This window comes from Brevundimonas bullata (genome assembly GCF_014207965.1).
Lineage (GTDB): Bacteria > Pseudomonadota > Alphaproteobacteria > Caulobacterales > Caulobacteraceae > Brevundimonas > Brevundimonas bullata_A.
Genome location: NZ_JACHLM010000003.1, coordinates 501,202 through 677,620 on the forward strand (window position 1 = coordinate 501,202; position 176,419 = coordinate 677,620).

Annotated in this window: 162 protein-coding genes, 3 tRNA genes, 1 rRNA gene and 1 pseudogene (1 of these 167 cut by a window edge); 63 read left to right on the forward strand and 104 right to left on the reverse strand. The window is 66.2% G+C overall.

Going from position 1 to position 176,419, the window contains the following annotated elements:
• A protein-coding gene (locus HNP51_RS11190) for a hydroxymethylglutaryl-CoA lyase (RefSeq protein WP_184269464.1) crosses the window boundary here: on the forward strand, positions 1 to 275 show its 3' end. 640 nt of this gene lie to the left of the window's left edge; 275 of the gene's 915 nt are visible here — the last part of the coding sequence; its start codon lies beyond the left edge, outside the window; its stop codon occupies positions 273 to 275.
• Here HNP51_RS11190 and HNP51_RS11195 read toward each other — a convergent pair.
• The 5 genes from HNP51_RS11195 to HNP51_RS11215 form a co-directional block, all read right to left on the reverse strand.
• Complete coding sequence (locus tag HNP51_RS11195; RefSeq protein ID WP_184269462.1) at positions 272 to 1,453, reverse strand: AGE family epimerase/isomerase; 1,182 nt, start codon at positions 1,451 to 1,453, stop codon at positions 272 to 274. The genes HNP51_RS11190 and HNP51_RS11195 overlap by 4 nt on opposite strands.
• Positions 1,450 to 2,664, reverse strand: a complete 1,215-nt coding sequence (locus tag HNP51_RS11200; RefSeq protein WP_184269460.1) for an HAD-IIIA family hydrolase — start codon at positions 2,662 to 2,664, stop codon at positions 1,450 to 1,452. Before HNP51_RS11200 ends, HNP51_RS11195 begins: the two co-directional genes overlap by 4 nt.
• Before the next feature lie 65 nt (positions 2,665 to 2,729).
• Positions 2,730 to 3,785 (reverse strand): dehydrogenase, encoded by a 1,056-nt coding sequence (locus tag HNP51_RS11205; protein WP_184269458.1) that lies wholly within the window; start codon positions 3,783 to 3,785, stop codon positions 2,730 to 2,732.
• Between the two features lie 30 nt (positions 3,786 to 3,815).
• Positions 3,816 to 6,863, reverse strand: a complete 3,048-nt coding sequence (locus tag HNP51_RS11210) for a glycosyltransferase (protein WP_184269456.1) — start codon at positions 6,861 to 6,863, stop codon at positions 3,816 to 3,818.
• Between the two features lies 1 nt (position 6,864).
• Complete coding sequence (locus tag HNP51_RS11215; RefSeq protein ID WP_184269454.1) at positions 6,865 to 8,901, reverse strand: hypothetical protein; 2,037 nt, start codon at positions 8,899 to 8,901, stop codon at positions 6,865 to 6,867.
• An 854-nt stretch (positions 8,902 to 9,755) separates the two neighbouring features.
• Between HNP51_RS11215 and HNP51_RS11220 the strand changes: the two genes are divergently transcribed.
• Positions 9,756 to 10,829 carry a class I SAM-dependent methyltransferase gene (locus HNP51_RS11220; protein ID WP_184269452.1) on the forward strand — a complete coding sequence of 358 codons (1,074 nt, stop codon included), beginning with the start codon at positions 9,756 to 9,758 and terminating at the stop codon, positions 10,827 to 10,829.
• Between the two features lie 105 nt (positions 10,830 to 10,934).
• Complete coding sequence (locus HNP51_RS18865; protein WP_221415837.1) at positions 10,935 to 12,212, forward strand: glycosyltransferase; 1,278 nt, start codon at positions 10,935 to 10,937, stop codon at positions 12,210 to 12,212.
• Here HNP51_RS18865 and HNP51_RS11230 read toward each other — a convergent pair.
• The 5 genes from HNP51_RS11230 to putA form a co-directional block, all read right to left on the reverse strand.
• A complete protein-coding gene (locus HNP51_RS11230) occupies positions 12,184 to 13,038 on the reverse strand; it encodes a hypothetical protein (protein WP_184269448.1) in 855 nt (284 codons plus the stop codon). The two genes, HNP51_RS18865 and HNP51_RS11230, sit on opposite strands and share 29 nt — an antisense overlap.
• Positions 13,039 to 13,040: 2 nt before the next feature.
• Positions 13,041 to 13,706, reverse strand: a complete 666-nt coding sequence (locus HNP51_RS11235; RefSeq protein ID WP_184269446.1) for an ABC transporter ATP-binding protein — start codon at positions 13,704 to 13,706, stop codon at positions 13,041 to 13,043.
• On the reverse strand, positions 13,706 to 14,869 hold the full coding sequence (locus HNP51_RS11240; protein ID WP_221415836.1) for a chain-length determining protein: 1,164 nt from the start codon (positions 14,867 to 14,869) through the stop codon (positions 13,706 to 13,708). The genes HNP51_RS11235 and HNP51_RS11240 overlap by 1 nt, the downstream gene beginning before the upstream one ends.
• 42 nt (positions 14,870 to 14,911) lie before the next feature.
• Positions 14,912 to 15,694 carry an ABC transporter permease gene (locus HNP51_RS11245; RefSeq protein ID WP_260398418.1) on the reverse strand — a complete coding sequence of 261 codons (783 nt, stop codon included), beginning with the start codon at positions 15,692 to 15,694 and terminating at the stop codon, positions 14,912 to 14,914.
• Positions 15,695 to 15,835: 141 nt separating this feature from the next.
• On the reverse strand, positions 15,836 to 18,952 hold the full coding sequence (gene putA, locus HNP51_RS11250) for a bifunctional proline dehydrogenase/L-glutamate gamma-semialdehyde dehydrogenase PutA (RefSeq protein ID WP_184270516.1): 3,117 nt from the start codon (positions 18,950 to 18,952) through the stop codon (positions 15,836 to 15,838).
• A 118-nt stretch (positions 18,953 to 19,070) separates the two neighbouring features.
• Between putA and HNP51_RS11255 the strand changes: the two genes are divergently transcribed.
• Positions 19,071 to 19,532 carry an Lrp/AsnC ligand binding domain-containing protein gene (locus tag HNP51_RS11255; protein WP_184269442.1) on the forward strand — a complete coding sequence of 154 codons (462 nt, stop codon included), beginning with the start codon at positions 19,071 to 19,073 and terminating at the stop codon, positions 19,530 to 19,532.
• 74 nt (positions 19,533 to 19,606) lie between these two features.
• Positions 19,607 to 20,692 carry a glycosyltransferase family 1 protein gene (locus tag HNP51_RS11260; protein WP_184269440.1) on the forward strand — a complete coding sequence of 362 codons (1,086 nt, stop codon included), beginning with the start codon at positions 19,607 to 19,609 and terminating at the stop codon, positions 20,690 to 20,692.
• Positions 20,693 to 21,025: 333 nt separating this feature from the next.
• On the opposite strand, the gene HNP51_RS19010 is transcribed toward HNP51_RS11260, so the two are convergent.
• The 5 genes from HNP51_RS19010 to phnC all read right to left on the reverse strand — a co-directional run bounded on the left by HNP51_RS19010 (position 21,026) and on the right by phnC (position 25,415).
• Complete coding sequence (locus tag HNP51_RS19010; RefSeq protein WP_409360113.1) at positions 21,026 to 21,484, reverse strand: DUF805 domain-containing protein; 459 nt, start codon at positions 21,482 to 21,484, stop codon at positions 21,026 to 21,028.
• Between the two features lie 129 nt (positions 21,485 to 21,613).
• Complete coding sequence (locus HNP51_RS11270; protein ID WP_184269436.1) at positions 21,614 to 22,681, reverse strand: substrate-binding domain-containing protein; 1,068 nt, start codon at positions 22,679 to 22,681, stop codon at positions 21,614 to 21,616.
• 111 nt (positions 22,682 to 22,792) lie between these two features.
• On the reverse strand, positions 22,793 to 23,536 hold the full coding sequence (gene phnE, locus HNP51_RS11275; RefSeq protein ID WP_221415871.1) for a phosphonate ABC transporter, permease protein PhnE: 744 nt from the start codon (positions 23,534 to 23,536) through the stop codon (positions 22,793 to 22,795).
• A gap of 80 nt (positions 23,537 to 23,616) precedes the next feature.
• Entirely contained in the window at positions 23,617 to 24,621 is a 1,005-nt protein-coding gene (phnD, locus tag HNP51_RS11280; RefSeq protein ID WP_184269434.1) for a phosphate/phosphite/phosphonate ABC transporter substrate-binding protein, read from the reverse strand.
• On the reverse strand, positions 24,618 to 25,415 hold the full coding sequence (phnC, locus tag HNP51_RS11285; RefSeq protein WP_184270510.1) for a phosphonate ABC transporter ATP-binding protein: 798 nt from the start codon (positions 25,413 to 25,415) through the stop codon (positions 24,618 to 24,620). Before phnC ends, phnD begins: the two co-directional genes overlap by 4 nt.
• Positions 25,416 to 25,688: 273 nt before the next feature.
• Here phnC and HNP51_RS11290 point away from each other — a divergent pair, with 273 nt between their 5' ends.
• From HNP51_RS11290 to HNP51_RS11315, 6 genes are all read left to right on the forward strand, one after another.
• Entirely contained in the window at positions 25,689 to 26,951 is a 1,263-nt protein-coding gene (locus HNP51_RS11290) for a type III PLP-dependent enzyme (RefSeq protein WP_184269432.1), read from the forward strand.
• 116 nt (positions 26,952 to 27,067) lie between these two features.
• Entirely contained in the window at positions 27,068 to 28,120 is a 1,053-nt protein-coding gene (locus HNP51_RS11295; RefSeq protein ID WP_184269430.1) for a 1,9-bis(guanidino)-5-aza-nonane synthase, read from the forward strand.
• A gap of 107 nt (positions 28,121 to 28,227) precedes the next feature.
• Entirely contained in the window at positions 28,228 to 28,548 is a 321-nt protein-coding gene (locus HNP51_RS11300) for a ribonuclease (protein WP_184269428.1), read from the forward strand.
• 72 nt (positions 28,549 to 28,620) lie between these two features.
• Positions 28,621 to 29,118, forward strand: coding sequence for a hypothetical protein (locus HNP51_RS11305; RefSeq protein WP_184269426.1), 498 nt, complete (start codon positions 28,621 to 28,623; stop codon positions 29,116 to 29,118).
• Complete coding sequence (locus tag HNP51_RS11310; RefSeq protein ID WP_184269424.1) at positions 29,118 to 29,939, forward strand: phosphatase PAP2 family protein; 822 nt, start codon at positions 29,118 to 29,120, stop codon at positions 29,937 to 29,939. The genes HNP51_RS11305 and HNP51_RS11310 overlap by 1 nt, the downstream gene beginning before the upstream one ends.
• A complete protein-coding gene (locus tag HNP51_RS11315) occupies positions 29,939 to 30,910 on the forward strand; it encodes a right-handed parallel beta-helix repeat-containing protein (protein ID WP_184269421.1) in 972 nt (323 codons plus the stop codon). The genes HNP51_RS11310 and HNP51_RS11315 overlap by 1 nt, the downstream gene beginning before the upstream one ends.
• Here the strand turns inward: HNP51_RS11315 and aguB are convergent, their stop codons facing one another.
• The 5 genes from aguB to HNP51_RS11340 all read right to left on the reverse strand — a co-directional run bounded on the left by aguB (position 30,911) and on the right by HNP51_RS11340 (position 38,279).
• Complete coding sequence (gene aguB, locus HNP51_RS11320; RefSeq protein WP_184269419.1) at positions 30,911 to 31,777, reverse strand: N-carbamoylputrescine amidase; 867 nt, start codon at positions 31,775 to 31,777, stop codon at positions 30,911 to 30,913.
• Positions 31,777 to 32,778, reverse strand: coding sequence for an agmatine deiminase family protein (locus tag HNP51_RS11325; protein ID WP_184269417.1), 1,002 nt, complete (start codon positions 32,776 to 32,778; stop codon positions 31,777 to 31,779). Before HNP51_RS11325 ends, aguB begins: the two co-directional genes overlap by 1 nt.
• Before the next feature lie 199 nt (positions 32,779 to 32,977).
• Positions 32,978 to 35,491: a TonB-dependent receptor gene (locus HNP51_RS11330; protein ID WP_184269415.1), complete on the reverse strand. Its 2,514-nt coding sequence runs from the start codon at positions 35,489 to 35,491 to the stop codon at positions 32,978 to 32,980.
• 190 nt (positions 35,492 to 35,681) lie between these two features.
• A complete protein-coding gene (locus HNP51_RS11335) occupies positions 35,682 to 36,767 on the reverse strand; it encodes a capsular biosynthesis protein (protein WP_260398417.1) in 1,086 nt (361 codons plus the stop codon).
• Between the two features lie 357 nt (positions 36,768 to 37,124).
• Positions 37,125 to 38,279 (reverse strand): outer membrane beta-barrel protein, encoded by a 1,155-nt coding sequence (locus tag HNP51_RS11340; protein ID WP_184269411.1) that lies wholly within the window; start codon positions 38,277 to 38,279, stop codon positions 37,125 to 37,127.
• Between the two features lie 199 nt (positions 38,280 to 38,478).
• Between HNP51_RS11340 and HNP51_RS11345 the strand changes: the two genes are divergently transcribed.
• Together HNP51_RS11345 and HNP51_RS11350 are read left to right on the forward strand one after the other, a co-directional pair.
• Positions 38,479 to 39,384, forward strand: coding sequence for an SDR family NAD(P)-dependent oxidoreductase (locus HNP51_RS11345; RefSeq protein ID WP_184269409.1), 906 nt, complete (start codon positions 38,479 to 38,481; stop codon positions 39,382 to 39,384).
• A gap of 256 nt (positions 39,385 to 39,640) precedes the next feature.
• The gene (locus HNP51_RS11350) at positions 39,641 to 40,843 is read left to right on the forward strand and encodes an acetyl-CoA C-acyltransferase (RefSeq protein WP_184269407.1); all 1,203 of its coding nucleotides are present in this window, start codon (positions 39,641 to 39,643) and stop codon (positions 40,841 to 40,843) included.
• Here HNP51_RS11350 and HNP51_RS11355 read toward each other — a convergent pair.
• Positions 40,837 to 41,547 carry a YafY family protein gene (locus HNP51_RS11355; protein WP_184269405.1) on the reverse strand — a complete coding sequence of 237 codons (711 nt, stop codon included), beginning with the start codon at positions 41,545 to 41,547 and terminating at the stop codon, positions 40,837 to 40,839. The genes HNP51_RS11350 and HNP51_RS11355 overlap by 7 nt on opposite strands.
• Before the next feature lie 111 nt (positions 41,548 to 41,658).
• Here HNP51_RS11355 and HNP51_RS11360 point away from each other — a divergent pair, with 111 nt between their 5' ends.
• Positions 41,659 to 42,270, forward strand: a complete 612-nt coding sequence (locus tag HNP51_RS11360; protein WP_184269403.1) for a glutathione S-transferase family protein — start codon at positions 41,659 to 41,661, stop codon at positions 42,268 to 42,270.
• Here HNP51_RS11360 and HNP51_RS11365 read toward each other — a convergent pair.
• Genes HNP51_RS11365 through otsB form a run of 3 tightly spaced genes read right to left on the reverse strand, consistent with a single transcriptional unit; the run spans position 42,267 to position 46,236 of the window.
• The gene (locus tag HNP51_RS11365) at positions 42,267 to 43,691 is read right to left on the reverse strand and encodes a trehalose-6-phosphate synthase (RefSeq protein WP_184269401.1); all 1,425 of its coding nucleotides are present in this window, start codon (positions 43,689 to 43,691) and stop codon (positions 42,267 to 42,269) included. The genes HNP51_RS11360 and HNP51_RS11365 overlap by 4 nt on opposite strands.
• Positions 43,688 to 45,475, reverse strand: coding sequence for a glycoside hydrolase family 15 protein (locus HNP51_RS11370; RefSeq protein WP_184269399.1), 1,788 nt, complete (start codon positions 45,473 to 45,475; stop codon positions 43,688 to 43,690). Before HNP51_RS11370 ends, HNP51_RS11365 begins: the two co-directional genes overlap by 4 nt.
• Positions 45,472 to 46,236, reverse strand: coding sequence for a trehalose-phosphatase (gene otsB, locus HNP51_RS11375; RefSeq protein ID WP_184269397.1), 765 nt, complete (start codon positions 46,234 to 46,236; stop codon positions 45,472 to 45,474). The genes HNP51_RS11370 and otsB overlap by 4 nt, the downstream gene beginning before the upstream one ends.
• A 184-nt stretch (positions 46,237 to 46,420) precedes the next feature.
• Here otsB and HNP51_RS11380 point away from each other — a divergent pair, with 184 nt between their 5' ends.
• From HNP51_RS11380 to HNP51_RS11395, 4 genes are read left to right on the forward strand one after another with little or no spacing between them, the layout of a single operon-like run.
• Entirely contained in the window at positions 46,421 to 47,413 is a 993-nt protein-coding gene (locus HNP51_RS11380; protein ID WP_184269395.1) for an SIS domain-containing protein, read from the forward strand.
• Positions 47,413 to 48,687 (forward strand): glycosyltransferase family 1 protein, encoded by a 1,275-nt coding sequence (locus tag HNP51_RS11385; RefSeq protein ID WP_184269393.1) that lies wholly within the window; start codon positions 47,413 to 47,415, stop codon positions 48,685 to 48,687. Before HNP51_RS11380 ends, HNP51_RS11385 begins: the two co-directional genes overlap by 1 nt.
• Before the next feature lie 28 nt (positions 48,688 to 48,715).
• Positions 48,716 to 49,864: a polysaccharide biosynthesis/export family protein gene (locus HNP51_RS11390; protein ID WP_184269391.1), complete on the forward strand. Its 1,149-nt coding sequence runs from the start codon at positions 48,716 to 48,718 to the stop codon at positions 49,862 to 49,864.
• 4 nt (positions 49,865 to 49,868) lie between these two features.
• Entirely contained in the window at positions 49,869 to 50,387 is a 519-nt protein-coding gene (locus HNP51_RS11395; RefSeq protein WP_184269389.1) for a hypothetical protein, read from the forward strand.
• Here the strand turns inward: HNP51_RS11395 and HNP51_RS11400 are convergent.
• Genes HNP51_RS11400 through rpmH form a run of 5 tightly spaced genes read right to left on the reverse strand, consistent with a single transcriptional unit; the run spans position 50,384 to position 54,511 of the window.
• Positions 50,384 to 51,379, reverse strand: a complete 996-nt coding sequence (locus HNP51_RS11400) for an LLM class flavin-dependent oxidoreductase (RefSeq protein ID WP_184269387.1) — start codon at positions 51,377 to 51,379, stop codon at positions 50,384 to 50,386. The genes HNP51_RS11395 and HNP51_RS11400 overlap by 4 nt on opposite strands.
• Positions 51,380 to 51,439: 60 nt before the next feature.
• A complete protein-coding gene (gene yihA, locus HNP51_RS11405) occupies positions 51,440 to 52,111 on the reverse strand; it encodes a ribosome biogenesis GTP-binding protein YihA/YsxC (protein WP_184269385.1) in 672 nt (223 codons plus the stop codon).
• A 4-nt stretch (positions 52,112 to 52,115) separates the two neighbouring features.
• Positions 52,116 to 53,909, reverse strand: coding sequence for a membrane protein insertase YidC (gene yidC, locus HNP51_RS11410; protein WP_184269383.1), 1,794 nt, complete (start codon positions 53,907 to 53,909; stop codon positions 52,116 to 52,118).
• A 5-nt stretch (positions 53,910 to 53,914) separates the two neighbouring features.
• Positions 53,915 to 54,343, reverse strand: coding sequence for a ribonuclease P protein component (gene rnpA, locus HNP51_RS11415; RefSeq protein WP_184269381.1), 429 nt, complete (start codon positions 54,341 to 54,343; stop codon positions 53,915 to 53,917).
• Positions 54,344 to 54,376: 33 nt separating this feature from the next.
• The gene (gene rpmH, locus HNP51_RS11420; protein ID WP_114818479.1) at positions 54,377 to 54,511 is read right to left on the reverse strand and encodes a 50S ribosomal protein L34; all 135 of its coding nucleotides are present in this window, start codon (positions 54,509 to 54,511) and stop codon (positions 54,377 to 54,379) included.
• 167 nt (positions 54,512 to 54,678) lie between these two features.
• Between rpmH and HNP51_RS11425 the strand changes: the two genes are divergently transcribed.
• The 3 genes from HNP51_RS11425 (at position 54,679) to HNP51_RS11435 (ending at position 57,507) form a co-directional block, all read left to right on the forward strand.
• Entirely contained in the window at positions 54,679 to 55,407 is a 729-nt protein-coding gene (locus tag HNP51_RS11425) for a TVP38/TMEM64 family protein (protein ID WP_184269379.1), read from the forward strand.
• On the forward strand, positions 55,404 to 56,912 hold the full coding sequence (locus tag HNP51_RS11430) for a sensor histidine kinase (RefSeq protein WP_184269377.1): 1,509 nt from the start codon (positions 55,404 to 55,406) through the stop codon (positions 56,910 to 56,912). Before HNP51_RS11425 ends, HNP51_RS11430 begins: the two co-directional genes overlap by 4 nt.
• 100 nt (positions 56,913 to 57,012) lie before the next feature.
• Positions 57,013 to 57,507, forward strand: coding sequence for a cell wall hydrolase (locus HNP51_RS11435; RefSeq protein WP_184269375.1), 495 nt, complete (start codon positions 57,013 to 57,015; stop codon positions 57,505 to 57,507).
• On the opposite strand, the gene HNP51_RS11440 is transcribed toward HNP51_RS11435, so the two are convergent.
• From HNP51_RS11440 to HNP51_RS11460, 5 genes are all read right to left on the reverse strand, one after another.
• Positions 57,504 to 58,535, reverse strand: coding sequence for an oxidoreductase (locus HNP51_RS11440; RefSeq protein WP_184269373.1), 1,032 nt, complete (start codon positions 58,533 to 58,535; stop codon positions 57,504 to 57,506). The two genes, HNP51_RS11435 and HNP51_RS11440, sit on opposite strands and share 4 nt — an antisense overlap.
• Before the next feature lie 5 nt (positions 58,536 to 58,540).
• On the reverse strand, positions 58,541 to 59,584 hold the full coding sequence (locus HNP51_RS11445; protein WP_184269371.1) for a ribonucleotide-diphosphate reductase subunit beta: 1,044 nt from the start codon (positions 59,582 to 59,584) through the stop codon (positions 58,541 to 58,543).
• 263 nt (positions 59,585 to 59,847) lie between these two features.
• Complete coding sequence (locus HNP51_RS11450; RefSeq protein ID WP_184269369.1) at positions 59,848 to 61,950, reverse strand: response regulator; 2,103 nt, start codon at positions 61,948 to 61,950, stop codon at positions 59,848 to 59,850.
• 86 nt (positions 61,951 to 62,036) lie between these two features.
• Positions 62,037 to 63,362 carry an acetyl-CoA hydrolase/transferase family protein gene (locus tag HNP51_RS11455; protein WP_184269367.1) on the reverse strand — a complete coding sequence of 442 codons (1,326 nt, stop codon included), beginning with the start codon at positions 63,360 to 63,362 and terminating at the stop codon, positions 62,037 to 62,039.
• Positions 63,363 to 63,429: 67 nt separating this feature from the next.
• Positions 63,430 to 64,179 carry a phosphatase PAP2 family protein gene (locus tag HNP51_RS11460; protein WP_184269366.1) on the reverse strand — a complete coding sequence of 250 codons (750 nt, stop codon included), beginning with the start codon at positions 64,177 to 64,179 and terminating at the stop codon, positions 63,430 to 63,432.
• Between the two features lie 313 nt (positions 64,180 to 64,492).
• Between HNP51_RS11460 and HNP51_RS11465 the strand changes: the two are divergent.
• Positions 64,493 to 66,321: pseudogene (locus tag HNP51_RS11465) on the forward strand (ribonucleoside-diphosphate reductase subunit alpha); the annotation flags it as partial.
• A 180-nt stretch (positions 66,322 to 66,501) separates the two neighbouring features.
• A complete protein-coding gene (locus HNP51_RS11470) occupies positions 66,502 to 67,359 on the forward strand; it encodes a lipid A deacylase LpxR family protein (protein WP_260398416.1) in 858 nt (285 codons plus the stop codon).
• Positions 67,360 to 67,366: 7 nt separating this feature from the next.
• Here the strand turns inward: HNP51_RS11470 and HNP51_RS11475 are convergent, their stop codons facing one another.
• Positions 67,367 to 69,130 carry a gamma-glutamyltransferase family protein gene (locus tag HNP51_RS11475; protein ID WP_311769927.1) on the reverse strand — a complete coding sequence of 588 codons (1,764 nt, stop codon included), beginning with the start codon at positions 69,128 to 69,130 and terminating at the stop codon, positions 67,367 to 67,369.
• A 153-nt stretch (positions 69,131 to 69,283) separates the two neighbouring features.
• Between HNP51_RS11475 and HNP51_RS11480 the strand changes: the two genes are divergently transcribed.
• A tRNA-Arg gene (locus HNP51_RS11480) sits at positions 69,284 to 69,360 on the forward strand.
• Here HNP51_RS11480 and HNP51_RS11485 read toward each other — a convergent pair.
• Positions 69,331 to 70,167, reverse strand: coding sequence for a recombinase zinc beta ribbon domain-containing protein (locus HNP51_RS11485; protein ID WP_311770664.1), 837 nt, complete (start codon positions 70,165 to 70,167; stop codon positions 69,331 to 69,333). The two genes, HNP51_RS11480 and HNP51_RS11485, sit on opposite strands and share 30 nt — an antisense overlap.
• An 89-nt stretch (positions 70,168 to 70,256) precedes the next feature.
• Between HNP51_RS11485 and HNP51_RS11490 the strand changes: the two genes are divergently transcribed.
• Complete coding sequence (locus tag HNP51_RS11490) at positions 70,257 to 70,502, forward strand: hypothetical protein (RefSeq protein ID WP_184269362.1); 246 nt, start codon at positions 70,257 to 70,259, stop codon at positions 70,500 to 70,502.
• A gap of 25 nt (positions 70,503 to 70,527) precedes the next feature.
• On the opposite strand, the gene HNP51_RS11495 is transcribed toward HNP51_RS11490, so the two are convergent.
• On the reverse strand, positions 70,528 to 71,223 hold the full coding sequence (locus HNP51_RS11495; protein WP_184269360.1) for a phospholipase D-like domain-containing protein: 696 nt from the start codon (positions 71,221 to 71,223) through the stop codon (positions 70,528 to 70,530).
• A 203-nt stretch (positions 71,224 to 71,426) separates the two neighbouring features.
• Between HNP51_RS11495 and HNP51_RS11500 the strand changes: the two genes are divergently transcribed.
• The 4 genes from HNP51_RS11500 (at position 71,427) to HNP51_RS18610 (ending at position 75,544) form a co-directional block, all read left to right on the forward strand.
• Positions 71,427 to 72,980 carry a Fic family protein gene (locus tag HNP51_RS11500; RefSeq protein WP_184269358.1) on the forward strand — a complete coding sequence of 518 codons (1,554 nt, stop codon included), beginning with the start codon at positions 71,427 to 71,429 and terminating at the stop codon, positions 72,978 to 72,980.
• A gap of 65 nt (positions 72,981 to 73,045) precedes the next feature.
• Positions 73,046 to 73,816 (forward strand): hypothetical protein, encoded by a 771-nt coding sequence (locus HNP51_RS11505; protein WP_184269356.1) that lies wholly within the window; start codon positions 73,046 to 73,048, stop codon positions 73,814 to 73,816.
• A gap of 211 nt (positions 73,817 to 74,027) precedes the next feature.
• Positions 74,028 to 75,023, forward strand: a complete 996-nt coding sequence (locus tag HNP51_RS11510) for a cryptochrome/photolyase family protein (RefSeq protein ID WP_260398450.1) — start codon at positions 74,028 to 74,030, stop codon at positions 75,021 to 75,023.
• On the forward strand, positions 74,954 to 75,544 hold the full coding sequence (locus HNP51_RS18610; protein ID WP_260398415.1) for a hypothetical protein: 591 nt from the start codon (positions 74,954 to 74,956) through the stop codon (positions 75,542 to 75,544). Before HNP51_RS11510 ends, HNP51_RS18610 begins: the two co-directional genes overlap by 70 nt.
• On the opposite strand, the gene HNP51_RS11515 is transcribed toward HNP51_RS18610, so the two are convergent.
• From HNP51_RS11515 to HNP51_RS11555, 9 genes are all read right to left on the reverse strand, one after another.
• Positions 75,470 to 76,309: an ATP-binding protein gene (locus HNP51_RS11515; protein ID WP_184269354.1), complete on the reverse strand. Its 840-nt coding sequence runs from the start codon at positions 76,307 to 76,309 to the stop codon at positions 75,470 to 75,472. The genes HNP51_RS18610 and HNP51_RS11515 overlap by 75 nt on opposite strands.
• Before the next feature lie 26 nt (positions 76,310 to 76,335).
• On the reverse strand, positions 76,336 to 77,502 hold the full coding sequence (locus HNP51_RS11520) for a histidine kinase dimerization/phospho-acceptor domain-containing protein (protein WP_184269352.1): 1,167 nt from the start codon (positions 77,500 to 77,502) through the stop codon (positions 76,336 to 76,338).
• Positions 77,503 to 77,739: 237 nt separating this feature from the next.
• Positions 77,740 to 78,171: a DUF3429 domain-containing protein gene (locus HNP51_RS11525; protein WP_184269350.1), complete on the reverse strand. Its 432-nt coding sequence runs from the start codon at positions 78,169 to 78,171 to the stop codon at positions 77,740 to 77,742.
• A complete protein-coding gene (locus HNP51_RS11530) occupies positions 78,171 to 78,524 on the reverse strand; it encodes a thiol-disulfide oxidoreductase DCC family protein (RefSeq protein WP_184270498.1) in 354 nt (117 codons plus the stop codon). The genes HNP51_RS11525 and HNP51_RS11530 overlap by 1 nt, the downstream gene beginning before the upstream one ends.
• Before the next feature lie 281 nt (positions 78,525 to 78,805).
• A complete protein-coding gene (locus HNP51_RS11535) occupies positions 78,806 to 80,407 on the reverse strand; it encodes an alkaline phosphatase (RefSeq protein ID WP_221415834.1) in 1,602 nt (533 codons plus the stop codon).
• Complete coding sequence (locus HNP51_RS11540) at positions 80,407 to 83,694, reverse strand: TonB-dependent receptor domain-containing protein (protein ID WP_184269348.1); 3,288 nt, start codon at positions 83,692 to 83,694, stop codon at positions 80,407 to 80,409. The genes HNP51_RS11535 and HNP51_RS11540 overlap by 1 nt, the downstream gene beginning before the upstream one ends.
• A 100-nt stretch (positions 83,695 to 83,794) precedes the next feature.
• The gene (locus tag HNP51_RS11545; protein ID WP_184269346.1) at positions 83,795 to 84,736 is read right to left on the reverse strand and encodes a FecR domain-containing protein; all 942 of its coding nucleotides are present in this window, start codon (positions 84,734 to 84,736) and stop codon (positions 83,795 to 83,797) included.
• Positions 84,727 to 85,293: an RNA polymerase sigma factor gene (locus HNP51_RS11550; protein ID WP_184269344.1), complete on the reverse strand. Its 567-nt coding sequence runs from the start codon at positions 85,291 to 85,293 to the stop codon at positions 84,727 to 84,729. The genes HNP51_RS11545 and HNP51_RS11550 overlap by 10 nt, the downstream gene beginning before the upstream one ends.
• Positions 85,294 to 85,573: 280 nt before the next feature.
• Positions 85,574 to 86,929: a M23 family metallopeptidase gene (locus HNP51_RS11555; RefSeq protein ID WP_184269342.1), complete on the reverse strand. Its 1,356-nt coding sequence runs from the start codon at positions 86,927 to 86,929 to the stop codon at positions 85,574 to 85,576.
• A gap of 333 nt (positions 86,930 to 87,262) precedes the next feature.
• Here HNP51_RS11555 and HNP51_RS11560 point away from each other — a divergent pair, with 333 nt between their 5' ends.
• The 9 genes from HNP51_RS11560 (at position 87,263) to HNP51_RS11600 (ending at position 95,101) form a co-directional block, all read left to right on the forward strand.
• Positions 87,263 to 90,451 carry a YdbH domain-containing protein gene (locus HNP51_RS11560; protein ID WP_260398414.1) on the forward strand — a complete coding sequence of 1,063 codons (3,189 nt, stop codon included), beginning with the start codon at positions 87,263 to 87,265 and terminating at the stop codon, positions 90,449 to 90,451.
• 88 nt (positions 90,452 to 90,539) lie between these two features.
• On the forward strand, positions 90,540 to 90,725 hold the full coding sequence (locus HNP51_RS11565) for a YnbE family lipoprotein (protein WP_184269340.1): 186 nt from the start codon (positions 90,540 to 90,542) through the stop codon (positions 90,723 to 90,725).
• 22 nt (positions 90,726 to 90,747) lie between these two features.
• Entirely contained in the window at positions 90,748 to 91,107 is a 360-nt protein-coding gene (locus HNP51_RS11570) for a YdbL family protein (RefSeq protein ID WP_184269338.1), read from the forward strand.
• Between the two features lie 9 nt (positions 91,108 to 91,116).
• Positions 91,117 to 91,416: a hypothetical protein gene (locus HNP51_RS11575; protein ID WP_184269335.1), complete on the forward strand. Its 300-nt coding sequence runs from the start codon at positions 91,117 to 91,119 to the stop codon at positions 91,414 to 91,416.
• 17 nt (positions 91,417 to 91,433) lie between these two features.
• Entirely contained in the window at positions 91,434 to 91,883 is a 450-nt protein-coding gene (locus HNP51_RS11580; protein ID WP_184269333.1) for a COG3650 family protein, read from the forward strand.
• Positions 91,884 to 91,961: 78 nt separating this feature from the next.
• The gene (locus tag HNP51_RS11585; protein ID WP_184269330.1) at positions 91,962 to 93,095 is read left to right on the forward strand and encodes an acyltransferase; all 1,134 of its coding nucleotides are present in this window, start codon (positions 91,962 to 91,964) and stop codon (positions 93,093 to 93,095) included.
• A gap of 37 nt (positions 93,096 to 93,132) precedes the next feature.
• Positions 93,133 to 93,657 (forward strand): CHAP domain-containing protein, encoded by a 525-nt coding sequence (locus HNP51_RS11590; RefSeq protein WP_260400762.1) that lies wholly within the window; start codon positions 93,133 to 93,135, stop codon positions 93,655 to 93,657.
• Positions 93,658 to 93,712: 55 nt separating this feature from the next.
• Positions 93,713 to 94,558 carry a tryptophan 2,3-dioxygenase gene (locus HNP51_RS11595; protein WP_221415833.1) on the forward strand — a complete coding sequence of 282 codons (846 nt, stop codon included), beginning with the start codon at positions 93,713 to 93,715 and terminating at the stop codon, positions 94,556 to 94,558.
• 57 nt (positions 94,559 to 94,615) lie between these two features.
• Positions 94,616 to 95,101, forward strand: a complete 486-nt coding sequence (locus HNP51_RS11600) for a PA2169 family four-helix-bundle protein (RefSeq protein WP_184269326.1) — start codon at positions 94,616 to 94,618, stop codon at positions 95,099 to 95,101.
• A 203-nt stretch (positions 95,102 to 95,304) separates the two neighbouring features.
• On the opposite strand, the gene rplS is transcribed toward HNP51_RS11600, so the two are convergent.
• From rplS to HNP51_RS11620, 4 genes are all read right to left on the reverse strand, one after another.
• Positions 95,305 to 95,727: a 50S ribosomal protein L19 gene (gene rplS / locus HNP51_RS11605; protein WP_184269324.1), complete on the reverse strand. Its 423-nt coding sequence runs from the start codon at positions 95,725 to 95,727 to the stop codon at positions 95,305 to 95,307.
• A gap of 2 nt (positions 95,728 to 95,729) precedes the next feature.
• Positions 95,730 to 96,482, reverse strand: coding sequence for a tRNA (guanosine(37)-N1)-methyltransferase TrmD (gene trmD / locus HNP51_RS11610; protein WP_184269322.1), 753 nt, complete (start codon positions 96,480 to 96,482; stop codon positions 95,730 to 95,732).
• Positions 96,483 to 96,520: 38 nt separating this feature from the next.
• Positions 96,521 to 98,362, reverse strand: coding sequence for a DUF885 family protein (locus tag HNP51_RS11615; protein WP_184269320.1), 1,842 nt, complete (start codon positions 98,360 to 98,362; stop codon positions 96,521 to 96,523).
• 67 nt (positions 98,363 to 98,429) lie between these two features.
• Positions 98,430 to 100,094: a thiamine pyrophosphate-binding protein gene (locus tag HNP51_RS11620; RefSeq protein WP_184269318.1), complete on the reverse strand. Its 1,665-nt coding sequence runs from the start codon at positions 100,092 to 100,094 to the stop codon at positions 98,430 to 98,432.
• A gap of 98 nt (positions 100,095 to 100,192) precedes the next feature.
• Between HNP51_RS11620 and HNP51_RS11625 the strand changes: the two genes are divergently transcribed.
• Positions 100,193 to 100,330 carry an entericidin A/B family lipoprotein gene (locus HNP51_RS11625; protein ID WP_184269316.1) on the forward strand — a complete coding sequence of 46 codons (138 nt, stop codon included), beginning with the start codon at positions 100,193 to 100,195 and terminating at the stop codon, positions 100,328 to 100,330.
• 85 nt (positions 100,331 to 100,415) lie between these two features.
• Positions 100,416 to 100,820 carry a YidB family protein gene (locus HNP51_RS11630; protein WP_184269314.1) on the forward strand — a complete coding sequence of 135 codons (405 nt, stop codon included), beginning with the start codon at positions 100,416 to 100,418 and terminating at the stop codon, positions 100,818 to 100,820.
• Positions 100,821 to 100,869: 49 nt separating this feature from the next.
• Here HNP51_RS11630 and truA read toward each other — a convergent pair whose 3' ends face one another.
• From truA to HNP51_RS11665, 7 genes are all read right to left on the reverse strand, one after another.
• On the reverse strand, positions 100,870 to 101,619 hold the full coding sequence (gene truA, locus HNP51_RS11635; RefSeq protein ID WP_184269312.1) for a tRNA pseudouridine(38-40) synthase TruA: 750 nt from the start codon (positions 101,617 to 101,619) through the stop codon (positions 100,870 to 100,872).
• The gene (gene fmt, locus HNP51_RS11640; protein WP_184269310.1) at positions 101,619 to 102,542 is read right to left on the reverse strand and encodes a methionyl-tRNA formyltransferase; all 924 of its coding nucleotides are present in this window, start codon (positions 102,540 to 102,542) and stop codon (positions 101,619 to 101,621) included. Before fmt ends, truA begins: the two co-directional genes overlap by 1 nt.
• A gap of 27 nt (positions 102,543 to 102,569) precedes the next feature.
• Positions 102,570 to 102,785 (reverse strand): hypothetical protein, encoded by a 216-nt coding sequence (locus HNP51_RS11645; RefSeq protein ID WP_105563730.1) that lies wholly within the window; start codon positions 102,783 to 102,785, stop codon positions 102,570 to 102,572.
• A complete protein-coding gene (locus tag HNP51_RS11650; protein ID WP_184269308.1) occupies positions 102,785 to 103,366 on the reverse strand; it encodes a peptide deformylase in 582 nt (193 codons plus the stop codon). Before HNP51_RS11650 ends, HNP51_RS11645 begins: the two co-directional genes overlap by 1 nt.
• Positions 103,367 to 103,438: 72 nt before the next feature.
• Complete coding sequence (locus HNP51_RS11655) at positions 103,439 to 103,780, reverse strand: acyl-CoA thioesterase (protein WP_221415866.1); 342 nt, start codon at positions 103,778 to 103,780, stop codon at positions 103,439 to 103,441.
• A gap of 136 nt (positions 103,781 to 103,916) precedes the next feature.
• Positions 103,917 to 105,083, reverse strand: a complete 1,167-nt coding sequence (locus HNP51_RS11660) for a patatin-like phospholipase family protein (RefSeq protein WP_311769924.1) — start codon at positions 105,081 to 105,083, stop codon at positions 103,917 to 103,919.
• A 53-nt stretch (positions 105,084 to 105,136) separates the two neighbouring features.
• Positions 105,137 to 105,213: transfer RNA gene (locus HNP51_RS11665), tRNA-Arg, on the reverse strand.
• A gap of 137 nt (positions 105,214 to 105,350) precedes the next feature.
• Between HNP51_RS11665 and HNP51_RS11670 the strand changes: the two genes are divergently transcribed.
• Together HNP51_RS11670 and HNP51_RS11675 are read left to right on the forward strand one after the other, a co-directional pair.
• Positions 105,351 to 106,637 (forward strand): hypothetical protein, encoded by a 1,287-nt coding sequence (locus HNP51_RS11670; RefSeq protein WP_184269305.1) that lies wholly within the window; start codon positions 105,351 to 105,353, stop codon positions 106,635 to 106,637.
• A gap of 62 nt (positions 106,638 to 106,699) precedes the next feature.
• Positions 106,700 to 107,017 carry a hypothetical protein gene (locus HNP51_RS11675; protein WP_184269303.1) on the forward strand — a complete coding sequence of 106 codons (318 nt, stop codon included), beginning with the start codon at positions 106,700 to 106,702 and terminating at the stop codon, positions 107,015 to 107,017.
• A gap of 41 nt (positions 107,018 to 107,058) precedes the next feature.
• Here the strand turns inward: HNP51_RS11675 and HNP51_RS11680 are convergent, their stop codons facing one another.
• Positions 107,059 to 108,312: an MFS transporter gene (locus HNP51_RS11680; RefSeq protein ID WP_184270483.1), complete on the reverse strand. Its 1,254-nt coding sequence runs from the start codon at positions 108,310 to 108,312 to the stop codon at positions 107,059 to 107,061.
• 47 nt (positions 108,313 to 108,359) lie between these two features.
• On the reverse strand, positions 108,360 to 108,836 hold the full coding sequence (locus tag HNP51_RS11685) for a cupin domain-containing protein (protein WP_184269301.1): 477 nt from the start codon (positions 108,834 to 108,836) through the stop codon (positions 108,360 to 108,362).
• A gap of 49 nt (positions 108,837 to 108,885) precedes the next feature.
• Here HNP51_RS11685 and dapE point away from each other — a divergent pair, with 49 nt between their 5' ends.
• Positions 108,886 to 110,121 carry a succinyl-diaminopimelate desuccinylase gene (gene dapE / locus HNP51_RS11690; RefSeq protein WP_184269299.1) on the forward strand — a complete coding sequence of 412 codons (1,236 nt, stop codon included), beginning with the start codon at positions 108,886 to 108,888 and terminating at the stop codon, positions 110,119 to 110,121.
• A 27-nt stretch (positions 110,122 to 110,148) separates the two neighbouring features.
• On the opposite strand, the gene uraH is transcribed toward dapE, so the two are convergent.
• Genes uraH through HNP51_RS11710 form a run of 4 tightly spaced genes read right to left on the reverse strand, consistent with a single transcriptional unit; the run spans position 110,149 to position 111,374 of the window.
• The gene (gene uraH / locus HNP51_RS11695) at positions 110,149 to 110,631 is read right to left on the reverse strand and encodes a hydroxyisourate hydrolase (RefSeq protein WP_184269297.1); all 483 of its coding nucleotides are present in this window, start codon (positions 110,629 to 110,631) and stop codon (positions 110,149 to 110,151) included.
• Positions 110,632 to 110,649: 18 nt separating this feature from the next.
• Entirely contained in the window at positions 110,650 to 110,859 is a 210-nt protein-coding gene (locus HNP51_RS11700) for a hypothetical protein (RefSeq protein WP_184269295.1), read from the reverse strand.
• The gene (locus HNP51_RS11705; protein ID WP_184269293.1) at positions 110,859 to 111,200 is read right to left on the reverse strand and encodes a RidA family protein; all 342 of its coding nucleotides are present in this window, start codon (positions 111,198 to 111,200) and stop codon (positions 110,859 to 110,861) included. The genes HNP51_RS11700 and HNP51_RS11705 overlap by 1 nt, the downstream gene beginning before the upstream one ends.
• 30 nt (positions 111,201 to 111,230) lie before the next feature.
• A complete protein-coding gene (locus HNP51_RS11710) occupies positions 111,231 to 111,374 on the reverse strand; it encodes a hypothetical protein (RefSeq protein WP_184269291.1) in 144 nt (47 codons plus the stop codon).
• 152 nt (positions 111,375 to 111,526) lie between these two features.
• Between HNP51_RS11710 and HNP51_RS11715 the strand changes: the two genes are divergently transcribed.
• Positions 111,527 to 111,913: a hypothetical protein gene (locus tag HNP51_RS11715; protein ID WP_184269289.1), complete on the forward strand. Its 387-nt coding sequence runs from the start codon at positions 111,527 to 111,529 to the stop codon at positions 111,911 to 111,913.
• Positions 111,914 to 111,942: 29 nt separating this feature from the next.
• Complete coding sequence (locus HNP51_RS11720; RefSeq protein ID WP_184269287.1) at positions 111,943 to 112,374, forward strand: SRPBCC domain-containing protein; 432 nt, start codon at positions 111,943 to 111,945, stop codon at positions 112,372 to 112,374.
• 14 nt (positions 112,375 to 112,388) lie between these two features.
• On the opposite strand, the gene HNP51_RS11725 is transcribed toward HNP51_RS11720, so the two are convergent.
• The 9 genes from HNP51_RS11725 to HNP51_RS11765 all read right to left on the reverse strand — a co-directional run bounded on the left by HNP51_RS11725 (position 112,389) and on the right by HNP51_RS11765 (position 121,698).
• Positions 112,389 to 113,372 carry a type II secretion system F family protein gene (locus HNP51_RS11725; protein ID WP_409360112.1) on the reverse strand — a complete coding sequence of 328 codons (984 nt, stop codon included), beginning with the start codon at positions 113,370 to 113,372 and terminating at the stop codon, positions 112,389 to 112,391.
• 22 nt (positions 113,373 to 113,394) lie between these two features.
• On the reverse strand, positions 113,395 to 114,369 hold the full coding sequence (locus HNP51_RS11730) for a type II secretion system F family protein (RefSeq protein ID WP_184269282.1): 975 nt from the start codon (positions 114,367 to 114,369) through the stop codon (positions 113,395 to 113,397).
• Between the two features lie 5 nt (positions 114,370 to 114,374).
• A complete protein-coding gene (locus HNP51_RS11735) occupies positions 114,375 to 115,952 on the reverse strand; it encodes a CpaF family protein (protein ID WP_184269280.1) in 1,578 nt (525 codons plus the stop codon).
• A 4-nt stretch (positions 115,953 to 115,956) separates the two neighbouring features.
• Positions 115,957 to 117,564 (reverse strand): AAA family ATPase, encoded by a 1,608-nt coding sequence (locus HNP51_RS11740; protein ID WP_184269278.1) that lies wholly within the window; start codon positions 117,562 to 117,564, stop codon positions 115,957 to 115,959.
• A 5-nt stretch (positions 117,565 to 117,569) separates the two neighbouring features.
• Positions 117,570 to 118,262: a CpaD family pilus assembly protein gene (locus tag HNP51_RS11745; protein ID WP_184269276.1), complete on the reverse strand. Its 693-nt coding sequence runs from the start codon at positions 118,260 to 118,262 to the stop codon at positions 117,570 to 117,572.
• A gap of 5 nt (positions 118,263 to 118,267) precedes the next feature.
• Positions 118,268 to 119,809 carry a type II and III secretion system protein family protein gene (locus HNP51_RS11750; RefSeq protein WP_409360111.1) on the reverse strand — a complete coding sequence of 514 codons (1,542 nt, stop codon included), beginning with the start codon at positions 119,807 to 119,809 and terminating at the stop codon, positions 118,268 to 118,270.
• A gap of 11 nt (positions 119,810 to 119,820) precedes the next feature.
• Entirely contained in the window at positions 119,821 to 120,771 is a 951-nt protein-coding gene (gene cpaB / locus HNP51_RS11755; RefSeq protein WP_184269272.1) for a Flp pilus assembly protein CpaB, read from the reverse strand.
• 108 nt (positions 120,772 to 120,879) lie between these two features.
• Positions 120,880 to 121,392 carry a prepilin peptidase gene (locus HNP51_RS11760; protein WP_184269270.1) on the reverse strand — a complete coding sequence of 171 codons (513 nt, stop codon included), beginning with the start codon at positions 121,390 to 121,392 and terminating at the stop codon, positions 120,880 to 120,882.
• Between the two features lie 132 nt (positions 121,393 to 121,524).
• Positions 121,525 to 121,698 carry a Flp family type IVb pilin gene (locus tag HNP51_RS11765; protein WP_184269268.1) on the reverse strand — a complete coding sequence of 58 codons (174 nt, stop codon included), beginning with the start codon at positions 121,696 to 121,698 and terminating at the stop codon, positions 121,525 to 121,527.
• Positions 121,699 to 121,983: 285 nt separating this feature from the next.
• On the opposite strand from HNP51_RS11765, the gene HNP51_RS11770 reads away from it, so the two are divergent.
• The 3 genes from HNP51_RS11770 to HNP51_RS11780 are packed head-to-tail and all read left to right on the forward strand — an operon-like array spanning position 121,984 to position 123,499.
• The gene (locus HNP51_RS11770; RefSeq protein ID WP_184269266.1) at positions 121,984 to 122,385 is read left to right on the forward strand and encodes a pilus assembly protein N-terminal domain-containing protein; all 402 of its coding nucleotides are present in this window, start codon (positions 121,984 to 121,986) and stop codon (positions 122,383 to 122,385) included.
• On the forward strand, positions 122,337 to 122,942 hold the full coding sequence (locus tag HNP51_RS11775) for a TadE/TadG family type IV pilus assembly protein (protein WP_311769922.1): 606 nt from the start codon (positions 122,337 to 122,339) through the stop codon (positions 122,940 to 122,942). Before HNP51_RS11770 ends, HNP51_RS11775 begins: the two co-directional genes overlap by 49 nt.
• Entirely contained in the window at positions 122,939 to 123,499 is a 561-nt protein-coding gene (locus tag HNP51_RS11780; RefSeq protein ID WP_184269265.1) for a TadE/TadG family type IV pilus assembly protein, read from the forward strand. Before HNP51_RS11775 ends, HNP51_RS11780 begins: the two co-directional genes overlap by 4 nt.
• On the opposite strand, the gene HNP51_RS11785 is transcribed toward HNP51_RS11780, so the two are convergent.
• From HNP51_RS11785 to HNP51_RS11800, 4 genes are read right to left on the reverse strand one after another with little or no spacing between them, the layout of a single operon-like run.
• Positions 123,496 to 124,818 (reverse strand): anthranilate synthase component I family protein, encoded by a 1,323-nt coding sequence (locus HNP51_RS11785; protein ID WP_184269262.1) that lies wholly within the window; start codon positions 124,816 to 124,818, stop codon positions 123,496 to 123,498. The genes HNP51_RS11780 and HNP51_RS11785 overlap by 4 nt on opposite strands.
• The gene (locus tag HNP51_RS11790; RefSeq protein WP_184269260.1) at positions 124,815 to 125,603 is read right to left on the reverse strand and encodes a tyrosine-protein phosphatase; all 789 of its coding nucleotides are present in this window, start codon (positions 125,601 to 125,603) and stop codon (positions 124,815 to 124,817) included. The genes HNP51_RS11785 and HNP51_RS11790 overlap by 4 nt, the downstream gene beginning before the upstream one ends.
• A 33-nt stretch (positions 125,604 to 125,636) precedes the next feature.
• Positions 125,637 to 125,960: a transcriptional regulator gene (locus HNP51_RS11795; RefSeq protein ID WP_184269258.1), complete on the reverse strand. Its 324-nt coding sequence runs from the start codon at positions 125,958 to 125,960 to the stop codon at positions 125,637 to 125,639.
• Positions 125,960 to 126,586 carry a hypothetical protein gene (locus HNP51_RS11800; RefSeq protein ID WP_184269256.1) on the reverse strand — a complete coding sequence of 209 codons (627 nt, stop codon included), beginning with the start codon at positions 126,584 to 126,586 and terminating at the stop codon, positions 125,960 to 125,962. The genes HNP51_RS11795 and HNP51_RS11800 overlap by 1 nt, the downstream gene beginning before the upstream one ends.
• Before the next feature lie 101 nt (positions 126,587 to 126,687).
• Here HNP51_RS11800 and HNP51_RS11805 point away from each other — a divergent pair, with 101 nt between their 5' ends.
• Positions 126,688 to 127,434, forward strand: coding sequence for a cyclopropane-fatty-acyl-phospholipid synthase family protein (locus tag HNP51_RS11805; protein ID WP_184269254.1), 747 nt, complete (start codon positions 126,688 to 126,690; stop codon positions 127,432 to 127,434).
• Positions 127,435 to 127,608: 174 nt separating this feature from the next.
• Here the strand turns inward: HNP51_RS11805 and HNP51_RS11810 are convergent, their stop codons facing one another.
• Positions 127,609 to 129,054 carry an AMP nucleosidase gene (locus HNP51_RS11810; protein WP_184269252.1) on the reverse strand — a complete coding sequence of 482 codons (1,446 nt, stop codon included), beginning with the start codon at positions 129,052 to 129,054 and terminating at the stop codon, positions 127,609 to 127,611.
• A 110-nt stretch (positions 129,055 to 129,164) separates the two neighbouring features.
• Here HNP51_RS11810 and HNP51_RS11815 point away from each other — a divergent pair, with 110 nt between their 5' ends.
• Positions 129,165 to 129,689 carry an SRPBCC family protein gene (locus tag HNP51_RS11815; protein ID WP_184269250.1) on the forward strand — a complete coding sequence of 175 codons (525 nt, stop codon included), beginning with the start codon at positions 129,165 to 129,167 and terminating at the stop codon, positions 129,687 to 129,689.
• Here HNP51_RS11815 and HNP51_RS11820 read toward each other — a convergent pair.
• Complete coding sequence (locus HNP51_RS11820; RefSeq protein WP_184269248.1) at positions 129,686 to 130,537, reverse strand: alpha/beta hydrolase; 852 nt, start codon at positions 130,535 to 130,537, stop codon at positions 129,686 to 129,688. The genes HNP51_RS11815 and HNP51_RS11820 overlap by 4 nt on opposite strands.
• A 119-nt stretch (positions 130,538 to 130,656) precedes the next feature.
• A complete protein-coding gene (locus HNP51_RS11825) occupies positions 130,657 to 132,762 on the reverse strand; it encodes a S9 family peptidase (protein WP_184269246.1) in 2,106 nt (701 codons plus the stop codon).
• A 130-nt stretch (positions 132,763 to 132,892) separates the two neighbouring features.
• Between HNP51_RS11825 and HNP51_RS11830 the strand changes: the two genes are divergently transcribed.
• The 7 genes from HNP51_RS11830 to trxA all read left to right on the forward strand — a co-directional run bounded on the left by HNP51_RS11830 (position 132,893) and on the right by trxA (position 142,971).
• Positions 132,893 to 133,732 (forward strand): GNAT family N-acetyltransferase, encoded by an 840-nt coding sequence (locus HNP51_RS11830; RefSeq protein WP_184269244.1) that lies wholly within the window; start codon positions 132,893 to 132,895, stop codon positions 133,730 to 133,732.
• The gene (gene tsaE / locus HNP51_RS11835) at positions 133,729 to 134,190 is read left to right on the forward strand and encodes a tRNA (adenosine(37)-N6)-threonylcarbamoyltransferase complex ATPase subunit type 1 TsaE (RefSeq protein WP_184269242.1); all 462 of its coding nucleotides are present in this window, start codon (positions 133,729 to 133,731) and stop codon (positions 134,188 to 134,190) included. Before HNP51_RS11830 ends, tsaE begins: the two co-directional genes overlap by 4 nt.
• Positions 134,183 to 135,271: an N-acetylmuramate/N-acetylglucosamine kinase AmgK gene (gene amgK / locus HNP51_RS11840; RefSeq protein ID WP_184269240.1), complete on the forward strand. Its 1,089-nt coding sequence runs from the start codon at positions 134,183 to 134,185 to the stop codon at positions 135,269 to 135,271. The genes tsaE and amgK overlap by 8 nt, the downstream gene beginning before the upstream one ends.
• Before the next feature lie 29 nt (positions 135,272 to 135,300).
• Positions 135,301 to 135,993 carry an N-acetylmuramate alpha-1-phosphate uridylyltransferase MurU gene (gene murU / locus HNP51_RS11845; protein ID WP_184270477.1) on the forward strand — a complete coding sequence of 231 codons (693 nt, stop codon included), beginning with the start codon at positions 135,301 to 135,303 and terminating at the stop codon, positions 135,991 to 135,993.
• A 2-nt stretch (positions 135,994 to 135,995) separates the two neighbouring features.
• The gene (gene addB, locus HNP51_RS11850) at positions 135,996 to 139,073 is read left to right on the forward strand and encodes a double-strand break repair protein AddB (protein WP_184269238.1); all 3,078 of its coding nucleotides are present in this window, start codon (positions 135,996 to 135,998) and stop codon (positions 139,071 to 139,073) included.
• Positions 139,070 to 142,510, forward strand: coding sequence for a double-strand break repair helicase AddA (gene addA / locus HNP51_RS11855; protein ID WP_260398413.1), 3,441 nt, complete (start codon positions 139,070 to 139,072; stop codon positions 142,508 to 142,510). The genes addB and addA overlap by 4 nt, the downstream gene beginning before the upstream one ends.
• Before the next feature lie 128 nt (positions 142,511 to 142,638).
• On the forward strand, positions 142,639 to 142,971 hold the full coding sequence (gene trxA / locus HNP51_RS11860; RefSeq protein WP_114816818.1) for a thioredoxin TrxA: 333 nt from the start codon (positions 142,639 to 142,641) through the stop codon (positions 142,969 to 142,971).
• 174 nt (positions 142,972 to 143,145) lie between these two features.
• Here trxA and HNP51_RS11865 read toward each other — a convergent pair whose 3' ends face one another.
• From HNP51_RS11865 to HNP51_RS11900, 8 genes are all read right to left on the reverse strand, one after another.
• On the reverse strand, positions 143,146 to 144,420 hold the full coding sequence (locus HNP51_RS11865; RefSeq protein ID WP_184269236.1) for a folylpolyglutamate synthase/dihydrofolate synthase family protein: 1,275 nt from the start codon (positions 144,418 to 144,420) through the stop codon (positions 143,146 to 143,148).
• Positions 144,421 to 144,429: 9 nt separating this feature from the next.
• Entirely contained in the window at positions 144,430 to 145,320 is an 891-nt protein-coding gene (locus HNP51_RS11870) for an acetyl-CoA carboxylase carboxyltransferase subunit beta (RefSeq protein ID WP_184269234.1), read from the reverse strand.
• Between the two features lie 10 nt (positions 145,321 to 145,330).
• Positions 145,331 to 146,188, reverse strand: a complete 858-nt coding sequence (gene trpA, locus HNP51_RS11875; RefSeq protein WP_184269232.1) for a tryptophan synthase subunit alpha — start codon at positions 146,186 to 146,188, stop codon at positions 145,331 to 145,333.
• The gene (locus tag HNP51_RS11880) at positions 146,185 to 146,661 is read right to left on the reverse strand and encodes a hypothetical protein (RefSeq protein ID WP_184269230.1); all 477 of its coding nucleotides are present in this window, start codon (positions 146,659 to 146,661) and stop codon (positions 146,185 to 146,187) included. Before HNP51_RS11880 ends, trpA begins: the two co-directional genes overlap by 4 nt.
• 2 nt (positions 146,662 to 146,663) lie before the next feature.
• Positions 146,664 to 147,878 carry a tryptophan synthase subunit beta gene (gene trpB / locus HNP51_RS11885; protein ID WP_184269228.1) on the reverse strand — a complete coding sequence of 405 codons (1,215 nt, stop codon included), beginning with the start codon at positions 147,876 to 147,878 and terminating at the stop codon, positions 146,664 to 146,666.
• Between the two features lie 32 nt (positions 147,879 to 147,910).
• Entirely contained in the window at positions 147,911 to 148,549 is a 639-nt protein-coding gene (locus HNP51_RS11890; RefSeq protein WP_184269226.1) for a phosphoribosylanthranilate isomerase, read from the reverse strand.
• A 167-nt stretch (positions 148,550 to 148,716) separates the two neighbouring features.
• Positions 148,717 to 149,406 carry a pseudouridine synthase gene (locus HNP51_RS11895; protein WP_184269224.1) on the reverse strand — a complete coding sequence of 230 codons (690 nt, stop codon included), beginning with the start codon at positions 149,404 to 149,406 and terminating at the stop codon, positions 148,717 to 148,719.
• Positions 149,407 to 149,474: 68 nt separating this feature from the next.
• Complete coding sequence (locus tag HNP51_RS11900; RefSeq protein ID WP_184269222.1) at positions 149,475 to 150,374, reverse strand: class I SAM-dependent methyltransferase; 900 nt, start codon at positions 150,372 to 150,374, stop codon at positions 149,475 to 149,477.
• 202 nt (positions 150,375 to 150,576) lie between these two features.
• Here HNP51_RS11900 and recQ point away from each other — a divergent pair, with 202 nt between their 5' ends.
• Both recQ and HNP51_RS11910 read left to right on the forward strand, forming a co-directional pair.
• Positions 150,577 to 152,451, forward strand: coding sequence for a DNA helicase RecQ (recQ, locus tag HNP51_RS11905; RefSeq protein WP_184269220.1), 1,875 nt, complete (start codon positions 150,577 to 150,579; stop codon positions 152,449 to 152,451).
• An 86-nt stretch (positions 152,452 to 152,537) separates the two neighbouring features.
• Positions 152,538 to 154,055 carry a S41 family peptidase gene (locus HNP51_RS11910; protein ID WP_184269218.1) on the forward strand — a complete coding sequence of 506 codons (1,518 nt, stop codon included), beginning with the start codon at positions 152,538 to 152,540 and terminating at the stop codon, positions 154,053 to 154,055.
• Between the two features lie 4 nt (positions 154,056 to 154,059).
• Here the strand turns inward: HNP51_RS11910 and HNP51_RS11915 are convergent, their stop codons facing one another.
• Positions 154,060 to 154,938, reverse strand: coding sequence for an alpha/beta fold hydrolase (locus tag HNP51_RS11915; protein WP_184269216.1), 879 nt, complete (start codon positions 154,936 to 154,938; stop codon positions 154,060 to 154,062).
• Positions 154,939 to 155,040: 102 nt separating this feature from the next.
• Here HNP51_RS11915 and HNP51_RS11920 point away from each other — a divergent pair, with 102 nt between their 5' ends.
• The gene (locus HNP51_RS11920; RefSeq protein WP_184269214.1) at positions 155,041 to 155,484 is read left to right on the forward strand and encodes a surface-adhesin E family protein; all 444 of its coding nucleotides are present in this window, start codon (positions 155,041 to 155,043) and stop codon (positions 155,482 to 155,484) included.
• 77 nt (positions 155,485 to 155,561) lie between these two features.
• Here the strand turns inward: HNP51_RS11920 and HNP51_RS11925 are convergent, their stop codons facing one another.
• Positions 155,562 to 156,827: a dicarboxylate/amino acid:cation symporter gene (locus HNP51_RS11925; protein WP_184269212.1), complete on the reverse strand. Its 1,266-nt coding sequence runs from the start codon at positions 156,825 to 156,827 to the stop codon at positions 155,562 to 155,564.
• A gap of 205 nt (positions 156,828 to 157,032) precedes the next feature.
• Complete coding sequence (locus tag HNP51_RS11930) at positions 157,033 to 157,263, reverse strand: helix-turn-helix domain-containing protein (protein ID WP_409360110.1); 231 nt, start codon at positions 157,261 to 157,263, stop codon at positions 157,033 to 157,035.
• A gap of 27 nt (positions 157,264 to 157,290) precedes the next feature.
• Between HNP51_RS11930 and leuD the strand changes: the two genes are divergently transcribed.
• On the forward strand, positions 157,291 to 157,821 hold the full coding sequence (gene leuD / locus HNP51_RS11935) for a 3-isopropylmalate dehydratase small subunit (protein WP_221415831.1): 531 nt from the start codon (positions 157,291 to 157,293) through the stop codon (positions 157,819 to 157,821).
• Positions 157,822 to 158,082: 261 nt separating this feature from the next.
• Positions 158,083 to 161,328 (forward strand): TonB-dependent receptor domain-containing protein, encoded by a 3,246-nt coding sequence (locus HNP51_RS11940; protein ID WP_260398412.1) that lies wholly within the window; start codon positions 158,083 to 158,085, stop codon positions 161,326 to 161,328.
• A gap of 120 nt (positions 161,329 to 161,448) precedes the next feature.
• Here the strand turns inward: HNP51_RS11940 and HNP51_RS11945 are convergent, their stop codons facing one another.
• The 9 genes from HNP51_RS11945 to HNP51_RS11985 all read right to left on the reverse strand — a co-directional run bounded on the left by HNP51_RS11945 (position 161,449) and on the right by HNP51_RS11985 (position 171,449).
• On the reverse strand, positions 161,449 to 163,626 hold the full coding sequence (locus tag HNP51_RS11945; RefSeq protein ID WP_184269206.1) for a TonB-dependent receptor: 2,178 nt from the start codon (positions 163,624 to 163,626) through the stop codon (positions 161,449 to 161,451).
• A 473-nt stretch (positions 163,627 to 164,099) separates the two neighbouring features.
• The gene (locus HNP51_RS11950; protein WP_184269204.1) at positions 164,100 to 165,548 is read right to left on the reverse strand and encodes an alginate export family protein; all 1,449 of its coding nucleotides are present in this window, start codon (positions 165,546 to 165,548) and stop codon (positions 164,100 to 164,102) included.
• A gap of 55 nt (positions 165,549 to 165,603) precedes the next feature.
• Positions 165,604 to 166,233: a maleylacetoacetate isomerase gene (maiA, locus tag HNP51_RS11955; protein WP_184269202.1), complete on the reverse strand. Its 630-nt coding sequence runs from the start codon at positions 166,231 to 166,233 to the stop codon at positions 165,604 to 165,606.
• Between the two features lie 4 nt (positions 166,234 to 166,237).
• Complete coding sequence (locus HNP51_RS11960; protein WP_184269200.1) at positions 166,238 to 167,572, reverse strand: MFS transporter; 1,335 nt, start codon at positions 167,570 to 167,572, stop codon at positions 166,238 to 166,240.
• A 73-nt stretch (positions 167,573 to 167,645) separates the two neighbouring features.
• Complete coding sequence (locus HNP51_RS11965) at positions 167,646 to 168,341, reverse strand: fumarylacetoacetate hydrolase family protein (protein WP_184269198.1); 696 nt, start codon at positions 168,339 to 168,341, stop codon at positions 167,646 to 167,648.
• Positions 168,338 to 169,393: a gentisate 1,2-dioxygenase gene (gtdA, locus tag HNP51_RS11970; RefSeq protein WP_184269196.1), complete on the reverse strand. Its 1,056-nt coding sequence runs from the start codon at positions 169,391 to 169,393 to the stop codon at positions 168,338 to 168,340. The genes HNP51_RS11965 and gtdA overlap by 4 nt, the downstream gene beginning before the upstream one ends.
• 3 nt (positions 169,394 to 169,396) lie before the next feature.
• Positions 169,397 to 169,726 (reverse strand): non-heme iron oxygenase ferredoxin subunit, encoded by a 330-nt coding sequence (locus tag HNP51_RS11975; RefSeq protein ID WP_184269194.1) that lies wholly within the window; start codon positions 169,724 to 169,726, stop codon positions 169,397 to 169,399.
• On the reverse strand, positions 169,723 to 170,190 hold the full coding sequence (locus tag HNP51_RS11980; protein ID WP_184270471.1) for a nuclear transport factor 2 family protein: 468 nt from the start codon (positions 170,188 to 170,190) through the stop codon (positions 169,723 to 169,725). The genes HNP51_RS11975 and HNP51_RS11980 overlap by 4 nt, the downstream gene beginning before the upstream one ends.
• Before the next feature lie 8 nt (positions 170,191 to 170,198).
• Complete coding sequence (locus HNP51_RS11985) at positions 170,199 to 171,449, reverse strand: aromatic ring-hydroxylating dioxygenase subunit alpha (RefSeq protein WP_221415830.1); 1,251 nt, start codon at positions 171,447 to 171,449, stop codon at positions 170,199 to 170,201.
• 123 nt (positions 171,450 to 171,572) lie between these two features.
• Here HNP51_RS11985 and HNP51_RS11990 point away from each other — a divergent pair, with 123 nt between their 5' ends.
• Entirely contained in the window at positions 171,573 to 172,763 is a 1,191-nt protein-coding gene (locus HNP51_RS11990; RefSeq protein WP_184269190.1) for an NAD(P)/FAD-dependent oxidoreductase, read from the forward strand.
• A 4-nt stretch (positions 172,764 to 172,767) separates the two neighbouring features.
• On the opposite strand, the gene HNP51_RS11995 is transcribed toward HNP51_RS11990, so the two are convergent.
• From HNP51_RS11995 to rrf, 5 genes are all read right to left on the reverse strand, one after another.
• Entirely contained in the window at positions 172,768 to 173,532 is a 765-nt protein-coding gene (locus HNP51_RS11995) for an IclR family transcriptional regulator (RefSeq protein ID WP_184269188.1), read from the reverse strand.
• A 153-nt stretch (positions 173,533 to 173,685) separates the two neighbouring features.
• Positions 173,686 to 174,171, reverse strand: a complete 486-nt coding sequence (locus HNP51_RS12000; protein WP_260398444.1) for a bacteriophage N4 adsorption protein A — start codon at positions 174,169 to 174,171, stop codon at positions 173,686 to 173,688.
• Positions 174,172 to 174,342: 171 nt separating this feature from the next.
• Entirely contained in the window at positions 174,343 to 175,518 is a 1,176-nt protein-coding gene (wecB, locus tag HNP51_RS12005) for a non-hydrolyzing UDP-N-acetylglucosamine 2-epimerase (protein WP_184269184.1), read from the reverse strand.
• A 478-nt stretch (positions 175,519 to 175,996) separates the two neighbouring features.
• Positions 175,997 to 176,073 (reverse strand) — tRNA-Met (locus HNP51_RS12010).
• A gap of 96 nt (positions 176,074 to 176,169) precedes the next feature.
• Positions 176,170 to 176,284: ribosomal RNA gene (rrf, locus tag HNP51_RS12015) — 5S ribosomal RNA — on the reverse strand.
• Positions 176,285 to 176,419 lie beyond the last annotated feature (135 nt).

The window sequence follows — 176,419 nt, forward strand, 5'->3', positions numbered from 1 at the left end:
ACACCCGCAACACCGGCCTGGCCAACGCCTACGCCGGGGTAGAAGCCGGGATCGACATCCTGGACGCCTCCGTCGGCGGCATCGGCGGCTGCCCCTTCGCGCCGGGCGCGACCGGCAACATCGCCACCGAGGACTTGGTCTACATGCTGGAACGCGCCGGCTTCTCGACCGGCTACGACCTCGACCAGTTGATCGAGAGCGCCCGCTGGATCGGCGATCAGATCAATAAGCCTCGTCTCAGCGCCCTCAGCCGAGCCGGCGGATGGCCGGCTTAGCCGGCCGCCGTTTTGCATCCAATCTGGAGTTGTTGGACACCGGCAAGGTCGAGATCGAGCAGTTCATTAATCCCGCACGAGATGTGATAAAATGAACTTGCCGGTACGAGTTCATCAAGAAACGTGCCGTCTCTCAGCATCTTGTCCATCCACAGTTCGGGACGGTCAGGCAGGAAATACTTTTCAAGGCCGCGGTAGGCGTTAATGATTTCCCGGCCATCGTCATCGGAGCCAGTGCGCGCATAGCGAGACACGGCTGCCTTCATGCGCTCTGTTTGCGGCCACAGGCGGGCCTTGTCATCGTGAACGCCGCCACGGGTAAGGACTTCATTGATGGCCACCCCACGCGTTGCATCGATGCCGCGCGTGCGCGCGAAGGCGGTCAGGCGGTCAGATGACATCAGGGCCTCGTCGCCCCAGATAGAGGCCAGCCCCTCGAAAAGCCAGGCCCACTCCAGACAATGCCCGGGCTCGGCGATCTGGCCGCGCACATCGGCTAGCGGCCGCCAGTCCTGCTCGAAATATTCAAGCAAGGCGCCGGTGTCTGGATCAATGAAGCGCGTTCTGCAAAGCTCGGCGATCGATACGGCGGCGTCACCAAAACGCTGGCGCCCGCTGACCTTGTAGAGAGTGCTGAACGCCTCCAGCAGGTGCATATGGGGGTTTTGGCGACGAATGGAGCGATCGACGACCTCGCCCTCGTTAAATCCGCCAGCGGCGTCGCTCCAGCGATCTTCGAGAACATCGAGCAGCCGTTCGGCTTCATCAAACAATCGCGGTGCACAGAGGAGATCGCCGGCGGCTCCCAGACCGAATAGAATGAAGGCCTGATCATAGAGATCGGCCCGGGCGTCGAGGACGCTTGCGTCATAAGCGAGCCGGTGGACGAACAGGCCATCCCCGCGACGGGCCTTTTCCAGCAGACAGTCTACGGTTTGTTGAACCTGTTCGGCTCCTGCCCCGCTCCAGCCCTTTTTGCAGGCAGCCGAAAACGAGAAGATCTGACGCGCCTGAACAAAGGTGCGGTAATATTCAGTGTTAGGCTGACCTTGCCGGTCAAGCCGTTCAGCGTAGAGGCCTGACGGCGTGCGCCCGGCATCGCTCCAGAAAGGCGCCGCGATATTGATCAGCCAATCCCGGGCTTGCGTCTGGACTTGTTTCAGCTCGGCGACGGTCATGCTTCGCCCCTTTCCGACAAAAGTTCGCGCGTAAATAAATAAAGGTCCGGACCACTGAAAAGATAGCCACGGACGCCGGCTGCTTCGGCAGCGGCGACATCGCTTTTCTGATCACCGATCATGAGGCTGCGGGCGACGTCTATGTCCCATGAATTCATCAGGTTCAGGAGCATTCCAGGCTCGGGCTTGCGCCATGGATGCGCTGTAGACAGTCCTTCGACCACGCCTTCGGGGTGGTAGGGACAGTGTCTCCAGTCATCAATATAGGCGCCCTCCTGTCGCAACTCGTCCTGCATCCAATCAAAGAGGGTCACTACGTCGTCGGTCGTGTAGTAGCCGCGGGCCACGCCGGACTGGTTGGTGACTACAAACACAAAATAGCCGGCGTCATTGGCGAGGCGGATGGCCGCCTTGGCGCCGGCCATCCAGCGGAAGCGGTCCTTGGAGCCTACATAGCCGTCATCATGGTTGATGACGCCGTCCCGATCCAGGAACAGGGCCGGGCGACATTGGCGCGCCGGAATTTCGACCTGGCTGCGGACGTAGGTGTCAGGCACGCCGATGTCGAGGAAATAGCCGTCTGACTTCAGGGTGCGAAGCTTGCCCGCCTCGCACAGGGCGGGAAGCAGGTCTTCCTCAAGAGAAAACCTGCCTTGTCGATCCGTAAAATGCGACCTGGCGAAGCAATAGACACCCCCGTTGACATAAAATGGAGCATTCGCGGCCTCGCCTCGGTTGATGACCCTCACGGCGAGACCGGCATCATCGACTTCGATTGTCTCGTATCTATCGGCAAGGTCGATTTCGCGGATTGCTACGCTTGCCGTGTCCTCGTCATGCCCGGTGCACAAGCCGTTCCAGTTGAAATCGAACCAAGTGTCGCCATTGATGAGCAAGAATCGCTCGTCCAGATAATCCAACGCGTTGACCACCGCTCCACCCGTGCCCAGCGGCTCGTTCTCGATAGAGATGTCGAGCGTACACCCATGAGGCAGCGTGTTTCGCAGATCGGCGACCATCTGAAGAACCCGCTCGGAGCGATAGCCCGCCAAGAGCAACACCTTGCGAAATCCCATTCTCCAGGCTTCTCGGATGAGCAGTTCGACAAAGGGGCGATCCCCGACGGGAAGCAAGGGCTTGGGCGTTTCGCGAGTGAGTTCGCCTAGACGCGTCCCCAGTCCGCCAAGCAGGATGGCGCATTGGTCGACCATGTTATTCAACTTTCATCTGCAAGATCGGGCGGTTCAGGGTTGATCGGTCGGATCGGCCTCGTCGCTCAGCCGGGCACAACCCAGGATTCCGGACCTTCAAACGTCAGGCGAACAGCACTCGCGGCCCCACCGTTTTCGTTGAGAGCTTCGATAAGATTGTGGCGTCTCGACGGGTCCGCCAGCAGCATGATGAAGCCGCCACCGCCGGCGCCAGAAACCTTCCCGCCCCAGGCGCCGTTCGCCATCGCCACACCGATGAGATCATCTATTATGCTGTTGGTTATGGTCGTAGCGGTGCTTTTCTTCGCCAGCCAGGATTGCTGCAGAACGTCGGCGGTCTTGCGGACCTGCCCGGCCAGAAGCAGGGACTTCATCTCGGCGGCGTGTTGCTTGATTTCATGCATGGCTGCCATCGTCTGCTCATCTAGAGCTTTGAGGCCCGTGACCTGCTTCTCGATGATTTTCGCCGATTCTCGAGACTGGCCGCTGAAGCAGATCACCAGCGAGGATTCGAACTCATTGAGATACTCCCTGTGAAGGCGCAGAGGGTTGACGATAACCCCGACGTCCTTGGCAAGGAACTCTGTGTAGTTAAAGCCGCCGAAGGCGGCGGCGTACTGGTCCTGCTTGCCGCCCAGCATGCCGAGCCGCTCACGCTCCAGCTCATAGGCCAGTTCCGCGACTTCATAGGGGCCGAGCGGCAGGCGCATGGCCAATGCGTAGGCCTCGATCAAGGCAACCGTCAGGGCGGAGGACGCTCCAAGACCTGAGCCTGCGGGCACGTCTATGGTGGTGGAGATCGACAGCGGCATGGGCCGCCCGTTGTTATAGCGTTCCATCATATGGGCGTAGGTCACGCGATGAAGCGGAAGCTTGCCTTTGACGTCGAAATCCAGGGTGCACGGCAGATGGTCGATCTCACCCAGATCGTCTGCGCGGAAGCAGATCCCTCCCTCGTTGTTCTTGGCCAGGTGGGCGTAGGCGTAGCGGTCTATAGTCGCGTTGAGGACTGCTCCGCCATGCTCACGGGCATATGAGCTCAGGTCAGTGCCGCCTCCGCCGAGGCCGAGACGTAACGGCGCCCGTGCACGAACGTTGTCGTGCTTCAAATTCTCAAACATCGCATCGTCCCGCTGGGTAGGGTTTTTCGTTTAAAGCTTGAGACGCAACAACCGCTTCCAGCCGCGTTTGCGTCTACGCCCCTCCACGACGCTGGCGTCGAGCAAGGCTTGCAGGCCGCGAAGCTGAACGCTCTTGGCACGCCCCTCTTCACTGAGCGCGAGGCTCCGGACGACGGCCGCCTTGCTTCTGCCTGCATTGAGCAAACCGACATAGTTGGCCAGGCCCCCGCTGTCAGCTTCTCTTAGCAGAAGTTTTTTGTAGGCCATGCGCACGAGCGCCTCGCCTTCAAGCGCCAGAAGCTGGTCGACGGAGGAAACGTCGCCGTCGGCGTGATCCTGGAAATGGATTTCTCGCAGCTCTTGTGCAGATCTGGTCCCTGTCGGTTCGGACGTCTTCGGCGCCCTGGTCTCGGTACGAAAGACCTGCCCGACCCGTTCCGGCCCGACGGCCTCCAGACAAGCCGCTAGGGCTTCGATCATGTCGGCTTTTTCGATAATCAGGTCCGCATGGTGCAGAATCTGGCCCATGGCGTCAGCAAGATTGACGAGCTCGCCTCGTCTCAAGCCGCAAAGAAGAATGGCCAGGCATCCGACAACCGGCTCTTTCCCGCCCTCATGGCGCGAGAGAATCCAACCTTCTTCGACGGAGGGCGGACGACCGACGGCTGAACGCAGGAAGCCGTTGAGGCTGTCGACAGACCTGTCGTCCAGAGAAGACGCCTGGGCCAGGATGTCCGGCAGTTGAGCGCGCGCCCAACCCAGCAGCCTTCCGCACCATTCAGCGCGCCCCGACGCCATGGCCCAAACGGTCGCAAGCGCCAGGGCGCTGGAGGGGTTTTGTCGCAGGGCGATCAGGCGGTCGACGCCGCCGTCGCGCCCGGCATCGCCCTCGCCGGTGATCGTCTCCCGTCCGGGAAATGATATCGTCGTTTCGCCTGAAGCCTTGGCCAGACGAGCCGCGAGTTGGAGTGGCGTCAATTTTGAACGCCCGGCGACGCCGGCCCGCCGCGCGATGTCGTGGATCAGTTCAAGATGAACTCGGGGGTCCATAACCTTCAGCAGACAGGCCCGAGAGGTGAGGATTTGCAGAAGGACGAGGTAGCGCCCCCTTGGACGGCTCGCCCAGCCGCGCCAGAGGATCTGTTGGTCCTGAGAAGGGAGCTGTGAATTCAGGTCGAGGCTAGCCGTCTGGATAAATACTTCGACGTCGTCAATAAGAAGGGCGCGATCTACAGCTGTCTCGGCCGAAAGGGATGCAAGAGCGCTTAACTTCCAGGCGATTGTTTTCACTTCAACCGCGTCAAAATACTCCGCCGCGGCATTGGCGCGGATCAGCGTTTCCGTGCGGTTTCTAAACTCCTGGCTTTCCAGCGCTTCGATAAGGAGATGAAGCCGCGTGTGCGATACCTCGCGATCAGGGAGATGGCTTTGCAGCTCTGAGCCATCGATGTTTCGCTCATGGAGTTCGGCGAAGACACGCTTTACGTAATGCCGGTAGTCAGGCTCTCGGCATATCGCCCGGAACTGCGCCTGCCATTCCCGCCAGGGGCCGGACTGCAGGGCGGGCAGGCCCAGCTTGTCTTGCAGAGACCTGCGCACGAAGGCGGACGGAATGCCTCCGTTTGAAGGTCTAGAGGCCAGGTTCAGGACGACGTCGACATTGGTCCAAGCGGCTGAACGCGCCTCGTCCTGGACCCGGGAGATCTCGAGGCTGGAGACATCCGGGTTCAAGGCCCGCAAGACGCCTTCGATCAAGCCTTCGCGGGACAGTTCGCGCATTTGCGCTAGCGACCTGAGGAGCTCCAGCGTTTGAGCATAGCCCAAGGGCTGCGGATCCCCGCAGGCTGGCGCCCGCTCCTCAATCATGGATGCGACGCCGTCGACGAAACCTTGCCAGGTCGGCAAAGCCAAGGTCTCGATCTCGTCTTGCAGGGCGCGAACGACGGTGTCGTCCATCAAGCGGCGCACCGCTTTCAGCAGGGCTGAGCCGTCGTCGGGCGCTATACGCACCTGACCGTTCGGCTGCATGTCCAGCACGCTCGGAATTATGGCGGACACGATGCACGGCGTGCCCAGGGCCAGGCTTTCCACGGGCGGAGACCCAAATCCCTCGGCCAGTGAAAGATAGATGGTCGCGCGAGCGTTCTGCATCAGCCCGCGGAGCACCTCATCGTCTGGACCGTCGACCCATCGCACCCAAGGATAGTCTGAGAACGCTTTTAGAAGGCGTTGCTTATCATCTGCCGTCAGCCACCCCATGCGCCCAGCGAAACAGAGGTTGGCTGCGTGGCCGTCCGAGTTCAGCGCTTCGAACGCCTCCAGGATCAGGATCGGCTGTTTGCGCGGCTCGAGCGTGCCGACCACGACGAACTCATTCGACGCCGGCTCCCCCTTGCGATAGGTGCGGCCTAAGCCGTCGGCTCCAGGCGGTATGACGAAATAGTCCCGGTCATCTCCAGGATTGATGCGTGTGACGTACTGTTCACGCATTGCCGTGGAGGTGAAGAAATTGTTCCGATAGCGACGCCTATTTTCTAGAGATAGGAGAATATTATCAGCGCTGTCCCAGTTCACATTGAAGTGCTGACCATGGGTCCAAACAAGAAAATCGTGGCATAGATTAAAAATCTTCTCAGGCCGATAGCGAGCCGCAAAGGCGTAGAAATCTAGATTTAGTGATTCTTCTAACGAGATGACGGCCCTGCATGCATCAAGGGCAGCTTGGACGGACACCTCAAAAACGATCCTGTTACGGGCCGAGATCAATCCGATCCAGCCAGCGTTGGGCTCCATACGCAGCGAAGGGTCCCGGGCTTGGACGGCGCCCAGAACCTCGTCGTCCTGCTCGAACAGTTTGCGGATATCTTCAAAGACTTCAGGACCGAGCAATCCTATTCGATCCGGCCCCAGCTCCACGAAGGGGATGGTGTTCTCTATATGCGGCCAACGCGTGCAAAACTCATAGCAAACGCGCTGGATGCCTGTCCGCCCTGGCGCCGACACAAGATTATTGATGTTGATCAGAAAGCGGCCGTTCAGCAGCGCTTCTTCAAAGGCGTGACGGGATTGATCCAACATATCAGCGACCTTCGCGACCGCGGCCGAAAATCATGGCCAGAAGGTTTCGCGCATAGACGACGAAATCATGCTTGACGGTAAAGTCGTTCCAGCCAGGGCCCGGCCGTTTTTCATAAGCCTTCGATGCGATGATCTGAGCTATTTCCTCTGCATAGATCGTGGGCGAGGCGCCGTCAGTGACACGACGGATCATCTCGGGGGCCTCAATGGAGCGGGCCAGATTTTCCGAGGCGACGCCGTGCATGCCTGCAGAAACAGCGTCTAGCAGGGCTCCGGAAACTTGACCGAAGGGGATCTGGCGGATTTGCAGGACAAGATCCCCAGCGACGAGATAGCGGATGTAGTGTTCTTCCGAAACGGCGCCGACGATTTTGACGTAGTCAGTCAGCGACAGATTTTCGATATAGTTTTCAAGCTCGCATCTCAGAGCGCTCTGGATGGGGCCTACAAACAGAAACTGGAACTCCACGCCCCAGGACCTCAGCTCGTTGAGAACGAATAGGCACTGCTTGGCGCCCTTCTGCAGGTGCACCTCTCCAAAAGAAACTATGCACGGAACTCGAGGATCAACACCGAAACTGAGCTTGGCCTGAAGCCGCTGGTCGGGCGCGAGTTTTTCTACATCGAAGGGATAGGGCATACCGACCGGAAAATATTCCACATGGCTGTCATAGAGGTTGTCGATGACAGAACGAGCCGTAGGACTGTGAACGATCACGCCGTGTGCGGTTTCTACGATCGGCGAAAGCAACGGTCGGCCGAAAGCGGCCAGGTCTTTGATCAGGGCGCCGATGTCATGGGCGGGAGGGCGATAGCCTAGTTCGCGCAACAGGAGGTCTTCAAGACCGCCTCGGCCAAGAGTGGCGTTGAGGAAATCCAGCATATGAGCGTCGTGTTGGATGACGACGCCGCCGTAGCGCCGCATCATGGCGTAGATGGGCGCATACATCTTGTGGTTGCCCATGACGTAAATGATTTCGTCATAGCGGTCGGCGGGAAAAGCGTCGCTCAGCCGATACACATTGCTCACCTTCTTGCGGTGCAGAGGCAACATGTCGCTGTTGGTCCAGATATCCAGATCGCACAGCTCGGTCAGAGCCATGGCCAAATCCAGAGATGAATGCGGAGGTCCCCCTTTGTCGGGGAACATCGGCGTCACCAGGGCGATCCTAGGCCTGTCTGGCGCATCAGGAATAGACTGCCGGGGCAAGGCCGCCAAGACGTCAGGAGTCGCCGGAGCGTTATGGACGTGAGCGGACGAGCTGGCCTCGGCGGCCAGCAGGCAAAGATCGGACAGGCTCTTGACGACATCACCCGCTGAAATCTTCAGCCAGACACCGCCCCAAGCCTCCACTTCCCAGCTGGTGAGGGCTGCCGGCTCGTCATGGGGCAGCAGCACCGCCTGGGCCTTTTCGACAAGTCTGCGGATCCCGCCAGCCCCTAGGCGCAGACTTGAGACTTCAGGCGCTTCGACAGCGCTGTCGCCGTTTAGAACAACGATGCGCATGTCGCCGCCACGCGCCGAAGCGACAAGATCGCGCATGATGTCCTTGTTCGATGCGACAGCGGCGTCGACCACAAGAAACGCTTCACAAACATCCGCGAGAAGATTCAGTTGAAGCTGATCAAGGTCGGAGACATCTGTCTCCGTAGGTGCGGTTCGGCCCACAGGGGCGTCAGGCACGCCGTCACCGCAAACCGCATACCCTTCAACGCCGTCTGCTCCTTTTCGCCATTCAATGGTGAGCAGGCGCACGAACGGCTTCATCTGCGGCCGCATATCGGCGGCCAGCGCTACCGCCTCTTGCCCCGCGGATATCACGGTGACGGCCTCACGCCTTATCGGCAAAGCGCGAAGGACAGCTACGCCTTCTCGCGCGAGCTCGGCTGGGAGAGGCGCGTTGACGCTGGCCAATAGTCTTGCGGATCGGGTTTGGATCAGGGCTTGCGCAGCGTCCATGAGCGCTCGTCCAAGAGGAGAGTCGCCGGCGGTTCGCTGCAGCGGCCGAACATCAATAATCAGATTGGCGATTTTCATTCAGCGGGGCGCAATATGGCTTGAGGATGTGCGAGCATTGGCTGGGTGGGAAGTCCGGGCCGACTTTGCGATCCCTACCACTGATCTCTATCCAATCCGGGGAGCCCCAGCCAGACCTAATACCACCCCCCCCCGGTCAGCCTGACCTGAACCTCGCCGCGTCCCGATGTCGCACACCCGAAGGACCGAGCGTAGTGCAGGAGCGCCTCGCATGCTAAATGGGCTTTCAGCGACTGGCAGGTTGGCCAACCTACGGCATACCAGACGCGCTACATCCGACTAGCGAGGGGTCATGAGAGATTGGCCAGACCTGATTTTTTCGTTCGATTTTCGAGAAACAACGCTGGCGGCGACGCTTGACGGGTTTTTCAGACAGTGAGGAGATCGGCCGATGGACAGATGGACCGTCTGCGCGCGCCCTCTTCCCGAACCCGTCGCGATAGCCGGCAATTGCCGCTCGGGCCAATACGGCGGTCAGTTGCTTGGCACAGAATATCGCTGGGATTATCAAGACTGATAGATTTAATAAATAAATCACCCGAAGAAAAGAACTCTCACTCAAATAAATAGAGCCGAACGAAGATTACACCTCTTCAGATCGATATAGAAAATCATAAAAGCCCATAAAAGATTCTTTAATTATGGCAACAGGTATTTGGAGTTAATGAAACGCACTTTCGTCGAATTATAAACCCATAAAAACCGCCCGTTATGAATTGGTTCACGTCGAACTCTTTCTTCGTCTAAAGGCGACATGAGCTCAAAAATCTAATACTTCAGCGCGCTGCCCGAAGCCTATAACAAATATACAAGCGATCCACAGCCTTAGAGTTGATATTAAAGGGGTAGAGATAATGAAAAATTGGTCTGATTTTCGAAACATCAAAGAATACGATTTAAAATCGGAAAACTGCGAAATTCACGCCTCCGGCATGTCGGGTCCCGAGGCCTGTTGGCGCTGGACAGACGCGTATGACGTTAAGCTAAGCATTCCGAATGAAGCCGACAGCGATGATGATGTGGCCGTCCTCATAGAACTCATGGGCCACCTTCGTGCGGACGCCTTGCCGTCACAAAGGGTCATTGTGTCACACAAGGGTGATGTTCTTGCCGAATGGGTCATCGTCGATAGTTTGTATCGAATAAAGGGCCTTCTGCTCTCGCGCGAAAGAGTTCGCGCTCTCGATCGTATCGACCTCGACATCCAGCTTCCTGACGCCAGGAGCCCGAAAGATCTAGGCGGGTCCGATGATGAAAGAATAATCGGCATCGCCATTAATCGCATATGGGTGGGCGTTGCCAATGAGACACAACGATCCGCAGCCCTATTTGGAATAATTGGCACGCGCTACGTTGGCCCCGAATCACGAAAGACTTGGGACCAAAAGCATTTAGACGGCTTCTGGAATAGATACATCACGGGCCCAAATGTACTTGATATCGGATTTTCAAGTTATGGCGACACTCGGGTAGTCCCCATCATGGAGGGAGCGGTCGGCGTAGATATTGACTATCCGGGTTATGACGGCAAACGTCTGCCATTTGAAGACGGTAGCCAGGACACGGTCTATTCCAGTCACTGCCTCGAGCACATCCCCGACCCCTTGAACGTCATCCAGGACTGGTATCGCGTGACGAAGGTGGGGGGGCACATCATCATCGCCGTTCCGAGCCGGGATCTTTACGAACGCCGTCGGCGTCCGCCATCGATCTGGAACACCGAGCATCTACGCATGTACAGCTGCGCCTCCCTGCTTGCCGAAATTGAGGCGGCTTTAGAGCCCAACAGCTTTAAAGTACGCTACTTAGCAGAGAACGATGATCTGTTCGACTACAGCAGACCTCCAATGGTCGCCCCTTACGGCAACTACGAAGTTACAGTCGTCATCGAAAAGCTTCGCACTCCCGAATGGCGCCTGGTGGACTAGTTCGATAAGAGCTCGCGGACCCGGCAGACTGAGGGACCTTTGCTCGCGTCGACCGGTTTGCGCTGCGGCTCGCGATGCGCCCTGCCCGAATTTTGGAGACCTTTAGTGGGCATTTGGACGAAAATGCGCAATGCGCTGGAGCGGCGGCCTGAGCCTCATTGGTTCGAACGGATCAAGATCCGGTGGAGCCGTCGCACCATCGAGGTAAAAAGGCGCGGGAGCCCGCCTTGCGGCGCTCGCCGGCTTTTTGTGGATGTTTCGGTCATCGCCAAGAACGATGCGGGCACCGGCATTCAGCGGGTGGTGCGCGGCGTAGCCCTGCGCGAGGAACAGCTTCGGCGAGCAGGTTGGGATGTCTGGTTTGTGGCCGCGACGCGCAAGCGCCCTTATCATCGCGTCAGATGGCCTCTTCCGGGCGAAGAGGACCGCACGCCGATCGAAGGAGGAGCAGGTGATCTGTTTCTCGGGCTTGATTATGCTTTGGATACGGTTCGTTTTCACGAAGCCCAGCTTAGACGGCTCGCGCAACGCGGCGTGCGCCAGTGGTACCTCGTGCACGACCTACTGCCGGTGCAACGGCCTGATTGGTTTCCTCAATCCGCGGGTCTTCGTTTCCGCAAATGGCTTCGGGTGCTGTCCTCCGTCACTGATGGCTACCTCTGTAACTCCACGCAGACAGAGAGGGACTTGAGACTGAACCTGAGGACGCTTTTCGGCGTCAAAGAGGGTTACGAAACGCACGTCCTGCCCATGGGAACAGACATAAAAAACAGCCTTCATGCAACGGGCCTGCAAGACGATTTCGCAGAATGGCTGGATCAGCTGACCGGGCCCATGGTTTTGACCGTGGGCACTATTGAACCCCGCAAGGGCCATAGCGATCTGCTCGACGCCTTTTCTGAACTATGGTCACGTGGCGGCGACGCCAACCTGGTTCTGGTGGGGCGCGAAGGGTGGAAGGTTGAAGCCCTGTTGGAGCGTATTCGATCGCATCCAGAGTTTGGGCGCAGACTGTTCTACTTCAATAAAGCCAGCGACGAGGCCCTGATGCGGGCCTACGAAGCCTGTCGGGGCGTCATCATCCCGTCCTTGGCCGAAGGGTACGGGCTGCCTCTGATCGAGGCCTTGGGATACCTTCGTCCGGTTCTTGCGCGGGATATCGAGGTCTTCCGGGTGCACGAAGCCTCTGGGGTACGCTATTTCCCCGAGCATGCCTCGCCGCAGATGCTCGCCGACAGCATTCAGGGCTGGCTCAACGACATCAGCTCCGGCCAGGTGAAAGTGACGGACGTCCAGTGTGTCACCTGGGAAGACAGCGTTAAGGTTCTGTTGGAGGTATTGGAGCCTCTGACCCTTAGCCCGAAGCCTGCTTCAGCCGGGTGACCACTGCGCCCACCAGCCTGGCTCTGCCCTGAAAATGTGGCCTGAAGGACTGGATACGGGCTCGCGCATGGCCGCCGACAGCCCACTGCGCCGACTGGGTTACAGAGTAGCGGCCAGGGCGTCTTACGACCTCGAGCAGTTCCTGGTCGCCCCATTGGAAAAGAAGGTCGACGACGCCGCCTTCCGGGTTCACATCGACGAGCCATTCGATGGACCACGGTCCGGCGCCCAACGACATACCCGGGTCGTCCGCCACGGCCTTTATGCGTCCGGTCATATCGACCCACTCCGCAACATCAGCCGTCTGCTCGTCCGCGGCTGCCGTAAAAAGAACAGGGCTCCAAAACGCCCGCGCTCCAGGAGAAGATCGACTGCCGTAGACGCCCAAGGCGGGGTCTGCGGCTCGCAACTCGCCGAGATCTGCAGGGCGATCCAAAGGCCCCAGTCCGTCAAGATCGATTACCGTCCATTCAGCGCTGACCAACAGGATGCCGCCCGCGCTCTCGGCCGCGGCCACGCTGGAGCTGGCGAACCAGCGCGTTCCGTAAACACAGGGCACGGGGCGGTGGCGGAAGTGATCTGCCAGTTGAGCGACATCCATCCGTCCAAGGTCCGCTGCGGCGAAGTCGGGCCCCAATATTATGACCACCCCCTCATCCTCAACGTCAGCGGCGGAAGACAGCACCCAGTCTGGTTGGCCAGGGACCACCGGAGCTTCAGGAACCCGCCCGACCACATTCCAGCCGCACGATACGGCTTGCGCCACGACATCGTTAGCCCACGCCCATGAGGCGTGCGAAGGGCCGGCGTGCAAGGCGATACGCATGGTCAGCCAGCCCTGAGCCAGGAATAGACGTCAATGGCTTCATCGATGTCGTCGAAACATTTTACCTTCCCCGATTCGATGATCAGGGCGCGGTCGCAATGCTGGGCTATGAGGTGCATGTCGTGCGAAGCCATCAGATACGCTCGTCCCGAACGGTGCTGGAAAAGCTCTTCCTCGCATTTACTTTGAAAACGCGCGTCACCCACGGCGACGAGTTCATCGATCAGGTAGCAGTCAAACTCGATCGCGAGCGAAAGGCCGAAAGCCAACCGCGCACGCATGCCCGAGGAATAGTGCTTTACGGGCCGTTTGAGCGCATGGCCAAGTTCAGCGAACTCGTCAACGCGCAGTAAGATGTCATGATAGTTTCGATTGTAGAGCCTGGATAGGAAACGGATATTGTCCAATCCGGACAGGCTGCCTTGGAAACCCCCGCCGAACCCGATGGGCCAGGAGGAGGTCATACGCCAATCGATGCCGCCTGCGCTCGGCCTCAGGATGCCGCCAAGCATCTTAATGAGTGTCGACTTGCCCTGCCCGTTGCGACCCAGAATGGCGAGGCGCCCGTTGCGGGCGACGTCAAAGGACAGCCCCGTAAATAGGGGCTTTGAGGCGGAAGCGTAGGTTTTGCTTAGCTCCCTGACGCGGAGCCCAATGCCGTCGTCCATCAGAACTGCTTATGTTCTCGGATGCCTGCGTAAACCAGCCAACCGAGACTATAGATCAGCAGTGTCGAAAGCAGCACGCTGAAAATGCCAAACCAGCGCCGCGGCAAGATGGGTCTGTCCGCGACATTCGGATTAACAATTCGTTCGAGGTAAAGGTTTTGACGGCGCGCATCATCTCGAGCTGAGATCAAGGCGGCTGTAGCCTGCCCTAGCCGTTTGTCGGCTATCTCCTGCTCCAGGAGAAGCTGCCGATAGTCGCCAACCGATGAGGCCAGCGAACCGGCAGCGCCAGCCATCCTTGCCCGTTCGGCGCTCAGCTGACGTTCGAGCGCAGTGATGCGGCCATTCAAACCGGCAAGCTGAGGGCTTTGCGGCGCTTCGGACTGGAGCTGATCGCGCTCGGCCTTGAGGCGTGCGACAGCGCCTAGCAACTCAGACGTCACTGCCGAACTTTCCCGAGCCGACAGTTCGGGATCCACGTAGCCCCGTGAATTGCGGAAAGCGGTCATACGCTGTTGCACCTGGTCAAGACCCACCCGCGCTTCCTCTTCGGCGCGCTCGGCGTACTGGACCGTGTCCTTGGCGGCCCGTTCATTTAAACGGTTGACCAGCCCTTCTCCTCCCGACAGGAGAGCGCTGGCTACGGCCTGCGCATCGCGTCCGCTGAAAGCCTTGACCCGCAGGGTGCTGATGCCTGTGCTGCTTTCATAGCCCACCGTAACAAAGCGCTGGAAGCCTTTGTAAAGACCCTCCGCACTCTCATCTTCCCCGACGCGGGGATAGCGCATGAGGAAATCGGCGTTAGGGCTCCCGATTTTCGAACGCACATCGACGGATCTCTGGACATAGTCCAGGCCGTCGCGCGAAGTCATATACTCGTGGACCGCAAATGAATCGTTTGCCGCACTTTGAATCCCGACTCCCTGGAGAGCCATGCCAATACCCGACGGTTGCTTTTGGGTTGGACTACGCACCACAAATCGCGCCTCTGAGACATAGATAGGCGACGCGATGACAAGGTAGTAGACCATCGCCACCGCCGTAGGCAGGACGACGATGAGCAGAAAGCCTAGGGGCAGTCGCCGCCACCAGGCTTCGGCAACAGGCTTGGCGGCGCCGTCGGTCTGGAGCGCACTCACATATTTGAGCTGAGACTCAGTCATTTTAGCATGAACCGATAAGTGTTGATCGACGCGTCGGGGCCACTACTCGACCTCAATACGATCTAGAGAGGCATAGATCATTAATAGACCGATGACATTCATTATAGCTCCAACCAGGAGAGCGTAGCCAAAGTCGTAATGCGTCTCAACGAACTCGCCAAAAATGGCGGCCCTAATGGATTCCGTTCCGTGAACGAAAGGGATGTACATCATCACCTTTTGGGCCGTTGGGGGCAGCCAAGACACCATAAAAAATGCGCCCGATACAGGCATGAGGAGATAGCTGACCAGGCCAACGACGCGTTCGACCATCTCAAAACGCATGACGAGGCCGGTCATAATGAGTCCCAGACCAGTGGCGCAGAAGGCGACCAAGCCCCAACCCGCATAAAGCAGTAGATAGTTCTCCGGCGGCTGAACCTGCTGGAGCAGCCCTAGAACCACGTACAAAATAGCAAAAGATAAAGTACCACCGGCTATTTCCAGCAAGATACGAGTGAGCAGGATATGCGCTGGCGTCACAAACCGATGATACAGAAGGCCGACATTTGATTGAACGGCCGGTGTGAGCAGCCCAATGAGGTGCCGCATCAATAGAAGGCACATATAGCCCGTCATTATAAAGGGCGCGAGACGCAGGCCGTGGTCGCTGGAAAAGGTCGGCTTGACCAAGCTCCACAGCAAGATGACGCCCCCGCAAAATAACAAGGGCTCGCCGACCAACCAAAGAAAGCCGATCCCCTCGCGTCCAAAGCGGGTCGTCATCTCGCGCATGAGAAGTGCGCCGATGACTCGACTGTGCTGCCGAAGCTCCGCGACAATCATTGACCTGCCCCAAACGCGAGAAGTGAAAATCTCCTCGCGACCCGTTCATGGCTTCGGCGTTGGAGAATACCCGCACCTATGACGCATAACCTGTCGCGAGAAAACGGCCTTATCGCGACCTGGCCTCCATCGCGCCAGTCCCTATAGGTTCAGGAGGGCCGGATCCCCGCCCTGGGCGGCGATGTTGACGCTGATGGCCTTCTCCGCGGCGTAACGGATCAGGCTGTTGGGGCCGCCGGCCTTGGGGCCGGTGCCGCTGAGGCCCTCGCCGCCGAAGGGCTGCACGCCGACGACGGCGCCGATGATCGAGCGGTTCACATAGACGTTGCCCGCCGGCACCAGACGCACGACCTCGTCGGCGAAGGCCTCGATGCGGCTGTGGACGCCCAGCGTCAGGCCGTAGCCGCGGGCGGCCAGTTTGGCTGCGACTGACTTCAGATCCTTCGAGTCATAGCGATAGACGTGCAGGATCGGGCCGAAGACCTCGCGCTCGAGGAAGTCGGGAGTCGGGATTTCGGCGATGGTCGGGGCGAACAGGTCGCCCTTGTCCGAGCCGGGCGCCAGTTCGGCGCGGGCGACGATCTTGGCGTCTTTCGACAGGCGTTCGACGTGGGCTTCCAGGTTGGCGCGGCTCTCGGCGTCGATGACAGGACCGATGTCGGTCTTGGGATCGGTCGGGTCCCCGATCACCTGGGTCGCCAGCGCGCCCTTGAGGCCATCGATCAGGGCGTCGGCGGCTTCCCTGGGCGCGTAGAGGATGCGCAAGGCCGAGCAACGCTGACCGGCCGAACCAAAGGCCGACAGGATGACGTCGTCGATGACCTGTTCCTTCAGCGCCGTGGTGTCCACGAACATGGCGTTCAGGCCGCCGGTCTCGGCGATGAAGGGAATGATAGCGCCGGGACGGGCGGCCAGGCCGCGATTGATAGCCGAGGCCGTGTCGGTGCCGCCAGTGAAGGCCACGCCGTCGATGCCTGAGTGGGCCGTCAGGGCAGCGCCGACGATCTCGCCGCGACCGGGGACCAAGGCCAGAAGCTCGGGGTTCAAACCGGCCTTGTAGAAGAGGCGGACGGCCTCGGCGGCGATCAGCGGGGTCTGCTCCGCGGGCTTGGCCACCACGGCGTTGCCGGCGGCCAGGGCGGCGGCGATCTGGCCGGTAAAGATGGCCAGAGGGAAGTTCCACGGGCTGATGGCGGCGAAGACGCCGCGGCCATGCAGGATCAGATGGTTGGTCTCGCCGGTGGGACCCTTCAGCGTCTGGGCTCCGCCGAAGTCGCGCTCGGCCAGAAGGGCGTAGTAGCGGCAGAAGTCGGCGGCTTCGCGAACCTCGGCCACGCCGTCGTTCAGCGTTTTGCCCGCTTCACGCGACAGCAGGGCGACCAGACGATCCATGTCGGCCTCCAGCGCGTCGGCCATGGCGCGCAGGATGGGCGCGCGGCCCGAACCGCCGATGCGGTCCCAGGCGACCTGGGCGTTAGCGGCGGCGTTAACGGCGGCGTCGACGTCCTCGACCGAAGCTTCCGAGACATGACCCAAAACCTGCGAGCGGTCGAAGGGATTGGTCACGTCCTGCGGGTTGACGCCGGCCTTCAGCTTGCCGCCGATGATCGGGCCGGACGTCAGCTTCTCGCTGTCGACGCGCTCCAGAGCCTTGGCGTGGCGCTCACGGTCGGCGGCCTGAGAGTAATCGCGGCCGAGGGAGTTCTGGCGATCGCCGTAGATGTTCATGGGAACCGGAATCCTGGGGTGGCGGTCGGGCTGGGCCTCGACGGCGGTGATGGGGTCGGCGGCGACGGCGGTCGCCGGAACGCGCTCGTCCAGCAGGGCGTGAACGAAGGAGGAGTTGGCGCCGTTTTCCAGCAGGCGGCGCACCAGATAGGGCAGCAGTTCTTCATGCCCGCCGACGGGGGCGTAGGCGCGAACGATGACCTGCTCGTCGACCCAGGCTTCTTGTGCGGCGTCATACAGTGCCTCGCCCATGCCATGCAGGCGCTGGTGCTCGATGGTCACGTTGCGGTCGCGGGCCATGCGACGCACGGCGGCCAGGGTGTGGGCGTTGTGGGTGGCGAACTGGGCGTAGATGTATGGCGAGGCCTCGATCAGGGCCTTGGCGCAGACCAGATAGTTGAGGTCGGTCGCCGGCTTGGTGGTGAAGACCGGATAATCGGTGCGGCCGTTGACCTGGGCCAGCTTGATCTCGGTGTCCCAATAGGCGCCCTTGACCAGACGCACCATCAGGCGACGCCCCGAGGACCTGGCCAGCTGGGCCAGCTTTTGAACCGTTTCAGCCGTGCGCTTCTGATAGGCTTGGACGGCCAGGCCCAGCCCCTTCCAGTCGCCCAGCTCCGGCTCGCGCGCCAGCCGCTCCAGCAGCTTCAGCGACAGTGCCAGGCGATCAGCCTCTTCGGCGTCAATGGTGTAGTTGATGTCGTATTTGGCGGCGATCAGGGCCAGGCGCAGGATGCGGGGATACAGTTCCTCCCAGACGCGGTCTTCCTGCACCGCCTGATAGCGGGGCGACAGGGCCGACAGCTTGACCGAGACGCCGTGGCCGGACTCGGGTCCCTGGCCCTTGGCGGTCTTGCCCACGGCCTCGATGGCGTCGGCGTAGATCTTCTCATACCGCTCGGCGTCGGCGACGGTGCGGGCGCCCTCCCCCAGCATGTCGAAGCTGCACAGCCAGCCTTCGCGATCCGAGCGCTTCAGCGCCGTCTCGATGGTGCGGCCGACGACGAACTGCTCGCCCATGATCTTGACGGCGGTGGCGACGGCTTGACGGATGACCGGCTCGCCCAGACGTCCGGCGATCCGCTTGAGGAAACCTGACAGGTCGGTCTTGGCTTCGTCGTCGGCGTCGACCAGCTTGCCGGTCAGCATCAGGCCCCAGGTCGAGGCGTTGACGAACAGGCTGTCGGACTGGCCCAGGTGCGAGGCCCAGTCAGCCGAGCCGATCTTCTCGGCGATCAGGCGGTCGCGGGTGTCCGCGTCGGGCGTCCGCAGCAGAGCCTCGGCCAGGCACATCAGGGCCAGACCCTCGCGCGTACCAAGCGAAAACTCCTGCAGGAAGCTCTCGACCACGCCCTGTTTTTTCTGGCTGGCGCGGGCCTGATCGACCAGGGCCACGGCGTCGCGGAAGACGTCAGCGCGCTCAGCCGCTGTCAAGCCGGGATTGGCCAGCAGGTCTGCCACCACGGCGCGTTCGTCGCGGAACTTGTTCCGGTCCAGATCGTCCCAGTGCTTGAGGTCGGTCGGCGTCATCATCTCACCCCTGGGATCAAACCCTTCGATTCACGGCGTATATGGCGGACTTGGCCGAATGTGCATTGTATGATGACGGACAGAACCAGAGATCCTTCGGCAATCAGGCTCATTCGCCATGCAAATTCTTGACGATACCGACCGCCGTTTGCTCCGCGTTCTGCAGATTGACGGCCGCATCTCCAACGCGGAACTCGCCCGAAGGTGCAATCTGTCGCCCGCCGCCTGCTTCGAGCGGATCAAGCGGCTGAAGGACCGTAAGGTCATCACCGGCTACGCAGCCTTGATCGACCCGGCGTCGGCCGACCGGGCTCTGCTGATCTTCATCGAGGTTCAACTGGACCGGACCACGGGCGACGTCTTCGACGCCTTCGCCGAAGCCGTGCGTCATCAGGCCGAGGTGCTGGAATGCCACATGGTCGCCGGCGGGTTCGACTATCTGATCAAGGCGCGGGTCGCCGACATGGACGCCTATCGCGTCTTCCTGGGAGACATCCTGGTGCGGATGCCCGGGGTGCGCGAGACGCGAACCTATGCCGTTCTAGAAGAGGTGAAGTCGACGACGGTGCTGCCGCTTTAAACCCGTCTCGCCTTCGTCATGCGAAGCGGCTAGAACTTCCGGCTCAGCGAAACGGCCCGGGCCCACTCGACTTCATGCGCATTGTTCTGGTCACCGACGCCTGGGAGCCCCAGGTCAACGGCGTCGTCCGCACCCTGACCCGTACCGTGGCTGAGTGCCGCGCCATGGGTCATGAGGTCGAGGTCATCGAACCCAGCCAGTTCAAGACCATCCCCTGCCCCACCTATCCCGAGATCCGGCTAGCCCTGGGCGCTGAGGAAGAGATTCGCGAACGGCTGCGCGCCTTCGAGCCCGAGGCCGTCCACATCGCCACCGAAGGGCCGCTGGGCATCGCCACTCGCCGCATCTGCGTGGAGTGGAAGCTGCCGTTCACGACCAGCTATCATACCAAGTTCCCCGAGTACGTCTCGGCCCGGTTCCCGATCCCGGTTCAGGTAGGCTACGCCTACATGAAGTGGTTCCACAAGCCGTCGGGCCGACTGATGGTGGCGACGCCGACCCTCCGCGACGAATTGGTCGAGCACGGCTTCCGCAACGTCTCGCCGTGGACGCGCGGCGTGGACACCGACCTGTTCCGCCCCGACCTGGAGCCCATCTACAAGGAGATGGGCGGCGAATCATGGCCTCGCCCCTTCTTCCTCAACGTCGGCCGCGTGGCGGTAGAGAAGAACATCGAGGCCTTCCTTGAGCTGGACCTGCCCGGCACCAAGATCGTGGTGGGCGACGGCCCGGCCCGCGCTGAGCTGGAAGTGAAATACCCGGACGCCAAGTTCCTGGGCGCCCGCTTCGGAGAGGACCTGGCGCGCTGCTTCGCCGACGCCGACGTCTTTGTGTTCCCTAGCTGGACCGACACCTTCGGCCTGGTGATCCTGGAAGCCATGGGCGCCGGCACGCCGGTGGCCGCCTATCCGGCGCACGGCCCGATCGACATCATCCCCGGCTCGAACGCCGGCGCGATCGACGACGACCTGAAGACCGCCTGCCTGAAGGCCCTCGAACTGGATCGCAAGGACGTGCGCGCCTACGCCGAGAAGTTCAGCTGGCGCGCCTCAGCGGAGCAGTTCGTTGAGAACCTGCAACCCTATCCCGATCCCGAACGCGGTCGCTTCTGGCGTCGCCTTCGCCGCATCGCCCGCCTGAGACGCAGGGCTGCGGCCTAACGGCATCGAAGCACTTACTTCGGCGCCCGGAACCGTCAGGGGCTGACCAACACCACCCACTCGACGCCAGATCGTTACTAAGCTGCATCAGCATCTTCACTATGTCGCCAGCTGAGACAGGTCGCTCAAAGCAAATCCTCTTTCACGAAGGATAGCGGCTTGGCTGTTGAGTAGAAGCTTTGGCGCCCCACCCGCAGTCGTCCCAGCTGACAACACTTGGCATCCGACAATTGACGCGCCCCGACCATGCGACGCAATCACAGGCGCACCGGGCGTCTTGCGTTTAAGGATCAGCTCGATTCGTCCGTTTACCTAAAGGACTGCGCCAAGCTCTCAGCCCGCCCGCCTCGCCCAACCTAGATCGACGCCGGGAAGAGGGCGCCTTCCAAAACGGTTAGGGTGCGTGTCGCCGGGGAGGCAGCCTAACAGCAAGATCCAGGCAGCCAAGGTTCCGCTCATAAGGAGATACGCCTCTCCCATATGTCCCTCGTTCGCAAAAAGTAGGCCCGCTAGACCGATTGCGAGTTGGAGGCCGTAAACGGGCGTGATCCACCAACCAGACCATCCCAGGTCATGCATTCGCAGAATACACGGCACCGCAAGGACTACGCTCAAATGGCTAACGCTTCGCTCCGCAAAAAAGGCGACTGCGATGAACGCCATCAACACAGCTACAAAGGACCAAAAGGTCGCGCGATTTACACGGTATTCCAACAAGCGCACGTTTGATCCTTCGTAAAGAAACGAGGCAGGGTATTGGCGCAATACGACCTGAATCAAGGACCGATCCATAGCCTTCTAAAGTAGCATTTGTACTGGAATAAGCGCCAAGAACGATATTCGCGCTTACCAGGCCCTTCCATGGGAAACGCCCCGGACGATGATCGTCCGGGGCGTTTGTTTTTTAGCCGGCTGACGCTCTTAGTTCGGGCGGGCCATCGAGGTCATCGCCGCGGCCTTGGCGCGTTCGGCGGTCAGTTGATCGACGGGCAGCGGCACCAGGCCGCGATCCTGCAGATAGCCGCCGCGGGCGGCGGAGCCTTCCGACATGAACTCCTGGACGAACTGTTCCAGACCCGGCGTCACGCCCACGTGGGCCTTCTTGACGTAGATGTAGAGGCTGCGGGCCAGGGGGTAGCTGCCGTCGGCGATGGTGTCCGCCGAGGGGGCGACGCCGTCGATGGTCTCAGCCTTCACCGTGTCCATGTTCTGCTCCAGGAAGGAGAAGCCGAACACGCCCAGCGAACCCGGGGTGCGGGTCAGGGTCTGGACGATGGCGTTGTCGTTTTCGCCTGAGTCGACCCAGGCGCCGTCTTCACGCAGGGTGTGGGTCAGGGTCTCGAACTTGGTCTTGTCGTCCTTGAAGGCGGCCACCGCCGGTATCAGCAGACCGCCGGGCGCCATGCCCAGCTCGAGGAAGGCGTCGCGGGTGCCCGAGGTGGGCGGCGGGCCATAGACCTGGATGCGCTGGTTCGGCAGGCCCTTGTTGACCTGGTTCCAGGTCGTGGCCGGGTTGGCGACGAAGGTTCCGTTCGGGCCAGGGACCTCCTTGGCCAGACCTTCATAGAGGTCGTTCAGCTCGAAGTTGAAGCTGTTGCCGGTGCGGGCCGTGGCGATGACGATGCCGTCGAAGCCGATCTTGATCTCGACGATGTCGGTGACGCCGTTGGCGACGCAGCGGTCGAACTCGCCCTGCTTCATCGGGCGCGAGGCGTTGGCGATGTCGGGGGTCGAGGGGCCGACGCCGGCGCAGAAGGCCTGGATGCCGCCGCCGGTGCCCAGGGATTCAACGCGCGGGGCGGATCCCCCGGAAGTACGGGCGAAGTTCTCGGCCACGCGGGTGGCGAAGGGGAAGACGGTCGAGGACCCGGCGGCCCAGATGCCCGCGCGGGCCTTCTGGCTGCCAGGGGCGCCGCCCTCGTTGTCGCCGCAAGCCGCCAAGGCGAGCAGGGCGGATGCGGCGGCGGTGAGTTTCAGGGAACGGATCATGGCCGGACCTCTCCAAGTCGTCAGTATGCGACGCTTTAGAGCAGCAGAGTGTGACGGTCCGGCCAGACCTTTGTGACAGTCAGGGCAAACCTTGCCCTGACGCCGTTTCGATTACAGCAGGCGCTTGCGCATGATCTGCGACAGGCTGTCGATCAGGGTCACCGCGACGACCACGATAATGACGATGGCCGAGACCGCGCGGAAGTCGAAGGCGTTCATGCTGTCGAACAGCACCTGACCAATGCCGCCGGCGCCGATCAGACCCAGGACGGTGGCCGAACGGCTGTTGGACTCGAAGCGATAGAGGGCGAACGAGGTCCACAGCGGCGCCACCTGCGGGATCACGCCCCAGACGATCTCGTGCAGCTTGGACGCGCCGGTGGCGCGCACGCCCTCGACGGGACCCTTGTCGATCGACTCGACGGCTTCCGAGAACAGCTTGGCCAGGACGCCGGCCGTATTCAGGGTGATGGCGAGCACGCCGGCCAGAGGGCCCAGACCTACAGCGGTGACGAACAGCAGGCCGATGACCAGATCTGGCACCGAGCGCAGGAGGTTCATGACCCAGCGCACCGGCGTCACGACCCATTGGGGGGCCATGTTGCGGGCGGCGGCCAGACCCAGCGGGATGCCGAACAGCACGGCCAGGAATGTGCCCCAGAGGGCGATCTGGACCGTCTCCCACATCTTGCCGACGAACATCTTCCATTCGGAGAAGTCCGGGCGCAGCAGGTCGTGGACGAACAGGCTGGTGCTCTCGTTCCCCGAGAACAGGCGCGAGATATTGCCCAGATCGACGGCGTCGATGCTGTAGAGCAGGACGGCGATGACGCCGCCCCAGACGAGGATGTCCATCGCCCAGGAGACGGCGGACTTTTGCGGCGCCGCCGGGATGCCGCCCGCCGCCGTAGAGGGCGTCGTCAGGGGAGCGGCGGTCAAGGCTGGACCTCACGCAGGCTGCGCAGACGCTGAAGCTCAGCGTTCGCGGCGGCGGCGGCGGCCTTGTCGCCCTTGGCTTCGGCGTCGCCGCGCTTCTGATCGGCGATCATTTCGCGGATCGGGTTCAGATAGCTGTCGTCGGCGGCGGCGAAACGCGAATATTCCAGCCCGGCCAGAACCTTGCGCTGACGCTCGGCTTCCGGGCCTTCGCCCTGGCCATAGGTCAGGAAGAAGCTGCGGATCTTTTCCTTCAGCGCCGGGTCAAGGTCCTCACGCACCACGATGCCGCTTTCGGGGATCGGAGGCGAGACCCAGATCTCTTCGATCTGGTCGGCCAGCTGCGGGTTCTCGCGGCGGATGAAGATGGTGTTGACGCTGTTCGAGGTCGCAACGTCGATCACGCCGGTGGCCACGCCGAAGGCGTTGGCCTGATGATTGGCAGAGCGGACCGTCTTGAAGCACTGCGACGGCACGACGCCGCGCGCGTTGAAGAGGAAGGTCATGGGCGCCAGGGTGCCCGAGGTCGACTGGGCGTCGCCGATGCCGAAATTGTACTGCTTGCCGCAGGCCAGGACCTTGTCCAGCGTAATGCCTGAGCCCTTTTTGACGATCAGGGTCGACTGGTAGCTGTCCAAGCCTTCACGGTTGACCGTGCGGGCGATGACCTCGGCCTTGGCGCGATCGATGGCCTCGACCTCGGGCTTGGCAGAGAACCAGCCCACCTGGGTGTGGTTGCCGCGCATGGCCTCGACGAGCACGGTGTAGTTGGAGCCGAAGTAGGGCTTCACCGTCACGCCGATCGACTTGGACATATCGTCCAGCAGCGGCTGCCACAGCGGGCCCGACGAGGCCTGGCCCTCAGCCGACAGGATGGAGAAGGTGATTTCGGTCGGCGCGGCGCCGGGCGCCTTGTCTTCGCCCTTGCCACAGGCGGCGAGGCCAAGACTCAGGCTTACGGCGGCGACGCCCAGCAGGCGGCGGGTGATGGCGGTGCGGGTCATGCCTTGGCTTCCCAGAACGCGTCCTCGTACTCAGGACCGTAGATTTCAATCAGGCGCTTGGAGTCCAGACCGGTCGAGGGGCCGTCATAGACCACCTTGCCCTTTTGCAGGGCGATGACGCGGTTGCAGTAGCGGATAGCATAGTCGACCTGGTGCAGGGTGACGATCACGCCCATGCCGTCGCGCTTGTTCAGCTCGACCAGCAGTTCCATGACCTTGCGGGCCGAGACAGGGTCCAGCGAGGCCACCGGCTCGTCGGCCAGGATGGCTTGCGCGCCCTGGACAATGGCGCGGGCGATGGCGCCGCGCTGCTGCTGACCGCCCGACAGGGTGTTGGCGCGCTGGGCGGCGTAATCCGACACGCCGACCCGGTGCAGGGCCGCCATGGCCCGTTCCTTGTCGGCCCTGGGCCAGACGCCGAACACGCCGCGCCAGCCGGGCAGACGCCCGAGAGCGCCCAGCATGACATTGGAGAAGAGCGACAGACGCCCCACCAGATTGAACTGCTGGAAGATCATGCCCAGCTTGCCGCGCGCCTTGCGCACAGCCCCGGTGATGCGGCCGTTCTGTTGAACGGTTTCGCCGAACACCTGGATCGTCCCAATGCCGGGGTCGATCGGGTGCAGTCCGGTGATGGAGCGCAGGAGCGTGGACTTGCCCGATCCGGACGGACCGATCAGAGCGACCATCTCGCCGGCGGCCACTTCGACGGACACGCCGTCGAGCGCCTTTCGGGCTCCGTAGGTCTTCGACACATCCCGTACGGACGCGACGGCGGCGGTTGAAGGATTCATGAACCCGTGGGTGGCGGTTACAACAGGGGGCGCCGCATGACGCGCCACGCGCGTTTCGACAAGTCTTAATGGCATGCCTGCGTCGTTTTCGTCCAGTGCGGGCGCGGTGCGGCGACGCTTTCCGCCCTTTCCCCTGTGGATCAGGTCACGAAATTACCGCTTTACATGACAGTCCGACATCCTTACATCGCGCGTTCCGGCGGACCCCGTGGTCTAACCGTTAAGCGCTGCTAACGCCGGTCTGGGTTAACAATTAGCAGGGGGCTACGTGAATTGCGCACGTACCAATTTCCCCTGGACCTGGTCCGCGAGCGGTCCCCTGAACGTCCCGTCGCACTCGTGCGGCCGCGTTCAGTTTCCGTAGCGGCGCGCTGGTTCCAGGACAATCTAAAAGCCGACGTCTTCTATGCTGTGAAGGCCAACCCTTCACGCTGGGTCATCGAGACCCTGGTGGAACAGGGCGTCAACGCCTTCGACGTCGCGTCTCTGGCCGAGATCGAGCTGGTTCGCTCGGTCAGCCCGAACGCGCGTCTGGCCTTCATGCACCCGGTCAAGAGCCGGGGCGCGATCCGTGCGGCCTACGCCGATCACGGCGTGCGCACCTTCGTGCTCGACAGCCAGGACGAATTGCAGAAGATCCTCGACGTCACTGATAACGCCGACGATCTGAACCTGATCGTGCGCATGTCCGTCTCGGCGGACGGCGCGGCCTATTCCCTGTCGGGCAAGTTCGGCGTCTCGCCGGATCAGGCCCCCGCCCTGCTGCTGGCCGTTCGCCAGGCGGTGCAGGACGGTCTGATGGGCGTCAGCTTCCACGTCGGTTCGCAGTGCATGCGTCCGTCGGCCTATGAAGCCGCCATGAACCAGGTCGGTCGCGCCATCAAGAAGGCGGGCGTCTTCGTCGACATCGTCGACGTCGGCGGCGGCTTCCCTTCGGTCTATCCGGGCATGGTCCCGCCGGACCTGAGCGAATACGCCGACGCCATCCATCGCGGCTTCAACGAGATGCCGGTGTCGGAAACGACCGAGCTGTGGTGCGAACCCGGCCGGGCGTTGGTCGCCGAAAGCTCGTCGGTGCTGTGCCGCGTGGACCTGCGCAAGGGCGACGCCCTCTATCTGAACGACGGGTCCTACGGCTCGCTGTTCGACGCCACCCATTCGCGCTGGCCCTTCCCGACCAAGCTGGTCCGGGATGCCGACGCCTCGTCGGAGTTGAAGCCCTTCCGCTTCTATGGTCCGACCTGCGACAGCATCGACCATATGCCGGGCCCGTTCTGGCTGCCGGCCGATGTGCAGGAAGGCGACTTCATCGAGATCGGCATGCTCGGCGCCTATGGCGTGGCCATGACGACCGGCTTCAACGGCTATGGCGAGCACGAAGTCGCCGTGGTCGAGGACGCCCCTATGGGCTCGATGTACGGCCTGGCGCCGCGCTCGATCCCGACGGTCCGTACCTCTGCCGAAGAAGCCGCGCGCAAGATCGTCCGCCTGTCGCGCCCCAAGGGCAAGGCCGGCGTGCGCAAGCGCAAGCGCTGATCGACTGACCCAATACCGTCTTCGGACGTTGGGATGATCTGCAGCGGCCCGTCGCTCCGTCCGGGCCGCTGCTTTTTCTTGACGACGGGCGCTCATATCTTAGGGAAACCGCCGAAATGAACGCTCCCGTTCAGTCGAACCAGAAGGCTGCGCTGCTGCAGAACACTGTCGAGCACGTCGACATGACCAGCTTCGACGCGCGCCCCATCATCGACAGCATGCGCAAGATGTCCTTCAGCTCGCGCGACACCGCCCGCGCCGCCGACATCTTTTCCATGGCCATTGAGGACAAGGACTGCTCGCCCTGGCTGATCCTGGCCGGTTCGACCTCGGCCGGCGGCTGCATGCATGTGTATCGCGACATGGTGAAGTTCGGCATGGTCGACGCCGTGGTCGCCACCGGCGCCTCGATCGTCGACATGGATTTCTTCGAGGCCCTGGGCTTCAAGCACTACCAAGCGGCCGGCGAGGTGGACGACAACGTCCTGCGCGAAAATTACATCGACCGCATCTACGACACCTATATCGACGAGGAAGAGCTTCAGGCCTGCGACCACACCATCCTGGAGATCGCCAACCGTCTGGAGCCGCGCGGCTATTCCAGCCGTGAGTTCATCTGGGAGATGGGCAAGTGGCTGTCCGAGGGTAATGCGAAGAAGCCCGGTTCGCTGATCCAGACCGCCTATGAAGAAGGCGTGCCGATCTTCTGCCCGGCCTTTGTCGACAGCTCGGCCGGTTTCGGCTTGGTCAAGCACCAGAAGGAACGCGCGGCGGCGGGCAAACCCTATCTGATGCTGGACGCCATCGCCGACTTCCGCGAACTGACCGACATCAAGATCGCCGCCGGCGTCACAGGCCTGTTCATGGTCGGGGGCGGCGTGCCCAAGAACTTCGCTCAGGACACCGTCGTCTGCGCCGAGATCCTGGGCGTGGAGGCCGAGATGCACCGCTATGCGGTCCAGATCACCGTCGCAGACGTGCGCGACGGCGCCTGCTCGTCCTCGACGCTGAAAGAGGCCGCCTCCTGGGGCAAGGTCCAGACCACCCACGAGCAGATGGTCTTCGCCGAAGCCACGACCGTCGTGCCGCTGATCGGCTCGGACGCTTATCACCGGGGTGCCTGGAAAAACCGCGAGAAGCGGCGCTGGAACAAGCTGTTCGGGAAGTAAGAAGCCCCGATCAAGGGTCATGGGCCGGCGGATCACTCCGCCGGCCTTTTTCTTTGGGGAACCATCGCCCCGCTGCTTCGCGTTATTCCTGCAACAAGGAGACGACGATGGCTGACCCCAGGACCGAGAACGAAGAAGCTCGAGAAGCCGCCGACATGGGCGAGAAATCCGATCGCGGCCACCTCGCCGACGCCTTGAAGAAGGCGCTGGAGGGGACCGACGGAGGATCCGACACCCGCGCCGGGTCGTTGCGCGGCGGCTCGGCCTCCGGTTCGGACATTGATCCGGATCAGGACGTCATCAACGAGGCCCTGGCGTCCGAAGGCATGCGTTTCGCCGATCGCGGCTCCAAACCGGCGGGCGGTCCCGCCGAGGCGCGCAAGTCGACCGGCCAGCCCGGCGACGATGTGGACGCCCCCACCGGTTGAACCGCCTTGCTGCCGCCGCACGGATGGGCCACGGTGTTCATCAAGTTGAACAGTCTCAAGGACGTAGGCGGGATGAAGCGTAGCGTGGCAGCCGTCGCCGTGGCCCTCACGGTCGGCCTTATCGGATGCGACGAGCGTAGCGAGGCTGCGCCCGAGACCGCCCTGCCCCCGCCCGCCGACGCCCCAGCCGAAACGGTCGCCGTCGCCGCCCCGATGGCTGAGGCTGCAGCCCCGCCTGCTGACGCCGCGGCCATCGACGGCGCCCCCGCCTTCGCCGCCCTCTATCCCGGCGCCCAGGCTGATGGCCCAGCCACCGTCGCTAACGGCCCGGCCGGCCCCGGCGGCCTGATCACCTTCACCACCGACGCCGCGCCTGACGCCGTCGTGGCCTTCTATCGCCAGCGGGCCGAGGCCGCCGGCCTGGCCCCCGTCATGGCCATGAACCAGGGCGAGGCCCGCGCCTATGGCGCCGCCGCGCGCAAGGCAGACGGCGCCACGTTACAAGTCGTGGCTTCGCCTGGCGAAGACGGACTGACCTCGGTCCAGTTGACCTGGAGCGCCGGGGTCTGATGAAGCGCCGGGGGGCCTTCATTGTCGCCGCCGCCACAGCCGCCCTGCTCTCGGCCTGTGCAGGCACCCCCGCCGCCCTGCGCCCCCAAGCGGTTCAAGCCGCCGTCCCGGAAACCAAGGGCTATCTGACCGGGCCGCTGATCCAGGCCCTGGCCGACGCCGTGCCGCCGCCGCCCGCGCCCGGCTCCCCGCCCGATCTGGCCGACAAGGCGCGCTCCGCCCAGTTCAAGACGCTGGAGGACAGCGACCGATGGCTGCTGGCCACCGCCCACGCTGAACTGCGCCCGCCCCTGGCGCTGCAGCATTTCGACTGCGCCCTGGGCGTGCGCCTGGGCGCGGCGGTCACGCCCAATCTCAACCGCCTGATGCAGCGCCTGTTCGACGATTCCGACGCCGCCGCCGAACGGGTCAAGGCGCGCGGCTTCCGCGCCCGCCCGGTCGGCGACGATCCCGAGCGTCGTCCCTGCCAGCGCGTCAGCGAGGCGGGTCGCAAGAGCGCCTCCTATCCTTCCGGTAGTTCGACCGTGGCCGCCGTCTATGGCGAGGCCTTCGCCGCTCTGGAGCAGCAGCACGCGGCCGAGGCCCGCCGCACCGCCCAAGAGATGGGCCTCAGCCGACTGGTGTGCGGGATGCACTATCCCAGCGACGTCGCCGTCGGCGAGGTTCTGGGCAAGGCGGTGTTCGAGGCCGCCGCCGCCAGGCCGGGCTTCGACGCCGACCTGGCCGCCGCGCGCGCTGAACTGGCCGCCGTGCGCGCCACCGGCCTGGCCAGCCCTGCTTGCGCCGCCGAGCGTCTGGCCCTGGCGGCGCCCCTGCCCTGATGGCGACCTGGCTGGCGACTCTGTGGCTGAGCGCTGCCCCTGAGGCGTGGTCCCTGCCCGCCGCCCGTCCCTGCACGGCGAGCCAAATAGGCGAATTGACCGCCGACGCGACGACGCCCTACCGCCTGACCTGCCGCGCCGTGCTGAGCGCCGGACAGGCTATCACCCGTCCCCTCCTGATCGAAGGCGCCGAGGCCTCGGGCGCCGGGCTGGACTGTCGGGCCGGCGTCGTCGGACGCCCCGGCGTCGCCACCACCACCCGCCAGCCGACGGTCGCCATCTGGTCGCGCCGCGTCTCGGCGTCGCACTGGAGCCGGCCCACCGACATCCGCATCGAGAACTGCACGATCCACGGCGCGGTGCGCGTCTGGGGCATGGGGGCGGACGGCGGCTATGACGACCTGCGCGCCTCGTCGCGCACCGTCGACCACACGGCGACGACGCAAGGCGCGGCGCCCTCGCATATCGAACTGCACCGCGTGACCATCGTGGGGACGGGCTCCATCCCCCTCTACGTCGGGCCGGGCGTGACGCGCCTCAGCCTGACGAACTCAACGCTGACAGGCCGTAGCGACGCCACCGCCCTCTATCTGGACGCCGAGAGCGCCGACAACCGGATCGAGAACAGCACCATCGCCGCGGCGACCCGCCGCGAGGCCGTCGCCGTCGACGGCTCGGCCCGCAACCGCATCACCGGCAACCGCTTCACGCTCGGCGGACGCGGCGGCGTCTTCCTCTATCGCAACTGCGGCGAGCGCGGCGTGATCCGGCACCAGACGCCGTCGGACAATCAGATCACGGATAATATCTTTTCGGACGCCGCGCGGCTGCGCCCCAGGCTGGTCGTGGTCGGCGCACGCGAAGGCAGCCGGTCATATTGCAGCGCGGATCGCGGCTATCCTTTCGGCAGCAGCGCCCACGACGGCGACGGCGCCACGAACAATGTCGTGGCGCGCAATATCCGTCGCTGACTAGACCGGGCGGCCGGTCGCCAACGCCCCGTACAGCTCCGGACGACGGTCGCGGAAGAAGCCCCAGGCGGCGCGGTACTGATCCAGGAAGTCGAGGTCGAAGGTGTGGACCAGCACGCCCTCCTCGCGCGTCAGGGTTTCGACCAGATCACCGCGATGGTCGGCGATGAAGGAATGGCCGTAGAAGCTCTGGCCGGCCTCGGTCAGGGTCTCGTGGCCGATGCGATTGGCGGCCACGACCGGCACGACGTTGGACACGGCATGGCCCTGCATCGCCCGCTGCCACGGCAGGGCGGTGTCCAGTTCGGCGTCGTGGGGTTCCGAGCCGATGGCGGTCGGGTACATGAGGATGTCAGCCCCCTGCAACGCCATGGCGCGCGCGCTCTCGGGATACCACTGGTCCCAGCAGATGCCGACGCCGATGCGGCCAAAGCGGGTGCTCCAGACCTTGAAGCCGGTGTCGCCGGGACGGAAGTAGTACTTCTCCTGATAGCCGGGGCCGTCGGGGATATGGCTCTTGCGATAGACGCCCAGGGCCTCGCCGTCGGCGTCCAGCATGACCATGGAGTTGAAGTAGTGCGGGCCTTCCTTCTCGAAGATCGAGACGGGGATGACGACGCCCAGTTCCTTGGCCACCGGCTGCAGCTGGACCACGGCCGGATGCTCGCGCCACGGGTAGGCGGTGGCGAACCAGTGCTCCTCCTGCGTCACGCAGAAGTAGGGGCCTTGGAACAGCTCGGACGGCAGGATGACCTGCGCGCCCCTGGCCGCCGCCTGACGGATCAGGCCGATGGTCTTGTCGATATTCGCCTGCATGTCCTCGCCGTACGAGGTCTGCAGGGCGGCGACCGTGATGGTGCGGGCCATTATGCGGGCTCCTGTTGCGAGATGCAGTGGAAGGATCCGCCGCCGGTCAGGACGGCGTTCGACGGCGACAGGACGATCTCGCGGTCGGGGAAGACCGTGGCCAGGGCCTCGCCCGCCAGGCGCGCAGCGACATCATCGCCATAGGTCGGCACCACGATGGCGCCATTAGCGATCAGGAAGTTCATGTGGCTGGCCGGAACCGGACGTTCGTCGGCGTCCAGCACCAGACCGGGCGACGGGACGCGCAGGACCTTGAGCTTGCGCCCCATGGCGTCGGTCGTTTCCGACAGCAGACGGGCGGTCTCGTCATAGACCTCGGCGTTAGGGTCCTTGCGGCCAAAGGCGATGGGACAGGCCACCACGCCCGGCGCAACAAAGCGGGCCAGGTTGTCGACGTGCCCATCGGTGTGGTCGTTCAGCAGGCCGTCGCCCAGCCAGACCACCACCTTGGCGCCGACCGAGGCGGCCAGCGCAGCCTCGGCAGCCTCCGCGGTCCAGTTCTTGTTGCGGTTCTTGTTCAGCAGGCACTGGCGCGTGGTCAGGACCGTGCCCTCGCCGTCGTGATCCAGGGCGCCGCCTTCGAGGATGAAGTCATGGCGGGTCGTCGGCACGCCCGAGAAGGCCGCGATCTGGTCGGCGACCTCGTCGTCGTGCGGATAGTCGTACTTGCCGCCCCAGCCGTTGACGCTGAAGGTCTGGGCCGTCTTCGAGCCCGCATTGAAGATCGGGCCGGTGTCGCGCAGCCAGATGTCGCCGAAGCGGGCGGCCACGACCTCGACGCCGTCGACGCCCTCGAAACGCGCGCGGGCGCCGGGCAGGGCCTCGTCATTGCCGACCATCAGCTTGACCTGTTCGCGCCCCGGACCCGCCAGGGCGCGGACCAGAGCCTCGACCTCGTCCTGGGCCTGCGCGAAGTCCTCGCCCCACAGCTCGGCGTGGCTGGGCCAGCCGACCCACATGGCGCGGTGCGGCGTCCATTCGGCGGGGATAGGTTGGGTCATGGGCGAAGTCGATCCGATGGGAGGAAGGTCAGCCGCGCCAGATAGGCCGAGACGCCCCCCGGTTCAATGTTTGCGGGCGATAGGCCGCAGCGACAGCCGCAGAACGGGCCTCAAGTAGCGCAAGGCGCGATAGGCCCCGAACAAAGAAAAGGGCGGCCCGTTTCCGGACCGCCCTTCCCTGTCGTGTCTAAACCGAAGCTTAGAAGCTGTAGCGCAGCGAAGCCATGATCGTGCGCGGAGCGCCGACGTTGGCGAACGGGCGGCTGTAGCCCAGTTGGCCCGGCGTGGCCGAAGCGCGGCTGCCGATGCTGCTGTAGTACTGCTCGTCGAACAGGTTGGTGACGTTCACCTGCAGGTAGGTGCCTTCCAGACCCAGGGTCGAGAAGTCGAAGCGAGCGTCCATATCGACGACGGTGTAGGCGTCGACCTTCAGATCGTTGACGTCGGTGACCCAGCGCTCGCCGGTGTACTTGCCCTGAACGCCAGCCGAGAAGACGTCGTTGAACTTGTACGAGGCGCGCAGCGAGAACATTTGTTCCGGCGTTTCGACCTGCTTCTTGCCCTTGGTCGGCAGACGGTTGCCGTTACGATCGTAAACGTAGTCGTCCTGCAGTTCGCTGTTGAGCAGCGAAACCGTGCCGTACAGGCTCAGTTGCTCGATCGGCGACCAGCCGATGGAGCCTTCGAAGCCGACCGTTTCCACCGAGCCGACGTTGCGGTCGACGAACTGGTCCAGATCCGAGTCGAAGGTGCTGACGATGCGGTTGTCGAACTGGTTCTGGAACACCGACAGCTGGGCCACGATGGTCGAGGTGGTGTAGCGGTAGCCCAGGTCGAGGTTCTTCGAGGTTTCCGGCTGAACCGTCGGGTTGCCGAGCGAGCCGTCAGCCAGACGCGTGGTCGAGTACAGGCTGTCCGTACGCGGAGCCGACAGGGATTCGCTGTAGCTGCCGAAGACCGATTGGCCTTCGCCGAAGCGGTAGGTGGCGCCGACGTTGGGCAGGATGTCGTCGAACTTCACCGTGCGCTGGAACGGCTTGATGTACTGGGTGCCGCCCTTCGAAGCGAAGGTCACGTTGCCGTTGGCCAGCGTGGCGTTCGGCACTTCAGTGGTGCAGACCACGTTCGACGAAGCGTTCTGCGTGTAGCAGTACTGGTTCAGTTCACGCTCGAAGAAGGGAGCGCGAACGCCCAGGGTCACCGTCAGGGCTTCTTGCAGGAAGCGGCCGCGGTATTCCGCCGAGAACTGGTTCAGCGAAGCGATCGACTTGCGGTTACGCGCCTGAAGGGCGAAGCCGTCCAGGTTGACGACGCGGTTGTCTTCTTCGTTGCGGCCGCCGAAGTCGTCGACGAACGTCGGGTTCGAGGGGTTCGAGAAGTCGATGAAGCCGTAGTTGCCGGTCTGGCGGTGACGACCCCAGTCCAGGGCATAGGCCGCGCGCAGACGGTGGTTCTCGTTCAGGTCCCAAATCAGCGAGCTGTTCAGGCCATAGCGGTGCGTGTTGGTCACCGACGGCGTGTGAACGCGGACGCGGTCCAGGGTGTCGCCGTCGCCGTTCAGGTCAACGCCGCCCGTGGTCTTGGTGCCGCGCAGCAGGGCGTCGGTTTCCGACAGAACGGTTTGCTGGCTGCCGCCGGCGGCCAGGGTGTACTGGAACGAGGGGTCGACCGTCAGGGTCAGGCCGTCGCGCAGGGTGAAGCGCGAGGTGCCGCGGATGTTGCCCGTGTTGGACGGGTTGATGCGCAGGCCCCAGTAGTTGGCGCTGTTGCTGTCAACGTCGGCCACGCCGGCGCGAACGGTCGGTGCGGTGTAGGTGCGGTCGAAGTCGACGCCCCAGCCGAACGGGCTGGTTTCGACATCGCTCTTGCAGACCTGGGTCTTGGCGACGTCGCAGAAGCCCGTTGCAGTGGCCAGGTTCGGGCCATTGTAGTTGTAGTTCTTGTTGACGTTGTAGTGGCCAGCCAGCGAGATGAAGTCGCCGTTGTCGCCCAGCGGCTGATAGATGCGGGCGTTGTACTGGGCCTTCTCGAGGTTACCGATGCCCTTGAACTTGTCGTAGTCCTGATACGAGGCGGCGAACCAGGCCGAGGTGCCCCAGGGGCCGACTTCGCCCGTGTCGATCAGGCCCATGACGCGGCGATAGTTGAAGTCGCCCAGCGAGCCCTGGACCCAGCCGCCGAAGTCCGCAGCCGGACGGCGCGTGACGTAGTTGATGGTGCCGCCGGTGGCCGATGCCGTGGGGCTGTCAACGTCGGTCGAACCGGTGTTGACCGAGGCGCGCTCGATCAGTTCCGGGTCCATCTGCTGGTTGGTGTAGGAAGCGTAGTTGCCGGTGTCGTTGAGCGGGATACCGTCGAAGGTCAGCGAGACGCGGTTTCCGTCAAAGCCGCGCAGACGGATGTTGCCGCCCGACGAGCCATAGGGGTCGGCGTTGGTGAAGCTGAGGCCCGGCGTCAGGTTCAGGACCTGCAGGATGGTCTGGCCCGCACCCTGGGTGGCGATGAATTCCTGGTTGATCGTGTTGCGGGTCTTGGCGACCGTTTCAGCAACGGCCAGACCTTCGATGTTGCGCGGGCCGCGCTGGCCGGTGACGACGACGTCGCTGACTTCCGTAGCTTCGGTGCCGGTCGACTGGGCCGAGGCGGCGCCGGCCATGAGAAGGCCGCTCATAAGGGCGGTGGTCGCCCAGAAGAGCTGTTTGCGGTTGGTCATCTGTTGGTATCCCCAGTGATGAAGGCGTAGCGCCATGACGGCAGGCCGTGGCGCCTGTCGAGATGGGCTGGGCCTTAAGGCCGCTGCGGGAAGTTTGGGCGACAGTCGTGTGACAGTGATATGACAGCCCTCAGGGGTGGCTATATCGTCACACCCCTGTGGATGAATCTCTTGACCCGTCCAAGCGGCGTCAGACGCGAAGGGCGAAGGCGTCGGCGATCAGGCCTGCGGTCGAGCGCATGGCCCGCGGCTCATGATAGTTGCCGTTGATCTGACTGCGGGCGATGACATGGGCGCGGAAGGCCGTGAACAGCTTGGGATCGGCGGCGACCGGAGCGCTCCAGAAGCCGTCCAGCGGCTGCTGGTCGGTCAGCCCCTCGAAATCGAAGAAGGCGTCGCCCATCACCTTGACCGGGGTGCGGAAGCCCAGAGCCGACAGAGCCGCGCTGGAGTTATTGACCACCATGCCCCGCGACGCGCGGCACAGTTGAGCAAGATTGCCGCCGTCGATGAAATCGACCCGGTCTCCCAGACCCCGCTCCACCGCCAGGCAGCGGGTCATGTGCGCCAGATCCGAAAGGCCGGGATCGAGCGGATGGTTCTTGACCACCAGCCGGCATTCCTTCGGCGCATGACGGGCGAAGCTGCCCATCACCTCGGCCAGGAACGCCATGTTGTCGGCATAGGATGAGTATCGCAGCAACTGTGCATCGCCTTCACGCTGCAGACAGGCGATGTAGAATGGCCCCCGCGCCTGGATCACATCAGCGTCGCAAGAGCGTTTCGGGCGCGTCGCCAGACCGAAATAGCGCCGGATGTGACCCAGGAACTGCCGCCAAGGCGAGACCGTGTAAGGGTGGCGATAGTGCGGGAAGGCCGCCCAGCCGAACGGCTGGACCGCATGATAGAAGCTGATGTTGAAGACGTGGTGCGGCAAGATCTTGCCGACAGGACGCGTCACCGGCAGCTCTGGTCCCGGCATCGGATAGCCCTCAGCCGAGCGCGGCAGGGCGCTTGACCCATTCACCCCGTTTCTTTCCAGCGTGATCCAATCCGGACGGAAGTAGCCGTTCTCCAGCACCCATATGCGGGCGCCGAGCGTTTGAGCCTGGGACAACACCCCCTGATTGTAAGGGCCGCCCTCGCCAAACACGATTATGTCGGTAAAGGTCTGCGCCAGTTCACGGACGCGGCCAGGCCAGTGCCGGACATCCTCGCGGAACATGACGCCGCCAGGCCGCCGCCAGGTCGCCAGGTCGCCTGCATTGAAGATCATGCGTGACGCCTCGCCGCCACGGGCGACGACGGCATCGGCCAACAGACGCCCGAACCCCCCGAACGGCGCTGTGACAATCAAAAACCGACGATCACGCAGGTCCGCACACACCAGGGGAATGGCGTTCGGCTGATCAGGATCAAATGGCGCGAGCAACCGCTGTGTATCTTTCCAAGGAACAGCCTCTTCCTAGTGCCAAGCCCCCTGCTATGACAAGGCGGGCTGCGCGAAGAATACGGTTCTGCTTGATACAAGAAAAGGCCGCCAGCTCATGCCGAGTCCGGCGGCCGCTTCTCTTCGACACTCCCGAGCGATGGGCCCCGGAACTGACCTCTCGGTCGCTCCGGGGCTCAAGGCTTAGAAGTTGATGTCGACGGTGGCGCGACGGTTCAGCGGCTCGCGCACGCCGTCAGCCGTTGGCTTGGCCAGGTTGGCTTCACCCTTGCCGTCGAGGGCGATCACGCCGCCGTTGACGCCTTGGGCGACCAGGGCGTCCGCGACGGTGCGCGCACGACGGTTGGACAGACCCAGGTTGTAGGCGGGCGAACCCGAGGTGTCGGTGTAGCCGACGACCAGCACGCGGGTCGGAGCGCCCGACTTGGCGTAGTTGGCGGCTTGCGTCACCACCGAACGAGCTTCCGTCGTCAGGTCCGAGCGATCCCAGTCGAAGTAGACCACGAACTGACGCGCAGCCGGCTTAGCCGGAGGCGGCGGAGGCGGCGGGGGCGGCGGGGGCGGAGGCGGCGGCGGGGGCGGAGGCGGCGGGGGCGGCGGCGGGGGTGCAGCCGGCTCGGCGCCGAAGGCGTAACGCAGGCCCAGGGTCACGGTGTGCGACTGGTCATAGTCGCCCTCCCATTCGCCGAACGGGATAGCCCCCGTGCCAGCCACAGCCGATTCGAAAGCCATGTCGCCGGTCAGGTAGCGGTAGGTCAGGTCAATATTGGTGCGGTCACCCACAGCCCAAGCCAGACCAGCGATCGCTTGAGCAGCGAACTTGGTTGACGTGTCATCGGCAGAGAAGGACACCGCCGGGCTGGCGCGCAGACGACCCGTAGCGTCGGTATTGACGCGGTTCAGGCCGACGCCGAGACCAACGAAGGGACGGATGCCCCAGGCCGAGTAGCCAAAGTCATAAAGAACGTTGGCCATCAGCGTCGTCGACGTGATGTCGCCTTCAGGCGAGTAGCACGGGCCGGTCGCCGGGGTCGAGTTGCACAGGCCCTGCGTGCCGGAAACGGCGCGCACCGTGCCGATGTCGCCCGAGCGGTAGCCGCCCTCGAGCTCAACACGCCAGTTTGGGTTGAAGCGGTAGCCGAGACGAGCAAACGCCGCCCAGCCGTCGTTGACTTCCCAGTTCCAGTTGGCGCTGGTCGTGGACGATTCCGCGTTGATGTCGTCGATGATATGGTAGCCGGCGTCGACAGCGCCGTACCAGCCGTCCGGCTCAGCCGACGCCGCGCCGGCTGCGAACAGTCCGGCCGCGGCGACACTGGCGAGAAGTTTCAGCTTCATGGTGTCCTCACACTTCAAGTTGATCCGAATGCCGACGCACAAGGCGATAGCGCTCAAGGGGCCGAACGAGGCGGGACGGCTAGGGTTCCGATGCTGGTCGAAGGATTGTGACGACTGTGGCGCCATTTCAACACAAACGCCCGTTTTGCCACTCAATCCTGCCTGCTAAGACCGTAGCGAAACAAAACGGAGACCATTCATGACGATCAGGTTCGACGGCCAGGTGGCGATCGTGACGGGCGCGGGCGGTGGTTTGGGCCGCGAACACGCCCTGGCTCTGGCGGCGCGGGGTGCCAAGGTGGTGGTCAATGATCTGGGCGGCGCGCGCGACGGCTCGGGCGGCTCAGCCACGGCGGCCGAGGCCATGGTGGCCGAGATCGAGGCCGCGGGCGGCGAGGCCATGGCCAATGCGGCCTCCGTCACCGACGCGGCGGCGGTCGAGGCCATGGTCGCCGAGATCATGGCCGGCTGGGGCCGGATCGACATTCTGGTGAACAACGCCGGCATCCTGCGCGACAAGTCCTTCGCCAAGATGGACCTGGCCGATTTCCAGCTGGTGATGGATGTCCACCTGATGGGCGCGGTTCACTGCACCAAGGCGGTGTGGGAGATCATGCGAACCCAGAATTATGGCCGCATTGTCATGACGACATCGTCGTCCGGCCTGTTCGGCAATTTCGGCCAAGCCAACTACGGCGCCGCCAAGATGGCCCTGGTCGGCCTCATGCAGACCCTCGCCATCGAAGGGGCCAAGAACGACATCCGCGTCAACGCCCTGGCCCCGACCGCCCACACCCGCATGACCGAGGACCTGCAAGGTCTGCCGCTGGAGGCTCTGGGGCCGGACCTGGTGACGCCCGGTCTGCTGCATCTGGTCAGCCGCGACGCCCCGACCCGCGCCATCCTGGCCGCCGGCGCCGGCGGCTTTGAGCGCGCATACGTCACCCTGACCCAGGGCGACTTCGCCATCGGCCCGGACGCCGCCGAACAGGTCGCCGCCCGCTTCGACGCCATCTCGGACCGCACCAACGAGATCGTGCCCGAGATGGGCGCCGCCCAGGGCATGATCGAACTGACCAAGGCGAAAGCTGCGCTTTCTTCTTAGAGAGGCCTATCGCGCTTCGCGCTACTTGAGGCCGACGCGTCTCTAGATCAGGACACGGCGCCTCGCTGGCTCGTTTACTTCTGCGAAGGCGCCTTGCGTTGCCCCGACGTGAGGCGCCTATCCTCTCATCGTTAGGCAGGAAACGCGCTTACCGCAGCGCGCGTCCGCATCGCGGCGATAGCGCCCTCTTTTGCGCTCAAGCAGCGAGCGACCGCGTCGCGAGCGTAGCGCCCAAAAAACGAGAAAGCATTTCTCCATGCGTGAAGCCGTCATCGTCTCCACCGCCCGCACCCCGATCGGCCGGGCCTATCGCGGGGCCTTCAACGACACCCAGGCGCAACAGCTCGGCGCCCATGCGGTAAAGCACGCGGTCGCACGCGCCGGCGTCGATCCAGCCGAGATCGAGGACGTCGTCATGGGCGCGGCCCTGCAACAGGGCTCGACCGGGACGAACGTAGCGCGTCAGGTGGCGCTGGCGGCGGGTCTCCCCTCCTCCGTGCCGGGCATGAGCCTGGATCGTCAGTGCGCTTCGGGCCTGATGGGCATCGCCACGGCGGCCAAGCAGGTCATCTTCGACCAGCAGAAGATGGCGGTCGGCGGCGGGCTGGAGAGCATCTCCCTGGTGCAGAACCAGCACATGAACCTCTATCGGATGAAGGACGAGGCGCTGCTGAAGCTGTCGCCCCACATCTATATGTCGATGCTGGAGACCGCCGAGGTCGTCAGCCGTCGCTATGGCATCAGCCGCGACGCCCAGGACGTTTACGCCCTGCAGTCGCAGCAGCGCACGGCGGCGGCCCAGGCCGCCGGTCATTTCGATGCCGAGATCGTGCCCATGACGACCTCGATGCTGGTCATGGACAAGGCCACCGGCCAAACCTCGTCGCAGGAAGTCACGCTGGGCAAGGACGAGGGCAACCGGCCGGACACCACGCTCGAAGGCCTGCAATCGCTGAAGCCCGTCTTCGGCGGCGGCGAGGAAATCCAGCAGGGCGAGTTCATCACCGCCGGCAATGCGTCGCAGTTGTCGGACGGCGCCTCGGCCTGCGTCATCATGGAGGCGGGCGAGGCGGTGAAGCGCGGCCTGCAGCCTCTGGGCGCCTATCGCGGCATGGCCGTGGCGGGCTGCGAACCGGACGAAATGGGCATCGGCCCAGTCTTCGCCGTGCCCAAGCTGCTGAAACGTCACGGCCTGACCATGGACGACATCGGCATCTGGGAGCTGAACGAGGCCTTCGCCGTGCAGGTCCTCTATTGCCGAGACAAACTCGGCATCCCCAATGACCGGTTGAATGTCTCAGGCGGCGCCGTCTCCATCGGCCACCCCTACGGCATGTCGGGCGCGCGGATGACCGGCCACGTCCTGATCGAAGGCAAGCGGCGCGGGGCCAAGTACGGCGTCGTCACCATGTGCATCGGCGGGGGCATGGGGGCTGCCGGATTGTTCGAGATCTACTGAAGCCCTTCGCACTCGGCGGCCCGCCGCACCTCCATCGCTGCGAACCAGCGCTGGCGCAGGACGGCGGGCCGACCGGGATAGCGGTCTTCCAGAAACTCGGCGTCGACCACCCGGTCGGCGCGGAAGCTGCGGAAGTCCTCGCGCGTCTCGCACCAGGCGATTAGCAGACGCGCCCTCTCGTGATAGCCGATCAGGCAGGGCCAAATGACGCGCGTCGTCTCTCGCCCCTGCTCGTCGGCGTAATAGAGCCGCAGCTTGCGCCCGGCGTGAATCCAGGCCCGCACCTGGGCCAGATCCACAGTCTCCATCTTCTGCTCCCACGGCGGCGGCGTGGCCACTGAAGGCTCCAGCACCACCGAGCGCAGACGTTCCGGCACGATGGCGGCGATCTTGGCGGTCAAGTCACGCGCCGCGCGGGCCAGGGCCGGATCGCCGCGCGCCGCCACCCATTGCGCCCCCAGCACCGCCGCCTCGATCTCATCGGACGTCAGCATCAGCGGCGGCAGGTCGAAACCGCCGTCCAGCACATAGCCCAACCCCGCCTCGCCTCGGATCGGCACCCGCTGACCCAGCAGGGCGGCGATGTCGCGATAGACGGTGCGTTTGGAGGTCTCCAGCTCGGCCGCGATGGCGTCGGCCGTCACCGGACGCGTGGCCCGGCGCAGCACCTGGATGATCTGGAACAGTCGGTCGGCGCGTCTCATGTCCCCACCCTGGCCGAAGACTGCTGACAGCATGGTGGCAGCAGGGTGTCAGTAGTCAAGACGGACCGCCGCCGACGCTCCGTCGCGGCGCGATATCTGGGAGGATTATCGATGCTGACCCTGTTCCACGCCCCCTGGTCCCGTTCCTCGCGCCTGGTCTGGCTGGTCGAGGAGCTGGGGGCCGATTGCCGCATCGAATATTGCGACATCCGCCGCATGGACGGCACGGGCGCCGCCGATCCCAGGAACCCTCATCCCGACGGCAAGGTCCCGGCCCTGCTGCACAACCGCGCCCTGATCACCGAATCGGCGGCGGTCGCCCTCTACCTGACCGGCCTCCATCCCGAGGCGGGTCTCGGCTTCCCCCCGGCGTCGCCGCAGCGCGGTCCCCTGCTGACCTGGATGTTCTGGGCCTCGGGCGAGCTGGAGCCGTCGCTGTGGAACAAGATGACCGGCGCGGTGGACGCCGACGCCTATGCTCGTGCCCGTTACGACGCCGCCATGACCCGGCTGCTGGAGGCCCTGTGGGAAGGTCCCTGGCTGATGGGCGACCGCTTCACCGTGGCCGACGTCCTGATCGGCAGCACCGTGGCTTGGGCGCGCGAGCACCTGCCCGAAAGCCCCCTGCTGGACGCCTATGTCGAGCGGCTGGCGGCGCGTCCCGCCCACGCCCGCGCCCTCGCCCGCGACGGCACGCCGCCGCAGTACGCCGAGGCCAGCTAGGCCGCAGGTTCGGCCGCGTCGGCGACCACTTCGTCGTCGGCGCGGATCGCGACCTTCTTGAGCGCCCCGACATAGCTGTCGCGCCATATCCCCACGTCGGTGTCGCGCACCACCTGCATCAGCGCCTTCCATTTTCGGATGCGCTCCTCCAGGGGCATGGTCAGGGCCGTCTTGATCGCTTCCGACAGCTCTTCACGGCTGAGGGGATTGACCAGCAGGGCCTCGCCCATCTGCTCGGCGGCGCCGGCGAAACGCGACAGGATCAGCACGCCGGGATCCTCGGGGTTCTGGGCCGCCACATATTCCTTGGCCACCAGGTTCATGCCGTCGCGCAGGGGCGTGACCAGGCCGACCTTGGCCGCGCGATAGAGCCCCGCCAGCTGATCCCGCCGGAAGGTGCGGTTCAGATAGCGGATCGGCTGCCAGTCCATGTCGGCATAGGCGCCGTTGATCCGCCCGGCCAGGGCGTCCAGCCGCCCGCGTATGTCCTGATAGGTATCCACGTCGTCACGCGAGATCGGCGTCACCTGCAACAGGAAGACCTCGCCGCGCATGGCGGGGTTGTCCTCGAGGAACTGCTCGAAGCCCAGCATTCGCTGCTCCAGCCCCTTGGAGTAGTCCAACCGATCCACGCCGACGATCATCGAGCGGAAGGCCGCCGAGGCCGCCATCCGGTCGTAGGTCTTGCCCCCCAGCACCGAGTCGCGCGCCGCCAGGAAGCCGTCCACATCGATGCCGATGGGGAAGACCCCGCATTGAACCCGACGGCCGAAGGCCTCGATCACATGGTCGGGCGACACCCGCCCCCGCGCCTCGACCTCGACGTAGCGCTCGAACAGGCCGAGCCATTCATGAGTATGGAAGCCGATCAGGTCGAAATAGAACATCGACTCCACCAGCCGGCGATGATGCGGCAGGGTCACCAGCAGCTGGCGCGCCGGCCAGGGCGTGTGCAGGAAGAAGCCGATCCGATTCTTCACCCCCAGACGGCGCAGGTCCCGCGCCATCGGGATCATGTGATAGTCGTGGATCCAGATGATGTCGTCGGGCTGGATCAGCGGCTGCAGCACCTCGGCGAAGCGGCGATTGGTCCGTTCATAGCCCTCGCCATAGGACCGCTCATAGGCCGTCAGATCGACCCGGTGATGGAAGAGCGGCCACAGGGTCTTGTTGGCGTAGCCGTTGTAATATTCGTCGACGTCCTGCGGCTCCAGATCGACGGTGGCGACGGTGACGCCCGCCCGGTCCTCGATGTTCAATTCGCCGGTGAACTGCTCGACCGTTTCGCCGGACCAGCCGAACCACAGGCCGTCGTATTTGCGCAACGCCGCTGACAGGGCCATGGCCAGCCCCCCCGCCGAGCCCGCCGCCGGGTCCTTGGGCGCCGAGACGCGGTTCGAGACGACAATCAACCGGCTCATCGCGCGTCCTGCCATGAACGACTGAGCAGGACCGCGCAGTTGATGATCCCGACCAGGGAATAGGTCTGCGGGTAGTTGCCCCACAGCTCCCCGTCCTGAATCGAGATATCCTCGCTGAGCAGACCCGCGTGGGTCCTTTGACTGAGCATTTGGTCGAAGATGGCCCTCGCCTCCTCCGTTCGCCCATTCAGATGCAGGGCCTCGATGAACCAGAAGGTGCAGAAGTTGAACGCCGTCTCCGGCTCGCCGAAGTCGTCGGGGTGGATGTAGCGGAACAGATAGGGGCCGCGCTTCAGATCCCGCTCCACAGCCTCGAAGGTCTTGACCTGACGCGGGTCGCGGGCGTCGAGGAAGCCCAGATCGGTCATCTGCAACAGAGAGGCGTCCAGCTCTGTCCCGCCGAAGCTGGCGGCGAAGCGGCCTTCCTCCGGCAGGTAGGCCTCGGCCTCGATCCGCGCCCGAATCAGCCGCGCCCGCTCGTCCCAGAGCTCGCCCCGCTCAGTCAGCCCCAGATGGCGCGCCGCCTTGGCCAGCCGGTCGCAGGCGGCCCAGCACATCACCGAGGAATAGGTATGGACCCGGGCGATGGTGCGGAACTCCCACAGGCCCGCGTCCGTCTGGTCGTGCATGGCGAAGGCGCGGTCGCCGACCTTTTCCAGGGCGTGGAAGTCGTCGATCGTGCCGGGCCTCAGCATCCGCTCGTCGAAGAAGGCCTGAACCAGCGGCAGGACGATCTGGCCATAGACGTCGTGTTGCAGATGCTCGTGCGCCTGATTGCCGACGCGCACCGGCTTCATCCCGCGATAGCCCTCGACGCTGTCGACGATCCGCTCGCCGATCGCCGCTTCCAGACCCACGCCATAGACGGGCTGGACATGGCCGCCTTGAGCGTCGTCCACCAGATTGCGCAGGTAGCCTAGGTAGTTCTCCAGGATGTCCACCGCCCCCAGCCGGTTCAGCGCCCGCACCGTGTAATAGGCGTCGCGCACCCAGCAGAAACGATAGTCCCAGTTGCGCCCGCTCTCCGGGAACTCGGGGACTGAAGTCGTCATCGCGGCGACGATGGCGCCGGTCTCCTCATAGACGCAGAGCTTGAGGGTGATGGCGGCGCGGATCACCGCCTCCTGCCAGTCCAGCGGCACATAGAGGGTCCGGGTCCACAGCTTCCAGTGCTGGATGGTCTGATCCAGGGCCGCCGAAACCCCCGCCATCACCGACTGGTCATAGCCCTCGTCCGGGCCAAGGAAGAAGGCCAGCTCGCCTTCCAGCCGGAAGGTCCGCTCGTTCTGGACATGGGTGACGGGGCAGTTGGTGGTCAGCCGCAGCGTCAGGTCGGTGCACAGATAGCGGATGTGGTTGGAGCCTGAGGTCTGCTCCGCCCGCCGCGCGCCCCAGTCCGCCGACGGCCGCAGCCGCACGGTGATGCGCGGCGCCCCCGACAGGGGTCGCACCACCCGCGCGAAGGCGATGGGGCGATAGATGCGCGAATGTTTCAAATGGCGCGGCGCGAAGTCGAGAATCTCAACCGCAGCGCCCCGCTCGTCCGTCATGACGGTGCGCAGGACGGCGGTGTTTCGCACATAGGCCTGCTCGATGGCGACCATGTCGGCCAGTTCGATGGCCCAGAAGCCATGCTCGGGCTCATCGCCGTCCATCAGGGCTGAAAAGACCGGGTCGCCGTCGATCCGCGGGGCGCAGGCCCAGACGAAGCGTCCCGTCCGGTCGATCAGGGCGCTGACCGAGCAGTTGCCGATAGGGGCCAGGTCGAGGTTGGGGCGAGTCATGGCTGATCTCCTTCGATCTGATCCAGCCAGTCGAGAACGGCCTCGACATCCTCCAACCGATAGCGGGCGGCGGTCGGGCGTTCGGTCCCCACCAGAACGCCAAACCCGCCCAGCCGCTCAGCCGCCTCGAACCCATGTTCGTCGGTCAGGTCGTCGCCGACCATGACAGGCACAGCCCCTTGAAACGGCGCCTCGGCCATGAAGGCGGCGAGCGCTACGCCCTTGTCCGTGCCGGGGGTCTTCAGTTCCAGCACCATGGAGCCCGGCTGCAAGGCCAACCCCGTTTCCTCGGCCAAGGAAGCCGCCAGGGCCAGGGCGTCCACCGAAACGTCGGGAGCTTGTCGATAGTGAAGACCCGCCGACAGCTCCTTGTCCTCCACCAGCACGCCCGGCCGGTTGGCGGCGAAGGCGTCAAACGCGGCCACCGCGCGGCGTACGGCGGGGTCCGGCGTCCGGTTGGCGAAGGAGCCGTCGCCGCGTCGTCGTTGCAGACCATGCACCCCCGAGGCCGCGCGGGCCGCGCCGTCGCTGATCCGGTCGATTTCGTTGAGGGTCCTCCCACTGACGATGGCCACGCGGCCTTGCAGCCTGTCCGTCAGCCGGGTCAGCACCTCAGTACGTCGCGCATCCGGCCCCACTGCGTCCGGCGTCGGCGCCAAGGGCGCCAGTACGCCGTCCAGATCGAGGAAGAGGGCGGGTTTGGCAAGGGCGACGGGCGGCTCAGGCAGACGTGAGGCGATCGCCTCGGATGCAGACGGCATAAGGTCCGAACTCGTTTCGATGCTGTTGTCGAGACTGTTGGGAACGCACCCGGGCCCGGAAGGTTGTCCGCCGAGGTGACAATTCCGCTACGGCCCCGCCATTGTGCGAACAATCCAGATGGGGCAATTCGCAGATGCGCCACGAAGAACCGCCGCAGCGGTCCGGCGCCTCAGGAGCCTGCCCATGCCGAACACGCTTCACTCGTCGCCGGAACAGATCGCCGCGATGACCGGCCGAGCACGCGAGGTCGTGCGGCTGAACATCGAGGCTCTGGAGGCGCTGGAGCGCTCCATCGACGTCTCGATCGCCCGCGCCTGCGACATCATCCTGTCGCGCCCCGGCTATCTGGTCGTCACCGGCATGGGCAAGTCAGGCCACATCGGCGGCAAGATCGCCGCCACCCTGGCCTCGACCGGCACCAACTCCTTCTTCGTGCACCCGGCGGAAATGAGCCACGGCGACTTAGGCATGCTGCGTCCTGACACCACGCTTCTGGCCATCTCCAACTCGGGCGAGAGCCGCGAACTGCGCGACCCCCTGCTCTATTGCCAGCGCAACGATATTCCGGTCATCAGCATCACCCAGCGGGCCAGCAGCTTCCTGGGGCGTCACTCGGCCGTCAGCCTGACCATGCCCAAGGTGGCCGAGGCCTGCCCCAACGGTCTGGCGCCGACCACCTCCACCCTGATGACCCTGGCCATCGGTGACGCCCTGGCCATGGTGCTGATGGATCGTCGCGGCTTCACCCGGGAGGACTTCGGCCTGCACCACCCGGGGGGCGCCCTGGGCATGAGCCTGCAGAGCGTCCGTGAGTGGATGGGCGACAATGCCGCCACCCCCGCCAGCGTGCCGCTGGACGCCAGCTTCAGCGAAGTTGTCTCGGCCATCAGCGCTGGTCGCAAAGGGGCCGTCGCGGTCCTGCATTCCGATGGCAGCCTGGCGGGGGTTATCACTGACGGCGACATCCGCCGCGCCTTCTCCAGCGACATCACGGCGATCCACGCCGAGGACATCATGAGCCGCAGCCCGATCACCGTGGAGCCAGACGCCCGCATGAGCGACGTGGTCGACCTGTTGAGCGCCAACAAGATCGCCAACCTGTTCGTGATTGAGAACAACCGCCCAGTCGCCGTCATCCACATCGCCGAACTAATGCAGGCCGGCTACGTCTCCTGATGACCCACGACATTCTTTTTGACGCCAGCCGCCTGCTGAGCCGGACCGACCGCAGCGCGCCGACCGGCGTCGACCGTGTCTGCCTGGCCTATGCCGAATGGCTTATCAGTCACCCGGATTACCGGATGGTGCCCGTTCGCTCGCGTCACGATCAGTTGGCGGCCGTGGATCAGCAATGGTTCCGTGAGTGCATGGTCGCGCTGCGCCGCCGCTGGACCGGCGGACCGCCCGAACGCGACCTTAACGCCCACGAGCGTCGCCTATTCGCCGCCCTGGAAGCAGAACAACCGACCGCGTCGATCATCGGCGAGGCCCCCGACCCGCTCAAACCGGAAAAAAAGCGAAAAAAGGTTCGCGTCTGGAAACAGTATTTCCGTTCTCGCGGGATCGTCGCGCCGCCGCCGGCCCAGCTCTATTTCAACGTCGGCCACTCTAGTCTGAACACGCCCGACATCCTGACCAGCCTGAGCGCTCAGGGCATCGAACGCGTCGTCATGCTGCACGACCTGATCCCCATCACCCATCCAGAATTCTGCCGCCCCGGCGACGGCGACAAGCATCGGCGCCGGGTATTGACCGCCCTGCACCACGCCTCTCGCATCCTGGTCAACTCTCAATACACTGCTGACGAAGTGCTGGCTTTCGCCGATCGTGAAAAGCTGAAGGCGCCGCCCGTAGAGGTCGCTCACCTGGGTCTTGAGCCGGTCTTCATGAAGAGCGCGCCAAACGCGACGCGCCGTCCCTATTTCGTCCATGTCGGCACGATCGAGGCCCGCAAGAACCTGGCCTTCCTGCTGACGGTCTGGCGGCGCCTCCAGGAATGCATGGGAGACAAGGCGCCACGGTTGGTGCTGATCGGCCGCTATGGCTGGGAGAACGAGGCCGTGCTGGACCACCTGCAACGCTCGCCCAATCTTCAGGGCCTGGTGCATCAGGTCGAGAACCTGCCCGACACCGCATTAGCGGACCTGATGCGCGGCGCCCAGGCGGTGCTGGCCCCGTCCTCCGTCGAGGGCTTTGACCTGCCGGCGGTCGAGGCTTGCGCCCTGGGGGTGCCGCTGATCGCTTCGGATATTCCCGCGCACCGCGAACTGGTGCCGCAGGCGACCCTGATCGACCCGCTGGACGGACTGGGCTGGTTGAAGGCGTTGGAAGCGGCGACGCTGCATCGCCCGACCGCACCCGCCTATCAGGCTCCGACCTGGCAGTCGCATTTCCAACAGATAGGGGATCGTCTTCTGCCCCCTCTGGCGGCGACAGCCGTCGCCGGGTAAGCATCAGACGAACTTGAAGCGAGCTGCAATGACCCGTACCGCCGCCAGTCTGATGATCGTCGCTCTTCTCGCCGGCTGCTCGACGCTCCCGCGTGACGGGCCCTCCGGCATGGGGGTGGTGAAGAGCGCCAGCACAGAGCAGCAGCAGGGTGACTACGCCCTGGTCAATCTGGACTTCGCGCTCAGCGAGCTACTGAAGGCGGCGCCGCAACGCTCCTTCAGCACCCTGGCGCTGGCCTCCAGCGAAGCGCCGACGGACGTCATCGGCGTGGGCGACACGCTGGCCGTCAGCATCTTCGAGCCGAGCGGGGGCCTGTTCGGCGGCGGGAGTTCGAGCCGCAGCAGCGAAAGCGGAAACCAGACCCTGCCGCCCCTGGTGGTGGATCGGAACGGCGCCGTGCCGGTTCCCTTCGCCGGATCGGTTTCGGTTCAGGGCTTGACCCCGGCCCAGGCTTCCGCCGCCGTACGCCGCGCCCTGGTCGGCAAGGTCGCCAACCCCCAGGTCATCGTCACCATGGCGGGCAACACCTCCAACGCCGTCACGGTGCTGGGCGAGGTGCGCAACCCTGGCCGTCAGCCGCTGGCGGCCAACAACGATCGTATTCTGGACGTCATCGCCGCCGCCGGCGGCTCATCACGCTCCGTCTATGACGTCACCGTCCGCATTCAACGCGGCGGCCAGACCTATTCCGCCCCGATGTCGATCGTCACGACCGAGTTCAACGAGAATGTGCGGCTGCAACGCGGCGACCAAGTCAATCTGGTCTACCAACCCCGCCGGTTCAGCTCCTTCGGCGCTTTCAACGCCGTGGCTCGCACCGACCTGCCGCCCGGCCCGCTGACCCTGGCCGAGGCGCTTAGCGGCGTCGGCGGCCTCGATTCTAATCTTGCCGACGCCAAGTCGGTGCTGGTCTTCCGCTTCGAGCGCCCCGAAGTGGCCCAAGCCCTCGGCATTCAACAGCCCGCTACCCCGCGCGGCGTGCCGGTGGTCTATCGCCTGAACCTGAACGAAGGCTCGGGCTTCTTCATCGCCAGCAACTTCCAGATCGAGCCTGACGACATCATCTATGCGCCGCGCGCCGGCGCCGCCGAGGCCCGCAAGTTCTTCGAGTTCGTGCAGAGCGTGACGCGCGTGGTCTATGACGTCTCGGTCACCAGCGCGATCAACGTCGACTAGTCGATTGCGCGTTCGCTTCGGCCGCAGCCGCTTCACCGACCCGCCCGCAGCGCCGGCGAGCGGAAGCGAAGACGCGAACGCTTCTACCGCCGATCTTCTGTCATTGCTTCAGGCGATCGAAGCGGCGGCGGGACGGGTCTATGGCCGACACGGTCTGCCGCAACAGCCGGGGCACTATCGTCGTCCGGCTGACAGCGACGCCTGGGAGCGTCTTGAAGACGCCCTGACCCCGGCCGAAAAATGGGCCCTGGTCAGCGCGCCCGACAGCGTACATTGGCGCTACAGCACCTATGAGGCCCTGGGAAGCGCGGCGGATGCGCCGGACGTGCGCCATGCCTCGGCGCTTCTGGCCGCTTGCCAAGGTCTTCGCCAACGCCTGAGTGAGCGCTCAGCCATCTCGGTCCAGGATCTTGCGGACTCCATTCGTCTGGGCGAGGCGTGGCGCCGCCTTGTCGAGGAAGCCGGCCCGATCGCCGCCTCGCCGACGGCGCTCAGGTTCAGCCCCCCTGACGAGCCGAGTTAACCTCCACCCTGCCCGACCGCCTCGGCCAGCAACTCCAGCGAGCGCACCCGCGCCGCGGGATCCCAGATCTGGCTGGTGACCATCAGTTCATCCGCGCCGGTCCTTGCGACGAAGGCCTCCAGACTTGCGCGCACCGTCTCGGGCGAGCCGACGGCGGAACAGGCCAGGGCGGCGTCAATCATGCCGCGTGCGGCGCCGTCCAGACGCTCGTAATAGCCCTCGACCGGGGCAGGCAGCTTGCCGGCACGGCCCGTTCTCAGATTGACGAAGGCCTGCTGGACCGAGGTGAACAGCAGACGCGCGGTCTCGTCCGTCCCGGCGGCGAAGACATTGTAGCCCAGCATGGCGTAGGGCTTTTCCAAGTGCTCGGACGGCCGGAAGGTCTGACGATAGACGTCCAGCGCCCGCATCATCTCGCCCGGCGCGAAATGGCTGGCGAAGGCGTAGGGCAGGCCCAGATGGGCCGCCAGCTGCGCCCCATAGGTGGACGACCCCAAAATCCATATCGGCACGGCCTGCCCCTCGCCGGGGTTGGCGATGATGCGCTGATCCGGCGTCGCGGGCGCGAACCACTGCATCAACTCCATCACGTCCTGCGGGAAGGCGTCCACGTCGCCCTGAAGCGTACGGCGCAGCGCCCGCGCGGTGGCCTGATCCGAACCGGGCGCGCGGCCCAGGCCCAGGTCGATACGGCCGGGGTGCAGGGCGTTCAGGGTGCCGAACTGCTCGGCGATGACCAGGGGCGCGTGGTTGGGCAGCATGACGCCGCCGGCCCCGACGCGGATAGTCTTCGTCGCCGCCGCCACCGCGCCGATGACGACCGAGGTCGCAGCGCTGGCGATGCCCGGCATGTTGTGGTGCTCGGCCAGCCAGAAGCGCTTGTAGCCGAGACGTTCGGCATGGCGAGCCAGGTCGAGAGTGTTGGCCAGCGACTGCGAGACATCGGAACCCTCGGGCACCGGCGCGAGGTCGAGAATGGAAAGCGGGATCATCCGCTCGATATGGGGCCGCGCGTCAGCGACGCCATAGCGGCGAGTGAAACAACTGACGATTTACGTCAGTTCGACGCCCGTGCTGCGCATGATCTCGGCGCGCAGTTCCGGCATGCCCGTGCCCTTTTCGGACGAGGTCACCAGCACGGCCGGGAAGGCGGCGGGGCGTTTCGAGATGGCCTTCAGCGTCTCCGCCTGGACCTTTTCGATCTCGCCCTTCTTCAGCTTGTCAGCCTTGGTCAGGATGATCTGATAGCTGACGGCGGCCAGGTCCAGGGCCTTTAGCGCGTCGTCGTCGACCTTTTTCAGGCCGTGACGAGAGTCGATCAGCAGATAGACTCGCTTCAGCGTCACCCGGCCGCGCAGGTAGTCGCGGCCCAGATCCTGAAACTTCTTCACCGTGGTCTTGGACGCTTTGGCCCAGCCGTAGCCGGGCAGGTCGACCAGACGCAGACGGCCGTCCAGGTCGAAGAAGTTGACCTCGCGCGTACGGCCCGGCTCGTTCGAGGCCCGCGCCAGCTTGTGCATCCCGACCAGGGCGTTGATCAGGCTGGACTTGCCGACGTTTGACCGGCCCGCAAAGGCGATCTCGGGCAGGTCAGGATCGGGCAGTTGTTCGATCTTGGCGCAGCCCAGGACGAAGGTGGCCGGGCGCGAGAACAGCACGCGCGCCTGCTCAATCTCGATGTCCGAGTATTCTCCGACCTTGGGCTCTGCCGACGGTTGATCCAATGGGTCAGGCTTTCTTGAAACGGGCGAGGAACGTGTCGATCGGGTTCTCGGCCTTGAAGCGGTGCATGATGACGTACTGCTGCGCGATCGAGAGGATGTTGTTCCAAGCCCAGTAAATCAGCAGGCCGGCCGCGAACGGGGCCATGATGAAGGTGAAGATGAAGGGCAGGAAGGCGAAGATCTGACGCTGCATCGGATCCTGGGCCGGCGGGTTCATCGACTGCTGCAGCCACATGGTCAGGCCATAGACGATGGGCAGGACGCCCAGGTGCAGAGGGCCGTTCAGCAGGGAACCGACCAGCGGCAGGGTCGCGGGGTCCCACGGAATGGCGCCGAACAGGTTCCAGATCGTCGACGGGTCGCGCGCCGACAGATCGCGAATCCAGCCGAAGAAGGGCGCGTGGCGCATTTCAATGGTGACGAACAGCACCTTGTACAGGGCGTAGAAGACCGGGATCTGAACCAGGATGGGCAGGCAGCCCGCCAGCGGATTGATCTTCTCCCGCTGATACAGGGCCATCGTCTCCTGCTGCTGCTTCTGCGGGTCGTCCTTAAATTTCTTTTTGATCTCCTCCATCTTGGGCTGGAGGGTCCGCATCTTGGACAGGCTTTCGTAGGACTTGTTGGCCAGCGGGAACATGATCAGCTTGACCACGACCGTCAGGGCCAGGATGGCCAGGCCGAAGTTGCCGAGAACGCCGTAGAAGAATTCCACGATCATGAAGATCGGGCGCGTCAGGAACCAGAACATGCCCCAGTCGATGGCGTAGACGAAGCGCGGCAGATCCAGGCTCTTCTCATAGCCGGCCAGGATTTCGTTGCGCTTGGCGCCGGCGAACAGACGTTGGGTCTCTTCAATCTGACGGCCCGGCTGAATGGTGCGGGTCGCGCCCAGCATGGCGGCTTCGTGAACGTTCAGACCGTCGGGATCGCGAACGGCGAAGCGGCCTTCGATGGCTTCCTTCTGGTCCGGGATGAGCGCGGCCATCCAGTACTTGTCGGTGATGCCCAGCCAGCCGCCGGTCGACTGCTTCTCAATGCGCGGCTTCTTGGCCCAGTCCTTGTACTTGACCTGTTCGGTGGTGAACTTGCCGTTCGCGCCGAAGGCGCCGATGGCGCCTTCGTGCAGGATCATCTGCTTGCCCAGATCAGCGGGCACGCCCTGGCGCTCGACGCGGCCATAGGGGGCGATGGTGATCGGCTGGCCGCTCAGGTTGGCCACGGTGTCGCTGACGGTGAAGACATACTGGTCATCGATGGCGATGACGCGCGTGAAGCGCAGGCCCTGGCCATTGTCCCAGGTCAGTTCAACCGGCGTGGTCGGGGTCAGGGTCGCGCCCTTGGTCAGGGCCCAGGGCGTGTTGGGTCCGGGAACGCCGCCGGCGACGTTGGGGCCGCTCCAGCCGAACTGGGCGAAGTAGGCGTGCTCCATGCCCTGCGGGCGGAACAGCTCGACCGGCGGAGAATTCTTGTCCAGCGTCTCTTTGTAATCGGTCAGGTACAGGTCGTCGATGCGCGCGCCCTGCAGCGACAGCGAGCCCTTGAGCTTGGGCGTCTGGATCGGCACGCGGGCCGCTGTGCCCAGGGCCTGGGCGCGGTCAGCCACGAAGGCGGCCGGAGCGGCGGAACCGGACGTCAGGCCGCCGTCGGCCGTCGCAGCCTGCTGCTCGGCGGCCACGACCTGCTGCTGGCGGCGCATCTCGGCCTGCGGGCGCATCACCATGAAGTAGTAAACGCCCATGATCAGGGCCGCGCACACAAAGAAGATAATGGTGTTGCGCGAATTCTCGTTCTGCATCGGGGTCAGCGGTCCTGGCCGGAGGGGCGCGAATCGTCAAAGGCGCGGGCGGGCGATTTCGCCGCATCTCCCATATCGGGAGCCGCACGCGGGGTTGCGAGCCTTGTAAGGGCCGATTTCACATCGTCAAGCAAGCGGTCCCAGTCGCGGTCCGCCGTGCCCATGCGGGCGATGAACACATAGTCGCAGCCGGGACGCCCGTGCAGGGGCGCCAGAAGCCGCGCAGCCTCGCGCAGGCGGCGTTTGCAGCGGTTTCGCACCACAGCTCCGCCCACCTTGCGGGTGGCGGTGAATCCCAGGCGGATCGCGGTCTGTCCGTCCTGGCGATCCAGTTGCTGGACCACCACGGCGCCGCGGGCCTGAGAAACACCTTTGGCGGCCGCCAGAAACTGGGGCCGCCGTGTCAGGCGATCGATTTTCATCGCATCGGTCATGCGCCCGCCCTGAAGGGTAATGGGCGCCTGACGCTAGGCCGTCAGGCGCTTACGGCCTTTGGCGCGGCGACGCATGACGATCTTCTGTCCGTTCTTGGTGGCCATCCGCGAACGGAAGCCGTGACGGCGCTTGCGCACGAGTCGCGACGGCTGATAGGTCCGCTTCACGTTCGGCTCCAGGGCTACAGGGTTTGGCAACGGACACAGTCATCCGGTGCAGGAGGCGGGCGTATAAGCGGCGGTGACGGACGAGTCAACGCCGACAAGCGATCCAACGCGTTGCAATGCGTCTGAAACTTCTAGGGAAGCTGGGCCGCGTCGGTTACGGAGCAGGGATGAACCGGGTCAAACGATTTCTGCCCCTCGCCGTCCTGCTGGCGGCGATCGCGCTGATCTTCGGCATGGGCTGGAACCGCTACCTGTCGCTGGACACCCTGCGCCAGCACGGCGCGGCGTTTCAGGCCCTGGCGGATCAGCACTATATCCTGACTCTGCTGGCGCTGATGCTGGTTTTCGCCCTGCTGACCGCCAGCGTGGTGCCCGGCGTGGTCTTCATCACCGTGACGGCGGGTTATCTATTCGGCCCCTGGGTCGGAGGGGTCTCTACGGCCTTCGCCGCCACCATAGGGGCCCTCGGCGTCTATTATGTGGGGCGCACCGCCCTGGGCGAAACCCTGCGCCGACGCGCGGCTCAGGACACCGGCCTGTTAAGGAAGGTCTGCGAAGGCGTGGACAAGAACACCTTCTGGTACGTCCTGGTGGCGCGCCTGGTCGTGTCGGTGCCCTTCCACCTGATCAATGTGGCGGCGGGCGTCATGGCCGCGCCCCTGCGCCCCTACATGGTCGCCACCTTCATCGGGCTTTTGCCGGCGCACATCATCTATTGCTGGATCGGGTCCAGCCTGAACGAAATCCTGATCCGCGATCCCGATCCGAACCTGGAAAGCCTGTTCGCCGAGTTCATCTGGCCCTTGATGGGCGTGGCCTTCCTGTCGATGTTGCTGCCCCTGGGGCTCAAATTAGTGCAGAAATGGCGGGCTCGGCACGGCATGGACGCCGCATGACGGAACGGAACGCGATCGAGACTCGACTGCCTACGCGCCCCCGCGACGAGACGGGCCTGATTGCACGCCTGCAAGCGGTGCGCCTGCCTGAGCTGCTGCCCCCGATTTGGCGCGAGCGCCTGACGCCTCGTGCGCCCGACGGGCTGTCCAGCCGCCTGCTGCTGCTGACCGTGGCCTTCACCCTGGCGGTCGCCGCCCTGATCATCGTGCCCAGCGCCGCCTCCTTCCAGGAGCGCTGGCTGATGGATCGGCTGCAGGCCGCGGAACTGGCCTCCGTAGGGGTCGAGGCCCTGCCCTATTCGGCCGTCGAGGATTCCACCGCCGAACAACTGCTCAGCATCGGCGGCGTCCAGTCCGTCGTCGTCGGCGAGCAAGGCGTACGCCGCCTGCTGCTGCAGGCCCCCAACCTGCCCCGCGCGCCGGATCTGATCGACCTGCGCCAGCGCAATGTCGGCGCCCGGCTGCTGGACCCGTGGAAGACCCTGTTCGGCCACCCTGACCGCTCCATCCGGGTGCAGGCCAAGCCGCGCTATCGTTCAGGTGACTTCATCGAGATCCTGGCCCCGGCCCAGCCGCTGAAAACCGAGCTGAAGTCCTTCCTGCTGAACAGCCTGACCATGTCGCTGCTGATCGCCGTGGTCGCGGGGGGTCTGCTCTACGCCGGCCTGTCCTTCCTGGTTCTGGCGCCCTTGCGCCGAGTGACGCGCGCCATCGAACGCTTCGCCGCCGACCCTGAAAGCCCCGCCGAGACGCCTTCGGACCGCAAGGACGAGATCGGTCGGGTCGAGCGCGAACTGGCGCGGATGCAGGAAGAGGTGCGCCAGTCCCTGCGCTCACGCGCCCGTCTGGTGGCCCTGGGCGAGGCGGTGGCCAAGATCAACCACGACCTGCGCAACATGCTGACCTCGGCCCAGATGGCGTCCGAGCGCCTGTCCAGCTCGTCCGACCCCCTGGTGGCCAAGGCCCTGCCCCGGCTGGAGCGCGCCCTGGGCCGCGCCGCCGCCCTGGCCCGCAACGTGCTGGAATACGGCAAGTCGGAAGAGGCCGCGCCGCAACGGCAGAAGATGCTGCTGGCCCGCGCGGTCGCCGTGGCCGCCGAGGACGCGGGGCTGGAGGAAGACGGCGTGCGTCTGGTCCGTGACCTGCCCGCCCGCCTCACGGTAAACGCCGACAGCGACCAGCTTCATCGCATCCTGGTCAACCTGATGCGTAACGCCCGCCAGGCCATCGAGAGCGATCCCGCGCGCGACAAGAAGGGCCGCATCACGGTCCGCGCCGAGGCCCGCGACGGGGTCGTCGCCGTGCGCATCACCGACGACGGACCTGGCATTCCCGACCGCCTGGCCGGACGGCTGTTCGAGGCCTTCGTCAGCGGTCGCGCCTCGGAGGGCACAGGCCTGGGCCTGACCATCTCTCGCGAATTGGCGGCCAACCACGGCGGCGAGCTGCGCCTGCTGAACACCAGCCCCGAGGGCACCACCTTCGAACTCCGGCTGCCGGTCTAAACGGCATTGCAGCCCTTGGCCTGACCCGCGCGTTGTTTCGGTTTAAGGTCCCCAAGGCCAAGCTTCGATCCGGCCTTATTTGCCCGGCAGGATACGTCCCATGATCACCGCCCCTCGTCCACACCGCATCGCCCTTCTCGCCGTCGCCCTGAGCCTCCTGACGGGCCCTGTGGCGGCTCAGACGCAGGCCCCGGCCCCCACAGCCGCCCAGAGCGCCGCCAGCGACCCTGTGGCCGACCTGCTGCGCCGCCAGGGCGAACGCTATCGGCGCGCCCCGGATTCGGCCCAGGACCCCGACGAGTTGCGTCAGACCCAGGCCCTCAACGATGAAGTCGTCGCTCAGAACGACCTGGCCGAAAACGAAGACCGCGCCAACGCCGCAGCCTACGCCAGGGCCCAGGCTCAGTACCAATCGGAACTGGAGGCGGCGGCCATCGAGGCTCGCGAACGCCGTGAAACCGACCTGCGGACCGCCGCCGAGGCCCAGGCCGCCTATGAGCGCCAGATGGCCGACTGGCGGGCCACAGTGGCCGCCTGCGAACGCGGCGACCGGGCGCGCTGCAACGCCGGACGGCAAGCGCCCTCGCCCAACTAGAGCGGGACCTCGGCTCGACGCTCGGCGCTGATCAGACCTGCCTCCAACACCTCTATCACCGCCACGGCCTCATGCGGCGGGACAGGATTGGGCGCACCGTCGCGGATCGCCCCGGCGATGGCGGCGTAATAGGCGGGATAGTCGCCAGGCGGTCCCGTCACGATCTCGCGCGCGCCGGTCGCGCCGTCCACTGCGACGCCGGGGCGAGAATCAACGCCCCAGCCCGCCACGCCGGGGGTCAGGCCCGATTTCAGTTGGTCTTCTTGCACGTCCAGCCCGTCCTTCCGCCAACTGGCGCGTGCGCCGTGGACGACGAACCGGGCGTCGGCGGCAGGCGTGACCATGTCAGCGTGCAGGATGATCCGCTTGTCGGCATAGCGCAGCACGGCGTGAGCATAGTCGACCGCCTTGCCGCCCGGACGCATCACGGCCAGGTCGCAGGTCACGCCCAGAGGACGCCCGAACAGGACCAGAGCCTGATCGATCAGATGCGGCCCCAGATCGTACCAGACGCCCGCCCCCGGTCCGTCGCCCTCGCGCCAGCGATCGCGCACCTCGGGCCGCCAGCGATTGAAGCGGCTTTCGAAGCGCACCACTGGTCCCAGACGGTCGTGGGCGAGCAGGCCCTGCAGCGTCAGGAAGTCGGCGTCCCAGCGACGATTGTGGAAGACAGACAGCATCGACCCGCGCGTGTCGGCCAGGGCCGCCAGCCGACGCGCCTCGGCGGCGGTCAAGGTGAAGGGCTTGTCGACCACTACGGCCTTGCCGGCGTTCAGCGCCGCCTCGGCCTGCGTCGCGTGCAGATCGTTCGGCGTCGCAAGGACAATCAGGTCGATGGCGGGATCGGCCAGGGCCTGATCGTAGGACGTCAGCACGCGCGCGTCGGGCCAGACCTCGGCCACCGCCTCGGCCTGGCGACTGACCACCGCCTCCAGACGCAATTCAGGACAGGCGGCGATCAGCGGGGCGTGAAAGGTCCGCCCGGCGTAGCCGAAACCGACCAGCGCCGCCCGGACCGGATGGGTCACGCCGATCAGCCCTCGGCGGTCTCGCGGCGCTTCATCATGGCGTCGAAGCTGTCCCAGACGCCGTCGGCGCCGTGCCACGAACCTTGCGTCGCCGCCTTGGAGTATTCGGTCGCGCGGGCCTCGAAGAAGTTGGCGTGTTCGACGCCCGACAGCAGGGACTGCAGCCAGGGCAGAGGGTTTTCCGTCACGCCGTAAACTTCCGGCAACTTCAGCTGACGCAGGCGCCAGTCGGCGATGAAGCGGATGTACTGTTTGATGTCATCCGGCGTCATGCCGTGGACCGGACCCATTTCGAAGGCCAGGTCGATGAACTTGTCTTCCATGTCGACCACGGTCTTGCAGCAGTCGACTATGTCGTCGGCCACGGCCTTGGTGACGGCGCCCGTCTCCTGATTGAAGGCGTGGTACAGCTTGATGATGCCTTCGCAGTGCAGGCTCTCGTCGCGCACCGACCAGCTAACGATCTGGCCCATACCCTTCATCTTCGACTGGCGCGGGAAGTTCATCAGCATGGCGAAGCTGGCGAACAGTTGCAGACCTTCCGAGAAGCCGCCGAACATGGCGAGCGTCCGGCAGATGTCGGCGTCGGTCTCGACCCCGAACTGGCCCATGAAGTCATGCTTGTCGCGCATGGCCTCGTATTCCATGAAGGCGCCGAACTCGCTCTCGGGCATGCCGATGGTCTCGAGCAGCAGGGCGTAGGCCGCGATATGGATCGTCTCCATATTGGCGAACGACGCCAGCATCATCTTCACTTCGGTCGGTTTGAACACCCGACCGTAGCGCTCCATGTAGTTATCCTGGACCTCGATGTCGGCCTGGGTGAAGAAGCGGAAGATCTGCGTCAGCAGGTTGCGCTCGCTGTCGGTCAGGTTGGCGGCCCAGTCCTTGACGTCCTCGCCCAGCGGCACCTCTTCGGGCATCCAGTGGACCTGCTGCTGGGTCTTCCACATGTCGAAGGCCCACGGATAGCGGAACGGCTTGTAGGCCGCCGAAGGCGTCAGCAGTCCAGCCGTTCCGGGACGGATGATCGAGGAGTGGGCGTTCATCAAAATGACCTGAAGCGAATCCGGGAGAAGTGAGTTTCACCATGCGTCCGACGCAGCCCGGCGCCAAGTCGGAATGCGCCTATCTTGCGATCACATTTTAATCCTACCGCTAGATGTGGTGGTCTGCGGACAATCAGATGGGGAGAAGCCTGGGGACGCTTTTCAACATCGCCGCCACGGTTCAGGGCCGGTCGAGGCGCCATGAGCCTGATCGGAAGCGCCTTTCGGAGGTAACCCTTTCCGGTGGAGAGCGCCGCCCCCCCCTAGGCCGCGTGGACCTGGTGGCGTGCGGCGGCGACGCGGAAAGTCTGGTCAATGGCGGCGTAGAGCCGATCATGCGTCACAGGTTTGGCCAGATGGGCGTCCATGCCCGCCGCCAGGCAGCGCGCGGCGTCTTCCGGCATGGCGTCGGCGGTCACCGCCAGGATGGCCACCTCGCCCGCATCGGACGGTAGGGCGCGAATACGGCGCGAGGCCTCCAGCCCGTCCAGACGGGGCATCCGCACATCCATCAGGATCAGGTCGAAGCCGCCGCCGCTCGCCTGTTCCAGCGCCTCCAGCCCGTCGGCGGCTTCGACCGCCTCACAGCCCGCCGCCTCGATCAGCAGCCGCAGCATCTGGCGATTGACCGGAAGGTCGTCGACGATCAGCGCGCGCAGCGCGGTGACTTCCGTCGGTGCTTCTGCGGCGGGCGCGTCGAGCGCCTCCAACTGCGCCGTCAGGTGGAACACCGAACCTGACGACGAGGTCGAAAACAGCACCACGTCGCCGCCCATGCATCGGGCATGGCGTCTTGCAGCGGGCAAGCCCACGCCCGCCCCGCCGTGGCGACGGCGGAGGGAATCGTCACTCTGTGCGAAGGGATCGAACAGGCGGGGAATGAAATCGTCGGCTATGCCGCAGCCGGTGTCGGCCACCTCGACCAGCAGGCGGTCTCCGTCATGTCGCGCCAGGAGCCGGATCGCGCCGCGATCGGTGAACTTGACGGCGTTCGAGACCAGATGCCGCAGGACCCCGCGCAGACGCCGAGCGTCCCCGAGCACGCGGCCGCCGGGCTGCAAAGCCATTTCCATATCGAACAGGAGCCCCTTGGCCTGCGCGGCTACGACGTTCAGAGCCACTGCGTCTTGGATCAGCGCGGCCAGGTCGAAGGGTTCCAGGCAGAGGGGTTCGTCGCCGCGCGACACGTCCAGGACATCCTCGACGAGGGTCAGCATGGCCTCCCCCGACTGGCGGATAGCAGCGACCTGAGCCTGGGCTTCGGGCGACAGATCGGAGCGGCGTGACAACAGGTCGGCGTAGCCGCTGACCCCGTTCAACGGCGTGCGCATCTCGTGGCTCATGAGAGCCAGGAAGCGTGACTTAACCGCGTCGGCCGCTTCGGCCCGTCGCCGTTGCTCCAGAGCGATCGCCGTGCGCCGGGCCAGTCGCGCAAGGAAGGAGCGCCGCTCGGCGATCAGGGCGCTGATCGGCAGGGCGGTCATCGCCGCCACCAGCAGGAAGCCATAGTAGAGAGGCATCTGCCGCATCCGCTCCGAGAGGCCATCCAGATCCGCGACATAGGGAACAGGCGAGGCGCTGATCGGCCCATGCCCGGTCATGGTCTTCAAGCCGCTGATCGCGGTGGTCAGAATCAGGGCGACCGCCATCCACGGCGGCGACAGTCGGAAGGCCGCCAGCATCAGCGGCGGAAACATCAGAAAGAGCAGGGGCGTGGACTGGGTGAAGATCCAAAGCGCCGTCGCCGTCACCAGGCCCAGGACGGCGATGATCTCCAGCGGCGACGGGCTGACTTGGCGGAAGCGATGCGCCCTGGCCAACAGCAGCAGACTGGGGGTGACGATCACCAGGCCCAGCAACTCCATCGCAAATAGGTGTCGCCAGGCGAAGGCGGCCCGGACCAGAGAATAGTCACGCACGGCCAGAGCCACGATGACGCTGATGGTGGCGGTCAGGGCCACCGCAGGCGCCGCGGCGCCGACGGCGAACAGGACCATCCGCCGAGGCCGCCGCATATCCAAGGCTGCTCCGCACACGCGCCGCGCCAGAAGGCCCGCTACCAGGACCTGGAGCAGGTTCAACAGGGGATTCAGCCAGACGAAGGGCGGGGCGTCTCCGCGCACGATGGTGCTCAGCAGGTTCAGCCCGAAACAGAGGGCCAGAACGACCCCCGCGCGCCGCCGGGGCAGTTGCAGGAAGGCCGCCAGCATCACCCCATTGGCGGGCCAGGCGATCACCGCCTGGAAGGTCGTTGCGCTCCAATGGCCCAGCAAGAGGCAGAGCATGAACAGAAGGACATAGACAGCGGAATGGGGACCGGCCTCCTGGCCCGCCTCGTGACGAAACGCTCGCCAGCGACCGCTCATACACCACTCCCCTAACCAATCCGCCCTAGTTCAAACCTGCGCCTCAATTGTAAACAAAGCCTGCTGCCAGGATTACGTCGGTTTCCCTAGGCCGGGATCATTCCCATGGCCCGCGCCTCGGCATGAAGACCCTCACGGAACTGCGGCGCGGCCAGGCCGATCAGGGCGCGGGCGCGCTGATCCACGGTCAGGCCGCGCAGATTGACCCAGCCATGCTCGGTGACGACGATTTGCGTATCATTGCGCGGCGTGGTCACGGGGCCGTCCAGTCGGGCGACGATGCGCGAGACTGCCCCTTTCGCCGCCGTCGAATGACAGGCGATGATCGACTGGCCGCCCTGCGACGCCGAGGCGCCGCGCACGAAGTCCAGTTGTCCGCCCGAGGCCGTGTACTGGCGCCCGTTCAGATACTCCGAGCAGCAGGCGCCGAAGAGGTCGATTTGCAAGGTGGCGTTGACCGAGACCATCTTGTCGTTGCGGGCGATGACGGCCGGATCGTTGACGTAGTCGACCGGGCGAGCCTCCAGCGCCGGATTCTCGTGCAGGAAGTCATAGGTGGAGCGGTCGCCCATGGCGAAGGTGAAGAGGGTCTTGCCCGGATGCAGGCTCTTCTTCGCATTGGTGACGACGCCGGCGCGCATCAGCTCGACCAGGCCGGGCGTCAGCAGCTCGGTGTGAATGCCCAGGTCGGCGTGATCATGCAGGGCCTCGCAGACCGCGTCCGGCAAGGCGCCGATGCCCATTTGCAGCGTCGAACCGTTTTCGATCAGGCCGGCGATGAGGCCGCCGATGATCAGGTCCTGCGGCTGCGGCGCGGCCTTGCCGGCCTCCAGCAGGGGCGCGGCGTGCTCGACCAGGGCCGTGACCTGCGACACATGCACGGTGCACTCGCCGAAGACGCGCGGCATGTGCGGATTGACCTCCAGGATCACCCGCTTGGCGGTGCGCGAGACGGCCAAGGCATAGTCGGTGTTGGTGCCGAGGCTGAAGTTGCCGTCGGCGTCCATCGGCGAGACCGTGGCCACAAGCGTATCGACCCCGATCTCGCGCGTCAGGACCTTGGGCGTCTGCTGGAAGCCGGTGGGGACGAACCAGACGCCCTGGCGCCCTTCTTCGATCCCGCGCGCCTCCAGCTTCCGTTCGATGGCGCCGTGGAACAGGCTGTGGGGCCGCAGCCGGTCGGTCAGTTCGTAGCGCAGGACGGTCTCGCCGGCGATGGCGGTGGACAGCAGGTAGTAGATGTTGATGTCGTCGACCGCCTTCGCTTCGGCCCGGTCGGCCAGGGCCTTCAGCAGGGCGGGCGGCTGGGCGACGCCCAGGGCCATGGCCACCTTGGCGCCCGACGGAATCAGGGTGGCGGCGGCGGCGGGCGACATCAGGCGCTCGGCGTACTGAATGGCGTAATCGGTCATGGCGCTTCCTCGAACGGCACTTCGGCTCTGTTCGATCCGTTATCCGGCGCCCGGCGCTTTCCGACCGCTAGACATTGGTCGAAGGCGCGTCCTGCAAGGGGGCGTCATGCAGCCGCTGGCGGCGCCCGATGGCATAGGCGGCCAGCCACAGCAGCATGGCCCAAGCGGCGCCGACGCTCCATCCGGCGAAGACGTCCGAGGCCCAGTGGGCGCCCAGATAGATGCGGGTCAGGCCGATCAGCAGGGCGATCAGGATGCCGCAGCCCATGACATAGGCCTTCATCCGTTTGCGCGGAAAGGCCCGCGTCAGCATGACCCCGAGCGTCAGATAGAAGACGGTCGACAACAGGGCGTGGCCGGAAGGGAAGCTGGCGTTCAGGGTCTCGACCGCCTGAAACTCCAGCGGCGGGCGGTCGCGTTCGAACAGGGCTTTCAACCCTTCGCTCAGCGCCACCCCGCCCGCCAGCCCGACCACCAGCAGCAGAGCTGACAGCCGTTTGCCCTGGATCAGCATGAAGCCCAGGGCGATCAGGGCGAACAGGGTCAGGACCGAGATCCCGCCCAGAGACGTGAGGTCCGCCGCCGCCTCCTTCAGCCACCACGGCCCCCAGGGGCGGCCCGGATCATCGGCGAAGGGACGAACGGCGTGCAGCACAGCCTGGTCAAAGGCCTCACCATCCGGCTCGCGCATGTCGTCGGCCACCTCGATGAAGGTCAGTGTGCCCAGGGCCACCACCAACAGGGCGGCGACGGCGGCGATTTCGGTGCGGGCCACGCGCAGGGCGCGGGTCAGGAAGGCGGTGGGATGCGGAGCCATAGGCCGCTAACGGTCAAGCTGGCGAGCCGTTCCCGTTGTCCCTCAGCGTGACAAAACAGATCCGAACCTCCGTGTGATCCCAAATCGCCAAGCCGCTCAGCCAAGCCCACTCAGACATTCACAGTTGGCAAGTCTTTAATCTTCATCGGAGCCCAAAAAAAAGTTTGAATGCCGACGGGCCTTAACACTACATTTAGGGACGACAGGTTGTTATCCACACAACATCTGGCGTTATCCACAGCACGACGGGGCATAGCGATGGCAGGCGGCGAAGCGTTGCAGACGACGGAATTCACGGCGCTTTCTAAGGCTCCGGCCGGCGAAAAGCCCCATCTGCAAGTGGTCACGGGCCTGACCCTGGACCGTTCGCGCGACGCCGTGTTGACCGACTTCGGCAAGAAGACCCTGGAAGACCGTTACCTGCTGCCGGGCGAAAGCTATCAGGACATGTTCGCCCGCGTCTCGACGGCCTATGCCGACGACGCCGAACACGCCCAGCGCATCTACGACTACATGTCCAAGCTGTGGTTCATGCCCTCAACGCCCGTCCTGTCGAACGGCGGCGCCGATCGCGGTCTGCCGATCAGCTGCTTCCTGAACGCCGTGGGCGACAGCCTGGACGGCATCCAGAACGTGTGGAACGAAAACGTCGCCCTGGCCTCAAACGGCGGCGGCATCGGCACCTACTGGGGCGGCGTCCGTTCCATCGGCGAGAAGGTCAAGGGCGCGGGCCAGACCAGCGGCATCATCCCCTTCATCCGCGTGATGGACTCCATGACGCTGGCGATCTCGCAAGGGTCGCTGCGCCGCGGCTCGGCCGCCGTCTATCTGGACATCCACCATCCGGAGATCGAGGAGTTCCTCGAGATCCGCAAACCCTCCGGCGACTTCAACCGCAAGTCGCTGAACCTGCACCACGGCATCAACATCACCGACGAGTTCATGGAGGCGGTGAAGACCGGCTCCACCTTCAACCTGAAGTCGCCCAAGGACGGCGAGGTCATGAAGACCGTCGACGCCCGATCGCTGTGGACCAAGCTGCTCGACATCCGCATGCAGACGGGCGAGCCCTATCTGATCTTCTCGGACACGGTGAACCGCCAGATGGCGCCGCACCAGCGCGACCTGGGTCTGAAGGTCAAGCAGTCGAACCTGTGCGCCGAAATCATGCTGCACACCGGCAAGGACCATCTGGGCGTCGACCGCACCGCCGTCTGCTGCCTGTCCTCGGTCAACGCCGAGAGCTTCCTGGAATGGCGCGAAGAACCCAAGTTCATCGAAGACATCATGCGCTTCCTGGACAATGTCCTGGAGGACTTCATCCAGCGCGCCCCGTCCGCCATGGCCGCCGCCGTCTATTCGGCCAAGCGCGAGCGTTCGGTGGGTCTGGGCCTGATGGGTTTCCACTCCTTCTTGCAGGCTCAGGGCGTGGCCTTCGAATCGGCCATGGCCAAGTCGTGGAACATGCGCCTGTTCAAGCACCTGCGTCGCGAGGCCGACAAGGCCAGCCGCGTGCTGGCCGAAGAAAAGGGCGCCTGCCTGGACGCCGCTGAGCAGGGCGTGATGGAGCGGTTCAGCCACAAGCTGGCCATCGCCCCCACCGCCTCGATCTCGATCATCTGCGGCGGCACCTCGGCGGGCATCGAGCCGATCCCGGCCAACATCTATACGCACAAGACCCTGTCGGGCTCGTTCGCGGTCAAGAATCCCTATCTGCAGAGACTGCTGGGCGAGAAGGGCATCGACACCGAGGCCGTGTGGAACTCGATCCTCGAACACGAAGGCTCGGTGCAGCACCTGGAGGCCCTGTCGGACGACGAGAAGGGCATCTTCAAGACCGCTTTCGAACTGGACCAGCGCTGGGTGGTCGAACTGGCCGCCGACCGCGCGCCGGAAATCTGCCAGGCTCAGTCGCTGAACCTCTTCATCCCCGGCGACGTGAACAAGTGGGACCTGCACATGCTGCACTGGTCCGCCTGGGAGCGCGGCGTGAAGTCGCTCTATTACCTGCGTTCCAAGTCGGTGCAGCGCGCCGCCTTCGCCGGCGCCGACGACAAGGTCGAAGCCGAGATCGATCCCAACCAGCCGGATCTCTTCTCCGCCGCCCCCACCGACTACGACGAGTGCCTGGCCTGCCAATAAGGCCGCGCCTCTCGCATCACGATCGGCTGATCCAGCCGCACTTAACCAGCCGCCCGGGGGAACCGTCCTCCGGGCGGTTTCGTTTGAGCGTGACAGGATTGTGGCTTGAAAGAGTCCGTTGCAGTTCCCCCGCTTTAGTGCAGAGTGGAGTTTGTTAACGGGTTTTGGGAGGGACCGTTGATGCGCGTAGAGGCTTGCCTCGCTGGTGTTCTGATCGCTGTGGGCCTGCCCATGACAGCGGGCGCACAGACGACGGCCTCGATCGCAGGGCCCATCGCGGCTCGGGGCAGCGATGTCGTCCAGTTCGAGGACGCCGCCGCCCGGCTGGACAGCGACATCGCCTTCATCGCCTCAGACACGCCCTTTGGCGCGCCGCTGGCCTTGTCGGGGTCGCCCGCGGGACGGGACGCCTTCACCACAGCGCAGAGCGAGGCCTGGTTCGCCGGCGACGGTTTCACGGATCGCCTGCGCGTCACCGCCCGGGGCGAGCCTCGCCGGGCTGACGGCGCGCCCGTGCCGCCGCGCGCCCTGGACGCCCGCACCTATGGCGACGAGCGCTATGACGTCACCTATACGCGCGGCTGGGTCGCGGCTCAGGGAAGGACGGCGTCGGGCCTTGAAGTGTCGCTGACGCCCCACGCCGGGGTCGGTTTCGGCGCCGACGGCACGACCGCCGAGGCCGGCGCCACCCTGAAGATCGGCGAGGGCCTCGACCGGCTGGCGCCTGACGGCGACGAGGCCTTTGGAGATCGGGCGCGCTGGTATGTGTACGCCGCCGGGTCCAAGCGGGCGGTCGGCTACAACTTCGCCCGCACCCGCGACGGCGATTTCGCCCGCTCGGGCATGAGCCACGACGAGGGCGCCTTCCTGGGCGACGCCTCGATCGGCGTGGCCTATCGCCGGGGCGCGCTGCAGGGCTCGGTCGGCGTCGTCTATCGCGAGATCGAGGCCAACGGCATCAAGGCCTATGGCGGCATCAACACCGACGTGTCGGAAGGCCTGGTGGCCTTCCAGCTAACGATCCGCCCGCGCGAATAGCGCGCCCCTACCGGGTGTGCGCCACGCCCTCGCGGCGGGTATCCGCTCCACCGTCCCACTGTCCGTTGCGCCACAGGCCGCCGTGCAGGCCCGAGGTTTCGGTGGTGTTCGGCCGCAGCACCACCCCGCGCGCCGCCATGCCGTCCCGCACGGCGGCGGAGAATCCCTCGGTGTCAGCGCCGAAGCCGTCGCCCTTGGCCACCAGATTGGGCAGGTCGAACGCCTCCTGCAGAGGCAGGCCCCAACCCAGGGCCGCAATAAGGGCCTTGGCGTTATAGGCCAGGATGGACGAACCGCCGGGCGAGCCCAGAGCCCCGACCAGATGGCCCTCGCGGTCCAGCACGATGACCGGCGACATCGACGAGCGCGGACGCTTGCCCGCCGCCACGGCGTTGGCCGCCGGCGTGCCGTCGGCCGCCGTCGGGACCAGCGAGAAATCGGTCAGTTGGTTATTGAGGAAGAAGCCGCCCGCCATCCGGCCCGAGCCGAACAGGCTCTCGACCGTGGTGGTCATGCTGACCGCATTGCCCTTGGCGTCCACGACGACGAAGTGCGAGGTGCCCGCCGGTTCGCGTGTGGCGTCGGCGCCGACCTTCGGCGCGCCCGGCGGCGTCCCGAACGGCGCCGCGCCGCGCAAGGCGGGCGCCAGGGCGGCGCGCTGGGCCACATAGGCCGGGTCCAGCAGACCCGCGACCGGCACCGAGACAAAGGCCGGATCGCCGAAATAGCGATCGCGGTCGGCATACATCAGCCGCTGCAGCTGGCCGAAGGCGGCCCAGGCCTCGGGGCTGGCCGCGCCCTTGTCCAGGTCCGGCGTCTGCTCGCCCATGGCCAGTAGTTGCAGGATGGAGGCGCCGCTGGACGGCGGGGGCGGCACGCAGACGACATAGACCTTGTACGGCCCGCACACGGCCTCGCGCACCACCGGACGATAGGCGGCGATGTCGGCGGTCGTCAGTCCGCCCGGACGCGGGCCCTCGGCCACGGCGGCGGCGATGGCTTCAGCCAGAGGCCCCGTCTGCATCCCGGCCGCGCCTTGGCGCGCCAGAATCCGCACCGTCTCGGCATAGGCGGGGTTCTTCAGCACGTCCCCGGCGACGTAGCGCGTGCCGTCCGCCTTGGTGAAATACTCGCTCGCCCAGCGGGTCTTCGCTTGGGGCGCATTACCGTTGATCATCCCCGCCAGACGCGGGCTGACGATAAAGCCGTCCTGCGCCAGCTTTTCCGCATCCCCGAACAATTCCGACCACGGCAGAGCGCCATGCTGCTTCTGCGCCAGGGCCAGCATGGGCACGACGCCCGGCGCGCCGGTCGAATGGCCGCTCAGCACCGCATCGACAAAGGCCATCGGGCGACCGTTCTCGTAGAAGAGCTCGGGCGTGGCCGAAGCCGGGGCCGTCTCGCGTCCGTCATAGACGGTGAGCGCCGCGCTGTCGGCGTCGTAGAACATCATGAAGGCGCCGCCGCCCAGACCCGACGACTGCGGCTCGACCAGACCCAACACGGCCTGAACAGCGACGGCGGCGTCCACCGCCGACCCGCCGCGCGCCAGAACGCGCATCCCGGCCTCCACCGCCAGAGGATTGGCGGCCGACACGAAGGGACCGCGCGCGGGCTTTTGCGCCGTCGCCACGACCGCTTCCCCCGCCGTCGCTTCCGCGACCGGGGCCGTGGCGCATCCCGCCAAGATAAATGCGCCGACCGCCGCACTCGTCAGAATGAGCGAAATCTTGCGCCGACGGTTCGACGAGGGGATGGAATAGGCGCGCACGAAACGGCTCCTGCGGGGTTCAGGGAGAGGTTCATGCCTAGTGTCCCAGAGCCCAAAGTCCAAGTCTGCATTTTCTATCGGCATTTTCTGAAAAACGCGCTTGCCAGCCCCGGCCCCGCCCGCTAGATAGCCGCCCTGCCCGCAAGGCAATGCGCACCCGTAGCTCAGCTGGATAGAGCACCAGACTACGAATCTGGGGGTCAGGAGTTCGAATCTCTTCGGGTGCGCCACTTCGGTTTAAAACTGAGAACTCCGCCCCCGGCGGCATAATCCCTACCACCAGTGGACGCTAAAGCCCGCAGAAGTTCTGTGCGCGATCCGATAATGCGCGCCTCGGTCTTGCTGATGACCTCCACCCTCTGGGTCAGTGCGCGGAGGTGATCTCGCCGATAGCCGCTGGTGCGATCCCGCAGCTTGCGCCGCGCGGCGCTGGCAAACCGGTTCAGGGCGTCCGGCGTGATCGTCGGCGCCAGCCGGTCCACGGATGCACCGATCCGTTCGGCGTCTGCTCGGGCCTGATCCCAAATGCCTGACAGTTCGGCCACGCGATCCTTTAGTGAGGCGTCGTCAGGCACCAGGAGGCCGTTCTCAATGGCTTCGTAAAGGCGATTGAGTTTGGCATCGGCTTCGGTGGCCCGTTTGCGCATTTCCGCGATGTGGCTGCGCCTCTGGTCGGCCCACTCCTCACGACGATCCAGAAGCTGTTCCATCAGCGCCGCGAGGCGATCCGGGTCCAGCAACCGGGATTCGAGGTGCTCGATGATCGCGTCGTCGAGCTTGTCCATGGGAACCGCGAGACCCTTGCAGCCCGCCTCGCCCATACGTGCTTTGGTCGAACAGGCGTAGTAGCGATACTGGCCGCCCGCGCTGCCCTTGCCGGTTCTCAGCGTCATGGCGCCGCCGCACGCGCCGCAGAAGCAGATACCCGTTAGCAGGTTCGGGCCTGTGGAGACTCGCGGCGGCGTCCACTTCGAGTTTCGAGCGGTGAGCCGCGCCCTGACAGCCTCATGGTCGGCCTTCGACACTATTGCGGGCACAGCCAGGCTACAGCACCGCTGGCCATCGTGCTCTGTCTCAATGCAACGGGTACCTGGCGCGTTTCCGGGAGTACATCGAGGCGGTGCGCGTGAACGCAGGCATTAGCAAGCTGACACAGCCTACGAGCGCCATCATCCTGATCGGTGACTCGGAAACTGAGACGCCAGCGCAGCGAGAGAACCGATCGAATTTCGTTCGCAGTTCAACTCTGATCGACGTGGTCAGCTACCGCCGCATTTTGTTCGCGGCGCGCGGAGACACGGGTTTCACCGCTCGCGGACCGGGCATTCTGGCTGACACCTTTCGAGAGCTTTCAGCCCAGACCGATGTTTGAAGCACTTCTGAAAAGGCCCCCCGGCCTACGACCCGATACGATACTCGGGAGCTATCCATGGGCTTGTCCAATCCAGGACCTCGGAAAAGGCCATGATCTGCCCGTACTCGCGGGCATAGGCCCCAGCCACTTCTGAGCTGTCGATCATTACAGCGTTTTCCCATGACGCCGTCGCGTTCGCGCTGATGTTGTAGCTGCCGGTCCAAACTTTCCGCGGCAGGACATCTTCCAAGCCGTTACCTTCTTGGTCGATGTCGCAGAAGACGAGAAACTTGTTATGCATGCGCGGCCAGGCGGATCGTTTTTCGCGGTTGTGATGGCCGACGCAGCGAATGGCTTCGATGTTGGGGTTGCCGGCGTAGTTTAACCCCGACACGCCTCCGGGAAGAGAATACCGCATCAGCGGCGCCGGAAGCGCATCGTACAATCGACGCAGGCCCGCCGTTCGCATTTGCACCAAATCGGGCCGCAGGAAGTCTTCCTTTTGTACGATGATGCTGACGTGAAGACACTTAGCCAGCGCTTCCAGGACAACAGTGTCCGTTAGCCAAGCCACGCAACCCACGACCACAGGATGGCGAGCAATTTCCTGAACCAGTCGCTCTTGGTGGTTTCGGAATATCACTTCCACCGGCGCGATCGCCGACATGCTGTTGTCGCTTTGGGGTTCGAGATCATGATCAACCGGGACGCCCAGTTGGTTCAGATTGATCCGGTCCATATCGCTGCTCCTTTGAGCGGGATTAGAACTGCTAGTTTGGTCTGCACGAATAGCGGGATTTTGCGCGACATAAAAAGCGGGAAACAGCACAACATAAAAAGCGGGATTTTGCGCGACATAAAAAGCGGGAAATGATACATCATAAAGAGCGGGATTTTGTCCGCGCTTATGGCTGAATCATTTTTGCGATCGGAGCCACGAGATTGGCAACGCCCCAAGAAAAGCTCGCTGATGCCCTTCAGGCTCTTCACCACCTTCAACAGAATGGGCGCGCAGTCTTCCGCTCGAATGACCTAACCCGCATTCACCGTGAGAGATTGCAGGTTCAGGGCTTCATCCAGCCCGTCATGAACGGCTGGTATATCCCGTCGCGGCCGGATGTCGGAACGGGCGAGACCTCAGCCTGGTATGCGTCCTATTGGGACTTCGTCCGTGCCTATCTCGAAGATCGGTTCGGAGAGGATTGGTCATTGGGGCCGGAGCAATCGCTTCTCCTGCACTCTGGGCAATGGCGGGTGCCTCCGCAGCTTCTCGTGCGGTCACCGGGCGGTCGAGACAAGAATACCAAATTGCTCCATGGTGCCTCGCTCTATGACGCAAGGCTTGAGCCCGCACGGGGCAATGACGTTCAAGTCCTGCAAGGTCTGCGGGTTTACACGCCAGAGGCCGCACTAATTGCTGCGGGGCCGGGGGCCTATACGACCTACCCCACAGAGCTGCGGACGCTACTTGCGAGCCGACGTGACGTAAGTTCGATCCTCGAACGGCTCCTGGAAGGGGGCCACACCCTGATTGCGGGTCGGATCGCCGGCGCATGCCGCAACATCGGAAGAGACGCCGATGCGGATGAGATCGTCGCCACCATGCGAGGGATCGGATACGATGTGCGAGAGGTTGATCCGTTTCATGCGAGACTTCCGGGTGTTGTGTTCCGGCGCGACAAGTCTCCATACGCCAATCGCATCCGGCTCATGTGGCAAACGATGCGAGAGGTGGTGATCGCTCGGTTCCCAGCGCCGCCAGCCCAGCCAGTCGATCTCGACCGCTACATGGAAGCCGTCGAGGAAATCTATGTGACCGACGCCTACCACTCGCTCTCAATCGAGGGGTATCGCGTCGATGCTGCGCTCATTGAAAGAGTCCGCGCCGGCAACTGGGATCCCGACAATGATGCAGGGGACCGACAGCAACGCGACGCCTTGGCCGCGCGAGGCTATTTTGATGCTTTCCAGTCGGTGAAGGAGAGCGTCAGGAAAGTCTTGGCGGGTGCGAATGCCGGCCAGGTCGCCGATGCGGACCATCGCGCTTGGTATCGCCAGCTTTTTGGGCCCAGCGTCAACGCGGGCCTAATTCCTGCAGCTAGCTTGGCAGGCTACCGCAACAGCCCCGTCTACATTCGAGGTTCACGCCACGTCCCGTTGAATGCTGCCGCGCTGCGGGACGCCATGGCCGCACTGTTGGACTTGCTGGAGGCTGAGCCCGATCCCGGTGTCCGGGTCGTGCTGGGCCATTTCATCTTTGTCTACATCCACCCCTATCTCGACGGAAATGGTCGGATGGGGCGGTTCTTGATGAACCTGATGTTCGCTTCCGGAGGCTATGCTTGGACCGTCGTGCCGGTCCAGCAGCGTACCGCCTATATGGCGGCGCTGGAGAGCGCTAGCGCGGGCGATGACATCGGACCCTTCGTGGATTTCATCGGCAACCTCGTCGGCAAGATCCCTCCCGCTCCGCCGAAAGGCGACGGAGCCGCCTGATCGCTGAACCTTGATCCTTTGCTAGCTCTGCCCATCTGCGGGTGCCGCCAGGAAAAAATCCGACGATGACCGATCCCGTTCGCGTTCTTGTACCGCTCGATAGCCAAGCGCCGGAAACGGTCCAATACGCCTTCGCCTATGCTAAGAAGATCGCTGAAAAATCGGCGACGCCGTTGGATGTTGTCCTTTTGACCCATACCAAGGCTCAGCCGGGCTTCATGCATCTGGACGCCGTTCTAGGCGCTCGCGGCAGCAAGGCCTTGTCGAAGGGCGCGGTGCAGTTGCCTTGGGGCGGATCTCTGCGATCCGAGACTCTTCAAACCATCAAGAGTTCTGTCATTGGGCCCAAGCCAGCCATCGTCATCGTCTATTTCGCTGAGGCCAAAATCCTCGATTTCGTAGACGGCTTGAAGAACCTCGAAGGGCTGATCGTTGTGCCGGACCTGCCGGGTGGCGCAAAGGCTTGGGCGGAGCGATGGAGTCCCGCCACCCACGGACAGGCGCAGCGCGCCGCTCCAGCAGTGTTGATCAGCGATCCGGTCGTCGTGCAGGCCCTCACGAGTCTCTCGAAGATGGTCAACCTGTCGACAGGCCTCCTCAACCCTCGCGACAAGGACTACGCCGACGAAGTCTTGCGTATATTGCGCGCGAAGGGCCACTCGGATCCGTCGGGCCAGATCAAGTCGTGGGCCATCCAGAACGGATGGCGCCCGGATGGCGCGACGGCGTTGGAAGCCCTGTCACGCAAGGTTTGGAGCCTCCAGCGCGCACCGAGCACAAGAGGCTACCACAACGTCGAAGGCCGGTATGCTCGTTGGAGCGGCGGCGAGGACTAAGCCGTCTACCTTAGGCCCCGCCACCGTCGTCAGGCTGTTTCATCCAGAGCGTCGAGGGCCGTCTGGATCGCGAGCCTGATGCGCTCGACCGACATCCGTTCATGGCGGGTGTCGCAAGTCCCGGGAGATCCGTTTCATAGGCTGCTCGTGCTGACATCATGAATGCGCCCCGGAACCATCGAAAGATGGAGCTGGGCCGAACTAAATGTTCATGCCAAGCGCCAACTATCCAGCGCGTGCAGTTAACCGGTTCGCCGCCATGCGCGCCCACGCGGAACGGCTGGCGGCGCGCGGCGCAGCCGTTCGCTATGTCCGCATCGACGCCCCGCGCAACACGCAGTCCATCATCGGCGAACTTCACCGCGCCCTGGCCGACGACGCCTATGCCCGCGTCGTGATCACCGAGCCTGGCGAGGTCAGGCTGGCCGAAGCCTTCGCGGCGTTCGCCGCGACCGCCGGACTGCCCGTCGATATCCGCGAGGACCGGCGCTTCATCTGTTCTCATGCCCGTTTTCGACGATGGGCGGCTGATAAGCGCGAGCTGAGGATGGAGTATTTCTATCGCGAGATGCGCCGCGAGACGGGCCTGCTGATGGAGGGCGCCGATCCCGAAGGCGGTCGCTGGAACTTCGACGCTGAGAACCGCAAGAAGCTGACCAAGGGACTCCGCCCGCCACCTCGGCTGCGCACAGTCCCGTCGGCCACGACGAAGGGCGCGATCGCCGACGTTGCGCGCCTGTTTCCCGATCATTTCGGCGATCTGGACGATTTCGGTTGGCCGACCACCGTGGATGAGGCCGAGGCTGCGTTGAAAACCTTCCTGACGCGCATCCTGCCCGGCTTCGGCGACTGGCAGGACGCCATGGCCCACGGCGAGCCCTGGATGTGGCACGGCCTGGTCTCGACGGCGATCAACATGGGCCTGCTGGACCCGCTGGACGTCTGCCGACGGGCCGAGGCCGTCTATCGCGCCGGCGGCGCGCCCCTGAACGCGGTCGAGGGTGTCATCCGTCAGATCCTGGGGTGGCGAGAGTTCGTGCGCGGGGTCTATTGGCTGAAGACTCCCGAGTACGGGCGCATGAACTTTCTGTACGCGGACCGCGCCCTGCCCTGGTTTTCTGGTCAGGCGAGACGGACATGGCCTGCGTCGCCGACGTGGTGTCGGCCACCCGCGCCAACGCCTATGCCCACCATATCCAGCGCCTGATGGTCACAGGCAATCTGGCCATGATGCTGGGCGTTCATCCCGACGCCGTGGATGACTGGTACATGACGGTCTATGCCGACGCCTATGAGTGGGTGGAGATGCCGAACACGCGCGGCATGGCGACCTTCGCGGACGGCGGGATCGTCGGGTCCAAGCCCTACGCCGCCTCCGGCGCCTATATCCAGCGCATGAGCGACTATTGCGGTGCCTGTCGCTATGACGTGAAGGGCAAGAGCGGCGATGGCGCCTGTCCGTTCAACCGTCTGGGGCTTTCTGGAACGCAATCGCCCGCGCCTTCGCCACAACGCCCGCCTGGCCATGCCCTATCGCACGCTGGACGGCTTTGGAGACGCGAAACGCGCCGCCTTGCTGGCCGAGGCGGAAGCCACGCGGCTGGCCCTCGGCGCCGTGTCGCTCAGCGACGCGGACGACGGTCGCGACCGATCTCAGCCTTGAGCCGACAGGGTGTGCGCCGCGCCGCCAGCCGCGCTGATCCGGGCCAGCGCCTGATAGAGGGCTGAGGCCGTGATCGGCTTGGGCAGGTGAAGGTCCGCGCCCGCCATGAGCGCGCGAACGACATGATCCTGCAAGGTGTTGGCGGTCAGCATGATGATCGGAGTCCGGCCCCGACCTTGCGCCGCCTCCAGATCCCGAATAGCCCGCGTCGCCGCCAGGCCGTCCATACGCGGCATCATCATGCCCATGAGAACGGCGTCGAAAGGCGTGGTCCGGCAGGCCTCCACCGCCTGGACCCCGTCCTCGACCGCGGTCGTCATGATGCCGGCGGCGGAAAGGATAAGCTCGGCCACCCGGCGATTGGTTTCGCTGTCGTCGGCGACCAGAATGTGAGCGAAGGCCTGACTGCCCTGATCGGTCGTAACCGGCGTTTCCTTCTCGAAGGCGGGCCTGCCCTCGGCCAGCCTGATGTCGAACCAGAAGGTCGCTCCTTCGCCGGGCGCGCCCTGACAATCTATGGAGCCGGCCATGGCTTCCACCAATTCCCGGCAGATCGACAAGCCCAGCCCCGTACCGCCGTATCGGCGATTGATGGCGCCGTCCGCCTGCTGGAAGCGTTCGAACAGGCTCTGGCGTTGCTCTTCCGAGAAGCCGATGCCCGTGTCCTGGACTTCGAAATGGAAGACGCCGCCCTCGCCCCGCGTGACACTGAGCGACACCGACCCGGCAGAGGTGAACTTGATGGCGTTGTTCAGCAGGTTGATGATCACCTGCCGTAGCCGCAGGGGATCGCCGACGACAAATCCGATCCCCTCGTCGCAACGCAGCACGAGGTCGAGCCCCTTCTCAGAGGCCTTTAGCGCGCAGAGCTGGCAAGCCCGTTCAACCTCGGCGGACAGATCGAAGACGTCCTGGGCGATCTCGATCTCGCCGGACTCGATCCCGCCAGATCCAGGATGTCCCCGATCAGGCTTCGCAGTTGATCGGCGGATGTCTGGATGATCCCCGCCAACTCCCTCTGATGATCGGACAGCGGCGTGTCCGCCAGCAGCTCGACCACCCCGATGACGCCGTTCAGGGGCGTGCGCAGTTCATGGCTCATATTGGCCAGGAAGGCGCTCTTGGCGACGCTGGCGGCCTCGGCCTCGGTCTTGGAACGGATCAAGGCCGCCTTCTGCGCCTCTCGTTCAGAGATGTTGCGGATCGCCGCGCTGGTGCGCTTGACGCCGCTCTCATGCCAGACCGCCAGGGAGACCTCGACATTGATGATCGAGCCGTCCTTGCACCGCGCCGTGGCCTCGGCGCGGGCGCCGTCCAGCACGGCGCCGACGCCCTGAAAGCCCTCGCCCAGGGCCAGGGCCTGGATGGTCTGACAGGTGAGGCCGATGAGCTCTCCCGTCTGGCCCAGAGCTTCCGTCGCCGAATAGCCGAACAGCCGCTCGGCGCCGGGGGACCAGTAGATGTAGCGATTGTCCTCATCCGCCATGATGACCGCGTCCGCAGCCGCCTCGAGCGCGCGCTCCAGCGCCCGATATCTTTGACGCCCTGCCAGGCGCTCGGCGGCGATCCGGCTCAGGTCCTGCAACAGGCTCGCGATCTCGGCGTCAAAGCTTCGCGGTTCGGGCGCAATCAGACAGAGGCTGCCCACCGCCCGACCGTTCACCACCAGCGGCGCTCCGGCGTAGAAGCGGATCGCGGGCGGTCCCAGGACCAGAGGATTGTCGTGAAACCGCGCGTCGAGGCGCGCGTCCGGCACCCACAGAACCTCATCGGGCTGAAGAATGGCGTGACCGCACAGCGCGACGGAGCGGTCCGTCTGCATCAGGTCCACGCCGCTTCGCGTCACAAAACGCTGATAGTCCTCATCCAGAAGGGAGATGAAGGCAGACGGCGCGCCTGAATGGCGGCGTACAAGGTCGAGGATGCCGCAGAGCACGGCATCCTCCTGATACCCGTCGCGGCCCAGGGAGCGGACCATCGCCAGTCGCTCGACCTCGTCATGCGGCTTTTCAGGGATCAACATGCATACCTCACAGGCCTGACCCTTGCCGCCCCCTGTATTGATCGTGGGTTAATCTGTGCAGGACTACGGAAACCTACGTAATCTACGCCTTGCGTGTTCGAGATCATCTGATCATCGCCAGCGGCCTTACCTGCGCGGGTTGTCTGACCGGCCTGATCGAATACACGCGGCTGGCTCGCACGAACCGACGCGCGACGGGGCCCGGGCCGGGGCAATGCCCGCATGCCAGCCCTCACTTTACGCCAAGACCGACGAAGTGATCAGGCAGACACCCACCGCCAAAGTCAGCCAAACGCGAAGTCGACCGTACCAGTGAGGAAGCTCGCGCCGTCCGACGCATCTCAGATCGTAAGCCAGCAGGATTGCGAAGCCGAAGCCCAGCCCTGCAAAGCCGATCGGCGCCGGCGCGAACGTCATCAACCAGGCCCACAGAGCTGGCAGGACGCTGACCGCATAGGGCGACATCCGCGCTTCGCTTCGCAAACTCGCGACGCCCCAGTGAACGCCGCCCATAAAAGACAGAATGACAGCTCCGTAAAGCCGCAGTGCGTCGGAGACCTCGTCAGGATTCCCCACGCGGAACGCCAGGGCCCCGACAAGGCCGACAAAGGGGAGCACGCCGCACCAGCCCAGTACAATCGCCGGTCGCGGCGCTTTTTTCATCGTCATTAGCCTCGCCGTTCCCGCCGACGGAGGATGGTCTGTAGCCCTGGACGAACACGCAGGAACCCCGTGTAAGCGAGCTCAAGAAGCGGGAGTACAGGACGGGTCGCCGCAAATCGACCAAGCCATTTCAGCGCCGGAAGCTCGCGCCATACAGCAGCGAAGGCCGCCGCCCCGCTCACGGTCCGACCGTCGGCCCCTTGCACGTGAAACCGACGAAGCAGAGCGTCGCGATCCATGTCCCCGACGTCGTCAGTGGTGACGTCGAGAAACGAGAGCCGCCGGCGTCGATCCAGACGTCGCATCGCTCTTATTTCTCGGGAACAGAGCGGACATCCGCCGTCATAATAGACGATCATGCTCGAAGCCGGAGCCTCTGTCCGATGTTCAAGGCGGGTCACGGCAGAACTCCTTGCGCCAGTAGGTCGGGATACGCGCTATCCCGACCCCTGGATCAGCTCCGGCCAGCAAGGGTCATGGCGCGTCCGCTACTGTTGGGGGTCCACGACATCATCGCGCTGCAAGGCGGCCAGGTTGCCTCGTCGTTCAACCATGGCCGCCAGGAAGACCACCGTCATCCTCGATCCGGGAGGTTCAGGGCGACACGGCCTTACCTACTGAGGACCTCTCACCGGGTGCTTCAGATGCGGTGCAGTTCGGGACTGTCAGGAGCCAGGGCAAAGCTGGCGATCCTTGATATCTGGCCCCCGGGCTTTTGAACCTGGTCCATGACCATGACGTCGGTGCGCCACTCCCGAGCCGTGATGTCATAGGTCTGGTAGCCACGCAGATCATTGCACAGTGCGAGGTGTGGATTGTCCGCATCCAGGAAGCGGGCGACATTCGGCGAGCGAAGGGCCCCGTCGCCGTTGGAGGTGATGGAGGAGCACAGGAACTCGGCCCCGACCGAAGGGCCGTCAGGCTCGTCATCGCGCAGCGGCACAGAGCCGACAGCGTGCATGTGGGCGTCGCCGCCCGAGAAGACGACATTGGTCAGCTTCAGGTCGGAAATCGTCTGGACCAGCCTGCGACGCGACGCGGGATAGCCGTCCCATTTGTCATTGAAGGCCGGCAAGGCCTGCCCTTGAGGATTAACGCCCTTCAGCGGCATGATGAAGACCTGCTGGGCGACCAGATTCCAGACGGCCTCGTTGCGCAGGCCGTGGTTCAGCCAGCCTTCCTGAGCCTGACCGAGAATGGTGGCTTCCGCCTCCCCTCCTGTCCGACAGTTCTTGTGTCCCGGGCGCACGCACAGCTGATCATCGCGATAACTGCGCGTGTCGAGCACATGCATCCGCATGAGGCCGCCGTAATCGAGGCGGCGGTACATGGTCACTTCGCCCAGTCGGGGGAATTGGGAACGGCGCACGGGCATGTGCTCGTACCAGGCCTGCATCGCCGCCTGTCTTCTCAGCGCGAACACCTCAGGAGGCGTGCCATCCTGATCATAGGCCGACGCCCAGTCGTTATCGACCTCGTGATCGTCGAAGGAAGAGATGAAGGCGAAGGCCGCCTGGGCCGCCTGCAGGTCCGGATCGCTCTGATACTGGGCGTAGCGTCGGCGATAGTCGTCGAGGCTGTAGATTTCGCCCCCGACATGAGTGCGGCCGTCAAAGACCGCGCCCGATGCGTCACGGATTTCGTAGCGGCCTGCGCCGTGAGCGGCGCCGCCCTCATAGATGTAGTCGCCGTAGTGGAAAACCACGTCCAGGTCGGCGTCACGGCTCATGTGACGATAGGCGTCAAACCAGCCATGATAGAGGGCCTGGCATCCGGCCACCGCCATCCGCACGCGATCCGCAGTCTGACCGGGCGCTGGCGCAGTGCGAACGCGGCCGACCGGACTGGCCTCGGCGCCTTCGACGCGGAATCGATACCAGTAGTGGCGGAAGGGCTGAAGCCCCTCGACCTCGACGTGGACCGAGTGGGCCAATTCGGGACGCGCGTATGTTTCGCCGGTCTGGACGATGCGCCCGAAGCGCTCGTCTTCGGCCACTTCCCACCGCACCGGGACGACAGCCAGCGGCATGCCGCCATGGGGTTCGAGCGGCTGCGGCGCCAGACGGGTCCACAGGACGAAGCCGTCGGGCCAAGGGTCGCCCGAGGCGACCCCCAGCGTGAAGGGATAGCCGCTGAAGCGATCCGCGCCCCAGGCCCGGGTTTGCAGGCTTACCCCACCGACGAAGGCCAGGCCGCCCGCGGCGGTTAGCAGTTTGCGGCGATCAAGCGCGATGCCGGTCATCAGAAACGCACCCGGATGCCGGTGGTCAGGTTTCTGCCCCCGTGGATGTAGATGGCGCTGTGATCCTCAAGATCTCCCGCCGGCGCCAGTTCTCCCGGCACGATCACGTTGCGCGCATTGTCGAACAGGTTCCGCACCGAGAAGAAGGCTTCCCACCCGCCTTCCAGGCGATAGCTGCCGGACAGGTTGGTGTCCCAATAGGCGTCGAACCAGGAGGGCGTGGTCGAACGGTATTTCTGGTCCGTCCAGACATTGTTCATGAACAGCTTCACCGGCCCCTTGCGATAGGACAGGGACAGGGTGGCCAGTTTGTCGGCCACCCGCACGATGGGGATGTCGGGATCATTCTTCATGAACGAGCCGCGTACAGACAGGCCGTCCAGCACACCCGGCAGATAGCTCATCTCGTGGCTGAATTCGAACTCATAGCCCTGGATGTTGATGGCTTCGCCGTCGACGGTGCGGGTGGTTTCAAAGATATAGTCGGCGTAATCGTCGCCGGTGTAGCCGAACTCCTCCGCGGTCAGCTCGACCGTCTGGAACAGGCCCTTGATCTTGTTGCGATAGTAACCGACGGCGATCATGCCGACGGGTTCAAAATAGTGCGATACGCGCACCGAGTAGTTGTCGGACAGCTCCGGCTCCAGCCCTGGATTCGGCGCGCGGACGATCCGGTTCACATCATCAACGCTCCAGACGCCGGCCAGTTGGCTGACTTCCGGCCTGCGGATGGTGCGGCTGAAGCCGACCTGCAGATCCGTATTCTCGGTAACGGCGAACTTGGCTGAGGCGCTGGGGAAGAAGTGATCATACTCGCCCCGCCGATCCGCCATCGGCAGGCTCAGATACTGATACTTCAACCCCTCGATCGTCGTGGCGCGCCCCGTGGTTGCGCTCACGGCATAGCCGGCGGCCGCTACCTCCTCCGGCGACCGGGCGTCAGCCTCGCGCGCGGAGGTCTCTGTTCGCTCCCAGCGCAGGCCGGCGCGCAGCTTGAGCCGGGGCGTCAGTTCCGCCGTAGCCATGGCGTAGGCTGCGTCGGTCGCCTCTTCAAAGTGACGACGGTTGGCGACGTTGGCGTTGTACCAGTTGGTCGGAGACAGCACCTGGGCCCAGTCGCCCGGATTGTTCAGGTACATCTGACCCAGCTTGTACATGCTGGGCAGATAGAACTCGCTGTAGCCGTTCAGCGTCGTGATCGAGATCCCGCTATCGGCGTAGGAGCCCTGGTTGGTGCTCTGTATGGCCTGCAACAACTGGCCGTTCGAAAGGGCGCCGACGTACTTGTACAGATAGTTGTCCGACTGATTGTCATAGTCGTATTCGCCCGTCTGGCTCTTTATGCCGGTCTTGAACACGACAGGCATGGCGCCGATGTCGGTCGCATAGGTCAGGTTCAAGGCCCCGCCGGTCATCTTCACCTCGGCTGCGCTGGCGTTGCGCAGCCGGATCGTCGGCGTGCCGGCAATGCTGAACGACGAGGCCTGGCTCCAGTCCGGTCCGCTCACCTGTTGGATGCGCCACGCCTGCCCGAAGTAGTCGCCCGGTGCGCGTGTCGCCGAGAAGTTGCCGGTGGAAACCGGCAGGGTGGTCATGGTGTAGACCGCCCCCTTCTCGCCGAGCGGATCATAGGTGCCGGTCGAGCTGGAATAGGCCAGATGGCCGTCAACCCTCAGCCCGCCGCGTTGATACTCGAAGCCGGGCACCAGATTGCGCCCCTGCCCCTTCTTGAATGTAACGGTGTTTTCCGCCGTCATCGTCGTGACGCCGGCCGGCTGCTGGGTCGTAAAATCGAAGACGGAATCCCCCTGAACGCCGCGCGTGCGAGAGCCCGTGGTGAACAACGGCGAGGTCGATCCCGCCCAGATCGTTCCCCGGTTCAGCATGGCGACTATGGACAGGGTCAGGTTGTCGGTCGCTCGGAAATCTACGTTCAGCGACGCCGACGCCCGCGAAATCTCGCGCGTTCCCATGGCCGTCTCGATGCTGTTGATCGCCAGCGGCGCGGGGTTCGCCGCCGTCTTCACATAGTTGCGGCTGAGCGTGATCTGCTCCTGCTCGGCGTACAAGTTGGACACGCTGGCCGAGGCCACCACCCCCAGGCGACGACCGAAGAAGACGTCGGAATACTCGACCTGCGCATTGGGCAGGAAGCGCTGATCGCCGTAGCCCCCCTCCGCCGGCCCCGTGCGGCGGCTGTCGTCCCACTGGTTCGAATGGGTGGTCGCACTGACCTGGGCCATGATCCGACGCCCACGACGGTCGAAGGCGCGCTTGGTGCGGACATTGATGGTGCCTGCGGGTGCGTTGGCGTCGACATCGGCGCTGACGGTCTTGGATATTTCGATCGAGTCCAGGCCGCTCAGCGACATCTGTTCGAAGCTGAACGAACGAGACGCGCCTGCGCCGTCATTGGCGTCGGCAGACGCCAGATTGACCCCGTTCAGCGTCACACCCGTGTAGGCCGACGGCATGCCCCTCAGCGAAACCGTCCGTACTGTTCCGTCGCCTATGCTGTCCGTATCGACGCCCGGCATGAACTTGATGAACTCACCCGGATTTCCCTCCGAGATGTCGCCGTAGGATTCGGCGGACAGGCTGTTCTTGATGTCCATCGACTGGCGCTGGGACATAATGGCCCGCGCATCGCCCTCTCGCACGCCGACAACGACGACGTCGCTGACCCGCACCGCGTCGCTCATCCGCGCCATGGCGACATTCAGGCGCGCCGCTTGCCCGTCAGACACGACGACCTCGGACACCTGATCAGGATAGCCGGAGAAGCTGACCGTTATCTGCGCCGGGCCGGCGGCCAGGTCCGTCAGCCGAAAGGCGCCGCCCTCCCCCGAGGTCACGGTACGCTTGACGCCTTCGGCGTCCACAACCTGCACGCTGGCGTTGCGCATATACTCGCCCGTCGCCGGGTCGATCACCGCACCCGTGATCTGGCCCCTGCCCGCGCGAGCCTGGGCCGCGCTGACGCCGAGCGTCAGGGTGCGGCCCGTGTCGGAAGTGATGACCAGGCCGGACCCTCGCAGCGCCAGGCGGACGCCCTCGCGGGCGTCATAGGCGCCGGTGACGGCGGACACTCGCCGGCCGACGAGATCGGCCCGGGCCGCCAGAATCTGCAGTTCGGCCTGACGACCCAATTCGGGCACGCCGCTTTGCGCGGCCTGCGCCTCGACATTGAACCGGCGGCTTTGGGCGGACGCCGGGTCCGACGCCATGATCGCCATCACTGAAACGCTTGCGGCCAGCACGGCCTTCACACCAACCATCGAACTCATTCCGCATCCCCGAGCATCAACCACACTCGACGGACCACGATGAGCCAGACTCAGCTCCCCTCCACTTTAGAGCCGAAGTTTATTGTGAAGATTTGACGACCTATGACGGGTCGCCGAGCACAATTTTATCCGGATACACGCCAATATTCACATTAAGTACCTGAGCGCTCGCGCGCGCAAAGCCTTCAGCGTCGCGCGCATTGAATACGCCGACGACACGCTCGCCCGAAATGGCGGGGGCAACCTGGATGACCTTTTGGCTGTAGCGATTAAACTCTTCCGCGGCGTCGCCCAGGCGCTCGCCATCCAGCATGATCAGGCCGTCGCGCCAGGCGAGACGACGCTGCAGTTGCTCATCCTGTAGCCGGGAAACCAGAGGCCCTTGGGCAGAGGTCAGGCGCATGGCTTCGCCCTGGCGCAAGACGGCCCTTGCGCCCGCCGGCCCCCGCACCTTCACAACGCCTTCCGACACCATGACGTCGGTGAAGCCGCGCTCCTTTCGCACGGAGAAGGCGGTGCCGACGGCCGTGACGGTGGCCGAGCCTGCTGTCACGACAAAGGGCCGCGCGACATCCTTTTCGACCTGGAACCAAGCCTCGCCCTGTCGCAGTTCGACGCTCCGCTTCTGCTCGGAATACCTCACGGCGATTTCAGCGTCGGCGTTCATCACCGTGCGCGAACCGTCCTCCAACGCCAGACGCCGCACCTCTTCGCGCGTCGTGCGATATGTGCGGCGATTGATCAGCGCCACGCCGACGCCGGTCAGAGCCACGCTGGCGGCCAGCGCCCCTCCCGCCAGAAAACCCCGACGGCCCAGATAGGGCGAGTAGCCCGTGGACTGATCCTGTGACGCCCCCGGCCTCTGCACGCCGACCGCCGTCGCCCAGACCGCGCCGGCTCGCACGAAGGCTGAGTCGTGGCGGGGGTCCAGCGCGCGCCACTGTTCGAGACTCGCACGTTCACTGTCCGTCAGACCTCGGTCGTCGGCGACGACCCAGTCCGCGGCGCGGCGCTCGATTTCCATATCGCCGTTCACCACCATGCGCGGCGCTTCCCTCGCCCCACACTCTCAGCCTCGGCGTCGTTCTGATCCGCAGCCTCCCTCAGCGCGGCCAGGAGCAAGCGCAAGGCCGTGGCCGCACGCTTCTCGATCGTGCTCTCCGGGACGCCCAGCCGACGAGCGATCTCCTTTTGCGACAGGCCTTCTATCCGGCGCATCCACAGCACCTGACGCGGTTTCTCGGGCAGGGACTGAATCATTTTGACGACATGCCGCAGCTCATCCCGATCCGCCGCAACCCGCTCCGGGTCGGGCTCCTCATCTACGATGAATGTCTCGCCGATATCCGCCACGACCGTCATGGGCGTCAAACGCGCCCGTCGCATGTGCTCGAGCACAATGCTGCGCGCGACGGTGAAGAAATAGGCGCGCGGTTCCCGGATAGCGTCGACGCAAGCCAGGGCCGAGAACCTGGCGTAGGCCTCCTGAATGACGTCATCCTCATCGACCACCGACAGCGACGAATGACGCAGCCAACGCCGGACGTCGCTTTCATGAGGCGTGATGCTGGCGGCGATCCACGCAATCCTGTCTGGCACAACCCGCTCCGATCAAAGAAGGCTGGCCTCTAGGCGGCGCTCGCAATGGTTTTGCGACAATACCAAAGTTGCGGGGGTTCGGTCAGGAGAGGGCTGAGCGGTGTAGCCGCTGCTTACGCCCTTGGGTCCAGTGCTGGACGGCGTAGTTCAGCCCCTGCTCGAGCTGCTAGGACTGAAGCTGAGCGAGGCCGCTGTGCGTTTGCACGCGGTCCAGTGCCCGACCCAAGATCGGACGCCGGTGCTGGTTGGACAGGAAAGGACGGGCCAAAGGCCCCGCCCGTCAACCTTCGACGGAACGCAGACCCGAAGCCGAGGCCTGTTGCACCACCGGACGGCGCTGGCCGCCGGCGGCGATGACCCGGTCGATGCGGCTCTTTTCGGCGCGGAAGGCGGCGAGGTCCGAGCCCGTCAGAACGGTGCCCTCCTGGGTCTTCACGCCAGCCGGATTGATCCGTCGTCCGCCGCGCCAGATTTCATAGTGCAGGTGCGGGCCGGTGGATGCGCCGGTCGAACCGACATAGGCGACGATCTGACCTTGCGACACGCGCTGACCCGCGCGGATGCCCGAGCCATAGCGCGACAGGTGACCGTAGCCGCTTTCCAGACCGTTCGAGTGACGGATGCGCAGCCAGTTGCCGTAGCCGCCCCAGCGACGGGCCTCGACGACCACGCCGTCGGCGGGCGCCACAATGGGCGTGCCTGTGGTGGCCGCAAAATCCATGCCCTGGTGCATCTTGCGATAGCCCGAGATGGGGTGGGTGCGGACGCCGAAGTTGGAACTGACGCGGCGGAAGCTTTGCAGCGGCGTGCGCATCATGGCCGAACGCGTGTTCTTGCCGGTGGCGTCGAAATACTCCGCCGTCTTGGAGCCGGGGCGCTGGAAGCGATAGAAGGCGTGGCCCTTGAGCTCGGCGTAAAGGAGGTCGCCGGTCTCGACGGTGCGGCCGGCTTCGGTCACCGACCTGTCGAAGACCAGGGTGAACTCGTCAGACGCCTTGACGTCGCGCTGCATGTCGAACTTGTGCGCGAACAGCTGGCTGGCGCGGCGGACGACCGCCGAGGTGGCGCCCAGTTCGCGGGCGCTGGCCGACAGCGAACGCTGGACCTTGTCGTTGGCGACGACGGTTTCGTGCGTCACCTTCTCGTCGAGGGCGCGCAGACGAAGGGCGCCGTCGAAACTGCGCGACACGGTCAACTGGCTGGCCGGGCCGGTGCGCATGGTCAGGCCGATCAGGCGGGCGTCGCCCCGGCCGCCGCGCGGCTTGGAGACGGCGGTTTCGAATTTCAGGCCCGCGCGCAGGTCCTTGAGATCAAAGGCGCTGGCGATGGTGGCGGCGACGGCGCTGGCTTCTTCGGCGCCGATGCCGGTGCGGCGCACGGCCTGCTCGAAGGTTTCGCCGCGGCGGATTTGTACGGGGATGGCCTCCGGAGCCGTCAGACCGGCGGGCGCGCCAGCGGCGGCATAGGCCTGGGTCTCAAGATAGGCGATCTGTTCCGAAGTCAGCGCGGGAACTTCCTCGGCGCGGACGGGTTCATAGGCTTGACCCGCCACAAGGGCGATGGCCACAGCCGCAGCTGTCGTCAGGAGATGCGGCGCAAGCCGCATGGGCTGGCGGCGCGGATCGAACTGAGCCATCGGTCCCCGGCAATCGACGACGCCCTACTGGCGCCAAACCATTCGAATCGTGGATCGCGCCCCGGCAGCCCCGAAAACGCGAAGCGAGCGATATAGCCCGTCTGTTCCATCTTGGGAAGCGCGGAGGTTACAATTGGTTAACTCGGCTGGAGCGACACCAAGTATTCCACTGTTTTTCATGAATCATCGGCGATGAACGGCCCTTTTCTGGCCTTGCTTGACTGAACAGTGACTGAAGCGCCACGCTTCAGTGTTTATGCGGCCACAACTGTTGTCCGCGAGCAATCTGTGGCGTTGTCGCCCCATCCTTCCGCCGACCACCGCCGAGCGCCTTTGACCGACGAAACTCCTTCGCCCCAGCCCGAACCCAGACAGCCTCGCCGGGGCGCGCGTTCCGCCGTCAGGACGGCGCTGATCGTCCTGCTGATCGGCATCCTGCTGCTGATGGTGCTGGCCGCCGCTCTCTATCTGAACCGCCGCGCCGCCGCGCGCGAGTTGTTGGTCGGCTGGCTCGACCGCAAGGGGATCGACGCCGACGTCGAGGTCGAACAGCTCGAGATCGACGGCTTCGTCGGCAAGATCAGCATCGGCGATCCTCGCAACCCTGACTTCAAGGTCGCACGAGTCGAAGTCGACTACGCCCTGGGCATGCCGTGGTCCCAGAACGGGCTGGGTGTGACCCCCAGCCGCATCCGTCTGGTTCGCCCTCTGGCTCGCGCCAGTTGGAAGGCCGGCAAGTTCTCGCTGGGTTCGCTAGACCCGCTGATCGAAGAGTTCACCGCCAAGCCGCCACGCCCCGACCAGCGCGCCCCCTTGGTCATTATCGAGGGCGGCCGCGCCCGCATCGACACTGAATACGGTCCCGTGCAAGTTCTGGCCGACGCCCGCGTCGACGACAGCAAGTTGATGCGCCTGAGCGCTCGCCTACCCGCCGCCTCTCTGAAAAGCGGCGAGACCGAAGCGCGCGGCCTGAGCGCTGTCGTCGATCTGACCACCACCGGCGACCGGGTGGCGCTGAAGGTCGAGGCCGCCGCCGACCACTTCACCGTGGGTGACGCGGGCGGGACCGCGGCCCGACTGAGCCTGACCGGCGACCTGCCCTATCCCGATCTGAAGAGACGTCGCGGCGACGGTCGCGCCGTCATCGCCGCCCGCCTGACCGCCGACGCCCTCTCGGCGGGCGGAATTGAAAGCCGCAAGGCCCATGCCACGCTGGACTTTGACGGCCTGACCGAAGGCTGGATCGAGACCTTCCAGATTATCGGCAAGGGCCAGACGCGGATGCGGGCCCAGCATCTGAGCGGACAGGGACTGGAGACGCGCGGCGCCGAACTGGCCCTCAGCCGCGCTGACATCATGGTGAAACGCGGCCAGCGGGGGCTGGAATGGCGTGTCGCCTCGCCCGCCGTGATCCGGCTGGCAAGCGGATCGGCGGCCGGAACCCGATTGAGTCAGGCTGTTCTGACCTCCGACGGCCTGACGGCGGGCGGACGCGACGACGCCTTTGAAGCGCAGGGGCCGCTGGCGCTGAGCGCCGGGCAGTTGGTCTCGGGCGACCTCAGCCTGAGTCAGGCGCGCGGACGGCTGGATCTGGATCTGGTGCGCGACGGCGTGACCCGAATGAGAGCAACCGGCGCCCTGTCCGCCGCCCGCGCCTCATGGCCCGGCCTCGGCGCGCCGACCCGTGACGACCTGCCCGAGATGGCCGAGTTAAAGCGGGCGATGGGCGCCTTTGGTCTTGATGCGCCAGGGGTGAGGCTGGCCGCCGGCAGCGCGGGGACAGAACTGATCCTGACCCGCCCGATGACAGCCCGCCCCGCAAACGGCGGCGTCCTGACGCTGACACCCGCCAAGACGCCCCTCTTCGCAGCCCAAGCCGGTCAAGCAGGCGGCGGCGCCCTCGGCCTCACCTCGCAACGCGGAGGCGGCCTGCCCGAAGCCCAGATTGTCGTGCCGTCGTGGAGTCTGACGCCCGGCGGCTTCCGCGCCACGCTGGATGGCAAGGCGGCGCTCGACTTCGGTCCCGCGCGCAACATCACCCTGGCGACCCAGGGCGAGTTGGTCTCGAACGGCGGACGGCTGACCTATACGACCCGCGACTGCATCCCCCTCAGCGTCGAGCGGCTGGAATTGGGGGAGAACGACGTGACCGACATCAACGGTCGCTTCTGCCCCGCCGAGACCCCGCTGATCATGGTCGCGAACGGGGCCTGGCGGGCGCAAGGCGCCTTGGCCGATGTCGACGCCACCGCCCCCTTCCTGGCCATGCGCTTCTCGGACGCGCAGGGACGGCTGGTCGTGGACGGCAAGCCCGCCGGCCTGTCGATGACCGCGACGGTCAGCCGCGCCCAGGTCGCCGACACCACCACTCCGCTGCGCTTCCTGCCGCTGAAGGCGGTCGGCGAGGCCAGACTCAACGGCGATGTCTGGAGCGGCGGCTTCGACCTGACCCGTCTGGAGCACGCCATCGGCCGCATTAGCCTGCGCCACGACGGCCAGGCCGAGGCTGGCGGCGTGACCATCAGCGCGCCCGACCTGGCCTTCAGCCAGTACGGCTTGCAGCCCAGCGACCTCAGCCCCCTGGCCGCCGACTATCTGAAGTCGCCGGTTGAGGGCTCGGCCGGGTTCGAGGGACGCATCGACTGGTCGCCGACGACCGCGACCAGTTCGGGCGTCGTGACCATCCCCGAGCTCGACTTCACCAGTCCGGCAGGCAAGGTCCAGGGGATGAAGGGCCGGATCGAATTCACCAGCCTGACCCCGCTGATCACCGCCCCCGATCAGGTGCTGACCATCAACCGGCTGGAAACCGTCACCCCCCTGACCGATCTGGAGTTGCGCTTCGCGCTCGACGAAAAATTCCTCAGTCTGGCGGGCGGCAAGATCGAGGCGGCGGGCGGCCGCATCAGCATCGAAACCATCAACGTCCCCCTGACGCCGGGCGAGGCCTGGGGCGGAGTGATCCTGGTCGAACAGGTTCAGTTGAACGAGCTGATGAAGAGCGCCAACCTGCAGGACAAGGCCCAGCTCGACGCCGTGGTCTCGGGCCGCCTGCCCTTCACCTACGCCCCCGACGTGGGCTGGCGGATCAGCGGCGGCATCCTGAACGCCGTGCGCCCCGGTCGCCTGTCGATCCAACCCGAGGTCTTCGACGATCTGGACGCTGGCGCGGCCGCGGTCGAAGGCGAGACGCCGCTGCCGCCCAACACCATGCAGGATCTCGCCTATCAAGCGATGCAGGATCTGGCGATCAGCGACCTGAGCGCCAAGGTCAACAGCCTGGACGCCGGGCGACTGGGGGTCCGCTTCCATATCCATGGCCGCCACGACCCGCCGGAACGCCAGCAGCTGCGCCTGAGCTGGATCGAAGTGATCCGCCGCGACTTCCTCAAGAAGAAGCTGCCCCTGCCGTCCGACACGCCGATCGACCTGACGCTGGACACGACCTGGAACGCCAACCAGATCGTGTCCGACCTGCTGGAATATGCGCGTCGCGGCGAAACGCCCAAAGTCGCCCCTTGAGATACGGCGCCGCTTTGTTCAGAACCCATTCACCCGCGACGGCGTTAGATCGTCACGACCTCAACCGCCGCCTTCGGAGTTCGGCCCCATGATCAGCAAGCGTCAGATCGGCCTGCTCGGCCTCGCCGCCGTCGGCGTCGCCGCGTGCACGCCGACCGTGAACATCAAATTCAGCGAGCCGCTGCAGATCAACGCGAAGCTGGACGCCGACATCCGCATCAAGCTCGACCAGGAACTGCAGAACCTCCTGCTCGAAAATCCCAACCTGTTCTGACCGTTCACGAAAGGGGCTGAACATGAACCATCGTAAACTCTTCGTCGCCGTCGCCGCTGTCGCCGCTCTGGGCGTCGCCGCCGGCGCCGCCGTGGCCCAGACCGCCTCGCAAAAGGCCCTGGTCGACCAAGCCAAGGCCGCCGGCGCCGTTGGCGAGCAAGCCGACGGCTATCTGGGCGTTCGCACCTCTGTGAACCCTGAGACCCAGGCCGCCGTCAGCGCCACCAACGCCGGACGGCGTCAGGCCTATGCCCGCAGCGCCGCCGACGCCGGCACCACGGCCGAAGTGGCCGGGGCCCGGATGTTCGAAACCCAGCTGCTGCCGCGCATCAGCTCGGGCCAGTGGTACAAGAACGCCGCGGGCCAGTGGGTCCAGCGCTGATCTGATGCGATGAAGACGCCCCGGGTCGAAGGTCGGGCAGGACGATTCCTGCTGGCCCTCGGCCTGGCGGTCGTCATCGCCGCCGTCGCCACGCTTGGTCTGGCCGGATACTGGCGACTGATCGGCGGCGGCCCCATGTCCGTCCACGGCTGGATCGCCATGGGACTGGGCGTGCTGTGCACCGTCGGCCTGGCCTGGGTCTTAATGAGCCTGGCCTTCCGCTCTGATCGCGAGGGCTGGGACGATCAGGTGGACAACCGGCTGGACCCCGGCCGCGACGAGGTCGACAACGAGGACCTCAACCATTGATTTCCTTGGAGCCCGCCATGCGCCTCGCCCTGCTCTGCGCCGTTTCCGCCGCCGCCTTGACCGCCTGCTCGCAGCCCGCAGCCGAAAAGGCGCCGGCCGCCCCCGCCGAAGCCCGCACCCTGGCCAAGGTCGATCTGGATCAGCCGTTGCGGGCTTTGGGGACCGAACCCTTCTGGGCCGTCGAGATCACGCCCGCCGGCCTGACCTATTCCGGCGTCGACCGCCCGGAGCAGAAGGCCGCCAACCCCGGACCGGCGCTGCAAGGCACGGTGGCGATCTGGACCACCGAGACCGAGGCCAAGACCCCGCTGGTCGTCACCCTGATGGCCACCGACTGCTCCGACGGCATGAGCGATCGCACCTACCCCCTGACCGCCAAGGTCGAGATCGGGGGCGAAAGCCTGACCGGCTGCGCCGCCTCCGTCGCGGCGATCGAAAAGGCGAGCGAAAGCGGCCGGGTGGAATAGGCGCTTGGCGCCGGATTTGCTGCTGAGACTGCTGTCCGCTTAACGCTTCCCAAAGCGGCGCTATCTCATGGTGGCCGCATGTCCCCCGCTCAGACGCCCGTCGATCTTCGTCCGCTGACCGCCCTGCGCTTCATGGCGGCGCTGTGGGTCGTGCTCTACACTTTCTGGCCCAATCTGGACGTCAGCTTCCTGCCGAACCTGGCGGCCAAGGGGTATCTGGGCGTCGAGCTCTTCTTCGTCCTGTCCGGCTTCATCCTCAGCCACGTCTACCTGCACGCCTTCGCCGAGAAGCGCTTCTCATATCGCGGCTTCCTGTGGGCGCGGATCGCGCGGGTCTATCCGCTGCATGTCTTCACCCTGCTGGGCGTCATGGCCCTGGGTCTGGCGGCAGTGGCCGTGGGCATGAACATCGACGCCAGCGTGCTCAGCTGGAAGAGCCTGCCCGCCCATCTGCTGATGCTGCACGCCTGGGGCTTCGCCAGCGAGGCCGGCTGGAACCACCCGTCGTGGTCGATCTCGGCGGAATGGTTCGCCTATCTGGCCTTCCCCCTGTTCGCCCTGGCGGCCTGGCCGCTGAGGAAGCGCCCCTGGGTGGCGACGGCGGGGGCGGCGGTCTTCCTGATGGGGCTCTACGCGGCGTTTGAGCGTCTGGCGGGCTTCCCTCTGACCGAGGCCACCTTCCGCTGGGGTGCGCTGCGGATCGTCCCCTGCTTCGCCTACGGCTGCGCCCTCTATCTGGTCTATCGCCGAGCCCCCCTGCCCCGCGCCGGGCTGCTGGCGCTCAGCGCCGCCATCGTCATGGTCGCCTCGGCTTCCGTCCTGGCCTGGGACGCCATCACGGTCCTGGCCGCCGGGCTGCTGATCCTGGCTTTGGCCTCGATCCCAGACGGTCGCGCCGGCTGGCTGGGATCCAGACCTGCCGTCTACCTCGGCGAGATCAGCTATTCGGTCTATATGGTCTGCGCCCCGTGGCAGATTCTGGCGGTCAACCTGGCCGCCCGTGCGACGGGTGTGGAGGACAAGCGGCTTCACGTTCTCGTGTGGCTGGGGATCATTCTGGGCCTGATCGTGGCCGCTGCGGCCACCTATCACCTGATCGAACGCCCGGCCCGACAGGCGTTACGCGCGATGGCCGACCGGCGGCGCCCGCCTGTGGATCACACGGCGAAACAGTCGGAAACGGTTCTTCAACCTTCGGACACTATCGTCTAAAGCTTGGTCCGCGTTTTAGTCGGGAGCACGCCAGATGATGAAACGGCTCACAGCCGCCGCGGTTGCGGCGACCCTTGGTTTCTTTGCGATCGGCCCTGCGCCGGCCAAGGCTGACGACGCCTACTGGCAGTGCGTCACCTTCGCCCGCATGTTCTCGGGCATCAATATCTTCGGGGACGCCTGGACCTGGTGGAACCAGGCGGTGAACAAGTTCCGCACAGGCCGCGCCCCGGAAACCGGCTCGGTGCTGGTCTTCCAGCCCAACGGCCGCATGGACAAGGGCCACGTCGCCGTTGTTTCCGACATCCTGACCGACCGCGTCATCCGCGTGACCCACGCCAACTGGGGCGGCAGCCGCGGCAAGGTCGAGGAGAACGTCACCGTTGTCGACGTCTCCCCCTCGGGCGACTGGAGCCGCGTGAAGGTCTGGTACAACCCGATCAACGCCCTCGGCACCACCGTCTATCCGACCTACGGCTTCGTCTACAAAGGCGCCCGCGACGCCTTCGACAGCGGCCGCCAGATGGCTTCCAACGCCGCTGAAGCCCGCGCCTCCAACTGATTTTTCCGCCGCGTTCGGGCTGGCCCTTCAGGCCTGATCCGGCGATAGGTGGCGGATGACCGACGCACCCAACGACATTCGCGGCCAGGCTATCGAGACGGCCAAGCATGAGCCGACCGGCATCACCTATGCCGGCTATCTGTCGCTCGACGACCTGCTGAGCGCCCAGCATCCGCGCTCCGACCAGCATGACGAGATGCTGTTCGTCATCATCCATCAGACCAAGGAACTGTGGCTCAAGCAGATCCTGCACGAGATGGCCCTGGCCCAGAGCCTGATCCGCGCCGGCGATCTGGTCCCCGCCTACAAGAGCCTGGCCCGCGTCAGCCGCATCCAGGCCGTGATGACCCAGAGCTGGGATATCCTGGCCACCATGACGCCCTCCGACTACCTCAAGTTCCGCGGCGACCTGGGCGCCAGCTCGGGCTTCCAGAGCGATCAGTTCCGCCGCCTGGAGACCATGCTAGGCCTGAAGGACCCACGCTTCCTGCGCTTCCACGTCGAACGGCCCGAGGCCCATGCGGCCCTGGTGGCGGCCATGGAGGCCCCCAGCCTCTATGACGACGCCCTGCGTCAACTGTCGCTGGCCGGTCTGCCCGTCCCCGCCGAGGTGCTGAACCGCGACGTCAGCCAGACCTATGAACCGTCTGAGGGTGTCGAGGCCGCCTGGCTGGAGGTTTACCGCGACACCGAGCGCTGGTGGCCGCTGTATCAACTGGCCGAAAAGCTGGTCGATCTGGACGACGCGCTGCTGACCTGGCGTCACAAGCACGTGGTCACGGTCGAGCGCATCATCGGCCGTCGCCAGGGCACCGGCGGCACCGACGGCGTCGGCTATCTGGTCGAGACGCTGAAACGCCGCTGCTTCCCGGAACTGTGGTCGCTGCGGACGAAGCTTTAGAGCGGCAACCTTCGCCGCTGGCGCGGGTTTTACCTGCGTCAGCCACGGAGGTTTCTGGTGAGCAGCCTCAACAGCCACGACATCAAGGTTCTGAACAGCCTGGCCGTGGGCGTCGTCGATAGCGCCGACGGCTATGCGGAGGCGGCGGCCGAGACGGACGCCCCTCGCTATCGCGACCTGTTCTTGCGCCGCAGCCAGGAGCGGCGTCGTGTGGCGGCCGATCTGCAAGCCGCCGCGCGCGGCATGGGCGGCCACCCCGAAGACGAGGGTTCGATCCTGGCCAAGGCCCAGCGCGCCTTCATGGACATCAAGCACGCCCTGATGCGGGACGAGGCCTCGGTCGTCGGCTCGGTCGAGAGCGGCGAAGCCCACCTGCAGGCCCGTTTCGACCGCGCCCTCAGCGACAGCGCCCTGTCGGCCACCACGCGAGAAACCATCCGTCGCGCCCAGGCCGCCGTGAGGTCGGGTCACGAAGAGATGCATGTCCTGCGACGCAGCCTCGAAGGCCAGCACGACGCGGACAATCCCCTGCACCCGCAGTAGGGCGTAGCAATCTCCCTCCCCTTTATGGGGAGGGTGGTCGCGTAGCGACCGGGTGGGGCGGGCGCGGCAGCCATCCCCAAGTGGGAGGGAGAAAGTCGCTCAAGCAGCAAGCGACCGCGTCGCGCGCGTTAGCGTCCAAAAAAGAAAAAGGCCCCGGCGTTTCCGCCGGGGCCTTGATCATTTCAGCGTAGGCGGGGCTTGGACTAAGCCTCGTCGCCCTTGTCAGCCGAACCGGTGACCGGAACAGCAGCGCCCTTGACCGGACGAACCGTCTGGCGCTCGGCGATACGGGCCGACTTACCGCGACGGTCGCGCAGGTAGTAGAGCTTGGCGCGACGGACGACGCCGCGACGCTTCACTTCGATGGAGTCGACGTTCGGCGACAGGATCGGGAAGCGACGCTCCACGCCTTCACCGAAGGAAATCTTGCGGACCGTGAAGGTCTCGTTGATGCCGCCGCCGTCACGGGCGATGCAGACGCCTTCGAACGCCTGGATGCGTTCGCGCTCGCCTTCCTTGATGCGCACGTTGACGCGCAGGGTGTCGCCCGGCTGGAAGTTCGGGATGGTCTTGCCTTCGAGCAGGCGGGCTTTTTCTTCTGCAGCGAGCTGCTGAACGATGTTCATGTCTATTCTCCTCGGGCTTTAGCGCCCTTTGCCTTTGATTTGGCGGAGCCTGGCTCCGCAGCCGTCTTTGCCAGATGCGCCGCCCAGAGGTCCGGACGCCGTTCCCGCGTAGTCTCTTCCCGCTGCGCCTCTCGCCATTGCGCGATCTTCTTGTGATCGCCCGACAGCAGCACCTCGGGAATGTCGTGCCCCTCGAACGTCCGCGGTCGCGTGTACTGCGGGTGTTCCAGAAGACCATCCTCAAAGCTCTCGGACGAAAGGCTTTCAGCCGCGCCAAGAACACCGGGGACCAGTCGTACGCACGCCTCGATCGCCACCATGGCCGCCGCCTCGCCACCGGCCAGGACTGCGTTTCCGACGGAAATCTCCTCGAACCCGCGGGCGTCGAGCACCCGCTGGTCCACCCCCTCGAAACGACCGCAAAGCACGACGATGCCGTCGGCCTTGGCCCATTCCTTCACTCGCGCCTGCGTCAGGGGTCGACCGCGTGCGCTCATGTACAAAAGCGGCCGAGGCGGGCCTTCTAGGCTGTCTAGAGCCCGGGCCACCACGTCCGCTTTCAGCACCTGACCGGGACCGCCACCCGCGGGGGTGTCGTCCAGGAAGCCGCGCTTATCTTCGGAAAACGCCCGAATGTCCAGCGTCTGCAGCTCCCACAGCCCCTTCTCGCGCCAGGCGGTGCCGATCAGCGACACGCCAAGCGGCCCGGGAAAGGCCTCGGGGAACATGGTCAGGACGGTGGCGGTAAAGGGCATGGCGGCCCTTTACCGCTCTCAGACCTTAAACGCGAGCCTCAGAGAGCCGGCTTGCCGCCGCCCGCTGCGATCCAGGTGTCGACCTGGTCCGCCAGGACGTCCAGCGGCACCGAGCCGGAGCCGAGGACCACGGCGTGGAAGTCCTTGATGTCGAAGCGGGCGCCCAACGTCGCCTCGGCCTTGTGGCGCAGTTCCTCGATCTTCAGCTCGCCGATCTTGTAGCTGGTCGCCTGACCCGGATTGGTGATGTAGCGCTCCACCTCCTTGCCGATGTCGCGTTCCGACAACAGGGAGTTCTGGCGGAAGTAGTCCATCGCCTGCTCGCGGCTCCAGCGCTTGGCGTGCAGGCCGGTGTCGGTCACCAGACGCACCGCGCGCCAGAGCTCGGTCGAGAGACGGCCGAAGTCGGAATAGGGGTCCTGATAGAAGCCCATCTCCTTGCCCAGTTGCTCGGCGTACAGCCCCCAGCCCTCGGCGTAGGCGCCATAGCCGCCGAACCGACGGAAGCGCGGCAGGCCCTCGATCTCCTGCGCATAGGCGATCTGGAAGTGATGGCCCGGCGCGCCCTCGTGATAACTGATGCCCTCGATCTGGGGCTTCAGCACCTGGGTCATGTCCGAAAGGTTGACGTAGTAGATGCCGGGACGCGAGCCGTCGGGCGCAGGCGCATTGTAGAAGGCGATCGAGGCCGTGGCCTCGCGGAAGGGCTCGACAGCGCGAACCTCCAGCGCAGCCTTGGGCAGGTTGGAGAACCACTGGGGCGCCACCCCCATGACCTGGGCGATGAAGGCGCGGGCGTCGGTCAGATACTGCTCCTTGCCCTCCGGCGTATTGGGATACTGGAAGCGCGGATCGGTCTTCAGGAAGACGAAAAAGTCCTGCAACGAGCCCTCAAAGCCGACCTTCGCCTTGATGACCTCCATCTCGCGCTGGATGCGGGCCACCTCGTCCAGGCCGATCTGGTGGATCTGATCGGCGGTCAGGTCGGTCGTGGTCGAGAGTTGAAGCCGGGCGTTGTAATAGGCCTCGCCCTGCGGCAGGCGCCAGACGCCCGCGTCGCTGTCGGCCATCGGCTGCACCTCGGCGAGGGCCGTCAGCACCGTGTCGAAGCCGCGCTTGTAGGGGCCGGTCAGGGCGGCGCGGGCCGAGGCCAGCAGCCGGTCCTTGGTCGCCTGATCGGCGTCGAGCGCCCCGACCTTCTTCTGGAAGTCGGCCCAGACCGGGTTTTCGGCGCCGTTGTCGAAAGGCGCGCCGGTGATGACGTTGCGGGTGTTCTCGATCGAAGGCGCAAAGACGAAGCGCGGCGAGACCACGCCCTCGGCGGCGCGGGCCTTCAGCGTCGTGGCCACCTGGCCCATGTAACGTTCGGCCTCATTGATCCGCGAGACATAGGCCTCGGCGTCCGCGACGCTGCTGATGCGATGGTTGTTGATCAGGAAGACCGGCAGACTGGTGGTCGGATTGCCGTTGGCAGCGAACTGGAAACCCCAGTCGCGCCACTGGTTCGACAGACGCGCTTGCTGCACGCCATATTCGAACAGCCGCCAGGACATCTTGCTCTGCGCGTTGAGCTTCGACGGATCGAACTCGGCCTTCATGCGCGCCAGTTGCGCCTCTTGCAGGGCCAGCGAACGGGCCGAGGCCGCGTCGGAGACGTCGTCCAGCTTGTCGTAGTCGGTCTTGAGGCCCAGCGCGGTCATCGACTGCGGGCTGAGGGCGATCCACTCCTGGAAGGCCTGGTCGAAGAAGGCGTTAAGACGCGCGTCCTCGCTTTGCGCCTCCGACGAAGCGGCGGCGGGCGCCGTCGTTTGGGCCATGACGGCGGGCGCGGTGGCGCAAAGCGCCAGAACGGCGACGGACGAGATCAGAAAATGACGCATGAAGAACCCCCTCGGAACTACGAGGCGGCACTGTTCCCGCATAGCGCGGGATGCGCAAGTTTCTCGGTCAGCCGCCGCGCAGGTCCGTGATGGTCCGACCCGGCGCGATCTGTTCAGCATCGGTGATCAGGTGGATCAGGGCCGGACGCCCGCCCGCCGCCGCTTCCCGCGCCGCCGCCAGGGCCGCCGGGAAGTCCTCGGTCCGTTCGCAGCGCACAGCGAAGGCGTCGAAGGCCTCGGCGTATTTGACGAAGTCGGGGTTCTTCAGCTCGGTGGCGATGACGCGGGCGGGGTATTCCCGCTCCTGGTGCATGCGGATGGTGCCAAACGTCCCGTTGTCCACGACCACCACGATGACGCCGAGCCCGTACTGGGCGGCGGTGGCCATCTCGTTGGCGCTCATCATGAAGTCGCCGTCGCCGGCGATGCAGACCACTTCGCGCGACGGATCGACCACCTTGGCCCCCAGGGCCGCCGGGTAGCCGTAGCCCATGGCGCCCGAGGTCGGGGCCAGCTGGGTCCGGCGGGCCTGATGGCGATGGAAGCGGTGCAGCCAGGCGGCGAAGTTGCCGGCGCCGTTGGTGATAATGGCGTCTTCGGGCAGGGCCTGCGCCAGATGGGCGACGACCTCGCTCATGTTGACCGCGCTCTTCACTTCGATGGGCGAGGAGAAGGCGATGAAGTCGGCGTGGGCGGTCGCGCCCTGCTCGCTCCAGGCCCGGCCCGGTTCGATGGCGGACAGAGCCAGGGCGGCCAGAGAGTTATCGGCGGTCGCGGCCAAGGCCGGGGCCCAGACACGGCCCAGTTCCTCAGGCCCCGGATGAATGTGGATCAGGGTCTCAGCCGTCCTGGCGCGATCCAGCAGGGTGTAGCCCTGGGTCGGATTCTCGCCCATGCGGGCGCCGATCACCAGCAGCAGGTCGGCGTCCTTGACCCGCGCGACCAGCTTGGGGTTCGGGCCGAGGCCCAGGTCGCCCGCATAGCCCGGATGATCGTTGCGGATCAGGTCCTTGCGCCGGAAGGACAGGGCGACCGGCAGGCCCAATCGCTCGGCCCAGCCCGAAATGGCGTCGGTGGCGGCGTCGGTCCAGCCGGAGCCGCCGAGGATCAACATGGGGCGCTCAGCACGCGACAGGCGTTCGCGCACCTGCTCGACGAAGGCCGGGTCCAGCGCGGCCTTGGCGGCGGCGACGGGGCGCACCGGGGCCGGGCCGCCGTGGTCGTGCAGGATGTTCTCGGGCAGGGCCACCACCACCGGACCCATGCGGCCCTGCAGGGCCGTAGCGAAGGCGCGCTCGACCACCTCGACGGTGCGTTCGGGGCTTTCGATCTCGGCCGCCCACTTGGCCAGGCCGCCGAAGACCTCGCGGTAGTCGACCTCCTGGAAGGCGCCCCTGCCCCGGTCGGTCAGGGCGATCTGGCCGACGAAGAGGATCATCGGGGTGGAGTCCTGATGCGCCGTGTGCACGCCGATCGAGGCGTGGGTCGCGCCCGGTCCGCGCGTGACCATGCAGACGCCCGGCTTGCCCGTCAGCTTGCCATAGGCCTCGGCCATGTTGGCGGCGCCGGCCTCGTGGCGGCAGACGATGACCTCTATCTTGTCGCGCACATCGGCCAGGGCGTCGAGCACGGCCAGATAGCTCTCGCCCGGCACGCAGAAGACCTTGTCGACCCCGTTCATCACGAGAGTATCGACCAGACGGCGGGCGGCGGTATCGAGAGCTTGCGTCATGGTTTCGCCGTTAGCAGATTGAAGGATGAATTGGCCATGCAACCTTATGGTCAAGCTTCACGTTGAAGCGTCAATCGCCATTTTTCGGGGACCCCTCCATGCGCAAGCTCATCATTCTCGGCGTCATCGCCGCCGCCCTGACCACCGCCGCCTGCAACACCGTCGCCGGCGTCGGTCGTGACCTGGAAGCCGCCGGTCAGGCCGTGACCTCGGGCTCCAACTCGGCCCGCAACTAAACCCAGACCCTGGCGCGTTTGCGATCCCGCCACAAAAGCGTAGCGTCGTTCCTTCAAACTGCCGACCTCACATCGGAGAATGACCATGGGACTGCTGGATAACGTGCTGGGCGGCCTCGGCGGAGACGCCGCCGGCGGCCTGTCGGACCTGCTCAAGGGTCAGGGCGGCGTCGGCGGGCTGGCCGAGAAATTCGGTCAGAACGGCCTGGGCGACGTCGTTGGTTCGTGGATCGGCAAGGGCGGCAACGCCGGGATTTCGCCGGAACAGATCGCCTCGGTGCTCGGCTCCGGCCCCATCGCCGACTTCGCCGCCAAGCTGGGCATTTCGCCGGAACAGGCCAGCGAGACCCTGGCGGGCCTGCTGCCGGAAGCCATCGACCGCCTGACGCCGAACGGCTCGGCCGAGGGCGCCGACGACCTGCTCGGCGGCCTGATGAACAACCTGCCGGGCGGCATCAGCGACGCCCTCGGCGGACTGTTCAAGCGCTGATCTTTAGCGCGGTCCCCCTCCCCCGCTGCGCAGGGGAGGATGGGTCGCTTCAGGCCTCGGCCTCATAGGTGACGCCCGTCAGATAGAGCCCATCTGACGGCGCCACCGGGCCACATCGCGCGCGGTCCTGCGCCGCCAGCGCATCCGCCAAATCGGCTACGGCCCAGCGGCCCAGACCGACCTCGGCCAGGCTGCCGGCCATCGAGCGGACCTGACGGTGCAGGAAGCTGCGCGCCTCGAACACCAGATGCACCTCTTCGCCGACTCTGGCGACACGGGCCACGTCCAGGGTCTTGACCGGGCTGGCCGACTGACACTGGGCATCGCGGAAGGTGGTGAAGTCGTGCAGGCCGATCAGGCTCTGCGCCGCCGCATGCATGGCCTCGGCGTCCAGCGGCTTCTTGACGTGCCAGACCCGGCCCCGGTCCAGCGCCGGGCGGCCCGGGCGGTTGAGGATGCGATACAAATACTTGCGCCCGTTGGCGGTGAAGCGAGCGTGCCAGTCGTCGCTGACCCGGGCGCAGTCCAGCACCGCCACCGCCTCGTGCATCAGGTGGGCATTGAGGGCGTTCATCACCGTCCGCGCGGGCCAGTCGCGCTCCAGATCGACATGGCAGGTCTGGCCCGTGGCGTGGACCCCGGTGTCGGTGCGGCCAGCGGCGGCGATGCGCACGGTCTGGCCGGTAAAGGCCGTCACCGCCGTCTCGATGGCGCCCTGCACCGTCGGCTGACCCATCTGGGCCTGAAAGCCGTTGTAGGCCGAGCCGTCGTACTCGACGGTGAAACGGTAGCGGGGCATTACCCGAGCACAGTTCCAGCGGGCACTGCAAAGCCGCGCAGCATTTCCTCGGCGGATTGCGCCGCCTTGCCGGGGCGCTGCACGCGGGTCAGGCGCACCGCGCCGTTTCCGCAGGCCACCGTCAGGGCGTCGTCCAGCACCTGACCGGGCGCCCCCTGCCCTTCGGCCAGAGCCGACATCAGCGCCTTAATGCGCACCGGCTCGCCGTCGGCCTCGACCTCGAACCAGGCGCCGGGGAAGGGCGACAGGCCGCGAATGTGGGCGTCCACCTCGGCCGCCGAACGTGTCCAGTCGATGCGGGCCTCGGCGGGGGTGATCTTCTTGGCGTAGGTCGCTTCGCCCGTCTGTTCGGTCTCGGTGAAGCCGCCACGTTCGATGGCGGCCAGGGCGCGCGGCCACAGGGCGGCGCCGAGGTGCGACATGCGCTCGGTCAGGCTGGCCGCCGTGTCGTCGGGATGGATGTCCATGACCTCGGACAGGATGATCGCGCCCTCGTCCAGGCCCTCGCTCATCCGCATGATCTGGGCGCCGGTCTGGCGGTCGCCGGCCATGATGGCGCGCTGGATCGGGGCCGCACCGCGCCAACGCGGCAAGAGCGAGCCGTGCAGATTGAAGCACCCCAGACGCGGCGCCTCCAGCACCTCGGGCTTGAGGATCTGGCCGTAGGCGACGACGCAGGCGGCGTCGAGGTCGAGGCTCTGGAAGTCAGCGATGGCTTCTGGCGACTTCATGCTCTCGGGCGTGAAGACCGGCAGGCCCATGGCCTCGGCGAAGGCGTGAACGGGCGACGGCGTCAGCTTCTGCCCCCGGCCCTTGGGGCGCGGCGGCTGCGAATAGACGGCGACGATCTCGTGTCCCGAGGCGATCAGCTCGGCCAGCGACGGCACGGCGAAGTCGGGGGTTCCCATGAAGGCTAGGCGCATGGCCACGCCTTTAGACCCTGGGGCGGATTACATCCAGCGCGTATAGACGCCGCCGCCCTCGTCCCACTCGCCGCCCGCATCCAGGGCGTCGTCGAAATCGAGCAGACGGTCCAGCAACAGGCCCGCCACCACGCCGACGGCGGCGACGGCGACGATGGTGGCCAGGCTGGCCGCGCCGACCTTCTGGTTGCGGGTCAGGCGGCGACGACCGCGCGGGTCGATGATCGTGGTCTTGCGGGCCATCAGGCGGCGAGCCTTGCGTTCTTCTTGACCTTGGCGACGGCCCGCTCGCGGCGCAGGCGCGACAGGTGGTCGATGAACAGGACGCCGTTCAGGTGATCCAGTTCGTGCTGGAAGCAGACGGCGTAGAGACCTTCGATCTCTTCCTCGATCTGCTGGCCGGCGTAGTCCATGTAGCGGACGCGGATGCGGGCCGGGCGTTCGACGGCGTCGTAATAGTCCGGCACCGACAGGCAGCCCTCTTCGTAGGCGTACATCTCGTCCGAGGCCCAGACGACCTCGGGGTTGACGAAGAAGCGCGGGTTGCGACGGGCCAGTTGCAGGTCCTCGCTCTCCTCGGCCTCGGGGTCGTCCGACGCGCCTTCGACCGGGTTGTCGCCCAGGTCCATGACCACGACGCGCTTCAACTCGCCGATCTGGGCGGCGGCCAGGCCGATGCCCGGCGCGGCGTACATGGTCTCCAGCATGTCGTCCATGAGGGCGCGCAGCTCGTCGGTCACGCCGCCCTCCACGGGCGGGGAGACGGCCTTGAGGATCGCCAGGTCGGCGGCGTTATCGATGGTCAGGATGCGACGAATAGCCATGGCCCGCAGGTAGGGTGCGAAGCCTCGAACGTCAAGAATTACCGAGTGCGGCGCTTGGTCTTGGCTTGACCGTCAAGCGGCAGGCAAGGGGCGCGGCTTGCGGTCCGCGTCGATGGCCACATAGGTGAAGACGCCTTCGGTCACGCGCACTGAGCGGGCCTCGGCCTCACCGCGCGAGCGCTTCCAGACCTCGACGTGGACGCGGATCGAGGTGCGGCCGGTGTGGATGACCTTGGCGTAGGTCGAGACCTCGTCGCCGACCGAGACCGGCTGGTGAAAGACCATGCCGTCCAGGGCCACGGTGGCGCAGCGGCCGTTGGCGCGCTCGAAGGCCGGGGTGGCGCCGGCAAGGTCCATCTGGGCCAGCAGCCAGCCGCCGAAGATGTCGCCCTCGGGGTTGGTGTCGGCGGGCATGGCGATGACGCGCCCGACCGGTTGGCCTTCGGGCAGGAGGACGGGGGTCTGTTCGGCGTCGGTCACGATCGGGGCCTTGAAGGTCTTGGGGAGAAGGCCTTCTCCATGCGCCTCCCGTTCGGCTGCATCAAGGCTGCTACGCGCGCGGCCGCAATCGATCCAGCAGCCCCTGAAGACCCTGTCGCTCGGCCACCGGCGAACGCCACAAATCCCCCGCCCGCGCCCGCTCTCGCGCGGCGTCGAACAGCCGCTTCATCGTGAGGGTGTCGAAGCTCAGCATCCCCCCCTGATCCGGGGCGTCGGGGATGGAGGCGACGCTGATCGACAAGCCTTGCGCCGCGCAGAAGGTCGTCGCCACGCCCAGGGCCTGGCGATAGGAGAACCGCAGCATGGCGTCGAAGCTGCGGGTCAGCACCGCCGCCACATTGGGCGCCGTGGTGCGCGGCTCCGGTTCCAGCACCGTATTGACCAGGACATGCACCCGCCCCCGGTGCAGCCGCCGCCCCAGGCGGTTCCAGCGCAACAGGCCCTCGGGCATCAGGAACAGTGGCGCGGCCACCCCGCCGTCAACGTGCATCTCCTCGAACGTGTCGCCATCCTCGCCATCGACTGTGCAAGGAAAACGGCGTGGTGGGAACAGACCCGGCAGGCTGGCCGAGGCGGCCAAGACCTCGCGGAACAGGGCCACGGCCCGCTCGCCGCCATGCGAGGCGATGGCCCCCATGTCCCAGATACAGGCGCGCTGGCTGTCCAGATCGGTCGTCGCCACCAGCAACCGGCGCCCCCGCGCATGCTCGACCGCCACGGCGTCGATCATGGCCTCGTCGACAAAGGGATGGATCAGGGCGTCCAGGGCCTCGCCCCGGAACAGCCCGCCGGTGAAGGTCGACGCCAGCCGGCGCAGGCTCAGCAAATCCGCGGCGTGGCCGCCGACATAGGCGTCGGCCAGACGGTCGTCCCAGGCCGGCCCCAGAAAGGCGAAGGGCGCGATGAGGGCGCCGGTGCTGACCCCCGTCACCAGGGCGAACTCGGGCCGCGTCCCCGCCTCGCTCAGCCCGACCAGAGCCCCTGCCCCATAGGCGCCGCCCGCCGCGCCGCCGGAAATCGCCAGCATGTCGAACCGCCCCGACGACCAGCCCGAACGCGGCAGCGACAGCCGATCCGCCGCCGCCTCCAGCGAAGCCTCGGCCTGCTCGACGCTCAGCCGAATATCGGAAAACCCCGCGATCCGCCCCATGCCCGGCGGGGGCGCGGGCAAACGGCCCTTGGGCTGGCGTCGAAAGAGAGGGGCATGTTCGCTCACACGGCATTCATTGACCGCGGCGCAGCTTGGGTCAAATGACGATGACGAGGAGATGGCGCACCCGAGAGGATTCGAACCTCTGACCCCTGCCTTCGGAGGGCAGTACTCTATCCAGCTGAGCTACGGGTGCGTCTGCGACCTTGAAGGCCGGACGGCGGTGCTTACAGCATGGGCCGGGCGGCCTCAATCCCTGAATCTCCGCGGCGACGCCTTCTTGGCGTGGAAGCGGCAAACGCCTAGCGTCCCGGCCGGAGAGAGGGAGTTTCCATGCGCGTTTCCACCATCGCCGCCCTGACGGCCGCCGTCGCCCTCCTGGCCGCCTGCGCCGCAACGCCGAAAACGGCGCCGGACAGCCTGGACGCCGTGGCGCGCGATTATGTGGCCCTGACGCTGGAGATCGGCGAGCGCGAGCCGGGCTATGTCGACGCCTATTACGGTCCGGCCGAATGGGCCGAAGCGGCCAAGGCCCATCCACGCGTCCTGCCCCAACTGGCCGAAGGCGCCGCTGGTCTGAGCCGGCGCCTCGACGCCCTGCCGACGGCGGAGCTGGACGCCGAGAGCCGTCAGCGTCGCGCCTATCTCACGGCCCATGTCTCTGCAGCCTCGGCGCGCCTGCGGATGCTGGGCGGCGAGAAGATGGGCTTCGCCGACGAGGCCGAGGCTCAGTTCGGCGTGCGGCCCGAGTTGCGCCCGCTGTCGAGCTATGACCCGGTCCTGGCGCGCATCGACGCCCTGATCCCCGGCGAGGGGCCGCTGGCCGACCGCGTCGCGGCGTTTCGCGCTCGCTACGTCATCCCCAAGGATCGGCTGGAGCCGGTGATGCGGGCCGCCATCAACGAGTGCAAGGCGCGCACCGAGCGGCGCATGACCCTGCCCGCCCATGAGACCTTCACCCTGGAATTCGTCAACGACAAGCCGTGGTCGGGCTACAACTGGTACAAGGGGAACGCCTTCAGCTTGATCCAGGTGAACACGGATCTGCCCATCTATATCGACCGCGCCGTCGATCTGGGCTGCCACGAGGGCTATCCGGGCCACCACGTCTATAACGCCCTGCTGGAACAGACCTTTGTGAAGCAGAAGGGCTGGGTCGAGATGAGCGTCTATCCCCTGTTCAGCCCCATGTCCTTCATCGCCGAGGGCAGCGCCAACTACGGCATCGACCTGGCCTTCCGCGGTCATGAGCGCACCGATTTCGAAAAGCGCGTGCTCTATCCCCTGGCCGGTCTGGACCCGGCGACCGCCGAGGCCCAGACGCAGCTGTTGGCCCTGACGCGCGAACTGGGCCGGGCGGAATACACCGTGGCCGACGCCTACCTGGCCGGACGCATCGACCGCGAGACCGCCCTGGACCAACTGCAGAAATACAACCTGGTGGCGCGCGACCGGGCGGCCCAGCGGCTGAGCTTCATCGACACCTATCGCTCCTACATCATCAACTACGGCCTGGGCCGCGACATGGTGCAGGCCTGGGTGGAACGTCAGGGGCCGGATCATTGGGCGACGACGGAGGGGCTGCTGGCCAGCCAGACGCTGCCGGTCGATCTGGACTAGGCAACTCGCAGCCCCTGACTGCGTTTACAGCCAAGGTTCATCGCAAGAAGGGGGATATTCCCATGCGCATCCGCACGCCCGCCCGCACCCTGGCCATCGCCGCCGCATCCGTCCTCGCGCTTGGCGCCGCCGCCTGCACTCAGGCCGAACAGGAAACGGCTGAAACCAAGGCTGAAGTGGCCGGCGACAAGGTCGCCGCCGCCGCCGCCCAGACCGGCGAAGTGGTGGAATCCGGGGCCATGAAAGCGGCGCAGGCGGTCGAGGACGGCGCCAGCAAGGTGGCCGACAAGCTGGAAGACAAACAGGCCCAGGCCGCTCGCGAAGGCCGCCCCGGCGCCGTCGATCCGGCCACGGACACGCGGGTTCCCGCCAAGAACTGACCGAACAGCGCCCTTCTCTCTCGCGAGAGAAGGGTCCGCCGTCACGTCAGCCGGTTCGCCTTCCTGAGGCTGGGGAAGACCCTGGCCCAGATGCCGGTCGCGGCCAGGGCCCCGACGCCGCCGAACACCGCCGCCCCGATGGGGCCCAGCAGCCGCACCATGACCCCCGAATAGGCCTCGCCCAGTTCATTGGAGGCGCCGATGAACAGCATGGACACCGACGACACCCGCCCGCGCATGTGATCGGGCGTAGCCAGCTGGATCAGGGTCTGTCGGATATTGACGCTGATCATGTCCGCCCCGCCGCCGATGAAGAGCGCCAGCGCGCTCAGCCAGACCCAGTGCGACAGGCCGAACGTCAGGGTGGACAGGCCGAACACCGCCACAGCCGCGAACATCCAGCGCCCGCCGTGCTTCACGATGGGGAAGCGGCTGAGATAGAGGGCCACCAGCAGGGCCCCCACCCCGAACGAGGCCCGCAGCAGGCCGAAGCCCTGCGGCCCCACATGCAGGATGTCGCGCGCGAAGATCGGCGTCAGCAGGGCCACGCCCGCCAGCAGAACCACGACCAGATCCAGAGAGATGGCGCCGAGCACGATCTTGGTCTTCCAGACGTAGGACAGACCTTCCTTGACCAGCTCCATCGGCCCCACACCCGTCTCGACGAACTGCGGCTTGCCCTTGGTGCGGATCAGCAGGAAGCAGGCGATGGCCACAAAGAACAGCGCCATGGCCGAGGCGTAGGCCCAGGGCACCGCGAAGCCGACGATGACGCCGCCGAGCGCCGGGCCGGCGATGGCCCCGGTCTGGAAGGCGATGGACTGGGCCGCGATGGCCGGCGGCAAGGCTTTGCGCCCCACCACCATGGGCAGGAAGGCCTGGCTGGCCGGGGCGAGGAAGGCCCGCGCCGCGCCGAAGACGGCGGCCACGGTCAACAGCCCCCACAGCGGCGGCGACCCGTGCAGGGCCATGGCGAGGAAGGCCAGGGCGCACAGGCTCTCGACCACGATGGACAGGGTCACGGTGTGCTTGCGGTCGCGCCGGTCGGCCATGGCCCCGGCGGGCAGGGTGAAGGCCAGCAGCGGCAGGAACTGACACAGACCCACCAGACCCAGATACAGGCTGGCCTCGGCGATCGGATGATCGCGGCGGGCGATCTCATAGACCTGCCACAACAGGGCCGAGGACTGGATCTGGATGCCCAGAACCGCCGCCACGCGCCCGACCCACAGCAAGCGAAAATCGCGAATAGCCCACGGACTGGATGGGCCGCCATCGTGCGAATCAGGCGGCAAAGGCGGCTGGGGCGGAACCGTCGGGGCGGTGTCGATACTGTCTGTGGTCACGTTCTTCGAGGCGTCTTCGGATAGGGGGTTCCGTCGCGATGGAAGTAGCGGTCGGCGCCCTTTGGCAGGATCATGTCGATGTCGGGATAGTCGCAGGCGTCGTTAGCGGGGCGCCGCGACCCGACCTCCAGCAGCACCGCCTCACGGTCGCTGCGGTTTTCTATTCTGTGGCCGTTGGGGACGCCTGCCTTGAAGCCGGCGCAGTCACCCGCTTTCAGGACCGTCTCGCCGTCTTCCTCGACCAGAACCACCTCGCCCTCAACCACCCAGACGAACTCGTCCTCGGCCGTATGCCAGTGGCGCTGGCTGGACCAGGCCCCGGCGGGCAGGCGCAACAGATTGACGCCGAACTGGTCCAGACCGACCGCGTCGCCCAGCCGCCAGCGCCGCCGCGGCTTGCAGGGGGCGGCGAACTCGTCCGGGTAGCCCGTCCCATGTCCGGTGGGCGCATTGTCGATGTCGATCTTCGGCACGGTTTCGGGCCTTCTCGCGGATGCGGGATATGCCTAAAGCATAGAGCCCATGAGCGCCGCATCACATTCCGTCATCGATCCTGTCGAACTGACCCGCGACCTGATCCGCATTCCCTCCGTCACCCCCGCCGACGAAGGGGCCATGGACGTGCTGGAACGGACCCTGACCGGCCTGGGCTTCACCTGCCGCCGCATGGTGTTCGAGGGGCCGACCGGCGTGGGTCATGACGCCCGCATCGAGAACCTCTACGCCCGACGCGGCACGGCCTCGCCCAACCTCTGCTTCGCCGGCCACACCGACGTGGTGCCGACCGGCGACGTCGCCGCCTGGACCGCCGCCCCGTTTGAAGGCGAGACCCGCGACGGCATCCTCTATGGACGCGGCGCCGTGGACATGAAGGGCGGTATCGCCGCCTGGGTCGCCGCCGTCTCGCGCATTCTGGCGGAAGGCGACGTGCCCGGCTCCCTCTCCTTCCTGATCACCGGCGACGAGGAAGGCCCGGCCCTGCACGGCACCAAGCGCGTGGTCGAGGCCCTGATGGCCGAGGGCGAGGTCATCGACGCCTGCGTGGTCGGCGAACCGTCGTCGGCCCACCATCTGGGCGACATGATCAAGGTCGGACGGCGCGGCTCGCTCAACACCTGGATCACCGTCCACGGCAAGCAGGGCCACGTCGCCTATCCCGACCGCGCCGCCAATCCGGCCCCGGTCATCGCTAAACTTCTGGCGCGCCTGGACGCCCACGTGCTGGACGACGGCTATCCATCCTTGGACGCTAACGCCCCGCTCGCGGAGCGGGACTGCGTGAGCGTAGGGTTCCCGCCGTCGAACCTTGAGATCACCACCATCGACGTGGGCAATCCGGCGACCAACATCATCCCCGCCGAGGCGAAGGCGCGGCTCAACATCCGCTTCAATCCGACCCACACCGGCGACGGCCTGATCGACTGGCTGAACCGCGAGGCGGGCCTCGTTCAGGCTGAAACCGGCCTGCGCATCGAGCTGACCCATATGTGCTCCGGCGAGGCCTTCCTGACCGAGCCGGGCGTCTTCGTCACAGCGGTGCAGGACGCGGTGGAGGCGACCCTGGGCCGCCGCCCCGAGGCCTCAACCACCGGCGGCACCTCGGACGCCCGCTTCATCCGCGCCCTGTGCCCGGTGCTGGAGCTGGGCCTGGTCGGCCAGACCATGCACCAGGTGGACGAGCGCGTGCCCGAGGCCGAGCTGCGCGCCCTGACCGACGCCTATCAGGCGGTCATCGGCACGGTGTTCGAACGCCTCTGATCAGGGCGTCCGAACGCCGCCAAGGCCTTAGTTGCCGCGATAGGTGCTGTAGCCGTAGGGGCTGACCACCACCGGCACGTGATAGTGGACGCTGGGATCGACCACCTGGAAGACCACGTCGATCTCGGGGAAGAAGGGCGGCGTCGTCGGCTCGCCGTAACGCGACATGTCGAACACCAGGCGATAGGTCGCCGCCTCGGTCTTAATCGCGTCGCCGAACGAGCGGACTCGGCCGTTCTCGTCCGTGCGGCTGGTCGCCAGATCGCGCCAGCCGCCGTCGGTCGACTTGATCTGCAGCGTGACCGGGACGTCCCGACCGCCGACGCCGCGCGCCAGGTCCAGCACGTGGGTCGAGATCGTCTCAGCCGCGGCGGGGAAGGCGAAGGCGGACAGGGCGGCCGCCGCAACGGCGAGGGTGCGAAGGTTGATCGAACGAACTCCTGAAAGTGAAATGCAGTAGCGCGGCCTTATTCGCGCGAAAGACGGCGACGGATGGGTCGCGCCCCACATTTCATCAGTCGCTGAGCGTCAAGCCTCGCCCGCCGCTTCCAGCCGGGCGATGCGGCGATCCATGTCCGCGACCTGATCCTTCAGGCGCTGCTTTTCCGAGACCATGTCGACGGGCGTGCCGTCCTCATAGGTCAGCTGCGCCCCCTTCTCGATCAGGTCGAGACGAAACAGGGCGGTGACGCGCGTCGCCTTGAACCGCTCCAGTTCGCTGTCCTTGTCGAGGGCCATCAGAGCGCCGCCACGACAATGATTTCGACCAGGTAGTCGGGCGTAGCCAGTTTGGCTTCGCTGGTGGCGCGGGCCGGCGGATTGGCCTTGTCGACCCAGGCGTCCCAGACGGCGTTCATGGCCTCGAAGTCGGCGATGTCGGCCAGCCAGATGGTCGCCATCAGGATCTTGGACTTGTCGGTGCCGGCCTGGGCCAGCAGGGCGTCGATCTCGGCCAGGGTGGTCTTGGTCTGGGCCGTGACGTCGTCGCCCGGCTCGCCTACCTGACCGGCCAGATAGACGGTGTTCCCGTGGATGACGGCCTCGCTCATGCGGGCGCCGGGCTGGATACGGGTGATCATGGGGAGGCCTCCTGAAATCGGGCCTCCGGCTTAGCCCAGCATCATCTCCATCACCAGCAAGGCGGTGAGGAAGACCGCTGCAAACGAGATGCAGAAGAAGACGGCGTCACGTAGTCGGCGGCGCGCGGGGCCGGTTGGAGTGGCGGACGGTAGATTGATCGGCAGGCGCGACATCAGCGGACCCTCATCATGAACCCTGAGCTTGCACCGTCATGCTTACCCCTTGATAAACAGAAACAATCAGTTTTCAGACTCCTCTTGTGAAGTTCCTGTGGCCCGGCCCGCGCCGTCTTGCGCCCGTCGCCGCGAACGCCGATCTTCCGCCCATGAGCAAGACGCCCAAACCCTTCAAGGTTACGAAGACCCGCTGGAACGAGGTGGTTCTGGTGTGCCGCAAATGCTCCAAGAAGCTGGACGGCGGCTTCGGCCCCGACGGCGACCAGACGCTGAAGAAGGCGCTGCGGCGCTATCTGCACGCCGGCAAGGGGCGCAAGGCGGATCTGGCCGTGCTCGGCGCCGACTGTTTCGACGTCTGCCCCAGGAACGCCGTGGTGGCCGTCAACGCCCGCCGCCCCGAGGAACTGCTGATCGTCCCCGCCGGGGCCGACCTGTTCGAGGTCAAGGCCAGGTTGGGTCTGGACGACGGACGCCGCCTCAAGCCGGCTCTGCCCCCCACGGATACGGGCAGCGATCCGGTCAAGACGACTTCCTAAAGTTCCAAAGCCGTGGCAGAGGCAAATCCATGGACACGACCCGTATCGATAAGCGTATCGGCGTACGCGCGCCGTCGGACCGCATCTGGGAGATCATCACTGATCTCGAGAACTGGCATAGCTGGAATCCCTACGAGACCGGTGTGACCGGCACGGTCGCTTTCGGGGGCTGCATCAGCCTGACCGAAGCCCTTCCCGGCATGGCCGAACGCCAGGTGCAGGCCCGCATCGGGGATTGGCAGCCCCTCGCCCAGCTGGTCTGGGCCGAGAAGCGCGGCTTCATGTTCAACACCATCCGCTACTACGAGATCGAAGAGCTGGAACGCGGCAACTGCATCGTCTCCAACGGCGTGATCTTCAGCGGCCTGCGTGGCGAGCTGTTCCACGACAAGCACCGCAGCAAGATCCGCCAAGCCTACGAAGAGATCGCCGAAGCCTTGCGGCGCGCTGCCGAGAGCTGACCCTTGGGGGGGGATTAACCGCCCTTCATCATGTCCTGGATGTTGATGATCGCGGGCCCCAGAATGACCACGAACAAGACCGGCAGGAAGAAGACGATCATCGGCACGGTCAGCTGAGCCGGCAGGGCCGCGGCCTTCTTCTCGGCGGCGGCCAAGCGCAAGTCGCGATTTTCCTTGGCCATGATCCGCAGGGCGTTGCCCAGGGGCGTGCCATAGGTCTCGGCCTGGGTCATGGCGGTCGCCACAGCCCGAATGCCGGGGTGATTAGTCCGCTTGGCCATGCCGTCATAGGCCATGCGCCGGTCGGGCAGATAGGACAGTTCAGCGGACAACAGGCTCAGTTCTTCGGCCAGCTCAATCGATTGACTGCCGACTTCCTGGCTGACCTTCTGGATAGCCGCCTCGATCGACATCCCGGATTCGACGCAGATCAGCAACAGATCCAGTGAGTCAGGGAAGGCGGCCACGATGGACTGCCGACGCGAGGAAATGCGGTTCTGCACATAGATGTTCGGCGCATAGAACCCAGCCGCCGCAGCGAACACCAGCGCCCCAAGCTTGTGCATCAGGCTGAGGCCAAAATCGTTCAGCAGGAACAGGTAGAGCGCCGTCAACAACATGAAGATGAACGGGGTGGCGAAGCGGAAGAAGTAGAAGGTGGTCAAGGGGCGCGGCCCGCGGAAGCCGGCCTGGGCCATGTTTTCAGCGACCTTGGGGTCTTCCAGCAGGGCGGACAGGTTCAGGCTATCAACGACGCGCTTCTTGAAGCCCTCGTCCGAATGACGCAGCGTCGCCGTGGTCGCCGGACCACCAGCGCCGCTTTTCATCGCCTGGCGCGAACGGCGCTTCAGCTCGTCGCGGCGCTCCGCCACGGCCTTCATCCGCTTGTCCAGGCGTTCGCCGCCCATGAAGGAGCCCAGTAGGGTCAGGATGCTGGCGAAGACGGCGATGCCGACCCCTATGCTCAGCAGGTTCTGCGGGTCGGTGATGAAACGCATGAAGCCGTTCATGACGCGCCCCTCAGAACTTGAACGAAATCATACGCTTCATCATGAAGATGCCGCAGCTCATCCAGATCCCCGCCCCCAACAGCATGACCTGACCACGCATGTCGGTGAACAGCAGCATCATGTAGGCGGGGCTGGAAAGCAGCACCAGGATCATGACGACCGGCGGCAGGGAGCCGATGATGCCCGCTGAAGCGATGGCTTCGGACGACATGGCCTTGATCTTCTCGCCCATCATCCGGCGCGAGCGCAGGACCGTGGTGAGGTTGCCCAGCGCCTCGGCCAGGTTGCCCCCGCTCTTCTGCTGAATCGCGATGACGATGGCGAAGAATTTCAGTTCCGGCACCGGCATCCGCTCGAACATCTTGTCGAGCGCCTCAGAGAGCGTCAGCCCGACCCCCAGCCCTTCGACCAATAGTTGGAACTCCGCAGCCAGCGGCTGAGGGCTTTCGCGGGCGATGATCTTGAAACAGTCATGGACCGGCAGACCGGTCTTGATGCCCCGCACCAGGATGTCGACGGCGTCGGCGAAGGCCAGAGAGAATTTCTTCATCCGCTTCTTGCCCTTCATGCCCACGATCCAGCGCGGCAGACCCAGCCCCATGACGACGCCGATACCCAGCGACAGAAGCGGATTGAGGCCCAGCACAAACGCGACGAGGGCGCCGACGAGGCCGAGAACCACGCTGATGATGATGAAGGTGCGCAGACTGATCGACAGGTCGGCCTGTTTGAGCTTGGCGCTCATGGTCATGCGAGCCTTGCGATCGCGTCGATCGACCTCCTGCAACTGGAGCATGATCTGCTTGCGGCGCGCCTCGGGCGTGTTGACCACGGCGGCGCGCTTGCTGGCCGATTCCGCCCTGGCTGCACCGATGGATTTGGCGCGCTTGACCGCTTGGGCGGAGGTGTCCTCGCCGCTGACCAGAACCCAGCCGACCCCGCCGATGGTGATGAAGGCGAGAAACGCCGCGAGAATGGGAAGCATCAGGCCTACTCCGCCGCGTCCAGGGCTTCGGCCAGTTCGCGCTCCAGACCATAGTAGCGAGCGCGGTCCCAGAAGCGCGGCCGCGCAATGCCGGTCGAACGGTGACGGCCGGTGATCTTGCCGTGCGCGTCCTCGCCGGTGATGTCGTAGACAAACAGGTCCTGGGTCACGATCACGTCGCCTTCCAGACCCAAGACCTCGGTAATGTGGGTGATGCGGCGCGAGCCGTCGCGCAGACGCGCCGCCTGGATGATGACGTCGACTGAACCCACGATCATTTCGCGGATCGTCTTGGACGGCAGACCATAGCCGCCCATGGTGATCATGGACTCCACACGGGCCAGGGCCTCGCGCGGGGAGTTGGCGTGCAGGGTGCCCATCGAGCCGTCGTGGCCGGTGTTCATGGCCTGCAACAGGTCGAACGCCTCCGGCCCCCGGACTTCGCCGACGATGATCCGTTCGGGACGCATCCGCAGACAGTTCTTGATCAGATCGCGCATGGTGATCTGGCCCTGGCCTTCCAGGTTGGGCGGGCGGGTCTCCAGACGGACCACGTGCGGCTGTTGCAGCTGCAGTTCTGCGGCGTCCTCGCAGGTGATGACGCGCTCGGTCGGGTCGATGAAGGCCGTAAGGGTGTTCAGCAAGGTGGTCTTGCCAGAGCCGGTACCACCCGAGATGACCAGGTTGCATCGCGCCGCGCCGATAACGCCCAGGACGCGGGCGCCCTCGGGACTGATGGAGGCGTACTCCACCAGGTTCTTCATCGTCAGCTTGTCTTTCTTGAACTTACGGATCGTCAGCGTCGGGCCGTCGATGGCCAGGGGCGGCGCGATGACGTTGACGCGTGAGCCGTCCGGCAGGCGGGCGTCGCAGATCGGGCTGGATTCATCGACGCGGCGGCCGACCTGGCTGACGATCCGCTGGCAGATGTTCATCAACTGGGTGTTGTCGCGGAAGCGGACGTTGGTCAGTTGGACCTTGCCGTTGACCTCGATGAAGACCCGCCCGGCGCCATTGACCATGATGTCGGCGATGTCGTCGCGCGCCAACAGCGGTTCGAGCGGACCATAGCCGAGGACGTCGTTGACGATATCCTGGACCAGATGTTCCTGCTCGGCGACCGACATGGAGACATTCTTGATCGCCACCAGTTCGGCCACGATGTCGCGAATTTCCTCGGACGCCGCCTTGGTGTCCAGCTGGGCCAGCTGGGACAGGTCGATGGTGTTCATCAAGGCGTTGAAGATCGTCGTCTTCGTGGCGTGATAATAGTCGGACTGTTCGCGGACGATCTCGGCGACCGCCTGGGCCTTCTTCAGTTGCTCCAGACCGGCGGTGGCGCGCGGCCCCTTGGCGGGTCCGCCGGGCGTCGGGGCGGGGGCTTCGGCGCGCGGGCGCGCGGCCAGGGCGTCCAGCCGGTCGGCGGCCTCCGAGGTCGGCGCGGAAACCGCCTCGAGTTCTTCGATCGGAAAGCCGTCAACGGGTTCAAACGCACGCGCCTGGGCCGCCGGCTGCGGCGCCGGGACGGCGACGGGCCGCGGAGCGACCGCGACGCCAGGCTGGGCGGTGCGTTTACCGAACATGGCCTCAGCGCTTCTTGCTGAACAGGGAAGCGAGCAGCGAGCCGCCCTTCTTGGTCGAGCCCCCAGACGCCGCTGAGGTTTTGCCCTTGGCGGGCGCGGTCGGCAGCTCGCGACGCGAGACGATCTGGGCCAGGGTTTCGAAGGCTTCGGCCGCCTTGGTCTTGGCCCCGGCCTCGACAATCATCTGACCATTGTTGGCCGCCGAGCCGAAGACCTTGGCGTCAAAGGGAATGATCAGGCTGGGATGAATGCCCAGGGCGGCGCCGAAGTCCTTGGCCGGGATTTCGGGGCGGCCGGGCACGCCGACCTGGTTCAGCACCAGACGCGGCGGGGCGTCGTTGGGACGCCCCTGCTTGATCAGGTCGATCATGTTCTTGGCGTTGCGCAAGGAGGCCAGGTCCGGCGTCGCCACGATCACCACCTCGTCCGCCGAGATCAGCGTCTTGCGCATCCAGCCCGACCACAGGTGCGGCAGGTCCAGGACGACGAAGGGAGCGGTCGAGCGAATCCGGCTGGTCACCTCCTCGAAGGCCTCGGGCTGGATATCCCAGTCGGCGTCCAGGGTGGCGGGCGCGGCGAACAGGCTCAGCTTGTCGGTGCAGCGGACCATCATCCGGTCCAGCAGGGTGGCGTCCAGACGGTCAGGCTGGCTCAGGGCGTCGGCGACGCCGCCCAGGGGGTCCTGGTTGAAGTCCAATCCAGCGGTGCCGAACGGCAGGTCATAGTCGACGATGACGGTGTTGACGCCGATCCGCTCGCTCATGGCGTAGGCGGTGTTGTGGGCCACAGCCGAGGCCCCGGCCCCGCCGCGCGCGCCGACAAAGGCGATGGAACGGCCGACAAACGGCTGGGCCGGGTCGGCGAACAGGCCGCCTATGGCCGAGATCAGTTGCAAGGGCTGAACCGGCGCGACCAGGTATTCGCTGACGCCGCGCCGCATCAGTTCGCGGAACAGCAGGATGTCGTTAGTGGCGCCGATGATGACGACCTTGGTGCCAGCGTCGCAGACCTCGGCCAGCTGGTCGATTTCAGCCAGCAGGGTCTGGGCGTCCTTCATGCATTCGACGACGATCAGCGGCGGCGTCGGCTCGGACTGATAGGCCTCGATGGCGGCTGCGACGCCGCCGACGCGGATCTGGGTCGTGGCGCGAGACATCCGCCGATCCTGACCGGCACGTTCTGCGGAGGCCAGGGTGTCGTGACGTTCGGCGAAGACATGAACGGCGATCCGCGGGATCGAAACCTCGACTGCACCGCTCGATCCGAGCGCCAGACCCGCGGGCTCGTAGGCCGCCAGAGCGGCGGGCGATGCGACGGGTTCGTCGATCGGCAGAGCGGGGAAGACCTCGTCCATCGCCATCGACACCGAGGCGACGACCGCGGCGGCGGCGGTCTCGGTCTCGGCGACCAGCGCCCCGACCGGGTTGTAGGGCTCATGATCGATCGGCAGCGCGTTCTCGCTGGGCGCGGCCGAAGCGTTTAAGGCCAGCACCTCTGGCTCCGGTGGGAACCCAGATGGTGGTGCGGGCGAGGCGACGGCGTTTATGAACTCGTCGTCCATGTCGAACGTGTCCAGAGCGTCGAAGTCCTGTGCGACGAAGGGCTTGGTCATGTCCATCAATCCACGGCGCGGGCGAGACGAGCCCCGGTCACCAATTCCTCGCGAGCGGCGGCGGTCTGCTCGCCCTTGCCATAGTGGTCGAACACCACCGAGCGACGCTGGGAGTCAGCCGGGGTCATGGCCCGCGGCGCGACGATGTCGCGCGGGTTGGCGATCTGAGCCGCCAGATTGGCGGTCACGGCGCACCCGAAGTTCGAGGCCGACTGGTTGTCGCCGGTGCGGGTCAGGCTGCCCCATTGCCTGCCGCACTGCGGCACGACCGCGCGAAGGGTCTCGAACCCGGCCAGGATCGGCGCGCGCGGATCAGGGGCGGCGTAGCTGACGACGCGGATCATGTTCGCCGGCGCGCCTGCGGCCACCAGCCCGGCCTTGACGTTCCAGGCCGCCTGATTGGCGACCGGATCGTCGCCCGCCGGGGCCTCGACCACCAGAGCGGGCGCGCCTTCGATCGCGAAACGCTGGACAAGATCGGCCAGGGCGGCCTGCTGGTTGGTCGACAGGCCCGTCTCGTGCACCGCCAGAGCAATACGCTCCAGACCCGGCTCGACCTGCAGGCTGTAGCGCGAGGTCGGGGTGAGCGGGGCTTCACCGCCCAGGCTGGCCGGACCACCGACGCAACCCGCCAGAAGCAGGCTGCCAAGCGTCAGCACGGAGGACAGGTTCAGGGTGGATTTTGCGTTTCGGATCATCGCGCTCACTCGATCACATAGCCCACCGGCCCCTGCCATCCGGCGCCCAGTTGGGCGTTCGGGGCTGGCGAGCCATAGGCCTGGTTCAACTGGCCAAAGAAGATGGTTTCGGCGTCCTGAGCGATGCGCAGGCCGTCAGCCGGCGTCTGCATACGATTCGGCGAGGTAGGGCTGACGATATAGGGTTCAACGATCACGACCAGTTCGGTCTCGCCCATCAGATAATCGCGCGAGCGGAACAGCTGGCCCAGCACCGGCAGGTTGGTGGCGCCCGGCAGGGAGTCGATCGTCTGACGCGTCGTTTCCTGCAACAGGCCGGCGATCATCATCGATCCGCCCGAAGGGATTTCGATGGTGTTCTCGCTGCGACGGACCGACAGGCCCGGCAGGCTGATCGCCGACACCGTCCCGGCGCCGATGGTCAGGCCGCCCTGGGGCGTCAGTTCGGACACCTCGACCTTGACCTGCAGCGAGATGCGGCCGGCGGTCAGGACGACCGGGCGGAACGACAAACCCACGCCGTAGGGCTTGTACTCGACCACGATCTGGCCGTCCTTGTCCCGTCCGGCCGGGATCGGGAACTCGCCGCCGGCCAGGAAGCTGGCGGCCTCGCCGTTAACCGAGGTCAGGTTAGGCTCGGCCAGGGTGCGGACCAGACCGACCCGCTCGAAGGCCTTGATCGTGGCGTTGCCCTTGTTCAGCCCGTCCGAGCCAGGGCCGGTGCCGGGCTGGGCGGTGTCCCAGTTGGCCGGATCGCCAGGGGCGCCGCCGTTAACCGTGACCGGACACAGGGTTCCGGCAGGAAAGCCTGGACCGCAAGGCGCCTGCATCTGATAATTCTTCGTCGTGTCGCGCGACACCCCCCCGGTAATTCCGCCGAGGAGCGAGCCGTTGACGCCCCAGGTCGCGGCGTTGCCCAACAGCCACTGGGTGTCGCCGATTCGGCCGATCACCGCCTGGGTGTCGAAGCCCAGTTGCTTGATGGCGCTGCGCTGCACCTCGACCACGCGGACCTTCAGCGTCACCTGATCCGAGCCGGCGACGCTGATCATGTTGAACACCTTCTCCGGGGCCGAGACGAAGGCGCGGGCCACCTGGGCGGCGCGCTGGGCCTCGGCCGGGCTGGCGGCGGTTCCGGTCAGGATGATGCTGTCGTTGACGGCTTCGGCGCGAACGTTCGATCCCGGCGCAACCCGGCTCAGCGTATCCTGAAGCGCGCTGGTGCCCGCGTCCACGCGCACGCGCAAGGCCAGGATGGTGCGGCCGGCCGCATCGAGGAAGACGGCGTCGGTTTCACCCGGCGCAACCCCGATGACGGTGATGCGGCGCGGCGAATGCAGCATGGCCTCGGCCACCTGCGGATTGGACACGATCACGTCGCGCGCATCCGCCGGCAGATCCACGGCGAAGGAGGTGCCGCGCGGCAGGTGGACCAATTGCGTCGCCACACCCGTCGAAACGGCGGCGCGAGTCTGGGCCAGAGGCGCCGAGGCGGTTCCGCCCAGGGCGATCAAGGAGGCGCAGGCCGCCGCAATCAAACGATTCATGCCTGGCTTCCTCATGGGACGGCGACCGCTTCGATCGCGCCTTCGCGATAGACGCGCACCACGCCGCCAGATGCGGGTCCATTTCCTCGGCTCGTCGCGCCCGGGACGCGGCCTGATGGTCCGGCGGTGTCGGCGTAGGAGCGCAGCACCAGGGACAACTCGCCTTCGGACTTGGCCAGGGCCAGGACCTCGGCGTCACGGCCGCTGACCTCGAGCGTAGCAGTGGCGCCGACCACGGCCTGTTCGTTCTCGGCGGCGCGGGTGTTCTGGTCGATGGCCAGGACCTTGACGTTCTGCATCACGGTGGCGGCGACGAACTTGGTCGTCTCGCTTCCTGCGCTGCCGCCGGGCGTCTTGACCTCTCGGGTCAGAAGCACGTCGGCCCGGTCGCCCGGCAGGATGAAGCCGCCGGCGGCGGTCTCGACGGTGACGCGGATCGCCATGGCCCGCATCCCGGGCTCCAGATAGGCGGCCATGTATCCGCCGTCGCCGGCACGAACGATCTTGCGACCAACAATAGGCTCGCCGGCCAGAATGGGTTCACGCACCACGGCGCCGATATAGTCAGCCTTGGCGCCCCCCGTGGCCATGTCCGTCGCGGCGCGGGTCACGCGGGCGGCGGCGCCCTCGGCCTTCTTGGCCATCTCCGCCTTGGCGTCGGCGGGCTTGGCCTCGGCATCGGGGCTCGCGGCGGCGGGAACCGGCACGCTGCCGTCGGTGATGAAGAGGGGATTGAGTTCGTCGACCGGCCAGTCCTTCCAGCTCAGGTCGCCGTCGGTCAGACGGCGACCCGGCTCCAAATCCTTGGCGGCGACCAGCACCTTAGCCATGGGTCGGGCCTCGACGGCGGCGACGGCGACGGCGGTCGGCTCCCCCGACGACCCCATGGCGCGGACCACAAGGGCCAGACCAATGGCCGAAACGGCGGCGATACAGATGACGGCGATCTTGGCGGGCTTCATCGACGGTCTCCGGCAGGCGCGGCGACGTGGATTCGGTTCTTCGCCCTCTGCCGTTAACGACAATGAGGCCCGTCGGTTAACGCGCCCCTAAGCGAGAAGTCAGGCCCTCTACGCGCCCGTGAAAGCTTGGATCAAAGGGCTGGACGGATAGGCCAGCAGAGCGCCGACAGCGATGGCCACGCCATAGGGAATGTCGCCCTTGGGCTGCATCAGCCGCGTCACCCAGCCCGGGGCATTCAAAGCAAAGACCTGAAGCTGGGCGCGCGCCGCCATCAACACCAGACAGAAGCCCCCGCCGACCAGGGCGGTGAAGGCCAGGAAGGGCGCGATGCCGGAAAGACCTAGCCAAAGACTGGCCGCCGCCATCAGCTTGGCGTCGCCGCCGCCGATCCAGCGCAGGGCGAACATCGCCATGCCGGCCAGCAGGGCCGCAAAGGCGACGCCGAAGGCGATAGCCATGCCCATCAGAGGCAGGCCCGTGGCGAAGGCCGCCGGAAAGAACGCCAGGATCAGAAGGCCCGAGATCCAGTTAGGGATCTTCATCGTCGTCAGGTCGTGGAGACCGCCGATGATTACCAGCACAGGCATGACGCCCAAAATAACAAGAGAAATCTCGGCCATGAACATCTGTTTCGCCTATTCGCGTTAAGGCAAGGTTTCAGCCCCCCAGGCAAAAGCCCACCAATACAAAAGGCCGGGACGTCGCCGCCCCGGCCTTCCATGCCGCCACCCAAAGGCGCGAAGAGATTCCGCTTACTGGGTCTTGGTCAGCTCGCCCGAGACCTTGGTGAAGGTGCCTGTCAGGCCAGTCTTCACGGCGGTCAGGGCGCCGATGATAGCTACAGCGATCAGGGCGGCGATCAGGCCGTATTCAATGGCCGTGGCGCCGGATTCGTCGTTGGCGAAGTTCTTGATGAAGTTACGCATGATGATCTTCCTTGTTTGTCTAAGCGAGCAACAGTTTCACCGTAAGGGTCACCGGTTTTGCCCGCTTGACCCCCGTTTGCATGGCGACAATGCGACGACGATCATTAAGAGCGAGTAAAACGACGCATGAGCAGGCAATTTTTTGATGGTTACTCGATTGTTTACTATAGATGCAGGTCAAATCATCCACCTCGGCTTGCCCTTCAGGATTTCTTGATCTTTCGGCACGAGATTTCGCGCCTGGCGCTCGCGCGCGCCCATTCTTCTCAGTCGGAGCCGCCGCCCATGCCCAGGACCTTCAAGAGGCTCGCCGTCAGCGCCATCGCCGCCCTGTTCGCGCTCGGCGGCGCCGTCACTGTCCAGGCCCAGGCCCGACCGCTGAACGTGGAGATCGACCACGCCACCCGCGTGCAGCTACGGGCGCCGGCCGGTTCCGTGATCGTGGCCAATCCCAAGATCGCCGACGTCACCGTGGTCGACGCGACCACCCTGTTCATCACCGGCAAGGGCTACGGCGTGACCGAGATCATCGCCGTCGACGCCCTGGGCCGCCCCCTATTCCAGAGCCAGGTCGTGGTCAGCGCCGGTTCGGCCGGCTCGGTCCGCGTCTGGCGCGGCGCCCAGGCCACGGAAATGGCGTGCGCCTCCAGTTGTTCGCCCAGCGTGCGGGCCGCTCCGGCGCCCTGATCCCGATGGTCCGGCTGTTTTTCCGTCATTCCGAGCAAGGGTCGCGTTTGCGGCGACGGAAACGGGCCCGTGAAGGCTCCACGGCGGTCGAATTCGCCATGATCGCCCTGCCCTTCTTCGTCCTCCTGTTCGGCATTCTGGAAGTTGGGCTTCTGCTCTTGCTAGACGCCGTGGTCGAGACGTCGGTTTCCGATGCCAGCCGGCTGATCCGAACGGGCCAGGCCCAGCAGCAGGCCATGACGCCCCAGCTGATCAAACAGAAGCTCTGCAGCCAGATGAGCGTGTTCGCCGCGGACTGCCCTTCGCGCGCCTACATCGACGTGCGCGTGGTCGACGCCTTCAGCAATCCGGTCGCCCCGGACCCCTTTGCATCCGGCGTGTTTGATTCCTCCAAGCTCGACTTCAAGCCCGGCGGCCCGGGTGATCGCGTGCTGGTGCGAATCTGGTACGAACACCCGATCGTCACCCCCTTCATCAGCCAGGCCTTGTCGCGGACCACGGATCATAAGGTCTGGTTGACGACCTCCCTGGCCTTCCGCAACGAGCCCTACCAATGAGCCGCCGCGTCGCCCTCGGCGTGATCAGACGGTTCGAGCGCGACCGACGCGGCGCCTCGGCCGTCGAGTTCGCGCTGATCGCCCCCGTCATGTTGCTGATCTATTTCGGCCTCGTGGAGATCTGCCAGGGCTATATGGCCAGCCGTCGCGCCAGCCACACCGCCTCCATCGTCGCCGACCTGGTGGCGCAGTCGGACGCGACGACCACCCAGGACCTGACCAGCATCTTCGCCATCGGCGACATGATCATGCGGCCCTTTCCCTCCACGCCCCTGGCTATCCGCGTTTCCAGTGTCACCATGGACGCCAACGGCGTGGCCCGCGTCGACTGGAGCCGAGGCAGCAAGACAACGACCCTGACCGCACGCGGCAAGACCTCCGTCGTCAGCGACTTGCCGCCTGGGCTGATTGACAGGGGCGAAAGCCTGATCCTGGGCGAGACCGAGTTTGAATACACCTCACCCTTCGCCCAGGTGATCAAGACGCCGATCAAATTCACCCGCAGCTACTACCTGAGACCGCGGACCGTAGAGCGGATCACCTGCGCCAACTGCTAGGCGCCGGCCAGAGCTTCCTTCAGCGCCTGGATCTTGGCCTCGGTCTCCTCGCGCTCAGCTCGGGGGTCGCTGTCGGCGACGATGCCCGCCCCGGCCAGGGCGCGGAACCGCCAGCCGGCCTCGTCCCGCTCGAACGACGCGGTACGGATCAGCACCGAGGCCGTCAGCCCGCCATCGCCCGCTAGACCCAGGCCGAACAGCGAGCCGCACCAGGGCCCGCGCGGCGGCTCATGCCCGGCGATGACCTTCATGGCCTGATGCTTGGGAGCGCCGGTGATCGAGCCGGGCGGGAATGTGGCCTCCATAACCTCGGCGGCGCCGACGCCGGGCGCCGCCGTCGCCGTCACGGTCGAGACCAGATGATGCACGGTAGGATGGCTTTCGACCTCGAACAGCCGCTCGACCTTGACCGAGCCGGGCACAGCTCCCCGCGCCAGATCATTGCGCATCAGATCAACGATCATCAGGTTCTCGGCCCGGTCCTTGGCGCTGGCGACCAGGTCGGCGGCCAGTTCCGCGTCGCGCGCCGGGTCGCCGGCGCGCGGCCGCGTGCCCTTGATCGGGCGGGTCTCGATGCGGCCTGTGACCGGATCAAAGGTCAGGAACAGCTCCGGCGAGTTGGACACCAGCGCCCGCTGGCCCAGCCGCCAGAAGGCGCCGTAAGCCGCGCCGCGTTCAGCTGAAAGCCGCGCGAAGACGTCGAACGGATCGCGCCCAGCCGCCAGTCGGCCGCTCCAGCCGCGGGCGATATTGGCCTGAAACAGTTCGCCCGCCCCGATGCGCGCCACGACGTCTGCGACAGCGGCCTCATAGGCTTCAGGCGAGGCCTCGCCGACAAAGGCGGCGGCGGGCGCGGTCGGGATCGACAGCGCGACCGCCTCGGCCCGCCAGCCCGCCGCGCGGCGGCCTTGCGCCTCGGCCTCAATCGCGTTCACACCCCGGCCAACCGCCCGGACCTCGCCCGCCGCATGGTCAAAGGCCAGCAAAGCCGGATAGCGGGCCAGCATCAGGTCGGGCCAGATCTCGTCGCGCGCGCCCGTGGCCGGACGCGCTCCAGCGTCATAGCTCATCAGCCCGACCACGCCGCCGCCCGCGAAACAGAAGTCGCGCAGAGTTTCGAACGGCGCTGCGTCATCAACTGCGCCCACGAACATCCGGTCCGGCTCGCAGGCGACAAAGGACCAGCGCCCGCCATGCGCTGAAGGATCCCCTGCCCCTGCCAGAAGCGCCAAAGCCCCCTCGCGCCGGTTCAGACCGACGGCGACGGCCAGCGGCTCAACCCAATCCAGCCGCGCGATATGGACGACCGGCAGGCTCATGTCGTCAGTCGCCCTCTAATGCGCTCGGCCAGGACGGCGTCCACGCCCAGAGCCTGCTCCAGATACCCTCCTATCGACCCATGCCGCGTCGCAATCTCGGCGAAGGCGCCGTCCAGATAGGCGGGCTCGACGCCAAGGAAGGCGACCACCGCCCCGTGCGAGGCAGGACGCCCCGTCATCTCGGTCAGCTTCCTGGCGATGCCCTCGGCCCGGCCATCCAGATCGACGGCGACATTGGTCAGCAGATAATCGTTGATGAGGTCGTCGCGCGACACGCCCAGCAGGCTGTGGGTCAGGGCCGCCAGCAGGCCGGTACGGTCCTTGCCCGCCGCGCAGTGGAGAAGCACCGGCCCGTCGGTCTCGGCCAAGGCGCGGAAATAGCGGCTGAACAGGTCGACGTGGGCCGCCTCGAACGGCAGACGACGATAGGTGTCGGTCATGAAAGCGCGGCCCGAGGTCTCGTTCAGGTCGGCGGTCTTCAGAAAGGTGATGTGCGGGGCCTCGCCGTCGTCGTCGTGATCGCTCTCGATCAGCTGTCCGGCCCAGTTCGCCGGTCGTCGCGACGGCTGGTCGCGGCGCTCGCTGGGACGGCGCAGGTCGACCACCACAGAGAGGTTCAGCGCCGCCAACTGCGCCAAATCGGCCTCGGTCGCCCGCGCCTGATGGGCCGAGCGATACAGACGCCCGCGCGCGACGCGCATTCCGACCTTGGCCTCGCCTACGGCGTAGTCGCCGTAGTCGCGGAAATTGTCGAGGGCCTGAAACGGCAGAAGACGGTCGCTCATGACCGCCTTCCTTAGCCGGTTTCGAGAAAGTCGCTAGCGGGCGACCAGACTGGACATGGCGTCCAGATAGGCGACGAAGGCGTCGCGGCCCGCCTCGGTCATCGTCGCCCGCGTCAGGGGCTTGCGGGCCTGAAAGCTCTTGGCCACCTCGACGAAGCCCGCCTCTTCCAGCTTGCGCAGGTGAACCGACAGATTGCCGTCCGTGGTCTGCAGCCGGGCCTTCAGCTCATTGAAGTCGGCGGCCCCGACGCCCGAGAGATAGGCCATGATCCCCAGACGCACCCGCCCATGAATGACCTCGTCGATACGGCCGATATCGAAGGCGTCAACCGTATCCCCAGCCGTATCCGAGGCCATCAGATCACCTCCGACGGTTCCTGGCGCACCAGCAGGACGCCGGGAACGAGGGCGAACAGGAAGAGCCCCGCCGCATAGCCCAGCCACATCAGCGGACTGCCGGTCAGCAAGGCGATCAGCGGCGCGGCGATCCAGCAGGCGATGGCCAGCCTCCACTGCCACTTCTGATCGCTCATCGTCGCCGACACCGCCCAGCCCGAGCCGTAGAGAGCGAAGATCAGCGACGGGAAGAGCATGAAGGCGACGTCGCTCTGCATCTTCCAACTGACCACGGACATCGCCAGCGACATGACGAAGATGGCCAGACCGACGCCCATCCAGCCTACGCCGGCCGCGCGGTTGGCCACCGACTGTGCGCCGGGCTTGCGGTCAGTCTGGCGGATCTGCCAGATCAGGATCGCGAAGAAGGCCAACAGAGCCCCACCCCACAGGACGGCGTAGGCGACCGGCGGCACGGCGAGAATTCCGCTGTCGATGCCATAGGCGACGACCGAGGCCAGGCCGAAGATCAGACCGGCGGAAATCAATATCCGACCGCCCAGCAGCGGAGTCTGCCGCCCCTCCTGGGCCAGGGCCTTCATATAGGCGATGTCGTCGTGAACGGACTGAACTTGATCTCGGGTCATGGCGTCTCTCCCTGCCTGTTGGTCGGAAGGTGCGCCAAGAACTTTATGTTGTAAAGTTCTTTTTCTGAGACGAGACGCGCGACGCATTCTAGGCCTTGGCCATGCGCCTCGCCTTTCATCACATCGCCTATCAGCCCCTGGCCGTCTGCAACGCCCTGTCGATGGACCGGCTGGACGCGACCATCAGGCGCGCGGGGCTAAAAGCCGACGCCCCCGTCATGGACATCGGCTGCGCCTATGGCGAGGTGTCGATCCATCTGGCCCGCGCCTTTGACGCCCGCGTCACAGCCGTCGAACTGGACCCGGTCATGGCGGAGGGCGCCGAGGCCCGGATCGCGGCGGCAGGCCTGTCGGACCGCATCACGCTGCGACGTGAGACCTCGGCGGCGGCCCTGGCCGCCTTGCCGCCCTTCGACCTGATCGTGGCCATCGGCTCGACCGAGCCGGCCGGCAAGGGCCTGCGCGAGCCCGCCGCTGTCTTCGCCGCCCTAGCCGAGCACCTGACGCCGGGCGGCGCGCTTCTGTGGGGCGACCTGTTCTGGCAGGACGAGCCGCCCGCCCCCTTGCGCCAACTGGTCGAGACCGGCGGCTATTACGTCGCCCACGAAGCCCTGCAATCGGCGGCGCGCGAGGCAGGGCTGGAGGTCGTCTCCGCCGAGATCAGCGACGAGGCCGAATGGGCGACCTATCGCACAGGCATGGAGACGGCCATCGCCTGCTGGCTGGACGCTTGCCCCGACCACGCCGACGCGCCGTCGCTGGCGGCGACGGCGCACCGCATCAAGATGATGCTCGACTTCGGCGTCGACTACCTCGGCTTCGGCCTCTACCTGTTCCGCAAGGGCTGACGCACATCATCTCTCGCTCCCCTTCATGGGGAGGGTGGCTGAGGGGAAGCGGCAGACGGGTGGGGGCGCTTCGGCCGTTCAAGCGCCGCGCCCGTATCACCACGCCCTCCCCACCCGGTCGCTGACGCCCCCCCCTCCCCATGAAGGGGAGGGAGAAAGCGCGCCCTTCTCTTCCTACCGGAACGGCGGCTCGTCGAAGGCGCGCAGCTTGCGCGAGTGCAGCTTGCCGCCCTCGGCTCGCAGAAGATCAACCGCCTGAATACCGATCTGCAGGTGCTCCGAGATCGAGCCTTCGTAGAAGCGATTGGCCTGACCCGGCAGCTTGATCTCGCCGTGCAGCGGCTTGTCCGAGACGCACAACAGGGTCCCGTAGGGGACGCGGAAGCGATAGCCTTGCGCGGCGATGGTGGCGCTTTCCATGTCGATGGCGACGGCGCGGCTCTGGTTGAAGCGCAGGGCCGACTTGGAATAGCGCAGCTCCCAGTTGCGGTCGTCGGTGGTGACGACGGTGCCGGTGCGCAGCCGCTTCTTGACCTCTTCGCCCGGCGCGCCCGAGACCAGCTTGGTCGCGTCATAGAGGGCGCGCTGCACCTCGGCGATCGACGGGATGGGGATGTCGGCGGGCAGGACCGCGTCCAGCACGTGATCGTCGCGCAGATAGGCGTGGGCCAGGACGTAGTCGCCGATGGTCTGGCTGGCGCGCAGCCCGCCGCAGTGGCCGATCATCATCCAGGCGTGCGGACGGGTGACGGCCAGGTGGTCGCAGATGGTCTTGGCGTTCGACGGGCCGACCCCGATGTTGACCAGGGTGATGCCCTGACCGTCGGCGCGGGTCAGGTGATAGGCGGGCATCTGATGCCGGCGCCAGGCCGCGTCCATGATGGCGCGTTCCGGGTCCGGGGTTTCGCGGTCGATGATCACGCCGCCGGCGCACGACAGGGTCTGATAGACGCTGGTCGGATCGGCCAGCTGGGCGCAGGCCCAACGCACGAACTCATCGACATAGCGGTGATAGTTGGTGAACAGGACATAGGACTGCACGTCCTCGACCGGCGTGCCGGTGTAGTGACGCAGCCGGGCCAGCGAGAAGTCGGTGCGCAGACCGTCGAACTGGGCCAGGGGGAAGTCCTCGCCCGGCGCGAACAGGCCGTCGGAGATCTCGTCGCCGATGTGGGCCAGGTCCGTGGTCGGGAACCAGCGCGCGATGGACGCCGTCATGGTGCTGTCCAGCGCCACGCCGGAACCGTCCAGCACATAGGGGAAGGGGATTTCCTGATCCGAAGGCTCGACCGTGATCGTGGCGCCGTACTCGGCGACCAGCAGGCTCAGCTGCTCCAGCAGGTAGTCGCGATACAGGTCCGGGCGGGTGACGGTCGTCGTATAGACGCCGGTGCGCGACAGGCGGGCGAAGGCCCGTGTCTCAAGGTCCTGGGGACGGTCGCCGAACCAGCTGACGGTCAGTCGCGGATAGGCGAACAGGCCGGCGGCCCGCGCTTCGGGATCGGCGCGCTCGCCGGTCTCGAGGAAGCGCTTCACTGCGGCTCGCAGATTGGCGACGGATTGATTGTAGAGGGTTTCGAGGCGGTCCAGCGCCGCCTGGGGGGTCATCTTGTCTGTCATGACTTCCTCTAGCCGAAAACCGTGACCGTGGCGAGACGGGGGAAACACAAGGACACGACTGTTGACCGCGGGCGGCGGTTGGCGTTCCGCTGTCGCTCAGGAGAACGCCTATGTCCCGACAGCTGATTTCGGTCGCCGCCGCCTTGCTGATGCTGACCGCCGCCCCTGCCCTCGCCGAGGTCAAGTCGGCCACGCCGGGCGGCTTCGAGGTCGGCGGCACGGTCGCGATCGAGGCCCCGCCTGCCCGCGTCTGGGCCGTGCTGACCGCGCCCGACGCCTGGTGGAGCCGCGACCACCGCTGGTTCAAGGCCTCGACCCTGTCGCTGGATCTCGCGCCCGGCGGCTGCTGGTGCGAGCGGGCGGCGGACGGCCGCGTCTCGCGCCATCTGGAGACGGCCCTGGTCGAGCCGGGATCGAAGCTGGTCCTGCGCGGGGGGCTCGGCCCCTTGCAGGGTCAGGGTGCGAGCGGCGGACTGACCTTCGAGATCAAGGCCGAGGGCGAAGGCAGCGTCCTGACCTGGGCCTACATCGTCGGCGGCTACACGCCGGGCGGACTGGAGGCCTGGGCCGCGCCGGTCGACGGCGTCCTGTTGGCGCAACTGGCCAATCTGAAGGCCCGCGCCGAGGCCGATTAGGCCAGTTCGCGGCGGAAGAAGCCGACCACGTCGTCCAGCACCGGCGCCTTCTTCCTGAACAGGGGCGAGAAGGTCGCGATCAGGTCGGCGTGGTCCAACCCGGGATAGAGACGCGCCTCCGACCGCCCGCCCACCGCCTGCATCCGGTCGTTGAGGATGGTGGTGTCCTCGGCGTGGACTACCGTGTCGGCGGTTCCGTGCCCCAGCCACAGCGGCGGGGCATCGGCCCGCGCAAAGGTCACAGGCTGGGTCAGGGTCGGATCGGGCGCCCGGCCAAAGGCCTTCTGCGACGCCGCCACGTCGAACGGCAGGAAGTCATAGGGGCCCGCCAGCCCCGCCGCCGCCCGGATCAGATCGGGCCGATCCACGGCGGCCATGTAGCGGCGATCCAGCGCGATCATCATGGCCAGATGCGCGCCCGCTGAATGCCCCAGCACGCCCAGGCGCCCGGCCTCGCCGCCATAGGTCGCGGCCAGTTCGCCGGCGCGCGCGGTCGCCGCCGCGGCGTCCTCGATGAAGCGGGGGAACCGCACCTGCGGCACCACCCGATAATCCGGCAGGAAGACCACGAAACCGCGCGCGGCCAGGGCCTGCGCCGCCCAGCCATAGACGTCCTTCGACCCCGAATCCCAGCCGCCGCCGTAGAAAAAGACCAGCACCGGCAGGCTGGCGGCGCCCGCAGGCGCATAGACGTCCATCATCTGTCGCGCGTCGTCGCCATAGCGCACGCCCTTGGCCATCCGTCCCGCGCCCCGGTCGCGCGGTCCCAGGGTGTTCAGGGCCGCCAGCGGCGAACAGGCGGCGGCGAAAGCGCCAATCAGCGGTGCGAACAGGCCTCTTCGGGTCATGTCCCACTACGCCCCAGCCCTCGCCCCGGATCAAGGCGAAGCGTCGCCGCACACCCGCCTACATGAAAAAGGGACGCGGCCTTCGCAAGCCGCGCCCCGCTTCGATCCGTCGTCCGGCCCTACTTGGCCAGATACTTGTCCAGCCAGCCGAAGACCTCGTTGTGCCATTGCAGGCTGTTGGCCGGCTTCAGCACCCAGTGGTTCTCGTTGGGGAAGAAAACCAGGCGGCTGTCGATGCCGCGACGCTGCAGGGCGGTGAAGGTGGACAGGCCCTGGGCCGTCGGGATGCGGTAGTCGAGGTCGCCCTGGACCACCAGCATCGGCGTCTTCCAGTTCTGCACGTGGTTGGCCGGGTTGAACTTCTGATAGCCCTCCGGGTTTTCCCACGGCGTGCCGCCGTATTCCCACTCGGTGAACCACAGCTCCTCGGTCGAATAGCCCATGCCGAAGGTGTCGAAGACGCCGTCATGGTTGACTAGGCACTTGAAGGCGTCCGACCAGTTGCCGGCGATCCAGTTGATCATGTAGCCGCCGTACGATGCGCCGAGCGCACAGGCGTTTTGGCCGTCGAGGAAGCTGTACTTCTCCTGAGCCGCAGCCCAGCCTTTTTGCAGGTCTTCCAGCGGGCGGTCGCCCCAGTGCTGGCTGATGGCGTCGGTGAACTCCTGGCCGTAGCCGGTCGAACCGTGGAAATCGATCATCACCACCGCATAGCCGGCGCCCGCATAGGTCTCGGGGTTCCAGCGGTAGGACCAGGAGTTGCCGAACGAACCCTGCGGTCCGCCGTGGATCAGGAAGGCGACCGGATACTTCTGACCCTCGACATAGTTGGCCGGCTTGATGACGAAGCCGTGCACCGTCTCATTGTTCCAGCCGGGGAAGCTGAACTGCTCGAACGCGCCAAAGGCCTTGTTCGCCAGTTGCGGGTTCACATTGGTCAGGCGACGCGGCATCTCGCGCCCGCGCCAGGTCTTGAAATAGAGGTCGGCCGGCGAGGTGAGGGTGTCGACCGACATGACGAAGCCCGCGGGCGTCTGGCCGAAGGCGCCGACGTGGCCTTCGCCGGTCAGGGGCATGACCGAGCCGTTGCGCGCATCGATGGCGAACAGGCGGGTCTGACCGACGTCGCCGGCCGTGGTGTAGAGGGTCTTGCCATCCGCCGACCATTGCAGGCCGTCGGCCGAACGGTCCCAGTTGGCCGCGATCTGGCGCGTCTGACCGGTGGCCATGTCACGCAGGAAGATCGAGAACTTGTCGGCCTCGAAGCCCGGACGGGCCATGGCGCGATAGGCCAGGGTCTGGCCGTCCGGCGAGAAGACCGGGCCGGTGTCCCAGGCCGGATTGGCCTCGGTCAGATTGGTCAGCTGGCCGGGCGCCGAAACCGCCACGCTGTAGAGGTCAAAGTCCGTGCTCCAAGGCTCGCTCTTGCCCGCTTCGCGCGCAGAGAAGACCAGGGACTGGCCGTCGGGAGCGAAGACGAACTCGCTCTCGTCGCCGAACGGCTTGGAGGGGGTGTCGCCGTCAAAGCCCTTGGTGACCCAGACCGGGTCGCCGCCAGCCTTGCCGTCCGCGCCGATGGTCTGGACGAAGAGGTGGTTCTGGGTGTGGTCGCTCCAGGTGTCCCAGTGACGCACGAACATGCGGTCATAGACCTGACCGGTCGACTTGACCTCGGCGGCGGCCTTGCTGCGCGCGACCGAGGCGTTCAGGTCGGGCGCCTCGGGATAGACGGCCAGGGACACGGCGACCGCGTCGCCCGCGGCGTTGATGCGATAGGCGTTGACGTCGGTCGGCAGGCTGGTGACCTGGGTCGCCGTCGCGCCCTTGTCGCCCGACACCCAGACCTGGCTCGAGCCCGAACGGCCCGACAGGAAGTAGAGCTTGCCGTCGGCGCCCCAGCGCGCGGTGTTGGCGCCGCCCTCGGAAATGGCCAGCTTCTGGGCCTCGCCCTCGCCCTTCAGGCTCAGGATATAGAGGGCGCTGGAGCGCTTGTTGGCCGCCACGTCCGTCTGCGTCAGCGAATAGACCACCCAGTCGCCGTCCGGCGACACCTGGGGATCGCCCAGGCGGTTGGCCGAGATCATGTCCTGATAGGTGAAGGCGTTGGACGCCGCCGGCGCAACAGCAGCGGCGGGCGCGGGCGCCTCGGCCAGGGCCGGCAGGGCCGAGGCCGTCAGCAGGGCGACGGCGCTGAGGCCGCTCAGAAGGTGGGGCAGATGACGCATGGGCGATGATCCTCTCGGGCTTCGCGAAATTCTTGGCCGCAGGCGTAGCACCGGCGACGCTGGCGTCAAACCCGCGAGGGATGGCCACGACCGCTTGCCGCCGTCGCCGGGACCGGCGACAAGCAGGGGCATGAGTCCTGCTTCCCCTCATATCGTCGATGTGCTGATCGCCGAGCGCGCGCCGCGCCTGACGCGGTCGCCTGCCTGGCCGTTGGTCCGCCCCGCCCTCTACGGCCTGCTGGACTACGCCAAGGCCCGGCGCATGGCCGACGCCATCGGCCCGATGGGCGGGCGTCAGGCGCTGGACTATGTCTCCGACCTGCTGGCGCTGACGGTCCAGTCGCAGAACCTGAACCGCTTGCCGGCCACGGGCCGCTGCCTGGTCATCTGCAACCACCCGACCGGCATCGCCGACGGCCTGGCCGTGCACGACGCCCTGCGCACCGTACGGAACGACCTGATCTACTTCGCCAACGCCGACGCCCTGCGGGTGTCGCCCCGCCTGGCGGAAACCGTGGTCCCGGTCGAGTGGGTCACGGCCAAGCGCACCCGCGAAAAGACCCGCGCCACGCTGCAATCGGCAAAAGACGCCTTCGAGGCCGAACGCTGCGTCGTCATGTTCCCCGCCGGACGCCTGGCCCGCGTCGACGATCAAGGCCGCCTGACCGATCCCGAATGGGCTGCGACCGCCGCCTCCCTGGCGCGCAAGTACGCGGCCCCCGTGGTCCCGATCCATGTCGCCGGGCCGACCAGCCGCCTGTTCCACCTGTTCGACCGCTTCTCCCAGGAACTGCGCGACATCACCCTCTTCCACGAACTGCTGAACAAGCAGGGGCGCGCCTTCGACCTCAGCGTCGGCCATCCGATTCCGTCCGAACGGCTCGACATCGACGCCGCCCGCGCCACCGAGGCGCTGAAGACCTTTGTCGAGCGCGTGCTCGCAACCGACCCCGACGCGGTGTTCGCATGACCACCTTTGAATTGCCCGACGCCGAGGCCACCACCCGCCTGGGTCAGGCCATCGCCCCCCTGCTGGAGCCCGGCGAATCCGTCCTGCTTTACGGCCCGCTCGGCATGGGCAAGTCGACCTTGGCGCGCGGCCTGATCCGCGCCCTGACCTCGCCCGACGAAGACGTGCCCAGCCCCACCTTCACCCTGGTCCAGTTCTACGAAAGCGATCCGCCCGTCGCCCACTTCGACCTCTACCGCCTGACCCGCCCCGAAGAAGCCTTCGAGATCGGTCTGGACGAAGCCCTGGATGAGGGCTGCGCCCTGATCGAATGGCCCGAACGTCTGGGCGAGGACCCCGGCCAAATGCTCGGCCCCGACCGACTGACGATCACCATCGCCGAAGACGGCGAGGGCCGCCTTGCGACCGTATCTGGCGCAGGGGCGTGGGAAGCGAAACTGAAGGAAGTCCATGTCTGACCGCGAAGCCCTCAGTCTCGATTTTCTGCGCTCGGCCGGTCTGGCCGAGGCCGTCCGCGCGCCCCTGCCCGGCGACGCCTCGACGCGCCGCTACGAGCGCCTGACCACGGCCTCGGGCGCGACCCTGATGCTGATGGATCAGGCCCCCGCCGCCGAGAGCCAGCCTTGCGATCCGTCCTGGACGCCTGAACAGCGCCACGCCCACGGCTGGAACGCCGTCGCCCGCCTGTCCGCCGGCCGCATCGAGGCCTTCGTCGCCGTCGCCGCCCACCTGAAGTCGCTGGGCCTGTCCGCGCCCGAAATCGTCGCCGTCGACGCCCCCAACGGCCTAGCCGTGATCGAGGATTTCGGCGACGCCCTGTTCGCGAACGTGATTTCTGAAGGCGCCGAGGAATCCCCCCTCTATCGCGCCGCTGTCGAGGCCCTGGCTGTCCTGCACGCCGCTCCGACGCCGGATATCCTGACCGGCGCGGCGGGCGACTGGCCCCTGTTGACCTATGACCAGACGGCTTTGCAGGGCGGGGCCGACCTGTTTGTCGAATGGCTGCCGAAACTGATCCCTTCGCTGGCCTTCAATGACGACGCCGTCGCCGAATGGCGCGCCGTCTGGGCCCCGATCACGGCGGCGGGTGAGGCGGGCGCGACCGTCATGGCCCACCGCGACTATCACGCCGAGAACCTGATCCGGCTGGACGGCAAGACCGGCGCCGCCTCGGTCGGTCTGATCGACTTCCAGGACGCGGTGAAGGCCCACCCGTCGTGGGACCTCCACTCCCTGTTGCAGGACGCCCGCCGCGACGTCTCGCCCGAGCTGGAAGACCTGGCGCTCGACCACTATTTCGCCCTGCGTCCCGAGATCGACCGCGAGGCCTTCATGGCGGCCTACGCCGGTCTGGCGGCTCTGAACGAGGCGCGCATCCTCGGCATCTTCGCCCGCCTGATCGCCCGCGACGCCAAGCCCAAATACGCCGCCTTCATGCCCCGCATGTGGGCCCACCTGAACGCCAACCTGAAGGCGCCCGGCCTCGAAGCCGTCGCCGGCTGGATGGACCGCCATGTGCCGGAGGATGTGCATCGATGACCGCTCCCAGCAACGCCCCGAAGACCGCCATGGTCCTCGCCGCCGGGCTCGGCACGCGGATGCGCCCCCTGACCAACGACCGCCCCAAGGCCCTGGTCGAGGTCGGCGGCCGCGCCCTGATCGACCACGTCCTCGACCGGCTGGCCGAGGCCGGTGTCGAGAAGGCCGCGGTCAACGTCCACTGGTTCGCAGACCGGCTGGAGGGCCACCTCAAATCCCGCACCCGTCCCGCCATCGTCATCTCCGACGAGCGCGCCGAACTGCTGGAAACCGGCGGCGGGCTGAAGAAGGCCCGACCCCTGCTGGGCGACGATCCCGTCTTCGTGGCCAACATCGACAGCGTCTGGATCGACCGGGACGACGCGCTCGGCGACCTGATCCGCCTGTGGGACCCCGAGCGCATGGACGCCGCCCTGCTGCTAGCCCGGCGCGAAGGCTCGATTGGTTTCGAGGGCGGCGGCGACTTCTTCCTCGGCGATGACGGCGCCCTGACCTTCCGGGGCGAGGCCCCATCCGCCCCCTTCGCCTATATGGGCGTCCACATCACCCGCCCCGACTACGCCGACGCCGGTCCCGACGGCCCCTTCTCGCTCAGCCCCCTGTGGCGCGCCTCCGCCGCCCAAGGCCGCCTGTTCGGCTGCGTGCTGGACGGCGACTGGATGCACGTCGGCGACCCTCAGGCCCGCGACGAGGCCGAAGCCCGACTGAAAGACGAGAACTGACCATGTCGGGGGGCCGCTTCGATCCGTTCGCCGGAACCGGGCCGCGCTGGCGCGCCGTGCCCGCCTGGCGGCCCTTCCTCGAAGACCTCGCGGCGGGGGTGCTGGACTGGCTGGGCGATCAGACGCCCGAGACCCTGACCGACGCCACCATCCTTCTGCCCAACCGCCGCGCCGCCCGCGCCTTCTCCTCGGCCCTGGGCAAGCTGGCCGGCGACCGCCCCGTCCTGTTGCCCCAGGTCCGCCCGCTCGGCGATCTGGAGGAGGACGAACCGCCCTTCGCCCCTGGCGAACTGGGTCTGGACCTGCCCCCCGCCATCCCCGCCCTGACGCGCCGTTTCGAGATGGCGCGGATGATCGCCGAGGAGTTCGAGCCAGGCCTGAAGCCGCTGCGCGCCCTCGAAATGGCCGACGCCCTGGGCGGCTTCCTCGATTCCTGCCAGCTGGAGGAAGTCTCCGACCTGTCGCGCATCGCCGGGCTGGCGGAACAGGATCTGGCCGCCCACTGGCAGGACAGCGCCCGCTTCCTCGGCCTCGCCGTCGAGGCCTGGCCCAGGCGACTGGCCGCGCTCGGCCTGGTCGATTCCGCCTGGCGCCGCGCCGCCCTGCTGCGCCGTCTGGCCGAGGCCTGGGACGCGCGCCCGCCGTCGCAACCCGTCATCGCCGCCGGCTCGACCGGCACCGTCCCCGCCGCCGCCGATGTTCTGGCCGCCGTGGCCCGCGCGCCGCAGGGCGTGGTGGTCCTGCCCGGCCTCGACCTCGACCTGGCCGACGGCGTCTGGGACCGCATCGACGACCAGCATCCGCAGGCCGCGCTGAAGGCCCTGCTGCAGCGCGCCGACATCTCGCGCGATCAGGTCCGCCCCTGGTTCAAGCCCGCCGTCGAGCCCCGCATCGAGGCGCGCGGTCTGGCCCGCCAGCGCCTGATCAACGAGGCCTTGCGCCCCGCCGAGGCCACCGACGACTGGCGCGCCGAGATCGCCCGTCTGCGCGCCGACGCCGCCGAGGCGGGCCAAGCCGCTGACCCCATCAACGAGGGCCTGAAGGGCCTGTCCGCCCTCTCCGTCCGCGCCGAGGAAGAGGCCGCAACCGCCATCGCCCTGCTGATGCGCGAGACCCTGGAACGGCCCGGCGAGACCTGCGCCCTGGTCACGCCCGATCTGGACCTGTCGCGCCGCGTCGAGGCCCGGCTGGCCCGCTGGAACATCATCCCCGACGCCTCGACCGGCGCCCCCCTGTCGCGGATGAGCGCCGGGGTTCTGGTCGACCTCTGCGCCCGCTTCATCGAGACGCCGCTCAAGCCCCAGACCCTGCTGGCCCTGATCAAGCACCCCCTGACCCGGCTCGATCTTGGCGAAACGCCCTTGCCCGTCGCCGCCTCGGCGCTGGAGGAACACGCCCTGCGCGGCCCGCGTCCGCGCGACTGGGCCGAGATCCAGACCCGCCTGAACAAGGCCGCCGAACCCGGTCGCGGCGGTAAAGACCTGCCCGAATGGAAGGCCGCCCGCCTGTCCGGCGCCCGCGCTCTCGCCGCGCGGCTGGAAGCCCTCGCCGCCGAGGCCCTGTCCACCTTCACACCCACTGCAGCCCCCGACGCCGCCGCCCGCACCCTGACCGCCATGATCGAGGCCCTCGCCGGTCAGAACGCCTGGGCCGGACCGGACGGCGAGGCCGCCGCCTCGCTGCTGTCCGCCCTGATCGACGGCGGCGGGTCCCTGGGCGCCGTCAGCCGCGCCGACTTCGCCGCCCTGATCGCCGGTCTGCTGGGCGAGGAGACGGTGCGCACCGGCGGCGCCACCCATCCGCGTCTGCGCATTCTGGGCGCCATCGAGGCCCGCCTGACTCGCGCCGACCGCATGATCCTGGCCGGGCTGGAGGAAGGCGTCTGGCCCCGACCCGCCCCGGTCGATCCCTTCCTGTCGCGCTCGATGAGGAAGACGCTCGGCCTGCCCACGCCCGAGCGGCGTCTGGGCCAGACGGCGCAGGACTTCGTCCAGGCCGCCTGCGCCGACGAGGCCATCCTGATCCACTGCGAACGACGCGGCGGCCAGCCCGCCGTGCGCTCGCGCTGGCTGTGGCGCCTGGAAATGCTGACGCGCGGGGCCGACGCTCCCGCCACCCCCGTCGCCATCCCGGCCCCCGAGGGTCTGGCCGACTGGACCCGCGCCCTCGACGCCCCGCCGCCCGGCGCCGCCCGCTTCGCGCCGCGTCCCATGCCGCGCCCCCCGGTCGAGCGCCGCCCGCGCAGCCTCTATGTCACCCGCATCGAACGCTGGGTGCGCGACCCCTACGCCATCTACGCCCAGTGGGTGCTGGGCCTGAACATCATGGACCGCCCCGGCGCCTCGGCCGAGGCGATGGCGCGCGGCAATGCGGTGCACAAGGCCATCGAGCGCATGACCCTGATGTGGCCCCACGTTCTGCCCGACGACTGCGAGGCCCAGATCGAAGCCCTGCTGATCGAGGAGTTGACCGCCCACGGTTTCGAGGACGCCGCCATGGCGCGCGAGACGCCGCTGGCGCGCAACTGCGCCCGCTGGCTGGCCGGGTTCGAGGCCGAGCGCCGGGCGCGCGGCGTCACCCTGCTGATCGAACAGCAGGGGACCATGACGTTTGAGGCCCCCGCCGGCCCCTTCACCATGAAGGCCTACGCCGACCGCATCGAGGTGGGCGCGACCGGCGCCGCCATCATGGACTTCAAGACCGGCGGCGTGCCCTCCGGCAAACAGATCAAGGCCGGCTTTGCGCCCCAGCTGACCCTGACCGCCGCCATCCTGGCCGACGGCGGTTTCAAGGACACCAATGGTCCCGTGCCCGCCGACGAACTGACCTATGTCCGCGTCGTCGGGCGGAAGAAAGCCGGCGAGGTCGCGGTGCGCGCTTCCGGCCCCGAAGCCGCCGCTCTGGGCGAGGCGGCGCTGGAGGGGTTGAAGAAACGGGTGGCCCGCTTCGACCACCCCGACACCCCCTACGTCTCCTGGGCCGCGCCGCAGTTCATGGGCAACTATGGCGGCAACTACGACCATCTGGCCCGCGTCTGGGAATGGCACGTGGTCGGCGGCGAAGAAGGCGACAGCGAATGAACATCGCCACTCCGCACATGGCGGCGCGCCCCGATCCCCAGATCCGCGCCGCCGATCCCGCCCTGTCGGTCTTCGTCACCGCCAACGCCGGCTCGGGCAAGACCACCACCCTGGTCAGCCGGGTGGCGCGCCTGCTGCTGGGCGGGGCCGGGGCCTCGGCCATCCTGTGCGTGACCTACACCAAGGCCGCCGCCGCCGAGATGCAGGCCCGCCTGTTCGAGACGCTGGGCAAGTGGGCGGTCATGGACGACGCCGCCCTGTCGGCCGAACTGGCCCGGCTGGACGCCAGCGATCCCGACGGCCTCAACCCGGCCCGCCTGTCCGAGGCCCGTCGCCTGTTCGCCCGCGCGCTGGAGACGCCGGGCGGCCTGAAGATCCAGACCATCCACGCCTTCTGCGAAAAGCTGCTGCGCCGCTTCCCCATCGAGGCGGGCGTCTCGCCGCGCTTCAGCGTGCTGGAGAACGAGGCCGCCATCGCGCTCAGCCACGCCGCGCGCGAGGAGCTGGCCCGCGCCGCGCTCCGGGACCCCGACGGTCCGGTGGGCCAGGCCTACAGCCATTTCGCCGTCGAGCTGGACTGGGGCCGCTTCGAGAGCCTGCTGGCCATGATCGAGGCCAAACGCGCCGACCTGACCGACTACGTCGCCCGCGTCGGTGACGGCTCGGCCCCCGGCCCGCACGCCTTGACCGGCGCCGATCCCGATCAGACGCCCGACGAGATCGAGGCCGATTTCATCCGCTGGCTGGACCGGGGCGAGGTCCGCCGCATGGCCGAGCTGATGGCGACCGGGGTAAAGACCGACAAGGACCGCGCCGCCGAACTGATCCACGCCCTCGACCACGAGTGGAGCTTCCACGGCCTCGGCGTCGTCTTCCTCACCGGCACGGGCTCGCCGCGCAAGTCGATGGCGACCAAGCAGGCCCCGCCCGACGCCGGCGGCTGGCTCAGCGATCTGCAGGACAAGTATCTGGCCACGCTGGACGTGGTGCGCGCCGCCAAGGTCGCCGCCGACACGATCAAGCTGCTGACCCTGGCCGTCGCCCACGCCGCCTTCTACGAGGCCGCCAAGGCCGAGCGGGGGGCGCTGGACTTCTCGGACCTGGTGGCCAAGACCGTCGACCTGCTGACCACGCGTTCGACCGCGGCCTGGGTGCTGTACAAGCTGGACGGCGGCATCGACCACGTCCTGATCGACGAGGCCCAGGACACCGCGCCCGAGCAATGGGCCATCATGCGCGCCCTGACCGGGGAGTTCTTCTCGGGCGAAGAGACCGACCGCACCGTCTTCGCCGTCGGTGACGAGAAGCAGTCGATCTACTCCTTCCAGGGTGCCCGGCCGGAACGGCTGCGTCAGGAATCCCAGGCCTATGACGCCCTGATCCGCGCCTCCGGTTCCGCCTTCGAAGGCGTGCCGCTGGAGACCTCCTACCGCTCGACCGAGGACGTCCTGGCCTTCGTCGATCACGCCTTCGCCGATCCCGAACGCACCCGCGCCCTGGTCGGCGAGGCGGGCGACATCCCCCGCCACCTGCCCGCCCGCGTCGGCCAGCGCGGCTCAGTCGACCTTTGGCCCCTGTTCATGGACGAGGCCCCGCCCGAGCGCGACGCCTGGGACGATCCGGTCGATCAGGAAGGCGTGGCCGGCGCGCGCAAACGCATGGCCGCCGCCCTGGCTCAGGAGATCAGGCGTCAGGTCGAAACCGGCGCCACGGTCTATGACCGCTCGACCCGCCAGCCCCGCGCCAGCGGCTACGGCGACTTCCTCATTCTGGTGCGTCGCCGCGACGCCACATTCGAAGAGATCATCCGCGCCCTGAAGAGCGCGGGCGTCCCTGTCGCCGGGGCCGACCGGCTGAAACTGTCCAGCCACATCGTCTTCGACGACCTCAAGGCCCTGGCTCGCTTCGCCCTCTTCCCTGGCGACGACCTGTCGCTGGCCGAGGTGCTGCGCAGCCCCTTCTGCGACGTGGACGAGGCCTCGCTCTATGGCCTGGCCGGGCGCGAGAAGCGTCAGGGCCTGTGGCGCGAACTGAAAGCCCGCGCCGACGAACGTCCCGAATGGCGCCGGGCGCTGGAGCTGTGCCTGACCGCGCGCGCGGCGCGCGAGCACGACCCCTTCGCCTTCTTCTCCACCCTGCTGAACCGGGTGGACGACACGGGCGTCTCGGGCCGCGCCCGCGTGCTGACGCGGCTCGGCCGCGAGGCCGAGGAGGCCATCGACGAGACCCTCAATCAGGTCCTGGCCGCCGAGAATCGGGGCGGGACCGATCTGGAAACCTGCCTAGCCCTGCTGGAAGCCGCCGACGTCGAGGTGAAGCGCGAACTGGAAGGCCCGCGCGGCGAGGTCCGCGTCATGACCGTCCACGGCGCCAAGGGGCTGGAGGCGCCCGTCGTCATCCTGCCCGACACCACCATGAAGGCGAAGGCGCAGGGGCCGTCCCTGATGCCGGTGGCGACCGAAGACGGCGAAGCCTGGCTGATGTGTCCCGGCTCCAAGACCGAAGACTGCGCCGCCTCCAAAGCCGCCCGCGAGGCGCGCGAGGCGCGGGTCAGCGACGAGTCCCTGCGCCTGCTCTACGTCGCCCTGACCCGCGCCCGCGACCGGGTCATCGTCATGGGGCGAGGTTCCAAGAAGGCCCCTGAAGCCGGCGACTGGTGGTCGGTGATCGAGGAGACCTTCAACCGCCTCGGCGACGAGGTGCGGACGCTGGACAACCACGTCCGCCGCTACGGCGTCGATCTCGACGTCTTGCCCGCCGTGACCGCTGCCGCCGAGGCCCGCCCCGAAGCCCCGGACTGGACCCGCACGACCCCCGCCCGCGACGCCGCCGCCCGCTTCGCCTCGCCGTCGCAGATGCAGGAGCAGAAGCGCATCCCGGCGCCGTCTCCGCTCGCGCGTGGCGAAGGCCCCGGCGCCGGTCTGGGCCGCTTCCGGCGCGGCGACCTGATCCACCGCCTGCTGGAACGTCTGCCCGACATCTCCCCGATCGACCGCTCCGACGCCGCCGTGCGGATGCTGGCCCGCGAACGCGACCTATCGGACGAGCAGCGCGCCGAGATGATCGCCGCCGCCTTCGCCGTGCTGGACGATGCGCGGTTCGCCCCCGTCTTCGGCCAGGGCTCGCGCGCCGAGGTCGCCCTGACCGGCTCCTCACCCGACCTGCCCCCCGGCGTCTCCATCTCGGGGCGCATCGACCGGCTGGTGGTCACGCCCGAACGGGTGCTGGTGGTGGACTTCAAGTCCAACCGCCCAGCCCCGGACAGGATAGAAGACGCGGACCCCGCCTATGTGCTGCAAATGGCGATCTATACCGCCGTGCTGAAGCGCCTCTATCCCGACCGCGCCGTCGAGGCGGCCCTGGTCTGGACCGACGGACCCAGGCTGATGGCCGTGCCGCAGAGCCTGATGGACGCGGCGCTTTCAAATGCGCGTTGATTTGTGCGGGATTCGCTCCCACATCTCCCCCTGAACGCTGAACCCATCCTCAGCGCGCCACTTATTTGGTGCTCAAGCAGCGAGGCCCCGCAGGCCGAGCGTTAGCACCCCTAAAAGGAGAGCCATTCATGGCGACTGTCAAAGTCACCGACGAAAGCTTCGACGCCGACGTCCTGAAATCCTCGACCCCCGTCCTGGTGGACTTCTGGGCCGAGTGGTGCGGCCCGTGCAAGCAGATCGGCCCGGCCCTGGAACAGATCGCCGACGAACTGTCGGGCAAGGTGACGATCGCCAAGATCAACATCGACGACAGCCCCATGACCCCGTCCAAGATGGGCGTGAAGGGCATCCCGACCCTGATGCTATTCAAGGACGGCCAGCTGGCCTCGATGAAGGTCGGCGCCATGCCCAAGGGCAAGATCGTCGAATGGCTGGCCGAGGCCGGCGTCAAGGCCGACTAAAAAATCTCCCTCCCCTTCATGGGGAGGGTGGCTGAGACCTGAAGGGTCGAGGCCGGGTGGGGGCGGCGTGGCGAAGGCCCGCCGCCTTTGGCTTGTCTGAGGTTTGGATGCGGCAGGTGGCCCTCCCCACCCGGTCGCTGCGCGACCACCCTCCCCATGCAGGGGAGGGAGAAGCTAGGTGGGCCAGGTCTCGGGACTGGCGCCCAGCACTTCTCCGGCCAGATAGAGAGAGCCGCAGATGACAATGCGTCCGGCGCCGAGCGCTAGGGCGCGGTCAAGGGCCTCGTCCACCGAGGCTGTCGGCAGGGCGCCGAAGCCCCGCCCCTGGGCCACAGCGGCCAGGGCCGCCGGATCGGCCGCCGCGCCGTCGAAGGCCACGGTGAAGACCTGGGCGTCGAGCCCCTTCAGCGCCTCGAAGAAGCCGCCCGCGTCCTTGTTGGCCAGCATGGCGACGATCAGGGCCAGGGGGCGCGGCGCCCTTGCCTGGCGCTCGGCCAGGGTCCGGGCCATGGCCCGTCCGGCGTGGGGATTGTGCCCGCCGTCCAGCCACAGTTCGGCGTCCGCCGCCTGCGCTTTTTCAGCATAGGGACCGGCGGTCAGACGCTGCATCCGCGCGGGCCAGCGCACGGCCTTCAGCCCCGCCGCGATGGCGGCCTCGGGCAGGTCCAGTTCCAGCGCCGCCGCCACGGCCACGCCGGCGTTGTCGAACTGATGCGGGCCGCTCAGCGCCGGGGCCGGCAGGTCGAGGAAGCGCTCCTGATCCTGATAGACCAGACCGCCGCGCTCGGCCCAGGCGTCGAAATCCACGCCCATGACGGTCAGGGGCGAGTTCACCTCGGCGGCGCGGCGTTCGATCACCGCCATGACCGCCTCGGACTGACGGGCGATGACCCCCCGCGCCCCGGCCTTGAGGATGCCCGCCTTCTCCGCGGCGACGCCCTCGATCTTGTCGCCCAGGAATTCGGCGTGATCCAGATCGACGGGGGTGATGACGCTCAACAGGGGTCGGTCGATGACATTGGTGGCGTCCAGCGAGCCGCCCAGCCCCACCTCGACAATGGCCAAATCAGCCGGCGTCTCGCTCATGGCGAGGAAGGCGGCGGCGGTCGTGCTCTCGAACACGGTGGCCTCGCCCGACACCGCTTCGATGCGATCGAGGATGGCGTTCAAGGCCTCGTCGCTGATCAGGGTTCCCGCCAGCCGAATGCGCTCGTTGAAGCGCACCAGATGTGGCGAGGTATAGGCGTGGACCCGCAGACCCGCTGCCTCGGCGATGGCCCGGATCAGGGCCACGGTCGAGCCCTTGCCGTTGGTCCCGGCGACATGAACCACCGGCGGCAGCTTGTTCTGAGGATTTCCCAGCGTCGCGCAAAGCGCCCGCATCCGGTCCAGCGACAAGTCGATGCGCTGCGGATGGCGGGCCAGAAGACGCTGGGAAATCGGGTCCATCGGGTGGCTTTAGGCCGCCTTGCGCTTGCCGCCCATCAGCATGGACATGATCTGGCCCAGGGTCGTCGGCAGGTCGCCGCGCGCCACGACCTTGTCGACCATGCCCTTGCCTTGCAGATACTCGGCGCGCTGGAAGCCCGGCGGCAGTTTCTCACGGATGGTGGTCTCGATCACGCGCGGACCGGCGAAGCCGATCAGGGCGCCCGGTTCAGCCAGGTGGACGTCGCCCAGCATAGCGTAGGAGGCGGTCACGCCCCCCGTAGTCGGGTCGGTCAGGACCACGATATAGGGCAGCTGCGCCGCCTTCACCTCCTGCACCGCCAGGGTGGTGCGGGCCATCTGCATCAGGCTCAGCGCGCCTTCCTGCATCCGCGCGCCGCCGGCGGCGGTGAAGCAGATGAAGGGCACGCCGCGCTTCACGGCTTCACGCGCGGCGGCGATGAAGGCCTCGCCCGCCGCCATGCCCAGCGACCCGCCCATGAAGGTGAAGTCCTGCACGATGACGACCGCGGCCACGCCGTCGATCTTGCCGAAACCAATCGCCATCGTGTCCTTGCGGCCCGCCGCCTTACGCGCCGCGTTCAGGCGGTCCTTGTAGGGCTTGCCGTCCGAGAACTTCAGCGGGTCTTCCGGCACGTCCGGGGTGTCGATACTTTCGAACGCGCCGTCGTCGAAAGTGGCCTTCAGACGCGTCGGCGCATTGATCCGCATATGACGCCCCGACGGCGTGACCCACAGGGCCGCCTCCAGGTCCGTGCGGAACAGCATCTCGCCGCTGTCCGGGTCCTTGACCCACAGGTTGTCGGGCGTGTCGCGCCGGCTGACGATCTTGCGCACGCCCGGAGCGAAGCGGGACAGCCAGCCGCCGCGCGGCTTGTTCTCAGGATTCTTGTCGACCATGAGCGCGCCTTTAAACGGTTTCCCCAAGGAAAGCACTAATGGGGGAAGCACTAGTTCTGGCGGTTTTCACCGCATCGGCCAGGGCCTTCACCTTGGCCAGAACGCGGGGAACGACGGGTTCGTTCGCTGCGAGAGCGCCGGCGACTTCATCGACGAAGACTGACCCGGCCACCACCGCATCGGCCACGCGGGCGATCTCGGCGGCGCGCTCGGGCGTCTTGACGCCGAAGCCGACGGCGACCGGCAGGTTGGCGGCCTTGCGGACTCGCTCCGCAGCGGGGGCGACGGAAGCGGCCTGCGCCTCCTTGACGCCCGTCACGCCCGCTACCGAGACGTAATAGACAAAGCCCGAGGTGCCGCGCGCGATGACCTTCAGCCGGTCGTCGTCCGAGGTCGGCGTGGCCAGACGGATCAGCGACACCTCGGCCGCATCCAGCGCCGTCGCCAGAGGCCCGGCCTCTTCCGGCGGGCAATCGACCACGATCAGGCCGTCCACGCCTGCCTCGGCGGCGTCACGCGCGAAGGCCTCGTAGCCGTAGCTCTCAACCGGGTTCAGATAGCCCATCAGGATCACCGGGGTGGCGTCGTCGCCTTTACGGAAGTCCGCCACCAGATCCAGCGTGCCGCGCAGGGTCATTCCCGCCGCCAGCCCCCGCAGCGCCGCGCGCTGGATCGGCGGTCCCTCGGCCATGGGGTCCGAGAAGGCCAGGCCCAGTTCGATCAGATCGGCCCCGGCGGCGGGCAGGCCGCGCAGGATCTCCAGCGCCTCTTCCCGGCTGGGATCGCCGGTCATGACGTAGGGAATGAAGCCGGCCCGGCCTTCAGCCTTCAGCGCGGCGAAACGGGCGTCGATACGGGTCGTCGTCACTGGGGCGTCGCTCCCGCGGGCTCGGCGGCGCAGACATTGCCGGGGATGGTGGCGAAGCCGAGATACCCCGGCGATTCCGGCGCGGAAGGGCCGGCGGTGTCGTAGAAGGCCACCATCTGCAGACCGTCGCAGATCCCGCCGTCCTTGCGCTTGATCAGAACGACGCGGTTGTTGTCGCCGCCCGCCGGCAACCAGCCCTGGCTTTCGAAGTGGGCGATATAGGTTTCGGCCAGGGCGCCGACGCTGGCGAGCGGGGCGGTGACGCAGAAGGCGCGACCGTTCAGCCCATGCAGATTGCCGCAGTCCGGCGCGGCCTTGGCCGCCCCCAACAGCGGCGTATCCGCGGCGGGCGCGCCCTGCGGACCGGGCGCCGCAGGCTGAGCGGCTGGAGCGGCGGGCGCCGCCTGGGTCTTGGCCATCGTCAGGGTCGGCGACACGGCGGCGGCCAGGGCCGCGATCATAAGGGTCTTCATGCTCAAAGCTCCACGCCCAGATGCTTGGCTACGGTGAAAATGTCCTTGTCGCCGCGGCCCGACAGGACCAGGACGACGTCGCCGCCCTGACCCACATCCCTGGCGATCTCGCCGATGCGCGCCAGGGCGTGCGAAGGCTCCAGCGCCGGGATGATGCCCTCCAGCTTGGACAGCATCTGGAAGGCGTCCAGCGCCTCGTCGTCGGTGGCCGACAGATATTCCCCGCGGCCCAGGTCGTTCAGCCAGGCGTGCTCCGGCCCGATGCCCGGATAGTCCAGACCGGCCGAGATGGAGTGGCCCTCCAGGATCTGGCCGTCCGCATCCTGCAACAGATAGGTGCGGTTGCCGTGCAGCACGCCGGGACGGCCGCCCTTCAGACTGGCGGCGTGTTCGGGGGTGTCCAGACCATGGCCCGCCGCCTCGACGCCGATCAGGCGCACCTCGGCGTCGTCGACGAAGGGGTGGAAGGCGCCGATGGCGTTGGAGCCGCCGCCTATGCAGGCCACCACGGCGTCAGGCAGGCGCCCGATCCGATCCAGCGACTGGCGCTTGATCTCGCGGCCGATCACCGACTGGAAGTCGCGCACCATGGCCGGATAGGGGGCCGGGCCCGCCGCCGTGCCGATGATGTAATAGGTGTCCTCGACGTTGGTGACCCAGTCGCGCATCGCCTCGTTCATGGCGTCCTTCAGCGTCGCCGCCCCGGCGGTGACGGCCGCCACCTCGGCCCCCATCAGCTTCATGCGGAAGACGTTGGGCTGCTGACGCTCGACGTCCACCGCGCCCATATAGACCGTGCACGGCAGGCCGAAGCGGGCGCAGACGGTGGCCGAGGCCACGCCGTGCTGACCGGCGCCGGTCTCGGCGATGATCCGCGTCTTGCCCATGCGACGGGCCAGCAGGATCTGGCCCATACAGTTGTTGATCTTGTGCGCGCCCGTGTGGTTCAGGTCCTCGCGCTTCAGCCAGATCTTGGCCCCGCCGAAATGATCGGTCAGCCGCTCGGCGAAATAGAGCGGGCTTTCGCGACCGACATAGTGGGTCAGGAAATCGTCCAGCTCGGCCTGGAAGCTCGGATCGGCCTTGGCCGCCTCATAGGCCGCCTGAAGCTCATGGATCAGCGGCATCAGGGTTTCGGGCACGAAGCGGCCGCCATAGGGACCGAAGCGGCCCTCGGCGTCAGGCCAGGCGTAGGAGTTCGGGATAATTGCGTTCACGAGCGGCAGTCTTTCGCGAGAAGGCGACGAAATCAGGACCGGGATACGGCCTCGAGGAAGGCGTGGATCAGGTCAGGGTCCTTAACACCCGGCGCGCTTTCGACGCCAGAGGAGACATCGACCAAGGGCGCCCCCGAAATCCGCACGGCCTCGGTGATATTTTGCGGCTCCAGCCCGCCTGCGAGGAACCAGCATGCCGGCAGGGCGCGGTTTTGCATCAACGACCAATCGAACGAGGCCCCGACCCCGCCGGGCAGGCTGGAGCCTTCAGGCGGCTTGGCGTCGAACAGCAGATGGTCCGCCACATCGGCCCACTCCGGCACAGACGCGAAGTCGGCCTCGGTGCGGATCGGCAGAGCCTTGATGATCCCCGCCCCGGTCAGCCGCCGCACCTCGGCGGCGCGCTGCGGCGTCTCATGCCCATGCAGCTGGATCAGGTCGGGCCGCAGGATCAGTCCCACCTCGGTCAGCAGGGCGTCGTCAGGATCAACCAGCACGGCGACGATCTTCGCCTTGCCCCGCGCCCGGTCGAACAGGGTGGCGGCGTGCAGCGGCGGGATATGGCGCGGGCTCTTTTCAAACACCACCGCCCCGACAAAGGCCGCGCCGCCGTGCAAGGCTGCATCCAGCGTCTCGGGCGTCGTCAGTCCGCAGATCTTGGCCAAGGTCATGTGAGGGAGGTGCGCGAGCGAGGCCAAGAGGTCAAGCGTCGCCCTCCCCTCTTCGTCATCCCGGAAGCGGCGCAGCCGCTATCCGGGACCGCAGGAAGCGCTGACGGCGGCGTCCTGGGCGGTCCCGGCTCTCCGCTGACGCTTCGGCCGGGATGACGACCTTGGCTTCAGGCGAAGATCAGCTCGATCTCTTCCGGCGCCAGCAGCCGCCACTCCCCCGGCCCCAGATCATCCGGCAGAACCAACCCGCCCAGCCGCTCGCGGTGCAGAGCCTCGACGTGGTTGCCCGTCGCCGCAAACATCCGGCGCACCTGATGATAGCGCCCTTCCGTCACCGTCAGCAGGGCTTCCGTGGGCGACACCACTTCGAGGATGGCCGGCGACAGCGGCTTGTCCTCGTTCTCCAGCACCAGCTCGCCCGAGGCGAACAGCGCGCCTTCCGTTCCGCTCAGCGGCCGCGCCAGCGTCGCGCGATAGACCTTGGCCACATGGCGCTTGGGCGAGATCACCCGGTGCAGCAGGTCGCCGTCGTCGGTCAGCAGCAGCAGGCCCGTGGTCTGCTTGTCCAGCCGCCCGATGGTCGAGATGGCCGGGTCGCGCCGCTTCCACCGATCCGGCAGGATGTCATAGACCAGCGCCCCGTCTTCCTTGCGCGAACAGGTCATGCCCAGCGGCTTGTTCAGAAGCATGACCAGACCCGGAACCGGGTCCAGCGGCTCGCCGTCGATCTCCATCCGGCTCGGCAGATCGGGCGTCACCGGGATGCGCTTGGACACGTCGGTCAGGTCGGCGCCGTCCAGCACGATGCCGCCCGCCTTGCCCATCCGCGCCATCTCGGCCCGCGAGCCGTAGCCCATGGAGCCGAGCAGCTTGTCGACTCTACTTGTTGGGGTCCTACCGCCCTTCGGGCTACTTGAGGACGTGTTCACTTCACCGCCTCAAAGATCTTGTACCCGCCCTTGTCGAGCAGCGGCTTCACCCGCTTGAAGGCCGCGTTCAGTTCGGCCTCGTAGGGCAGGTGCCGGTTGGCCACCAGCCACAGCACGCCGCCGGTTTTCAGCAGGGCCGCCGCCTGACGGATGAAGTTCTGGCCCAGACGCCGATCCTCGGTGCCGCCGTCGTGGAAGGGCGGATTGCTGACGATGAAGTTCAGCTCGCCCTCGGTCGGCAGGGTGCGCACGTCGGCCCATTCAAAGGCGACGCGCGGGTCCTCGACATTCTTCCTAGCCGCTGCGATGGCGCGCCGGTCGATGTCGATCAGACGCAAGGATGTCACCGCCGGCGACCGCAGCGCCACCAGCGACAGGGCGCCGAAGCCGCAGCCCAGATCGGCGCCCGCCCCCTTCAGCGGCGGCATGACCCCGGCCAGCAGGGCCGTGCCCGGATCGACGCGGTCCCAGGCGAAGACGCCCGGCTGCGACCAGGCGTCCAGACCCTCAACCTGCTTCAGGCTGCCCGCCGCAATCGCCGCATCCAGACCTTCAATGGTCTCGGGCCGCGTGACGATGCAGCGGCGATGGTGGGCCTTGGCCGTCTCGCCGACCTCCAGACCGAAGTCCTTCAGCTCCTTGCCCAGACGCGAGCCGCCCTTGCTCTTGTGCGCCATGACGTCGAGGCGCCCGCCGACCTTCAGCGCTCTCAGCGCCATGGCCAGGGTATAGCGACGCTCCACGACGCCCGGCGGGGCATAGATCATCGCCTCGTCCACCGATCCCGGCGCAAGGTCTTCCAGCGCGGTCGAACCGGGGATCAGGGGCGAGGTCTGCTGGGCCCCGGTCGGAACGTCGAACACCGCCGGCGGGCGGCCATAGAGAATGGTGGTCATGGGCGGCGCTATAACGCTTTCCTCCCTGTTCGCGAAGCGAATGGGGAGGGGGACCACGAAGTGGTGGAGGGGGCGGAACAGCCGTCAGACCTCGAGTCGCCCCCTCCGTCAGGCCGCTGCGCGTCCGCGCCACCTCCCCATTGCTGCGCAACAGGGAGGAGAAGCGGGTGACACCCCGGAACGGATCAGGCACAACCCGCCGATGCTCGCTGACCCCCGCCGTTCCTCATCCCCCGCCCCGCTTGACCTGAGCGCCGCGCGCGAGGTTCTGGGCCGGGTCTGGGGCCACGCTGATTTTCGCGGGCTGCAATCCCAGGTCGTGGCCGAGGTTCTGGCCGGGCGCGACGTCATGGCCGTCCTGCCCACCGGCGGCGGCAAGAGCGTCTGCTATCAGATCCCCGCCATCCTGCGCTTCGGCGTCGGTCTGGTGGTGTCGCCGCTGATCGCCCTGATGACCGATCAGGTCGAGGCCCTGAAACAACAGGGCGTGGCCGCCGCCCGCCTCGATTCCGGCGTTTCGATGGAGGAGCGTTCCGCCATCTGGCGCGCCGCCCGCTCGGGCGAGCTGGACCTGCTTTACGTCTCGCCCGAAGGCCTGGCCGCCGGCTCCATGCTGGAACGCCTGTCCGACATCGACCTCAGCCTGATCGCCATCGACGAGGCCCACTGTGTCTCTCAGTGGGGCCACGACTTCCGCCCCGACTATCGCTCGCTGGGCCGTCTGGCCGAGATATTCCCCGGCGTCCCGCGCATCGCCGTCACCGCCACCGCCGACGCCCGCACCCGCGAAGACATCCTGGCCTCGCTGCGCCTGGGCGAGGCCCGCGTCTTCGTCGACAGCTTCGCCCGCCCCAATCTGCAGCTCTCCGCCGAGCGCAAGATCAACGGCAGCCGCGCCCGCACCGACGCCGCCGTGGTCGAGCTGGTGCGCGAGCGCCGGGGCAAGTCCGGCGTGGTCTATTGCGGCAGCCGCGACGGCTGCGAGCGGGTGGCCCAGACCCTGCGCGACGCTGGCACCAACGCCATCGCCTATCACGCCGGTTTCGACGCCAAGGACCGCGACAGGCGGCTGGAGCGTTTCCTCGCCGAGGACGGCGCCGTCATGGTCGCCACCATCGCCTTCGGCATGGGGGTGGACAAGCCCGACGTCCGCTTCGTCATCCACGCCGATCCGCCCGGTTCGCTGGAAGCCTACTGGCAGGAGATCGGCCGCGCCGGACGCGACGGCGAACCGGCCGAAGGCATCACGCTGTACGGTCCCTCCGACATCGCCTGGTCCCTGCGTCGCCTCGAAGGCCGCCCCATGGCCGAGGAGGTCAAACAGGTCCAGACTCGCAAGGTGCGCCAGCTGTTCGCCATGCTGGACGGCGCCGTCTGCCGGCCCCAGGCCGTGCGCCGCTACTTCGGCGAGACCGACGCCCAACCCTGCGGTGTCTGCGACATCTGCGGCGATCCGCCGGCGACGTTCGACGCCGTGGTCCCCGCGCAAAAGGCGCTCGCGGCGGTGCAGCGCCTCGGCGAACGCTTCGGTCGGACCCGCGTCGTCGATCACCTGCTGGGCAAGACCAAGGATGTCCAGAACTGGGAGGCGAACCTGTCCACCTGGGGCATAGGCGCCGACCTGTCGCTGACCGCCTGGCGCGACGTCATCGACCACCTGCTGTTCGAGGGCCTGCTGGTCGAGGACCCGAACGAGGGCAAGCCCATCATCCAACTGGGCGACTCTGAGTCCGTCCGCGCCGTCTATCGCGGCGAGCGCCCCATTCAGGTGCGCAAGGCGCCCGTCCGTGTGGTCGAGGCGGAACGCCCGCGCCGCAACGCCGGCCGCAACCTGGCCGCCGAGGCGCTGGACACGGACGTCCGCGCCCGCTTCGAGGTCCTGCGCGCCTGGCGCCGCGACCGCGCCGCCGAACAGCACGTCCCGCCCTATGTCATCTTCCAGGACAAGACCCTGGTCGAGATCGCCCTCAGCGAGCCGCGCAACCTCGACGCCCTGGGCCGCATCTCCGGCGTCGGCGCCGGCAAGCTGGAACGCTACGGCAAGGGCGTGCTGGAGGCCCTGGCCTCGGCCGACTGATCCGCGCTCTAATGACCAAAGCGTAACTGGAAGCCCCCGCGCCGCCCTGCGATGTCATGTCCCTGCACCGGGTGGGGAGATTGAACATGGAGCGGTTTCTGACGGCGGGCGTCGCCTGTCTGGCGATGATGGGCTCAGCGCAGGCTCTGGCCCAAGAGGCGCCGGCGGCCGAAGGCCCCAAGCCGATGGACCAGCCGCGCGACTGGTCCGCGACCCTGGTTCAGGACGCGACCGCCCTGCACGCCATCATGATCGACAGCCACCCCGGCGTGCACGCCCCCCTCAATTCTGCGTTCCGCGCCCGCCTCGATCAAGGCCTTGCCACGGCGCTGGAGCGGGCGAAGACGACCACGGACGCCGGCGGCTGGTGGTGGGCGCTGCGCGCCTATGTCGCCAGCTTCGAAGACGGCCATGTCCAGATCGGCATGACCCAGAGGGACTTCGGCTTCCCGACTCGCTGGCCCGGCTTCCTGACCGTCTATCGCGGCGCCGACGAGGTGGTGGCGGACCGCGATGACGCCGACTCCGCCGCCCCGCCGCTAGGCGCCCGGCTGATCGACTGCGACGGCGTGGACGCCGCGACCCTGGCCGAACGGCGCATCGGCCAGTTCCGGGGTCGCTGGTTCCTGGAGGCGGTCAAGACGCGCTTCGGCGACTGGATGTTCCTGGGGGCCTCCAATCCCTGGCAGTCAGAGATAAAATCCTGCCGCTTCGAGGCCGAGGGCGCCACCCGGACCTACGTCCTCAACTGGCGCGCCACGCCCGACGATCTGAATGAGCGCCGCACCAAGCTGATGCAGAGCGTCCGTCCCGACTTCGCCCTCAAGCACTTCGACGACGGCGGCTTCTGGATCTCGACGCCCACGTTCAACGGCGATCCCTCCGGGGAGGCCTACGCCGAACTGACTGCCCTGGTCGCAGACATGAAGGCCAAGCAGGATGCCCTGCGCGCCGCCCCCTATGTGGTGCTGGACCTGCGCGGCAACGGCGGCGGCTCCTCGCACTGGAGCGACGACATGGCCCGCATTCTGTGGGGCCCGGACTGGATACAGGCCCATCCCCTGCCGACGAGCGAAGCGGTGGACTGGCGCGCGTCCGACGACAATCTCACCGATATGTCGACCTTCCTCGACCAGCTTCGCTCGACCCATGGCCAGCCGGAACTGATTGACTGGGCCGATCGGGCCGTGACCGGGATGAAGGCCGCTCAGGCGGCGGGCCAGGTCTACTGGCGCGAAGCCGACGAGGAGAAGACCAGGGCCGCCGCGCCCGCCCCGACAGCCTCTGGGCCGCAACTGATGGCCGGCAGGGTCTATGTCCTGACCGACTCCAGTTGCGGCTCGGCCTGTCTGGACGCCGTCGATTTGTGGAAGACCGTAGGCGCCGTCCAGATCGGGCGCGAGACCTCGGCCGACACCGTCTATATGGAGATCCGCGAACCCATCCTGCCCAGTGGCCTGGCCCAGATCGCCGTGCCGATGAAGGTCTATCGCGGTCGCGCGCGCGGCAACAACGAGCCGCAGCGCCCCCAATATGGCATCGAAGGCGACATGAGCGACGACGCGGCCCTGCTCGCCGCGATCCGTCGGCTGCAGCCGGGCTGAGGCCTCAGCGCAGGAAGCGTTCGACCGCCGCCTGGAAACGGCGCGGCTGGTCGATCATGACCATGTGCTCGGCGCCTTCGATCCGCTCGAAGGCGGCGGGCGCGCGCAGCGCGCGGTAGCCGGCGCGGAACAGGCCGTCGATCTGGCTGCGCGGGCTGCGGTCGTCGGCGCTCCAGCCATAGACCACGGTGACGGGGGCGGTGATCGCGGGCAGCCGCGCCCGCAGGTCCACTGTCATCACCTCATACAGCCCCTGGGCCAGGGTGCGCCGGTCGCCGCCCTGCCATGGAAAGGTGTTGAACAGGCTGTCGGCGGCGCCGCCCATGTCTGCCCCCATGTCCTTCGCCTGGGTCTTCAGCGCCTCGTCGCCAAACAGCAGCAGGCCTTGATACGCCAGCCGCGCCAAGGGCTCGACGTCCCCCGTCGTCGCGCCCGCGCTGATCAGCGACGGAAAGAAGGGCGAGGCGTCCACCACCATGACCCGGCCCACGCGCGGTCCCGCATCAGCAGCAACCCGCAGGGCGATCTGCCCCCCCATCGAATGCCCGATCAGGGCGGGCCGCTCCAGTTGCTGCAGAGCCATATAGCGTCGGATCTCCGCCGCCGCCGGGCCGCCTACCAGACCGTCGCCGTTGCCGCCCGCCGGCACATCGCCAAAGCCGCGCACCGTCACCAGGTGCACCCGATAGCGGTCGTCCAGGGCCTCGGCCGTGCGCTTCCATACGGCCGAGGTCGAGGCCAGCCCCGGGATCAGGATGATATCCGGCCCCGCGCCGCGCACTTCGACTACGATGCGATCGGACTGAAAGGCGGCAGGACCGGCCGCCAGCGCGACCATAGGGGTCGAGAGCAGAAACAGCAGGCTCAGAAGAATGCGTGTCATGGGGTCAGCCTATTGATGGATCGCGGCGAATAGTCGGCATAAAGAGCCAGTTGAAATCGCAACGTTTCGGGTGTGAACTCGCCCGATCCTGGGGAGGATCCGATGAAGCCAATTCTATTGACCGCCATTCTCGCCGCTGCCGCCCTATCTGCGGGCGCTGCATCCGCTGAGGAATGGAACGCCTTTTCCCGCAACGCCCGACTGGTCTATCTGGTCGATGTCGGCGGGATCGCGACCGTCGGCGACACGACCAGCATCCGCGTCGCCCGCGTGCCCTTGCAGACGCCTGTCGGCGACTACAGCCACAATATCGACGAGTACGAGATACGCTGCAGCGCCAAACAGGCCCGTTTCCTGGCCGAGATCGAGTTCGGGCCCGACGGCGCCGAGGTGGGGCGCTATCCTGAAGCCGACGCCGCCTGGGACGACATTCGCCCGAACAGCCTTAGCGCCTATTTCCAACCCATCGTATGCGACGGCGCGCGAGCGGACGGACCCAACGCCGCTTCCATCAAGGCCTATATCGACAACGGTCGCGGCAAATAGTTCACGCGATCACCGCCGCACAGCAAAACGGCCGCCCCATCCCTGGGGCGGCCGTTTCATTTTCAGCGCCTGATTGACTAGGCGGTCGCGACCTGGGGCGCGTCCGACCCGCCCTCGGGGATGTCGTCCAGCTCGCCTTCCCACTTGGCGACCACGGCGGCGGCGACGGAGTTGCCGACCACGTTGGTGGCCGAGCGGCCCATGTCGAGCAGGTGGTCGACGCCGAGCACGATGGCGATCCAGGCTTCCGGCAGACCGAAGTAGGTCAGGGTCGCCATGATGACCACCAGCGAGGCGCGCGGAATGCCGGCGATGCCCTTGGACGTCACCATCAGCAGCAGCAGCATGAAGACCTGCTGCGAGACGCTGAGGTGCACGCCGTGCGCCTGCATGATGAACATGGTGGCGAAGGTGCAGTAGAGCATCGAGCCGTCGAGGTTGAACGAATAGCCCAGCGGCAGGACGAAGCTGACGATGCGGCGGCGCACGCCGACGGTGGGCAGGGCGTCCAGAATGCGCGGATAGGCGGCTTCCGAACTGGCGGTCGAGAAGGCCAGCAGGGCCGGGGTGCGGATCACCTTGAACAGCGGCAGGACGCGACGGCCCAGCACGGCGGCGGCGGCCAGGAACAGCAGACCCCACAACAGGGCCATCGAGCCGTAGAAGCCCAGCACGAACTGGGCGTAGACCGCCAGCATCTCCAGCCCTTGCGTGGCGATGGTCGAGGCTAGGGCCGCAAAGATGGCCAGCGGGGCCAGCTTCATCACGAACTCGGTGACCTTCAGCATGATGCTGGCGGCCTGCTCGACCAGGTTCAGCACCGCCGGGGCCTTGTCGTCCAGGGCGGCGACCGCCGTGCCGACGAACAGGGAGAAGACCACGATCTGCAGGATCTCGTTCTTGGCCATGGCGTCGAAGATCGAGGTCGGCACCAGATGGGTGACGAAGCCGTGCAGCGAGAAGGCGTCGGTCGAGGCGGCCGGCGCCGTGGCCAGCGCCGCCTGCGGCAGGTGCATGCCGGCGCCCGGCTGCAACAGCTGCACCATGACCAGGCCCAGCAGCAGCGACACCACCGAGGCGCCGATGAACCAGGTCATGGTCTTGACGCCGATGCGCCCGACCGAGGCGGCGTCCTCCATGTGGGCGATGCCCGCCACAAGAGTCGTAAACACCAGCGGCGCGATGATCATCTTGATCAGACGCAGGAAGACGTCGGTGATCAACGACAGATTCGTCGCCGCCGCCGCCGCCTGATCGGCGCTCAGATACTGGTTCACGCCCCAGCCGACCAGCACGCCCAGGATCATGGCACCGATGATGAGGTAGGCGAATATTCGGTTCATTTTCAATGTTCCAACTGCACTTGGCCCACCCCGCCGGAACACTGTCCCCCCGACCGCATGAGCCCATCCGTTCATACAAAAGCGGGGCGGCGGACCCTCGAAAGATCCACTGCCCCGCTTCGGTCACATCTTTGCTAAAGCCAATCCGCCCCCGCGACTAGATCAGAACGACTTGCGGATCGTCGCATAACGCCGGGATGAAAGCTCAGGCGGTCAGCCGATATCCGACGCCCGGCTCGGTAGCGATCAGACGAGGCTGGGCGGGATCGGCCTCCAGCTTCTGACGCAGTTGGCCAATGACCACGCGCAGGTACTGGGTGTCGTCGGCGTGGGCCTTGCCCCAGACGGCGGTCAGCAGGTCGCGGTGGCCGACTACCTTGCCGGCGTTGCGCGCCAGATGGGCCAGGACGTCGTATTCCTTGGGCGTGACACGCACGGCCTCGCCCGCACGCGTGATCGCTCGGTGGCCAAGACCGGTCTGACCGAGGGCCTGTTCGCCGGCTGGCGCTATGTGAGCATGGACGGCCGCGATCCCAACCCCGACTTTGTCCTGAACACCCCCCGCTACGCCCAGGCGCAAATCCTGGTGGCAGGGGCCAATTTCGGCTGCGGCTCCAGCCGCGAGCACGCCGCCTGGGCCTTGGCGGAATACGGCTTCCGGGCCATCATCGCTCCGTCGTTCAACCCGATCTTTCGCAACAACTGCATCCTGAACGGCATCGTCCCTGTGGTCCTGCCCGCCGATCAGGTCGCCGAGATCGCCGCCGTTCTGGCATTCGCTGCCCCGACCCTGACCGTCGACTTGACGGCCTGCGACGTCCGCCGTGCCGACGGCGCGACCTGGCCCTTCGTCATCGACGCCGAGGCCCGCGAAATGCTGCTGGAGGGCATGGACAGCATCGCCCTGACGCTGAAGCTGGCGCATCGCATTCACACCCTGCGCGACATCGACCGGACTGCGCGTCCCTGGGTCTATCTGTCCGCCGCCTCATGAAGCAGGCTTCGAACGCGGTCAGGAAACGGCGTTCAAGGCCGCAGAGCTGGACGGTTATAGGGCCAGACGCTCAGATTACGACGTTGTAAGCGACGCCATACCGCTACTTAAAAACCACAGCGACAACGCAATTGAGTCATGTACCCGTCATAATTGTTGTGCTTGGGCGATGGAACAACGATGGAACCCTCGCACCAATCATTCCCCGGAGGAAACTCCGGGAGGGGAAAAAAATTGATAACGATCACTAAATCACAGCTCATGGGCTCAACGCTGATCGCCGGCCTGACGGCCGCCGCCATGATCAGCGTCGCACCCGCCGCTGCCTCGGCCCAGGACCAAGCCACCAACCTCGGCGAAGTCGTCGTCACCGGCTCGCGCATCCGTCGCAGCCCGACCAACTCGCCCACGCCCCTGATCCAGATCGGTCAGGAAGAGCTGCTGCAGTCGGGCGAAGTCAACGTCATCGACTTCCTGGCCGACATCCCCGCCCTGTCGACCTCGCAGGTGCCGGAAGACACCACCGGTTCGAACCTGAATGACGGCGGCCTGTCGCTGCTGAGCCTGCGCGCCCTGGGCGCCAACCGGACCCTGGTCCTGGTCGACGGTCGTCGTCACGTCGGCTCGAGCCCCGGCTCGCTGGCCGTGGACGTCGACACCATCCCGCGTCTGCTGGTCGCCAGCACTGAAGTCATCACCGGCGGCGCCGCCGCCGTGTACGGCGCCGACGCCGTCTCGGGCGTGGTCAACTTCATCATGCGCAAGGACTTCGACGGCCTGGAGATCGACGCCTCGATCGCCGAGATCAACCAGGACCATCAGCTGAGCGAACGCCTCTCGGTCCTGTGGGGCCAGAACCTGATGGACGGCCGCCTGAACTATTATGTGTCGGGTGAATTCCAGCGCAACGACGAAGTCCTGGATTCCGACGTCGACTGGCGCCGCGAGGGCTGGGCCCTGATCGGCAACGACGCCGATCCGTCCAGCGCCCCCTCGGACGGCATTCCGGACCAGATCCTGATCCGCGACGCCCGCACCTACATCCGCGGCACCAACTTCGGCGGCGTGACCATTCTGTCGACGGGCACCAAGCCCAGCCTCGCCAGCGACCCCGACGTGCCGTTCCAGACCTGCTCGGCCACGACCTTCTCGGCCAACTGCTTCTCGCTGGCCCCGTCGAACCGCCTGGACAACGCCTACCTCTATAATGACCAAGGCGTGTCGCGTCCGGTCACCTTCGGCACGATCCGTCAGGGCACGGGCTTCAGCCGCACCGTCAGCAACGGCGGCGAAGGCCAGAACCCCAACACCGAACAGGGCCAGTCCAGCCGCCTGCCGGAATCGACCAACTATCGCTTCCAGACCGGCCTGAACTTCGACATCACGGACAATGTCCAGCTGTTCGCCGAAGCCAAGTACGTCGAGGAAGAAACCTACGACGCCGGCCAGCGCGTCTTCCAGGACTTCAACATCCGCGTCCTCGCCCCCAATACGGTCGGCGCCATCGGATCGACCCAGGCGATCGAACTGGGTCTGGACAACGCCTATCTGCCGTCGGACGTTCGTCTGGCGATCCAGAACAACCGTCGCGACATCTTCGACAAGGACGGCGCGGTCACCAGCAACGTCGCCGACGCCCGCGCCCAGCACAAGCTGTACGGCCCGGCGCGCAACCAGCTGAATAACCGCGACCTGCAACGCTACGTCGTCGGCCTGCGCGGCGACCTGGGCGACGTCGGCTTCGTCAAGGACGTCAACTGGGAAGCCGGTTACACCTACGGCGAGATGAACAACACCAACCGCGAGCAGGGCGTGGACGTGGTCCGCTACCAGGCTGCGGCCGACGCCGTCATCGACGTCGCGGGCAAGGTCAACGGCAAGCCGGGCGAAGTCGTCTGCCGCATTCAGCTGATGAAGGCCAACGGCGTCGCCGTGCCGGACGCCGTGATCACCGTGGGTGGCGTGCCGAAGACCTTCTCGCGTCAAGGCGCCGTGATCGACGACTGCTCGCCGGTCCGCGTCTTCGGTCCGAACGGCTTCACCGCCGAGGGTCTGGAGTACCTGCAGGCCGCCGTCACGGTCAGCGACCAGAACAAGCAGCACGACTTCATGGCCTACACCTCGGGCAAGCTGTGGGACTTCTGGGGCGCTGGCCCGATCGGCGCTTCGGTCGGTTATGAATACCGCAAGGAAATCACCAGCGGCGTCGGCCGTGACCGCGACACCGCCGGCCGCTTCCTGTTCCTGAACTCGGGTCCGGACTTCCTGGAAGCCAGCTACGACACCAACGACGTCTTCGCCGAGGTCAGCGTTCCGCTGTTCCGCGACAGCGTCCTGGGCCAGTCGGCCGAGATCAGCGGCGCCTACCGCTTCTCCGACTACTCGCACGTCGGCCAGCAAGAGACCTACAGCGCCCAGTTCCAGTGGCGCCCGGTCGACCAGTTCATGTTCCGCGCCACGACCGCCACGGCGATCCGCGTGCCGAACCTGGGCGAAACCAGCGAGCCCTATGGCCAAACCTTCGCCAACGGCTTCACCGACCCCTGCTCCGCCACGGTCATCAACAACCTGGCTGACCGGTCGATCGCCGCCAACCGCATCGCCAACTGCGGCGCCCTGGCCAAGGCTGCGGGTCTGGACCTGAACTTCGCCGACGCATCGGCCGCCAACGCCTACCTGCCCAACTACGGCAGCGGCTCGGTGTCGGGCCTGGCCGGCGGCAACCCCTTGCTGAAGCCGGAAACCTCGGAAAGCTTCACGGTCGGCGGCGTCTGGACGCCGGACTACCTGCTGCCGAACTTCTCGCTGGTGATGGATTACTACAGCATCGAAATTAACGATGCGATCGACTCGGTGACCGCCCAGCAAGCCGCCAACCAGTGCGTCAGCGGCGACAGCATCAATACGGGCGCCTGCGCCACCCAGACCCGCAACGGCACCTCGTTCCTGGTGACGGGCTTCACTCAGGGCTCGCTGAACTATGCGGCTCTGACGGCCAAGGGCGTGGACTTCACGGCCAGCTATCGCTCCGACCTGCCCGAGTTCTTCGGCCGCAACTGGGGTTCGTTCAGCCACTCGATCCGCGGCAACTGGCTGATCGAGCAGCACGACTTCGTCAACATCGCCGACCCGACCGACTCCACCGACTATGAAGACACCGTCGGCATGCCGCGCGTGCGCTTCCTGTCGACCGTCACCTGGGCGCCGATCGACACCCTGGCCTTCAGCTGGGACTGGGACTGGCAGGCCAGCCAGGAGATCTTCGACAAGGACAACCTTGTCGCTAACCCCGACCTGTATGAAACCGCCAAGTACCTGGAAACGGGCGACTTCTCGCAGCACGACTTCTCCGTGCGCTGGTCCGCTCGCGACAACCTGACGGTCCGCGCCGGCGTGGTGAACGCCTTCGACGCCGAACCGGCGCGCTGGTTGGGCGGCACGTCGTCCGACAACTTCGACCTGTTCGGACGCCGGTTCTTCCTGAGCCTCAACTACCGCCCGTTCTAAGCCTGACGGCCTGAACGGAGAGGGCGGCGGACTTCGGTCCGCCGCCCTTTTTGCTGCCCGCTTCGCAACCATCATTCAGCCGCGGGCGGGGACCATCGCTCGGCCTGGCGCCCAATGTCGTTAGAAGCGGCGCTGCAGGGTCACTCGCACCATGCGACCGATAGGATCTTGAACATCGCGGCCATAACCCGGCGCGGGCGAGCCCTTGGCGAGACGCGCCTCGGGACGCGCGTCGAACAGGTTGGCGATATCGAGATTGACCTGCAGGCCGGCGTTGGCCCGTCTGCCCCCCCCGCCCTGCCCATTCTCGGTTGGCGAGCCGCGGGACGCCATTTGGAAGCTGAATCTCAGATCAACCGAGGTGAAGGGCGCAACGACCAGATCATCCGGGCCATCCGCAGCGCTAATGCGGCGGGTGCGATAGCCGTCCTGCCATTGCGCCGTCGCATTGGCCCCCCAAGGCCCGCGCCTGGCGTCGATCATGATTCTCGCGTTCTGAGGCGACAGGCCTCCGCCATCCCCTTTAAGACGATCCATCTCCGGTAGGCCGGCGCGCAAACGAACGACGTTGGCGAGTTGCAGACCGTAGTTGAGTGCGACACGCAGGACCATCGGCTCACCTGCCCCGCCTGCTGGCCGGGGCAGGCTGAAGTTGAAACCGGCGTTAAGGCTCTCGCTCAGCCCGGAACTCAGATTCATCGGTCGGTAGTCGATGCTGACGAGACGACCTTCGGCGTCCCGCTGGATGAGTTCGGGGAAGGCGATCTCAACATCCTCGGTCAACGCCGGCAGAGAGCCTACGCCATCTGTCGACACCGCCCTTTGGTAGCCCAGATTTCCCGTCACCGCCCAAGGCGTAAAGGGTCCCGCCGACGCGCCTATAGACAGTCGCTCGAATTGAGGCGGTCGCAAATCAGGATTTCCGCCCCGGATCGGGAGGATCTCCACCGCCTCTCCGGTTCGGAAATCAAACACCACGATCGGGGAACCATAGTAGATCGGTTCGGACTTCAGATTATCTGAAACGCCCTCGGTCAAGGCAGACCATTCGCTGGTTAGCCGAAACCCCTTCAGCGGCGTCCACGACAGCCCGGCGCTAAGTTCGTCTCCGCCGTCGCCGCCGACCTGGCGCACGCCACCGCCAAGGGTGGCGACGAGATCGCCAGGAATGGGCCCCACAAGCGAGCGGCCGCCCGCCTTGGTCAAAGGGATGGCGACCGTGCCTCTCGCATTCTGGCCGCTCGTGGTGCTTTTTACATGCGTTTGATCGCGGTCAATCGCCGTCCAGCCGCCCTCGAGATTGCCACTCAAATTGAGTGTGGCGATGCCTGTGGGCAGATCAAACAACGGACGACTTGCGTTGCCGGTCAGTGCAAGCGACTGCATGTCGCTTCGGATGTTCTGAAGACCGTCCTCGTGGCGACGGGACGCCCTCGCATTAAAGTTTCCCTGCAACAGCCAGCCAGCCAGTCGACCGCTCAGACCCGCTGACCCGGCTAGAGTGTCGGACCTCCGGCTGCTTTCGACAGGTTCGGCGGAAAGCCGCACGACCGGGCGGCTATCCTGGGTTTGCGCGTTCACGGTGAAAACACTCGACCAATCACCGAAGGCCCGGGTCAGGTTGCCGTTGAGCGAAATCGAATCCGAATGGGGCCGCAGCGTCACGCGTTCGTCGCTGGGTCGTCCCATCGACAGATCGTAGTCTCGCTCGCCCGTTCTCAGCGCCGTGTCTCGCGATAGGCGCAGGCCCACCTGATGGGTGTTTCGTCCCGCTATGGCCGACCGACGCAGATCGCCTGACAGCGAAGACGTCCCGCCTTGCGTCGGTCGGGATCCGGCGACCCGCCCGTCATAGCTCGAGAACTTGGGTTGCAGGACCAGATTGACGACACGCTGCCCAGGCGCTGCGCCATACATGCCCGCAGCCTGAGGAGGCAGAACCTCGGCCCGTGCGAGAGCCCCCGGCGGGAAGCCCTTATAGGCGTCGACATTGGGAGTCGGCTGACCGTTGATCAGGACCATCGGCCGCTCGCCTAGGCTCAGCGTTTCCGCCATGCGCTCCAGGACTTCATTGATATCCCAGACGCCCAGGGCGTCTATGTCCGCGCCGTCCAACTCAATCTCAGGCGAGGTCAGCGCCGCGCCGCGGCGGCCGAACACTTCGACATCCTCAACCTGGACAGCCTGGCCCAGGTCCTGTTCCTGCCGCGCTATCTGGGGAAGGCTTGTCGGAACGACCTTGATGGCAGCGCCGTCTTGCCCCCCCGCGATAACGGCGGCTAACGACAGCCATCCCATTTCGCCCCCCGTACTCCCGGCGAGTTTGGACGTATCCCGCCACGCTCCCAGGCGAGAACAAGGAAACAGAACGTCACGAGAGGTTAAAAGTCCCCCTCAAAGACGACGCCCAAAACGCGCAGCCAACCGCTACAAAATAATACTTGCCCGGCCAGGTCTACAGTCACACGAGCGATCATCGCTTGAGGAAGTAGAACCACTTCTGGGCACACGATCATCAGCGCAAAGATGAAATGGGATAATCCATAACATTGCAATCTATATTCTCAGCCTCGCTCCCGCCCCGCCCAAAGCCAGCCAGGCGCGGGTCTGGAGGGGGCAGGGACGGGTGGGCGGGGGCGCAGGGATTCTCACAACGCCGGTGATCCCTGCTCCGGCGATGGGCGGCTGGCACAGGGCTTCAGGCTTGCCGTTAAGTCGGGGTCCCGCTCATCCAGACGGTTGAACACAACCGCAACCCCCGCTGTCTGACGTCAGAACCTGAAGGTGAGGAAGGTCCCGAGGTAGGACTGGTCCTCGGCCGCGCCAGTCTCCTTCAGGAAGTCGCCGGCCCTGGTGTAGTTAGCCACGCCCATCAGTGAGACATAGGGCGTCAGGGCATAGCGGGCGAAGACGCCGGTGCGCCAGCCGACATAGGAGGACTGACCCTCGTTGGCGCCGCGCAGCACCATGCCGGACAGGGCGTAGAGGCCGTCGTCCTTGCTCTGACGCCACAGGCCGGCGGTGTTGGCCCCCAGGGTCAGCTTGGGCGTCGGACGCACCGTCACCTCGGGCTGCAACAGCACCATGTTGGCGAAGCCCAGATCGGTGCGCAGGGCCGCCGGTTGCGGGAACAGGGGGTTGAAGCTGTTCAGCTTGCCGTCGTTGGGGTCCTTGTCGCCCGAACCGACGTCCAGACGCACGGCCAGGCGCGGCGACCACTTCACGCCCGAGAAGGTGCGGCCGCCGACCGCCGAGAAGAACCAGGCGTCGATGTCGAGGTCGCGGAACGAGCCCCACTGCTTCACCGCCTCGACCTCATAGTCCCAGGGCGCGACCTTGCCCGACAGGCGCACCGACAGGGTGTCGCGATCGTCGCGGCCCGCGACCTGACCGTCGAACGGCGTCACCAGACGGTCGGTGTTGGCGTAGAGCAGTTCCAGCTTCGGCGCCGTCGCCCCCTGCCCCAGGGTCTTGGCGGCCGTCGCGCCATACAGGCGATAGTCGAAGTTGGTGGCGTCGTCCCAGGAGGCCTTGCCTTCGCGAAGGGCATAGCCGGCGAAGGCGCCGCCGCTCCAGCCGGTCGGGCTGTCGTACATGACCCGCACCATGTCCAGGGCGACGCGGGCGTTGGCGCCCTCGCGCATGTCGAACAGGCGGAACGACCCTTGCCCGAACTCCTGACGGCCGGCGCGGACGCGCAACTTGCCCTCGCCCAGACCGGTCTTCGCCTCAACGAAGGCCTGGTGCAGGTCGGTGCGGTTTTCCTCGATCACCGGCTCGCCGCTAGCCAGGCCCGAGGTGCGGGCGTCCTGCACGTCGACGAAGGCGCGCAGCGAGGAGCCCAGGTTCAGTTCGCCCCACAGGCGGGCGCGGGTCTGGAAGTCGCCGCCGGTGTCCTGAGCCCCGCGGCCGAAGCGCTCGTTGTCGCGGTGTTCGGCGCGGAAACGCAGCTCGCCGCCGAAGCTGGCCCAGACCGGGCTCCCCTCGCCGCCGACCGGTACATACTTGAACTTCGACCAGGTCGAGGTGCGCTTGGCCGGATCAGCCAGCCAGGCGTAGCTCTCGTCGTGGTTGATCAGCTTGAACGGCGGCGGCGGGGCCGAGGCGGCAGGCGGGGCGGCCGGAACCACAGCGGGCGCGGTCTGGATCGGCGCCTCGGCGTCGGCGGTCATGGGGGCGTGCGAAAGCAATGCGGCGGCGGCCGCAGCGGCGATACTCATGGATGTCCTCCGGGAAAGGGCGCGGTTGGCTCCGCGCTCGGTTCGATTGGGATGATTATTCGGCGTCGGGCTGTTTGCCCGGGACGGCGTTCTTGAAGGCGGGCAGTTCGAGGCAGGCGGCCTCCAGCGCCAGCAGACGCGGCCAGCGGATCTCGACGCCGAAGCGGCGGGCGTTGCCCAGCTGCGGCACGATGCACAGGTCGGCCAGAGTCGGAGCGTCGCCGAAAGCGAAGGCCCCCGGCTGGTCGGCCAGCAGCTTGTCGACCGCGTCGAGCCCCTCCTCGATGACGGTCGCGGCCCAGGCCTGAACCACATCTTCGCCCAGACCGAGGTCGCGCAGGCGTTGCAGCACCTTGAGGTTCTGCACCGGATGGATGTCGCAGGCGACGGCCTGGGCCACGGCGCGGACCCTGGCCCGTTGCACCGGATCAGCGGGCAGCAGCGACGGCGCAGGCGAGGTCTCGTCGAGATATTCGATGATGGACAGCGACTGGGTCAGGACCGCGCCGTCGTCGGTGACGAAGGCCGGCAGCAGGCCTTGCGGGTTGAGCGCCAGATAGTCCGGCGTCCGCTGCTCGCCCTTGCGCAGGTGATGGATGACCTGCACGGCCTTCAGTCCCTTGAGGCCCAGGGCGATGCGCACCCGCCACGAGGCCGTGGAGCGGAAATAACCGTGCAGGATCATGGGGTCAGACTCCGGCGCGACGGCGCACGCCGCCGAGGGTGAAGACCGCGATCGAGGCGATCACGGCGGGGATGACGGCCAGCAGGATCAGCGACTGGGGCGTCCAGCCGGCGGCCAGCAGCACGCCGCCGACCAGAGGTCCGACGATGGCGCCGATGCGGCCGACGCCCAGGGCCCAGCCCACGCCCGTGGCGCGGATAGCGGTCGGATAGACGGCCGCCGTCAGGGCGTTGCAGCCGATCTGGGCGCCGACGACACCGAAGCCGGACAGGGCCGCGCCCAGCAGCAGAACCGTCAGATTGGTGCCGCCGAAGGCCAGCAGGGCGATGAAGGCGGCCGAGGCGGCATAGGCTGAACCCAGGACGACGTAGGGGCTGATCTTGTCGATCATCCGGCCCAGGACGATGGCGCCGACGACGCCGCCGAGATTCAGGGTGGCGGTGGACAGGATGGCCATGCTGAGCGGCAGACCGGCGCCCTTCAGCAGGGTCGGCAGCCAGTTCACCAGGAAGTACATGACCAGCAGGTTCATGAAGAAGGCGACCCACAGCAGCAGGGTCACCGGCGTGCGGCCCTCACGGAACAGCTGGAAGACCGAGAAGCCCTTGGCCGCCGACGACTGCTCGTGCTTCAGGCCGGCGATGAATTCGCTGACCGAGGCGTCAGCGTCGATCTTCTTCACGATGGGGGCGATCTTGTGCTCCGGCGCGCCCTTGGCGACCAGGAAGCGAACCGATTCCGGCAGCATGAACCAGAGCACTGGCAGCAGCAGCAGCGGCAGGACGCCGCCGACGACGAAGACCGAATGCCAGTCCCACGTCGCGATCAACCAAGTCGAGATCAGGCCGCCGATGGTCGAGCCCAGGGGGAAGCCGCAGAACATGACCGTCACCAAGGTCGCGCGCAGGCGGGCCGGGCCGTACTCGCTGGTCAGGGCGATGATGTTGGGCATGGCCGCGCCCAGACCGACGCCGGTGATGAAGCGGTAGATCAGCAGCTCGTTCATCGAGGTCGAGAAGGCCGTCAGCAGAGCGAACAGGCCGAAGATGAAGGTCGAGATCAGGATGACCGTCTTGCGGCCGAACTTGTCCGCCGCCGGGCTCAGGGTGAAGGCGCCGACCGTCAGGCCCAGAAGGCCGATGGCGAAGATCGGACCGAAGGCCGACGGGGCCAGGCCCCAGTCCTCGGCGATCTTGGGCGCGACGAAGGCGATCGACTGGGTGTCGAAGCCGTCGAGCATGGCGATGATGAAGCACAGCGCCGTGACGCCGAACTGTAGCGGGCCGAACCTGGCCCGATCGATGACGGCGTTGCCGCCCCCCTCACCCATGGCTGCCATATGTGTCGTCCTCCTGCGGAGGGCGCGTCTGTCGCGCGCCTCTCCGTGTGTTGATGATGCTAATGAAAAAGGATCAGGCGGCGGGCGGGCCGACCTTGATATTGAGCGGGGTCAGGCCGTCGATGGTCACGGTCATGGCGTCGCCAGGAACGACAGCGCCGACGCCGGCGGGGGTGCCGGTGTAGATCAGGTCGCCGGGCTGAATCTCCCACAGACCCGACAGGTAGGCGACGATGTCCGCCACCGGCCAGATCAGGTCGGCCAGGTCCGCCGACTGCTTGACCTCGCCGTTGACGGTCAGCTCGATCTTGCCGTGTTCGGGATCAAAGCCCTCGCCCGCCTTGTGGATCAGGCCCAGCGGCGACGACTGCTCGACGTTCTTGCCCGTGTCCCACGGACGGCCCTGGGCGCGCGCTTCCAGCTGCAGGTCGCGGCGCGTCATGTCCAGGCCGGTGGCGTAGCCCCAGACGTGGTCCAGCGCGTCCCGGGCGGCGATGTTGCGACCGCCCTTGCCAACGGCGACGACCAGCTCGGCCTCGTAGTGGAAGTTCTCGGTCTTGGACGGATAGGCGATGGTGGCGCCGTCCAGCACCACCGTCTCGGCCCAGGCCGTGAAGAAGAAGGGCGGCTCGCGGTCCGGGTCGCGGCCCATTTCGCGGGCGTGGGCGGCGTAGTTGCGGCCGACGCAGAAGATGCGGCGAACCGGGAATTCGTCCCCGGTGTTGGTCGGGGCAAGCACGGGCGCTTGCGGTTGGAACAGCAGGCTCATGCGTTCTCTTCCTTGTACAGGTTCAGTTTTTCCTGACAGGCCTTGTCGGAGTATCCGAACAGGACCAGTCGGCTGGCCGCCTTGAAGGCGACCGATTTCCACGACGGCACGACCACGATGTCGCGCGGCTTCAGGGCGATAGCTTCACCCTCGATCACCGCTTCGCCCGCCCCCTCGACCACCACGAAGATGGTGCCGTCGGTCGAGCGGCGCGGCTTGCTCTCAAAGCCTTGCGGCAACAGGCGGACATGGGCCGAGATGGTCGCCATGATCGGCCCGCCGTTGATCGGGTTCATGAACTCCAGGGCGTGGCCCAGATGCGGGTCGATCTCGGCGCCGCTCTCGGCCATGGCGTCCAGCGCCGGACGCCATTCGGCGTAAGGATAGTGGAACAGCGGCTGATGCGCCGGGCGGCGGTCGGCGGTGTGGCCTTTCAGCGGACGCATGTTGCGGCCATAGCGGTTCAGGCTGTCGCCGGCCGGGGCCTGTTCCGGGAACTGGTCCTCGGCGTAACCCTCGGCGAAGCTGGCGTCGAAGTGGCGGACGGTCGGGATGTCCAGCCCGTCCAGCCAGATCATCGGCGTCTCGGTCGGGTTGCCGTGGTCGTGCCACTGGCCGCCCGGGGTCAGCACCAGATCAAAGGGCTGCATCACCGCCTTCTCGCCGTCCACCGAGGTATAGGCGCCGCCGCCCTCCATGACGAAACGCAGGGCGCACTGGGCGTGGCGGTGGGCCGGGGCGATCTCGCCCGGCAGGATCAGCTGCAGACCGGCGTAGAGGCTGGGCGTGATCGACGACAGACCCGGCAGGCCGGGGTTTTCGAGGATCAGCACCCGGCGCTCGGCCTGCTTGGCGCTGATCAGGTCGCCGGCCCGCATCAGATATTCGCGGGCGTTGTCATAGGACCACTTGTGGACCTTGGCCGGCGACTTGGGCTGAGGCAGGACCAGGGCCGACAGCTTCTCCCACAGGGGATAGAGGCCTTCCGGCTCCATCTGCTCATAGAGGGCGTTCAGCTGGGACTGCTGGTCGTTGGAGAGGACTTCGCTCACGCCTCAGCCCTCCATGCCGACGTGCAGCAGACCGTCCTGAAGCTTGACCGGGAAGCTGCGCACGGCGACCGAGCACGGCGCGTCCACGGGCGCGCCGGTCTTCACGTTGAAGGTGCCCTGATGCAGCGGGCATTCGATCAGCTCGCCGTCCAGAAAGCCGTCGGACAGGCTGGCGGCGCCGTGGGTGCACAGGTCGGCGGTGGCGAAATACTCGCCTTCCACGACATAGAGGGCGACGCTCAGGCCGTTGGCGCTGGCCTTGGCCACGCCGTGCTCCTTGAGGGCCGAGGGCGGCAGGGTCGCCACCCACGACAGGGTCGCGGCTTGGGTCATGCGGGGTACACCAGACTGTTGGGGATCATTTCGGAATCGAAGACGACGATGCGCTCGACAAAGCGCAGGCGGTCGCCGTCACGGACGATGCAGTCGTGGCAGACGGCGGACAGGATGATGTCCGACTGTTTGTCCACCAGGGTCTGCACCACCAGCAGGTTGTGGCGGACGCGCACGCCTTCGTCGTCCTGAGCCACGACGCGCGGCGCGGTGGGGAAACGACGATAGTAGCGCGGCGCATACATCTGGGTCCGCGTCAGGCCGGTCACCCGGTCCTTCAGCATGCCCCGGCTCTCGGCCTGCATGGTGCACAGGGTGTAGCCGGCCTCGTAGTTCTCGCGCGGGATCACCCGATATAGGCAGTCCTCGGTGAAGAAGTCGGGCCAGGCTTGCAGATCGACGTCGTCGAGCACGCCGTAATAGGCGTCGTACAGGTCGCGGATTTCGTCGCGGGCGATGGTCATGGTCTCGCTCACAGGCCCATCACCTTGCGCCAGTAGCGGTACATGCCCCGCACCGCGGTCTCCGTGACCTGGTGATCGGTCGGCGCGATCTCGCGGCCGCCCATCTGCAGGATGAAGTGCTCGTCCGGCGAACCGGCGGCGCCCTGCTGGGTCATTTCCAGCACCTCGCCGTCGTCGGCCGAGACGAAGCCCGCCGGGCCGAACAGGTTGGCCTGACGCGTGCGGCGCAGGCGCATCTCCGGCGTGTCGTCGGCGTAGCACCAGTGGGTCCAGTGGAAGTCGAACCCGCCCGGTCCCTTGGGCACGATCTGACGCGTGGTCAGGCTGTTGACCTGCTGTTGCAGGATCACGCTGGGGAAGATGGTGATCATCCCGACCGTCTCTTCGCCGGGGAACTCCTGCACCACATCCATGACCCGGGGGTCCTCCAGCACCAGATCGCTCTGGAAGTTGCGGATGTCCGCCATGGCCTCGGACTTTTCCTGCTCGCCCTTGCGCGAGATCAGGATGCCGTGGCGGCCCTCGTCGTCGATATCGACGGCCGACTTCTGGTCGGCGCGGAACAGGCCGAAGGTGGCGAAGAACACGTGCAGCAGACCCGCGTGATAGGGGTCCTTGATGTTCTCCTGCATCTGCTTCCAGTTGGCCGGGATGTGCTGACGGTTGTAGCCCAGCACCTCCAGCTTCCGGCCGTCATACACGCGGGTGTAATGCTTCCAGAACTTCTCGCCGAGGTACTCGCGGAAGGGCGGCGTCTCGTCCGAAAAGGTGGCCCAGACCACGCCGTTGACCACCTCGACGCGCAGCTTGTTCAGGCTGTGGTCCTTGGGATCGAAGTCCGACGGCATCCCGCCCTGGCGCTTGACGCCGCGCCGGAAGGGCACGCCCTGCAGGTCGCCGTTCAGCGCATAGGACCACTGATGATAGGGGCAGATCAGCTCCTTGGAGTGACCGGTGCGGGTCTGGCAGAACTTGACGCCCTTGTGGGCGCAGCGGTTCTCGACGACCGAGATCTCGTCCTCGCCAGAGCGGACCATGACGCAGGGCTTTTCGCCCAGGGTCGTCGTCTTCCAGTCGCCGACCTCGGTAAGCTCGCACTCCAGACCGACGTAGAGCCAGTGCGGCCCGTACCAGATCTTCTGCAGTTCCTCAGCGTAGATCGCGGGGTCCGTATAGACCCAGTAGGGCACGGCGGCGTCGACGTCGGCCGGCCATGCGCGGCGGTTGTCGCCCTCCGGCGGGCGTACGGGGATGTTCACTGAAAGCTCCCGGACAAAAATTCGAAGCAGCGATCTCATGTCGCCGTTGACCGCATTGGTGTCGTGGTTTTTGATCCATGTCAAACGCGTTGCATGTAGTGCAACGACAAACGGAGATCACAAATGGCTGAACGCATCGTCATCCTGGGGGCCGGACACGCCGGCGGCGCGACCGCTATCGCCTTGCGAGAGCTCGGTTTTTCGGGATCAATCCTCGTCATCGGCGACGAGGCGCACCCCCCCTACGAACGTCCAAGCCTGTCCAAGGATTATCTATCGGGCGCCGAGGCCGATCCGGTCTGGCTGGCGCCTGCGGAACGCTGGGTCGATCTGAATGTGACCCTGAAACTGGGCGCCGAAGCCGTCGCCATTGATCGCGACAAGGGTGAGATTCGACTGGCCGACGGATCGGTCGAGGCCTTCGACAAGCTGGTGCTGGCCATGGGCGGCCGCGTGCGTCGCCTGCCCCTGACCGACCATCCAGCCGTCCGCTATCTACGCACCGCCGACGACGCCCGCGCCATCGCAGCGGCGGCCAAACCCGGCGCCCGCGCCCTGGTGATCGGCGGCGGCGTGATCGGTCTGGAGGCCGCTTCGACCCTGCGGGGTCTGGGCCTGACCGCCACGGTGATCGAGGCGGGCGAGCGGCTGCTGGGCCGCAACGTCCCGGCCGAGGCCGCCGAGTGGCTGACCGCCGCTCACGCCCGCATCGGCGTCGAGGTGAAGCTGGGCCGGTCTTTGCAAGCGCTGGAAGACGCGGCGGACGGCTCGGTGATCGCCCGTCTCGACGACGGCTCCACCATCGAGGCCGACCTGATCGTCGTCGGCATCGGCATCATCCCCTCGACTGAGATGGCCGAGGCGGCGGGTCTGCCGGTGGCGGGCGGAGTTCTGGTCGGCGAGGACTACCGCTCACCCGCCGATGACCGCATCTTTGTCGTCGGCGATCTGGCCGCCCGGACAAGAGACGGCGCCGCCGTCCGCATGGAGACCTGGGCCCACGCCCAGACCTCGGCCCGCGCCGCCGCCCTCGCCATTCTGGGTCAGCCCGCCGAGGTCGAGCCGACGCCCTGGTTCTGGACCGCCCAGTGCGGGCACAACCTGCAGATCCTCGGCGATCCGGCGGCGGGCGACGCGGTCGTGCCACGCGGCGATGCGGTGCGTCTCTATCTTCGCGACGGCATCCTGGTCGGCGCCGTCTGTCTGGATCAGCCGCGCGACTTCGCCACGGCGCGCCGCCTCATGGGCAAGGTGCTGATGGCGGAAACGGCGTCTGACCCGGCGACCGACCTGCGCAAGGCTGTCGCCGCCTGATCCGTCAGGCCGGACGCACCCCGCCCGTCGCGCGGGTGATCTCGTAGCAGACCTCGATCAGGCGTTCGCGCGCCTGATCGTCGTATTCCGCCTTGAACACGTCGGTGGCCAGCACGGTGGCGGTGAAGACCGCCTCCCCCTGCAGGTCGAAGATCGGCACCGCGGTCGCCCGCAGACCGGGGATCAGATCGCCCCGGATGGCCGAATAGCCGTCGCGCCGCACCCGTGCGCGCAGGCTCTCGACATCGACCGACTGAAACTGAGGCTGGGTTTCGCGTTCGACCATCTGACGCGTCGCCGCCTCTGGCCGGAAGGCCAGAAACACATGCCCCGTCGCCGAACTCAGCAGCGGCAGAGGCGAGCCGACCATCAGCGAGGTCGAGATGGCGGGCGTGCCCATGATCCAGCGCACCACGATCGGCCCGGTCGGCCCCAGGGAGCCCATCTGCACCGTGCGTCCCGTCTCGGCCACATAGTCGGTCAGGGCGATCGCCGCCTCGCGGAAGCTGTCCATACGCGACAGGGCCGCCAGCCCCAGACGCAGCGCCCCCGAACCCAGCTCATACCGCCCCGTCGCCGCATCCTGACGCGCCATCCCCGCCGCGATCAGGCTGGCCAGATAGCGGTGGGCCTGCGACGCCGACAGGTCCGACGCCTGCGCAATCGCCCCCAGCGCCGCTGCCCCATTCAACGACGCCAGCACCTCCAGCACCCGCAAGCCAATGCCCACGGACTGAATGCCCTGCCGCCGCTCGCCTGTCTCACTCATTCGTCGTTCCCGTCACTATGGTGATCGACGCTAGCGCACAGCTAGAACAGCACAAGCCTTTAGAGGCTGAGCCCTGCCCAGCCGGCTGCCCGCTCCCCCTGAGAAACAGGCGAACGGAGGTCATCCTGGCGCTTGGCGCCTTCAGCGGCCAGCCTAGTAGCTGAAGCTCAGTGTGACGAAGAGGCCCTCGGCCCGGTCGTCGCCGGACAGACGCGTGCGATATTCCAGCGACAGATCGACATAGGACGACGGCGCCGAATACCGCGTCTCGCGATACCATTGTCGCCACGACAGACCGACGCCGGCGCCGAGCGCCGCCTTGTTCGCCAGGCTGTCGTCATAGTCGGCGTGGATGACGGCATAGGGGGACAGCACGCCGCGCTCCGTCACGCGGAAGCTGCGCCCGGCGCGAGCGTCAATCAGACCGATCGTCTGGCTGTCGTCGAGGATATGGGCGAGGTCGGCATAGACCCGCCACATGGGCCAAGACGTCCGGTCAACCCGCAGATCCGAGCCCTCGTCCGCCGACCAGGCGGCGCGCAACATCCAGTCGTTGCGCGCATAGTCGCCGACGGCGACCATGCGGCTGCCCTCAAGAACCAGATTGGTTTCGGCCAAGGGCTTCCAGCGCAGACCCAGCCAGGCTTGGGGGTCGTGTCAAAGCCTGTGGCGTCATCATCGACCGCCGACAGGGCGAGCAGGACCGTGACGACGACCGCAAAAATCTGCAGCACGCCGGCATATCCGGACAGGAACTCGATCCATGGTTGGGGGATGGCGAACATGGCGCTCTCGAAGACAGGGCTATGGTCAGGCCGACAGACGGTCGGGCGCGACGGTCATCGGCTCTGACATCACGGCGAAGGGCTCGAACGGACGCCCCATCAGGCTGGCGACGATGCGATCAGCCGCGAAGCCGTCGCCATAAGGGCTGCGGCTGCGGGCGAACGTCAGGCGAACCGCCTCGTCGTTCAGCACCCGCTCGGTCGCCGCGACGATGCGATCCGGGTCGGTGCCGACCAGTTCGGCCACCCCCGCCTCAACCGCCTCGGGACGTTCGGTCACGTCCCGCATCACCAGGACGGGCTTGCCCAGGGCGGGCGCCTCTTCCTGCACGCCGCCGGAATCGGTCAGGATCACGTCGGCGCGCTGCATCAGCCGCACAAAGGGGAAATAGTCCTGCGGCGGGACCAGATGGACGTTCGAACGTCCGCCCAGAAGCTGATGCACCGGCTCGCGAACATGGGGGTTCGGGTGGACTGGATAGACGATTTCGACATCGTCATCCGCCGCCAGCCGCAGCAGGGCGCTGCAGATATCCTGGAAGCCCCCGCCGAAACTCTCGCGTCGATGGCCCGTGACGAGGATCAGTCGCTTGGCCGAATCGAAGGCTGGAAGGTCTCGGTCGATACGTCCACGCAAGCCAGCGTCCCCGGCCAGGATGACCTGCGCCTGATGAAGGGCGTCGATCACCGTATTGCCGGTGACGACCACCCGGCCTTGCAAGCGCTCGCCGGCAAGGTTCAACGCCGAACTCTCGGTTGGGGCGAACATCAGGTCGGAAACGACGTCCACGAAACGGCGGTTCATCTCCTCCGGCCATGGCTTTTGCAGGTCATAGGTTCTCAGTCCCGCCTCAACATGGCCGACCGGGATGCGGCGCTGAAACGCCGGCAGGGCCGCCGCCATCGCCGTGGCCGTATCGCCATGAACCAGAACGCGATCCGGCTTCACCTGCTCCAGCACAGCATCGATACGGGTCAGGATCTGCCCGGACAGGGCGTTCAGCGACTGCCCCTCGGTCATCAGACCCAAGTCAATGTCCGGCGTGATCCCGAAGGCGCCCAGCATCTGATCCAGCATCTGCCGATGCTGCCCCGTCGTGCAGACGACGGATTCAACCGCAGGCTCGACTGCAAGACGCAGCACGACCGGCGCCATCTTGATAGCCTCAGGCCGGGTGCCAAAGATTGAAAGGATTCGCATCAACAACCCCAAGATGACGGGAAGACGATTGAAGTTAACGAAACCTAACAGGCAATTTTCACGGATTTTAGACCTAAAAGATCGCCTTTACCCTTGTTTACGGTCCATTTCACTTAGCCAGACCGATGAGAACTTCATAGATCTGACCGCCGAAATCGCAGCGCAGTTATATTTTCCCACACAAGCTTAGCCATTAGACTCTGGAAACCTAGCCGCTTGAAACCCACAGCGCCGTGGACGAGCCTGAGCCGCAAGGGCGATAGCGCCTTGGGTTGTCGCCGCTCGCAGCGTGGGGGCCAGGGCAGGGGGGCCTGTTGCGGTCAGGTGAGCGGCAGAACTTCGGGCGCGTGGCGACCGATCGATGCGTGCGGCTGCGGCGCCCGGCGAGCCAGGGCGCCGTCGCCAGTGGTGAGGGTCGATCTCGCTGCAGAAAGCAGAAAACCCCGCAGCCTGTAGCTGCGGGGTTTTCTTGAATGCTTGGGTGCGGGAGCAGGATTTGAACCTGCGACCTTCAGGTTATGAGCCTGACGAGCTACCGGGCTGCTCCATCCCGCGGCAAGGCGGTTAGTGAAGGAAGAATGGTTCGAGACCTGTCCTCAAGTCGCCCGAAGGGCGGTAGGACAAGAGAAGACTTTTTTATGTATCTGGTAGACCCCGCGGCGACCTACTCTCCCGCGCCTTGAGACGAAGTACCATTGGCTCTGGAGGGCTTAACGACCGAGTTCGGAATGGGATCGGGTGTGGAACCTCCGACATAGCCACGGGGTCAACCAGACACATAAAAAAGAGAAGACATCGTCGCGTTTTGTATATCGGCAAGTAAAACCGAATGAGTTTTGCTGAGAAACGATCAAGCCGATCGGATTATTAGTACCAGTAAGCTTCACACGTCACCGCGCTT

Bases quoted from the DNA above. Each gene is read 5' to 3' on its own strand.
- HNP51_RS11195 (WP_184269462.1), bottom strand. From the start codon at position 1,453: ATGACCGTCGCCGAGCTGAAACAAGTCCAGACGCAAGCCCGGGATTGG.
- HNP51_RS11200 (WP_184269460.1), bottom strand. From the start codon at position 2,664: ATGGTCGACCAATGCGCCATCCTGCTTGGCGGACTGGGGACGCGTCTA.
- HNP51_RS11205 (WP_184269458.1), bottom strand. From the start codon at position 3,785: ATGTTTGAGAATTTGAAGCACGACAACGTTCGTGCACGGGCGCCGTTA.
- HNP51_RS11210 (WP_184269456.1), bottom strand. From the start codon at position 6,863: ATGTTGGATCAATCCCGTCACGCCTTTGAAGAAGCGCTGCTGAACGGC.
- HNP51_RS11215 (WP_184269454.1), bottom strand. From the start codon at position 8,901: ATGAAAATCGCCAATCTGATTATTGATGTTCGGCCGCTGCAGCGAACC.
- HNP51_RS11220 (WP_184269452.1), top strand. From the start codon at position 9,756: ATGAAAAATTGGTCTGATTTTCGAAACATCAAAGAATACGATTTAAAA.
- HNP51_RS11230 (WP_184269448.1), bottom strand. From the start codon at position 13,038: ATGCGTATCGCCTTGCACGCCGGCCCTTCGCACGCCTCATGGGCGTGG.
- HNP51_RS11235 (WP_184269446.1), bottom strand. From the start codon at position 13,706: ATGGACGACGGCATTGGGCTCCGCGTCAGGGAGCTAAGCAAAACCTAC.
- HNP51_RS11240 (WP_221415836.1), bottom strand. From the start codon at position 14,869: ATGACTGAGTCTCAGCTCAAATATGTGAGTGCGCTCCAGACCGACGGC.
- HNP51_RS11245 (WP_260398418.1), bottom strand. From the start codon at position 15,694: ATGATTGTCGCGGAGCTTCGGCAGCACAGTCGAGTCATCGGCGCACTT.
- putA (WP_184270516.1), bottom strand. From the start codon at position 18,952: ATGACGCCGACCGACCTCAAGCACTGGGACGATCTGGACCGGAACAAG.
- HNP51_RS11255 (WP_184269442.1), top strand. From the start codon at position 19,071: ATGCAAATTCTTGACGATACCGACCGCCGTTTGCTCCGCGTTCTGCAG.
- HNP51_RS11260 (WP_184269440.1), top strand. From the start codon at position 19,607: ATGCGCATTGTTCTGGTCACCGACGCCTGGGAGCCCCAGGTCAACGGC.
- HNP51_RS19010 (WP_409360113.1), bottom strand. From the start codon at position 21,484: ATGGATCGGTCCTTGATTCAGGTCGTATTGCGCCAATACCCTGCCTCG.
- HNP51_RS11270 (WP_184269436.1), bottom strand. From the start codon at position 22,681: ATGATCCGTTCCCTGAAACTCACCGCCGCCGCATCCGCCCTGCTCGCC.
- phnE (WP_221415871.1), bottom strand. From the start codon at position 23,536: ATGGACATCCTCGTCTGGGGCGGCGTCATCGCCGTCCTGCTCTACAGC.
- phnD (WP_184269434.1), bottom strand. From the start codon at position 24,621: ATGACCCGCACCGCCATCACCCGCCGCCTGCTGGGCGTCGCCGCCGTA.
- phnC (WP_184270510.1), bottom strand. From the start codon at position 25,415: ATGAATCCTTCAACCGCCGCCGTCGCGTCCGTACGGGATGTGTCGAAG.
- HNP51_RS11295 (WP_184269430.1), top strand. From the start codon at position 27,068: ATGAACGCTCCCGTTCAGTCGAACCAGAAGGCTGCGCTGCTGCAGAAC.
- HNP51_RS11300 (WP_184269428.1), top strand. From the start codon at position 28,228: ATGGCTGACCCCAGGACCGAGAACGAAGAAGCTCGAGAAGCCGCCGAC.
- HNP51_RS11305 (WP_184269426.1), top strand. From the start codon at position 28,621: ATGAAGCGTAGCGTGGCAGCCGTCGCCGTGGCCCTCACGGTCGGCCTT.
- HNP51_RS11310 (WP_184269424.1), top strand. From the start codon at position 29,118: ATGAAGCGCCGGGGGGCCTTCATTGTCGCCGCCGCCACAGCCGCCCTG.
- HNP51_RS11315 (WP_184269421.1), top strand. From the start codon at position 29,939: ATGGCGACCTGGCTGGCGACTCTGTGGCTGAGCGCTGCCCCTGAGGCG.
- aguB (WP_184269419.1), bottom strand. From the start codon at position 31,777: ATGGCCCGCACCATCACGGTCGCCGCCCTGCAGACCTCGTACGGCGAG.
- HNP51_RS11325 (WP_184269417.1), bottom strand. From the start codon at position 32,778: ATGACCCAACCTATCCCCGCCGAATGGACGCCGCACCGCGCCATGTGG.
- HNP51_RS11330 (WP_184269415.1), bottom strand. From the start codon at position 35,491: ATGACCAACCGCAAACAGCTCTTCTGGGCGACCACCGCCCTTATGAGC.
- HNP51_RS11335 (WP_260398417.1), bottom strand. From the start codon at position 36,767: ATGATCTTCAATGCAGGCGACCTGGCGACCTGGCGGCGGCCTGGCGGC.
- HNP51_RS11340 (WP_184269411.1), bottom strand. From the start codon at position 38,279: ATGAAGCTGAAACTTCTCGCCAGTGTCGCCGCGGCCGGACTGTTCGCA.
- HNP51_RS11345 (WP_184269409.1), top strand. From the start codon at position 38,479: ATGACGATCAGGTTCGACGGCCAGGTGGCGATCGTGACGGGCGCGGGC.
- HNP51_RS11350 (WP_184269407.1), top strand. From the start codon at position 39,641: ATGCGTGAAGCCGTCATCGTCTCCACCGCCCGCACCCCGATCGGCCGG.
- HNP51_RS11355 (WP_184269405.1), bottom strand. From the start codon at position 41,547: ATGAGACGCGCCGACCGACTGTTCCAGATCATCCAGGTGCTGCGCCGG.
- HNP51_RS11360 (WP_184269403.1), top strand. From the start codon at position 41,659: ATGCTGACCCTGTTCCACGCCCCCTGGTCCCGTTCCTCGCGCCTGGTC.
- HNP51_RS11365 (WP_184269401.1), bottom strand. From the start codon at position 43,691: ATGAGCCGGTTGATTGTCGTCTCGAACCGCGTCTCGGCGCCCAAGGAC.
- HNP51_RS11370 (WP_184269399.1), bottom strand. From the start codon at position 45,475: ATGACTCGCCCCAACCTCGACCTGGCCCCTATCGGCAACTGCTCGGTC.
- otsB (WP_184269397.1), bottom strand. From the start codon at position 46,236: ATGCCGTCTGCATCCGAGGCGATCGCCTCACGTCTGCCTGAGCCGCCC.
- HNP51_RS11380 (WP_184269395.1), top strand. From the start codon at position 46,421: ATGCCGAACACGCTTCACTCGTCGCCGGAACAGATCGCCGCGATGACC.
- HNP51_RS11385 (WP_184269393.1), top strand. From the start codon at position 47,413: ATGACCCACGACATTCTTTTTGACGCCAGCCGCCTGCTGAGCCGGACC.
- HNP51_RS11390 (WP_184269391.1), top strand. From the start codon at position 48,716: ATGACCCGTACCGCCGCCAGTCTGATGATCGTCGCTCTTCTCGCCGGC.
- HNP51_RS11400 (WP_184269387.1), bottom strand. From the start codon at position 51,379: ATGATCCCGCTTTCCATTCTCGACCTCGCGCCGGTGCCCGAGGGTTCC.
- yidC (WP_184269383.1), bottom strand. From the start codon at position 53,909: ATGCAGAACGAGAATTCGCGCAACACCATTATCTTCTTTGTGTGCGCG.
- rnpA (WP_184269381.1), bottom strand. From the start codon at position 54,343: ATGACCGATGCGATGAAAATCGATCGCCTGACACGGCGGCCCCAGTTT.
- HNP51_RS11425 (WP_184269379.1), top strand. From the start codon at position 54,679: ATGAACCGGGTCAAACGATTTCTGCCCCTCGCCGTCCTGCTGGCGGCG.
- HNP51_RS11430 (WP_184269377.1), top strand. From the start codon at position 55,404: ATGACGGAACGGAACGCGATCGAGACTCGACTGCCTACGCGCCCCCGC.
- HNP51_RS11435 (WP_184269375.1), top strand. From the start codon at position 57,013: ATGATCACCGCCCCTCGTCCACACCGCATCGCCCTTCTCGCCGTCGCC.
- HNP51_RS11445 (WP_184269371.1), bottom strand. From the start codon at position 59,584: ATGAACGCCCACTCCTCGATCATCCGTCCCGGAACGGCTGGACTGCTG.
- HNP51_RS11450 (WP_184269369.1), bottom strand. From the start codon at position 61,950: ATGAGCGGTCGCTGGCGAGCGTTTCGTCACGAGGCGGGCCAGGAGGCC.
- HNP51_RS11455 (WP_184269367.1), bottom strand. From the start codon at position 63,362: ATGACCGATTACGCCATTCAGTACGCCGAGCGCCTGATGTCGCCCGCC.
- HNP51_RS11460 (WP_184269366.1), bottom strand. From the start codon at position 64,179: ATGGCTCCGCATCCCACCGCCTTCCTGACCCGCGCCCTGCGCGTGGCC.
- HNP51_RS11470 (WP_260398416.1), top strand. From the start codon at position 66,502: ATGCGCGTAGAGGCTTGCCTCGCTGGTGTTCTGATCGCTGTGGGCCTG.
- HNP51_RS11495 (WP_184269360.1), bottom strand. From the start codon at position 71,223: ATGGACCGGATCAATCTGAACCAACTGGGCGTCCCGGTTGATCATGAT.
- HNP51_RS11505 (WP_184269356.1), top strand. From the start codon at position 73,046: ATGACCGATCCCGTTCGCGTTCTTGTACCGCTCGATAGCCAAGCGCCG.
- HNP51_RS11510 (WP_260398450.1), top strand. From the start codon at position 74,028: ATGCCAAGCGCCAACTATCCAGCGCGTGCAGTTAACCGGTTCGCCGCC.
- HNP51_RS18610 (WP_260398415.1), top strand. From the start codon at position 74,954: ATGGCCTGCGTCGCCGACGTGGTGTCGGCCACCCGCGCCAACGCCTAT.
- HNP51_RS11520 (WP_184269352.1), bottom strand. From the start codon at position 77,502: ATGTTGATCCCTGAAAAGCCGCATGACGAGGTCGAGCGACTGGCGATG.
- HNP51_RS11525 (WP_184269350.1), bottom strand. From the start codon at position 78,171: ATGACGATGAAAAAAGCGCCGCGACCGGCGATTGTACTGGGCTGGTGC.
- HNP51_RS11530 (WP_184270498.1), bottom strand. From the start codon at position 78,524: ATGATCGTCTATTATGACGGCGGATGTCCGCTCTGTTCCCGAGAAATA.
- HNP51_RS11535 (WP_221415834.1), bottom strand. From the start codon at position 80,407: ATGACCGGCATCGCGCTTGATCGCCGCAAACTGCTAACCGCCGCGGGC.
- HNP51_RS11540 (WP_184269348.1), bottom strand. From the start codon at position 83,694: ATGAGTTCGATGGTTGGTGTGAAGGCCGTGCTGGCCGCAAGCGTTTCA.
- HNP51_RS11545 (WP_184269346.1), bottom strand. From the start codon at position 84,736: ATGGTGGTGAACGGCGATATGGAAATCGAGCGCCGCGCCGCGGACTGG.
- HNP51_RS11555 (WP_184269342.1), bottom strand. From the start codon at position 86,929: ATGGCTCAGTTCGATCCGCGCCGCCAGCCCATGCGGCTTGCGCCGCAT.
- HNP51_RS11565 (WP_184269340.1), top strand. From the start codon at position 90,540: ATGATCAGCAAGCGTCAGATCGGCCTGCTCGGCCTCGCCGCCGTCGGC.
- HNP51_RS11570 (WP_184269338.1), top strand. From the start codon at position 90,748: ATGAACCATCGTAAACTCTTCGTCGCCGTCGCCGCTGTCGCCGCTCTG.
- HNP51_RS11575 (WP_184269335.1), top strand. From the start codon at position 91,117: ATGAAGACGCCCCGGGTCGAAGGTCGGGCAGGACGATTCCTGCTGGCC.
- HNP51_RS11580 (WP_184269333.1), top strand. From the start codon at position 91,434: ATGCGCCTCGCCCTGCTCTGCGCCGTTTCCGCCGCCGCCTTGACCGCC.
- HNP51_RS11585 (WP_184269330.1), top strand. From the start codon at position 91,962: ATGTCCCCCGCTCAGACGCCCGTCGATCTTCGTCCGCTGACCGCCCTG.
- HNP51_RS11590 (WP_260400762.1), top strand. From the start codon at position 93,133: ATGAAACGGCTCACAGCCGCCGCGGTTGCGGCGACCCTTGGTTTCTTT.
- HNP51_RS11595 (WP_221415833.1), top strand. From the start codon at position 93,713: ATGACCGACGCACCCAACGACATTCGCGGCCAGGCTATCGAGACGGCC.
- rplS (WP_184269324.1), bottom strand. From the start codon at position 95,727: ATGAACATCGTTCAGCAGCTCGCTGCAGAAGAAAAAGCCCGCCTGCTC.
- trmD (WP_184269322.1), bottom strand. From the start codon at position 96,482: ATGCCCTTTACCGCCACCGTCCTGACCATGTTCCCCGAGGCCTTTCCC.
- HNP51_RS11615 (WP_184269320.1), bottom strand. From the start codon at position 98,362: ATGCGTCATTTTCTGATCTCGTCCGTCGCCGTTCTGGCGCTTTGCGCC.
- HNP51_RS11620 (WP_184269318.1), bottom strand. From the start codon at position 100,094: ATGACGCAAGCTCTCGATACCGCCGCCCGCCGTCTGGTCGATACTCTC.
- HNP51_RS11625 (WP_184269316.1), top strand. From the start codon at position 100,193: ATGCGCAAGCTCATCATTCTCGGCGTCATCGCCGCCGCCCTGACCACC.
- HNP51_RS11630 (WP_184269314.1), top strand. From the start codon at position 100,416: ATGGGACTGCTGGATAACGTGCTGGGCGGCCTCGGCGGAGACGCCGCC.
- truA (WP_184269312.1), bottom strand. From the start codon at position 101,619: ATGCCCCGCTACCGTTTCACCGTCGAGTACGACGGCTCGGCCTACAAC.
- fmt (WP_184269310.1), bottom strand. From the start codon at position 102,542: ATGCGCCTAGCCTTCATGGGAACCCCCGACTTCGCCGTGCCGTCGCTG.
- HNP51_RS11645 (WP_105563730.1), bottom strand. From the start codon at position 102,785: ATGGCCCGCAAGACCACGATCATCGACCCGCGCGGTCGTCGCCGCCTG.
- HNP51_RS11650 (WP_184269308.1), bottom strand. From the start codon at position 103,366: ATGGCTATTCGTCGCATCCTGACCATCGATAACGCCGCCGACCTGGCG.
- HNP51_RS11655 (WP_221415866.1), bottom strand. From the start codon at position 103,780: ATGCCCGCCGACACCAACCCCGAGGGCGACATCTTCGGCGGCTGGCTG.
- HNP51_RS11670 (WP_184269305.1), top strand. From the start codon at position 105,351: ATGCGCGTTTCCACCATCGCCGCCCTGACGGCCGCCGTCGCCCTCCTG.
- HNP51_RS11675 (WP_184269303.1), top strand. From the start codon at position 106,700: ATGCGCATCCGCACGCCCGCCCGCACCCTGGCCATCGCCGCCGCATCC.
- dapE (WP_184269299.1), top strand. From the start codon at position 108,886: ATGAGCGCCGCATCACATTCCGTCATCGATCCTGTCGAACTGACCCGC.
- uraH (WP_184269297.1), bottom strand. From the start codon at position 110,631: ATGTGGGGCGCGACCCATCCGTCGCCGTCTTTCGCGCGAATAAGGCCG.
- HNP51_RS11700 (WP_184269295.1), bottom strand. From the start codon at position 110,859: ATGGCCCTCGACAAGGACAGCGAACTGGAGCGGTTCAAGGCGACGCGC.
- HNP51_RS11705 (WP_184269293.1), bottom strand. From the start codon at position 111,200: ATGATCACCCGTATCCAGCCCGGCGCCCGCATGAGCGAGGCCGTCATC.
- HNP51_RS11710 (WP_184269291.1), bottom strand. From the start codon at position 111,374: ATGTCGCGCCTGCCGATCAATCTACCGTCCGCCACTCCAACCGGCCCC.
- HNP51_RS11715 (WP_184269289.1), top strand. From the start codon at position 111,527: ATGAGCAAGACGCCCAAACCCTTCAAGGTTACGAAGACCCGCTGGAAC.
- HNP51_RS11720 (WP_184269287.1), top strand. From the start codon at position 111,943: ATGGACACGACCCGTATCGATAAGCGTATCGGCGTACGCGCGCCGTCG.
- HNP51_RS11725 (WP_409360112.1), bottom strand. From the start codon at position 113,372: ATGCGTTTCATCACCGACCCGCAGAACCTGCTGAGCATAGGGGTCGGC.
- HNP51_RS11730 (WP_184269282.1), bottom strand. From the start codon at position 114,369: ATGCTTCCCATTCTCGCGGCGTTTCTCGCCTTCATCACCATCGGCGGG.
- HNP51_RS11735 (WP_184269280.1), bottom strand. From the start codon at position 115,952: ATGTTCGGTAAACGCACCGCCCAGCCTGGCGTCGCGGTCGCTCCGCGG.
- HNP51_RS11740 (WP_184269278.1), bottom strand. From the start codon at position 117,564: ATGACCAAGCCCTTCGTCGCACAGGACTTCGACGCTCTGGACACGTTC.
- HNP51_RS11745 (WP_184269276.1), bottom strand. From the start codon at position 118,262: ATGATCCGAAACGCAAAATCCACCCTGAACCTGTCCTCCGTGCTGACG.
- HNP51_RS11750 (WP_409360111.1), bottom strand. From the start codon at position 119,809: ATGAATCGTTTGATTGCGGCGGCCTGCGCCTCCTTGATCGCCCTGGGC.
- cpaB (WP_184269272.1), bottom strand. From the start codon at position 120,771: ATGAAGCCCGCCAAGATCGCCGTCATCTGTATCGCCGCCGTTTCGGCC.
- HNP51_RS11760 (WP_184269270.1), bottom strand. From the start codon at position 121,392: ATGGCCGAGATTTCTCTTGTTATTTTGGGCGTCATGCCTGTGCTGGTA.
- HNP51_RS11765 (WP_184269268.1), bottom strand. From the start codon at position 121,698: ATGCGTAACTTCATCAAGAACTTCGCCAACGACGAATCCGGCGCCACG.
- HNP51_RS11770 (WP_184269266.1), top strand. From the start codon at position 121,984: ATGCCCAGGACCTTCAAGAGGCTCGCCGTCAGCGCCATCGCCGCCCTG.
- HNP51_RS11780 (WP_184269265.1), top strand. From the start codon at position 122,939: ATGAGCCGCCGCGTCGCCCTCGGCGTGATCAGACGGTTCGAGCGCGAC.
- HNP51_RS11785 (WP_184269262.1), bottom strand. From the start codon at position 124,818: ATGAGCCTGCCGGTCGTCCATATCGCGCGGCTGGATTGGGTTGAGCCG.
- HNP51_RS11790 (WP_184269260.1), bottom strand. From the start codon at position 125,603: ATGAGCGACCGTCTTCTGCCGTTTCAGGCCCTCGACAATTTCCGCGAC.
- HNP51_RS11795 (WP_184269258.1), bottom strand. From the start codon at position 125,960: ATGGCCTCGGATACGGCTGGGGATACGGTTGACGCCTTCGATATCGGC.
- HNP51_RS11800 (WP_184269256.1), bottom strand. From the start codon at position 126,586: ATGACCCGAGATCAAGTTCAGTCCGTTCACGACGACATCGCCTATATG.
- HNP51_RS11805 (WP_184269254.1), top strand. From the start codon at position 126,688: ATGCGCCTCGCCTTTCATCACATCGCCTATCAGCCCCTGGCCGTCTGC.
- HNP51_RS11810 (WP_184269252.1), bottom strand. From the start codon at position 129,054: ATGACAGACAAGATGACCCCCCAGGCGGCGCTGGACCGCCTCGAAACC.
- HNP51_RS11815 (WP_184269250.1), top strand. From the start codon at position 129,165: ATGTCCCGACAGCTGATTTCGGTCGCCGCCGCCTTGCTGATGCTGACC.
- HNP51_RS11820 (WP_184269248.1), bottom strand. From the start codon at position 130,537: ATGACCCGAAGAGGCCTGTTCGCACCGCTGATTGGCGCTTTCGCCGCC.
- HNP51_RS11825 (WP_184269246.1), bottom strand. From the start codon at position 132,762: ATGCGTCATCTGCCCCACCTTCTGAGCGGCCTCAGCGCCGTCGCCCTG.
- HNP51_RS11830 (WP_184269244.1), top strand. From the start codon at position 132,893: ATGAGTCCTGCTTCCCCTCATATCGTCGATGTGCTGATCGCCGAGCGC.
- tsaE (WP_184269242.1), top strand. From the start codon at position 133,729: ATGACCACCTTTGAATTGCCCGACGCCGAGGCCACCACCCGCCTGGGT.
- amgK (WP_184269240.1), top strand. From the start codon at position 134,183: ATGTCTGACCGCGAAGCCCTCAGTCTCGATTTTCTGCGCTCGGCCGGT.
- murU (WP_184270477.1), top strand. From the start codon at position 135,301: ATGGTCCTCGCCGCCGGGCTCGGCACGCGGATGCGCCCCCTGACCAAC.
- addB (WP_184269238.1), top strand. From the start codon at position 135,996: ATGTCGGGGGGCCGCTTCGATCCGTTCGCCGGAACCGGGCCGCGCTGG.
- addA (WP_260398413.1), top strand. From the start codon at position 139,070: ATGAACATCGCCACTCCGCACATGGCGGCGCGCCCCGATCCCCAGATC.
- trxA (WP_114816818.1), top strand. From the start codon at position 142,639: ATGGCGACTGTCAAAGTCACCGACGAAAGCTTCGACGCCGACGTCCTG.
- HNP51_RS11865 (WP_184269236.1), bottom strand. From the start codon at position 144,420: ATGGACCCGATTTCCCAGCGTCTTCTGGCCCGCCATCCGCAGCGCATC.
- HNP51_RS11870 (WP_184269234.1), bottom strand. From the start codon at position 145,320: ATGGTCGACAAGAATCCTGAGAACAAGCCGCGCGGCGGCTGGCTGTCC.
- HNP51_RS11880 (WP_184269230.1), bottom strand. From the start codon at position 146,661: ATGAAGACCCTTATGATCGCGGCCCTGGCCGCCGCCGTGTCGCCGACC.
- HNP51_RS11890 (WP_184269226.1), bottom strand. From the start codon at position 148,549: ATGACCTTGGCCAAGATCTGCGGACTGACGACGCCCGAGACGCTGGAT.
- HNP51_RS11895 (WP_184269224.1), bottom strand. From the start codon at position 149,406: ATGGGCTACGGCTCGCGGGCCGAGATGGCGCGGATGGGCAAGGCGGGC.
- HNP51_RS11900 (WP_184269222.1), bottom strand. From the start codon at position 150,374: ATGACCACCATTCTCTATGGCCGCCCGCCGGCGGTGTTCGACGTTCCG.
- recQ (WP_184269220.1), top strand. From the start codon at position 150,577: ATGCTCGCTGACCCCCGCCGTTCCTCATCCCCCGCCCCGCTTGACCTG.
- HNP51_RS11910 (WP_184269218.1), top strand. From the start codon at position 152,538: ATGGAGCGGTTTCTGACGGCGGGCGTCGCCTGTCTGGCGATGATGGGC.
- HNP51_RS11915 (WP_184269216.1), bottom strand. From the start codon at position 154,938: ATGACACGCATTCTTCTGAGCCTGCTGTTTCTGCTCTCGACCCCTATG.
- HNP51_RS11920 (WP_184269214.1), top strand. From the start codon at position 155,041: ATGAAGCCAATTCTATTGACCGCCATTCTCGCCGCTGCCGCCCTATCT.
- HNP51_RS11925 (WP_184269212.1), bottom strand. From the start codon at position 156,827: ATGAACCGAATATTCGCCTACCTCATCATCGGTGCCATGATCCTGGGC.
- HNP51_RS11940 (WP_260398412.1), top strand. From the start codon at position 158,083: ATGGGCTCAACGCTGATCGCCGGCCTGACGGCCGCCGCCATGATCAGC.
- HNP51_RS11945 (WP_184269206.1), bottom strand. From the start codon at position 163,626: ATGGGATGGCTGTCGTTAGCCGCCGTTATCGCGGGGGGGCAAGACGGC.
- HNP51_RS11950 (WP_184269204.1), bottom strand. From the start codon at position 165,548: ATGAGTATCGCCGCTGCGGCCGCCGCCGCATTGCTTTCGCACGCCCCC.
- maiA (WP_184269202.1), bottom strand. From the start codon at position 166,233: ATGATCCTGCACGGTTATTTCCGCTCCACGGCCTCGTGGCGGGTGCGC.
- HNP51_RS11960 (WP_184269200.1), bottom strand. From the start codon at position 167,572: ATGGCAGCCATGGGTGAGGGGGGCGGCAACGCCGTCATCGATCGGGCC.
- HNP51_RS11965 (WP_184269198.1), bottom strand. From the start codon at position 168,341: ATGAGCCTGCTGTTCCAACCGCAAGCGCCCGTGCTTGCCCCGACCAAC.
- HNP51_RS11975 (WP_184269194.1), bottom strand. From the start codon at position 169,726: ATGACCCAAGCCGCGACCCTGTCGTGGGTGGCGACCCTGCCGCCCTCG.
- HNP51_RS11980 (WP_184270471.1), bottom strand. From the start codon at position 170,190: ATGACCATCGCCCGCGACGAAATCCGCGACCTGTACGACGCCTATTAC.
- HNP51_RS11990 (WP_184269190.1), top strand. From the start codon at position 171,573: ATGGCTGAACGCATCGTCATCCTGGGGGCCGGACACGCCGGCGGCGCG.
- HNP51_RS11995 (WP_184269188.1), bottom strand. From the start codon at position 173,532: ATGAGTGAGACAGGCGAGCGGCGGCAGGGCATTCAGTCCGTGGGCATT.
- wecB (WP_184269184.1), bottom strand. From the start codon at position 175,518: ATGCGAATCCTTTCAATCTTTGGCACCCGGCCTGAGGCTATCAAGATG.